Raw genomic sequence first — 203,449 nt, 5'->3', positions numbered from 1 at the left:
ACGGTTCAATATTCGCTTGGCCTTCCATACGAAAAGACCTAATTGCTTACTTTGATGAACGGTTTGAAGGAAATGACACAGTTTAATGAACACTCCCCGGTTTGAAGGAAATGACACAGTTTAATGAACACTCCCAAGGATTCCCCATCCTGACAACTCGAACCAGACAACCCGAAAACCCGACAACTTGACAACCCAAAACAATTACAACCACTAGAACCACCACAACCACTACAACCCTTTTATCTCCCCTCAATCGCCTCCAAAATCACCCCACAGGCTTTTTCTATTTCTTCCTCAGTAATGATCAGAGGCGGTGCGATCCGCATGGCATCATCGCAAAAAAGAAACCAATCGGTAATGACTCCGTTTTCGATTGCCCTGTCGATGATCGGTTTTAAGACTTCGAAGGACTCAAATTCTATGGCCATCATCAGCCCTTTGTTGCGGATGGATTTGATTTTGGGATGAACAAGCAGTTTTTTGAAAAGATTTGCTTTTGTCTCCACTTGTTCCAAAAGCTTTGCTTCCTGAATAACTTTAATCGTTGCCAAAGAGGCTGCTGCTGAAACAGGATGCCCGCCGAAAGTCGTGATATGACCCAAAAGAGGATTATTTTTAAATGCGCCCATCACGTCTTTGTTGGCAATGAAAGCACCGATCGGCATGCCTCCGCCCATTCCTTTGGCGCAGACCAAGATATCCGGAACTATCCCAAAATGCTCAAATGCCCAAAACTTGCCTGTTCTCCCAAAACCCGCCTGTATCTCATCCAAAATCAATAAGGTACCGGTCTCGTCACATTTTTTGCGTAAGGCCTGAAAATAATCAGAACATGCTACCATGATTCCGGCCTCGCCCTGTATGGTCTCGACAATAAATGCAGCGGTTTCTTCTGTGATTTCATCAAGTTGCTTAAAACTCCCGTAAACCACATTTTTGATTCCCGGTAAGAGAGGTCGGTAGGCTCTTTTGAAGATTTCATTTCCACCCACAGAAAGTGAACCATGGGAAGAACCGTGGTAGGCATTGACGCAGGAGATGATTTCGCGGCGGTTGGTATAGCGCTTTGCCAATTTCAAAGCGCCTTCCACTGCCTCACTTCCTGAGTTGACAAAGTAGACATTGTCCAAGTGGGAGGGAAGGGTATCACAAAGTGCTTTAGCCAATTGAACCTGAGGACTTTGTACGTATTCTCCGTAAACCATCAGGTGAAGGTATTTGTCCAATTGATTTTGGATCGCTTCGAGGACTTTTGGATGTCTGTGACCGACATTGCTGACGCCGATACCCGAAATCAGGTCCATATATTCTTTTCCCTCAGGCCCATACATGTAGATCCCTTCTGCCTTTTCGATTTCTATCATCAAAGGAAAGTCAGTAGTCTGCGCGAGGTGAGAGAGGAAAAGCTGACGGTTATTCATTTTTTAAGATACAAGACGTAAGACACAAGATGCAAGACTTAGAGCCGAGAAGCGAGAAACGAGAAAATTGAACCAGGTACTAAGTACAAAGTACAATGAACCAAGTAAGGACATCCCAAACTTGACAACCCAAGAACCTGACAGCAATGACAACGCGAAGCAGACAACATTTTCATTGAACCATGTACCAAGTACCATGAACCAAATAAGAACTCGTAAACTTGACAACCCGAGAACCTGACAACGCGAAGCAGACAACAAAGACAACAATTTCAACAACTACAACCATTACAACCTTTACATTCCACTCCTAAACCTAAAGAAAATCCCTAATGGCAAGTTCTTTTTGAATCGGTCTACAAGGTATAACTCGCCGTGCTCCGCATTGTTGACTTCTTTGAAGTTGGATTTGACAAGGTTGGCTGCAATCATCGAACTGAAGCTGAGTGAATACATATTCAGGATCAGGAAGTGATACTCAGGGTCCAAAAGCTCCGCACAAAGTTTGAGCATTTCATTGATCTGCTCTTCCAAGATCCATTTTTCTCCATCCGGACCACGGCCATATGCCGGTGGGTCGAGGATAATTCCATGGTATTTGTTTCCCCGACGAACTTCTCTTCTGATAAATTTCATCGCATCGTCCACAATCCAACGGATTCCATCCTGACCGGAAGATTCCAAATTGTGTTTGGACCAAGTGACCACCTGCTTGACAGAATCCAAGTGCGTGACATCTGCACCGCAGGCTTTGGCAGCAACAGATGATGCTCCTGTATAGGCGAATAGATTGAGGACTTTGGGGTTTTTAACAGGAAAGTTTTTGAGTGTGTCTGAAATATAATCCCAATTGACTGCTTGCTCGGGAAAGAGCCCGATATGCTTGAAAGAAGTCATGGCAAGATTGAGCTTCATTTTCAATCCATCCGGATTTTTGTAGCTGACCTGCCAATTGTGTGGAATCTTCTTCAGTTCATTCCATTGCCCTTTTTCGGGATTGTTTTTTTCCTTTGCAAAATGGGCATGAGCCATTTCCCTCCATTCTTTTTCATCAAGACTTTTATCCCAAATTGCCTGTGGTTCCGGTCGGCTGAGGATATAATCTCCAAACCTTTCCAGTTTTTCAAATCCACCGGTATCAATCAGTTCATAATCTTCCCAATGCTGCGGGGAGAGCGAGAGGATGGTTTCTTTCATGCTGCAAAAGTAATTATATAATCGGAGAGCGGAAGTATTTTATAATTGGGAATAGTTTAGTTAATTTAGATTGTCTTTCATCCAAAATATCCATCATGAAGAGTTTAATCCCTTTCCTTTTTATGTTCTTTATTGGTTTGGGTTGTATCCATTCTGCAAAAAGTCAGACCAATCCTTCCTTAAACAATCAGTACCAACAATATCTTGGCACTTTTAGAATTAATCCCAAGAGTGACGGATTGAAGGGAACACCATTTTTATTTGATACACCACCTTTAGGAAAAATAGCCTTGGATGGTGGAAAAGATTACAGCGAGATTCCATTCAATATTCTATTGGAAAAGAACGAAGTATATATCCAAACAGGTGGCGAAGATTCAGAGCCTTTGTTATTGCGTAACTGGAAATGGATTGAGATTCCGGGAGAAGAGGTAAGGAGTTTTAGAATAGAATATCTTCAAGGCAAACCTCAGGTGGTCGAGATCCTTTTTGAAAAAGAGGGGGAAAAATATATTGCTTCCCACAAAAAGACTTTGATTAGGCCAAGCGGACAACGGGATGGGTATTCCGGACCACAATATGACGAATTCCGTCATGATATCAAGTATTTCAAAATCAAGGGAATGCAGTCAGCTGAAATAAAAACAAACAGTTCGGGACTGAAAGAATGGGCAGGAAACAAGAATGACGAGTTGAAAGAATTTATCAAAGAAAATAAACTTGATCCGAATCAACCTTTGGACATGAAAAAAATCATTTCATTTATAGTAAATTAGTCTCTCCACTCGAAATCTTAACTATATGAAGTCATCCCAGGCTTTTGGACTTGTTTGCATTTTTTCATTTTATCTGTTTTTTTCTTGTTCGCCTGATGAGACCTCAGATATTGGACCGATCCAAAAATTAGAGTTTTCATCGTTTGTCCAAACAGTACCTGTTGAGGACCAATATATTGTGGTTTTTAATGAGGAAAAGATTTCCGGAAGAATCAATTCGACGGATAATTTTTCACAGGAAATGTCCATGCGAATGGAAACTATCAATTTATTGTCCAAATACAGGATTTCCGAGGATAGCCTTAAGTGGGTTTATTCGTCTGTTCTCAATGGATTTTGTGTAAAAATGGATAAAAACAAATTGGAACAGGTAAAAAATGATCCTTTGGTAAAATATGTGGAACAGGACCGGTCAGGAATGCTTGGAGAATCACCAAAAGCCACTGAAATCAAAGGAACTTCTGATCCGGTAAATACCCAAATCATACCTTGGGGAATCAAAAGGGTAGGAGGTCCATTCTCTTATGAAGGGAAGAATTCGGTATTTGTGGTAGATACAGGGATTCAGTTGAATCACCCTGATTTGAATGTATGTATCGAAAAGGCATTTGACGCTTATCACCCGGTGAATAAAGATTTATGTTTTATCGACGAGCATGGGCACGGAACACATGTTGCCGGAACTATCGGAGCATTGGATAATTTCTTTGGAGTGGTAGGCGTGGCAGCAGGGGTCCAAGTTGTTCCTGTAAAAATATTTTTTGGTCCATCAGCCCTATTTACATATTCAGGAATGATTGCGGGTATTGACCATGTTGGAAAAGTTGGCATTCCTGGTGATGTGGCTAATTTAAGTTTTGGAGGATTTGATAAAAGCAGGGCTTTGGACGACGCAGTATTAAATGCTTCAAATAAAAAGAAAATCTGGATGGTTATCGCTTCAGGTAACTCAAGTCTTCCTGGGACATCATTTAGTCCTGCAAGAATCAATGGTGATTATACCATAACTGTTTCAGCAATTGATGCCCTTGATAAATATGCATGGTTTTCCCATTTTGGATTTCCAATCAAGTTTGCAGCTCCCGGTGTCAATGTTTATTCCACTACAATTGGTGGAAAGTACCGGTATTTATCAGGAACCTCGATGGCAGCGCCACATGTTTCAGGGCTTAGAGTTTTGGGAGAAATAGGTTCTGATGGTCTTGCTTTAAATTATCCAATTTCTCCTGCAGACCCGATTGCCCACAGGTTTAAAGAAAAATGATTCAACACATAATTTGGTAGTTATTGAATATTTTACTAATGTTAAGCCTGCTTAGATTTCCTTCAATACTTTTATTAATGAATAAATTTCTTTCTATTACCATACTTTTCTGTTGTATTTCTTTTCATCTTTTTGCCCAAACTAAAGAGATGGACAGTTTGAATAACGTTTTATCCCATGAAGTATCAAGGGAAGAAAGGTTGTCAGCATTAAACCAATTGACCTTTTTAACGAGAGAAAAAGATTTGAATCAGGCATTGATTTGGGGTCAGCGGGCAGAGGAGTTAGCCATAGAAATCAATGACAGTTTACAGATCAGCAGGGCTAAAGGCAATCTCGGTTGGATTTATTTTAGACTCGGGGTTTGGGATAAAGCTTTCCGTTATTCCAAGGACTCATATTTAATCGCCTCCACGCAAAATTATAAATACGAACTTGGAATGGCTTTAAACAACCTCGGTTCGTTGTACTACAGGCAGGATAATTATGATGAAGCCATCAAGGATTTTAAAATAGCCTATGAATATGGTAAAGAAGCTGATGAGCCTTATCTCATAATCCGAAGCCTCAATAATCTTGCCTTGAATTACTCACTTAAAGGTGAATTTGATTCAGCTTATCTGTTTGCAAAAGAGGCACTTAAATTCAATGAGAAATTGGATGAAAAATATTTCATCACATTTACACATAGGGTTCTTGGTGATATTTACCTTGGAAAAGGGGAAATAGATAAGGCTATTCAGAGTTATGAACAATCACTTAAGATTTCTACGCCGGAATCTTTAAAAACTTCTGAGGCATTGGTATTGAACCGATTGGGGAATGCCTATTTTATCAAAGGGAATTCTACGAAGGCCATTGAATACCTAAACAAGGGCCTAATAATTTCGAAGGAAAACGGATTTTTGGACGAATTGGTGGAGACTTACAAGACATTTGCCAAAATCTATGATTCAAAAGGCGATATCCCAAAGGCTTTTCAATACCAAAAAGCATATACGGAATTGAATGCAGAAAGAGAAGCGGCCTCTAATAAAGAAAAGATGGAGCTCTTACTCGCCAAATTTGAGATAGAAAATTCAGAGGCCGAAATAAATTATTTAAAGATTCAAAACACCTTAAAAGAAGTTGAAATCAAGAGTTTCAATAAAATTTGGATCATGTTTACCGTCTTTACGGTGATTTCGATCGGCTTTTTATTTTGGATGAGTATCATTTTCAAAAAGAAACAGGAGGCCAACAAGAGACTTCATGTAAAGAGAACAATTCTTGAGGAACAGAAAAGAGAATTACAGAAAAAATCTGAAGAACTTACCGAGTCAAACAGAAGTAAAAACAGGATACTTTCCATTCTTGGCCATGATTTAAAGAGTCCTGTGGCCCAGCTAAAAGGGGTTTTGGATCTTTTACATTCTCAAGAACTCAGTAGGGAGGAGTTTGATGGCATTTCCCATATACTAAAAAGAAATGTAGATGGACTTTTTGAAAACATTGACAATATTTTGAGTTGGTCCAAATCCCAAATGGAAGGATTTAAAGTCCAATTATTACCTACAAACCTAAAAAAAGTCATTAGGCCTTGTTTGGAATTATTGCAGTATCAAGCTAATACCAAAGAAATAACCATCACCATCAATATCATAGAAGAAATTGCCTTAGTTGATCAGGATTTGCTCCAATTGATAATCAGAAACCTGCTCAGCAATGCCATCAAATTTTCAAACAAGGGCTCCAATATAGATATCTACTCCCAAAAAGACGGGGACCTGATCAGGCTAGTTATTCAAGACTATGGAATAGGGATGAGTGAAGTTCAATTGGATACAATAATCAATCAGAATGTTTCATTGCTTGAATCGAGTATTGGGACCGATAAAGAAAAGGGTACAGGGCTAGGTTTGAATTTATGTAAGGAATTTTTGGGTTTGATGGGAGGTGCTTTGATTTTAGAAAGCAAAAAAGGAGAAGGGACAAAAGCAATCTTGCTTTTACAAAGCATAACTGTCAATAAAGCACAGCAAGTGATTTGAAAATAAGGTCCTCTGCCTTAATTTTTTTCTGAATAAGGCCTAAATCTTTCAGAATCTCCATGGATTCTTCCAATACCTTTTTTGAGATTCGTTCATCTTTTGCCCAACTTGTCTGTTGCAGCCAAGCCTTAATGTCTTCAAGTTTGATTTTGTATTTTTCACTGATCAATAAAGGGAATTCGGTTTTTTGAAGGTTTTCTATTGATTGTAGATAAACCAAGTCCCGCAACTTTCCAATTATTGCTGCATGTTTCTTTAAAACGGTAGGATTTGCAACAATGACAAAACAAGGCCAAGGTGTAGGTATTTCGCCGATTCGCTTGAAAATACCGCTGTCTACCAAAGGCTTGGTGGTGTATTTTTCCCAAAGGAACAACTTATGTATTTCATCCTGTAATGCTTCTTGAGCACCTTCCAAATCACCAACTACTTCAAAATCAATATTATCTAAGTTCCAACCTTCTCTTTTGGCCAATAAAAACGCCATCAAATAGGAACCTGAACCATACCTGCTTATGACAAAATCTCCGTGTCCAAGTTGGGAGATATCTTCAATTTCTGATCTTACTGAGCCATGTATTCCCCAAATCAATGGAGATTCTATATGAAATCCGATCATCAATGCAGGATTTCCTTCGATCTTGTCTTTGATAAAACTCTCAGTCAAAACAATAGCAATGTCTGTCTCACCATCCCTTAGGGATTTATTCATAGCTCCAGAGCCCTTTGGTTCATTTTTCCAAACCAATTGAATTCCTTCATCTAAAAATGGCTGTTTTTCTACAACCTGTAACCAAGGAAAATTAAAGTGTTCAGGTACTCCGGTGATGGTTATTTTCTTCATTTTTCAAACTTTGAATCAAACAAAAATACCGCTATTTTTTGATAGCGGTATTTATAAATTATGAATTTAAATGACAATTATATGTCATGGGTTGCATTTCTGTTTGTGATAAAAAGATTGCTCAATCCTGCAATTATCAAAGAACATCCTGCCAATACCATGGTATATACCACTTCTTCTCCAAATAGAAGCTTATACATGAAATTAATCCCACCCAAGGCCGCCACAATTTGAGGTATGACGATAAACATGTTGAATATTCCCATGTAAACGCCCATTTGCTTGGGGTTGACAGCACTTGAGAGCATTGCATAAGGCATAGAAAGTATACTTGCCCAAGCTATTCCCACCAAAGCAAAGCAAAGGTGAAGCATCCAAGGTTCAGATATAAAGTAGATAAGAATAAAACCCAAACCGCCTGCAATCAAGCTAGACATATGCAAAAGCTTCCTGTTGATTTTGATTTTACTTGTTACAAAGGCAAGTATCAAAGCAAAAAACATGGATACTAACCCATATGTGCCCAGGTAATTACCGACACTATCTGCAGCATCATTATAGGCTTGTGATGCGGTATCGGTGGCTTTAAATATATGTTCGGTAATAGCCGGAGTGGCAAAACTCCACATCGTAAAGAAGGCAAACCAAGAGAAAAATTGGACGACCCCCAATTGTTTCATGACTTTGGGCATTCCTGAAATATTCTTGAATATTTCTTTAAAACCGTTTAAGATACCTTTACTTTCCTCATTTTCTCTTTTTAGTGCCTCAAGATCTTCAGGAGGGTATTCGTCCGTAGTCAGTATGGTATATAGTATTGAGCCAAAAAGTACTACAGCGCCAATTGCAAAAGCAAATTTGACCGAATCAGGAACTACACCCGTCGCAGCGGTGTTTGGTACACCTAATTGTGTCATTAACCAAGGCAAGTTACTTGCAACCCATGTTCCGATTCCAATAATGAGTGTCTGTACGACGAATCCATAGGAACGTTGACTATCTGGTAGTTTGTCTGCCACCAATGCCCTAAATGGTTCCATGCTGATATTGATAGAAGCATCAAGGATCCATAGGGCCCCTGCAGCCATCCAAAGTGCTGAGGAATAAGGTGCAAAAAACAATGCAATCGTGCTCAGAATAGCTCCAATAAGAAAGAATGGCTTTCTTCTTCCAAATTTTGGGTGCCATGTTCTGTCACTGAGATACCCGACTATTGGCTGCACGAGCAATCCGGTGAGGGGGGCAGCTATCCAAAGCATAGGAATCGCATCTTTTTCTGCACCGAGGGTCTGAAAAATCCGTGACATGAATCCTCCTTGTAACGCAAATCCAAATTGGATTCCCAAAAATCCGAAACTCATATTCCAGATTTGCCAAAAACTGAGTTTTGGTTTTTTATCTACTATTTGCATTATTTTGGGTTGTAGTTTGATGATTAATTCGGAATCCGGGCGATTATTGGATTTCTAATTCAAAAGAGCTATGGTTATTTTTAAATATCAATGTAGGAATATTTTTGATTTTCAAGTATGTATGACTACTGTCAGGAAGTGGGTCAAATTCAGTCAATTTTCCCAAAAACTCAAAATCCTCTTTATCAATTTCTTCAGATCCTCCATTGATGATTACAGCATTTGGATTTGAGCCATGGAAATAGACCTTAATTTTTTCAAACTTACTTTCAAAATTTCCTTTGGATTTTGAAAAGGTCAAAGTGTTCTTTTCAGGATTCCATTTGATCTCCCGCGTTAAAAAATCTCCTTTTTTGTATTCGTGACTGATTCCATCATCTTCATAATGAAGGTACGTAGAAGGTTCATTTCCTGCATATACATGGAGCCTGAGAATGCCGTCATGTGCCTGTCCTGTATAAGATACATCAGACTGTAATGCTAAAATGGAACCTGCTTTTACATAAACAGGGAGGTAGTTTAATGGACAGTCTTGATAAATGACATGATTTCCTATATGTTTTTGATTATCATATAAATAATACCATTCACCTTCAGGAAGGTAAACCTTTGTGATTTCTTTATAACTTTCCACAGGAGCAATCAAAAGGGTATCGCAAAAAAGATACTGGTTTTCAAAAGCACTTTCATAAATATACTTGTCATGAGGATAATCAACTGCAAGACTTTTTGCTATCGGAAGGCCTGTTTGGGTACTTTTGTAGAAACTGCTGTACAGGGTTGGAAGCATCCTATACCTCAATTTCATGTAGTTTCTAGAGATCTCTTCTACTTCCTCACCAAATGCCCAAGGTTCAGCATCATTGCTGTTTATCATTGAATGAGCCCTATACAATGGTGCAAAAGTGGCGATGCTCATCCATCTTGCAAAAAGAGATTTGGTCGATTCACCTGCAAAACCGCCAACATCATAACCTGAATATGCTACACCGCTTAAGCCAAGACTGTTTACCAACCTGATGCCTGCCATCATGTGTTCTTCCGAAGCAACATTATCTCCCGTCCATGCTGCAGCATACCTTTGGATTCCCGAAAATCCCGATCTTGTCAATACAAAGGGTCTTTCTTCAGGCCTTTGCAATTCACAGCCTTCCTTGGCACTTCGGGCCATCTGAAAGCCATAGATATTTCTAGCTTTTCTATGACTTACATTTTCCCCCTCATAGTCAAAATTGATGATATTTGGGGTAAATTGACCCCAGGAAGCAGGTTCGTTCATATCAGTCCAATATCCATCGACACCTGCCTCTTCATAAAAAGCCATTTTTTCGGCCCACCACTGACGGGTTTCTGCCTTGGTAAAATCCGGGAAAGCACACCAACCAGGCCAAACCTGACCTTCATAGATTTCATTATCCGGATATTTTACGAAAAGGTCTTTTTCTTTTCCTTCCTCATAGGGTAAATATCCCTGTTGGGTTTTGATCCCTGGATCCATGATTACCACAACTTTAAATCCCTTTTGCTTAAGCGCTTTAATCATTGATTTGGGATCAGAGAATTTTTCGTTGTCAAAGGTAAAGACCTTGTATTTTTCCATGTGGTGAATGTCAAGGTAAATTACATCCGCAGGCATATCCTTGTCTCTGAAAGTATTAGCCAATGTAAGTACTTCTGAATCCGGATAATATGAATACCGGCATTGCTGAAAACCCAAAGACCATAGGGGAGGCATTTCCATTTTTCCGGTCAATTCAGAATAGGTGCTTATGATCTTTGCTACAGAATCATCATGAAAAAAGTAATAATCCATGTCTCCGTCATCTGCGGAGTAATAAATGAAGCGGTTGTTTGAAGCTCCGAAATTGAAAACAGACTTATGGGTATTGTCAAAAAATATCCCATATGACAAACCGCTATGGATGCCGATATAAAAGGGAATACTCATATATAAAGGATCATCACCAATGCCATAAGCGAAATAATCCGTGTTCCAATTGGTGAAGGCCCGACCGGACCGGTCAAGATGTCCGGTTTTTTCGCCTAAACCAATGAATCTTTCTTTGGGCTGCACTTTTTTATAATTGCTTACTTCTGTACCCAACCACGATACTGCAAAAGCGGGATCGTCTTGGTTGATAACTTTCCCATCAGTAGTTAAGAATGTCAAAAAGAAGGGATTCAAGTTTACGCAAAGGTGAATTTTGGAAGTTTTAAGCCATACCTTCCCGTTTTCCTCAGTGGTACTGAATTTAATTTCTTGGGGGAGGGAAACTACACTGTAAGGGTTAGGGCTGAACTTGGAACCACGTCTAACCTGAACTCTTATAGTGTCATCTTTATAGATCGTAATTTCAAAATTAGAGACAGAAGTATTTCCATGAATCCCATTTGATTTTTTCTCCCAAGACATTACGTTTCCAATGGCAAGATTTTGGGATGAATTAGATAGATCGGTGGCTTGGGGCATTTGTAAAGTCTTATTTGATAGGTTTTGCCTAAGGCTTTTATTTATTCTATTTGAAATTGAGGTTCTAATTTATGATATAAAGTCAAATGATAAAATTTATGCAAGATGCCAAGGGAGCTTAAAACTAGCCTAGGATTGTTGAAAATGTCTTTTTTTGAATTGATGGACATGTTCAAACGATTGCACAAAAAAATTATTTTTATCAAAAAATCAGACTTTCACAGATGATTTTCTTATCAAAAGTTCAGTATCAAGGACGATGTTTTGTGAGATGGATTCCATATTGGTTTTTTTATGGATTAGGTCGAGAAGAATTTTTGTAGCTGTTTCTCCGATTTGGAATCCCGGCTGAGATACAGTAGATAGGGGGGGATCTATCATTGATGAAAACTGCCAATTTGAAAATCCGACAACTCCTACATCTTCCGGGATTTTTAATCCCAAGGATTTCAATGCCATCATGGCTCCTGCGGCAACGATATCATGATGAGCAAAAATAGCATCGGGTCTATTTTCATTGTTTTTAAACAATGCTGTCGTTATCGAAATGCTTTCTTTTTCTGTACCATAAGGGCATTCCAAAATCCATTCAGGTTTGGCTACAATACCTGAATCTTTCAAAGCATCCAAATAGCCCTCTTTTCGCTGTTTGCTGATAGCAAGGTTGTCAGGGCCCGAAAGGTGCACGATTTTTTTAAAACCTTGATCAATGAGATGTTTTACTGCATTGTATGCACCTTGATAATCATTGACGGTGACATTAATGGTGTTTTCCAAATCCGGGATCCTGTCAAAAAAAACAATCGGAAACTCCCGGTCTATCATTTTTTTGAAATGGTCAAAGTTTGTGGTTTCTCTGGAAAAACTCACCAAAACACCGTCAATTTGATTGGAAAGCATGGTTTCTACACTGCTTCTTTCTCTGCTGAATTTTTCATTTGTCTGGCATAAAATCACATTATAGCCATTCGCAAATGCAACTTCCTCTACACCACTGATAACAGTGGAAAAGAAAAAATGGACAACTTCGGGGATAATCACCCCGATCGTAAAAGATTTGCTTTTTCTTAAACTCAGTGCAACGGCATTTGGACGATAATGTAGCTTATCAGCAAGTTCTTTGACCTTTCTTTTAGTTTCGTCACTTATTCCCGGATAATCCTTAAGTGCTCTTGAAACTGTTGATGTAGATACATTAAGTTCTCTGGCAATGTCTTTAATAGTAGCCTGACCTGATTTCATGAAAATTAGATTTTTCTAAGAATTTAAATATATAAGTTTTTGGGTGATAATGTAGTTAATAGAGGTGTTATTTTTTTTCAATTTGTTTTTAAAAAATCAGCACCATCAAACTAAAGGAAGATTACAAAAAAATGTGCAATCGTTTGCGGTTACGTTTGCACAAATATTTCTTAAAAAAATCAATGTGGATTGTTTGTTTTGCCATTTTTCATTGTGTAATATTTCCTTGCTGATTGGTAGGCTGTGTATTGCTAGGTAAAGATGATTAAATTAATAATAAAAATAAAGTAATATAAAATAGGATTAAATTAATTAAATTTTGAAACAATAAATACCAAAAACAAATTTGTATGAGAGTTCTATCAAAATTAGTCTGGGCAGCTTTAATGCTTCCATTTATTATGTGGTCTTGCGGTCCGATAGACGAACCTGCTATCATTCCCCAAACGGCATCAACATTGACGAGTCCTTCTGCAGGCACTGCAATTGTGCTTACTGAGGCCGAAAAAGAAGATACTATTTTCTTTCAGGCATCTATTCCTGATTTTGGAGTTTCAGGAAACTATACGTACACCTTGGAAATGGCTAAAGGCGGAACCAATTTTGCAACAGTTGATGTAGTCGGAACCTCCACTACACCTACAGTTAAAATTGCAGTTGGTGATTTAAATAAAAAAATTGTAACGGCAGGTCTTGAACCAAACGTTGCGGGAAATGTAGACTTCCGTCTTAAAACAACTATTGACAGAAGTTTGAGCCCTTTGGTGGGTACGGCAACCACACTGTCACTAACTGCATACAAAGACGCAGTCATATTAAGAAATCTATTCCTTGTAGGTAATGCCACTGCCCCAGGATGGAGCAATGATAACAATAACCCTGCTTTGTTTCGCGATCCTGCCAATAAAGATCTTTATGTATATACAGGATTTTTCGCTGTCGGAGAATTTAAAGTTCTAGAAAAATTGGGTCAATGGCAGCCTCAATATGGTACCAACGGCGGGTCAGCAGTTTCGGTCAACCCCGGAGGAGGTTCCGATCCCGGAGCATTTGCCATTACTACAGCAGGACATTATGTTTTTACTTTAAACTTGGCTAATAACACCTTTACTTTGGTGCCATTTACAGGAGCAGCAGATGTGTATTATCCAACAGTCGGTATCATTGGAAGTTCAACAGCTGGTGGTTGGGATTCAAGCACTGCAATGACAAACTTGACTTTTGACAAGCATATCTGGCATATTACAGCTACTGTTACAAATGGAGAAATAAAATTCAGAGCAAACGATGCTTGGACAATCAATTGGGGAGCTGTTACTCCTATATCAGGTAAAGCTGAATTGGGAAGTTCAAGCAATATTCCAATTGAAGCCGGAACCTATAAAATGTGGTTCAATTCACTAGACGGAAGATATATTTTCATAGGTGGTTAAATAGTTTCACCTAATTCTAAAAAGGCTACTTTAAGGTAGCCTTTTTCTTTTTTTTTATTTGAATCAATGCAATCTTGCCAGCAGTTAATTAAATTATAGGAAAATTTAATATCAATCCAATATCACAGATGTATGCTGTGGGCAGGTAAAAATGTGACGAATTCAGCATTTATGATTGACAATTATTCAGGTAAATGTAAAAATTCCAGACAAATAAATTCCTTATTATCAGTATCGTTATTTAGTTATTGCAAACAATGAAATTCAGAATAATATTTCCCGTTTTATTTTTATTGACCTTGAGGTTTGGGTTTTCCCAAGTAACCACAGAACCTGCTTTTCCACGGGCAGACCAAAAAATCAAAATCATTTATGATGCCACCAAGGGGACAACAGGACTAAAAGATGTAGACCCGGTATATATCCATATCGGAGCAGTAGTAGCAGGCCCTACATCGACTACTTGGGCCATCGTGCCATTTGCTTGGGGTACTGCCAATCCTGATGCAAGGATGGTAAAAACCGCTCCAAATATCTGGGAATGGGAATTTACACCAAATGATTTTTTCAATCCTACGGCCGGACAAACCATATACAGGTTGGGGATGGTTTTTAGAAATGCCACGGGGTCTTTAGAAGGGAAAACAGATACCAACGGAGATTTTTTTGTAGACCTGAGCCAAGGGTTTGAGGTGACATTCACCAATCCTAATTCCTCCAAATTATTGGAAATAGGGGAATCTCAAGAAATTAGGATTGCTTCATCGGATGTTGCTGATCTTAGCTTAGAAATCAATGGAGTAGTAGTGGCATCTGCAGCTGGAGCAGAAAGTCTACTTTATACTTTTGAAGCCACCACTGAAGGATCCTTTAATGTAGTTGCCAAGGCTTTGAAATCGGGGGAGGAAGATACTGCTGAAATCACCCTGACAGTAGTTGGACCTAGCCCTCAGGCTCCTTTGCCTTCTGGTGTAAGAAAAGGGATCAATTACATTTCTGACACAGAGGTGGTTTTGGTTTTGGAAGCTCCTTTGAAGAAAAACGTTTTTGTTATTGGCGATTTTAATAACTGGGAAGTGCTTCCGAGTTTTCAAATGAACCAAACTCCTGATAAGGAATTGTTTTGGTATAGGTTGACAGGTTTGACTCCCAAGCAGGAATATATTTTTCAGTATTTGGTTGACGGAAGTATCAGGATAGGTGATCCATATGCTGACAAGGTTTCAGATCCCTTTCATGATGACGAAATCATAGCTCAAAACAGATACCCTGGATTGAAGCCCTATCCAAAGGGAAAAACTGAATTCCAGGCAACTTTCCTACAGACTGCCCAAGACCAATACCAATGGAAATACCTTGATTATGAAAAACCCGACAAAGAGGAGTTGGTGGTATATGAACTTTTGGTTAGGGATTTTGATGATAGAAGAACTTTCAAAGCTGTGATTGAGCGCTTGGATTATTTGGCAGGATTGGGGATCAATGCACTTGAATTGATGCCGATCAAGGAATTTGAAGGGAATCTTTCATGGGGATACAATCCATCTTTCTTTTTTGCGGTAGATAAATTTTACGGTCCAAAAAATCAATTGAAGGAATTGATCGATGAGGCTCACAAAAGAGGCATGGTGGTCATTTTGGACATGGTTCTCAACCACGCTTTTGGTCAGTCTCCGTTTGTAAGGTTGTATAATGATGGAGATTATGGAGCACCGACTTTGGATAATCCTTGGCTAAACAGAGTGGCAAAACATCCATTCAATGTCGGTTATGACTTCAACCATGAGAGTGCTTATACCAAAGCTTTAATGGATTCTGTCAATAATTATTGGCTGACAGAATACAAAGTGGATGGATTTAGGTTTGATTTGAGCAAAGGATTTACCCAGACCAATTCTGGAGACAATGTAGGATTTTGGGGAGAATATGATGCGTCAAGGATTGCGATTTGGAAAAACATATATGATCAAATCAAGGAAAACCATCCTGAAGCCTATGTGATTTTGGAGCATTTTGCAGACAACATTGAGGAAAAGGAATTGTCAACTCATGGCTTGATGTTTTGGGGGAATATGAATTTTGATTTTAGGGAGATTGCCAAAGGGAATTCATGGAATTTTGAATGGGGATATTACAAAACCCGTGGATGGAACAATAATACCTTAGTCAGCTACATGGAAAGCCATGACGAAGAAAGGACCATGTGGGAATCACTCACTTGGGGACAGACTTCTCCGGTCAATATCCGTCAACTCAGCAATGCCATAAACAGGAACCAATTGATGGCAGCCTTTTTCTTTTCCATTCCGGGTCCAAAAATGATTTGGCAATTTGAAGAGTTTGGTTACGACCAAGAGCTTAATAACGACAGACTTGGTATCAAGCCTACCAAATGGGAGTATTTGGAAAATCCCGAAAGACAGCGTCTTTTCAATATGTACCGGGCAATGATAGATCTCAAAAGCAACAACAATGCTTTTAACAACCCCCAAAACGCCACTTTGGAGCTATTCCAACCTTTGAAAAGCATCAAACTGACAGACGCTGACCTTCAAGTGGTCCTTTATGGAAATTTTGGACTTACTGACATTGCCGGTGCCAACCTTACTTTTCCCGCATCGGGAACTTGGTATAATTACTTCACAGGAGAAGAAATCGTGTTGTCAGGAAATTCCCGGGCTTTCAGGGTGAGGGCCAATGAATTCCTGATGTTTACCAATAAAAAACTTCCATTGCCGGAAGGTGAAATCCTTCAAGATCCGATTCTTTCTATAAATCCAGAAATTTCAAATCAGTCAGAGTTTAAAATTTATCCGGTGCCTGCCTCTGACAGGCTAATAATAAAGGTTCCTGAAACTATGAATTCGGGTAATTTCAGGATAATTGATGTGACAGGAAAAGTAATTCGTGAGGATGTATATTTGGCCACAGACAAGAATTTGCAAGTGGATATACAGGAATTTACCTCAGGTCTTTATATCTTTGAAATCAGTGATAACCGTCAAATCATGAGAAAACGGTTTTTAAAGAAATAATCAACCTATTTTAAATCAACATGAAATTCAAACCAGGAGTTAAGTACGGAGAAGAACTCAAAGACCTATTGTCGTATGCAAAAGAAAGTGAATTTGCCCTTCCTGCGGTAAATGTCATCAATACCAGTACCGTCAATGCCGTCATTGAAACAGCAAAAAAGGTCAATTCTCCTGTAATCATTCAATTTTCTAATGGTGGCGGACAGTTTTTTGCCGGAAAAGGATTAGGAAATCAAAATCAAATCGGAGCGATACAAGGATCTATTTCAGGAGCGCTTCATGTTCATAGAATGGCCGAAGCTTATGGTGTACCTGTGGTTTTACATACTGACCATTGTGCCAAAAAGCTGCTTCCTTGGATCGATGGGCTTTTGGAAGAAGGGCAGGCATATTATGCGGCTTATAAAAAGCCGCTATATAGCTCTCATATGCTGGATCTTTCTGAAGAGCCGGTAAAAGAGAATATTGAAATCTCCGTTGAATATTTCAAGAAATTCAAAAAACTTGAAATGGGAATTGAGATTGAATTGGGTGTGACCGGTGGTGAAGAAGACGGCGTGGACAACTCAGATGTAGATAGCTCCAAACTTTACACCCAACCTGAGGAAGTGGCCTATGCTTATGAACACCTCAAAGAAGTGGATGATTTGTTTACGATTGCAGCAGCATTTGGCAATGTCCACGGTGTATATAAGCCCGGCAATGTGTCCCTGAAGCCAATCATTTTGAAGAATTCTCAGGATTATATCAATAAAAAGTACGGAACCACAGGTAAGCCGTTGTTCTTCGTTTTCCATGGAGGTTCAGGTTCAACAGAAGCCGAAATCAGAGAGGCAAACAGCTATGGTTCTGTTAAAATGAACATTGACACCGATCAGCAATGGGCATTCTGGGAAGGTATTAAAAATTACTATAAGGCAAATGAAGGATATCTTCAGTCTCAGCTAGGTAATCCTGAAGGTCCTGACAGCCCAAACAAAAAATATTATGACCCTAGAGTCTGGTTGAGAAAAGGCGAGGAAACCTTTATGAAAAGATTGGAACTTGCGTTTGACATGCTAAATGCTATCAACAGAAATTAATTTTATCCATTAAAAACCTTGAAAAAGTCACTATAGGTGACTTTTTCTATTTTCACCATACCTTATGAAATTGAAACGCTTCCACATTATTTTATTGATTTTGACATACATCGCAGTATCCTGTTCAGGTAACAAAGAGAAAAAAGTTGAGAACCATTGGCCGAATGCAGGAATTACATATGAGATTTTTATCCAATCATTCTACGATTCCAATGGTGATGGCATAGGGGATATCAATGGAGTCAAAAAGAAGTTAGACCATGTTAAGGAACTAGGCGCAAATGCAATTTGGTTTATGCCGATCATGGCCTCTCCGAGTTATCATAAATATGATGTGACTGATTACAAAAGTATCCACCCGGATTATGGGACCATGGAAGATTTTAAGGCGTTTTTGGATGAAGCCCATAAAAATGACATTAAAGTGGTGATTGACATGATCATCAACCACACAAGCAATAAGCATCCTTGGTTTTTGGAGTCTCAAAAAGGAAGGGAAAACCCCTATAGGGATTATTATGTTTGGGCTCAAAAAGATACCATTGCAGCTTACCTTGATAAAAAAACCATTACCCTTGACAGTGATAATATCCGGCAGTGGCATGATCCTGGATTTGGAGAAGATTATTATTATGGATTTTTTTATGGAGGTATGCCTGACCTTAATTTTGACAATCCTAAGGTAAGGGAGGAAATATATGAAATAGGAAGGTTTTGGCTGGAAGAAGTAGGGGTAGATGGTTTTAGACTTGATGCAGCAAAGCACATTTTTCCGGATGACAGGCCACAGGACAACCATTCCTTTTGGAAGGAATTCAGAGATAAAATGACAGCAATCAAACCTGATATTTATCTTGTCGGGGAAGTTTATGACAAAAAAGAAATTGTAGCCCCATATCTTCCGGGATTACCTGCGTTATTCAATTTTGATTTCCATTACACCCTGATCGAATCTTTCAAAAAGGAGGACGGGATGCTTTTGGCAAAAAAGCAAAAGGAAGTTTTAGACTTTTATAATGGAATTACAGATGAATTTATTGATGCCACATTTTCCTCCAATCATGACCAACCGAGGTTGCTCAATTCGTTGGATGAAAATCCAAGGAAATTGAAGCAGGCTATCAATATCCTAATGACTATGCCGGGAGCACCCTACTTATACTATGGAGAAGAAACCGGTATGTTGGGCAAAAAGCCCGATGAAAATATCAGAGAGCCGTTTCTGTGGGACATGAAAGCTAATGATAAGGGACGGACCTCATGGATGGTTCCGACTTATTCGAAAGATGACGTGGTGACCCCACTTGCGATCCAAAAGTCAATGAGCACGAGTTATTTCAATCATTACAAAGAAATCATAAAAATCAGAAACAGCAACAGAGCATTGGCTTTGGGTAAATTGGAATTGTATGAAGGTGAATTGCCCAAGCAATTGATGGCATTTTTCAGGAACCATGATGACCAAGAGGTTTTTGTGGTCCACAATCTTAGCGGAGTTTCAACTGAATTAGACGCACCTGAAGAATTCCAAACTGAAATTTATTCATTTGGAGAAGCCAAAAAGCAAGGCGACAAAATCATTCTCCCGGCTTACAGTAGTATTGTTTTGGAGTACTGATTTTGCATTTATGAAAATAGTCTCAACAGAAAAATTTCATCTTGGTCAAATGAGGCTGGTTTTGTTTTATTCACTAGGAAATACAATTGAAAAAGTCCCGATTTCATAATTGAATCGGGCTTTTTTATGAAAATTGAGAGTTTCCTGTTAATCCTATTTGGTAGGGATTATAATTTTGTCTTTGATCATTTTGTCCACTACCACATAAGCAAACTCTCTAGCAGCTTTGTCTATGCTTGACGGATTGGTAGTGGCAGATTGGGCTGACCAGACCAAAGTCTGGGTTTCCGAATCATATAAATTTATCTCAACATAATAATTTTTGTCTGTGGCATAATAACCAGGAGAATAAGTCATAGGGCCATACATTCCATAATAGCCACCAAATCTTCCATATCCTCCACCATAGTACATAGGAGTGTATGCTGTGCCGGGAACATATCTTGTTTCATTTGTCTGATCGATGATGGCTATAGTCATGATGGCATCACGACCACTTTCCCTGATTGCTTGGACGACTTGATCTTTGTTGTCATTGGTAAGCATCAATCCCGGTTTTACTTTTTCAAGATTGCTGATTGCTTGTATTCCTTTTTCGATCAATAATTCATCAATGTCGTCTTCAATGGTTTTTTTTGTAACATAATTGTCACTGATCATAGCTGCGACAAAAAGATTGGAATATCCGGATGCTTCTGCTTCAGGGCTTTTCCAAGATCCAATGATTTTTGTCGAAGGGGCACATGCAGTGACTATTGCAATCATAATGAGGAGATGAAATGAACTTTTTGAAATTAATGTTTTCATATTTTTTTGGTTTTTTAGTTTTTTAATTGGCCTTGGAATAAACTTTGGATAGCCTGATACAAACAAATTTATCAAGATATTAATCAATTTATTTTCTCTTGACTTATTTTTCGCTTTTCAGGAAATATTTTTACTTAGAATCTGTAGCCAACATTGATCATAAATCGGTAACCAAGACCTGTGACATTTGCAATTCCTGTATTTTCGAATCCACTACCATCAACTATCGTATTGAATCCTGGGATTTTTTCAGATAATAGGTCATTGATTTTTTGCAAAACAAGGGCCTGATCATCGGGATCCAAGGTGCTGTCAAAATCTACCTTGGATTTATATATTCCGACTCCGGGACCGAAAAGAACAAAATCCAGCATAAATCTTTTTGATAGTTGAAATTGGTAACCAAGTTCTGCACCTATGGTATGGATCCTAAAACCTAATTCTGTTCCAACCTCACCTTCAAAGTTGTCGGATGTTAGTTGCCAGTTTTTAGATTTATCAAAAGAATTGAAGGAATAATAAGGTCCGATGTATACACCTCTCGGAGCATCAAATTTGTTTTCTGATTTCAGGTAAAATCTATAATCTGCCGAAAAATGGACTCCTCTGTTTTTTCCTCCTCGCAAAAGAACGAGGGATTCATTCTGTGAATTATTTCCCTCTGAATTAAAACCGGGAAGTTGATTGAGGCCTATGTCAATGCTAAAACTCCTGTTTTTTTTCAAAACCCTTTCGTATCCGAATATGATATTCTTAATCCCAAAGATCGCAGGATTGGAAATATTATACCGGATGGTATTTTGAAATTTATTTTCAGTAGGTTCAGAATCCTGACCAAATAAATTGCCGGCAAACATTGTTAAAATGAAAATCAACAATAAATTTTTCATGTCATTTGAAGTTAAATACTTTATTCCAATCTGATTTCATATCTACTATTAACCAGTTGTTTTGAGGGGCATCATCGAGCCCTTTTAATAATTTTCCGATATGCGAATCTCTATCATATGCAAATTCTCTGATTGAATCCGTATGGTGAACAAACATTCCAAGCCGTGGGCCTTCACCGGAAGTGACATATTGCAGCATCTCATAATCACCATCTGAGTTTCCTGCTGCCATAATTGGCCTTTTTCCTATATGTTGGTATATACCGACTGGCTTACCTGCTTTGTCATCGATAAAATTGAGTTCCGGAAGTTTGGTGATGACAGGCATTCCATCCACCATTTCATATTTGGATTTGATGGAACTCCCAATGACCTGGTAAGGAGGGATTGCGTATGCATTTTCTGCCCATACCCTCATAAAATCAATTCCACCACCTGACACGATAAATGTTTTATATCCATTCGCACGCAGGTATTCCAACAATTCTACCATAGGTTGGTAAATCATTTGGTTATAAGGCTTACCTGTTTTGGGATGGTTAGCGGAATTGAGCCAATCACTGACAGATTTTTGAAATTCATCCGAGGTCATTCCGGCGTGAGAAGCCATCATGATTTCAAACAATGCCTTTTCTCCACCTTCCATCACATGTTTGATATCATCCTCAATAAGGCTTTTAAAAGGTTCTTTTTTCTTCCATTCAGGATGGTTTTCAGATTCTTTTTTTATAAAATCAATGGCATAAGCCAATTGAAAATACATGGGTTGTTCAGCCCATAAGGTGCCATCATTGTCAAAAACTGCAATTCTATCTGCTTCAGGTGTAAAATCCGAATTTCCTGACGTGGTGGTTTTGGTAACAAAATCAATGATTCCTGACTTGGAAGTTCCTTCATTCCAGCTTGGCAAAGGATCCGTTTCGGACTTTGGTAGTTCTGAAAGAGTAGGGGATTTAGTAGTGCATGAGGCCAATAAAAGCAATGAAACAAAGAATTTAATTAAATTTTTCATAGTGCATTTAATGTTTTTATTTACCAAATGATTTGGATAAGCCGACTCCGATAGCAAAACTGTCATAGGCGTTCCATTTAATATCATAAATGAAATTGGTGACAAATTCCAGATTTTCTTTGATTTCAAGGCTGTATTCGACTCCTAATCTTGTTAAGAAAAAGGATTCTCCTGTTTCAAATTCACCTCCAAACCCAATTTCATAAGTAAAATGCTTACCTGGTTTGAATCCGGCCACTATGGTTGAAGCAAGCGGCTTCTTTCTTTCTATTTCGGATCTTCCCCCTAATCTTTCTACTACAAAATTTTCGAGTACCAAGTCATTGTGCCAACCGATTTTCCATTGGTGAGACAAGGTATAGTTATAATCCAAAACGATTGAGGGCAAGGCACGCCAAGATATTTTACCTTCCAAAACAGCCTCTCTTACATAAGTATGGCTTAACAGTACCGAAATGCTGTGTTTTCTTTCATTTGATTCCTCCTTATGATCTTCCTCTTGAGCAAAGGCTGCTGAAGAAAAAAGCAAAAAAAGAAGAAGCACTTTCATAGGATGTGGTTTTTTTTTGAGAATAGGTCCTATTGATCAACTTTGATAAATGGGAAGGAGGCGAAAACCTGAAATGTAGATCCACTGCTTGTTCCAACTGAAGACAAAGCAATTACCTGGCTGACTCCAATATTATACCTGAATTTGATGTTCATGCCTTTCCCTTTCCTCGCGTCAGAAAGGGAATATCCAATCTCTAGAGGAACAGCTATGTAAATCGGTTTGAAACTTGATTTGACCGATTCTTCTATATCCACCACATTTCCCAATGGCAGATTGCCTGAGGCCACTTGAGTGGCAGAAGTAAGGAAACTTACCTGAGGTCCTGCAGAGGCAAAAAATTTCTCATTGAACTTATATTGGATCAAAACAGGGATATCAATATAGTTTAAATCAAAATCGTAGCTCACATCGGATAAGACAGCAGAATAATCATTGAGGGGCAAAACGGAACGAGCACCCCGAGGTGACAAAGGTTTGAATTCAGGATTTAAGGTCCATTTATCGTCCAATTTGATAAAAGTTCCTAGTCCAAAATACAAGCCTCTGGTATGCTGCTGTTGTTCCAATCCCGGCAATGAGGAAATATTCATACCCAAATCGACGCTAAGGTGAAATTTTTCCGATGCCACTTTATCACCAAATATCAAAGCAATCAGTGCCGCCTGAGAAAATGATGGCGTCAGCGACAAGATTAATAAAAACACTGTAGCAATACTTTTAAGCAATATTTTTTTCATAATATTATCCATTAGATTTTTAAAAGGCCAATCAAATCATATCCTAATGAGGTTAAGATATATTTGTAATAAAAAAACCGGACCAACAGAAGGTCCGGTTTTATCAAGACTTCAATCAATTTGAAGGTTTAACCATGTTTTCAATTTGCTTTTGGACTTTTCCCAAACTCCAATCTCCCGCCGTCTGACTAGGTGGATAATCTTTGAATGTAGTCAGAAAATTAAGTGCATATCCTTGGATTGCCATTAATATATAAGCTCTGTCAATATACCAGTCATAATAGGTATTCGAACCATATAAAGCTTTTTCAAAGGGATCGCGCCTAAGATTGGTCAAGTATGGAGCACGCAGTTCAACAAATGGTTCAAGCCAGATCTGTAATTTATCAGCTCTATTTTCCAGGAACATTGCCTTCCAGTCTCCGTATCTCAAAGCAGCTATTTCTCCTGCGTCATTTACATAAATGAATCCTGTTCGGGGAGACTCTTTTACTTTACCATATAAATAATCCAATTGGTTTACTCCATCAATGTGGTTTTTATAAGTTCGGCCACCCATTGAAACTCCTTTCATTATTTTACTTTTTACATCCGGGTCACCGCCGATAGCAGCAAAAGTCGGAAGCCAATCTTCATGGGAAACAATACCGTTTAAAGTAACTCCTGCGGGAAATTTACCAGGCCACTTTACAAAAGCAGGAACTCTATATGCACCTTCCCAACTGCTGTTCTTTTCACCGTGAAAAGGTGTAGTCCCTGCATCAGGCCAGGTATTATAATGAGGACCGTTGTCAGTAGAATACATGACCACTGTATTGTCTGCTATTCCCAATTCATCTAATAAAGACAAAAGTTCTCCTACATGTAAATCATGCTCCACCATTCCGTCGCTGTATTCATCCTGACCACTGATGCCTCTATGTTCTTCTTTGACATGGGTACGAAAATGCATTCTTGTTCCATTCCACCAGGTAAAGAATGGTTTTCCGGCAGCAACTTGTTTTTTGATGAATTCTTTAGCGGCAGCAACAGATTCATCATCTATAGTTTCCATTCTCTTTTTGGTAAGTGCTCCTGTGTCTTCAATTTTCTGCCCACCTTTTCCATCTGACCAAGAATGAATGACACCCCGTGGTCCAAAAACCTCTTTAAATTTTTTTCCATTGGCAAGGACCATATCTGAAGGATAATCTTCATTTTCAGGCTCTTCTTCTGCATTGAGGTGGTAAAGATTTCCGAAAAATTCATCAAACCCATGCATTGTTGGGAGATGTTCATCTCGGTCTCCCTGATGATTTTTTCCAAATTGCCCTGTTGCATATCCAAGATTTTTCATCACTGTCGCAATGGTGATGTCAGTTTTTTGCCAACCTTCTTTAGCTCCCGGCATACCTACTTTGGTCATTCCTGTACGGACAGGAACATTTCCACCTATGAAAGCTGCCCTACCTGCTGTACAGGATTGTTGCGCATAATAATCTGTAAAACCAACCCCTTCGCGCGCTATCCGATCTATATTTGGAGTCATATATCCCATCATACCCCGGTTGTTGTGGCTGATGTTCCAAGTACCGATATCATCTCCCCAGATAACCAAAATGTTGGGTTTCTTCTGTTGGGACCATCCCATACTGACGCTTATTATCAGGGCAAAAAAGGTTAAAAGGTTTTTTTTCATAGTCTGATTTGTTAGTATAATTTGGTTTTTGTATTGTTTTTTACTGTTAAAGAAGCATTTTCACCAATTACATCTTTATAATCCTGGCTGAATTGCCCCATGTGGCTAAACCCATATTCAGAAGCTATTTTTTTGATGTTTTGACCTGGGCCTTTTATTTTTAATTCCTGTTGAATTTTTTTGATCTTCAGATGCTTTATAAATCTTTTGGGACTTTCTCCTGTCAATTTTTTGAAGGTATAATAAAAAGTCCGCTGCGGCATTCCCAACTTTCTGATCAATTCATCCAAATCAGTTTCGGATTTATTACCCACATTGAGATGCATGATTTCAATTGACTTTATCACAAGTTCGCGACTTGAGAATGCTTGTTTTGTTTTATTTTCATTTATTTCCATATAATTTATAAAAATTGTATCAAACAAATAATACCCTAAGCGATGATTTTTTTATTTGCGTCTTTGGGATCAAAAATAGGAATGTAAATCTATTGCTATGAGGGCTTTATCGGTCTACTTGACATTTTTTATCGAATATTGTCAAACTAGTATCAGGAAATTGCTAAAAATGAAGGGCCGAAAAAATTTTCATTTTGTTTTTTGTTCAGCTTCAAAATATTGTAAAATCTATTTTTCTACATAGGTAAGGACAAAGCTTATTTTACTAGGCTTTTTCTATAATCTGATGGTGTCCTTCCGGTGAATTTCTTAAAAGCAATTACAAATGAATTTCGGTTATTAAAACCGCATTCGGCAGATAAAGCCTCTAAAGTGTAATGGGAAAATTCACCTTTTTGGAGCAATTCCATACTGTGCTCAATACGCTTTTTGTTTAAAAGATCTGCAAAATTAGTATTCAGATAATGATTGATACAGGCAGAAAGCTGGTAGTAAGGGATGTTTGTTTCTCTTGCAAAATCCTGAATTGAATACCGCTGATTGAGATAGACTTTCTTTTCATCCATCCAATTTAAAATTATCTGTCCAAGCTCTTTCATTTTATCATCAGGTTGAACACCTAATTTTTCTGTTTTGGGAGAATACTCCAATTTAATTATTTGGTCTGTCACAAATTTGATTTCATCCAGACCATATAAAAGCTGTGGAAAAAAATAAAGCAATACTGCACTCGACATCAATAAAACCGCTCCCGTAAAGTGAACCAGCATAAAAACCAATTCTTTTTCCAACCAAAAATAAGTCAGATAGAAAGGCATAAACAAAAAGAATTGAAAGGTCATGAAGAAAATAATCCATACCTGCCAGTCTTTTTCAAACTTATTGAAAGACCTGTTGATGTTTTTTTGCCACTTGACCAAAAGCCTCATCTGCAACAGCCAATAAATATTGATCAGAATAGTTCTCGAAGTTTGATGGAACCCATTTGGAAAAAACATGCTTTGTCTAAATTCTGTGAACTTATTAGGGTCATTGATGTCCTGTAGGATTAATTCTAACTTTTCTGCGGATGATAAAAAAAGAACAGGGGAATAGTCAATGATATAAATAGCCATCGGAATAAAATGAAAAGCATCGCTCCATTTCAAGTCCCTGTTATGGGTGACACAATGCATGTAGATAAAAGGCATGGGCACGAATATCAATGCAAAAATATTTCCGGTTCTGTAAATTCCCGGGAAATGAACCATCATACCCGAACTGATCAACATGCTGAAAAAAATGGCCAAAGAAAGACTCAAGAAAGTAAGGGCGAGCGGGATACTCTTTGTGTTTTTGCGGAAAGAATACACCATCACAATAACTCCTGTCTGAAGGCCTATCACAACCGAAACCAAGAAAAATATATTGTTGAAATCCAAACCCGAATTCATTTCAAAAATTGATAAAAAGTGAAATGGTGAAACAGTATGGAATATAATAAATAAACACTATTGGATTAAACCTGATTTTTCCCGGGTTTACAATCTCAAGTTTCTTAGCTAAATGAAAAAATTCTGAGGGGAAACATGCGGAATGGGTTTTGAAGAGATAATAATAAAACTTCATATCATATTTATTAAGTAATTAAGGCGCAGCCAATGACTGCGCCTAATTGTGGTTGCCGTGAATACCTGGTTTCTACGTTAAACCAACCAAATGTAATTATTCAAAATGAAAAAAAAGCCATTGAAATATGATTAAATACCGTATTTATCAAAATATTGCAAATAAATTATCTTCCAAGTCTTTATATTTCCAGAGTTCACTTTTTCATATCCTTGTCAAAAAATAGATTTCTCAGTTTGAAGGGTGTGCCGAAAAAAATTAATTAACCTATCGTTCGAATAGATAAGTCTATTATTCTGATTTCCTGGTTACTCATCCTTTTTCCCACCTAAGCAAATCTGTTAAATATGAAACTTTTGGCGAGCAAATTATAAGAGTTGTTAACTAAAATCCTGCAAAATTGCCACATAAATAAACATCTAAGATGAAAAGATTCAATCTGATTTTAATGCTGGCAATAGCTTTCACCTTTTTCTCTTCTGCTTCAGTATTAGCTGGAGGCAAAGATAAAGTAGAGACCAAGCCCAAGATGCCTGAGGCCGAAATGAAGATTTTGGTGGACCGGCTCGAAGAGATCAAAACTATGGATAGGTCCATGATGGACAGAACCGAGAAAAAAGAACTGAGGTCTGAAGTGCGAGAAATCAATGAAGAAATAAAAAGAGATGGGGGAGGAGTTTACCTTTCCATCGGTGCGCTTTTGTTGGTCATCATCTTATTGATCCTGTTGTTGTAATCGGTCCTACCGGAATGGCAGATTTCTTACCTCTGAATTCGGGTATTCGAAATTGAAACCGTAAGAATTCATTTTGATTTTGGCCTTTAAAATTTCATTTACCTGAATCTAATATTTCATAAACTCTTAATTCAATCCTCAACAACCAAAACTATGGGAAATCTCCTTTATATTATTGCCGTTATTTTAGTTATTATCTGGGCCGTAGGCTTTCTTGGCTATGGCAGCGGTGGCATCATCCACATCCTCTTGGTCATTGCGATCGTAGTAGTTTTGCTGCGTGTCATCAGGGGAGGAAGCGGTGTCTGATATAACAGTATCCGCTTAGGTCTATGACAGAATATGTAATATTTGTAAGCCTATTCTGTCATTGTATAATCTTTTAGGTCGGTTTTAAGCCGACCTTTGTTTTTATATTAACCAACCCAAAACTTAATATGGAATTTAGAAAAAGTGTAAAAAAAGAACCTTTCAAGGTATACGGTGATTGGGGGAGACAATCTACCCACCTGCAAACCAGATTTCCTGAACTGACTGACGAAGACCTGGAGTTTGAAGAGGGAAAAGAAGACGAACTTATCAGGAGAATTGAAGTCAGGTTAAACAAAAATTACAACGAAGTTGTCAAATTTCTAAGAATAGGCCACATGGCCACAGTCTGATTTTTTTTGACCTTAGAGTGAATCCTAATTTTTTTTTTGAAACAATTGCACAGAAATAGATTTTCTGTGAGTTTTTTTAATCCCACTTATGATTTCAATAATATTTTAAGTTTTATCAAAGAGAATCAGTAAATTACAAATACTCCCACCACGGATTTCAGCCAATTAATTTTTTAGAATATTTAAGTTAACCAAACTCAAAGAGCTTGAAAATCTATATCAAATATATGGTCAGCCTCCGCTGCAAAATGATAGTCCAAATGGAACTGGAAAAGCTAGGTATTCCCTTTCTTACCATTGACATCGGAATAGTCGATTTAAAAACTGAATTGACAGGGCAACAGCATGATGACCTTCAAGCCAACTTAAAAAAGATAGGGCTGGAGCTTCTTGATGACAAGAAAAGTATCCTTATTGATAAAATCAAAAATGTCATCATCGAAATGGTCCATTACAATGAGGAAGTACCCAAAGTCAATTATTCGGTCTTTATCAGTGAAAAACTCGGTTATGACTATACTTACCTTTCCAATATTTTTTCTGATGTAAAGGGGATCACCATACAGCAGTTTATTATTTTTCATAAAATCGAAAGGGTCAAAGAACTGATGCTGTATGACGAACTCAACCTGACAGAGATTTCTTACAGGTTAAATTACAGCAGTGTATCCCACCTTTCCAATCAGTTTAAGAAAATCACGGGACTTACTCCTTCATTTTTTAAGCAGATGAAAAAAATTCGAAAAGAAAATTTGGAAAATGTATGATATATGTAAGTTTTACCATATAATCTGCAAAATTACCACTCCAATATTCCTGACATTTGTATCATAAGAATTGCAAAAAAGTACAGAAGATGGAAAGAAAAGGGAATTTGGAACTGGCAAAAGGATCAGAACATGTGATCACAGAAATCATCGAATACCTCACAGATTCGGTTGTCAGCAAGAGGATACTGAGCAAAGTCACCGGAAGCGTTACAGCTTCGGCTATGGATGTGGGTACCCAAGTTGAAGAAAGGATTTCCCATTTTGACAATTATATCCAGATTATCGATGGCAGTGCAGAACTTACGATAGATATCAAAAAGTTTACACTGACTCGTGGACAGGGAATCATTATCCCTGCCAACTCCAATTATATTTTCAATGCAAACAAACAGTTTAAGATGGTTTCGACAATCATCAAAAGCGGTTACGAGGATTAACTTTTTGATTGATTTCAGATTATCTATTTGTAGGTCAGCGACAAGCTTTGGAAGGTCTCTGTTACTTTAGAGGTTAACATGGATCGCCTGCTATTTTTCCTTCGGTGGAATTTGTTTGGGTGAATTAAATGATACCGATGCTTACCGACAAATGGATAATCACATTTTTTAATTTTCCTTAGTGCAATCTCAGGATGGGGTTAACTAGTGAGTAGAAAGAATATTTTAAGATTTTATTAGGGCTTATAAAATGGTAAGAAAGGCAGGTCAAACCTGTCTTTTCTTTTTTTAATCCCTACCAAGATTTAGATTTCTACCAGCCAATTTTTGTGTCTCCACAAACATTTCTGATTCTGCATCACCATAGTTTGTGTCCCCTCAAACCTTCCAGATTCCCCCAATAAGTAATATCTGTAAGCTTTATAGTATAATCTATAATTTTAAAAGACCTCCTAAGCCTACCTTTGAATAAATTAAACCAACGATTATTTACCACAAGTATTATGAAAAAGATCAGATCAATTACTGTATTAATTATGCTGTCGGGATTGCTTGCATTTGGATGTGAAGATTACCCGGATGGACCGGCTGTCAGCCTAATACCGAAAGCAGATAGAGTGGGCAATGATTGGAAAATAGCAGAGGCTTTGGATAATGGCACCAATGTCACGGCGGATTACACGAAATATGAATTGGACCTTACAGAAGATGGCGCTGCCACCCTCACTGCACAGTACACTTTGCTCGGTATGGAATATGACTTCGTGACTAACGGAGTATGGATATTTATGAGTGATGAAGAAAAAATCTCTTTTGATTTTGACAACAACCTCGCAGATGGGATTTATGAAATACTGAAGCTTGAAAGTTCTGAAATGTGGCTTAAACAAGACGGAGGAACTCTCGAACTTCATTTTATCCCGAGATAAAATTTGGATTCGAATTTTTAACAAAAAAAAAGAAACACACTATGAAAATTTCAGATTCAAATCCAACCGGATTGATTGTCAGCAGTGTACTGATGGTGATTGGTGCAGGTGCTATCATTGGTTTTTTTTTCCGAAAAAACAGAAATAACATAAGCAAGAAGAAGGTAAAGCAAACAGGTGAATACCTTGCAAAAAAGCTGAAGAAAGAAGGCAGAATCCTAAAAGACAAAGTAAAAAGCAGGATGGATGCTTCCAAAACAGCTTTGGAAGAAGTTTCCAATTGAAATTTGGCTTTAAATACCACTAATCACCATGATGATGAATATCAAATCTAAAGTAAGCAGTTTGCTGCTAGTGTCGGCAATTGGGTTTGGCTTTGGCAGTTGCTCCAAGCCAATAGAGGAGAAAATGGACGATGCTGAATCAAAAGTAGAAGAAAAGCAGGATGAGGTAACCGAAGCAAAAGTGGACCTATACCAAGTCGCTTCTGACTCAGCCACCCAAGTCACCGAATACCTGATGGTAACCAAAGAAAGGCTAAAGGCAAATACCCAAAGCCTGGAGGAAATCAAAGAAGGGTTCAGTTCCGATAAAACAGACCGCAAACTTGCTTATGACGAAGAACTGACAAGTTTGATCAATCAAAATCGCGCACTCATAGCGGTGGTCAATGATACTCCGGCTATCCGAAGCGATACCTGGAAAAACGTCAGGGTCGAATTGAACCAACAAATGGATGATTTGGAAAAATCCATCGCAGAACTGAAGGAAAAGGTTACGATTAAACCATAACAGTAATTAATAGGGCTTGAGAACGGGAAAAAAATGGCAGGTAATACCTGCCATTTTTTTTGTTTCCGGCATAATCCTGAATCTGAATTAGTTGCTTTTTTTGACAATAATATCCGCTGTGGCAGTTCAGTAAAATTTTTAACGATTCTTTGTCTATCCTCCCAAGATCATTTCCAATTCTAATCCTTTCAATTATTTTACCGGATAGACCAAGAATAAAAAATAGGCACCGTCATTGACAGTGCCTATTTACCCATACAGTCTAAAAAGCTTCCATGTTTTGGAAGTACAAATTTACCCCCTCTTTTAATGGAATCTCTTTTTACAGGGTTATCAAATTTTAGTCTTTTATTGACCTGAGAAGCTTTCTTTTAACATTAAAATAACCCAAAAGAATTTTGGTAAAAATTGACCGGAATTATGGGATGGCCAAAAAAAAGGCACTGCCATTAGCAGTGCCTTATACCCGTGAAGCCTAAAAATACACTTGATATCTGCTTCAAAATTACATTCTTTTTCAATCAGGGTACTTTTTAATCGGTTATCAAATCACTGTCTTTTTGTTTCCACAAGAGATTCATTTTTAATAAAAAAATAATTTGAAGGATTTTCATAACAGATTCCCTTTGTTCAATTTTCCAAAAAATCACTTAACATTGGAAATTGGATTATTGAATTTGGGTACTTTTACCAAAAACACAGACAACCCATGAAAATGAAGAAATATTCCCCCCTCAAGGAACATACGGATGCCAAATTGAGATATGCACAGCTGTATCTTGATGCCTTGAAAGAACCCAAAGTAGTAGGTTCAGACCTTGAAAAAGCACACCAAGGATCTTTTCTTTTTCACTTAAACGGAGTTGTGGATGCTTTCTTGGCAGAGATCAATGAATTATACGGCCTTGGACTTAAAGGAAAACACCTGACAATCGATCACCTCAAATCAGCCAAACCGGAATCAAAAAAGTCCCTCAAGGAAGTTAAAAAACTCGGGAAATTATTGGGCAAAAAGAATTGGCTTGCAGAATTGAGGTCCTTTGATCCCAACAATGTAAAGCCAGCAAAAAAAGGAAAGAAATCTGAAGTGGACAAGGAAGTCTCTAACCTTGTAGAACATGTGGTTATAATCCCTACAAATCCAATAATGGAGAGATTTGAAGATTGGCAGGCAAAAATGAGGAGGCTAATTTCTGAACTGAGAGAATCAGCCCTGCTTGGAAGCGGCAAAGCTCCTAAAAAATAAAAAAATCTTGTACTCCTTATTCTAATGCTCCCAGGTCTTCATGCTTGGGAGTTTTTTTATTTTTATAACCAACAGCTTAAGAAAGTGGCTAAATAAATCAAGACTGCGCAGCGTTTAAGTCGCATTTATCATTTTGAATTATTCATTTTTTCTCGCTTCTCGGCTCTCGCATCTCGGTTCTTGTCTTTGCCTTATTGTAATTCTTAAACAGTGTCTTTTTTTATAAATGCAGAAAGAATAAGATAAAAGGTAAATAAAAATACCATGAGGCAATCCACCATTACTGCCGTGCCGACTTGGTTGCTAAGGTATTGGCTGCCAATGGTTAGCACCAAAGCGATAAAAATGACTTTACTTATTCCTGCAATAATCAATGAATAAGACCTGACAGAGGGATTTAATGCCCCATAAAGTAACATTATTCCGATTAGCCCTAATAAAGCAGACCAATTTCGCACGATAATACTTTCATATGGTGATGAACCGGGAATTTCCCCAAAATTCATTTGAAGTGATGCTTCCGGTGAAAAAAGCCCAAGAAACATGCTACAGGTTAATAAGCCGCAAAGGGCCATGATCCATTTGAAATTTGATAAAAATTTATCTATGATCATTTTCTTTAAGCCGTTTATAATCTTTTCTCTTTAATTCAGAAAATAAATAAGAATTTCAATGAGATTACCGCGGTAAATGCTCACTGAAATTCTTCCTTTAAAACCTCCGTGACTAAATAGCCAATTGGAGCAAGTCATCAAGCTGAACTTACCTTTTAATCAATTATGGCCGGGGCTTCTGATGGAACGGTTGCAGCAATGCGCTGTATTGTTACATTTTTGATGTTACCATTAAACTTACTTGACGTACCATAATCTGCCACAACAGTTCCTAAATCAACACCTACATCTGCCAAATCCACCACAGAGAAAATTCCAGGTTGGGTCCTTTCAATGCGGCCTTCTCCAAATTTTTGACCATCCACGGTAATCGTTCCAACACCACCGCGGCCTGGTCCGCCGCCATCATATTTGAAATCATACACCAAGGTGTGTTTTCCGGGTGCCAAAGTCTGGGTTGAAGAAATGGTGGTGGAATTCAATCCTAGGAAATTATAGGTAAAGAATGGCTTTCCGTTTTTGACATAGAATGATAATCCTCCAAACCGTCCTCCTTGGCAAACCAAAACCCCATTTCCCCCGGGTCCGACTTCAACCTCAGCGGTAATGGTGTAGGAGGTATTTTGTAAGTTAGGAAATACATCCACCCCCAGACCTTTCATGTCCTTTGTAAGCTTCATAGATGTTCTACCTGGTGCCATCACAGTTGGCCTGCCTGCGACCTCTGCTATCATTCGCTCTACCGTGCGATCATCAATGGGTAATACATGGTATTTCTCGGCTTCCTTCATAAATAGAGACTGCATATCTTTGAGTTTTTGAGGCTCTTTTTGCGAAAGGTCATTGGATAAGCTAAAGTCTTCTTTGGTGTTGTACAATTCCCAAACATCATTTTGCAGTGTATTAAATGGTTCTGGCAAAAAAGGAGCCTGGTGAATTGTTCGGGCATACCAACCGTCCTGATAAACAGCCCTGTTTCCGCCAATTTCAAAATACTGCACAGTATGTTGTTCCGGTGCGTCTCCATTGTTGAAGGAATATGCAAGACTGGTACCTTCGATAGGATCCTGTGCAATGCCGTTTACCATTTTGGGGGAAGGGATTCCAGTCACTTCGTAAACTGTCGGAGCCACGTCAGCGACAAAGCCAAATTGGTTTCTCATTTCCCCTTTGGATTTTATGCCTTTAGGCCAATGCACCACCATCCCGTTGCGGGTTCCTCCAAAATCTGAAGCCATTTGCTTTGTCCATGTAAAAGGGCTATTGGTAGCTACTGCCCATCCGGAAGCCATGTGTGGAATGGTACTTTCTGTTCCCCATTCGTCATAGAGCTTCATCATATCATCAACATTTTCTTTTACCCGGTTGAAGTAGGTCCATTCATTGAACATTCCTGTTTGCTGACCTTCGGCGCTTGAGCCATTGTCACCGGCAATAAAGAAGATGATGGTATTGTCTAATTCACCCATTTCTTCGATCGCATCGATCAAGCGGCCGATTTCATGGTCTGTATGCTCGGCAAACCCTGCAAAAACCTCCATTTGTCGGGCAAACAATTTTTGTTCAACAGGTGATAAATCGGCCCAATCCTGAATCTGCTCCGGTTTTGGAGGAAGGATTGTATTGGCAGGGACGATGCCCAATTTTTTCTGACGCTCCAGTGTTTCTTCACGCAATACATCCCAACCTTTGTCGAATTTGCCTTTATATTTGGCAGAATACTCTTTAGGGGCATGATGCGGGGCTCGTGTTGCACCCGGTGCATAGTAGATGAAAAATGGTTTGTCGGGCTGCAAAGCTTGTTGCTTGTTTACCCAAGAAACGGCTTGATTGGTCATATCGTTGGTGAAATGGTAGCCGGGATAGCTGGGAGTTTCTATCATGGTTACCCCATCATAAATGACCGGTGCCCAGTTGTTGGTTATTCCACCTAAGAATCCATAAAATTTCTCAAAGCCTGAATGGGTGGGCCATCTGTCTTGTGGTCCGTTACTTGATTTTTCCCAAGTAGGAGTCTCGTGGCTTTTTCCAAATTGGGCCGTGCTATATCCGTTTTGCCTGAGGACTTCAGCCAACGGGGTAATAGATTGAGGGCGAATAGAAGTGTAACCGGGATAAGAAGTTGCTAATTCAGTAATTATGCCAAGGTTTACGGAGTGTGGATTGTAACCCGTAAGCAAGGCTGCCCTTGTTGGGGTACAAAGTGCAGTGGTATGAAATCTGTTATATGTCAAGCCGTTTTTGGCAAGACGGTCGAGGGTAGGCATATATGCCGGACCGCCAAAGGTCTCGGGAACAGCAAATCCCATATCATCCATCAAAATTATAACTACGTTTGGAGCGTCTTTTGGAGCCGTAACTTCAAATTTTGGTGGCGGCGTGGTATTGCGCACATCGAGTTCGCTGTACCTTACCCTTTCCGGGTGTTTGATAGGTAGTATTGTTCTGTCTATGCCTTCGGAAATTTCAATGCCTTCAGCACCTATTTCCGAATCAGACTCATTTTGGCTGGGTCCGCAGGCAAAAAATGCAAGCAAGCCTGATATCATGAACAATTGTATTAATCGATTTTTCATATGGAATATTTATTTGTAATTTTTAAAAAGACTTTTCCAGCTTTTATCAATTCTCTCAAATACTCAAAAGTTTCTACTTTCTTATTTTATAAGAGTTTTTTTATTCTGTCAAACTTATTGTTTCCCGAAAAGAATCTTTGGAAAATCTTGCCATAATTCAAGGAATGTTTGAAGCATTATTGGAATGAATACCACATCGGATTTCAAAAAATTGGTTTCTAATTAATAAGGATGAAAATTGTTTCCTTATCAAATTTTAGAAAAAATGGATGTTGAATTGATGAAAACCAAAATCAATGAGGTTTTCGATTTGCAAAAAAAGCAGGCTTTAATTATGAGATCCAGTACTGCGGAGGAAAGGATCGGACTCATCCGTAAGCTTCATGATTGGATATTGAACCATAGGGAGGATATCAGAAAAGCCATGTATGCGGATTATCGCAAACCTTACACGGAGACAGATATTTCAGAAATCTACCCGGTGGTATCAGAAGCCAAGCATACCATTAAGCATCTTAAAAATTGGATGAAAACAAAAAGGGTTCCTACACCGGTCACTTTTCTTGGTACCAAAGCTTCGATTCAATATGAACCAAAAGGTTCAAGTCTGATCATTGCCCCATGGAATTATCCCTTCAATCTGGCAATTTGTCCATTGGTATCCGCTTTGAGTGCAGGCTGTACAGTGATGATAAAACCTTCGGAAATGACACCCCATACTTCTGCATTGATCAAAGAGATGATAGGGGAGATCTTCGAAAAAAACATGGTGTGTGTTATTGAAGGCGGGCTTGAGGCCAGTCAGCTGCTCCTTGCCAAACCATTTGACCACATCTTTTTTACTGGAAGTCCCATGGTCGGGAAGATTGTGATGCGATCGGCTTCAGATCATCTGGGCTCTGTAACCTTGGAATTGGGAGGGAAATCCCCTGTAATTATAGCACCGGATGCGGACCTCAAAGACGCTGCAAGGAAAATTGCTTCAACCAAATTCATCAATTGCGGACAGACCTGTGTAGCTCCTGATTTTGTTTTGGTGCCTAGATCCTTACGGGATGAATTTGTCCAAAATCTGAATGAAGCCATTGATACACTGTATGTCAGCGATGGACAGGGAGTGGAAAAAAGTCCTGACTATGGCCGAATAGTCAATGAAAGACATTTCAACCGGCTCAACAAATTGGTAGAAGATGCCTGTGAAAATGGAGCCACAATTGCCAAAGGAGGTAAAAATATACCAGAAGAAAATTTTATAGAGCCGACTATCCTTACCATGGTCAAGGAATCCATGGAAGTAATGGAAGATGAAATATTCGGACCCATACTTCCGGTGATGGACTATGAAAATATAGATGAGGCTTTGAATTTTGTAAACAAAATGCCAAAACCATTAGCCCTTTACGCATTTTCTAAAAGTGATAAAAAGTTGGGATACATATTTAGAAAGACCAGTTCAGGTGGTGCTGTGGCCAATGACTGCGTGCTGCATTTTATCCATCCGGAACTTCCTTTTGGGGGGGTAAACAATTCCGGGATTGGAAAGTCACATGGACATTTTGGTTTCTTGGAGTTTACCAATCAAAAATCTCTCCTCAAGCAAAGAGTCGGCTTCACCGCTGTGACACCTTTATTCCCACCTTATAACAAAGCAAAAGAGGTATTAATCGATGGTCTGTTAAAATGGTTTTGATAGGGATTCAATCCAAGAAAGCAATAGAATAAAGAAGTTCGGGTACTTTTTAAATGCCAAACAATCAATAAGAAAAAATGAGAAAAACCATTCTAACATTATATTATAGACTTTATCAAGCCTCGTTTAAACTCGCCATGCCATTACTTCCCTGGAGGAAACCGGTGGTGTTGGAGGGTGCTGGATGTGTAAAGAATGTGCCGGACTTGCTTCAGCAGTTAAAAATCAAGAATGTTTTGATCGTGACAGACAGTACATTGATGAAGTTGGGTTTATTGGATAACCTGATCACAGAACTTGGCGTCAATGGCTGCCAATATGCTGTTTTTGACAAAACTGTGCCCGATCCTACCATTGAAAATGTCGAAGAGGCATTGAAAATGTATCATCAGTACAATTGCAAAGCCATCATTGCTTTTGGAGGAGGTTCACCGATGGATTGTGCCAAGGCAGTAGGAGCGAGGGTCAGTCGTCCAAATAAACCGGTCGGGAAGATGAAAGGTGTATTGAAAGTGATTTTCAAAATCCCGACATTGATTGCAGTCCCCACCACTGCCGGAACGGGAAGTGAGGTAACTTTGGCCGCAGTAATCAGCAATTCCGAAACCCACGAAAAATATCCCATCAATGATTTTTGTCTCATTCCCCATTATGCAGTACTGGACCCTGAGCTTACTTTAAAACTTCCACCCCATATCACTGCAGCAACCGGAATGGATGCCATGACCCACGCTGTAGAATCCTACATCGGGCGTAGCAATACCAATGAAACTAGAAAAGCAGCGTTGGAAGCAATAACCCTTATCCACCAAAACCTGCTTCAAGCTTATAACATCCCTGGAGATCTGAAGGCCAGGGAAGCAATGCTTAAAGGTTCCTATATGGCAGGAGTGGCTTTCACACGTGCATACGTAGGATATGTTCATGCCATTGCACATACAATTGGCGGCTTTTATGGATATCCGCATGGACAAGCCAATGCCATCATCATGCCACACGTGTTGGAATTTTATGGAAGTGCTTCAGGCAAAAGACTCGCCGAACTTGCAGACCATATTGGTATTGTCAACGGGAACCTTACAAACGCCCAAAAAGCAAATGCTTTTGTTCAGTACCTGAAAGACATGAACAAAAAAATGGGTATCCAAAGTAACATTCCGGAAATCAAGGAAAGCGATTTACCGGAAATGATCAGCAGGGCATTGGCAGAAGCCAACCCACTTTACCCAGTACCAAAAATTTTGTTTAAGGAAGATTTGGAAAAACTTTATATGAAAATCAAAGGAATATAAATCAATTTGCCACTGAGGCCACAGAGATCACTTAGACAAAATTGTGTCTGCACCAATGTCCATCTTTACTTTCTCTTTGCTGCTCAGTTTACCGTAATTTTTTCTTTTACCGCAATGGAAAAGAAGGTTTCGCTAAGAGGCGCAAAAGAATGGGTTTACCTATACTACCAGGAGGCCACAGATAAAAATAAGAGAAACGAGGAATAACTTTTGACCCCGAAAGGGGTCAAATTTTTATTTACCCTGGGTAGTAACCCGATGATAGAAAACAATCGAGGATAAATCAACCCTGAAAAGGGTTGAACTCTTTTGTCTCAGGAATGTAATTTCATAGATTAAGCACCCCTGTTTTTGGAGATAACCTGATTCTTCTCTTTCCATTACCTCGGCCAAAAACCTGAGTCAGATTGTTCTTTTTATCCCCGAGTTTGGTACCTCACTCGGGGCAATTAAAATAGTTTGATCCTTTCAGGATCTTTTGCCAACAAAATCCTGATCTATAAATGACCACAAAAGACTCGAACCTCTATTTACCCCGGGTAGCAACCTCCGGATCGAGTTCGATCAAGGTAAGGCCAACCATGAAAGGGCTTGACCTTACCTAATATTTGGCGGAAACCCTTTATCTCTCTTTAGTTTTTTTCGGCCAAAAATAGGAATCGCATTCTTTTTTTTATACCCCGAGTGAGGAACGAAACTCGGGGTATAAAAAAATATTTGATCCTTTCACCACCGCCTCCAATCTTTTACCATTAAGAGATTGAGAAAATATTCTTTCATAAATAAAGGGCTGTTTTCCCATGAATAATTACAACCAACCCAAATAAACAGAATCAGAAAGTAAGATATTACCATTGTTTGATTGATCCTGACTGAAAGCAAGGTTAACATGGCATTTTTTCTTTAGCATGCTCTCCCAAAGCTGAACAAATTGGCTTTCAGAAGACCTATCATTTCCGAAGGTGATGTATTCCGAAAACATTTGGTCGGGATAATGCAACACTATAAAGGCTTTATCCCAAGGTTTTGCGTTTGAAAAATGTGCATTGCTTTGCCAAGTGATGTAGAAACCATTGTCCACTTTTTCTGCTTTCGCATTTAGTGGGGGCAATAGCGGTCCCCGACTCACCTTTATCAATGATGGATCTATGGCAAATTTTGGCCCATCAGCAATGAAGGAATTGTTTAAAGTGTAGGAAACACAGGCGTGGAAAGGCCTTCTTGCTCCAACGGCCAAATTCTGAAAACCAAATGCTATCGGTGATTTAAGCGATTTCAGGTGACGTTGGGTAAGGGTCATTTTGCTCTGGTATAGTAATTTGAGTGGTGGGGTCTTTTTCTTTTGGGCTTTAGTCTGTTTTGAGGGAGCTTGCCGGACGTAAGTTTTACCTCCAACCTTATAATACACTAAGCCTCCTACTTTACCATTTAAATCTCCTGCGGGTGAATCATTTACACTTGCCATGGGGGTGACGTTTAAAATGAAAACTTAAGATATAAACAATAAATTGAAACTACCAAATTCGATAATTAAATTCTCGAATTCCACTCATGCGATATACCCCAATACTAAAAAAAATATTGATTAAGGACTGGACATGGATTGGTCATGGATTGGACTTGGATTGGTCAATGGGTAGCTCAAGTATAGATGCGAGTCTACTATGGTGTAGGAGAGCCTCAGGATTGGTATGGATTTGGGTAGAGGGAAAGAGGGGGCAAACTCAATTATAATGTTAACTTTATTTACGAACTAAAAATAGACAGATGCTGAAATTTTGAAGATTTGTCCAATCCCTGCCTTCAGAAGGTAGTACAGATTTGGCTGGGCTTTGTGTTCATTTGGACCCCATATTCTAAAAAAGACAATTATTGGAACTACCCTTTTTTTTTTCCATTCTCTTCTCAATTCCTGTATCTGGATTCTTGTCTCTTTAAAAACTCTCGTTCACATTCAAGTAAAACCCTGAGTTTCCTTTTTGGCCCCAGCCATAATCTGCGGTGATTGTTGTCCGGTTTTTCTTGTTGATCATAACCCGAAGACCCAATCCATATCCAGGATTGAATTGCTCAAAAAGCTTCTCATTGGTGTCACGACTGCTGAAACTTCCTGCATTCACAAAAACAGTACCTCCAAAGGTTTCTTTATTTTGCTGAAGTGGAAACCTGTACTCAGCTTCAGTATAGACCATGCTTTCTCCTCGAAACCTACCCTGTGCATATGCCCGTCCTGACCTGCCAAACATGTCCCATCCGATGGAAGGAAGGTTCATATAGGGGAGATTACCGGTGACAAGAAAATTGCCGTAACCCCAAACCGCAATGAGGTGTCTTTTTCTTCTTTCACTGAGATTGAAATAATGCCTGTAATCCATCAATAGGGTACTGGACGATTGGTCTGAACCCAAAAAAGTGGGATTGATTTTATAAGAAAGCAAGGCAAAGTTTTTTTCGTAAGGTGAGACAGCGATGTCCCTGTTTTCCATGATGGCATTTAGTGTGACTCCGGAAAGGACGTATTTTTCTGTTGAAAATCCCCGTGCCAAATTATATGCATCATGGGAAAACTCCAAAGTAGGAGCGTTCTCCTCACTGGTAAAACTATTTATCTTGGAGTGTAGGTCAAAATGATAGCCCATGCCCAGGTAAAACTTGGAATCCCCAATTCTCCTCAATACAGTCTCATAAAACCTTATCAAATTAAAGTCCATTTGTTGCTCTCCATGCCATACCCCAGGTCTGGCAGGATCTTCCTCAGGAATGTTTGGAGCACTGCTTCCCAATCCAAAAGTAGGCTGAGAGGTGATGAAATAACGCCAATCACCGACTAGGATCCATTTGTTTTTGTCCAAAAAGATGTTGCTTCTTGAACTGAAGATCCATTGTTTTTTGGTAGTATAAAGAAAATTTCCAACCAGATTTGACATCTTGGTATCGGCAGGATTACCCATGTACCAAGTGGCAGAAGGGGCAAGACCAAACATCCACCCGTTTGCCGGATTGGAACCTACAGCCGGAAGTGGTACCCACTTGAGGTCATTGATTTTATTTGATTTATAGGTAGTGGTGTCCTGGGCTTCAACTACATGCAGAAAAGCAAAGAATGCCAAAGAAAGAATTAGAGTCTTCATGGTAGCCGGAATAGGGGATGGTGGAAGGTTATTTTAGGGCTTATACTCAAATATAATAGATTAAAATCAGGAAGTAACATGGCTTTCCACTGGAAATCCCAATTTACTTCCACCTAAATAAAACTTACTTTTAAGTAAAATGAAACCAATATAAGATCACCAAAACAGGGGGGAAATGTTTGAATTTTTAATAAATTCAATTGATTTCAAATTTAAAGAGCAATCAAAGAAAGAAATCACTTTTTGTCTGCAACACATCTGAAACCAACATTAGAAGTGCCGCTGTCGTAGGCATGTCCCTGTCTGGCTGAGGGCCGGTAATTGATACAGTAATCATCCGCACAGAGGAAAGAACCTCCTTTGATGACTTTTTCAATGGCGTAAGGATTATCCGGATTGTAGCATTTGCTGATGGCACTGTCGAGTGCCGGAGCCTCACCGGACATCCTGAGAAAGGTAGCTGCATCAAACCAGTCACTTGTCATTTCCCAAACATTTCCTATGATGTCATAAAGTCCAAAATCGTTTGGAGGAAAGCTTTTGACAGGTGCAGTTCCCAAAAAGCCATCCCTTCCTTCATTGGAGTGAGGAAAATCCCCTTGGAATGTATTCGCCATAAATTGCCCGTTTGGCCTGAAGTCAACACCCCAAGCGTAGCGTTGGCTTTCTTTTCCTCCCTTTGCGGCATATTCCCATTCCGCTTCTGTAGGCAACCGCTTTCCTGCCCATTTTGCGTAGGCTTCAGCATCTTCATCCGCCATATGCACGACAGGATGGTTTTCTTTTCCTTTGATACTACTTCCGGGACCTTCGGGGTGTTTCCAGCTTGCACCGTCTACCCATTTCCACCAAAGCGCAAGGTCATTTGTTTGTGTCGAGACAGCCTGGGCAGGTGGAGAAAAAACCAAGGAACCGGGTTGCATGTCCTTATCAGCCGGCCGAGGGGTGCCGGGAGGAAGCTGAACTTTCATTTCTTCCCAATCCAATGGCCTTTCTGCAACGGTTACATAACCGGTCTCTTCCACAAATTTGGCATATTGGGCATTGGTCACCTCCGTCACATCCATAAAAAAACCTTTGACTTCCCTCTTTACCGCCGGCCTTTCTACCTGATAAGCTTCCTGCTCATTGGTACCCATAAAAAACGAACCGCCTTCAATCCAAACCATCCCTTCCTTCGAAAAATCCGATGCTTGCTGTATCTCCTTTGCCGTGACTTCTACTTCTTTTTCCTTTGGATTACATTGTGCAAAAATTAATCCTGTCAACAAAACCGGAACAGCAAAATAGTGGGATTTTTTCATGGTTGGCTTTAAATTTGGTTTCATAAAGGTAGGTCAGTCCTAGAATAATAGCAATATCTTGTTTTTGCCAGAAGGAATAAAAAAACCTGCTCCTTTTATGAAGAACAGGTTTTATTAAGTTTCAAAATTTCAACAAATTAAAGCTCCCCAATGAAAGGCAGTCTCTCAGAGATAGCTAGAAGAATGGTATTCTGAACGTAGTTTTCCAACTGGACAAACTTCGCTGCATTGATCGCACCGATAGATTTCTTTACTTTTTTATAATGCTTGGCAGTGAGACCGTTGAGACCTGCATTGTTTTTCATGGCCTTCATTGCCAAGGCGTCTGCGTCTGTTTCAGTAAGTTTCGGCAACTTTTCAAGATATTCATTGATGATAAATACTCTTTCCTTCATCAGCTCTCTTCTTTCTACTTCATAAGCTTCATAGACTGGCCAAAATGGGGAATCTGCAGGCAGTTCCATGTATTGCTCCACAAGAGCACGTTTTTCCATTCCAAAAGCAGATTGGATTAATTTGATCTCGTCATTGATCTGTTGTGCGTTACTGATAAAAGGCAATGCAAAAAGCATCAGGGCAAAGAATAATTTTGTTTTCATAATTAGGTTTGTTTAAAATTTAAAGTTTGATGTAGTTTATTTACCGAAATTAAGCATTACAAATCCAAGGTTGAAGCCTAAAATTGATTGGGCCCTCATCTCGGAATTTTCGAAGGTTTGGTAATATTTTGACGATAGTTTGATTCCTACATAGTCACTGATCTGATAAATCGCTCCCAATTCAGGTCGAATTATAAACTGTCTTGGAGAAACTTTATCAACAAATATTCCCATACTGACGGTTTGGGTATTGATGGCAGCCCCTGCACCAAAAGCCACAAAAGGTTTAAATGGTTTGGTTGCATTAAAGACATAAATGAAAGATCCCATAATAGGAGTGACCTTCAAATACCTGTATTGGGTTCCATGAAGGGAGGCTGAGCCACTTTCAAACAATTGGTCAGGTACTTTTTCAAAAAAATTCATGGTTCCAAATTCTACTCCATATCCAGTCTGATTTTCATTCATTTTGTAAAACTCAAAATTAGCTCCTCGGCCTGTAAAATTTTTTGTAAAATCAGCTGTTTTTCCAACAGGTAAAGCCGGTGCAAAATTTAACTGAATCATTGACCCTTGACCGGCAGCCGGAATGGAATAAAGACCCAACAATATTACTGACAGGTATATATATATTTTCATGAAATCACTTTTGGATGTAAGGAGATTGGATAAAAGCCTGATTGACACCTGCTACAGCTCTTTCAGTATTGCTTGTCTGTGACCCTGTAAGCGCACCATTGACAATCACTACCCAATCAACTTCCAGCTGATTGGTTGGCGATACGTTTTTCATATTGACCAATTGGACCACTAGTGAGCCTGTGGATACCGAACTGGATACTAATGGCTGGTACCCCGGATAAAGCCATCCTAACCCGGATCCCAAATTAGGGATCCACCAATCCCAAAACCACCAATTGTAATTGAAAAAAAGTGAATTGCTTTCAGGAACTGAAGGCAATAAAATATAATCGGGATTATCAAATTGGCTGACCTGAGTAAAGCCCCTTGCAAGCATATTGGACCTGATTGCTCCAAGAATACTTCTTCCAGCTACAAAATCCAGAAATGGGGGTTGTTGGCCCGGCGAAATAGGTGTTTCGTTGACGATCACCACATTTTCTGGAATCGCAAAAGTAGTTCCCTGCGCAAAATCAAAGTCAGGATTGAAATTGGTGTAGACCACATCAAGTGTAGTGGCATCTTCAGGAAGTCCGGGAGCACAACCAATTGACACAAGTAAACCAAGGACTAATGCTAATGAAGTTAAATTGAATTTCATTAAATAAGGTAATTTTAAATATTAAAAACAGTGCTTCAAATGTATGAATAGTTTTTTGGAAAAAGCAAAACAGCAAATTATCTGATTGACTTTCCTGAAAACATTATTGGAAAATTGGCAGGATATATCTGAATTGAAATTTAATTTTTAATTTGCAATTCGAATTATAATAAAAAATAAACACCTAAATTGTAAACAATAAACACTTTTACCCATGGAGGTATCCCTTGATTGGAAAAATTTTTTTTACATATTTTCCCAGTTTGTCGGCTTTTTGGTAGGTGTGGTTTTGATTTTCTTTGGTTTTCGGAAGAATAGGCAAAATATATTACTTGGATTTAATTTTTTGGTTCTCACTTACAGCTCTTTTATTATTTGGCTGATTACCACTTCCTATTTTGTCTATTTTCCACAGCTTTATAGGACAGGAAATTTCACAGGTCTATTGTTTATGCCCATGATGTACCTGTACATCAGAATGGTAGTCACCGGGAAAAAACTTCACTGGAAAGATGCATTTCACTTAATAATACCTTTTGTTTTTTTGGTGGATTATTGGCCGGTCTTGCTTTTGGAAAGTAGTGAAAAGCTAGCACTAATCAAGTCAGAAATATCCAATCCTGCCTTATTTACATCATTTAACCAGTCAAGATTTTTCCCTGATGGATTTTACACGCCTTTCAGATCTTTCGTTCTATCTATCTATTGGATTCTTTCAGTGTATTGGGTCAGGAAAGGATCAATGAAAATTGGTAAAGAAGTTTTTTCAAAAGAATGGTTTGCCTGGATTAAAGTTTTCTTGGTTTTGGAATTTTTGGTTTTTTTCCCCTTTTTTTTACTATTCTGGACCGTGGACCCGATAACAGCTTTCCATTTGGTCCATATTGCCATAGTACTTCTTAATTTGTCTACTGCATTTTCTCTTTTGTTCTTTCCAAAAATCCTCTATGGATTAGATAAGGATTTGTTTTTCTCGCATCTTAAAAAACAAAAATCTAAGACAGAAATCCTTGAAAATCTTTCAAAGGAAAAATCCTCTGAAATAGAAACTAAAATTAAGGTTGTACTTGAAGATCAAAAGAAATATCTGCAACATAGCTACTCAATACATGACCTATCTGATGACACTGGCATTCCTACTTATCTGCTTACGCTGTATATAAATAATGTTTTGAACACAAGTTTTACAGACCTGATCAATAAGAAGAGAATCGAAGAATGCTGCCAATTGATGGCATCGAGAAAATATTCGCACTTGGCAATCGAAGGATTTGCCAAGCTCAGCGGTTTCAATAATCGCAATTCCTTTTCTTTGGCTTTCAAGAAGTTTAAAGATATGTCTCCCTCTGCCTATTATAAAACCCAAATCAATTAGCATTTGACCGTTGGAAGGTTTTAGGAATAAAGAGTTGTATTCTAATCAAATAGTGTAGGGATGTAAATACGATACATATCGTGGGAATGAGAAGGAATTCAAAAAAAGGGCCTTCAAAAAAGGATTTTAACACAAAATTCCCTGTATGTTTGAAATCAATTTATATTCTCCCAACTGAAAAAAAAGTTATTTCCCATCAATGTTTACAATTATTATTGCCTCTGATTTTTTTTAAGTCTTTAAATTTGATGAATGAAATTAAACTAAATTAGAGACTTTACAGCCACCTAAATATTGAAAAAAATTAGATTATGGAGATCACAGCAGTAAATCTTTTCTACCTTTTTTCTATGTTTATTGGGTCTTTGGTAGGTTTAGTTCTGATTTATTTTGGCTTCCAAAAAAATCACCATAATATTCTTCTCGGGATTAATTTTTTATTTCTTACCTACATTTCTTTGATTGTATGGCTTATTACCTCAGGATATTATTTTCATTTTCCATTTTTGTACAGAACCGGTAATGTGGCAGGATTCTTATTTATGCCATTAATGTATATGTATATCCGCATGGTTCTGACAGGAAGGGCACTGACAGGGAAAGATCTAGTTCATTTGTTGCCATTAGTGGTCATTTTGGTGGATTTTTGGCCTTTATTTATGTTGGACAATGTGGAAAAACAAGCATTGATCCAATCAGAAATTTCCAATCCGGTATTGTTTACATCATATTCCCAAAGCCGTTTCTTTCATTTTGATTTTTACACACCATTTAGATCAGTGGTTTTGGCTTTTTATTGGATACTTTCGGCCATCCTTGTTTGGACCAATACTAAAAAACAGGATACAAAAGGCTTTGCAAAAGAATGGTTTATATGGATCAAGATATTTTTGGGACTGGAACTTTTGGTTTTTTTTCCTTTCCTACTGTTGTTTTGGGCCATAGATCCGATTTTGAATTTTTTATTGGTTCATCTGACTGTTGTTCTGCTTACAATTGTAACAGGTTTTGCACTTCTTTTTTCTCCAAAAATCCTTTATGGGATGGATCAAAATCTATTCGAGGAGCAATCCATTAAAAGCAAACCTGAAAGGAATGAAACCTTGTCCGAGCAAAAGACAAGAGAAATTGAATCAAAACTTGAGGAGGTATTGGATAGCGAGAAGAAATTTCTCCAACATGGTTACTCGATACATTCATTGGCTGCAGATACAGAAATTCCTGTCTATTTGTTGACGCTATATATCAACCACCACCTCAACACAAATTTTTCAGATTTGATCAATCAAAAGAGAATTGCCGAATCCTGTAAACTGATAGAATCAGGGAAATATGAGCACCTATCCATCATTGGGCTTGCAGAAATGTCAGGATTCAATAACAGGAATTCATATACACTTGCTTTTCAGAAGTTCAAAAATGTATCCCCTTCTGCATACATCAAATCCCAAAGAAAGAAAGCCTGATATATTTGGCCAATTTTTCATAAAGATTGGCATCAATTTTTTGCCAGATCCTGATTGCTTTTTCTGTGTTAACTACATTTAAGTATATAATTCAAAAGATAAAAATTCTATGAAATTTACTAACACCAATTCGGTCTTTAAATCATTATTGACCCTGTTTTTAATGGTTTTGTTATTTAGCCAATTAAGTTGTAGCAATCAGAATACTGAATCATCAGGAGATGATTTAAGTGTGGCAGATCACTTCGATCCAAAAGGGAAAGCACCATCCAAACACACCTTAGCAATTTGGGAAAATTGGAAGAAAACCTTGCCATTTGAAGATAAAAGGGATTATGAAGAAGCTCAGAAAGGCTTTATTGCTGCACCGGACTTCAGACAAATCAAAAACGCCGAAGGTAGGGTTATTTGGGATATTGGAAGGTATGATTTCCTTCTAAAAGAGCAGGACTACCAAACCATTCATCCTTCCCTGCAGCGGATCGCAACGCTGAATATGGGATATGGTTTGTTCAAAGTCACTGACGGTATCTACCAAGTGCGTGGCTTTGATTTGTCCAATATGACCTTGATCGAAGGAAAAACAGGTTGGATTTTATATGACGTCCTTACTACCAAGGAAACAGCTGCAGCCGCATTGAAATTTGCAAATGAACAGTTGGGAGAAAGGCCCGTAACCGCCGTGATCTATTCCCACACCCATGCCGATCACTTTGGGGGCGTGCGGGGAGTTATCAATGAAGAGGATGTGATCGCAGGAAAGGTAAAAGTAATTGCACCGGCTGGGTTTATGGATTTTGCCGTTTCTGAAAACGTGATTGCAGGTAATGCGATGAACCGGAGATTATTCTATCAATACGGTGTGCTGCTACCGGTGAGTCCTTATGGACACGTAGATCAAGCTTTGTCAAAGAATGTCTCTTCTGGCTCACTTGGTTTGATCGCGCCAACGATTTCGATCAGCAAGCCAATTGAGGAACTGGTTGTGGACGGTGTAAAGATGATCTTCCAAAATACACCAAATACGGAGGCGCCTGTTGAGATGAATACTTATATCCCTGAGAAAAAGGCATTGTGGATGGCAGAGAACGTAACTGCCACGATTCATAATATCTATACATTAAGAGGAGCATTGGTACGGGATGCTTTGACTTGGTCCAAAAAAATATCTGAGGCACTCTATATGTTTGGAGAGGAAGCTGATGTGATGTTTGCCTCACACCATTGGCCAAGATGGGGCAATGAAAGGGTACAGGAAGTTCTACGTGCACAGCGTGATACCTATGGTCATATTCACAATACTGTTTTGAACCTAGCCAATCAAGGGGTGACAGTCAACGAAGTTCACAATGTATACGAAGTGCCTGCTAGCTTACAGAAACAATGGTCCGCGCGGTCTTATCATGGCTCCGTGGAGCATAATAGCCGGGCTATTATCAACAGGTATTTAGGATATTGGGATGCCAATCCACTTACTTTAATTCCGATGCCTGAAAGAGAATCTGCACCGTTATTTGTAGAGATGATGGGCGGAGCCGGACCGATTATTGAAAAAGGTAAAGAGCTTTTTGAAGAAGGGAAATATAAGCCTGCTGCCGAGCTTTTGAACAAACTTGTGTTTGCAGAACCGCAAAACCAAGAAGCAAAAGACCTTTTGGCGGATTGTTATGAGCAGATAGGATACCAACAGGAAAGTACAAGTGTCAGGAACAGTTTCTTGGCTGGGGCTTATGAGCTTAGAAACGGTATCCCTGGAGGCGAAATGCCTAAATCTGTAACCCCGGATATCATCCGGGCAATGAGTACTGAAACATGGCTTGATTTTCTTGGTGTAAAACTAAACAGCAAAAAGGCAGAAGGAATTACCTTCAAGATGAACATCATTACCCCTGATAACAACGAAAAATTCTTGGTGGAGCTTAGCAATTCTACACTGTCTAACCTAAAAGGCTTCACAGCTAAAAATGCTGACCTTACACTCACCTTAAATAGGTCAGACCTTAATATGGCTATGATGGGCGTCAAAAGCTTTGAAGATTTATTGAAAGAAGGAAAGGCAAAAGTAGAAGGGAACCCACAGATTCTTGCCCAACTGGTAGGCATGTTGGATGAGTTTGATCCGAGATTTGAAATCCTTCCCGGTACCAAAAAGGAGAAGTACCAAAGCCAATCCGCAGATGGTGGATTTGATGCACCAGCTTATATCGAAGATTGATTTTGAAAATTATTTCAATCCAAATATTTCTTTGGTAGCAAAATGATTTCCTAAGATAGAGCCCTGATTCATTTTAGGAAATCATTTTGTATTCGGCTTTTCATTTTTTGCAATGATTGCTTTAATAGATGCAAGAATACTTAAAATGCCAAATCCATTGCCCCTATATTTAATTATTCAAAATTATATTCCTACAAAAAATGAAAAAGTCCTTCACAGTTATATGGATATTTGGTTTCTTGTTTTTTAGCCCTTTGATGTTAATTGGCCAAGAAGAGGAGAAAGCTGTTGGAGAAACAGCAAAAAAAGAAAAGAAAGTCGACATTAATATTTTGCCTGTAATTGCCACCAATCCCACAGTAGGGGTTTTGTTTGGTGTGTTGCCGGGAGTAAACTGGAATATGGGTACAGAGGCCGATACCAGGAACTCAACCGCCTTGATAGGTATTTATTATACTACTCTAAACCAGCTTTTTACTTCCGTTCGAGCAAATGCCTTTACAAAAGAGGATAAATTCAATCTTTTGACTGATATCCGTTTTAACCTTAATGCGCAACCCACTTATGGCCTAGGTTCAGTGTTAGACAAAAGTACATTGGTAGGAGGGGGCGATGTTCCTTCTGACAATCCATATCCACCTTTTCAAAAACAGGAAATGATGTCCTTTAATAATTTCAGGCTATATCAAACCGTTCAAAAAAGGCACAAACAAACAAATCTGTTTTATGGAATAGGTTACCATTTGGATATCTTTTGGAACATTGATGACAAACAGCTTGATCTCGATTCCGACCCACAGAGAATTACACATCATTACAGGTATCAAAGTTTAAAAGGAATAAGTACTGAAAAATATTCCCAGTCAGGACTTTCAGCAAACGCCACTTTTGATAGCCGTGACAATGTAGTTAATCCTTATGTCGGACAACTTGCCGCTATTTCCCTGAGGGCTTTTCCTGAATTTTTGGGAAGCACTACAAACGCCTCTCAATTATGGATGGAATACCGAACCTATGTCAACTTGGATAAGGACCGTGCACGTAATGTATTGGCTTTTTGGACTTTTGGTTGGTTTGTTACAAGTGGTACTTCACCATATCTTGCTCTTCCTGCCATAGGTTGGGATATGTTTGCCCGATCAGGCAGGCCTTACACGCAAGGAAGAATTAGGGGGGAAGACATTGTCTATGCAGAAACTGAATGGAGGTTTCCATTGCAAAGAGAAAAGAATAAGTGGGGAGGTGTACTATTCGTGAATACCACTACAGCAAGTAGCAGGACTGAAGACATTAGTCTGGCAAGAAATTTTGTCTTTGGTTATGGCGGTGGTTTGAGATTTATGATCAATGAAAAGAAAAGGGTCAATCTAGGACTTGATTATGGCTTTGGCGCAAACGGTGCGCAAGGATTGTTCCTCAACCTCAATGAGTACTTTTAACAAAATTAGTAGTTAATAAATAGTAGGTTTATATTTGGTTTGGATTTAGTTAAAAGGGTGAAAAACATACCAAGGTCTGGGTACATGAAATTGGGGTCTATTTCTTGGTTTCAGCGGGTCAATACCCAAGCTGAAGCAATGAAACCAATGGACGAGAAAGGTACCAAAATGAAAAGGGCCAAAAGGATGTTTTTCCCCTTTTTTATTTTTCTATTTGTTGGATTTCAGGTTCAGGCCCAATCCAATAAACCCCAATATTGGTTTACTTATAACCACACTGGAAGATTTGCTGACAGATGGAGTTATGGCTTCGACCTTAATCACAGGACCAACGGGATCATTCCTTTCAATTCAAGTCTGAGTGCGGCAAGGATGGGGATGAATTACCATACCAAAACAGGGTTCAGAATTACTGCAGGTTATGCATGGTTTGGGACTTTTGTGCCTCAACAAGAACGGATCTGGCTGCATGAAAACAGGCTTTATGAACAGGTTCAGTACAGCCACTCTTCCGGGAAAATAAATTTCACCCACCGCATCCGGATTGAACACCGATGGAGACAGTTGTTTACAGATGCGGCTTTGGATGAAACTGAAGTCTTTCTCACAAACCGGTACCGCTATCTGATCCAATTAGATGGCCCGATCGCGAGAAGACCTGACAGACAGACTTCTTTTCGTTGGCAGGTGGCCAATGAGTTTTTTATCCATAACAAGGAGGAAATAGGGTATATGCTTTTTGACCAGAACAGGACTTTGGCGGGAGTACTGATTTCGCCTTCCAAAACCGTCAGTTTGGCCGTACTTTACCAGCTTATCTTACAGCAACAGCCCTTTCTCAAGGAAACCCGTACCATCAATTCCTTTAGGATCACACTTTTTCACCAACTCGATTTTAGGAAAAAGAAGACCATTACAGTTGAGGAAATACCGGTGATTGACTGATGGTTTTTACCTTCCAACCTGTAAATGACAGGTGAATTATTTTTGTAGGTTTACTGTACAATTAAGACTTTCATTTTTTCATCCGCTTGTCTTTTTAAATTGTCCGAATATTCATTACTTGAGAAACTATTCATCCAAATAAATTAAGCAGGGAATTTTTAATCGAATGGAAATAAGTTTTGATTCTATCACCTTTGCTCATTTGGCCGCTGTCATCGTGGGGGTAGTATCTTCTGCGGTTATTCTTTATTTCGGATTCAAGACCAATCCTGTCAATCAACCTTTGGGTATAGGGCAGCTAAGCATTTCTCTGGGAATTTTTGTGAGTTTCTCCCTTGTTTCACAATTGATTGTCTATTGGCCTTTTTTGTACAGGTTGGGAAATGTGTTTGTCTTGATTTTTATCCCGATGCCTTATTTATATACAATTTTCCATACCAAGAATAGGCTTTGGCGTTGGTACGACATGCTGCATGCGATTCCGCTTTTGATTTATTTGGTGGATTATTGGGATGTGTTGTCGTTATCTTCTGCACAAAAGACTGAACTCATCCTTTTAGAAATCAATGATTTGGACCTTTTGGGAAAATTTTCCCAAGGGAGGTTTATCGGTCCGGGTTTTCACCAAGAATTCCGGACAGTGCTATTCAGTCTCTATTGGGTGGCACAGGTTGTTATTTTAGTCAGATGGGTAAAAGGTCATTCAATATTGACCCATGAAAACAAGGTTTGGAAAAATTGGATGATATTTTTTCTGTTTTGCCAGTTTTTCATGTGGTTTCCTTTTTACCTCACTGTTTTTTGGCTGGACAAATTGACTACCTATCATATCGTCAACTCCTTCTCAGTGGGATGGGTGATGCTTTCAAGTGCTTCACTTTTCTTTTTTCCTTCCTTGCTCTATGGAAGGCCTTATGAGGGAGGAAATAGGATATCAAAGTTTACTAAAGCTCTTAAGAAAGCTCCCATATCCGATGCAGAGGGAAAAAAATTGGAAGATGTCATGCAAATGATAGAATCCGGAATGGTAGAAAACAGATTTTTTTTGAATATAGGGTATACGATCAATGATTTTTCGAAAGATATCCATATCCCGGTTTATCAAATTTCCAAAAGCCTGAATACCTTCAAGGGTTTGGGGTTTTTGGATTATATTAACCAAAAGCGTGTTCAGTATTGCGTTGATAAAATTGAAAAAGGAGAATGGACAAATTATAAAATAGAAGCCATCGCCACTGAATGCGGGTTTAATAACCGCAATTCATTCACCAATGCTTTCAAAAAATTTCTTGGAACCTCACCATCTGAATACAGGGAAAATTTTTATAAGTCCTAGAGTTCAATAATCAGCCCACGGCCACGCTCAGGAAATAAATCAGCCGATTTTTTATATACCAAGTCGTTAGTATTCGCCATTCTTGATTGAATACATGCCAGCACATTTAGCCTTACAAGATGCCTTGACTTATTTTTGAGTTGTAGCCATCATGAAACCTCTTGTTAGATTGGGTCAATTCACCATACCATACTTTTCTGCCCAATAAATAGTAATAGCAGTTAAACATAATTTCCATTCCAAAATACACCATGAAAAAACAGATTCTTTTATCACTGATGGTAGCTGCAGGCCTAATAAACATGTTGCACGCACAATCAACCCTCAATTACCCTGGTAGGTATATGGGTAGGGAGGATGTAAAAACAATAACCGCCCCAAACGGCGCTGTGGCCGATGCAGGGTTTGCACAGACATTACAATTGATATATCCTCAACCTACCATAGAAAAAGCTTCTGAGGGGATTTGGGTACTTGGCGGGTATTCTATTACCAATGTGGTGGTAATTGAATCAGATGAGGGATTGATAATTATTGATTCCGGCGATTCAAAAGAAGAGGGGATTAAACTCAGGGAAGTTATTCGGGAAAACATCAGTAAAAAACCCATCATTGCAGCCATCTATACCCACTCGCACTATTGCATGGGCACAGGCATGTTGGTTGATGATCCGCAAACAGCCATGATTATTGGTCACAAAAGGCTCAACGAAACAGTTCAAAATAATTTTATGTCGGGAGGTGCGATAGCGCAGATTCCTGAATTGGGACCGGTTTTGACAGCAAGGCAGTTGATTCAATTCAGTAATTTTCTTCCTGATACAGGCGCAGATGGCCTGCTTGGTCAAAGGTACCGCATCAAAGAAAATGCGTACTTGCCTGCCAACAAAATTGTTGAAAACGGGGAAATTGTGGAGATTGGAGGCATTGATTTTCAATTTTTTACTGAAAATAGATCAGATGACCACAGCTTGACCATTTATTTGCCAAAGCAAAAAGCGGTCATGAACAATTTCTATTGGCCGGGAACACCAAACCTTTACAGTATCAGAGGCGCTTCCTACAGAGATCCTAGGGAATGGAGAAACGGACTTCAGGTAATCAGGGACTTGAAACCTGAAGTGATGATGAATACCCACGCCAAAACAGTTCAGGGTAGCAAAGAAGTGTTTGATGCCATTTCAAATTACATGGATATGGTCACGCTGGTTTATGACCAATCCCTCAGAGGAATTTTGCATGGTTTGGGTCCTGATGAATTGAGGTATTTTGTCTATCAACCCAAACACCTTGCTGCTTTTCCAAACAATGCACAAGCTTACGGAGAAGTTCCTTGGTTTACGCCGGCGGTATTTTACCACCAAATGGGTTGGTTTGACAGAAACCTCTCTACCCTGCACAAACTACCTCCTGTAGAAGAAGCACAAAAGACAGTCGCATTGATGGGAGGAAGAAAAAAAGTGTTGCAGGCAGCCAAGGCTTCATTTGCCAAACGTGAATTTGCTTGGGCAGCACAACTTGGAAATTACCTGTTTACAATTGACTCTAAAGACACCGAAGCCAGAAAATTATTGGCCGATGTATACAGGGCTATGGGCCAAACTTCCTTGAGTGTAATAGGTCGTTCCTTTTTCTTAAGTGAGGCACGTGCACTTGAAGGAGAAGTGCAGATTCCTAGGGTAGTGCCACCTAAGCAGGATATCATAGCTGCCAAACCTACTTTTTTTGTGGACATGTATAGGGTGCGGATTGATCCAAAAAAATCAGAAAATACCGAGAAGATGTTGGTCTTCAATTTCTCTAACGGCACTTCAGCAGGCTTGCACGTACGCAGGGGCATAGCGGAATTTGTTCCCAATCCGGCCAACCATTACAGGCCGGCGGATATAAGCTGCATAGTGGATACCAAAACATGGGCTGATCTCTATCTCAACTCCACCACTTTGGAAGAAGCTGCCAAAAGCGGCGGGGTTAAGATGACCAAAGGAAGTATGGAAGATTTGAAGACCGTTATGGATTTGTTTGACAAGTTTGATCCGGCTAAAAATTATACCATACCAATGACTAATGCGGAGGACCAATTTTAAGCTCCGATTAAAAAAAACATATATATATGCATCAAAGATCATTGCTAGATTTTCCTAAATGAAATTATCATTTAAAATTAGAAACGATGAAAAATAAATTGTTGCTTGGCTTAGGCATTATTGCTTTTGCCATTGGCTGCCAAAGTCCGAAAACTGAAGTTACACCCGAAGAAGTCCGGGCCATCGCCAAAGAGGCATACCTTTACGGCTTCCCACTTGTGGACAATATGCGTGTACAGTACACCTATTTCGTTGATAAAGGCCACGCGAACTATAAAGGACTTTACAACACGCTCGTCAATATTCCTCGGGTATTCACACCTGATGACAGGGCGATTCAGACACCCAATTCTGACACCCCGTACTCTTGGATCGGCTTGGATCTGCGTGCAGAACCTATCGTGTTTACTGTACCACCCATCGCTCCTGAACGTTACTGGAGCTTGCAGTTGATTGACCTATATACGCACAATTTTGATATTCCCGGGAGTCGTACGGACGGTAACAATGGAGGCAGTTTTCTTGTTGCCGGACCCAACTGGCAAGGTGAAAAACCTGAAGGAATTACACGCGTGATTCGCTGTGAGACCGAAATCGCCTCCGCCCAGTTTCGGACACAACTCTTCAATCCGGACGACCTCGAAAATGTCAAGAAGATTCAGGAACAGTATATTGCTCAGCCCTTATCAGCATTTCTTAAAAATCCAGCCCCTAAAGCCGCACCGGCCATAGAATTTCCCCAACCGCTTACTCCTGACTCACAGAGAACATCTCTCGATTTCTTTTCACTGTTGAACTTTTACCTTCAATTCTGCCCAACCCATCCATCAGAAGTGGCTTTAATGGAGCGATTTGAAAAGATCGGTATCGGTGCAGGTAAAACTTTTGATGCAGAGGAACTATCGCCTGAAATAAAGGAGGCGATTGAGGCTGGCATCACCGATGCATGGTCTGATTTCCAGGGATTAAGAGATCGGTTCAACAGGGGTGAGATGACGTCCGGTGATGCACTTGGCACCCGTGAGCATCTCCAGAACAATTACCTCTATAGGATGGGTGCAGCGGTGATCGGGATCTATGGACTTTCGAAGGAAGAAGCGATCTATCTGCCTTACTTCACGGACAGTGACGGCCAAATGCTGGACGGCTCTCATCGGTACAACTTGCGTTTTGAGAAGGGTCAGATGCCCCCTGTTAACTCTTTCTGGTCGCTTACTATGTACGATTCTCCTGCAAGCCTATTGGTTCACAATCCAATCAATCGCTACCTGTTGAACTCGACCATGCTGTCGCAATTCAAAATGGATGAAGATGGAGGTCTAACGCTATATATTCAACATGAATCACCCGGGAAGGACAAAGAATCCAATTGGCTTCCTGCTCCAAAAGGGGCCTTCTTGCTGTTTAACCGACTTTATTGGCCAAAGCCGGAAGCGCTTGACGGTACTTGGAAACAAGCTCCATTGCTTCGGGTGCAGTAACCTACTGCCAATATATTCTTCATTCTAAATGTAAAAACCTCAACTTGAATGGTACTTTCCATTTTGGGTTGAGGTTTTTGCTTTTTTGATAGTGTCAGGGCAGTTTGGTGGAAGAAATCTTTTGGTAGTATGACTTCAATTTTTCAAAAAAAAGGTCAGAATGAGCCTGAGGTGGATGGAAGTAAATACATGGTGAAAATTGATTATGTCAAGGTAAAAATCAATTGGCCTCAATCGAGTATTCAACTTATGCCCTGTGATTCTCCTCGTACTTTTTAAGAATCTGTTTCAAAGAATCAAGGTAACTGTCTAAGTATTTGTTGTATTCTAGGTTGCTATCCAAATTGGTATCGGACTCAGAATCCCCTCCCGGGCCATGCTGGAATTTTGGGGAATATTCCCGGATTTTGAGCGTGATAGCAATGATTTCCCGGTTAAGTTCTTCTTCGGATTTCATTTGAAATGAAGGTTAAGAATTTTTTTTTAAACGTCAGAGGGTAAACGTCAATTGTGGTTGGGAGAAAGCGGGATACAAAGTGGGTCGTAAATTGTATGATTCAAACAAACTCTAGAGAGAAGTTTAAATTTATTTAAATTTTTTGATTATCCGTGTGCAAACGTTTAAGTCGGATAAGTTGCCTCTGAGACTAGAGTTTAAGTAGGAAAGACGAAATTGCATTGTTACTTTAGTTTGATAAGTATTTTTAACCCATAAACTTTAACAAACAACATGGACAATTCAATCTCAATCACCATCCCACCCGCAGAACTGCAAGCAGTCAAAGATTCCCTAGCTACCATTAACGGCATTTTGAAGCCTTATCTCAAAGCCCTTACCCCCGAAGACCGTCGCAAACTTCTCAAAATGGGAGATGGGTCCGAACCTTTTGTCGCCAAGGTTATGGATTATGCTGTATCTGATCCCCAATTTCTTCCGTCATTTGTACAGCTCGCCGAACTGGAAAAAGACTGGGATGCCTACTCTGCACTGGTTCCTATCTTCCGTACAGTTCAGCAACTTGAGAATAACCTGAGTGACACCGTGATGCTGACAGGGTCTGAAACATTTGAAGGTTCGCTCAGTTATTACAACTCGGTAAAGATGGCAGCCAAAATGAATGTTCCCGATGCCAAAACCATCTATGAAGACCTCAGCAAGAGGTTTGAAGCACAGGGAAAAAGGAAGTCAAAACCAAGTGACGAAATATAAAAAAGTCGTGGGTTACCCTTTGAACTAGGTCGGATCGAAAGATCCGGCCTTTTTTTATGTCAAAAAGGTACTGCAGTACCTTAAATTACTAATTCAGTACCTTCAGAAGGTACTCGAGTACCCTCGGAGCATACTCGAGTACTCTCGGAGCATACTGGAGTAGGCAATTTTGATACAGAGAAAGACTAAAAAAGTACCGCAGTAACAAAAAAGATTTCATGTGTAGTAAATTTTAATACCGCAGTATTGAATTAGAATACCTCAGTATTGAAATTTATTACTGCTGTTCTAAAAAAGATAACTCCTGTAACAAAAAAGAATACTGAGGTAACAAAAAAGATTACTGCTGTATCAAAAAAGACTTCAACTGAAGTCTTTTTTAATGCATGAGTACCTTCTAAGCATACTGCAGTACCAAAATAAGGTACTCATGTACCTTCAGAAGGTAGTGGAGTAGGAGAGGAGGGTACTTAGAAATTTTAAAATTAAATTAGAATGGCATTTAAAAGGTTTTAAAACCCTTTTTATCTTTAAAAACGAAATGGTTAAAGAAATAAACTTATTTTGCCATCCTTACTGAAAACACACATCTAGAATAGAAATAACCATATGCCGACACTGCACTGGATAGGAAAAGAGAAAGTAATAAGCCACCACCAAGACGTGCCATACAGGGTATTGGAACACAAATACGGTTTTAAAGCTGATCCGCTGTCAGGGTCAGGAGAAGAACAAAAGGAACCGACCAACAGTGGCAACAAAATCATCTATGGGGACAACCTCGAAGCACTCAAAAGCCTCCTGCCTGAATATGAAGGAAAGATCAAGTGCATCTATATAGATCCTCCTTACAATACCGGCAATGAAGGATGGGTCTATAACGACAATGTCAATCATCCGAAAATCAATAAATGGCTGGGTGAAGTAGTAGGGAAAGAGGGTGAGGATCTTACCCGCCATGATAAATGGCTTTGCATGATGTACCCTAGAATTAAGCTACTGCAAAAATTATTAGATAAAGATGGGTTAATCTTTATGAGTTTAGATGATAGTGAACTTGAAAATGGACTACACTTATTGAATGATATTTTTGGAAAACAAAATAAATTAGCTTGCGCACCATGGTTAGCTGAACCAAGTGGCGGGAAAGAAAAAAGATTTTTGAGAAATGGCCATGAATATATATTAATATATCATAATGGAACGGCCAGTAGTATTACCCAGGAAGAAAGATCAGCTGGTTCTTTAAATCTTAAAGACAAGTTTGGGAAATATAAAAAAGGTAGAGAATTAAGAAAATGGGGTGGGACATCTTTAAGAAAGGATAGGCCCGGTCAATGGTTCCCATTGAAAACTCCAAATGGCGATGAAGTTTTTCCTTTTAGAAATGATGGTAAAGAAGGACATTGGAGATGGGGCGAAAAACAGAAAATGAAACCAATAGTTGAAAATCCTGAAATAGCTCATTGGGAATTATGTCCCTATGATGAAGGTGTAATTGTAAATGGTGAAAAAGAAAGGTGGGTTCCATTTGAGAAAATTAGAGAAGAAAAAAAAATGGTGGGCTGGACAACGTGGTTAAACTCCGTTGGTTATAATTCTGATGGAACTGCCAGCTTAAAAGAAATATTCGGAGAAAAATTATTTGACACACCAAAACCGGTGACTTTAATAGAATGGCTTATTTCATTGCATCAAGATGAAGATGCAATAGTATTAGATTCCTTTGCTGGTTCTGGTACAACTGGACATGCAGTACTTAACTTAAACAAAGAAGACGGAGGCAACCGTAAGTTTATATTGATAGAAATGGAGGACTATGCGAATGACATCACAGCTGAAAGAATAAAAAGGGTAGCCAAAGGATATGGAACAGGAACAAAGGCAATAGAAGGAACAGGTGGGGAGTTTGATTTTTATGAATTGGGTTTGCCTTTATTTGATGAGAACCAAAATCTAAATGAGGCAGTGGATCTGGAGAAAATCAGGGAATACATCTGGTTTTCAGAGACCCGTTCTACTTATGAGTCAAGAATGAATCAGTATGAATTGGGAATCAAAGACAGCACGGTCTATTATTTTATTTATGAAAAAGACAGATTGACTACTTTAGACTTTGATGCTTTAGAGCTTATCAAGACCAAAGGCGAGCAGTATGTAATCTATGCTGATAATTGTTTGCTTCCGGGTGAGTTTATGGCCAAAAAGAATATTATTTTTAAAAAGATACCAAGAGACATTACCAGATTTTAAGCCATGGAATTAAAGAGTTATCAACGGAAAGTATTAGAGAATCTGGAGCAGTACTTGGAGTATGTCCAAGTGGAGAATAATCTTGCAAAGGCTTTCAATCAATATTGGGAAGATAAGATAGGGCCCTACAATCCATTGGAAGGAACCGGAATGCAACCTTATCAAAACAACATCTCAAACGCGGCTCATGTTTGCATCAAAGTACCTACTGCAGGAGGAAAGACATTTATTGCAGTAAATGCCCTACATTCTATCTTTTCGGCTTATGATTCAGCAAAACCAAAGGCTGTGATTTGGTTGGTTCCATGGAGTAATCTTTTACAACAAACTGTAAATACACTTTCTAATCCTGAACATCCTTACAGACAAAAGCTAAATGCTTTATTCAATAACAGGGTGGAAGTTTATCAAAAGGCTGATTTGTTACAGGGTTCTAATTTTAATCCAACGGTTGTAAAAGACCAGTTAAGCATCTTTGTAATGAGTTTTGCAAGTTTAAGAGCAAAAAACAAAGATGACAGGAAAGTGTATCAGGAAAATGGGCAATTGGAATCTTTTGTATCCCAATACAAAAGCAATGAACATATTCTAACTGAATATGATGATAACGCTTTGATCAATGTGTTGCGTTACCTCAATCCAGTTTTGGTGGTAGATGAAAGCCACAATGCGGAAAGTGATTTGAGCATTGATATGCTTAAAAACCTGAATCCTTCCTTTATACTTGACCTGACAGCAACTCCCAAAAAGAATAGCAACCTAGTGAGTCTTGTTCCTGCTATAGAATTGAAAAAGGAACACATGGTAAAGCTTCCTGTGATCGTGTACAACAACCATGATAAAACAGAAGTGATCAACAATGCGCTGCACCTTCAGCGGAAATTAGAGATACTGGCAAAAAAAGAGGAAGCAGAAGGAGGTAAATACATCCGACCAATTGTGTTGTTCCAAGCCCAACCGAAAACAAATGATGACAATACAACTTTTGAAAAGCTAAAAGAGCAATTGCTCGGTTTAGGAATTCCCAAAGAGCATATTAAAATCAAGACAGCCAACATCGATGAATTGAAAGGAATTGACCTGATGGATAAAGACTGCGAGGTCAGATACATCATCACGATCAATGCCCTAAAAGAAGGTTGGGATTGTCCATTTGCCTATATATTGGCTTCTCTTGCAGACAAATCCAGTTCCGTGGATGTGGAACAAATTCTTGGTAGAGTGCTACGCCAGCCTTATGTCCGTTGTCACAAAGCATTTCAACTTAACCTATCCTATGTCCTTACTGCTTCTGCCAAGTTCAATGAAACCTTGCAAAGCATTGTAAAAGGATTGCTCGAATCAGGGTTTAGCGAAGATGATTACCGGAAAGTGGATAAAATGACAGAACAGGAAAAGCAAATTGTAAAGGTTGATCCTGTTGAAGCTTTCTTATTTCCCGAACAACAAACACCCGAAACATCAGAAGAAATCATCGACAAAAGCAGGGTTACATTTGATCCAAATGCATCATTTGAGAATGTAGATGAAATTCAAGAACCTCTAAATTCTGCAATTCAAGAAATAGAAACACTTGCCCAAGAGCAAAGCAGACAATTAGAAGAATTGATTAAAGAACAGGAGAAGCAACCTGTAGACGAAAACATATTTCAAGAAATGGGTTCAAAAGTGAAGCGATACAAAGTCAAAGAATCAAACAAAGAGTTGATTGAAAAGATAGAATTTCCCCAGTTTTTTATCAAAGTAACTGCCAGTGATATTTTTGGGACAGATCAAGAACTGCTTAACAGGGAATCTTTACTTAAAGACTTTAAACTGTCAGAAGAGGACATAAAAATTGATTTTGATAAAACTCCAACCGATTTATACAAGATTGATTTGGAGGAAGCTAAAAAAAACGAATACATACCTTCCTTTACTAAAATTGAGGACAGCATGGTCAGAGATCCCATTGCAGAATACATTTTAGCAAAGCCAAAAGAAAATCAGATTATAGACATTGCCCACCAATTGCTCGTTGAAATCGGAAATATGTCTCCTATTCCTGATCAAGAAATCAAAATATATATTAAGCGAATTCTACAAAATATGAATTCAGAGCAACTGAGAGATGTTTTGGGAAGAAAACGGAGCCATACAGATAAAATAAAATTTAAGATTCGTCAATTGTCAGATAATTATGCAGAAGGACGATTTATGGATTTGGTCAAGTCAAAAAAGATAATCACCAAGGGAAGTTGGAAACTTGGAAAGGAGATCGTTCCTGGAAATATTGGTTCTTCAATTGGAAATTCTTTATATGAGAAAGAAGGAATCATGAATAATTTTGAAGAAAGAGTAGCAATGGAAATAGGTACCTCTTCAAACATTGCATTTTGGCACAGAAACTTAGAGAGGGGGAAAGGTTTTTATATCAATGGATTTAAAGCAAATCACTACCCTGATTTCATTTTACAAACAAAATCAGGAAAGACTATCTTGATTGAGACGAAAGGAGATCATTTGGATGGATCCGATAGTGAGGCCAAATGCCGTCTTGGAAATGAGTGGGAAAAACAAGCAGGAAATGATTTTGCTTATTTTATGGTTTTTGATAAAAAAGAAATTAAAGGTGCTTTTACCTTAGACAAAGCCAAAGAGTTAATAGGCGCTATGTGATACTCATAATTATTCCACAAAATTCCTTTATTTGTACTGTGCTATTTATAGGGCATTGACCTTTAAAAATGGAAATCAGTTTTGATTTTATCACCCTTGTTCATCTTGTTGCGGTAGGCGTTGGGATCGTGTCTGCTGCAGTAATTTTTTATTTCGGAATCAAGACCAATCCCGCCAACTTGCCTTTAGGAATTGCCCAACTGAGTGTCTCCTTGGCTATTTGGGTTAGTTTCTCCCTGATATCCGAATTACTTGTTTATTGGCCTGTTTTTTATAGAACAGGAAATATTTTCATCATGATTTTCATCGTAATGACATTTCTGCATGTTGATTTTTATACCAGCAAACGCAAATGGAAATGGTACGACTTATTACACGCGATTCCACTTATCATCTATCTGATTGACTTAGGAGATGTTTTGTGGCTGTCTTCAGCGCAAAAAAAAGAATTGATTCTTCAAGAAATCAATAATTTGGCTGTTTTCGGAAAGTTTAATCAAAGCAAATATTTGGGTCCGGGTTTTCATCTGGAATTCAGAACATTTTTATTGAGTGCCTATTGGATGGCGCAGGTGGTGGTTTTTGTCAAGTGGCTTCGAAATACTGCCTCATTCACTCCTGAAAACAAGGTGTGGAAAAATTGGATGCTGATATTTTTGGGCTGCCAATTCTTTATGTGGTTACCTTTCTACCTTAGCCTCATTTGGTTGGATCAATTGACCACTTACCACATTGCCAATTCATTTGCGGTCATTTGGTTGTTGATTTCAAGTATTTCGTTGTTTTTTTTCCCCTCTTTGCTGTATGGAAGAACATTTGACGGAAATTCCAAGGCTTCTAAAGTCATCATCAAAATGCCGATGACAGAAGGGGAAGGGAAGAAAATGGAGGAAATGATGCAAACCATTGAATCTCAAATGGAGGGGAACCTACATTTTTTGAAAGGAGGTTACAGCATTCATGATTTTTCGAGAGATATCAATATACCTGCTTATCAGATATCTAAAAGCCTAAACACCTCTAAAGGCCTTGGCTTTGTAGACTATGTCAACCAAAAACGAATCCGATACTGTCTATCCAAATTTGAAAAAGGTGAATGGCATCATTTCACTTTGGAAGCTGTCGCGGCTGAGTGCGGATTCAGCAACAGAAATTCTTTTACCAAGGCATTCAAAAAAGTAACCGGAGTCTCTCCCTCGGAATTTAGGTTTGAGTTAGAAAAAATGGCTCGACCCTGATATATTTTTTAAAAAGGATATTTAGAGAAATATACAAGGGATTTTTTTAGTAAAAGGAAGAATTTCCATCACCCTATGTTGATATTTCTTCTTGCATGGTTTTGCTAAAAACATGCAAGGAGTATGTCTGTTCTGCACCCATTTGAATTAAATTTGGAGTAGAATTTATCCAAACAAAGATTATGAAAATCAATTATTTACCCTTTGCAGTCTTGGCTCTGTGGATATTAGTCCAGTGTGCGCCAAAGGAAAAATCAGTCACACCCGAAGAGGCTCGGGCCATTGCCAAAGAGGCATACATCTATGGGTTTCCATTGGTGGATCACTACAGGATTTTCTATTCCTATTTCGTGGACCAAAATGATCCCGAATTCAAAGTGTCATTCAACCAATTAAAGAACATTCCAAAGGTTTATACCCATGAGGATCGATCGGTCCAAACAGCCAATTCGGATACCCCATATTCTTGGGCGGGACTGGACCTCAGGGGAGAGCCTATTGTGATCATCATTCCCCCTATTGAAGACACCCGCTACTTCTCTGTGCAGTTGATAGATGGATTTACCCACAATTTTGCTTACATAGGCAGCAGGACTACAGGTAATAAAGGTGGCAAATACCTGATTGCGGGGCCGGATTGGAAAGGGGAAGCTCCAAGCGGTTTCGACAAGGTTATCCGATCAGAAACCAATATGGTGATGGCGCTAATCCGCACCCAGCTGTTTGAACCGGATGATATTGATAATGTCATCAAGATCCAGTCTGGTTATGAATTGATGCCATTGTCTGCCTATCAGAAGCAGGCGGCCCCTGCGCAACCCGCTTCCATTACCTGGGTGAAGCCACTCAACAGTGAGGAACAGAAATCCAACCTGTTGTATTTTAATTTATTAAACTTCTGGTCACAGTTCTGGGCTATCCATGAGTCTGAAAAAGAGCTTTTCGAACGCTTCGCCAAAATCGGCATAGTACCCGGCAAAGCTTTTGACCCCGAATCATTTACCCCCGAAATCAAAGAAGCTTTGGCGGCCGGAATCCAGGATGCCTGGAAGGAATTTGCGGCCTATAATGAAGCAGAAATAATGACCGGAAAAGTCGGGAGTGCAGAAGCGTTTGGAACCAGGGAGCATTTAAATAACAATTATCTTCTCCGTATGGCCGGGGCAGTATTGGGCATTTATGGCAATTCAAAAGAAGAAGCCCTTTACCCAATTTACCAAACAGATTCGGAGGGTCAGCCTTTGAATGCCGCCACCAACAAGTACACACTGACGATGAAAGACGATGAAATGCCTCCTGTCAATGCTTTTTGGTCCTATACCATGTATGAGTTGCCCTCCAGAATGATGCTCGAAAACCCAATCAACCGCTATTTGATCAACTCTCCTATGATACCCAACCTGAAGCGCAACGCTGACAATAGCATTACCCTGTATATCCAATACGAAACTCCGGGCAAGGAAATGGAATCCAATTGGCTGCCCGCTCCCAATGGCCCGTTCTTTTTCGTGAATCGCCTGTATTGGCCAAAACCAGAAGCCTTCAACGGCACCTGGAAGCCAAAGCCTTTGGTACGGGTACAATAATCTATTGCCAATCTATTCTTGATTCTCTATAAAAAACCTCAACTAGAATGGTATTTTCCATTTTTGGTTGAGGTTTTTTGATTTTTAGGGAATGAGATATTTTAAAAAAGTAGGTTTTTTAACTGTGTTCATTTTATAACAAATTCGATTAGACCTAATGCCGAAAAGTAATTCCTATTAATTAACGGATGATTCTGGTAAAGACCTCCCGATAAAAAATTTAAGAAGTGAAATTAAACTTTGTAGAATCTTTGGCTTTTGAAAAGAAATTTCAATAACAAAACTACCACGATTCAATTATCTAATGGGCGATCATTAGATGCCCAATTCAATTTGAATCATGGTATTCAGGCGGTTGGTGAATGTATGTCTTAATTCGGTAATTTCTCCGGGATGCTGCCTGTTGTCAAGTCCGATATAATATTGAAACTTGACGCGGTGCTTGTTCAGGTAGTAGTTGTATCCCAATGCCTTGTTTTGCAATTTGTATTGGTAGGATTCAAAACCCTTTTCGGGGGTTACCATCGAATACCTGGCTACCACCTCGTGTTTGCGTCCGAGCATCCTACTCAGCTGAATATTCAAACCTGTCCCCCTTGGAATCCTATTCATAGCCAAAGCATTGTCGGCAGTATACTCAAAACCACCGGCCTTTCTGTCAAAATATTCAGACATGATGCCCCATCCATTATACTTGAACTTCAGGTCTGCAATGAAGGTTTGTAGGTCTACAGCATTGGGCAAAATGCTTCCAAGTTGACCTCCGGCCCGGTTGGTCCCGTCGTTAAAGTTATAGGATGTGCCAATTGAAAGTTTGGGCTTTTCTTCAAATTCCAGATCTCCCTGAGAATAATCACCAACATTCTTAAAAACCCCGAACGGCAGATATTCGGCCCTTATTGTGTAGCTAAGCCCGCCGGGAGAAACCAATTGTCCGCGTCCCTCACCGCTTGTTACAGCACCTTTTAAAAATACAGTATGCTTAGGCCCTGAATTGATTGTACTGTAGGCAAAAAATCCAAAATCCCTGTCAATGGTGAAGGTTGAATTGGCAATACTACGGTCAGGTAATTGCAGATTCCCTGATGAAATCACCCGTTCTCTGTTACCCGGCAATTTACTTTGTCCAAATCCAAAGTATAGTTTTTTACTCACATTGTAATATACCATGGCATCTCTGACGATCTGGGACACATTGCCTGAGACAAGGTCCTGATCGCTCCTTGAAAAGGAAAGCTGTATATAGTACCCGATTTTAGAATTGAGAACATATCCGTCGAAACGCAAGCGAAGCCTTCTCACTACAGCCTCTATGCCCGGTTTATCGATGTTGTCCATGCTACTGAAATACCCAAACCTATTTTGCATCCTAAACCGAAGATTCAAAAGAAAAACGGAATCTTTTTTGAAACCGATCCCTTCCTGACTTACGGATAAGGGACGCTCATCGGACTCCACTTGGGCCATCACAGATTGTGGGCCTAAGAATAATACCCCTAAAAACAGGAAATAATGGATAAAAAGTATTCTCTTGATTGAATGCATAGTTATAATGTGAGGTCAAATATAGGCACAAGAGAAAGTATATAGTTATTATCAATTGGATTTTATGATGAAAAAGGAGAAAGGAAGGGGAAAAATTTATTTGAAAACACCATCCTTTTCCAAATCAATATTTTGATTTCATGCATTTTGGAGATAGATTAATGGTACATAAATTGATTTAATTTTATTGATAAAACTTCAATCCGTGATGGGATTTTCCATAAAAGATTGAGGTTTTGTTTATTTTTGTGTCATGCTTAATTTCAAGAAAGTAATTTTTCTTTTACTTTATTCCTTTTTATCTACTTTTTCTATTGTTTCAGCGCAGCAGCAATTTCAATATAATTATGAAACTTGGTGGGGTGTGATGACTTCCGTGAGGGTATCTGAAAAATGGTCTGTTTGGAATGATGCACATTTTGTGGATGAGACTTTTTTTATTTACCGTAAAGGTATGACCTACCACAACAAAAGGGACAATATTGTCACCACGGCAGGATACAGTTGGCTGCGGCTTACCACACCACTCTCAGAAGGGAAACTGATCCGGACAGAGCACAGACCATGGATGCAAACCATCTTCAGGGTACCTTCCACCAAAAAGTTAAGTACGAGTTTTAGGTTCCGTTATGATGCCAGATTTATACAGAATATTGAATCAGGCCTGCCGGGAGACGGTTTTTCGTTTAACCACAGATGGAGATTCAATAATGCACTGCGGTATAATTGGGGAAATGTCATCAGTGAAAAAACTGTTTTGGCCACAAGTCTACTGAATGAAGCACTTTTTACAACCGGTTCAGGACCTAATGGGGTCAGACACGAGCACCGGACTCATTTGATAATGGGGCTTAATTCAGGTCCAATTACTTATTCCGTAGGATATATTGTCAGGTATATCAATGTCAGTCCTGTCACTGCAAGGTTGAATCACGGTATGGTTTTTTGGCTTACAATTAACCTGAGGGCTATCAAAAAAAGTGAATCTCCATTTGTTGAATTCCCGGGAGATCATGTTGATTGAATCTGACTAAAGCAAATCAGCATATAAATAAAAATCCCGGTTGAAGGGGTTTCGCCACCTTAACCGGGATTTAAATTCACTTTGAGAATTCTATTGTTTTCTGATTACCCCTTCTTCGAGCATTCTTTCCAAAACTACTTGGGCAAATTCGGAGGAGAATTTCTCCATGGATGTCGGGTTCAGGGTCTTGGATTGCGCTGACCAAACCAATAATTCCGACTTGACATCGTAGATATTGATTTCAATAAAGTACCTTCTGTCATTGACAATATGTCCCGGGGTCATCATCATGCCATGATTCATTCCCCAAAATCCGCCAAAATTTCCATGCATTCCCCATCCCGGACCACCCATCATCATTGGTCCGCCCATCATCATGGCACCTGGAATATATCGCTGCTCATCCTGTACATCTATCAAGGTCATGGTCATGATGCCATCCTGGCCGTTTTGGTTCACGACATTCATCATGGCATTTTTATCCAAGTCTGTACTCATCCAAAAGTTGGGACGGATAGTCGCACTACTCGTAGTTGACCTGATACCTAGGGAGGATAGTTTTGTCCTGACATCATCTTCTATAGTTTGTCTTTTGGTCACATCTCCAATTATGGCTGCAACATAAAGGTTATTGTATCCGCCTTGATATTTATCCGGGCTTGTCCATGACCTTGTGATTTTAGTGGCAGGAGAACATGCTGCGGCCAGGATTAGGAAAGCGAAGACTAAGGTTTTTTTCATATTTGAGTAGTTGTTTGTGATAAAGGATTTTATGTTTTTTATTGCTTTATTAACTGATATTTTTCTGCTAAATCTCCTGTAATTCTATTCCCTTCCACATCGAGGTGGAAAAGAATGTTTTCTCCTACAAAGTATTGATTGGGAATAGCCTCACCTGTCAAAGTTATTGTGTTTCCGGCTTCATTCCATGTAAATGTCCCTGATGATTCTATTACATTTTGATTTTCTTTTCCAAGGTAAGTGGATTTCTTTGAGTAGGAATTGCCTGTTCCCAACTCTACTACGATTTCAATTCCCTCACAATCCGCACAGGGAATGATTCCTTTATATGTTCCAAAAAAATCAAGTGAATTACTGGAGTTATGCCCGTCATTTGCAACTGATTCTTCAGTCTCAAACATGGCATCATCTACGATCAAATCATCTTGTTTTGCATTATTCTTACATCCCGAAAAACAAATTGTAAGTAAGGACAGCAGAAAAAATAACGCATTTACATGTTTGAAAATCATTTGAATTTGGCTATTTAATGACTTTGCAAGATACAATCAAAATGAGACTGGGACAATTATAGTTTATTGTTTTATTTCAATTTTGGACAAAAAGGAGCAAATAAGTTTGATTTCTGATAGAGCTTAAAATTTTGATTCACTTTTGTTTTGATTAACTTTCCGGCTTGAAATGATCTTGGCAACTGAAATCATAGATGAAAAAGAATATTAAAAACACAGAATCAGAATCCGGCACTGAAGACAAATCAATTTCCTCAGAGTCCCATCAATATATTGAAAGGGAAGATTCCCGAACAGGTTTGTCTGTTGAGACTTTAAAAAAGGCGATTTCAAATAATCTTTTTTATGTACAGGCTAAATATCCTGAAATCGCTACAAGAAATGATTATTACATGGCTTTGGCCTATGCTGTCAGGGACAGGTTGCTGCAGCGTTGGGTAGCTTCAGTGAAGCAGTATATTCAGGGAAAGGAACGGGTTGTGTCGTATCTTTCAGCAGAATATCTATTGGGACCGCATCTTGCCAATAACCTGATTAACCTTGGGATTTATAAGGAGGTGGAGCAGGCCTGTGAAGAACTTGGCCTCAACTTGGATTGGCTGATTGAAAAAGAAGTGGAGCCAGGTTTAGGAAATGGTGGTCTTGGAAGATTGGCAGCCTGTTATATGGACTCATTGGCTACATTGGAAGTTCCTGCCATAGGATATGGGATAAGGTACCAGTTCGGTATTTTTGAGCAGGATATCAGAGATGGTTGGCAGGTAGAGGATACCGATAACTGGCTGAGAAGGGGAAATCCTTGGGAAATTGCAAGAAGGGAATTGAGCCATGACGTAAAACTTGGTGGTCACATTCAACATTACATTGACCGTAGCGGAAAGTTCTGCAGCAATTGGATTCCTGAACTCGTGGTGAAAGGAGTCGCTTATGATACCCCTATTTTGGGATATAAAGTCAATACTGCAAATACTTTAAGGCTTTGGAAATCTGAAGCTCCACACTCTTTTGATTTTCAGTCGTTTAATGCAGGTGAGTACAACAATGCGGTAAACCAAAAAATCATCTGTGAAAATATCAGTAAAGTTCTTTATCCCAATGACGAGCAGCGGGAAGGGAAAATCCTGAGACTGCAGCAGCAATACTTTTTTGTCTCATGCTCCTTACAGGATATGATCAACATTCACCTAAACCAAGGTGAAAAAATTGAAGACTTTGATAAAAAATTTGCTGTTCAGTTGAATGATACACATCCGGCAATCGGAGTTGTGGAACTGATGCGCCTATTGATGGATGAGCACCTGTTGGATTGGGATACGGCTTGGAATATTACCACCAAGACTTTTGCCTACACAAACCACACATTGCTTCCCGAAGCTTTGGAAACTTGGGATTTGGAATTGTTTGGTTCTGTATTGCCACGCCATCTTGAGCTGATCTATGAAATCAACAGAAGGTTCTTGGATTTTGTCACGGTGAGATTTTTTGGAGACAATCAAAAAATAAGTAACCTTTCCCTAATTGGGGAGGGAAAAAGAAAACATGTCAGAATGGCAAATCTTGCTTGCCTTGGAAGCCATGCTATCAATGGGGTGGCAGCCTTGCATTCTGATTTATTGAAGAAAACAGTATTGCATGATTGGTATGAACTTTCTCCCGAAAAATTCAGCAATAAAACCAATGGTGTTACACCGAGAAGATGGATAGTTTTAAGCAATCCAAATTTGACAAAACTTATTTCTGATAAAATCGGAGAAGGATGGATCAAAGATTTGGAAGAATTGAGAGGATTGGAAAAATATGCCGATGATCCCGAATTCCAACAAGCTTGGATGAGAGTCAAATTAGATCAGAAAAAAGCCCTTGCAAAGAAAATTCAGAAAAGGTTAGGGGTGAAAGTTGATCCCGAGTCTATGTTTGATATTCAGGTCAAACGTATCCATGAATACAAAAGACAGCATTTGAATGTTCTCCATGTGATTGCCTTATACAACCGGATCAAGAAAAATCCGGACTTGGAAATCGTGCCGAGAACTTTTATTTTTGCCGGAAAATCAGCACCTGGATATCGTAAAGCCAAATTGATCATCAAATTAATCAACTCGGTTGGGGAGGTTGTTAATAACGATCCGGATGTAAGAGGAAGGCTTAAAGTGGTTTTTTATCCAAACTACAATGTCACCAACGCTCAAAAGATTTATCCGGCTGCGGATCTTTCTGAGCAGATTTCTACGGCAGGAAAGGAAGCATCAGGAACCGGAAATATGAAGCTTTCCCTTAATGGTGCATTGACTATCGGAACATTGGATGGAGCAAATGTGGAAATCAGAGAATGTGTAGGGGAGGAAAACTTTTTCCTTTTTGGATTGACCGCAGATGAAGTGGCTCAAACCAAAGCGGCCGGATATAAATCAAAAGAATATTATGAATCCAATGCTGTTTTAAAAGAAGCCATCGATCAAATAAATTCAGGTTATTTTTCACATTTGGATGTGAATACTTTCAAGGAATTGACTGATTCTTTGATGTATGATGATCAGTATTTATTATTTGCTGATTTTCAATCTTACATTGAAGCACAGGAAAAAGCAGCAGAAGCATTTAAGCATAAAGAAATGTGGGCAAAAATGTCCATTTTGAATACAGCAAGAATGGGAAAATTTTCCAGTGACAGGAGTATCAAAGAATATTGTGACGAGATTTGGAAGGTCAAATCTGTTCCCGTGGAAATAGATTCCATCAAAATCATAGAAAAATAGAAAAAGGGGGCTTGCCCCCTTTTTTTAAATTGTTAACATTTTTTGATTTCCTTCTCTTAGGTAAAGAATCTTTAGCATCAAAAAAGCTCTTTAATTCTGTAATGGGCATCTTTGAAAGAGAAGGTTTCTCCATGTTTTTTACCTTTCATGACTTGGTATAAAGGGCTTTCAGTCGATAACCCAAAAACTGAAAAACCATTGACTTTCATTCTTTCAATGCTTGTTGACACAAAGAAAATGTCTTTGTCTGTCACCACTACGCTCCCCAATTTTACTGTGTCATTGATATCTTCAATAGTAGGAAGCATGTTTTGAAGAATTTCCATTTCTTTGTTGGCAAAGCTGACTTGGTCTCCTACAGCATTTGCCCGATGGATTTGCTCCGAATTGAAACCTTGTTGGGACATGTCCGGGTCCTCTTGGTTGGCTTCGTTTTCACTGCCAATCATTTCTTTGATACTGTTTTTGAAATCATCAATTACAGATTGATGTTTCTTTATACTTGTATCCAATAGTGCCTTTTTAAAAGCGGCATGGTTGATATTTAATACGCTGGTTTCCATATTCATATATTGGTAGTTGAATTCTGAATTATATTTTGATTTTTCGTTGATACAATTTAAAAATAGGGAGCCTTTGATTCAATGACTTATGTTTGGCTCATCTATGATTATCATTCTTGATTTGGGTTGGTTGATTCAATTGGAAAAATTCTAAGCAAACCAACAAAAAACATAGCCGAGGAAAAATCAAATAAAATTGCCTTTTTTTTAGCAGAAAACTATTTTCAATATAGAGGGCAAAGACCATACCCAAAAAAGTGCACAGTATGAAGCTCGTATTGCATATCGAAGGATACAAGTCAATTTCCTCTCTTTGGCCCTTCTAGGTGTGGAAAAAAGAGGTCGAAAATTTTTGTCAGACCCGGCAAGAAAAAATCCTGTAGCCAAAGCCAATTGCAGGCTAAGTAAGATTTTGATCTTTTAGCACATAACATTTTAAGTACATGAATACCTTATCCTTCCTTAGAAAATCTATAAAAATGCCGGTATTTAGGAAATTTTATTTTTCAAGTTCTGTAAAAGCTCTTTGGCATCTCCGCCTTTTTCCTTGATTTTCTTAAGCGCAAAAGCAAGGGTGATGTTAAACAATCCCAAAGAGAAGAATGCCAAAGCGGTAAAAAACACAATGGTCAATCCCCCTAAAGTCGGGTTGAATAAGATCATCAAAGAGAAAATGACTGACAATGCCCCGCTTGCAAGTAACCAACCCCATCCATCGGAACCATATTTTTTCATATCAAAAGCAAACCCGAAAGTTGCAAAGCCTTTGAACATAAAATAAAAGGCAATGATAAAAGGAAGGACGACCATGGTGATCGCAGGATTGAAAAACAAAACAGATCCTACCACAAAGTCAAACATCGCTCCGGCAAAATGCCATCCCCAATCGTCGATTTCATTCCTATTATTGATGGAAAATATCAATTGAAATATCCCTGAAACAAACATAAAAGAAGCAAAAATGATAGCCAGACTCATGTAGCTTTTGACAGGAGTGGAAATGGTCCAAGCTCCGACTAGGATGAATAAAATACCAACCAACAGTGGAAGCCACCAGTTTTTGATCATAAATCTGCTTTTTTTAAGTACTGATTCCATTTTCTTTTTGTTTAGATTTTTTGTTTTTTAAAAATATTGAATCCAAAATGTAAGAAAATTTGAGTTCAGTTTAAGGTTGATCACATCAAAAGATTGTTAAAAAAATGCCTAATTAATTTAACCAAGAAATTCTTGGGAAAGAGGAAGGTTATCCCTTCCTTTTTACGAAAGGCCCAAAATTAAAATAAAGGGATAAATGAATAATATTCACCCACTCATTCCTCAATTGCTGCCAATTTGATTTCAATTTTTTTCCTCAGTTTATTAAAAAACCTGATCCTTTCTTTTTCACCGACAGTACTTACCATGGTTGATTTTTTGATCAGGTTATGGAGATTATAAAACATGGCTTCATTGAATTTGGGATCCATAGAACCAATAAAGTACATGACACTATGGTTGAGGTAAGTAATCTGTACATTGTCTAACTCAGCAATGATGGTATTGTCACCGATGACAAAGTCATTGACATACATGGTATAAGGCGCACTCTCCGCTGTGGGTTCTTTTCCCATTGGAAATTTCAATCCCAATTCCGCCATTTTTTCGAGGTGGTTGACTACTTCCAATAATTGCTCAAACAAGATTTTCAATTCTTTTTGTGAAGGAATCAAACCCATATCATTGTACAATTCAATCTGCCGGATGGTGACATTGATGCCTTCTTCATTCCAAATCTCCGTTGTCGGAATCTGATTGAACAAATTGATCATTTTGGTACTCGTATCTTTGAGCTTATAATAGAGCAGGTTATTGAAAGAGAATTTCTCATTCTTCAGACTTTCATTGTGGAGGATGGATTTCATCCAGAAAAAGAATTTAAACGAGGCCAATTCAGGAAAATATAAATGGTAGAAGGGAGGCAGGTCTTTTACCAGGTAATACATATGTTTCTTTTTTTGGATATGAAACATCTGTATCTGCTTCAGCACGTCCTCAAACCAATCGTCAAAACTGTCTTTGGTAAATGAATTCAGTTTGCCGTGGAAGACTATGGCATTGGTCTGAAGATTAAAAACCTGATCAAGGGAAATATTAAAATGTTGGCTGATTTTTTTGATTTCCTCCAGGTCAATAAACTTTTCACCACGGATCCTCCGATAGGCAGAATCATTGCTGATTTCCAATAAATCCGAGACTTCATCTACAAGGGATTTGTAAGGAGGGAGGAGGTTTCTTACATGATGGAAAAACTGAACCTGAATTTCTGAATTGCCCATAACAAAATTAAAAGTGATGAATTGTATGTTTTCTCATTAAATATCTCTTTGAGATAAATCCAAACTTTGGATTTAAATTAATCAGAATAAAATTTCGTTGTGGCCGATGAAATAATAGGTTATTGACTAATTTAAAGAAATACACAGAATATTCCTAAAGAAAAAAGTGAGATAATAGGAGCAAAAATGATCGTAAAAAATAAGTATGATTATTATAAGAAAAATTTATGCATTATCGGATCGAATTGGATTCAATAGATTTATTCAAATTTGATTTTATTGATCAAGCTTTTGATTTTTTTTAAATTTTTTTTAGTCAGGTATGAAGTTTAATTTTTGATTTTTATTCAAAATCCCAATTTGAATAAAACTTTTGTGTGAAATATCCAAAGTCAGGCCGAACTGAGTTGGTTTTTTCAATTTTTAATAAAGTGACCTTTTCCTTCCCGTAGTTTTCTGAATAATTACAAATCAGGCCATCGGCACGTTTTTTTTCAATTCGCCGATGGTAAAAGTCTCAGGTAATTTGGTGGCATGATAAGAAATCACGGTTGGTCAGGTACTTCTTTGACAAGCCTACTTTCTTGAATTTTTCATTCACATAAATCCAAAAAAAGATGGAAACTCAAAAAATCTCCTTAGGAAAAAGAAAAGAACTTCAAGCAGCCATCAGTTGCATCATGGTTTTTGCTATCATCGCCACTGTATTGGTTTTGGGAGCAGGATTGACCACCTCATCCACATTCAAGTTTTTGTTTCTATTGGTCACGGGTTGGCTCGGATGGACTTTTACCGAGTATTTTCTGCATAGGTTTTGGATGCATAACCACTTCAGGAATGTCAATAGCAAAATCTACGACATGCACATGAACCACCACAAGCATCCTCAGGAAATCAAAATTGACGGTACTCAGAGATCCATCTTATTTGTGGGTGGGATTTGGATATTTTACTTTGCCTTGATTTGGAACAATTATTTCACTTTGTTTCTAGGCTTCTATGTTGGCCTAACATTATACAGCCTTATGCACATCATGCTACACAAAAAGTGGGGACGCTATATTTTTCCCAAAGTCCAGAAGGCCCACATTCACCACCATGGGAAATATCCTGACAAAGGATTTTCATTCAGTACAATTATCTGGGACTGGATGTTTAACACCTTACCTCCAAAAGAGGAAGTTATTTCGGAAAGAATGTTAGGATTTTATTTCAAACCTGACAAAGAAATGAAAGAATCAAAAAGCAGAAATTGAAATTCTAAATTAAAAAGAAAGGGAAAAGTGCAGGTGGCGCTTTTCCCTTTTTAATATTGTTATTGTGCTTTTGAAGCAGATGCAGCAGCAGCTTTTCCGTGAAGTTTACCGAGTTCTTGATCGATGGTCCAAAGGCCAATTCCCTCCTCGCCGATGATGTCAAACAATTCCAAAGCTCTTCGGGCCAAAGTCTCTTCTTCCCTTTGTTCGGTAACATACCATTGCATAAAGCTGAAAGTAGCAAAATCCTTGATCCCAAAGGCGTGGTCTACAATAGAATTGATCGATTTGGTCACTTTGATTTCATGCTCAAGAATAAGTTCAAACACCTCTCGCAAAGAATTGAAATGGTGTCTGATTCCGGTAATTTCAGGTTGGATGGCGTGTCCTCCTGCTTCGTTTACATAATGAAAGATTTTCATCATGTGCATTCTCTCCTCATCTGCATGGACATAGAGGTATTGGGATGCATTTTCATATCCCATCATGTGGCACCAAGAGGCCATGGAAAGGTAATATGCAGAAGATTTACCTTCCATTTCTATCTGCTGGTTCAACAATTTTTCTGTATCGAGCAGTAATGAACGCTGTAGCGTTACGATTTCTTTTGGTTTCATGGCGATTTCATTTTATACAAACTTAACTAATTTGGAAAGATATGGTTCTTGAAATGGGATATTTTCAGAAATTTAGATTTGGTATAAGTAAAAATCTAAATTCCATTTTCATTATTGTAAGTAAAATACAGCAGTTTGCTGTTTTTTTTAACATATGAAATTGACTATCATAAAGCAAATTTATACAGTTTTATACCATTGGCTTTCCTGCCATTTGCTTAAGCTTTATATTTAAATGAATATGTACTGAATAAAAAATTGAATTCGGGAAATTGAATTGAAATCAACCAAAACAACCCATAATTTAAAAATAACCTAATCATCATGAATTCAAGAAGAAAATTCATCCAAAATGGCCTCTTGCTATCAGCCGGTTTGAGCATGCCGGGCATGATACACGCTGATACCTTGTCGGCACTCAACAAAAAAATCGCTCCATCTGATCAACTGAATTTTGCAGTGATAGGATGCAAAGGAATGGGATGGTCAAATATGAATGCCCACCTCAAAATGCCAAATGTCAATTGTGTGGCTATTGCAGACATTGATCAGAGTGTTTTGGACCAACGTTCCGAAGATGTGAATAAGCAGAGAGGGAAAAAGCCACAGGTATACAAGGATTACCGAAAAATGTTGGAAAACAAGGATATTGATGCTGTCATCATTGGTACCCCTGACCATTGGCATTGTTTGACCATGGTAGATAGTCTTTCGGCAGGAAAACATGTCTATGTCGAAAAACCAATTGCCAATACCATTGAAGAATGTAACCTGATGGTTAAAGCCAAGCAACGTTATGGAAAAATGGTTCAGGTTGGGCAATGGCAAAGAAGCGGTTCCCAATATGCTGAAGCTATTGATTACGTGAAGTCAGGCAAACTTGGACAAATAAGACTTGTAAAAACATGGGCCTATCAAGGTTGGATGAAGCCGGTACCAGTCATGCCTGACGGACCTGTTCCTCAAGGTGTTAATTATGACATGTGGCTTGGACCTGCACCAAAGCGGCCATTTAATGGGAACCGTTTTCATTTTAATTTCAGATGGTTTTGGGATTATGCAGGTGGTTTGATGACCGATTGGGGAGTACATGAGATTGATATAGCCTTGTATGCAATGGGAGTGACTGCGCCAAAGTCTGTGATGGCTTCTGGTGGGAAATTTGCTTATCCTGATGATGCTTCTGAGACCCCGGATACATTACAGACTGTATATGAATATGATGGATTCAATATGCTGTGGGAACATGCCACCGGTATAGATGGAGGTAACTACGGAACTACAGAAGGCATTGCTTTTATTGGCAATAATGCAACTTTGGTAGTCAATAGGGGAGGATGGAAAGTAATTCCTGAAACTGAAAACAAGGATGGAAAAAGGGTCAATAAAATTGAAGAAATCCAATTGATAAAACCAAACGGAAATGCACTTGAAATCCATGCCAAAGGTTTTGTAAGTTCAATAATTGAAAACGATGCCTCTAAATTGACCTGTGGAATTGAGACAGGAAGTATTGCTGCTATCAATGCCCAAATGGGAAATATTGCGTACAAAACAGGAAAGAAAGTGTATTGGGATGCTAACAAAGGACAATTTACCGATCCTGAAGCGAATGCCTTGATGAAAGCCAATTACCACAACGGCTGGAAATTGCCGACTGTATAATCAAGGATTAAAAGAAGAAAGATTGAGGGGGAGGTTATTGGTTCCAGTAGCCTTCACCCCATCTTTAGTAACCCAATCATGGGTTATTTTTAACATGTTTTTTTCCATATCAAATTGAATGGTGATTTTCCCATCTTGGGCATCCGATAGGCTTTGAAAAGCCAATTCATCAGGAAAATAGTTTTGGCTGATTAAAGGTCCAAATGCAAAATTTTTACCTTCTAAAGCTGGGATAATTTTTGGATCCGAAATTCCCGAGGACGGAAAAACAGCATATTCGCCACTTTGAAGAGGAAAGTCAGGTAATGTTTTCCCATTGGAAACAGAATAAATCCCTATTGACATAATTGTTGAATTGGGAATATATGGAATTGAAAAATTGACATCTGTTGATAAATCAAGTTTTGCCCAAACATGGGAACCTTCTCCAGAGAAATTTACCGGGCCGGTGATGGTTAGTTTGGCTGATTTAAATTCAATCCGATTCTCCCCTAGGTCAAAGTTGCTGAATGCTGCAAATGGATCTTCTCCGGTATCTGTAATAGTGCATGCAGAAAACCCTACTAAAATTGCTAAGAAAATAAGAGTTCTGGAGGCCAAAAATTTATATAAATTCATAGGAAAGTGAGATAATTTTATTTTTCCAAAAGCAAAAATCAGACCTTTATTTAAAAATAACAATTACCAATCATTTTCTCTTTTGACATATTCCCATTCTTGTTTCAAAATGCTGTAATAAATCGTATCTCGGCGTCTATCACTAGTCATCAATGTATGGCTCCTAAGTACCCCTTCTTCAATAGCACCAATATTCTTAAGCGCTTTTCTGGCCTGAACATTCAATACATCTGTTTTGAATTCGACACGTTCTAAACCGATTTTCTCAAAACAATATGTTAAAAGGAGCTTTTTCACAACAGAATTCAAACCGGTTCCATGATAACTTACCCCAAGCCAAGTCCATCCGATTTCCATCCGGCTATCTCTTTCCGAGATATTTCCAAGGGCAGTAGACCCAATAAGGTTTCCAGATTTTTTTTCGATGATAGCAAATTGAAGACGTTGTTTTTCAAATGCAGGCCTTGCCCATTCTGATAACCCATCCATAGTTGAAAGGTCATGTGTAAAAAACCGCCACATTTCGGGATTGGAAGATAAAACCAGCAAAGGAGGCAAGTCTGCCTCCTCCAATGGCCTTAATAATACAGACTCATTTTCAAGTCTTAAGTTAAAGTCGATCATCTGTTATCCTTAACCCAAAGTTTCTTTCAATACCTTGTTGAAATATGCCACCTCTTCAAGGGTACCGGTACTTACCCTACACCAATCATTCAATGGAGGAAATGGTCTTCCCACTATGACACCTTTGGCAAGCATGGTTTTTGCAAGCTCTTTAGCATCTTGATTTGCATGGAAGAATACAAAATTTGCTTGGGAGGGGAGATATGGCAATTTCAATTCGTCCAAGGTTGTTTCTATCATTTTTCTTGCTTCAAGATTTTTTTGAAGACTGAATTGATAGAATTCTGTCTCCTCCAAAGCAGTTTTTCCTGCTTCAATTGCCATGATGTTTGTATTTGCAACCACTCGTTCGGAGAGCTTTTTGGCAATATCAGGCCTTGCAACCAAATACCCAAGTCTGATTCCTGCTAGTCCATATACTTTAGATAGGGTTTTGGAAACAATAATATTCTTTCCCTCCTTTACAAGTTTGACCATAGAAGGATAATTTGGATCTTCAATATAATCACAGTAAGCTTCATCACTGAATACCATTGTTTTTTTGCTTACTGTTTCACAAAAATCCAAAACCTCGTTTGCAGGCAGCAATTTTCCAGTTGGATTGTTTGGGTTACAAAGGAAGACCAGCTTGGTTTTCGGTGAAACTCTCTTTTCAATTTCTTTGAGGTCATAATTCAAGTCCTTGTCAAGCGGAACCCAATTGATTTCAGCCCCCCAGGTTTCAGCATAGGTCATCAATGACAAAAATGTAGGCAATCCAGAAATCACTTCATCGCCTTTGCCTGCATAGGTAATGCCTGTGATTTTAAGTCCTTCGGTAGACCCTGCCACCAACACAACATGGTCAGGAGTCACACCTTCTTTTTTTGCAATCATTTCTACAAGAGGAGCATTAAACGACCAAGGATATCTGCAGCTGACATCAAAGGCATCCATCATGGCTTTCCTCACTTTTTGGGAAGGTCCATAGGGGTTTTCATTCGATCCCAACCTGATGGGGTTGTCCAATGGACGTGGATTGAATTTGCGGATTTCTTCTGCGGAAAGTGTACTGAATGCTCCTGTGCCTGTAAGCAATGCAGCACCACCTGCCAATGACGCACTTCTTAACCAATCTCTTCTTGAAAATTTCATATAATTCCAATTTGTACCAAAATGTAATAATATCAGTTTTTTATTCCTAATCCATATTACCAAGAATGATTTATCTTGGTAATTATTCCCTAACTGGATAATATTTTACCAATTTAATAAATGATAGAAAAAAACAGCAGTAAAAATTATCATTTTCAAAATATAATTCCTAAATTTTATCAAATACTTATCATTAAGTCTTCAATCCCAAAATTATAATACTATGAAAAAATTAAGCATTTTCTTGTTTATGGGGATTATGGCCATGTCAATGGCAAAAGCCCAAGAACCGACGTATCTGGTATTTGAATTTATCAAAGTGGAATCTAACCAAACTTATGATTTCATTGAATTCAAAGATTTTATGGAAAAAATATACATGGCTGCTGTCAATGATAAAAAAATAAAGGGATGGGACTTTTGGGCTTTACAATCAGGCGCCGACCCAAGTGAATTCCAATATATTACCATCACTTATTTTGACAACCCGGTGAATATGATGAACGGGCTTCAGGATGAGGACATGGTCAAATATGCAATGGTGGCATATCCCCACCTCACCGAAAAACAGGTAGTTGAGAAATTCAATGCGGCTATAAGTAGCAGGGATTTGGCACAAAGGGCTTACATGCAGGAAATTGCAAGGACAAGAGACAGCTTTCATCTCAAGAAAGGTTCATTGGCTTCATTTGATATGATGAAAGCTGTGGAAGGTAAATTCCAAGAGTATGAAAAAGCTGAGAAAGAAGTGTTTTTGAAAATCCATCAAAATAGGATTGAAAAGGGATTGATGGGAAGTTGGAGTCTACTCAGGACTGCATTGCCTTTTGGAAGTGAAGCAAAATATACCCACTTGACCATGAACAAGTATAAAGACTATTTACAGTTTTTCAATGCCCAAGAATATGAGGACATGGAATCCACAGCCGAGCAGCGTGCTGCCATGGAAAAAGGGATACAGGCTAGAGAACAGAAATATATTTATTTGGCGACTTTGGAAAACGCTGTCCGATAAGCACAAAAAATCAACCACCGGAGAGGATTTAAATCAGTTCTATCCGGTGGTTTTTTTATTTAATTCTTTAGAATCAATTCTATTTTTTCCAATTCTTCGGAAGAGAAATTAAGGTTTTTAACTGCTTCGACATTTTCTGCCAATTGCTCCGGTTTGCTTACTCCGACTAGGACAGTTGTAATCCTTGGATCTTTGAGCAGCCATGCTATTGCCATTTGTGCCAGACTTTGCCCCCTATTTAAAGCAATATCATTAAGCCTTCGGACTTTGCTGATCACTTCATCAGAGACTTGGTTTTTTTTAAGATACCTTCCGTCTTTGGCAATCCTGCTGTCTTCGGGTATTCCTTTTAAGTATTTGTCAGTCAAAATACCTTGCTCCAAAGGTGAAAATGCGATTGATCCAATACCTTTTTCTCCCAAAACATCCAATAAGCCTCCTTCAACCCATCTGTCAAACATACTATACCTAGGTTGATGGATAAATAGTGGAGTTCCCATTTCTTTCAAAATCTTGTAAGCTTTTGCAGTGTCTTCTGCATTGTATTGTGAAATACCTGCATACAAAGCTTTTCCCTGTCTCACAATTTGGTCTAAAGCGCCCATTGTTTCCTCAAGTGGCGTTCCCGGATCGGGTCTATGGTGATAAAAAACGTCAACATAATCCAGTCCCATCCTTTTCAGACTTTGATCAAGGGAAGCGATTAAATACTTTCTCGATCCATGATTACCATATGGTCCCGGCCACATATCCCATCCAGCTTTGGTTGAAATTATCAATTCATCCCGATAAGGTCTGAAATCCTTTTCCATGATTCTTCCAAATGTTTCTTCTGCAGATCCATAGGGAGGCCCATAGTTATTGGCAAGATCAAAGTGTGTGATTCCAAAGTCAAATGCCTGACGAAGAATATTTCTTGCATTTTTGAAATCAGCATTATGTCCGAAGTTATGCCATAATCCAAGGGAAATCATAGGTAACATGACCCCACTTTTACCGCACCTTCTATATTCCATGGAATCATATCTAGATTCATCAGCACGGTACATTGGAAGAGGTTGATGGTCGTTAATATTCATTTTATATTATTTATAGGTTTTAGGATTTATTTTCAATCAGTGTCTTTACCAATTCATCTATTTTGGCTTCATTTTTTTTCACGAATTGTTCACCTGCTCTTTTTAATGCAGCCATATTTTTTGGTGTCGCATCAGCTAAATCGGAATTGGCATTTCCTATTTCAGGTTCCAACCGGATATAGCCTTCATTATTGTTCCCGGCATCAAAAAGCCATTCCAATTGATGGGAAACAGTTTCTGAATTGCCTGACATCATCACATCTATCAAAGGCTTGATCCATTCTACCATTCCAAAGTTTTTTGCCTTTTTGTATGGAATGGGTTTTTTGACTGATCCGGTACCGATCGAGAGCATGAGCATATCTTTTGAAGTAGGATTGGCAATGTCGCCAAATATACATTTTCTGACCTCCGCATAAGCACACATCGCAGGATTATTAGCGAAAACACCTCCATCAATTAACGGAAAGGATTCCGCAGATTTAGATTGGATCAGTGCTGTTTCAAAGTAGGTGGGGGCAGCGGAAGTAGCTAAACTCAAATCCCTTACATAAAAATCATCCGCTTCATTTTCACGTGCTTTCCCATGTTTGAAAAACTTCGCCTTTCTATTTTCAATATCATAGGATGTAAATAAACAAGGCCTGATCAGTTGGCTCAAAAGTGTATCCCCAAAATATTCACGAAGGGCTTTTTTCAAATTTGAATTTGAAAATTTCTCATCCTTTAAACCATAAAGAGTCCTGACTTTTTGAGATATCGGATTACTGAAAATTTCCTGACCGTTTTGCAAATATAGTTCAACCACTTCGGCCATAGTATATTTTGGCTTACTTGGATTATTTGGATCAGGAACAAGCATACCGCAACCCAATATTCCTCCTGTACTCGTACCTGCTACAAAATCAATATAATCTACGAGCCTGGCGTCCGGACCTGATAATTGATCTTGAAGTTTTTTTTCAATTAGTGCAAGGATAGTCCCGGGAATTATCCCTCTGATGCCACCTCCATCTATGGAGATGATTGTTACCTTTTTCATTTAGATAGGATTTAGTAAAAATTTTATAGTGACTATTTAAATTTAATAATTTAAAGGTGCTTTTTGAGAAGAAAAATCAAATAAAAACAGATCTGATAAAGGTTAATTAATTTGTGCTAAAAATAAATCTGATATCAGAAAACAACAATTGCAAACAGGATACTGGAGGACCCAATGAGCAACAAAATTAGAATCGGTTTCCACGCCACCCTCATCCATTCTTTGTAAGAAATGCCCGATGCGGCCAATATCGCCATCAATGCGCCGTTTGTCGGTGTCACCAAATCCATCAATCCGGCTCCGTATTGATAGGCTAACACAACGACTTGTCTAGACATACCGATCAAATCAGCAATAGGAGCCAACAAAGGCATAGTCAGAACAGCCTGGCCTGAAGTACTCGGTACAGGAATATGCAAGATGCATTGTCCTGCCAACATAAAAATACCTGATAAACTGAGCGGCAATCCTTCTAAAGGACTGAATAAACCAAGTATTATGGTATCTATAATCTGTCCATCCTGTAAAACCAAATAAATACTCCTAGCCATACCAACGATTACACCTGCAAATATCATTTCTCCAAAACCTTCAGAATAAGCCCTTGCAGTACCGTTGATTCCCAGATTGCCTATTAATCCAACTGCCAAACCCAATGCAAAGAATATTGCAGACATTTCATTGTAATTCCATCCCCAATTGGTCAAACCGAATACCATGATTCCAAAAGTCAGGCCAACAAGAATCAAAATCAATACATGGATGTTAGATAGTTTTTTTGGAACCTTGACAGAGATAGTTTCTGAAAGAGATTTGTCTTTCCCGTTTTTTATAAAATAACCGATCCAAAAAGAAAGCGCCAAAATGAGAAAAACCATACGAAACAAACCACCTGAAAAAACCGGTACTTGCGCGACTTTTTGCGCAATGATTACCCCAAAAGGGTTGGTTGGGCCAAATGAACCCCCAATTACCGCTGAACCCAAACTGAAGGCAATCACGGCCGTTTTTGAGTAACCTATTTTGTTAGCCAACACCATAAGTAGGGGTACCATAGCAATTACTTCCTCTTGAAATCCGCTCAAATTCCCCATGGTAGCAAATAGGATTCCTAAGATTATGATGAGATAAGATTTTGCTTTGCTAAATCTGAAAATCAAAACCTCCAAGCCACTACTGAATGCCCCGGTTTTTTCAACCACATAAAAAGCGCCACCTATGATTAGAATCAATATTACTACATCTGCTCCTTCAATAAATCCCTCGGGTACACTCAAAAAAATTTTCCCAATACTCACAGGATTATTTTCAATATGCCGGTAACTACCCTGAACGACAATTTCCCTACCAGTAGCTTCATCCAATATCCTGTCATAGGAACCTGCAGGGACGAAATAGGTCAGCAATGCAGCAAATCCTATAAAGACTAGCATGATAATCAAAGGGTGGGGGAAGGAGATTTTCATTTCAGTTGGATTTTTGAAATATGGGTTTTGCGGTGTGGAATATACAATTTGAAAAGAGGCCTTATGAATTAGATGGAACTGCTATTGGTTTTTGGTCTGTTTCAATTTTTTCTTTTGAAATGTAATCCTTTGGCAGATATTTCAACAGCTGCTTTTTAAATACATGAAAATCCACAGTAATGGTATGCCTAGGTGTATCAATCTGTTTATAATGGGGCTGTGAGACTTCTTTTTCACAGAGATCTTTGATATTGGAAGGCCTGACCCATTTACCGGCTATTTCTCTTGCCATAATCTTTGCCTGTAATTCCGCTCCCGGCCAAATACAGCCTAAAGGTTGGAACATACCCACAAAGTAAAGATTTCGAAATTCGGGATGAAACATCTTTAGGTAAAGTGGAACCGGACCTGAACTGTAGTCAATAAACTTTTTATGAAAGAAAGGGTGGGAGAGGTAGTAGCCGGTGCAGGCAATGACAGTATCATACACTTCCTCTATACCATCTTCAAAAATCACTTTTTTCCCTTCCAGTCTTTTTATATCAGGACGAGGTTTCACTTTCCCATGTCGGATTTTATAAAGCAGTTCATCATTGATGGTAGGGTGGGTTTCCCCGAATTTGTTTTCCACTTTTCGCAAACCGTAAAGGTGGTTATCACCTACCATTATTTTGAGTAAAATATCAAAGAAGAAACTTCTGATTTTTAAAGGTATCCAAGCACTTCTTTCACCGATTTTATCAGAAGGCTGCCCAAAAAAGAACTTTGGTATGATTCTATAACCACGCCTCCAAGAAATGGCGGTCATTTTACTGACCCTACTAGTTTCGACAGCGACATCGCATGCGGAATTGCCACCACCTATGACAAGAACCCTTTTGTCTTTGAAAGGCTCAGCTTTTTTGAATGAATGCGAATGCAAAAATTCCCCTGTAAATTCCCCCGGGTAATTTGGCCACCTTGGATTCCAATGGTGGCCGTTGCAGACGACGAGATCTGAAAACTCTTCAGTTTTTTTTATTCCATCAGTTTCGGTTATGATTTCCCATTTTTCTTGGCCTAGCCATTCGCAGTGGATAACCATGGTATTGAACCTGATGTGTTTGATCAACCCAAAATGCTTGGCGTATGCCTGAAAGTACCTTCTCAATTCATCGTGAGAAGGATAATCAGAAACCGTTGGGTCAAAATCATCAAAAGTAAAATCCGAATATTGGGAAAGGGTTTTGGAACTGATGATATGTGTGGTTTCAAAGACACTTGAATGGCTTTCATTTTCAGAATAAACCCAATTTCCTCCTACCTCTGAATTTCTATCAAATCCAACAGCAGGGATGCCTTGGTCCAATAAATTTTTCAAAGCCGTGATACCTGATGGTCCTGCACCTATGACAGCTACTTTTTTAAACATATTTCAAAACAATTTCTTCAGACATGATTTTTGTTCCAATTGACGCCGGAGCTTCTATTTTCCGAAGGTTCCCAAAATATGATATTTGGGGGATTTTAACATCAATGATATACTTTGAGGAATTGGCAGGGCTATATTCTATCAAACTCGCAGCTGGATAAACTGCCAAAGATGTACCTATAACAGCAAAGATATCAGCATCCAAAGTAGCATTGATGGCAACCTCCATCATCGGAACGCTTTCTCCAAACCATACAATGAACGGTCTTAATTGACTTCCTTTTTCACACACATCTCCCAAATTAATTTCCCATTCATTCATTTCGTAAACCAACCTTGGATCTATGGTACTTTGAGATTTGAAAAGTTCACCATGGAGATGGATAATCTTGGACGAGCCTGCCCGCTCATGGAGATTGTCAACATTTTGGGTAATAATGGTCACATCAAAATACTGCTCTAAGCGCGCAAGTTCATAATGGGCTTTATTGGGATGCACTGTGAGTGCCTGTTTTCTTCTTTTGTTATAAAAATCAAGAACAAGAGAAGGATTTTTTTTCCATCCTTCAGGAGAAGCAACTTCCATCACATCATGGCCTTCCCAAAGCCCGCCGCTGTCACGGAAAGTACTGATACCGCTTTCCGCAGATATTCCTGCTCCGGTAAGAACCACTAATTTTTTCATTTCAAAAATCAGATTGAGGTGAAAGGCTGATAATGCACTCAATCTCAAGAAAAAAATGACAAAAAGAAAATAGAAAGAATTTTATAAGGATAAAAAAAAGGGACTTTAAGTCCCTTTTGAGTTATGCTTTCTTTTTTGCAAACTTACCTTTCTTTTTTGTGTCAGGTTGATTTTCAATTATTTCTAATGTTTCAGTGTAAGTAAGACTTTCAGCTTCTTTTCCTTTAGGGATTTTGAAGTTGTTTTTTCCAAACTTGATATAAGGTCCCCATCTTCCGTTCAGGACTTGGATTTCTGTATTTTCATCAAAAGTTTTGATATGCTTTTTATCATCAGCTTCGCGTTTGTCCTCAATGAGTTTGATGGCCTCATCCTCCGTAATGGTCATCGGGTCTTGTTCTTTTCCAAGTGATACAAACTTTTCATCATGCCTGAGATAAGGGCCAAATTTACCTACAGCGGCAATGATCTTTTTATCTTCAAAATATCCCACTTCTCTCGGCAATTTGAAAAGTTCCAAAGCCTCCTCAAGGGTAATATTCTCGATAAACTGCCCCTTCTTCATACTTGCAAACTGCTTCTGATCATCATCTTGGTCACCTATCTGGACCAATGGCCCAAATCTTCCAAGTCTCGCAAATACAGATTTTCCCGATTTGGGGTCTTTGCCCAATTCACGTGCACTGTTAATATCAGCACGGGCGACATTGGCAGTTTCTTCAACCCTAAGGTGGAATTTACTATAAAATCCCTCGATCATGTCCTCCCAATTCTGTCCTCCATGGGCTATATCATCGAATTCTTTTTCAACTTTGGCAGTAAAGGAAAAGTCGATGACATTGGGAAAATGCTCTACAAGGAAATCATTGACCACCATAGCAATGTTGGTTGGGAAAAGCTTGTTCTTATCCGCCCCCGTTATTTCTTTTTTGGTTTCTTTTGAAAATTGACCTTGGACAACTTTCATTTCAACGTAGTTTCTATCGGTTCCTTCACGGGATTCCTTAGCTACATAATCTCTCTTTTGGATCGTAGAAATGGTAGGAGCATAAGTAGAAGGCCTTCCTATTCCCATTTCTTCTAATTTTTTCACCAGAGAAGCTTCCGTATACCTTGGGGCAGGTCTGGAGAAAGTTTCTCTACCCTTCATTTCCTCCAAATCCAGATTTTGACCGATATTTACAGGAGGGATCAAACCTTTATTGCCATTTTCTTCATCCTCAGGTTCGTCGTCAGTATCTTCAAGATACACTTTCAGGAATCCCTCAAATTTGATCACCTCGCCGGAAGCTATCAATTTCTCATTGGTCGAAGAAATTCCGATAGTTACAATTGTTCTTTCCAGCTGTGCATCTGCCATTTGGGAAGCTATGGCACGCTTCCAAATCAACTCATACAGACGCTGTTCGTTTCTGTCTCCGTTGACCTCACTTTTGGAAAAATCAGTGGGTCTGATAGCTTCATGAGCTTCCTGAGCACTTTCGGATTTTGTGGTAAACTTTCGTGGCTGATGAAATTCAGGACCGTAAGATGCATTGATTTCATTTTTTGCCGCAGTGATAGCGTCCTCAGAAAGGTTTACACTATCTGTACGCATATAGGTAATCTTTCCTGCTTCATAGAGCTTTTGAGCCACAGACATGGTCTGAGCAACTGAAAAACTCAATTTCCTACTTGCTTCCTGTTGAAGAGTCGAAGTTGTAAAAGGTGGTGCGGGAGATTTTTTTGCAGGTTTTTTCTCAAGGTTTTCAATCGTAAAATCCGCAGAAAGGCATTTCTTTAAAAACTCCTCTGCTTCAGCCTGAGTATCAAATTTTTTGGGGAGTTCTGCAGAAAGCCTTTTGCCTTTGACGTCAAATATTGCTGTGATTTTATAAGAGGATTTCGATTTGAATTTTTCAATTTCCCTTTCTCTCTCCACTATCAGCCTAACAGCAACAGATTGAACCCGGCCTGCAGAAAGTCCTGCTTTTATTTTTTTCCAAAGAATAGGGGATAGTTCAAAACCCACCAATCTATCAAGGATTCTGCGCGCTTGTTGCGCATTGACAAGGTCTATATCGATTTTCCTTGGATTATCTATTGCTTTGAGGATTGCATTTTTTGTGATTTCCCTAAAAACAATTCTCTTTGTTTGGTCATCTTTCAAATTCAAAACTTCCTTAAGATGCCAAGAAATGGCTTCCCCCTCGCGGTCATCGTCACTTGCTAGATAGATTGTCTCTGCATCCTTAACCAAACTTTTTAGCTGCTTGATAACATCTTTTTTGTCAGGGGTAACTTCGTAGGTCGGTTTAAACTTGTTCTTAACATCAATAGCATGATCTCCTTTAGGCAAATCACGGACATGACCATAACTGGAGGCAACCTTAAAATCCTTACCGAGATAACCTTCGATGGTTTTCGCTTTGGCAGGTGACTCTACTATTACTAAATTTTTTGACATAAGTATGTTGCTTTTAAAGATTGGTTCGCTTCTTTAGCTATCCAATTAAAATCCTAAAAATAGACTGCAATATATTCCTATCCAAATAAAGGGGAGCATCATCTTTTTAATTGATCCGATTTTAGCCATTTTTACGGGTACTTAAAATCAATTAAATGGCACCACAAAAATTTTTATTTGTCCTAAGGCATGGTGATGCCGAACCTGGAATCGGACATCTCGGGGACCTTCGCCGACCACTTTCGGAAAAAGGAAAAATGAGAATTAATCAGCTTTCAAATATGCTAAAAGGTAGGGGGGTGGCTTTTGACTTTATTTTGGTAAGTCCTTCTGCGAGAACTTCTGAGACTGTAGAAATAATAACAAAACATGTTTATGCTAAAGAAATATCGGTCGAAGACGAAATCTATGAAGCAGAAACCATGGACCTTTTGGACCTGATAAACCAAACCGGGAGAAAAATTGAGAAGTTACTTTTGGTGGGCCATAATCCCGCATTGAGCTCCTTGGTTTCCTATATTACCGGAATAGATTCGATTAATTTGCTTCCTGGAATGCTTTCAATTATCGAAATTCAGGTTGAGGATTGGGATCAGGTTGGTGGTGAAACAGGGGTTCTTAGAGAAACAATTTAATATTACTTGTCTCAATCTTTCCGGTTTCAACTTCTGAATTCTTCTTTTACCCCAAAAATCATTTTTAGACTTTAGGGCATTTGTAGAAATACAATAGGTTCATTCACTTTTGGATTTAAATTAATGAACATGTCCACATCCTGATAATTCTTTCAAAGAAAAATTTGAATGACATGTTCAATTTAAAAAAAAATCGCTTTTCTCAGGAAAAGCGATTTTTTGTAAATAAGACAATTTTGAGGACTATTTCTTAAGATCCCCTTTTACTTCATCCATGATTTTTTCTAGGTCTTTTGCATCAAGATTTTTATCCTTAGAGTGGAAGGAAATCAGTTTGGCAAATGATCCGCTGAAATAACCTGCAAGTAGGTTTTTAATTGAAAAGCTTCTGTATTCGTCTTTCGAAACTATCGGAAAATACTCATGTGATTTTCCGTAAGCTTTGTGATTGACAAATCCTTTTCTTTCCAAAATCCTTACGATAGTGGATACCGTATTGTAAGCTGGTTTTGGTTCGGACATTTTTTCCAGGATATCTTTGACGAATCCTCTCTCGATATCCCACAGAATCTGCATGATCTGTTCTTCTGCACGGGTTAGTTCTCTCATAATGTGTTTAAGTTTAAATTCGTTTCCAACTTATCCATTTAGTTTCTTAATTCCAAGGAAAGGAATTAAATCTTTTTTCAAGATTTAATATTTTTTTTTAGGTAGGTTTTCGGTTATGGTTCAAGTGATAGATAAGTTAAAAAAAATCATTTAAAAATTATAAAAAACAAATATCTATATTTCAATATAGAATATACAGATACAAAATAAAAAAACCTCCATTTGGAGGTTTTTTGAGATGAAATATAAATATTCCAATTAAATTGTTCGTAGCTTAATGATTCCTGATGCATGAAGTAACTTCACAATAGGATAGGTGGGGTCAAATTCATACCATTTAACTGCGAAATTGGGTCGGTTAGGTAATTTATGGTGATTGTTTTGAAACAATTCTCCAAGCATCAAAATATCAAGCAATAAACTGTTTTTAGATTTGTCGTTGTTGTCAAAGTTAGAATACCCATACTTGTGGCCACTCCAGTTCACAATTGCTCCGTGAACAGGTCCCATCATAAAGTGTATTGGCAATAAAAAGTACATCCACCAATGGGTACCTGCCAGTTCGAATACAGATATACTCAAAACATAAACCAAAACGTAGAATACACCCCAAGCTAACCTTACAGCCATTGTGTCTGCAAACAAATCAAATTTATTCCAATCAGGTACATCCTTAGAAAATCTCTCTTCAGGCTTCAGTTTGAAGCTGAAGTAATCATTATAGATATTCTTTGTTTTCCACATCATTGTAAATAAGTTCTCTGTATGATGGGGACTATGTGGATCTTTTGGAGTGTCACTGTACGCGTGATGCATTCTGTGCAGAATCGCATAAGCTCTCGGCGACAGATAGGAACTTCCCTGACAAACCCAGGTAAAGAAATAGAAAAACTTTTCCCAGTATTTGTTCATAGAAAACATCTGATGGGCAGCGTATCTATGCAAGAAGAAACTTTGGCAAAACAAAGAGAAGTACCAATGAAGGAGGAAGAAAACAATCAATATCACTGTTTCGGGATTAAGAATTAATTACTGATTGCAAAGATATACCCATAAATCAAAATTTTAAATCAAAGTTGTAGGAACGGAAATTTTATTTAAAATATTTTCATTTCGGAATAATAATAAACCGATACCAATGCTCATTTGTTTTTTTGCTTTGAGTTTGTGGCTAACATATTGGAATGAAAAATAAAAATACTCAATTGAATCAACTATTCTTAATATATCATTTATATGGCGTATAGGAAACCATTATAAACCCAGAATGAAATGGCACAGGTAAAAAATTTGAACCATAAAATCCAATTCTTAAATTTAAAAAATTTTAAATTCCATTCCGATGAGCAAATCCAATGATGCTTCATACATTATTATTCAGCTGATTTTGGGGGCTGTTTCAGTTTTGATTGTCCAATACATACTTCCCGGAGTAGAGGTAGATGGTTTTTTTACAGCTTTTGTCGTTGCAGCTTTACTGACGTTATTGAACCTGACTATTAAGCCAATTTTGATTTTTTTGACTATTCCAATCACGATTTTGACACTTGGACTTTTCCTGCTCGGAATTAACGCAATTCTGATTTTATTGGCAGCTGAGATTATACCAGGTTTTTCCGTTGATGGATTTTGGTGGGCTTTATTGTTTAGCTTGATACTCAGTATTGTCAATTCCATTTTGGGAGTAAATCTTGGAGGAAAAAGAGGGAATTAAAAATCATGATTGAGGGAGGGTTTGATCTCCATTTCTTAGGTAAATCACTTTATCGCCGTTGTGGTTTTTGAAATAATGTAATTGGTTTGATTTTTTGACATGAACAAGCAAAACCATTTTTTCGATTTCAATTTTATTTTGGTCTATTTCAATGTTTTCCAAGATTTCATATTGAAGCGAATGAATAGGTGGATCACAAAATTCTCTTGCCGCTTTTTCAATCATAAAAATTTCCTCCTCGGGATCTATTCCAATTATTAGCCTTTTATCGGATACCCCTATCACAAGAGTACCTCCTTCCGAATTTGAAAATGCAACAAGAGTTTTTGCTATTTTTTGTGCTGAAGTGATGGATTGCTTAAAATCCATAGAAATGCCTTCTTTTGATTTCAGAAGGGTTTTTAAAAATTCTTCGTTTTTTTTTGGTAACAACATTTTTTTTTAATGTAAATACTTGTATTTTAATTAATTAAATTAAAAAAGTGTTTATTCTTTGCTCAAAATGCTTTTAAGTTAACAGAAAGCATTGTATGTTGTCTCCAATTCTACCAACTTTTATCCTATGAAATATAAAAATGAAGGTTTTGCACCTGAAACGATTGAAGCTTTGAAAAAAGAACTTGAAGCCTCAAAAAAAAGCTTCAAGATTGTTCCCGGAGAGGATAATTCCGAGGAATTTGTAAATTTTTACTTCATTGGCATGCACGAAGGTAAAGAAGTAATTTATGACGCAGCCTTATATACATTAAGACTTCACCATGCTTCCGAGGTTTATGAACTTGCCGAACATGAAGCGGCGAAGAAATTTTCTAATTTTAAAGGAATCCATTATGAAGAGGATGAAAATGGAAACCTCAAACCGTTAAGTAGCGAGGAGGAAGAGATAGGGTGGTTTATGACTGAAATCATTATGGATATTGAAGAAGATGAATCTGTAAAAGTCCAGGAATTTGTCGATGTAGATATGAATCACGACTATGGAATTGGTTTGGACGCTGCTCTAAATGTGGATGATATAAATGAAAAGGTGATTACGAAATTTATCAAAGAATTTAATGATGATACTTTGGTTTTGGATGATACACTTTATGCTTTCCAATCCGAAGAAGAGGATGTGGATGATTGAATTGTGATGCTTTTCCAAACCATTTCTCAAAGCGCTTGTTACACAACAAGCGTTTTTTTATGTTATGCTTAAAATTGCCTGGTCTCCTATATACTGCCATCCGCTTCCCGAGGGTCACCGCTTCCCTATGGAAAAATATAATATCCTGCCCGAGCAACTCTTATATGAGGGTACGGTAAAGTCAAGCAATTTTTTTTCTCCGCAAAAATTGGAAGAAAAATGGATAGTAAACACACATAGCCCTTCCTTCTTTGGAAAGTTAACTAGCCTCAATCTCAATAAGTCTGAAATCAGGAAAACGGGGTTTCCCCTAAGCCATGAATTGATTGATAGAGAAATCCATATTATGCATGGCTCAGTACAGGCTTCCTTATTTGCGCTTGAATATGGAATAGCAATGAACATTGCCGGAGGTACACACCATGCATTTGCAGATAGAGGGGAGGGATTTTGCTTGTTGAACGACATTGCCATTGCTTCAAATTTTCTTCTGGAAAATGGATTAAGGAAAAAAATCCTTGTTGTGGATTTGGATGTGCACCAAGGAAACGGCACTGCAAGTATTTTCGAAAAACTCCCCTCGGTATTCACCTTTAGCATGCATGGTGCTTCAAACTATCCCATGCACAAAGAAAAATCTGACCTTGACATTCCTTTGCCTGACAAAACCAATGATGGACAGTATCTGAAAATTTTAAAAGAGACCTTACCTCGGTTGATAGAAACATTTCAGCCTGACTTCATCATGTACCAATGCGGGGTGGATGTCTTGGCATCAGATAAATTGGGAAGATTGGCATTGACAATAGCAGGCTGTAAGGAAAGAGATAAAACAGTGTTGGAACTTGCCAGGCGTCATAGCATACCAATAATGTGTTGTATGGGAGGTGGATATTCTGAAAAATTGAGTCTCATTATCGAAGCACACGCCAATACCTACAGACTTGCACAAGATCTATATTTCTAAGAAGATGAAAAAATTAAAAAGAAAATGGCTTATCTATTCAGTAAGCGGAATTTTATTCATGGGAGCTGGATTGAGTGTTTTGGGTGAAGCTGCAATCGCCAAAGCATTTGAAAAAGGATTCATGAATTGGTTTTTGCTCGGAACATTGGGATTGTTGTTGTTTTTTGCAGGATTATCAGTTTTTGGTCAGGGAGTAGTTTACAAATCTATTTTGGACCAAAAGAAAAATGACTTTAACGGAAATTAACAATTGTCACTTTAAATAAAATTTGCAAAAAAGATACTTTGTTTATATTTGCGCCAATTAGAAAAAAGACAATCGTGAAAAGAACAGCAAAATTAATAGTCTTGGCAGGTATTTCAGCTTTGACTTTTTCCTCGTGTGACCAAGCCGGTAAAAGCACAGAAGGAACGGCATCGACCGAAACAAGTGAGTCAGTAAGTGTTGCGGACCTAAAGGTGGCCTATGTATTGACAGACAGTGTGATCGCGAGATACACCTATTTCAAAGAAAAATCAGGTGAAATCACCCAAAAAGGAAAAAATTTCGAAAGTGAATTGGGATCAAGAGCAAAAGGATTTGAACAGGAAGTTGCAAACTTCCAACAAACGGCTCAAGCTATGACTCCAAACCAAGCGAGAGCCAAGCAGGACGAATTGGTCAAGAAAGAACAAAACCTGATGACTTACAGAGACAATATCATGCAGGAGTTGTCAGGAGATGAAGCAAAATTATACAGTGACGTTTACGATCAGATTCAGGTATATTTAACTGAATATGCGGAAGCGAACAACTTGGAAATGATATTGTCCTATACCCGTGGTGGAGCTATTTGGTATTCAAATAAAGCCTTGGATATTACCGATATTGTGGTAGAAGGTATCAACAAGAAATACGAAGCATCTAAGACTCCGGCAGCCACCAAGTAATTACTCAGTGGATGGTGAAAAGCCCGGCATATCTTGTCGGGCTTTTTTTATGTCTATTAAATTGGTACTTTTGCACCGAAAAATTCAACAACCAATTATGAAAATCACAGAATTTTTAAAACATAATTTCAGACACTTCAATGCAGCTGCTCTAATAGATGCTGCTGAAGGTTACAAAACCCACTTGGATAACAACGGCAAGATGATGGTAACCTTAGCAGGAGCCATGTCCACTGCCGAATTGGGAATATCACTTGCCGAAATGATCCGTCAAGATAAAATCCAGATTATTTCCTGTACAGGAGCCAATTTGGAAGAAGATGTTTTCAACCTTGTTGCCCATGATTATTATGAGAGAATTCCAAATTACAGGGAATTATCCCCTGAACAAGAACAAGATTTATTAAACCGACACATGAATAGGGTAACCGACACCTGCATTCCTGAGATGGAGGCCATGAGAAGGATTGAAAATGTGATTTTGGAAGAGTGGGTCAAAGCAGATCAGGCAGGAGAAAGTTATTTTCCACATGAATTTTTCTACAAAATCCTTCTATCAGGTAAGCTAGAGTCAAGTTATCAAATAGATCCTAAAAATTCATGGCTCTTGGAAGCCGCTAAAAAGAACCTTCCTATCATCGTACCTGGATGGGAGGATTCAACGCTCGCCAATATGTTTGCAGGTCATGTAATCTCAGGTGATGTGAAGAATGTGCATACGGTAAGGACCGGTATTGAATACATGATGTTTCTTGCAGAATGGTACACCCAAAACGCAAAAGATGAAAGTACCGTAGGATTTTTTCAAATTGGCGGGGGAATTGCTGGTGATTTTCCAATATGTGTCGTTCCGATGCTTCACCAGGATTTACAAAGAGATAATGTACCACTTTGGGGATATTTCTGTCAGATTTCAGATTCTACGACTTCTTACGGATCTTATTCCGGTGCAGTGCCAAATGAAAAGATAACCTGGGGCAAACTTGGACTTGATACACCAAAATATATCATTGAATCAGATGCGACGATTGTTGCTCCCCTGATTTTCGCCATTGTCCTTGACCAATAAAATGAATTCAGAAAATTTAAGTAGTTATTTAAAAGCAAGCGGATTTTTCCTGCTTGCTTTTTTCCTTTTTTCGGCAGTAACCGGACAGGAAATCATCCCGATCAAATCATTGAATTCCCCATATGATGAGCAAAATCCGGTTTTCTCTTCCAATGGTGAACTCTTTTTTACTGTAGGTTTTAATCCTCAAAATACCGGTGGACCTATTGATTTTGGAGATATTTGGTATAGTAAGCCGGACAATAAGGGTGAATGGCAAATTCCCCAAAAAGTTTCAGACTTGTCAACAAATGGTTTAGATGTATTGGTGGGTTTTTCGGATGCACTTACTGCTATGGTCTATCATAGTGGTCAAAATGGAAAAAAGCAGGGAATACACCTTTATTCAAGATTTGGCAGCTCTTGGAATTACCTTCGTCCCCTGGAAATGGGTAATTTTAAGAACAATGGGACACATTTCAGTGGCCGACTTTCTTTGGATGGAAATGTTCTCATCATGTCAATGAATTCTTTTGGGAGCTTTGGAAATGAAGATATTTATGTGAGTTTCAAGCAATCCGAAGGGGTTTGGTCCTCTCCGCTAAATGTAGGTTCACAGGTAAACACTTTTGCTCAGGAACATAGCCCGTACCTTTCTGATGACCTTCAAACGCTTTATTTTTCATCAAACTTCCAGGAAAACAGGAGGGGAAAAGATATTTATTATTCCCAAAGGTCAGGCTCATCATGGGATAGTTGGACTGTCCCTACACCAATTGGGTTTACCAATACTCAAGGCTCGGAAATGGGCTATGTGAAATTTCCTGGAGAGAACAATGCGATTTTTACAAGTACCCAAAACAGTGAGGGTTTCGGAGACTTTTTTATTGTCAAATTCCAAACCATACAACCATTGATTGTTCAGGTAGAAACCGCAATCACCGAAATACCCCAACCTTTGGAAAATGAGGATCTACCAAAAATAGAAAATAGCATCGCATCGGAAATAAAGGATACATTAAAAATTGAAAAAGTCACTGTCCTTCAGGTAATCCCTGAGGTAAGGATTGATTCGGTTTCAAAAATTGTAGAAACCATTCCTGAAGAAACCATTATTGAAACTCCAATTTCCACTTCAAACCGTAATTGGAATGAAGTAAAAATCCTGGATGCTCAAACCCAAAGTCCAATAGGCTATAAGATCGAAATAAGTAACGAAAGGGGTATAAAAAGAGAAATACCAAACCAGAATCAACTTTGGAATGAATTGGAGGATCCACAATGGGTCAATCTTTCTATCAGTTCCAAAGGATTTATTCCACAACTATTGGATAAAAACAGCTGGATTGAATCAGAAGGAAAAGAAATTTTGCTCAAACCTGCAGTTGCAGGAACTGCGATAATCTTAGAAAATATTCAGTTCAATAGAGGGACATCAGATTTTGCAGATGCAAAATCCATCCAGGTTTTAGATGACTTTGTCTTGTTTTTAAAAGAAAATCCTGAAATCAAAATCAGATTGGAGGGACATACCGACAATGCGGGTGATCCGTCCCTGAACAAAGACTTGTCAATGAAAAGGGCTTCAAAAATCAGAGCCTACCTCACGATCAATGGAATTGAATTTGAAAGAATCAGAACATCCGGATGGGGCGGAACTCGACCGATTGCAGATAACAACACTGAGGAAGGAAGAACAAAAAACAGAAGAGTGGAAATGTTGATAGAAAATTAGTAAAACAAAATTCATCAATTTAATATAATGGGTATAAAATATTGTTTTTCAACATTTTATACCCATTTTTTCTGTATGTCAAGATGAATTTATAAAGAATAGTCTTTTCTATTTTATTTCAATTCAAAACAAAAAACAAAAATTCAGGTATGGCATAGTGAATATAATCTAAAGGGATTATATTAGTATATACCCAAATTAACCGATGATAGAAAAAAAGAAATTAACCTTAAAGGATATTGCAAAGGAACTTGGAATATCTGTTTCTACAGCTTCACGGGCGTTGAAAGAACATCCTGATATAGCCAAAGAAACAATAAAGGCTGTGAAGGAATATGCGGAGGCGCACCACTATGTCCCCAACTTTTTAGCGGTTAATTTTAGAAAAAGCAGGACTTTTAATATCGGATTGATAGTACCGGAATTGGTTCACCATTTTTTTTCTACAGTAATCAGTGGAGCCATAGATGAGGCAAAAAAGTATGGATATAATGTTTTGGTAAGTCAATCCAATGATTTGTTGAAGGACGAAAAAGTAGCGTGTCGGACAATGTTATCATCGAGCGTCGACGGTCTCTTGATTTCAATATCCAATGAAACTTTGGAAGGGGAGCATTTACAAGATTTTCTTTCTGAGGGAAAACCGGTGGTTCAATTTGATAAAATCACGGATCATCTTAATACCCCAAAAGTTACAGTAGATGATTTTGAAGGAGCTTATAATGCAGTCAATCATTTGATAAAGCAAGGATATAAGAAAATTGCACACATCCGGGGGAGAAAAAATGTAAAAAATGCCAATGAAAGATATGAAGGATATCTCAAAGCATTGAAAGACCACCATGTTGAGATTACTGAAAATTGGGTCAAATCCTGTTCAGCAATCAGTGAGAATGAGGGGTATGATTTTGCAAAAGAAATGATGGAATCAGCAAATCCCCCCGATTCGTTTTTTTGTATTACCGATTTGGTGGCTTTGGGTGTCATCAGATACCTTAAAGAGGCAAAGTATGAGATCCCGTATCAAATTGGAGTAATGGGCTTTAGTAATTGGAAACTGGCGGAAGTTGTCAGCCCTGGATTGAGTTCTGTAGACCAACATGGATATGATATGGGTATCAAAGCAATGAAGTTGCTTATAGAATTGATCCAAAACCAAGATTGTGAAAATGAGGAAACAATAGAACTTAAAACCAAACTGGTTATCAGAGATTCTTCTTTAAAAAAAGACTTTATAAAATAATCCCTTAACATTTTCATAAAGTTATTTTAATAATTTGTTCATCTGATTGATTTGAATGCTATATTTGTGTATTCAAAATACAGTTTATGGAGACTTTCTTCACCTTAGCCTTATTGACCGTCATCTATGGCTTGTTTTTTTTATCTATCTATCCAGAAAAGTATCTCAGAAAAATCAGTCACATTTACAACCACAAAAACTTTCCTGAATACAGTAAGTTTTCTTTGAGCGCTCCTATATTCTTTTCTTTTTTGATGGGATATTCTTTGGCTGCAACTATGGTTTTTATTTTTATAAGTTAAAATCAAAAAAGGTTCAATAAGAAACCTGAATTGAAAGTTTTGATTTTTTTAAATTGATAACACTATTTTTATGGGTTAAGTAATTTAAAGAAATTCAATTTAGGGTTTTCATCGCTTCTTTATTTTGAAGTAAAAGTGTAATGATGCTAACGGACCATTCGCAAAAAGTCAGTCTAGTTTAATTCAAAAAGTATTTTAAAAATGCTGATACAATCATCTTGGAGTCGTCCATTTTTAACTTTAAAATAGTTGTAGATTTGGTTTGCCTGATGATTATTATTTAAATTAGAAAAATACAAATTGGTTTTTCGTGAGCAACCCTAAGATTTTACAGATAATTCAAGATTCACCATGGCTTGAAGCCCATGCAGATGATATCCAAGAGAGGTATGAAAGATACCAAGCCACAATTAGATTTATTAACCATGATTATGGTAACCTATTGGAGTTTGCGAGGGCTCATGAACACTATGGTATCCATTTTGACTACTTTAGGAAAGGGTGGGTATATCGTGAATGGGCCCCAAAAGCAAATAATCTATTTTTGATGGGTGATTTCAATCATTGGAATCGGTATAGCCATCCATTGAAAAAAGGGCCCAGAGGTGATTGGGAAATATTTTTACCTTATGATGAATATAAGAATTCATTTGTCCATCAAAGTAAGGTCAAGGTACACATCGAAGGTGAAAATGGAGCCTTGGACAGGATACCTGCTTATATCCGGAGAGTGATTCAGGATGAAGCCACGCATGATTTTACGGGGCAACTTTGGTTCCCGGAGGAGCAATTTTTATGGACTGACCTGGGTTTTGACCCTACGGAAAATCTCAAGCAACCCCTAATCTATGAATGCCATGTTGGGATGGCTCAAGAAAAACTGGGAGTGGGTACCTACATGGAATTCGCTGAAAACATACTTCCCAGAATCAAATCTGCAGGATATAATACTATCCAGTTGATGGCAATCATGGAGCATCCCTATTATGGATCATTTGGTTATCACGTTTCCAATTACTTCTGTCCGACTTCAAGGTTCGGAACTCCGGAAGAATTGAAGTTTTTAATCAACAAAGCCCATGAAATGGGAATTTCTGTTGTGATGGACCTTGTTCACTCACATGCTGTCAAAAATGTGTTTGAAGGTTTGAACGAGTTTGATGGTTCGGACCACCAATACTTTCATCCCGGTCCGAGGGGATACCATGAAGGTTGGGACTCCAAACTGTTTGATTATGGCAAATTGGAAGTCAAGCATTTCTTACTATCCAATGTGCGCTATTGGCTTGAGGAATTTCACTTTGATGGCTTTAGATGGGATGGGGCAACCTCCATTATCTACCTTCACCATGGAAACATTTCATTTGATAATTTGGAAAAATACTTCGACGCAGGTGTGGATGTGGATGCGGTGATTTACCTGCAATTGGCCAATCAGTTGATCCATGCATTTTCCCAAAATGCCATTTCCATAGCTGAAGAGGTTACCGGTATGCCGGGTCTCTGCCGGAAAATCGAGGATGGCGGAATTGGGTTTGACTACCGGTTGGCAATGGGAATTCCAGATTTTTGGATCAAAACACTGAAACATCAACCTGATGAGCATTGGGATCTTTTCAACATGTGGCACGAGTTGACCAATAGACCAGCAACTGAAAAAACAATTGCCTACGCAGAATCCCACGATCAGGCATTGGTTGGTGACAAATCCATTGCTTTTTGGCTGATGGACAAAGAGATGTATTCCAGCATGTCAAAGCTTCAGTCAAGTCTTGTCGTGGACAGGGGAGTAGCATTGCACAAAATGATCCGGATGATTACCATTTCACTTGGTGGGGAAGCTTATCTTAACTTTATTGGCAATGAATTTGGTCATCCCGAATGGATAGATTTTCCCAGAAAAGGCAATGATTGGAGCTATCAATATGCCCGAAGGCAATGGTCCTTGGTGGATACAGATCACCTCCGCTACCGCGATTTGTTTGATTGGGATAAAGCCATGATCAAATTGGTCACTGATCATCAGGTACTAGCTTCTCCTCCTGCAAACCAATTACATCTTGATCCTGACAAAAAAATCCTCGTTTTTGAAAGGGCTGGGTTGATTTTTGCGTTTTGCTTCCATGTTTCCGAATCCTATTTTGGCTTTGAATTCAAGGTTCCTGAGAAAGGAAAGTACAAAATCATCCTGAACTCCGACGACAAAAAATTTGGTGGATTTTCAAGAATAGATGGAAATCCTATTTATTCTACGGATAAGAAGCAGCAACTCCAGATTTATCTTCCAAACCGTACTTGTTTGGTTTTCAAAAAACAATAAAGGGGCACAGAGCCCCTTTATTTTTATAAGCAATGACAGTAGGTATCAACTAAACTTCAAGAAAAGCCTTACTCTCCGTATGAGCAGAAAGGTATTCCGGGCCATTGTCAAGATTATCAACGAACTAAAACCGCGTTTGTTAAATTAAAAATATTAATAGGTAATATAAATCTTTGAGTGATCAAATAAGAGGGATGTTGTTCCTCGGATTTAATTTGGTTTCCTTTTTCAATATATATGGCTTTAATCCTCAAAATGACCGATTGGAAAGGGACCCTTTTTTAAGGACCTATGGGGTGCACTTTCAAAAAGACTTTCCTAAGTGTTAAGTTTAATTTTCATAATCCTCATTCCAATCCAACCTCCCAGTAAAAAAAACATCGCTGAAGTAAAAAGAGGTATTGTCCATACCTGTTCTTGATCCATATTGAATGTCATCAACAATACCCCAAAGGAAATTGTGATAGCACAAACTGCATATCCCATTTCATCATAAAACCATGCGTATGGAAATAAATGAGCACCTGTTATGATTGCATAGGTCATGATGAAGTAGTTAGGATATTTAATCAAAATGAAAATCAAAAATGGAAAATAAATTAATTGGGCAAAGTTTAACCAAAGTCCAAGTGGTTGAAGTGGGTTGTTGTTTACATTCCAATTTGTCTTTATGATTTTGGATAATCCAAAAGCAAGTGGCAGCAAAAAAGCACCTACCATGAAAGTCAATATACTTCTGAAGTAGGAGGAGTAATCCAAAGTCCAAATAAATGAAATTGCAAGCCATAATGTACCCGCTGATATAATGAAATCAATTCCCTTTTTTGTCTGCAACTGAATTTCAAATTTTAACTCTGATAAACTCTTTTGTTCCATTGCTTTTAAATTTTGGTTAACTTTTTTGAGTGGGCTTCAAATGCTTGGTGACAAATTATGGTAATGAACTCAATTCAAAAAGGTATCCAATTCAGAATAAAACCACTCCGGTTCGTCATAAAATACAAAGTGGTAAGCGCTTTCGGCTATCAATAGCTTATATTCAGGAATGGTTTTCAATTGGTCATCCATATTTTTTTCAACAGATTCTTTTGTAGAACCATATGGTTCATACGCCGCCCAAGAACCAAAAACTAAGACAGGAACTTTGATTTTATCCATTAATGGCCTGATGTCCGTGGTGTACATCTCACCATAAGCTTGCCCTATGACGGCAGGATTGCTATTTATTCCCATTTCGACCACCTTAGGACGCTTTGCTTCAGTCGCAATCATGGATGCGATCATCATTTCCTGGTTGGCCTTTGCGGCCTCGGGAGACATTTTTGACATGGCTGTGGTCATTTGGGAAGATACTGCTTTGGCTGTCTCTGCGGTGATTCCGGGCATTACCAATACAGGAAAATAAGGCACACCGTCCACTGACACGATTTTGCCAAAAACATCCGGTGCCTCAGCTGCAGCCCAAAGCCCCAAAAAGCCACCCATGCTGTGTCCAATAAGGGTTGGTTTATTCAGTTTGCTTTCCCTAACATAAGCAATCAATTCATTTTTGACTTCTTCCAGATAATGATTCGCTTCACCTTTTTCTCCATTTCCAAATCCTTTGATCCTGACCAAATGGAGCTCATTTTTGGTTTTGTATTTTTCGACAAACTCATCCCAAACTTCAGGTGCACAGGCCATTCCGTGGATCAAAATTATGGGCTTTCCTTTTCCGACAACTGTGGTGGAAATCAATTCTTGGTTGGCAAAAACAGTTGACATTTGGAAGATGGCCAATATAAAGGCCACTAACATCCATTTGATTTTGTTGGTTTTCATAGTTTTTTGTTTTTGTTTGTCCAAAATTGGAGGTTGAAAACCAACTGAGAAAAATCATTTGACCAAGAGAGATTACTTCCTGACCATCTGTTTGAATTGGGTCAATTTTTGGAAAAGAGCGTTTTTAGGTTGTAAATAATCCAGGAATAGAGAATTATTTTGCTTTATCCTTCATATTATCCCTTTGGTCAAGTAATTCTTATTTTTGGTCAATACCAATATTTTAAAAATAGGAGTATGGTTAATTTAGCCTCGAAACATAAGCAGGGTTTTGATTGGTCTGATGCTACCAGGATACGGATCGGATGAAAAAGGCTTCTGTATGGCAAAAAGTGTTTCTAATCAAATTTTAAAATGGTAAATCTCGGAAATTGGACCTATGGTGTTCTATCAAAAATAGGCCGGTATAAAGTCCATCATATCCTGTTTTGGATGTTGTATTATGTGTTTTGGCTATTTTCATACAAGAGTATGTATAAGGACTTCAGCCTGCTTATGAAGGTAACCTCGGTGTATCTGTTTTCGCATGCGACTCTTTATTATACCTCCCAATACTTCCTCAATCCCAAATTACTGAAGAAAGACCGTTCATTTCTATTTCTGATTTCATTTTTGGGTCTTTGTGTATTGCTGTCGTTATTGATGTATGGTGCGATAGCATTGATTATGAGTAATTCTCCAGATGACCTTTTTCAAGCTTCTTTTTTCCAAATCATATCTGTTTTTTTCTTCTCCAATTTCTTTGCCGCAGGAATCATGTTGGCGATAAAGGGATATTTTGATACCCGAAAAATGCATCGGAAAAACGAATTGCTTGAGAAAGAAAGGCTTGAAAGCGAATTGCAGTTTCTGAAATCCCAAGTCAATCCCCATTTCCTTTTCAATGCCATCAACAGTGTCTATGTTTTGATCCGGATCAATCCCGAATTGGCATCTGATACTTTGATCAAACTTTCCAATTTGCTTCGTTCCCAACTTTATGATTTTTCGGCCGAAAAGATTGAAATACAGCAGGAAATCGAGTATCTCAAAAATTATATTGAACTGGAAAAAATTCGCAAAGGAGAACGCCTCGAACTGACGTTTGAAGAAGGGGATAATCTTGAAGACTTTTCAATTGCCCCGTTGATATTGATTCCGTTTCTTGAAAATTGCTTCAAACATCTGTCCACCCATACCGATCGACCCAATATAGTCAAGGTTAAAATTTGGTTGGAGGATGGTTTTCTTTTGGCTTATTTTTACAACACTACCGAACCCAAAGAAAAAAATCATGCAAGAAATACAGGGGGAATAGGACTTGTAAATATCAAAAGGAGACTTGAACTGCTCTATCCAAAATCCCATTGGATTGAAACCAAAGCGGAAAATGACAATTACGAAGTCAAGTTGAAAATCAGAATTAAGTAATATGAAAATCCGGACAATCATTGTAGAGGACGAGCCGTTGGCAAGGGAAGGACTGAAAAGCTATGTCAGGGAAATTGATTCCTTGGAGCTTTGTGCTACCTGCGAAAATGCCCTTGAAGCCAATGAGGTGCTCAAAATTGAAAAGCCGGATCTGATGTTTTTGGATATCCAAATGCCCAAAATTACAGGAATTGACTTTCTCAAATCTCTCCAAACGCCACCGATGGTGATCCTGACCACTGCTTATCCCAATTACGCACTTCAGGGATTTGAATTGGATGTAGTGGATTATTTGGTTAAACCTTATCCCTTTGACAGGTTTTTGAAGGCTGTAAACAAAGCCAAGGATTTATTTCAGCTGAGACAAAACCCTAAAGAAAACCCGATTCAAAAAGAAGCGATTTTTGTCAAAGTGGATAATATCCTGAAAAGGGTCTTGCTCCAGGATATCATTTACATAGAAGGAATGGAGAATTATGTCGCGATCCACACCAAGGAAGGTCGGCTGATTACTCTTATGACTATGAAAAGCATGGAGGAAAACCTTCCTACTGACAGGTTCCTGAGGATTCACAAGACCTACATTATTTCCAAAAACCACGTCAAGGGAATAGAAGGCAATGAAATAGACATGGGAAAAACAAAAGTTCCCATGTCCAGAAATAGAAGAAATGAAATCATCGATGAACTGATCGGGCGTTGATTTCTGGTAATTTTACGCTCAAAATCACTTGAGAATCCCAGAATAGATCAGACCTGCTTCCACTCCCCGGATTTCAGCCAAACCTTTCAACCTTCCGATTGCCGTATAACCTGGGTTGACAATCGGTTTTTTGATATCGTCCAACATCTGATGACCATGGTCAGGACGCATCGGAATGGATATGTGACGTTTTTGCTGGACTTTCAGAATTTGATGGATCACTGCTTCCATGGGTACATCACCGGTCAAGTGGTCATCTTCATAGAAGTTGCCATCGACGTCCCTTCTTGTGCTTCTGAGGTGGAAAAAATGGATATGGTCACCAAACTCTTCAACCATTGTGGGAAGGTCGTTGTCCGCTCTGACACCGTAAGATCCTGTGCAGAAAGTAAATCCATTATTTGGGCTGTTATTATCCGTAATGAGCCTTTTCATATCCTTTGCGGTACTCATCACTCTTGGTAATCCAAAAACATCAAAAGGAGGGTCATCGGGATGTATGGCCATTTTGACCCCGTTTTTCTCAGCAATCGGAAGTATGGCATCCAAAAAAAGTTGCAGGTTTCTCTCCAACTCTGCATGTCCGATTCCTTGGTAAGAGTCCAAAGCGGCCTGAAACTGCTCCATGGTATAACCTTCTTCCGATCCTGGAAGACCTTTGAGGATATTGTCATTCACCCTTTTAAGAGTTTCTTCAGAAGCGTTTTCAAAAAACTCTTTGGCTCTTTGGATTTCCTGTGGAGTATATTCCTTTTCGGCACCTTTTCTTTTCAACATAAACAAATCGAAGGCCACGACTTCCTTTTTCTCAAACCGAAGCGCCTTTGCACCATTGGGCAGTGTCCAAGCCAATTCAGTCCTGGTCCAATCCAAAATCGGCATAAAATTGTAGCAGACGATATGGATGCCTTCTGAAGCTAGGTTTTCTAAGGTGGCTTTGTAATTTTCAATATTTCGCAGGAAATCCCCTGAGCGCGTTTTGATGTTTTCATGGACGGGAACAGATTCCACCACAGACCATTTCAAGCCTGCTGATTCGATGGTATTTTTTCGTGTCCTGATTTCCTCTTTGGTCCAAATTTCTCCGTTTGGGATATGGTGAAGGGCAGAAACTATTCCTGTTGCACCTGCCTGACGGATATCTGCCAAGCTTACCGGATCTTTGGGACCATACCAACGCATGGTTTGCTCCATTTTATAAGCCATAGTATTTTGTTATAAGGGTTGTAATTGTTGTAGTGGTTGGAAATGTTGTAGTTGTTTTAGTGGTTATAATGGTTGGAAATGTTGTAGTTGTTGTAATTGTTGTCTGCTTCGCGTTGCCAGGAGGCTTGGTACTTGGTACTTAATACTTTGATCAATCAAGATTAATCTTTATCTCAAATCTCTTGAGTCTTTTGTCTTATGTCTTGCGTCATTTTACACCCCCGAATAAGCACTGAAACCACCGTCGACTGCGACTATGGTTCCGGTCACGAACTTTGAAGCATCAGAACAAAGCCACTGAAGTGTTCCCAATAGGTCCTCGGGTTTTCCGAATCGGGCCATTGGAGTGTGGTTGATTATCTGATTTCCTCTTTGGGTAAGGCTACCGTCTGTTTCGGTAAGCAATGACCTGTTTTGCTCAGTCAGAAAAAATCCGGGAGCGATGGCATTGACCCGGAAGTCAGGTCCATATTTGGTATTGAGCTCTACGGCCATCCATTTGGTCAGGTTATCGATAGCAGCTTTGGCAGAAGCATAGCCCAATACGCGGGTCATCGGTCTGCTTGCCGCCATGGAGGAGATGTTGATGATATTTCCTTTGCCATTTGGTAGCATCAACGGAATGAAGTGCTTGATGGGGATAAAAGTCCCTTGATAATTCAAATCCATCACATTTTTTACAGCCTCAACGGACAATTCACCTATCGTCTGATCCGGCCTGACCACAGCACCGGGCAAGTTTCCTCCGGCAAGGTTGATAAGAATATCAACGGTTCCATACCTCGACTGAATCTGTCTTGCTGCAGCTTCAACTTGAGGTTCTTTGGTCACATCCGCTAAAAACCCGTCTGCTTTCCCGTTTCTAGACCTGATTTCGCTGACCAATTTTTCAACTTTTGATGCTGTCCTGCCAATTATCAGCACGTTGGCTCCTTCTTTGGCAAGGTGAAAAGCCATCGCTTCGCCTAAAACTCCGGTGGCACCGGTAATGATTATTTTTTTATCTGTGATATCAAACATGCTTTTTTGGGTTAATTGCCAAAATCGAAGAATTCGTTGGCATTGTTATAACAGATGTCGCTGATGATCTTTCCAATCCACTGCTCATCATTCGGTAATTCTCCATTTTCGATATCCCTTCCGAATAAATTGCATAAAATCCTTCGGAAATATTCGTGCCGCGGAAAGGAAAGAAAACTTCTGGAATCTGTAAGCATCCCGACAAAACAGGATATCAAGCCAATATTGGACAGAGAATTGATCTGCTTTTCCATGCCGTCTTTTTGATCCAAAAACCACCAAGCCGACCCAAACTGAATTTTTCCTTTGACACTTCCATCGTTGAAATTGCCTGCCATGGTTGCGATTACTTCATTGTCTGAGGGATTGAGATTATAGATGACGGTCTTTGCCAATTGGTCTGATTTATCCAACTCATTCAGAAATCCTGATAGGGCAGAAGCCTGACTGAAATCCCCGATGGAATCAAATCCGGTGTCAGGTCCCAATTTGGTAAGACTTCTGGTGTTGTTGTTTCTCAAAGCACCCAAATGGAACTGTTGTACCCAACCTTTGGCATGGTACATTTTTCCCAATTCTATCAATGTCCGGTATTTGAAGAAGGAGATTTCTTCTTTGCTGAGAACCTGTGCCGAAATTGCTTTCTTGAATATGGTGTCCAAATCAAGCTTTGAATCCGGTTCAAAGTACAGGCTTTCTAATCCGTGATCAGATAATCGTCCGCCTACCTCATGAAAAAACTCTATCCTGTTTTGAAGTGCTGCCAAAAGATCATCATAGGAATTGATGGAAATAGAAGAGGCTGCAGATAGCATTTCGATATAGCTGTGATAAGTCAAGGGATTTTCAACCGCAAAAGCTTTATCAGGCCGGAAAGCCGGTTTCATTTTTAAACCTGTACCTTGTTTGACAAAATTCTGATGATGGATCAGGATGTCGGTAGGATCGTCCGTAGTGCAGACCACCTTCACATTCATTTTTGACAGCAATCCTTGGGTACTGAATTCGGAAGATTGAAGTTGACTGTTGCACAGGTCATATATATCCCTTGCATTGTTATGATTCAGTGTATCATGTATTCCAAAATACCGCATCAGTTCCAAATGGGTCCAATGGTATAGCGGGTTTCGCATGGTATAGGGAACGGCATAGGCCCATTTTTCAAATTTTTCCCAATCACTTGCCTTTCCTGTGATGTATTCTTCGGAAATACCCAAAGCCCGCATTGCCCTCCATTTATAATGATCTCCCGCCAGCCAAACGGAGGTGATGTTTTCGAAAATTTTATTCTCTGCTATTTGATCCGGGGCCAAATGGTTGTGGTAATCAATGATTGGTTGATTGGCTGCATATTCATGGTATAGAATCTTTGCATACTTATTTTCCAGCAAAAAATCTTCTGTTATAAATGATGGGCTTATTTTTGAAATTGACGCAGGCATAGGTTTCAATGATTACAAAGATAAGGTCAATTTAAAATATTAAAGAGAATTCCGGATAACCATTCTTCAAATTTTGATGCAAACGATTTCGGGTCAAAGGATCAATTTTAACAGCAACATCATGGAATTGTGGTTTATTTGGTAAATCGACAAAAGGATGGTTAATTTTAAATTGAATTACTGTTCTCAAAGAAAAAATGGCAGAAGTCAACATCAAATATCTCGCTGAAAAACTGAAACTCTCCCCGTCTACGGTCTCCAGAGCGCTCAATGACAGCTATGAAATCAGCCAACCGACCAAAGAAAGAGTCATTGCAATGGCCAAAGAGCTCAATTACCAGCCAAACCCATTTGCAAGAAGTCTAAGGGAACAGAAGAGTAAAACCATTGCAGTCATCATCCCGGAAAGGATCAATAATTTTTTTAGTCAGGTGATAGATGGTATCGAAGAAATCACCCAAGAATATGGCTACCATCTTTTGGTCTACAGTACCCATGAAAATGTGGAAACGGAAAGAAAAATAGTCTCTTACCTGTTAAATGGAAGGGTCGATGCGATCGTGATGTCTGTTTCCAGTCAGACAAAGAAAATAGACCATTTGGAGACAGTTTATTCAAAAGGAGTGCCTCTGATATTTTTTGACCGGATCTGTCAGGAAATTCCGACGACAAAATTTATCAGCAACGATTATGAGAATGGGTTTAAAGCTACTTTCCACCTCATTGAAAAGGGTTGCAAAAAGATTTTCTTTTTGATGTTGTCAAAAGAAATATCAATAGGGAGAGAAAGGTTGCGTGGATATCAGGATGCGCTCAAAAAACATGGTTTGCCCTATGAAGAAAATTGGATTGTCCAATGCAGTCAATCCGAGGAGGCCAATATCAAACTGATAGCCAAGATTCTATACGGCTTGGACAGACCGGACGGAATTTTGGCTTCTGTGGAAAAATTGGCCATTGCGACTTACCATGCAGCTCGCGAAACAAGACTTGAAATGCCAAAGGATTTTAAAATGGTAAGTTTTTCCAATATGAAAATTGCAGGTTTATTAAAACCGTCTTTGACCACCATTTCCCAGCCTGCCTTTGAGATTGGATCCGAAATGGCCAAGCTACTCATGAAAAAACTTACCAAACCCAATCAACCTGCCTTTGAAAACAAGGTTATCCAAATGCCTTCACAAATAGATTTCAGGGAATCTTCAAACTGAAAAAGACAATAAAAAACCCTATCAGAATTTTCCGATAGGGCAGTTTAATAGGTTAATTTAGAGAAATCAGACTTTCAATTTTGGTTCCCAGCCTTTTTCATATTGCCTAGACCAAAGCTCCATTCCTTTTTTATTTTTGATGTGACCGTTTGTAGGATCACATTCAAAGTTTTCCCCGATTCGGTGGGAGATATTTGCCAAATGACAAAGCAATGTACTGACCGCACCTTCATCGATGGTTGAGTTTTGTTTTTCTTTCCCCCTGATGGCTTCAAAGAAATTCATAATGTGAACAGTTGACATATCGCCTCCGCCGCCAAGATTGGTGCTTCCTTCGACATTTCCTGTTTTGACTTCTTTGATTAGCTTGCCATTGCGGTCAAAGAGCCTGTACAATTCCCTGTTTACAAATACAGAACCCTCAGAACCATAGATGATTGTTCCTCTGTCAGAACCATAAGTGGCGTAGTTGTTTCTGCTTTTTCCATCCCAAAGGATGGTCTTGTCGCCCTCAAATTTGAAAGTAGCAAGCATGGTATCATACATCGTCCAACCGTCATTGACAAAATGGTATTTGCCTGAATCTACGGTCACATGCTTGGGGTATTCCACCTGAAGTGCCCATCGTGCCACGTCCAACTCATGGGTGGCATTGTTTCCTGTTTCGGCTGTCCCATAATCCCAACCATACCAATGCCAGTTATAATCCCAAGTATTGTGGGTATAATTTCTCCTTGGTGCCGGTCCCTGGAAAAGATCCCAATCCAATCCTTCAGGTGGATTGGCTGCAGTCTGCAAGAGAACTTCTCCCCGGCCATTGATATAAAAAGCGGTAGCTCTAAAAGCTTTACCAATGATACCATTATGAATCTGATTGATGATTTCAATGGTATGGTCGGAGGACCTCTGTTGGTTACCCATTTGGACTACCTTGTTGTATTTGTTTTTATAAGCAATCAGCAATTCACCTTCCCAAGGATTGTGGCTGCAGGGTTTTTCCACATAGACATGTTTTCCTGCTTCCAACGCCAACCAAGTCCCCGGCGCATGCCAATGGTCAGGGGTAGCATTAATAAGTACATCTATTTCCTTGTCTTCAATAACTTTTACGATGCTGTTTTCAAGCTTGGGTATATAATCGATGTGCTTGGAAAAACTTGCAGCAGCATTGTCTCTTTGGGATTTCATGACATCGCAAAGCGTAACTAGGCGGACATTGCTTTTCGGTAATGCAATCGGTTCATAAAAAGCACCTAGTCTCCTTCCCAAGCCTGCTATGGCGACATTGAGACGGTCATTGGCACCGATGATATTCCCGTAGCTTTTGGCTGAAAATCCCAAAGCTCCCAAATAGGAAACCCCTGCAGTGGCCAAAGCTGCTTTTTTGATGAATTCCCTTCGGTTGTTTTTATTGTTGTCCATGGTTATTGGGTTAATTACTTCAGTTCTTTGATTTTTATGTTTTTGAAATGTACTTCATTGCCGTGATCCTGCAGCAGGATATGGCCTTCTGGTGCTTCGCCAAAATTTTCCCAGATTTTATACTTACTGATGGCAACCAGTTTTTTGTATTCCTCCGAACCCCTGACATATTCTACCACTTTGACCCCGTTGAGGTAATGTTCTACTTTGTTGTCAGGATACACCACCACGCGGCCCTTGTTCCATTCTCCGGGACCTTTTACAAAACGTGGCTGCTTGTCAGCCTTGATCAGATCGTAGAGAGAAGCCAAAGTCCTGTTGCCTTCGATTCCCATTTTGGCATCAGGATGGTTCTCGTCATCCAAAATCTGGTATTCCAATCCAATCGCCGAACCTGAGGTCTGTTCATTGAGTGTGACAAAATATTTCAAGCCACTATTAGCTCCTTCTGTAAATTTAAAATCAAAAGCCAGGTCAAATGCACTGTATTTGTCTGTTGTGACAATGTCTCCGAAATTGCTGGATTCACCGCCATCGGCACTTTCGACCATGAGGATGCCGTCTTTGATATGCCATCCTTTTTCGGGAAATGTCTCTTTATTGGCACTTTTCCAGCCTTCAGCATTCTGTCCGTTGAAAAGCAATTTCCATCCTTTTGATTTTTCCAATTCAGTCAATTCATTCAGGCCTGTATTGACCACAAAAATATCTCCGGTAAATGGAGTAGGGGTCAGCTTCTCGGTTTGTACCCTTACATTTCTGAAATAGGTTTTATTGCCTTCATCTTCGGGCTTGTTGATACTGTGAACCTGCAGTCCTATAAATCCCTTCGCATCCATGTCATCGACCACATAGGCTACCTCTTGGCCATTGACCCATGTTTTTATTTCCTTTCCTATCGCCTCGATCCGGTAGGAATTCCATTCTCCCATTTTAAAAGCTGACTGTGCCGCCGGATTCAAGTCTAAAGGATACAGCCAACCCCTTCTTGCCTCATCATACAATCCGCCTGACCAAGCCCTTTCTGTAGGATCTGCCTCGATTTGATACCCAAAGACTAAACCTTGCCCATCTTTGCCTGCGGGATCATATTGCCCTCTTGCCATGACACCGGAATTGCTTGAAAGGTCCTCGATTTTGAGATCCAATTCCAATATAAAATCACCAAATTCCTGCTCTGTGACCAAAAAAGTGTTGGGCGTATTCGCTTTTGCATATCCTACAACTTCTCCATTTTCAATTTTGAATTCAGCCTCTCCGCCCAAGATTTTCCATCCTTTAAGATCTTCACCGTTAAATAATTCGGTCCACCCATCCGCAATATTTGTTTCCTTGGGTTGACAGGAAAAAATTGCCATCAAACAAACTAGAGATAGTAATTGAATTGAAATTCTATTCATAAAATTGGGTTTTGTTTCAAATACCAAAGTCCTTAAAAACAAGGTCATTTTCAAGGTTATCAAGTTCTAAATTACGCAATCGATTTCGAGTTGACTATTGTCAAACTTTATTTTAACAAGGTAAAAAATTATAAAAGATAAAATTCCCGGAATTGACGAAAGGGAAATAAGGTGTTTGAGCCAATACTCCCAAGGGAAGAAATGCTCCTCCAAAATCCTACCACATCCTTTTGGGAATTCTTTCTTTCAGTTTGACTTGGTTTCTGTTATATTTAAATCCAATCCATAGAATTCTTGTTAACAATCCTCCCAAAATAAAACCTATGAAAACCAAATCTCTAAGTTTTTTCTATTTCATCCTGATATTTCATTTAGGATCATATTCACCCTCATTTGCACAGCAGATCAATACCAAACCCATACTCTCTCCATGGGCCGAAAATGTGGATTCCAATGCGCCGCATCCTGAATATCCAAGGCCTCAGATGGTCAGAGGAAGTTGGAGAAACCTCAACGGCCAATGGGATTACGCCATTTTGGAAAAAGGAAATGGAGCACCGATAACTTTTGATGGGAAGATCACTGTTCCATTTCCTGTAGAATCTTACCTTTCGGGAGTGACCAAAGCGGTTGGCGCAGAAAAGGAATTGTGGTACGATAAGGTCATTCAGGTTTCCAATACTGAAAGAAAGGGGAAGGTATTGCTCCACTTAGGAGCAGTGGATTGGGAATCAGAGGTTTTTGTCAATGGAAAATCCGTAGGCAAACATCAGGGAGGATACGATCCTTTTTCATTTGACATCACAGATTTTCTAGCCAAAGGTGTGGATCAAAAAATCACGGTAAGGGTTTGGGATCCTAGTGACAAAGGCCCTCAGCCTCGAGGAAAGCAGGTCAACCAACCCAGAGGGATTTGGTATACGCCTGTAACAGGCATTTGGCAGACTGTGTGGTTGGAGTTTGTTCCAACTACCTATATCAGCCATATCAAAACCACTCCAGATTGGGACAAAGGGACTTTTCACTTTTCCATAAATGCCAACACTTCAGATCCGACAGTGACATACAAAATTACTGCGATGGACAAAGGGGTCAAAGTCGCTGAAAGTACCGGGAGTTTTGGAAAAGAATCAATCCTTTCAATCCCCAATCCAATTAGTTGGTCGTTGGAGAATCCACACCTATATGACTTTGAAATCAGCTTGTTGAAAGGAAAAAAAGTCATTGACAAAGTTACTTCCTATGGCGCCTTGAGAAAGGTTTCCATTGTTTATGATTCCAAAGGAATGCAGCGTTTTGCTTTAAATGACCAACAGGTATTCCACTATGGACCTTTGGACCAGGGTTGGTGGCCGGATGGATTGTATACTGCGCCTACTGACGAAGCATTGGCTTTTGATATCATCAAGACAAAAGAATTGGGCTTCAACATGATCAGAAAACATGTCAAAGTCGAGCCGGCCCGCTGGTATTATCATTGTGACAAGATGGGGATTATGGTATGGCAGGACATGCCGAGCGGGGATATGGGAAATAGATGGGAACAAAAGCTAGGCGTAATCGGAAAAGGCACTGATCGGGAAAGGACTCCTGAATCTGAAGCCATTTACAAAAAGGAATGGAAGGCCATCATCGATGCCAATTACAACTTTCCTTCCATCGTGGTTTGGGTGCCGTTCAATGAAGCTTGGGGGCAGTTCAAAACCCATGAGATATCCGATTGGACCAAATCCTACGATCCGACGAGATTGGTCAACAGTGCCAGTGGCGGGAATTTTGAGCTGAAAGGTGCAAAGATCGCTGGCGATATCTTGGATGTACACAACTATCCGGATCCGGTGATGCCTTCTGCCGACTTGTTTGGAAAAATTCAGATTCTGGTATTGGGAGAGTTTGGCGGGTTGGGATTACCGGTAGAAGGGCATACCTGGCAGGAAAAAGACAATTGGGGATACCAAAGTTTCAAGTCCAAAGAAGAACTGTTGGACAGGTATAAAATCCTGATGAAAGACCTGCAAGACCTGATTCCAAAGGGCTTGGCTGCAGCTGTATACACCCAAACGACGGATGTCGAAATTGAGACCAACGGAGTCATGACTTACGACCGGAAAGTGATCAAGATGCCTGTGGATGTTTTGAAAAAGTTGCATAGTGAATTATATAAAAAGTAAGGGGCCCAAGATGCAAAAAGTAATCAATTTAATAGGCGTAGTAATTTGTGCAGTCAATTTCCTTTCATGCTCCCCCGAAAAAAAATCAACAGAAATTCAACTCTCTGGCAATCCGATTTTTGAAGGATGGTATGCAGATCCGGAGGCGATCATCTATGGGGATACTTATTGGATTTACCCAACTTATTCTGACAAGTTTGCAAAACAGGTTTTTATGGATTGTTTTTCTTCCAAAGACCTGATCAACTGGACCAAGCATGAGCGGATCATCGACACCGCAGCGGTCCAATGGGCTGATTCAGCGATGTGGGCACCCGGCGTCATTGAAAATAAAGGGAAGTATTACCTATTCTTTGCCGCCAACGATGTGCACGAAGGTCAGGTCGGGGGAATCGGTGTGGCAGTCGCCGACCAACCTCAGGGACCTTTTAAGGATTTGCTTGGTAAGCCATTGATCAATGACATCGTAAACGGCGCACAGCCTATTGACCAGTTTATCTTCAAAGACAATGATGGAGGTTTTTTGATGTATTATGGAGGATGGGGTAAGTGTAATGTGGTCAGATTGAATGATGAATTTACCGGATTGCTTCCATTTGAAAATGGAGAATATTACAAAGAAGTGACTCCTGAAAGTTATGTCGAAGGACCATTTATGTTTGTACGCGATGACAAATATTACTTCATGTGGTCAGAAGGGGGTTGGACAGGTCCTGATTACAAAGTAGCCTATGCGATTTCTGACAGCCCTTTTGGACCGTTTGAAAGAATCGGAGTGGTGCTCGAGCAGGATCCTGAAGTAGCGACAGGGGCGGGACATCATTCGGTTTTGTTCGAACCCAAGTCCGACCAATACTTTATGGTTTACCATAGAAGGCCATTGGGTGAAACAGATGGAAACCATCGGGTAACCTGTATCGACAAAATGGAATTTGACGAAAAAGGTTTTATCAAGCCTGTAAAAATCACTTTTGAAGGAGTGGCCGCCAATCCATTGTAACAATTTCTGCTATGATTGAAGTAAAACATCTTTTCCATGAATTGGACATCCTTCTGATTGACTTCCTCAAAAGTCTAGAACCATCCGACTGGGAAAAACCTACTTCAGCCAAACTTTGGAATGTGAAGGATGTTGCCTCCCATTTATTGGATACTAACCTGCGCACGTTAAGTATCCAAAGAGATGGATATTTTGGGGAAAAACCACCTCAGATCAAGGAATACATGGATTTGATTTCATGGCTTAACCAATTAAACGCAGATTGGGTCAGTGCCTGTAAAAGGTTAAGTCCTGATGTATTGATTGGTTTATTGGAAAGTTCCGGCAAAGAGGTTTCGGATTATTATGTCAGCTTACCTGAAATGGAGGAAGCGATATTTTCTGTGGCTTGGGCAGGGGAGGAGAAGAGCCTGAATTGGATGCATCTTGCGAGGGAATACACCGAAAAATGGCATCACCAACAGCAAATCAGGGATGCAGTCGGTAAACCCAGCTTACTTCAGGCAAGGTATTTCGAACCTCTGATGGACACATTTATGATGGCTTTGCCTTTTACTTTTGCCAAAGAAAATGCAATAGATAGCACCGTGATAGAAGTCAAGATTGTTGGAGAGTTTTCAAAATCCTGGTGGCTTGAAAAAAACCAAGATCTTTGGAAATTAATCAAGCAGGGAAGTAATCCGCCGACTTCCATTGTCCAATTAGAAGATAAAATAGCCTGGAAACTTTTTTGTAAAAACCTCCGGCCACAGGACATATTGCATAAAATTGAAATATCGGGAGACTTGAAATTGGGAAAAAGAGTGTTGGAAATGGTATCAGTCATGGCTTAAAACACCTGCGAAATATCGAGAGTCTGCAAGTACAAGCACTTTTTGACTTTAATAAACAATTCCTCCTGATCCACCGGCTTGGTAATGTATTCATCCATACCCACCTCCATCACTTTCTTTTTAGCTTTTTCCGTCGCGTCCGCTGTTACTGCAATGATGGGGATAGATTTATTCAAATCACCGCAATCGCCCTTTCGGATGGCCTCTGTGGCCTCATAACCGTCCATTTCGGGCATTTGCAGGTCCATCAGGATAAGGTCAAACTTTCCGGCGCTGAGTTTTTCTAATGCTTCAAGACCATTCATTGCAGTGTCAAAAGTGGTGTTTTTCCATTTTTTCAATATGGATTTCATCACCAGTTGGTTGACGGGATTGTCTTCTACGACAAGGATGTTTTTGCCCTGAAGGTCATAAATTCCTTTTTTGATAAAGTCATTTTCGACAATTGTCTTCTGCTCAATGGTTTCAAAGTTAAGGTCAACCATGACCTGAGTCCCTTTCCCTTGCTCACTTTGAAGGTCAAGTTTTCCCCCGTATTGTTCTACTAGTGCTTTTACAATGCACAGTCCTAATCCAAATCCTCCAAATTTCCGCTTATCATCAATCTGTTCTTGGATAAATGACTCAAAGATACTGTCAAGCTTTTCTTTTTGGATGCCTACTCCCGTATCGGAAATCTTAAAAACCAAACCAACAGAATTTCTACCTTTAGCGGAGGTTTGGATACTGAGTCTGACTTCACCACTGAAGGTGAATTTTATGGCATTGCCGAGAAGGTTGAAGAGAATCTGACGGGTTCTGTGAAGATCACCGATAATGAATTGGGGGATTTGGTTAATCTCTTCATAGATGAATTTCAAACCTTTGTCACCGGCTTGTTTTTCACAATTACTTCTAATTTCCTTCAATAGTCTGTGGAAATCAAAAGATTTGTATTCAAGCTTTAGTTCCTTTTTTTCGATCCTTGAATAATCCAGAATATCATCTATTGCGCTTAGAAGTCCAGCGGATGAATATTGGATGACTTCTATTTCGTCTTTGGTTTTTTGGTCTGAAACCGATTCTTGGATTGACCTTGAGAGTCCGATTATGGCATTTAATGGTGTCCGCATTTCATGGCTGATATTGGAAAGGAAAAATGACTTGATTTCATTTGATTCCTGAGCCCTTTGAAGGGCTACTGCCTGCATCTTTTCCTTGTCCGTCTTTAGGATTTTGATTCTGTTGGACATGGAAAGTGAAAGAAACATGACTTCAAGTCCTGTTCCGATTTTAGAACTGAATTCGGTCCAATCGGAATTTGGGATGAGGTTAAAATTATTCAGGATAAATACCATGAAACCCAAAAAGAAGGCTGCTATACCCAAACTGAAGAAGATATCAGGTGACTTTCCATGGATGTATCCTGAAATCAAGGAAGCGATTACATGAAATAAAATCAATATTCCCAACAGGTTTACCAAGGGATAATAATATTTCATTCCAGCCTGAAAAGTGAAAATCAAAACCAACAGACCTATCAGGGAGAATAATAAAATATTGAAAGATTGGTGAATTTTAGTACTGTAGTCTTTTACAGAAAGGTAAACCTGTGCATATCTGCCAAAAGCTATTGCCGAAACTGTTGCAAAAATCAAAACCGCATTTTTGGAAAACCAACCTCCGTTGGGGGTGATGTATTGATAAAAATAACCATCCAATCCGAGATGTAGGAAGATGATGGAGGTCACGTAAGCGGTGTATAAAAGAAAACTTTTCTCCTTGATGCCAAAATAAAAGAACAGGTAAATAATTCCTGCTAAAAGCAAAAATCCATAGAAAGCACCAAAGACCAATTGGTTAAAGTAGGATTCTCTGATCATACTTTCTGAATCAAACAACCTGAGCGGAAGGTTAATGACTTCACCATCACTGCTGAGGTGCAGGTAAAACTGATACTCTTCTCCCGGATGTAAGGTAATAGGAAAGATGATATTTCGATGGTATAATGGCCTATCGCTGACTTTACCCAAATCCCCACTATGGAGTTTTACCACCATTCGCGTTTTGTTGACTTGATATAAATCCACAATATCCGTTATGGGGCGTGCAGTCTCCAGGTACAATTTGAGGGGAAAATCCTCTTCATGAGATAACTTAAACCGAACCCAATAATTGGAATCTGTAAAACCCAAGTTTGTATTTAGATTTATTAAAGGAATGAACTCAAGAGTATCTTCGGCATTTAGGAATTTGTCGAATTCCATATCAAGGTCTCCAAGATCCACAATTTCGGCCGTGGAATGGATACTAGATGGGTAAGAATGGGGCAATTGCTGACTGAGAACTTCGTGAAAAAAAACAAAGGTCAACAGTATGGCAGCGCATAACTGTTTGATCATAAGAAATTTTGCTTGGGGGTGATTAGCAAATGAAAATATATAGCTATAAATATTGGACTTCTAGCCTAAAAAAACAACTTGTTTATGAAATTTTGCGAAAAATCGATATAAATGGTTGTTGTTCGCCTTTTTTGTTATAACCTAGTCAATCAAATAAAAGGAAATGGTCGGTAAATTCTACCAACCACCTCCCAATGCTTTATACAATCTGACAGTAGACACAAGCTGATTTTCCAAAGCCAAGGATTTTTCAAATTCTGAATTGAAAAACTCCCTTTCTGCATCAAGTACCTGCAGGAATGAGGTATAGCCATTGTCATACAGCGCCTTGGATAGCATCAAAGATTTTTCTGTGGCTGCGACTTGGGTTTTCCTTGCTTCAAATTCATTGCTGTAGGTCCTGATTTCTGCCAATGAATTTTCTACCTCTGCAAATGCCGTCAAAATTGTTTTTTCATATTGAAACCCAAGTTGGACCGCTTTGGCCCGTTCAGCTTCAACCCGTCTTTTGTTTTGTCCAAATCTGAAAAAAGGACCTGCCAATTGCCCGGAGAGAACCCCAAGTCCTGCCTGATTGCCAAACAAGGTTGAGATCTGTGGACTTGCCACACCCAACAAGCCTGTCAAGCTGAGCGAAGGAAACCGCAATGCAACTGCCACGCCTATGCGTTCTGTCTGTGCGATCAACTGTTGTTCGGCAATTTTGATATCGGGTCTTCTTTCAAGCAATTCGGATGGCAATCCACTTGGGATTTCCAATGGCAGTTGCTGCTGGTTATTTTCCAATCCTCTTGAAATCGGAATATATGTTCTTCCCAACAAGACATTGAAGGCGTTTTCTGTAAGAATGATGCCTCGCTCAAGACTGTAAATCTGCGCTTTTGCCACCGCTGCTATTTGCTCTGCCTGGAGTTTATCCAATTCAGATACATTCCCCTTTTCAAACCGGGCGGTGATAATTTCCAGATATTCCAAGCGGGTTTCATAAGCCCGTTGGGCGATTTCAAGCCTTTCATCCAAACCACGAAGTCTGAAATACAGTTCTGCCACCTGAGCGACCAAACTGATGTACAATGATTTCTTTGATTCTTCTGTTGCCATCAATTCAGCAAAAGCAGCTCGGTTGGCATGGCGGAGTTTACCCCATAGGTCGATTTCCCATGACACATTTCCCAATAAGCCCACCATGGTAGGTGAAAAAGTCACACCTGCCTGTTCGGATAAATTTCTGAATTCAGTAGTCCTTCCCATGGCACTGTAATCAAGAAAAGGATAGAGATTGGCTTTATTATATCCTAAAATAGCCTTTGCCTCTTCCACACGGTACACAGCCGTCATTAGGTCCAGGTTGGAGTCTATAGAAATCTGTATCAAACTTTGCAACAAACTGTCCTGATAAACCTCCCACCACTTCAGATTGGTGATAGAATCAGTTTGGGACATAGCTTGCACATAGCCAACAGGCTTTTGGGTTTCAGGTCGGGAATATTTTGGACCAACAGCACAGCCATATAAAGTAAGCAGGACAAACAGTAGAAAATATATATTCTTCATATCAATGAGCCGGTTCTGATGGTGAAATAGGTGCATCTGATTTTTTCTTTTTTGCTCCGATGCTTTCAATGAGTACATATAATCCCGGAACCACAATGACTCCGATTATCGTAGCGATCAAGGTTCCGCTGAATACTGCCATACCCATTACTTTTCGGGCTTCCGAACCTGCGCCGGATGCTGTAAGCAAAGGAACGACACCCAACATAAATGCAAGGGATGTCATAATGATTGGTCTCAATCGGAGTTTTGCCGCTTTGAGTGCAGCCTCTAGGAGAGGTGTCCCCGCTTCATATTCCATCTTGGCAAATTCCACAATCAGGATTGCGTTTTTGGCAGTAAGACCGATGAGCATCACCAATCCGATTTGGGCAAAGACATTGTTGACATAGCTAGAGCTCCAAAAACCTCCCAACCACAAGCCGAGATAGGCCCCAAGAATGGCTGCAGGAACACCAAGCAACACGCTGAATGGTAATTTCCAACTTTCATATTGCGCAGCGAGAATCAGAAACACAAAGACCAAAGCCATCAAGAACATGGTGCTTCCGGTGCCTTCAGCAGCTTTTTCCTGATAGGACATGTTACTCCAAGCAATGCTGAGTTCTTTTGGTAGCCCGGCAGCCACTTCCTCCAAAGCCTTGATGGCTTGGGAAGAGCTGAATCCGGCCTTTGGAGCGCCTGAGATTTCAGCGGAACGGTACATGTTAAACCTGTTTGTAGTGGCGGGTCCTGAAATATCTTCCACAGTGGTGACCGTACCCAAGGGAATAATTTCCCCTTTCTTACTCCTCACATAATATTTGGACAAATCGGAGGGGTCGAGGCGATCTTCCCCTTCAGCTTGTACAAAGACCTTGTATTGCCTTCCAAATCTGTTGAAATCATTCAGGTACGCACTTCCCAAGTATGTAGAAATGGTACTTGTTATTTCAGATAGGTCGATCCCAAGTTTTTCTGCTTTGTCATAGTCAATGCGGATTTTCTTTTGGGGGACATTAGACCGGAAGAGGGTAAAGATATTGCCTATTTCAGGTCTCTTTCTAGCTTCGGCGATAAACAACTGCGCCTGTTCATCCAAAAACTGTGGTGTATTCCCTGACCTGTCCTGAAGCTGAAGGGTAAATCCAGCTGAGGTTCCCAGACCTTCGATAGGCGGTGGTCCAAAGGCAATGGCCGATGCTTCGGATACCAAGTTTCGGAAAGCAAAATTGGTGGCGGCTACCAATTCTTTTGCTGTTCGGCTTCTTTCATCCCATGGTTTCAGTGAAATAAACACAAAAGCATTGTTGGTAGAATAAGAACCTGAGATCAAACTGTACCCCAATACCATGGTTGAATATTCAATTTCTTCAAATTGGGAAAGAATATTTTCAACCTTTTTAGCTACCTGATCAGTCCTATCAATAGATGCCGCATCCGGTAATTGGATGTTTACTAAATAATAACCTTCGTCTTCCTCCGGTAAAAATCCTCCGGGAATTCCTTTGCCCAACAAAACCACAAAAACCAAGACTACCCCGATGATCATCGCTGAGCGGATGGATTTTCTCGCCACAATCCCGGCAACACCTGTATATCCCAAAGTGAATTTATCAAAGACCCTGTTGAATCCATTGAAGAACTTTTGTAACCCACTATTCGACTCTTTCTTTGGTTTCAATAGTAAAGCACAAAGCGCCGGGCTAAGCGTCAAGGCATTGAATGCTGAAAACAACACCGAAATGGCAATGGTGATGGCGAATTGCTGATACAAACGGCCTGTGATACCTCCTGCAAAAGCTACAGGAACAAATACAGCTGCAAGTATCAGGGCAATGGCAACCACAGGGCCGCCTACTTCTTTCATGGCTTTTTGGGTGGCTTCTTTCGGCTTCATGCCATGTTCTATATTGTGCATCACGGCTTCCACCACCACAATCGCATCATCCACCACAAGTCCGATGGCCAAGACCAAGCCGAGCAAAGACAACACATTGACCGAAAACCCCAAAAGAGGGAAAATGATAAAGGTGCCCAACAAAGAAACCGGCACTGTCAGCAAAGGAATCAAAGTTGCCCGCCAATCCTGAAGGAATAGGAACACCACCAAAATCACCAAAAATACCGCTTCAAAAAGCGTATGGATAATTTCTTCTATACCGACAGAAATTGCACGGGTAGTATTCAACGATACTTCATATTGGAGGTCTTCAGGAAAATAGTTAACCAAATCATCCATCGTCTTTTTCACATCCTCGGACACCTCCAAGGCATTGGAACCCGGGATTTGAAAAACGACTATGGTGGAAGCAGAATTTGCATTCAACCTACTTGAAGAACTGTAATTGTCCATCCCCAATTCAATTCTGCTGATGTCTTTCAACCTGACTATAGATCCTTTTTCGTCAGATTTGACAATGATATTACCGAATTCCTCTTCTGTCACCAATCTTTCTTGCAGCGTTACGGTGTAGGTGTAATCGACTCCCGGAGGAGTAGGGGCTGCTCCGAATTTTCCGCCGGGAGAGATTGCGTTTTGCTTTCTGACAGCATTGGAAACATCATTTACCGTGAGATCGAGTTTGGTGAGTTGGTCGGGATTCAACCATATCCTCATCGAATAATCAGCCCCACCAAAAAGGAACACGTCTCCTACACCTTTGAGTCGCTTCAGTTGGTCGACAATGTTGATGTTGGCATAATTGTTCAGGAAAAGTCCGTCATAAGTTTTGTTGGGAGAAGTAAGAGAAACGAGCATCAGAGGAAAAACCAATGATTTCTTGGTCGTAACCCCAAAATTCTTGACTTCTGTAGGCATTTTTGCTGTTGCCTGAGAGACCCTGTTTTGGGTCAGCATGTTGGCATTGTCCAAATCAGTACCCACCTCAAAAGAAACCTGAAGAATCAATGTTCCATCTGCAGCATTGATGGATTTCATGTAAAGCATGTTTTCCACCCCGTTCACCTGCTGTTCGATAGGAGTGGCCACAGCTTGTTCGACGTTGACGGCATTTGCACCGGTATAATTGGTGGTGACCTGAACCATCGGCGGGGTGATTTCAGGATATTTGGAAACAGGTATTCCCCGTAGTGTAATCAATCCCATGATGATCATCAGGATCGATATTACCATTGCGACTATTGGCCTTCGGATGAAAAATTCACTCATAAAAACTGTGGTCAGTTAAAGGTTTTGACTTTATTGAATTGGGGAATTTTCCGGCCATTTTTGCTCGACTGCTTCTATTTTGGCATCAGGAGTCAAGCTGGCTGAACCAATAATTGCAATCCGGTCGCCTGCATTTATACCTTTGGTTATGATCCAACCATCGCCTGACTTGGGACCCGTTTCCACAGGAACTGCCTTGACTGTACTGGAATCCGTCACTACAAAAACCCTTGAAATATGCTGTAACTGCATGACTGCTCGCTGAGGGACCATAATAGCACTAGGAAAGGTCTTGATCAAAACCCGTGATTTGACAAAAAGGCCCGGTCTCAAAACACCTTTTGGGTTAGGAAATCTTGCCTCGATAGTCAGGGTACCTGTTTTTGGGTCTACTTCCCGGTCTGCAAAATCCACTTCACCGGTCTCTGAATAAAGAGAACCGTCCGCCATGATGAGTTGGATATTTTTCTTTGCAAGGTCCAATTCTTCTGTTGTCATTTGGGTAAGTCTGAGGTATTCCCTTTCACTGATCTGGAACCTTACCCGTACTGCACCGATGCTGGAAATGGTCGTCAAAACTGAAGTGGTACCAGACCTCGTGACGTAATCACCTACTCTGAAATTGGAGATTCCGACCAATCCATCAAATGGGGCATATACCCGAGTATAGCCATATTCTACTTTGGCATTTTCAAGCGATGCTTCAGCAGCCCTGACTTGGGCTAAGGATGCTTCATACTTTGCTTTGGCATTGTCAAGGTCCTGCTTGCTCAAGGCATTCATATCAGCCAATGGCTTGACACGGCTGAGTTCACCCTCTGCGCGTACCATCTCTGTTTGGGTGGCAGTCAGTTGGCTTCTGACTTGGTCAACCCTGTTTTTATATTGGATATCATCAATGATATAGAGCAAATCGCCCTTTTTCACAAAGGAACCTTCCTTGAAATTGACAGAAGTGACCCATCCTTCCACTCTTGCCCGGATATCCACATCAGATTCCCCAAATACCTGGGCAACATATTCTTCGTAAATCGGAACGTCTTTTTGAATGGCTTTCACCACATTGACTTTGACAGGAGGAAGGATGATCTCTTCTTTTTTGGTACATCCCATGACCAAGCCAATTGTAATTAAAAACAATATCGGCTTATGCAGGAATCGTAAATAGGTAGCGTTAAATCTCATAATCTTGAGGGAATAAAAGTCGGAGGACAGTTTTTTATTTGAAATTTAGAGGAGGAGGAGAAATTGGTCTATTTTTTAAAATGGCATTATCAAAAGGGAATATTTCTTTTTGGTTCATTTGAAAAAGAAAATCATAAGTTGTTTTGTCAAATTAATTCTATCCATGAAAACTCCATACAAAATTCTAAAATTATAGGGAGTAGGGGACATCCAATTTTATCGCAATTTATTATTTGACCGAAAATAGAAATAAAAACCAAACATGACAATTATCAGGTTTGGGGTTATTAATAAATATATGAAATTCAATTTATCCTTACAAAATTTGGCAAGTATATCAATTGCCGAAAGGGGTTTAAGGCGTAAAATCAAAATAAAATGAAAAAAATGATGGGCCGGATATTTATTTTTTTGATAAGTCTATTGGTATATTCTTGTGCTGAAAATAAGCCCTTGGAGGATAAATCAATTGCCTCAAACCAGAAAGAAAAAGATTATATCAAGGCCATTCCGGGCGAAGACCAAGAACTTGATGCAGAGCTTATAAAGAAAGGTGAGGTGTTGGTGGCCTATTCAGATTGTTACGATTGCCACAAAGAGGTTAACCGTGCCAAAGGACCGGCTTTCAGGGATATTGCCAAAAGGTATCCTGCCAATACAATTTATATTGAACATTTGGCCCGACAGGTGATTCGGGGAAGCAGAGGTTCTTGGGGATATCCTGTGATGAGTCCCCATCCCCAAGTAAAGAAAGAGGATGCGGAGGCCATGGTGACTTTTATCCTCTCTCTCAGGGGTCAGTGATTTTAATCTATTTTACCGCAAAGGACGGGAAGGTTTACGCAAGGGTCGCGAAGGTTTTGCCCCCTAATCCCCCTGGAGGGGGACTAATGTCAAACAAATAGGAATTTGGTTAGTGTTGTAGTGAAGTGTAATGCCGAACAACTCTTCTTCAGACAGTCCGCCGCGGCGGAGTGAAATATTTATAGCCATGGGAAAGGTGCTAAATCTAAATTTCTACTTACACCAATCCCCATGCACCGCAGGCCATGGTTAAATAGGAATGCCGTTATTTTATTTCGGTCACGGATTTAGTAAAGTAGGAGAATCTTCTATACCGAAATGGGAGGGGTAACCTAGTAAGGAACAGCAAGGAGGATGTAGATGGGAAGTAGCTCAAGGGTAACCCAGAGGCGGAGTATCCCTAGCTAGGACACGGAGTATCCCTAACTCAGACACGGAGTATGGGTAGCGGGAGTATAGGGGAATGTGGGCGGGACTATACCTGAAGGGTAGGGGAACATGCCCAAAGACCATGACATGATTCTACTTTGAGATAATACACTACTATCAGTTTTTTGAAAAATACCCTGTTTACGGGATGGACAACAAAAGAATTTTTGAACTAGTTTAGCAAATCAGAAATTAAATCCTCTAGCGATTACCTACATGGTCAAACAGAGGATGATTTTGATTTTGCAGAACGCTTTACTGCCTTGAAGGCAGAATTGGAAGCCCAACTGAAAGAAGAAGCTGAACTGAATAAAATCATTGCTGAAAATCTCAATAAAATACAGATGTCATGATGAGTGCCTATCCTGATTTCCCATTAGTGCAAGATGGACTTGCACAAACTGATATTGAATTAGATTTAATGGTATCGCAAAATTCGATACCTTCTAAAAAAAGTCTCGGAGGGGCTCTGCCATTTGTTTTTAAAAAAGGGGAATTACATAAAAAAGCAATGTGCAAAAAATGCATATTCCAAATTCTGATAAACTGGTTGTCTTTTACAATCTGGATGTCATCATTTCTGTTGGTTACCGTGTAAAATCCAATCAGGATTTATGAAAAATGAAATCATCTTATATCAAACAAATGAATTACCTGAGGATATTGAGGTAAGAATGGATGAAGAAAGAGAAACTTTTTGGCTTTCTCTCAATCAAATTGCCAAGCTTTTTGAAAGAGATAAATCTGTAGTTTCCCGGCACTTGAAAAATATTTTCAGGGATAAAGAACTGGACAAAGATTCAGTTGTTGCATTTTTTGCAACAACTGCAGCTGACGGAAAAACTTATAATGTTGAGCATTTTAATCTTGATGCTATACTTTCGGTTGGTTACCGAGTCAACTCAATACGAGGAACACATTTCCAAATTTGCGGAAATATTTGAAAAATAATAACCCTATGGGATTGACCTTAAGCCATATAGAAAGCAAGATTTACTCCATTAGAGGGGTGCAGGTAATGCTCGATAGTGATTTGGCACTTCTTTACGGAACAGAAACTAAGTTTATCAACAGAGCAGTAAAAAGAAATCCTCTTAGATTTCCTGATGCTTTTATTTTTCAATTAACAGAAAAAGAATGGATTGACTTGAAGTACCATTTTGGAACCTCAAGTGAACATGGGGGCAGAAGAACAATGCCCTATGTATTTTCAGAACAAGGCGTATCTATGCTTTCTGCTGTTTTAAATACTGATTTTGCCATTCAAGTAAGCATCCAAATCATGCAAGCCTTTGTTTCCATGCGCAAGTTCCTGATGAACAATGCTTCTGTTTTTCAGCGACTTGACCAAGTTGAACTCAAACAACTGAAAACCGATGAAAAGCTGGAACAGATTTTTAAAGCCTTAGAAGCCGGACAGCCCAAACCCGACAAGGGCATCTTCTTCGAGGGACAAATTTTTGATGCCTATGTGTTTGTGGCAGACCTCATCAAAAAGGCAAAAACCAACATTATCCTGATAGACAACTATGTGGACGAATCCGTTTTGAACTTGCTTCTAAAACGTTCTAAAAAAGTTTCTGCTACTATTTATACCAAAAACATCAGCAACCAACTCTTGCAGGACCTAAAGAAGTACAACAGTCAGTACCCGGAAATCAATATTCAAGAATTCAAAGAATCCCATGACCGATTTTTAATTATAGATGGAAAAGAACTTTACCATATTGGCGCTTCGCTCAAGGACTTGGGAAAGAAATGGTTTGCCTTTTCGAGAATGGATTCGTTTGTCAACGAAGTCCTGCAAAAATTAAAAGAAGGTGAAAAAGACGGATAACGTCTGACCAGCCTAGCATGGAAATAAAAAACTGACAGCCGAAGACTGTGATACGCTTCTCCATGAAAGAAGGAGTTCTAGTATCGGTAGGACATGGTGGGCGGGACTATACCGGAGGGGTAGGGGAACATGCCCAAATACCATGACATGATTCTACTTTGGAATATTACCCTTCTATCAATTTTTTGAAAAATACCCTGATCACGGTATTTTTATGTTCTTAGGGAATGGGTAGGTTTGAAAATTGGAGGTTTATGATTGAGGAAACGATTGAAAATCATTTGATTTCCCTCACCCCATTTAATGAGCACCAGATCATCGTTTTCAAATTGGACGAGTTGATGCAGTATTGTGATGAGTTAGAGGCAAGTATCAAAGAAAGTCAACAGCAAAATGAGATGCTGTTGCAGCAGGTGCTGAGGGAGGCGCTTGATCCGAAAGAAAAGGAGGTTTATAATGTATGATTATTTAAAATTGCCACATGTTTCAATACCGAATTTGGAATCACCCTCACTTCCAAACAGTATTTATGATCAATATGAGGAGGTAAATAGACTTATAATTATAGGAAATGGTTTTGATCTTGCCCATGGTTTAAAGACGAGCTTTAAAGACTTTATTGAAGACTATTTTTATTCAATTCTAAAAAATATTAAAGATGACTTAAAACATGAAGATCCATTAATATCGATTACATCAAAAGGTTATATAGATCAATTAATTCCTGGCATTAACTTGATTCAACCAGATCGAGCATACAAAGAATTAAAAAAATTAATGAAAAGTGGAATATTGACTACTCATTGGAAATCAGACATTCTCGATGCTATTTGTAATGATATTGACGATAAAAATTGGGTGGATATCGAGTTGATCTATTTTGATTTGTTAAAAGAGGCCAACAAATCGAATAATGAAAAGTCAATTAATGATTTGAATTGCGAAATGACCTATTTAAAGAAAAAACTAATTTGTTATCTTAAACGGGAGGTTGAAAATCAAAAAACAAACTATGAATCAAATTTAAACTCTTATTTAAGATTAGCAAATCAATTTTTAGAACCAATAAGTATTCTTGAAGTTCAGCCGAATACAATTAGAAAAGAGACAAAACCAAGTTTTATTACAATTTTAAATTTTAATTATACGCATACGCCGAAATATTATTTTAAAGAATTCAAGGGCCAAAATTATGATTATATCTCTATTCATGGAGAACTTGAAGGAAATGATAATGATTCGCAAAGTCCAATTTTTGGATTTGGAGATGAATTAGATGAAGAATATTTAAAATTTGAACTTCAAAATAACGACAATTTATATGAGCATATTAAATCCTTTAAATATCTTCAATTTGATCATTATAGGAAATTATTGGAATTTATAGAAGGATTGCCTTTTCAAGTACACCTTTATGGTCATTCTTGTGGACTTTCTGATCGTACTATGCTTAGTACAATTTTTGAAAATGAAAATTGCATTTCGATCAAAATTTTTTTTCATGAAAAGAAGTCGGGAAATGACTATGAGAAAAAGACTTTTGCCATTTCAAGACACTTCAAAAGTAAAGCATCCCTTCGCTCCAAAGTTGTAAATAAAAGATATTGTTCACCTATGGTTCAACCAGTGAGCGATTCCGAGTAAGGATTAATATCTGAAAATTAATTTACATTCGGCACAATTAGTATTTGGTTTATTGCCTCTAGCCCTTCCTCTTACTTCTTACTTTTCACCTATTTTTTGACTCTAAACCAAATCAAACCCTGATCAAAAAAAAAGGATGTAAGGCTAAATTCCCTACATCCCGTTTTGTAAGTCAATATTCAAACCTGATCTCTACTTAAACCAAGAAATCAGGGTTTTTATATTTTGGTTTGGGGTATTTGTAGAATCCCTCTCCAGATTTTTCACCGAGTTTTCCTGCGTCGACGTATGTTTTCAGCAGGGCGGCAAAGGCTTGGGAGGCTTTGTCAGGCTGGTTTTTGGTGACATGCCAAGCGGTCTCCAAACCGATGGTATCCAAGATTCCAAAGGGACCTTTTGGCATGTTGAAGTTGACCATCCAAGACTTGTCAATGTCCTCAATCGAGGCGATGTCGTTTACCAAGAGCTTTCCTGCAGCACCAATAAATGACATCAGCATGGTATTGAAGATATATCCGTTGTTTTCCTTTTTGACCAAAACGGGAACCTGTTCCAAAGATCTGCCAAAGTCCATCAGCAGGGGAATCAGTGCGGGGTCTGTACCGGGATGCGGCATGATGTCTATCACTTTTGCGGTAAACACATCATGGAAATGCAAGGCACAAAACTTGGAAGGACGGCCTGAAACTTCCGCAAACATAGACGGCAACAGGTAGGAGGTGTTGGTGGTAAAAATGGTTTTTTCAGGGGCGATTTCTCCAAAGAGTTTCCACACTTCCGTCTTGACACTCACTTCTTCCAACACACTTTCATTGATAATATCTGCCTCATGGACAGCTACTTTTGGATCTTTGGTGAAAGTGATTTTTTCGATGGCCATCAAACCTGATTCGGATTCCAAGCCACTTGCTTTGGCAAGCTTGGTGACTATCGTTTCCATCACTTCTTTTGCGCTTTTCAGGGATTTGAGATTGATGTCATAAAGGGAAACCTCATATCCTGACAGGGCTGCCTGAAGGGCAACACGGGTTCCCAATGTACCTGCACCTAGAACACAAACTTTTTTGATTTTCATAGTTTAAATTTTATTGGTTTGGATACTGTTCATCGCTTTTTTTCCACAGGCATCTACTACATGGATCAATGCAGAAAACCTTGGATCTTGGGCAAAGCCCATTGTAAATCTTTTATAAATCTGCTGGGCAATCACAGCTACTTTGAATAAACCATAGGTATAATAAAAAATCATATTTTCCAAATTGAGGGGGCTTTTGGAGGCATAATAGTGAATGGCTTCGGCCCTGGTTAAATTGCCTTCCATGTAGCTCAGGTTAAACATTTTGAGGATATCCGAGTCTCCTGCTTCCGCCCAATAGGCCAAAGAGGTGCCAAAATCCATCAAAGGATCTCCGACTGTCGCCATCTCCCAATCCAAAACAGCTTTGATGGTAGGGTCCTGAGGACTGGCCAAGACGAGGTTGTCAAACTTGTAATCATTATGGATAAATCCGATATTCTCATTTTTGGGGAGATTTGATTTGAGCCAGTCACTGACTGCTTCCAATTCTTTCAGTTCATCCGTTTTTGCATTGAAATACCTTTCTGACCAACCCAAAACCTGTCTTTCCACATAGCCTTCCGGTTTTCCCAATTGGGACAAACCTGATTTTTCAAGCTCCAGGTGATGGAGTTCCAATAATCCATCTATCGTGTTTTTGGATAGTTTTTGGAAATAGTCCTTTCCAAGCGTCATGCCCTCGGGGATTTTATTCCTAAGGATCAGACCATCTACTTTTTCCATGATGAAAAAAGGTGCCCCGATGACCGTTTCGTCCTCACAGCATAAAATGGGTTTGGGAATTTTGTCATATCCGGCTTTCTCCAGTGCCTCCAAAATCCGGAATTCCCGGACCATGTCATGGGCTTTGCTGATTTTCATGCCCAAAGGCGGCCTTCTCAGGACATATTGCCCATCAGGAGAATTGATCAAAAATGTAAGGTTAGAATACCCTCCCTTGAATTGGGAGATCACCGTACTTTGAGGATCGAGATTCAGTTTTGCTTCCAAAAAAGGAAAGAGGTTTTCGAGACCTTGGGGTTCCTTGTTCATTCTTGAGAATAGTTTTTTAGGATTCTTTTGGCCAAAACTGACTTGTGCACCTCATCAGGCCCATCGTAAATCCTTGCCCCGCGCTCATGTCTGTACCAAAATGAAAGCAAAGTGTCATCGGTTATTCCCAATGCCCCATGTACCTGAATGGCTTTGTCCAGGGTAGTCATCAGGACATCAGAGACAAAAAACTTGATCGTAGAAATGTCCTCTTTGGCGGCTTTCGCTCCTTCCTGCTCGATTTTGTGGGCTGTTGTCATGACCATCAGTCGGGAAGCTTTGATACCCGCAGCGGCTTCGGCAATCCAATTTTGGATGGTTTGTTGGTTGGCCAAAGGTTTGCCGGGATCCAATTGTCTGGACAAGGCACGCCTGCACATCATTTCCAAAGACCGCTCACAGATTCCGATCCAACGCATGCAGTGATGGATTCTACCCGGTCCCAATCTTTCCTGTGCCAAAGCAAAACCCTGTCCTTCTTCCCCAATCAGGTTGGAAATCGGAACCCTGCAATTGGTAAACATCACTTCCCCATGGGATAAGTAATCTTCCCCGACATCACCCATGATGGGGATATTTCGGAGCAATTTGTAGCCGGGATTATCCAAAGGAACCAAAATCATGCTTGCCCTCAGGTAAGGATTGGGGTTAGTTGGATCAGTCAAAGCCATGACGATGGTAAAATCCGCCCCATCTGCTGCTGTGGTAAACCACTTATGGCCCTTGATGATATAGTCATTTCCTTCTTTGACGGCCGTGGTCGAAAGGTGAACAGGGTTGCTGCCGGGATTATTGGGTTCGGTCATGGCGAAACAGCTCCGGATTTCCCCCCTTTGAAGCGGAACAAGGTATTTATCCTTTAGCGCTTTGCTGGCAAAGCGGTGCATCAACTCCATATTCCCGATATCGGGTGCGTTGCAATTGAAGATATAATGTCCAATGGGGCTTTTTCCCAAAACCTCAGAAATACTTGCAAACTCTGTCAGGTCCAAGCCCAAACCTCCGTCTTCCTTGGAAAGGTGGGGGGCGAAGAGTCCTTCCTTTTTTGCCAGTTCCCGCAAGGATTTCAGCTTCGGCAAAACTGCCTTGAAAGAACCATAAACAGCTTCCTGTTCCAAAGGATGGACATGGGTTTTGATAAAAATCTCGTACCGGGATACCAAGTCCTGCACCTCTTTCGAGGCAAATATTTTATTGAATTCCATAAGGTCGATAGTTAAATGGTAAAACCTCCGTCTGCTGTTAAGGTAGCGCCGGTGGTGTAGGAAGAGGCTTTGGATGCCAAAAAGAGCGCCATGGCACCGATTTCCTCGCTTGTTCCCACCCTTTTGATGGGGAGGGCTTTCATCATGTGGTCCATGATTTTTTCATTGCTCCAAAGGGCTTCTGAAAATTTGGTTTGGATCAATCCCGGGCAGATAGTATTGACCCGGATTTTATGGTCGCCCCATTCTTTGGCATATACTTTTGAAAGGGAAATCAAGGCCGCCTTGCTGACACTGTAGATTCCCAATCCTTGTTCGGGCGATATGCCGCCGATCGAACTGATGTTGATCACTGCCGCACACGAAGAAGCGCGGAGATAAGGAAAACATAAATTCATCAGGTGAAAAGGGGCTTTGACATTGACATCCATGATCTTGTCGAAGGCTTCGGGAGTTGTATTATGAACCGGTCCAAAAACAGGGTTGACGGCAGCATTGTTGACCAAAATATCAATTTGTCCATATTTCTCGATGGTCTGTTTGACCAGGTTGTCCATCTCTTCCATGCGGCCCACATTACAGGCAATGGCAGCAACTTCATAGCCTTTTTCCCTGAGTTGGGTGGCCATTTCATCCAATGCTTCCTGCTTTCTGCTGCTGATGACGACTTTGGCCCCGGCAGCGGCAAAAATCTCTGCGATCCCGAAACCTATACCTTTGCTTGCACCTGTGATGATGGCCACTTTGTTTGCCAATGAAAATAATGCAGATAAATCCATAATTGTTATTTGGGTTTTTAGATAGGCTACAAGATAAAAATTAAAGCCTTGAAAGGCTACCTAGACCCAAAAAAATATTATGCATACCGAGTATTTTTTATAACTTCATTTTTGAAAACAGAAAATAAATCCATCTTAACAGAAATATGAAACAAGTAATTTTTCACCAGACAGGCCTTCCTTCAGAAGTATTACAGCTTGAGGAAGCGCCTATGCCACAGCCAAAACCGCATGAAGTCAGGATCAAAGTAACTGCACGCAACATCAATCCATCGGACATAATGTTTGTAAGGGGTATGTATGGCATCACACCCAAACTACCAAGCAGCGCAGGATTCGAAGCTGCCGGAGTCGTAGATGCATCCGATGAAAGCAACTCAATACCCGTGGGTACCAGAGTGATTTTTACCGCTATCGGAACCTGGAAAGAATATGTTTGCATTCCTGCCTCATTGGTCATCCCAACGCCGCAAGGAATGACAGATGAGGTAGCCTGTCAGGCATTTGTCAATCCTTTGACTGCATATGGAATGATCGAAACAAGCGGATTGAAAGAAGGGGATTGGCTATTGATCACTGCGGGAGCCTCTGCCTTTGGCAAATTGGCCATCCAAATGGCGCACCAAAAAGGAATCAAAGTTGCCTGCACCGTACGTAGGGAGGACCAAAAGGAAATGCTACAATCCATCGGCGCGGACCTTGTCATCAATACCGAGAAGGAAAAACTTCAAAAGGTAATTGCCGAACATACCGGAGAAGGAGTGTCTGTTGTATTTGACGCGGTAGGAGGGGTTCTTGGTGCCAAAGCCATCGCAAGCCTAAAAACAGGCGGAAAAATGATGGTTTTTGGATTGCTGAGTCTGGAAAACATCCCTTTGAATTCAGGCTTGTTGATCTTCAAAAATCTAAAAGTGGAAGGTTTTTGGTTGACCACTTATATGGAAAACCTGAGTCCCGAACAAAGAAAAACCCTGTTTAAAACCGTGTTTACCTATTTGCTATCCAATAAAGTAAAGGTAGATGTGCAGGATTCCTTTCCTTTGGAGCAATTCAAAGAAGCATTGGAAGCTTACGAAAAAGGTGGAAGAAACGGGAAAGTATTGTTGGTTTCCAAATAAAAAAAGGAGAGAGGATTCTCTCCTTTATGTTTTTTTCTGATGAGGTTTGATCCTCCGTCATTCTGAGTCTCAAACATTTTATAAATGTTCAGAAAAGGAATGACGGTTGTTGCGTCATCTTGAATCCGAGGTACAGCCTGTCCCGATTTTTCGGGAAGGATGAAAGATCTCAGAAAAAAGAGACCCTTCACTACACTCAGGGTGACGACCAAGAGATTCACGTCATTCTGAACCGCAGCCTGCGGAGGTGAATAATCTCTTTAATGAGACACTTCTCTATGTTCAGTGTGACGACCCGAATTTATACGTCATTGGTAGTCTTAAACACTTTGCTAATATTCAGAATGGGGAATGAGGATTGGCGTTACGTCATCCTGAAGGAGGTACTGCCTGTCCCGTTTTCTTCGGGAACTGAAGGATCTCATTAAATGGAGACCCTTCGCTATACTCAGGGTGACGTAAGATGATTTCAATGGTAGTGAAGCAAAGAGTCTGACCAATTTAAATTATGAGATGCTTCTCCTCCGCAAGCTCCGGTTCAGCATGACGCAACACCAACCGTCATTCCTACTGCGAAGGTGACGAATTCACTAAAACAAACTTCCCTGTACCGGTTGTACTTTTTGGGCTTGAAAGGTTCCTTTGAGCATGTCTTGAAGCAATCGGTTGAAAGAGGGTTTCCAGGTTTCCAGGTTGATTTTGGCATCTTTTCCTTCATAACCAACAGGGCCCAACAGCCTTTCATATCCTACCAACATGGCCCATATCGTATAGAAAGTGGCTTCAGCCTGTAATTCAGGTCTGATGCTGCCGTCTTTTATTCCTTGGACCACCATTTGGGTTCCTATCTTTCCGCAGTCATGGTGAACCTCCAAAAGCTTTTTAAAATGATCGCTTTCCAATACCAATGGATCTATTGTTGATCTAAGACTTTCATCATTATACTGCTGCACCAGACCCATAAAGTTCAGTATGGCTTCATAGTACATCCTGTTGCTTTTGGCAAACTTGAAGTAGTTATTAGAAAGCTCGGTCAGCATGTCAAGCCCGTTTCTGCCTTTGATTTTGATGACATCGCGGAATACATCCTTCAATTCATCAAAGGCTTTTTTGGTCACTGCCATGTACAGGTCTTCTTTGTTTTTATAATAAAAATAGGTGAGTCCTTTGCTTATTTTGGAAGCTTTGGCGACATCTTCCATTTTGGTGGACTGATATCCCTTTTCTGTAAAAAGCTTGATTGAAGCCTCTAAAATCAATTTTTCTTTCTGTTGTCTTTCCTGAGCTCCCATACTTTAAATCTTTCGAATTGTGTTCAAATATATTAAACAAGAGTCAGAAAGTCATTGGAAATTTATCAACAAAAAAGCAAAGGACTAATTGTCAATGCATTTGAAAAAAATCTGCCACTGTTCATTATTAAAAATACCACTGATTTCAGTGACTAAGGTGTGTAGGCATTCCCTGAAATAATCGCTGTAAAAATTTTTTATGCCCAAATAAGATCCTATAAATCTTTCCCTCAAATCATCCATTTCTTTGTCCAATTCTGATTCAGTAAGGATACCTTGCTCAAAATTTTGGATCAACTCCTGTCTTTCGGCTTCACTTTCTTCAAGCAAAACTTCGATTTCAGCGATATAAGACAAACCTACCGAATATCGACAAACGGCAAAAGTGTTGCTTGCCTCATTGATTTTGATTTTTTGGAGGATTCCGGGATTCAATGAATTGACACAATTGAACAACCTGAGGTTTTCCCCTTCAGGATTTTCAAGGTCAGCCATTCTGATCCCATATACCCCGTCCATTCCTTCATTTTCAATCGAAAAGGCCTGAGATTTGGTTCCACCCTGAATGGAGAAGATAAAGAATCCTTCGTGAATCTTGTCGACAACCCTGTCAATGTCTCCTGTAGTGGCTTCAGGAATTTGGGGGTCTTCTTTGATGCAGGAAGATAAAATGCCTGAAAGGAGAAGTAGGAAAAGCAATAAAAAATGAGGCGAAATCCGCATAATTGAATCGTCTTTGTCTTTCAAAGGTATAAAAAAAACCTAAAAAACACCGGATTGAGAGAGTTGCTGCATATGGTGATAGGTATATAGTTGAGAAATTTTTAATAAGAAAGCTTAAAAAATTTACCCGTGGCCTTGAAATTCCGTGAAGGACTTTCTAATCAACAGAATAATTTTTCAAAAAATGTTGGTCGATGGCGTTTCGTTTTGGAATAGCTATAAACTGCCTTGAATCATTTTCAGAATACTTAAAATTAGGTGATAGGTCTGTCAAGTAATTCCTTAATTGCATTCTTTTTTTAGTAAAAATCAATTCTTTGAAATAAAATAAAATGAATTTTTACCATCTTAAGGTAAGTTAGGATGTCAAGGTATCCCTGTTTTTATGGATGAAATTGTTCTAGCGTTTAAGGAAGGGGATTATTGAGAAGAAAATAACGCGCTGTATTTGGTTTTGACAAGGCTTTCTTTTTCCAAAAACCCCCATGAATTCCTGTATTTGATTTGCATGTCGCCTTTCAAAAATTGGTGAATTAAGCCATTTTCTAACAAATAAAACAAGCATGAGCCAATATGCGCTGATTACAGGAGCAAGAAAAGGATTGGGAAAAGCCTTCGCCATAGAACTGTCCAAAAGAAAAATCAATACCATACTCGTAAGCCGTCCGAACGACGGTTTGCAGGACCTTTGCGAAGAATTAAAAGAAAAATACCAGGTCGACTGCAGGTATTACGAAACAGATTTATCAGTATATAATAATTTGATTGATTTGGCAGATTGGGTTAACCTTCATTTTGATATCATCATTTTGATCAATAATGTTGGAACCGGCGGTACCATCAGGATGACTGATGCTTCCATTGAATATATTGATAAGATTTTAAAACTGAATATTGTCACTACTTCGGTGCTCACCCATCAACTTATGCCAAACCTGTTGAGACAGCCTAAAGGGTATATTTTGAATGTTTCAAGCTTGGCAGCACATCTTCCCATTGGTTTTAAAACCGTCTATCCTGCCTCAAAATCATTTATCTATTCCTTTTCAAGAGGCCTTAACCAGGAATTGAAAGGCTCAAATGTGTCTGTGAGTGTGGTAAGTCCCGGGCCAATCAGGACAAATGGCGATGTCGTAAATAGAATCAGCAAAGGATACTTTGGCAAATTTATGATCCTGGAACCGGAGGAGATTGCCAAGAAATGTATCCGTCAACTTTTTGAAAGGAAAGCTGAAATCATCGTAAACCCGATGGTTTGGCTTCTTATTAAGATTTTGCCAACATGGATCACAACCCCTTTGATGACTAAAATCGCGAAAAAAGAATTAGGCTAAAATAGGGATTTAACATCCCTATTTATTTTGGATTCAAAAGTAAAAAAATGAATTCAAAAACCTTAAATTCAATTACTTGCAGGGTATTTTTTTATTTATTCTGAATGGTTAAATTCGGATCATACCCAATTTAAACCCCAACACTTATGGTAATTTCATTTCAAAAAAAACTGCAATCTAAACGACTCCTCTTTTTAGGCGTTCTCCTTTTCTTTCTAGGCTTGCTCGTAGGTTTGTTTATTCCGATAATGGCCAATCCGAGGATGGGTTTATCCTCCCATTTGGAAGGTGTCTTGAACGGGATCTTTTTATTGGCTTTAGGTCTAATCTGGGAAAGGTTGGATCTATCTCAAAAATGGCTAAACGCAACGTTTTGGCTAACAGTCTATGGTTCATTTGCCAACTTTCTCGCTGTATTGATAGCAGCTGCTACAGGTGCAGGGAAAATGATGCCTTTGGCAGGAGGGCAAGAGGGTTCAGGTGTTGTTGAAGCCCTCGTGTCCTTTTTGCTGATTTCCCTTTCCCTTGCCATGTTGACCGCTTGCTCTTTGGTATTGATGGGATTATATAACCACTTAAAATCAAAATGATGAATAAAAAAAATTCCATCACTTTCTACATACAGACAATGTGAAAGTGATGGAAACCAATTGAAATAAGCTTGGATTTAATGCTTTACTGAAATGATATAATATTGTTTTTTGCCTTTTTGGACCAATAAGTACTTCCCTTGAAGCAGTGAAATTGAAAGACCTTGGTTTGGGTCTGATATTTTCTCTTTGTTGATAGAAACCCCACCACCTTGGATCATTTTTCTTGCCTCACCTTTGGAAGGAAAGATAAGTCCATTGGTTTTTTCTGACAAGAGGTCGACCACATTGGCAGCAGACTCATATTCAGATTTGGAAATCTCAGCCTGCGGTACGCCTTCAAACACCTGCAGGAATGTCCGTTCATTGAGTGTGGCGAGGTCCTCTGTGGATGATTTTCCAAAAAGAATTTCAGAGGCTTTTACGGCCATGTTGTATTCGTTTTCACCATGGACCATGATGGTGACCTGCTTGGCGATTTCCTTTTGAATTACCCTAAGGTGAGGGGCTTCAGCCTGTTCTTTTTCCAAGTTTAGAACAGTTTCCTGATCCAAAACCGTGAAAATCCTGATGTACTTGGAAGCATCCTCATCAGACACATTCAGCCAAAACTGGTAAAATGCATAGGGTGAGGTCTTCTCAGGATCGAGCCAAACAGAACCGCTTTCTGTTTTTCCAAATTTGGTACCGTCTGCTTTGGTGATCAAAGGAACCGTTAAGGCATAGGCACTTCCACCTTCCATTTTGCGGATCAATTCCGTACCCGTGACGATATTTCCCCATTGGTCAGAACCACCGAGTTGGATGGCTACATCCTTGTTTTTCCACAAATGATAAAAATCGTATCCTTGGATCAGTTGGTAAGAGAACTCTGTAAATGACAGGCCATTTCCGTCTTCCAACCTTCTTTTTACCGAATCCTTGGCCATCATGTAATTGACTGTGATGTATTTTCCCACATCTCTGATAAATTCCAGAAATGAAAATTGGGACATCCAATCGTAATTATTCACCAATTCGGCCTTATTCGAAGTTCCTTCTCTGAAGTCCAAAAAATGGGACAATTGCTTTTGCAAAGCGGCCACATTATGGTCCAAAGTGGCTTTGTCCAAAAGATTTCTTTCTGCTGATTTGAAACTCGGATCACCGATCATCCCTGTAGCCCCTCCCACGAGCGCATAAGGTTTGTGGCCCGCCCTTTGGAAATGCAGCAAAGTCATCACTCCGACGAGGTGACCGATATGCAATGAATCAGCTGTGGGGTCGAATCCAAGGTAGGCAGATGCCATTCCTTTGTTCAGGTATTCTTCGATCTCCGGGGTCATATCCTGAAGCATTCCTCTCCAGCGCAGCTCTTCAATAAAGTTATTCATGGGAAACTCTGATTTTTTGAAGGTGCAAATATAGTTTTTTGAATTCCTGATAAGGAATAAATTATGGATTTCTTGATCAAGCTTGGTTCAAAAAAATGAATTGCCGAAATAGGATAAACACTTAAATCGATTCGACTTCAGTTTACCAGGCTATCCCATAATCTTCACCGTGGTTGCTTGAACCTCCCCAAAATGTTCCATGCTTCCAATCAAACCAAATGGCATTCAGTGGGCCTGAAGTCCTTTCAAGCATGTTTGGCTTATAGCCTCTATTTTGCAAGTCTTTTCTTACCCAAGCCGGTACTTGACTGTTGAGCGTGATAGATCCGGGTTTGGACTCATGCGCCCCGAACGAAGATTGGATCTGGTAGTTATGGATATTGGCTGCCTCTGCAGCTTCCTGAACGGTCATTCCAAATTCGACGATATTCAAAAATAACTGAAGCAGGTCTTGGTCTTGCGTATCGCCGCCCTGCACTGCAAAGGACAAGAAGGGTTTACCATCTTTCAGTGCCATACTTGGTGTCAGGGTAACCCTTGGTCTTTTTCCCGGTTCAAGGACATTGAAGGGGTTGAGTTTTTCATCCAAGACAAAACTCTGCATCCTTTGACTCATTCCCACTCCTGTATTTCCTGCGATTGTAGCAGGGACCCATCCGCCTGAAGGAGTAATCGATACTACCCAACCTTCCTCGTCCGCAGCCTGAATAGAAGTGGTTCCGGCAAGAAAATGTTCCAAAAAGGGATCGTCTAAGCCTTGGATCGGCATTTCAGGACGGTCGTACACCAAGGCTTCCTTCCTGTTTGCCAAGAGGTGTTTAAAAGGATTGGTTTCTCCCTGAAAAGGGTAGGGGTCGCCCGGACCGATTTCAGGATCGTTCTTTTCTTTGATCAGTTTTGCCCGCTCTTTCGCATATTCTTTGGACAGCAAACCTTTCATCGGGCTTTTTGGACCAAAGTCAGGATCACCATAATAGAAATCACGGTCAGAAAATGCCAAACTCATGCTCTGGTAAACTGTATTGATGTAATTGGCGGAATTATATCCCATTGACTTGAGGTCAAAATTTTCGAGGATATTCAGACTTTGGAGCAATGCCGGACCTTGGGTCCATTCCTGAAGTTTGTAGACATCTATTCCTTTGTAATTGACTTTCAGCGGTTCTTCGATTTTTACTTTCCATTTGGCAAAATCTTCCATGGTAAAAAGACCGCCCTGTTCTCTAGCGCCCCTTACAATTTCAGCCGCAATATCGCCTTTGTAAAAACGCTCATAAGCGGCATAGATGGCTTCTTTCCTCGATTTTCCGGCAGCAAGCGCGGCCTTTTCTGTATCCACCAATTTCTTCAAAGTTTGATACAGGTCTTCCTGCACAAAAATTTCCCCCGGATAGGGTGCTTCTCTCTCTTCTCCCAAATGTGGTAGAAAAACTTTTTTTGAATATGGCCATTCTTTGATCAAGTCCTTTCTGTTTTCAATCATGTTGGCGGTTTGTGCTTCTATTGGATAACCCTTTGCCATTTCCATAGCAGGGGCAAGCACCTGCTCCAAACTCATCGTGCCATATTCCGCCAATATGGTCATCAATCCACCGGGAGTTCCCGGAGTAGTAGCTGCCAAAGGACCGAATTCAGGTGGATAGGCCATTCCCTTTTCCTTGAAAAAATCCACTGTAGCACCCGTCGGGGCAATTCCCATGGCATTGATGGCAATGACTTTCCCTGTTTTTGGATTGTAAATCAAAGCCTGCGTCTCACCACCCCAACTCAACACATCCCACATGGTACAGACAGCAGCAAGCATGGCACAGGAAGCATCCACAGCATTTCCACCTTGGTTGAATATCATGGCGCCGGCAGTCGCACCAAGAGGCTTGCCTGTGATTGCCATCCAATGTTTGCCATGGAGGGGCGGTTTTTGGGTTTGGGCAAATGCACTGGCAAAACAAAAACTGAGGAACAGAAGAATTAGTGGTTTTTTCATCATGGCTGATTGTCGATTAATTTGGGTAGTAAAGGGTCAAAGCCCTCAAATTTGCTGTTGTATTGGGTGAAAAGACTGAAAAGGGAAGAAGCTTCTTTGAGGTTAAGCCTGTTTGTATCTGCAAAAGCTTCCATTTCAGCTTGGCTTTCTCCGAATATTGGGAATAATTTTTTCTTGTTGGAAGGGACTTCAATAATGTTTTTTCCTTCAACATAATAGTACACATACCGCTTGACCACCCTGTCATCAGGTTCACCCACCATCAAAGCCTGATTGTAATTTGACTCCTTGATGGAAGCAATGGTTCTTCTGACCAATGGCATTTTACCATCCACAAGCACTTCAAAAAATCCTGCAATCGGAGAACCTTCCTCTTTGAAATCCATGCCATTGATAAAATACCTAGGGACACCATGTTCTGAATCTATCCAAACAATGTTTCTTACCCTCAATCCGGGAACTGTGGTGGCCTCTTCAGAGTTTTCTGACCTCAATTCAAATGTATTGCTGTTGATATTATACCTGACAAAATAACCTTCAATAAGCTCTTCGTTCCTATAGAGTAGGATAGAGGCCTTGTTCCATTTTGTATCCAAATAGAAATTTCCCTGCAGCTTTTTAGGTTCAGGTGGAATCCCATAAATGGCATTTCCGCCTATGAAATTGGGCCTTTTGTTGAATAATTCGGCAATGTTGGTGGCTCTGATTGTTTTTTGTAAGGCAGCCCCTGTGGCGTCTTGATAGCCCATCGGGAAAAGTGTGATCACCCCTAAGTTTAAATCTTCCTTGACCTGAATCTGTGCCTGATACGATTGGAAACCGTTTAATTTGATATTCAGGACATAGGTATTTGCAAACACACTGTCAATGGTAAACTTACCGGATTCATTGGAAATTGCAGAAAAAGCAAAATCTCTCAATGTGATTTCCGCACCGGAGATTAGCTCTTCAGTTGCACCGTTTCTTAATATCCCGGTCAAGGTAAATCTTTGGGCGATTAATTCCTGTACTGAAAAAGTCAAAAGCGAAATCATAAGCAATAACTCCCTGAATCTATTCATTTTGCTTTTTATTGCGGTTTAAAGTATTGAGAGTAAATAGTTAGGAATACCATTTGTTTTGTAATCTGACTATGTTATCCTACATTTAACACTTGAATATAATTATTGATTTGGAATAACAGGAACAAAAACCCATGTACTTATTTTTTCTTTACTTAATGGGTGTGTTTTACGTTTTTGCGGGGACAATGCATTTTGTCAAACCAAGAATGTTCATCAAAATCATTCCTCCGTATTTTCCAAAACCAAAGCTATTGAATGCGATTGCAGGTATGTTTGAACTTGTTTTTGGTTTGGGTTTGTTATTTGAACCAACACGCTCAATATCAGCCATCGGGATAATTCTTCTTCTTTTGGCAGTGTTCCCTGCCAATATTTATATGTATCGAAAAGGCGCTAAAGGAATCCCAAAATGGGCCCTACTCCTAAGGTTGCCGATGCAATTTGCGCTTATTGCCTGGGCCTATGTATATGTCTAAACTGATTGACTTTGAATTTTAGTGATTTTAATTTTGAATCAAGCCTGAACGAAGGACTTGATGCCATGGGTTTTGATAAACCCACACCCATACAGGAATTTGCAATTCCCGTAATCCAACAAGGGAAAGACCTGATCGCCTGCGCACAGACAGGTACCGGAAAAACTGCCGCATTTATTCTCCCTATCCTAAACAAGATGGCCAAGGAAGGTCAGACCGGTTTGAATACCCTGATTTTGGCCCCTACAAGAGAGTTGGCCATTCAGATTGACCAACAGATCCAAGGCTTTGCTTATTTCTTGGGAGTAAGTTCCATTCCGGTCTACGGAGGTGGAGATGGTATTGCTTGGGAGCAACAGAAAAAGGCCATGGAAGTAGGTGCGGAAATCATTGTAGCCACCCCGGGTAGACTGATTGCATTATTGGCAGGAGGAAAGATCAATTTTGACAAATTGGAGCACCTCATCATGGATGAAGCGGACAGGATGCTCGATATGGGCTTTTCAGAAGATATTCTCAAAATCGTCAACTACCTACCAAAAGACAGGCAGACGATTCTTTTTTCTGCCACCATGCCACCCAAGATCAGGCAGTTTTCCAAACAACTCCTCAACAACCCTGAGGAAATAAGCCTTGCAATCGGAAAGACCGCAGCCAATGTTACGCAAGGGGTTTACTTGGTCTATGAAAGCCAAAAGGAAGCTTTGGTAAGAAGTATCCTAACCAAAAAGGATTACGAGGCAGTGATCATTTTTGCTTCTACCAAAGAGAAAGTAAAAAACCTGTATAAGTTATTAAAAAAGGATTTTGATATAGAAGCTTTTCACTCTGATTTAGAGCAGGTTGAAAGGGAAATCATCATGTCAAGATTTAAGAATAAGTCCCTCAAAATTCTTATCGGAACAGACATCATTTCCCGTGGAATTGACGTCGTCGGAATAGAATTGGTCATCAATTATGATACACCAAATGACCCTGAAGACTATGTTCACAGGGTAGGACGGACCGCAAGGGCCGACAGCAACGGGGAAGCCATCACATTTGTAAGTGACAAAGACCAATACAAATTATCCCGCATAGAGCAGATGATCGGTATGGAAATTGAAAAATTCCCGCTTCCCGAGGGATTTGAATCAGGTCCTGAGTACAAAAGCAAAAGCCATCACTCGGAAAAAACGGGGGATTTCAAGGGAAAGAAAAGTTTCTCTAAGAATTCCAAAAAGAAGAAAAACTTCAAACCTAGGGACAATCAAAATCCAGTATCCAAGGAAAAACCAACGGTAAAGCCTTCAGAGCCAAAACAGGAAACAAGGCCTCCCAGAGAAAAAACCCTTGACTCCAATAAAGAAAAAAGCACTCCATTTGGGAAAAGAACCAATGTGATTGATTGATCACGGGATTTTAAATAAACCAAAAAGAGGGCAGCGTTTTCGCTGCCCTCTTTTTTTATACTTTATTGTGTAAATAATTAATTCAAAATCACTTCGGCAAACTCTCCAAAACCATCCTGACCAATTCTGCTTTTTCTTTGTCTTTGATCCACCTAGCCACGATCACTAAGTCATTTTCTTCATCCACATAAATCATGTTGGTACCTGCACCCAAATGGAAAAAAGCAGATTCAGGTGCCGCCGGAATCACTTTTCGGTCCGTGTTCAGGAAATAATTCATGAAACCATAATTGGGTTGGACGGAAGTCGGGGTTCTGGACTTCTTGATCCAATCCTGAGAAATCACTTGTACGCCGTTCCAATTACCTTTTCTCAAAGTAAGATATCCAAACCTTGCCTGGTCATAGGCATTGATAAACATACCACCACCCCAATGTGACCCGCCGCTGACTGACTGCATGATCTGCCCATCAAGAATGATAAATGAGTTTTCATAGCCGGTCCATCTCCAGGTTGGGCTTGCACCGATTTTATCCATTAGGTTTTCCTTCAATACCACCGGAAGGGGCTTTCTCCAAACATTCAAAATGGCCAAAGCCAAGACATTGACCCTAGTATCGTTGTACTTATAAACTGTTCCGGGTTCATTTCTTGGCCTGTTCAGCCATTCGGATGAATTGCCCTGAGGACGGTCAGCCCAGTCGGGCTTACCCCATAGTGAACCTTCCCAATCCGAAGTCTGACGCAGCAGATGCTCCCAAGTGATCTTGCGGTTGTGCGGTCCTGCAAAAAGGTCAAATACATCTTCCTGATCCAAATGATCTGCTTTATTCATCAGAGATTTATGGGGCTCGTAAGGTATGATTGGCCCTACATAAGGATAAACAAGGTCCTTTTCACTTTTGATTAGACCCCTGTCAACAGCCATACCAACTGTAGAGGACAGGATACTTTTGGCCACGCTGAAGGTCAGGTCAACCCTTTCAGGATCACCCCATTGCCCTATGATATATCCTTTGTAAATGATCAGGCCATTTGCTGCACCCCTTTCTTTCATAGGTCCAACAGGAAATCCAAAAGGCTCTCTGCCAAAAGCACTTTGGTAATGGGCCATTTTCAGATTTGGGTCGGCCTCACTTTCCGTTGAATTTGCAAAATCTATCGCCTGCTGAAGTTTGGCCGCATCGACTTTCACCTCTGAAGGATTTTTTTGTTGCCAATTTCCTGCCGGAGGAAAATAAACCTGCTGCCCGATAGATGAAAATGGCATCAAAAAAACGCTTAAAGCAATGGTTATTTTGAAAATCTTTCTCATAATATTTTTTATTGAAGGTATCAGTAATCCTGTGGTCTTGGAAATCTTCTTACAGGATTAGCGCCTATTAACTTTAAAAGGTTGGTAATAATGCGTTAAATTGTAGCGTAAAACAATTATGACAGATATTTGTCTTACTTAAAATTGTGTTTAAATGGACCAAGAAAAAATTTACATCATCGGAGCCGGGATTTCGGGGCTGATCGCTGCCTATGAACTTGAAAGAGCGGGATATTTTCCCGAAATATTGGAAGCTTCAGATGGAGTTGGAGGGCGGGTCCGGACAGACATTGAAAATGGATTTCGCTTGGACAGGGGATTTCAGGTATTGTTGACAGCTTATCCTGAAGCTCAAAGGTATTTGGATTATGAAAAACTAAACCTCAAAATGTTTGACCCCGGCGCTATAATTTTCAAACCGGGTGACTTCTTTGCTGTTCATGATCCTTTAAGAAATCCAATGAGATTGTTTGGAATGGCATTTTCCAAAGTCGGAACGTTCAAGGATAAATTTAAAATCTTAAGCCTCACCAATTCCCTTAAAAAGAAAACCGAAGAGGAGATTTTTGCCGAACCATCCATTCCCACTATTGATTTTCTGAGGAACTATGGCTTTTCAGAAACCATCATTGATAACTTTTTTAAACCTTTTTTCAAAGGGATATTCTTGGAAAATGCTCTGCAGACTTCCTCACGGATGTTCAATTTTGTGTTCAGGATGTTTTCAATCGGATATGCTTCTATACCTGAAAAAGGAATGCAGGAAATTCCTAACCAATTGAAAAGCAAACTCCAACATACTGTTTTCCATTTCAATTCACCTGTTGAAAGAGTCGAAGGAAATACCATCCTTCTAAAAGATGGAAGGAAACTTCAGGCTGATAAAATCATCATCGCCTCACGTCCTGACAAAGTGCTGCCGCAGTTGGAAGGTCAGGTAAAGGAATACAGGAAGGTGATCAACATTTATTTCTCACTCGAAAAATCATTCATTGCCCAACCCATGATCGGCTTGGTACCTGACACCCAATACCTGATCAACAATTTTGTTTTCATGACGGATGTGTCCAAATCCTACAGCAGTACGGGGAGGGCATTGCTTTCTGTCTCGGTAACGCAGGATTCCAAAGCAGATGAGCTGTTGATCAAAATGGTGGCCTTGGAGTTGGAAGCCCTAACGGGTATCAAGGCTTCCTATTTCGACCAAATCAAAACTTATGAGATTCTCGATGCCCTTCCACAGGTCGATGACATGCAGTACACGATTTCTCCCACCAATACTAAAATTCAGGACAATATTTTCTTGGCCGGGGATTATTTGCTCAACGGATCAATCAACGCAGCCATGACAGCCGGTAGAAAGGCTGCGGAAGCGGTTATGTTAAGCCTTCAACCCATCCACTAAATTGAAAAAGACCATAGCAATAGCCGGAGCAGGAGGATACATCGGAAGGTGGTTTATCAATAAATATAAAAACAAGTACAACATCATCGCACTGAGTAGAAGGGATGCCATTCAAAATCCTGATCCTGAAGTGGAATGGCGAAAAGTAGAACTGTTTTCCATCACCTCGACTATTGAGGCTTTGCAAGGGGTAGATTATGCCATCTATTTGATCCATTCAATGAGTGCTTTGACACGCTTAGACCAAGGTAGTTTTGAGGATACTGATCTTTTGCTGGCTGATAATTTTTCCCGGGCTGCCGAAGCAAACAACATCAAACAGATCTTGTATCTGGGAGGAATTCTCCCCAAAGAAGTGGAAGAAGAAAAAATGTCCATCCACCTTAGAAGCAGGTTGGAAGTGGAAAAAACGCTTGGTGAAAGGGGAGTACCTGTCACTGCACTTAGGGCCGGAGTCATTGTTGGCCCGGGAGGGTCTTCCTTTGAAATGGTTAGAAATCTGGTCAGAAAACTTCCTATCCTGATGTGTCCCAAATGGACCACTTCCCAAACACAATCCATTTCTCTTCGCGATACATTGACGATTATGGATTCCTGCATTGGAAATGAAAATGTATTTGGAAGGGCCATTGAAATCGGAAGCCCCGAAATTTTATCCTACAAAGGAATGCTGGAAGAAACCGCAAGGGTAATGGGAAAGAAAAGGGTGATTTTTACAGTGCCCGTTTTTTCTGTGGGTTTTTCGAAACTTTGGGTGTCCTATTTTGGCGAAACCCCTTCCAAACTGGTTTCTCCTTTGGTCGAAAGTCTCAAACATACGCTGACAGTTTCCGAAGAACTGAAATTCAAAGAAAAAGAAATCGATTACCTGACTTATGAAGAAAGTGTAAAGGAAGCGCTTGATCCAAAGAATAAACTTCCTGCACTGCCAAAATTCAAACATGACAGGGAAGTAAAAAATACGGTCAGGAGCATCCAAAGAATGCCCAATACGAGGCATAAAAGCGCCTTGTGGGTGGCCAATAGGTATAAACGTTGGTTACCGACTTTTTTTAGATTTTTGATCAATGCCAAGGAAACAAGCCGGGGAGACATCGGCTTTTACCTGTTGAAAGGATCAAAACCGATGCTGCAACTGACTCTCATTCCTGATAGGAGCGATATAAAGAGGCAACTGTTTTACATCACAGGAGGATGGCTAGTGAAGCGATTTGACTATGGATGGCTGGAATTCAGGGAGGTACTAGGTGGAAAATATATGATCACGGCGATACATGAATTTGTACCGAGGCTTCCATGGTTTGTCTATGTCAATACCCAAGCCCGAATCCACCTTTGGGTGATGAACCGCTTTCGAGATTATCTGGAAAAATACAAGGGAAACTGAAAGAAGAGGTGGATTGGTCTAAAATCCAACCGCTTTGTCATCACCCCTTTTGTCAGCTCCCCCTTCAAATTTACCGTTTGGAAGCAATAGGATTGCATCGACTTTTCCTATAATCGGTGTAAATCCTTCATTGATAAGGTATCCTTTTGATTTCAGCTCGTCCAATATGGCAACAGGAAATCCTTCAGGTTCGAAATTGATCAAGTCAGGCAGCCATTGATGGTGAAACCTCGGTGCATCAACCGCCTGCTGCATGGTCATGTCAAATTCCACCACATTCAGGATGGTCTGCAAAACTGAGGTGATAATAGTAGATCCTCCCGGTGTTCCAACCACCATGAGAAGCTGACCATCTTTTTCCACAATTGTGGGGGTCATAGAACTGAGCATCCTTTTACCGGGTGCGATGCTGTTGGCTTCGGCCCCGACAAGCCCAAACATATTGGGAACTCCTGCTTTAGCACTGAAATCATCCATTTCGTTGTTTAAGAAAAATCCCAATTCGTCACTATACAGTTTGGAACCATAAGCCCCATTCAAAGTCGTTGTTATGGCTACAGCATTCCCATAAGAGTCTACAATGGAATAATGGGTAGTCTCATCGCTCTCCACGTATTGGATCACACCCTGAGAAACGGCGCTTGAAAGGGTCGCTTTCCCGGGATTGAAATCAGAAATTCTGTTTTTCAGGTATTCTTTGTCAATCATTTCATTCACAGGAACAGCAACAAAATCCGGATCACCCAAATAAAAATTCCTATCTGCATAAGCCCGTCTTTCTGCCTCCGTCAATGTTTGGATATATTGGGCAGAATTATGACCCATTGACTTCAGGTCAAAACCTTCCAACATTCCAAAGATTTGTGCCAATGTCACCCCTCCGCTGCTCGGGGGAGCCATGGAGATGACTTTGATATCTTTGTAATCAAAGGAAATGGGATCACGCCATTTGGCTTCATAACTTGCCATATCCTCCATGCTGACGATTCCTCCTTTTGATTGGATAAAGTCCACCAACTTTTGGGCAGTCTCTCCAAGGTAAAAATCATCTTTGCCGTTTTTGGCTATTCTTTTCAACGTTTCCGCCAAAATCGGATATTTGATCGTGTCATTTTCTTTGAATTCCCTCCCGAAAAATGTGTTTTCACCATTGACTTTGATAAAATTGGCTCTGTTACCTGCAAGCCTTTTTTCTTGGTTTTCGGTCACGACAACACCCTTTTCTGCCAATTCAATTACAGGAGCGAGGATTTCCTCCATGGGAAGGGTCCCAAATCTTCGGTGAACTTCAAACATTCCTGCCACTGTTCCGGGAACACCCACTGCCAAGGCCCCCAAAGTACTCAGTTCGGGAATGACATTTCCATTTTCATCAAGATACATGTCTCTAGTAGCGGCTAATGGGGCTTTTTCCCTGTAATCCAAAGATCCGATTTCTCCGTTTTCGAGCCTGAAAACCATAAATCCCCCGCCTCCAAGATTTCCCGCAAATGGATAGGCCACTGCCAGTGCCAGTTCCGTACCAATCATGGCATCAAAGGCATTTCCTCCTTTCTCCATGATCTCCAAGCCGATTTTGGATGCTTCTCCGCGGGCGGCTACGACCATTGCTTTTTCTGCAATCAGTCCACGATTTTCTAATGAAACAGGGTCATTTTCCTTACAGGAAAAAACAAGCAAAAAAGCAAAGCTTGCTAAAAGAAGGGTATATTTTTTATTTCTCATCTTGGTCAATCAGTGTTTCATTGAAAAGCTTTAAAATCCTTTTATACTCATCAGTCCAACTACTTGGTTCAACGAAGCCGTGGTCTTCCACAGGATATACGGCCATTTCCCAATTGTCCTTGCCCAATTCGATCAATCGTTGTGCTAGTCGTACCACATCCTGAAAATGCACATTTACATCGATCATTCCGTGCGCTATCAAAAGATTACCTTTTAAGCCCTCTGCAAAATATATAGGTGAGGACCTCCTGTAAGCAATAGGATCATTGAAAGGTTCATTCAGGATATTGGCAGTATAGCCATGATTATAATGCGCCCAATCTGTCACGGACCTCAAAGCAGCGCCTGATGTGAAGATTTCCGATTCATTAAAGAGTGCCATCAAGGTGATGAACCCGCCATAACTTCCCCCATAAATCCCGATTTTTCCAGGTTTGACGCCATGATTTTCCATCAGAAATTTGGCTCCATCCACTTGGTCAGAAAGGTCTTTTCCGCCCATGTGACGGTAAATGCCCGTTCTCCAGTCTCTGCCATATCCCGCACTTCCCCTGTAATCAATATCCAAAACCGTGTAACCCAAATCCGTCAAAAGATTATGGAACATGTATTCCCTGAAATAGCTAGACCACCATTTATGAACGTTTTGTAGATAACCCGCCCCATGAACAAAAATAACGGCGGCTCCATTGTTGTTGATAGCTTCAGGCACATATAACCTTGCAGGAACCATTTGGCCATCAGAGGCTTTGAAGTTGACCAATTGTGGGTCACGCCAATCATAAGCCTTGAATTCATCACTTTGACCAAAAGTCAATTGCTTTGGTTGGGATTTAGGAGAGTTGGGTTGGATAAATAATTCGATAGGCTGATTGCTGTAAGAATAGAGGATCGCCATGTTTTTCTCATCCGGAGAAAGGGATACTTCATTGTTTCCGGTGAGTGTGGTCAGCTTTTCCTTCTTTCCACCCATGAGTGGCATCATATAAAAGTGCCTTTCACCAGGATGGACTTCAGAAGTGGTGAGATACCAAAACTTCCCGTTTTTGGAAATGAAGGGATCAAAGACCTCAAATTTACCGGAGGTCAATGCTTTTTTGGTGCCTGTGGTTACATCCAATACGTAAAGATGGGAATAGCCACTTTCCTCAGATTGGAAGTAGATATGCTTGTTGTCAGGTAGCCAACCTAAAGTTCCCCCTCCAAAACCCCATCCGATCCCCGGGCCTGCTATCCAAGCTTCATCACGCTGTCTGTCAACAGATTTCAAGGTTGCTGACTCAAGGTCAAGTAAGGTAATCCACCTATCTTTGTTGTCATTTGCACGGATATTGACGATGGCATTTTTTCCGTCGTTTGAAAAAATCGGTGCTGCAATGGTCACTTTCCTCAATTTTTCATCCCATGTTTTTTCAGGATAATCTTTGACATAGTCAGGGAGATCTTTGATACCGGGAAGACTGTCTGTAGACACATAGGCCACTGTATCTTTTTCAAAATTGTAAACTGCCAATTCTATGGTTTGCGGATTATCCCCCACTTTAGACCTTGTATTCAGGTTGGTCGTATAGCCTGAAGCATCGGTATAATCCGGCACCTCAGTCCTTTTATTTTCGGCGCGTCCAAGGAGTAGGAGAGTAGCGTACTTTTCATCGGGAGAAAGTTGGATATTAATGACCTGCTTTCCTTCCGTATAAAAGGTGAAAGTTTCTTTTTCAGCAATGGATTCATAATAATTTTTAGACTTTTCCTCCTTTTCCTCCCTTTCCCGGACCACTTGCAAAAGATTCAAATTACCCTCTTGTAGCCATTTTTCTCTTTCAGCCCGCTTTTCGTCCTTTTCCTTGGGCCGGTTTCCATTTTGGACCCTGGTCATTTTTTGAAGTTTCCCGGTAGGAACATCCAAGACAAATAGGTTTCCCGAAGATTCAAAGGCAATCCTGTTTTCATTGGCTAAAAAAAAAGGATTTGAAATTCTCTCTCCCAAATTTAGCAATGAGGTCTTACTGCCACTCGCAAGGTCATAAAGTATGATTTCTCCATCCTTTGCATAGATTTTTTTGGTTTTTGCGAGGTTGAATTTTGCATTCCGGGGAACCTGATTTCTTTGTTCAGCCAAGAAAATTTTCTCTGGTTTAGAATTGCCGGTAATGGCAATTTTATACAATGAATCCGCAGGATGTTGTTCTGGATTATATTTAAAATAAACAAATTGCCCTTTCTCATCCCATTGAATATCAGATGGAAATGTCCCCATCCATTTTGGGTCTTTCATTATTTTTTCTACCGAAAGTTCGGTTTGGGCCAAAGAATACTGCCAGGCAAAAAGGCATACAAAAGCTGTCAGAAATAGACTTTTCTTCATAGGAATTGGTTTTACTGAAATTGATTGTAAGAATAAAGGTCTAAGAATCGGATTGATTTGAAAATAAAAAAATGGGGAGAGGCAAAAAAATTATTTTGATCAAAGGGAATCAAGGAAAGTATGTAATTCTTTTTCAATTATTTCGATGTCGTGCAAAAGGTGTTTGAACTGCTCCTGTGAATTCTCAAGATCTGCTTCAATGGATTCAAGTATTTTTCTGGTCTGAATGGCACCGATATAACTTAGACTCGGTTTTGCTTTGTGACATCTTCTTTTGATTAATGCAAAGTCCTCAGCTTGATACAGTTCATCCATATCCTTCAAATCTTTCAGGTTCGAATCCAGAATAATCTGAATCATTTCTTGCAACATTTCTTTGTCGTCATCGCCGAAATACTGAAAAATTGTTTGTGGGCTAATAAGCTGATACATAAAATAATCAAGTAGCTGTCAAGTGTGTATAACAATCAAATTTATGTATTTCAAAATAAAAAAAAGTGATTTTATTGTTTTTTTTTAAAAACCATAATACACCTTTATTATCAAAACTTTATAAGTCGTTCATTATGCGGTAGTTTCATATTTTATATGAATAATTTATCTGATAATTTTGTCAGGTCGAAACATCTTAAAGTTATTAATGTTTCTTAGATAATAACAATGAAGAAAAATAAAATAGTTTTCTTTGTGCTTGCAGGAATTTTTGCATTGTGCATGCTTTGGATCGGAATCGATATGTCAAGCAGAACGACTTTTCCGGGATCCAAACGAAATTTAAAAGAAAGAATAGCCCCCTCAGATACGGTAAAAAACAATGTCAAAGAAACAAAAGATTGATGTCAGCCTGATTGACCTGGATAAAATGAAGGAAAAGACCACAGACATTCCCGGTCTTTTGCCATATGCCCACCAATCAGGAAGTGCCATCATCAAACCTGAGGATAAAGGAAAAATCACCGGAAGGGCAGTGGCAGCCATGCATTCACAGACAGACATGCAGATGGCGCAGATTTATCAGCAGATGCAACTTTTGGCAGAGCAGGCAAAATTGATCCAAAACAGGGTTGAAATTTCCGAAAGAATCTACAAAACCTCCATGGGATTTGAACCCCTGATCAACCACCATTATTTTTTGTATGAAAAGGAGGATGGCAGCGATTTCCTCAGTTTGGTCGCACCGGAAGAATGGGGAAGAAAAAGTAAGTTCTCAAAATTCATAGCCGAAATCAAACTGTTGGCTGACCATACTTGGGAAATCATCCGAAAAGAAGCTTAATTTTGTCCATGCATCATTTGAAAGTGGAGAATTTGCATGGAATCCTGAAAGAATCAGGACTCCAAATAGAATATAACCACCAATTGGAAGTCAATCCAAGCTATCTCAAAGGTAAAGGTGAAACCTTATTGAATGCAGTATTGATAGAACTTGGAGGAAATGGAAGACTTCCTGTTTTGGAAAAACTGAAGTTTGATTTTAAAATCAACCGCCATGTATTCCTCTATGATGATGAGGTGCATTTCAACAGGTACAGGTTGGCGACACTCAAATCACCACTCTATGAGACATTTTCCTTTCCATGGGCAGAGGCTTACCTCAGGCTTTGCAGAACATATGAAAAGGAATGCCTGAAAACAGGTCTCCATGAAAGGGTATGGAATGGACCTCCAATCGCCGCAAAGTTTTTTGGAAAAAGTGAAACTGCCGGAGACCTTTCTGGTAATGGTTCTGCAGGATGGAAGCTAAATGCTTACAATGACACCCAATACGATCTTGTAAGCAGGCTACACGGTTACAAACTGGTCAGGATACCGATTTATGAAAACCTCATGATAGGGGGAAGTCTAAAGAAAATAGACGATCTATTGCTGCATCCTAAAGAGGAAAACCGGCATGGAATCGTCAATTGGTTTTCAAGGAAAATAACTTAAGAAATAAAAAAAAACAGATTTATTTATAAAATTGAATTTTAAAATCAAAAAATGAAAACCCTACAATTGAAATTGTAGGGTTTTTATTTTTTATGACCCAGAGGAAATCAAAACGAGCAGAACCAAAAAGCTCACGGCCCAACCCACACCTGCTGCTCCAAGATTTTTTCCTTTTGCCTTTTTATTATAGCCTTCTCTATATTCCATGCTTTTGAAGTTTTCTTCACCCACGAGCAAAGGATTTGGAGATTTTGCGTCAGTGACTGCAACGATTACAAAACCGATAACTCCACCGAAAAGGCCTGCGCAGAAGTTCCCGCCAAATCTTTTATGATGAATCTGTGCATCATTCATCCCTTTCAAATACATACTCTCTTGTACCTCGACAAGCTTTTCGTAATTCTCAACCTTTACAAATTCAACTTCCTCAGATTTAAGCTTAAGCAATTTTTGATTTTTTTTGGCTGATTTGAATGTCAATTCATTGACATCAACACTGATGAGGTCTCCTTTAATTTTGGATCCATCTTTTAGATAAATAATATCACTTGCAAAAGAGTTGCTTATGAAAATTATTGAAAGAAATAATAGGAATGTTTTTTTCATACTTTTTTTGTTAAAGAATATTTAGGAAACCAACTTAAATACATTTAATTGAAAAAGAAACAAATTTTAAAAAAAACAAAACCCTTTTATTGAAACAAATTGATAATCAGGTATTTTATTTCTACGACTTTAGGAATTGCCACAAATTGATATCATCAAATTAAGAAAACAACCCAAATATCTCTCTGTCTATGCGCTGCACAATCGAAGAAAAGTCTTCCGGAAATTCCACAAAGTCCATCTGATTGACATCCACGATCAATAATTTTCCCTTATCATATCCTCCGATCCATTCTTCATAATGAGAATTCAGGTTTTTTAAATAATCAATCCTGATGGCATTCTCATAATGCCTGCCACGCTTTTCAATCTGACCCACCAATTTTGGAATATCAGCCTTCAGGTATATCAACAGGTCGGGTGCCTTGACATAATTGATCATCGAATCGAAAAGGGAAAGGTAATTCTCATAATCTCTTTCAGATATCAAATTCGACTTGTGGAGATTGGCAGCAAAAATATAAGCATCTTCATAAATTGTCCTATCCTGAACGACCGATAAACCGCCTTCTCTGATCCTTTTGATCTGATTGAATCGGCTATTGAGGAAAAAAACCTGAAGATGAAAAGACCAACGCTTCATATCTTCATAAAAATCCGCCAGATAGGGATTGTTTTCAACTGCTTCCAACTCTGCATGCCAGCCATAATGCTTGGCCAATTTGATGGCTAATGTTGTTTTCCCACTTCCTATATTTCCTGAAACCGCTATATGCATGTTTGTTGTATTCAATTTAATGCCGGATTATTTTAATTCTCTTAAGGGTTGGCAGATCATTTAAATCTCCCTGAAACCTTTAATTCTTTGCTTCCTGGAGTATATGCATAGAACCCTTCACCGGTTTTCACACCTTTGAATCCTGCTTCCACCATATTGACCAAAAGTGGACAGGGTGCATATTTAGGATTTCCAAAACCCTCATGCAAGACCCTCAGAATGGAAAGACAGACATCCAAGCCAATAAAATCCGCCAACTGTAAAGGTCCCATAGGATGTGCCATACCCAACTTCATCACAGTGTCTATTTCCTCAATCCCCGCAACACCTTCATACAGGGTGTAGATGGCTTCATTGATCATCGGCATCAAAATCCTATTGGCCACAAAACCCGGGTAGTCATTCACTTCAACAGGGATTTTTTCAAGTTTAGATGAAATGGTCATTACGGTTTCGGTAGTCTCGTAGGATGTTGCATATCCTTTGATGACTTCGACGAGTTTCATGACAGGAACAGGATTCATAAAATGCATTCCGATCACTTTATCCGGTCTTTTGGTGACCGAACCGATTTTGGTAATGGAAATGGATGAGGTATTTGAAGCCAAGATGGTATGCTGTGGACACAATTCATCCAATTGTCGGAAAAGGTCCAATTTGATCTGCAGGTTTTCTGTTGCTGCCTCTATCACCAAGTCGGCGTCCTTTACGCCATCTCCAAGCGAAGTAAAGGTCAGAATTCTTCCCAATGACGCACTTTTCTCTTCTTCACTGATACTGCCTTTGGCAACCTGTCTGTCTAAATTTTTAGAAATGGTAGACAAAGCCTTGTCCAAAGCAGCCTGCTGTACATCAATTAGAGAAACCTGATGGCCATATTGCGCAAAGACATGGGCAATTCCATTTCCCATAGTGCCGGAACCGATAACAGAAATTTTATTCATTTTGATTTGGGTTTAATATTCAGGTAGTTAACAAATGAAATGAAAAATGGACAGGAAAAGGGTTTTTTTTCCAGTGATATTTTGGCCAAATCTAATTTGATTCGGAAGCAAATCCAATTCCCAATCACATAAAATGGCTAACTTTGGCACATGAAAGAATTAGGAAAAATCAATTCACTTCTCATCAACCGTTTTACTGCCAATGGCGCATACTTGGCACTCCGTGAAGGCGGCGAAGTGTTATTGCCAAAAAGCTACCTAAAAGGCGAGGAAAAAGAAGGGGAGGAATTGGAGGTTTTTGTTTATACCGACAGTGAGGACAGACCTGTTGCTGTTACCAACAGACCGACCGCATTATTGGACGAATTTGCTGTCATGGAAGCGAGAGAAATTACAGATTTTGGAGCATTTATGGATTGGGGACTTCCCAAGGACCTATTTGTCCCCAAATCTGAAATGGGCAAAACAATGGAAGTTGGTGGTAAATACCTGGTGATGGTCTGTCAGGATTATAAAACCAACCGTTTGATCGGGGTTTCTAAATATGAGGATTTTATTCTGAGCGATACGCTGGCCTATGCAGCAGGGCAGGAGGTAGATGCCCTTATTTTTGAAGAAACAGACTTGGGATTTAAAACCCTCATTGACGGCAGTTATGAAGGTTTGATTTATAAAAATGAAGTTTTTCAACCCCTCAAGGTAGGGGATAAAACCAAAGCTTTTGTCAAAAAACGCCGTGATGACGGGAAAATAGATTTACAGCTGTTGCCTTCGGGAAGGGAAAAATACGAGGAAGGGGCCGAAAAAATCCTGGAAGCCTTAAAAGTCCGGAAATTTTTGCCCCTTCAAGATAAATCATCCCCTGAGTCCATCAAAGAGTTATTGGGAATGAGTAAAAAACATTTCAAACAGTCAATCGGTCAACTGTATAAAGCTAAAAAAATCACAATACATGAGGATGGAATCAGACTCGTCTAGTCCAGTTCCAGAATATGGTTTGGCGTAAGGCAAAGCACAGCTTTGTCTTTTTTTATGGCTATCGGAGCTTTGAGTAAATGTGGATTTCTGATCAAAATATTGAGCCATCCTTCATCGTCCCAAGATTTGCCTGCAATGAAACTCTGGTAATCCGGATGCGCCCTGTTCAATAAATCCTTTGGTCTGAGATTTAACTTATCCAATATTGTCCTCCACCCTGTCATGGTGATGGCTTCCTTCTCAATGTTGATTTCATTGATATGTCGGGCTACGGACTTTGCATAAGCCCGCATTTGCTTGTCTACACTGTGGCTTGGATTGTAGTAGAAAAACAATTCGTTGGGATGTCCTTTCATAGTCTATTGGTTTACAGACTATTAATATACTTTTTTTATAAGGAAGTATCAAGCTATTTGGCTTCAAATTTTTGGATTGGCTCTTTTTGCCGGTTAAAAAAAATCAGATCATGACTTATAAATTTGCGGAAAATGAACAGACAAAGTCAAAATCGAACAAAGTCTTGGGTTTTATTTCTGTTTCATGAAAAATTACTACAATTGTTTTTCCTTTCCCAAGGAAAAGTCTGGATGAAATACTTTCAGCTTAGGAGACAATACAGGTAAAGTAAAAATTTAGAATTGCAAAAATAGTATTGGATTCATTTATGGAATCAATCAGTTGAAAACCCCTTTTTATCAATAACTTAACGTTCAGAATTTCTTTGACAGATCAGATAAGCCTCGAAATATTTGAAGACTTTATCAAAGATTGTAGGAAGTAAGACATTCTGTTTATTATTTTAGGGTTTAAAACCTATTGGAAAATAACCATGAGCAAAGAACAAGAACATTTTTTGGGAGTCGATGTGGGAGGAACCCATTTAAAAATAGGCTTAGTGAATAAGCAAGGGGAAATAGTTTCGTTTGATAAAATTGATACCGCACCTTACCGAGATGACCCAAGAGGTTTCAGTGTCTGTTTTACGGACAATATGGTTGATATCCTCAAGAAATATCCAGAAGTCAAAAAAGTGGGTATAGGATTACCGGGTTTGATCTCTAAAGACAGAACAACTACACTTGAAATTCCCGCCATTCCTGACCTGAACGGCTATAACTTAAAAGGCGAACTCAAGAAAAAGTATCCAGGTATTTCTTTCTACCTAGAAAATGACGCCGCTGCTGCTGCCATAGGCGAATACAGGTACGGCAAAAACAATCCTCCTGAAAACTTTCTTTTCATCACCATGGGCACAGGGATTGGAAGTGCGTTGGTTTTAGATGGAGAGATATTTAAGGGATCAAGAGGCAATGCCATGGAAATGGGACATATGCTTTCTAGAGGAAATGAAGGATTGGAGAAGTTGGTAGGAAGGAACGGCATCCTCAAAATCATGGAAAGATTTATTCAAGGTTATCCAAGACTTGCCGGCGAATTGATAGACAAAGAACTCGGTACACACCTGCTCGTGGATACTGCAAAAGCAGGAAATGAAGTTTCTCTGATGGTATTCGAGGAAGTGGGAAGAATTTTGGGTGAAGCCATCGTTTCAACTATCAGGATTCTTGACGTAACCCATGTCTATTTCGGAGGCGGTATTTCCGCAGGATTAGAATATATGATGCCTTCTTTGGACAAGACCGTCAGACAATACCTGACGCCATACTATGTAAAAGACCTTCAATTGGTCAGGGCCACATTGGCAAATAATGCCGGAACACTTGGCGCAGCAGCACTGTGCTTTATGGAGGATAAATAAAGCGTTCTAAGGTTATAATTTTAAAAGGTTTTAAGGTTCTGAGGTTCCTTAAAACCTTTTTTTTTGGTTTTTCCTGACGAATTGACAACCTGACAACGCGCAGCAGACAACAATTACAACCACTACAACCATTAGAAGCAAGAGACCCTTCGTACCTCAGGGTGACGTTTCCCAACTCGAAAACCCGACAAAGCGAAGTTGACAACCATTATAACAACTATAACAATTACAACCATTAGAACCAAGAGACCCTTCGTTCCTCAGGGTGACGGTTCCCAACTCGACAACCCGACAACGCGAAGTTGACAACCATTATAACAAGTATAACAATTACAACCAATACAACCATTAGAACCAAGAGACCCTTTCTCACGGATCCAACCTACTGATCACCACCTCACTCACCCTGCTGTAGGCATTCATCCTGAGCATGACTTTCATCGGCTGTTCAGCACTTGCATCAAAATTTGTACAGGAAGGGGCGGGATCGATAAAATAGATAAAAAAGGATTGACTTCTGTCAGTCAATTCGACTTTGTCAGGCCTTCCAAATGTCTTGATGATGGATTGGTTGTCTTTACCCAACAAATCATTCTTCACCTCCCTAAAAGCCTCCAATTCTTGCATCCTCAGTCCGGAACAGCCGTCCCTGTCTTCCTTCCAATTTTCAAGGTTTACATTTTTGAGGTCCACTTTGCTGGAACAGGCGGAGGAAAGGAATGAAAATGAAATTATTCCAAAAACAACAATTAAAATATTACGCATTTTGAGGGGTTTGATTAACTGATTTTTGGAAATTCTTCACGGCTCCATAATTGAACCAAAGCCAAAAGTAGGAGAGAGCTGCATAAATAGAAAGCATTACCATGGATATGTTCTCAGGTGCTAATTCTTTTAGAATAAACCAATTTGCAATAACAAAAACGGCTATCCTGAGAATTTCCTGAACATGATACCATTTCTTTTGTTCAAAAATTCCGGAGAAACTTACTGTACTCCAAATAATCAATACTGAAAGACCGACTTTAGTCATCCAATCAAATTTACCTAAGTTGAAAAGGAAAAATGCCGTCAAACCCATCAGTACCACATACTGGAAAAACACGTAATAATTCAGCTGCAATGGCACAGTCGTATCGAATTTTTTGTAATCAGGTCCCACATCCTTGACAGCGCGGTAACCACCGAGATACTCCGGAAGCCATCCAGGTTTGTTGAACAGGTACCTGACTTTATCCTTCAGATGGGGAATCATCTTCAATTCCTCTTTCATGGTCGCATAATGTGAAATATTCACCCAAACAGGATTCCAGCTTTGCACAGGTGTTGTAATGCCATAAGTGGGGCGTTCTTCCTCTTCCTGAAAAGTCCCAAACCACTTGTCAAAGATGATAAATGTACCTCCGTGGTTTTTGTCTATATACTTGGGATTGCGCCCATGGTGTACCCGGTGATGGGAAGGTGTATTCATGAATTTTTCCAAGAATCCCATCCTGTCAATTGCTTCCGTATGAATCCAAAACTGGTAAAGCAGGTTAATTCCGGACACCAGCACCAACATCACCGGATCAAATCCGATTACCGCCAAGGGCAGGTAAAACATGAATGTCCATATCGTCTGCGTGGAGCTTTGTCTCAGGGCTACAGAGAGATTGTATTCCTCTGAAGAATGGTGGACCACATGACCGCCCCAAAATAAATTGATTTCATGACTCAGACGATGGGCCCAATAATAGCATAAGTCATAAAGGAAAAAGAGGATAAAGAAAGTCCAGACATTGTTTGGAATCTGGAACAGGCCAAACTTCTCAAAAAAGAAAGTGTAAATGCCGATAGACAACACTTTTAGAAAAACCCCCGAAACTTGTGATACCACTCCAAGGTTGATATTGGTGATGGCATCATTCAGCCTATAAGTTGGGCTTTTCTGAAACCTCAAAACGAGCAACTCAATCCCCATCAGGATAAAGTACATCGGGATGGCAATTACAACAGGACTCAGATTCATCTTTCTATCAGCTATTTGGGTTTTTGGTTTGGAAATCTACCCATAAAAACCCAAAAAGGAAAAAACAGTTTCGGATTTGTACCATCATTAATCTTTATATTAGCGTCCAAAATCAACTAGTTTTATGTATTACCGATTCGGAAAAGTATTTCATTTCATTTCAGTACTCCTGTTTTTATTCACCTTCCTCTATTTCTATTCCGCCATGCCGGAATTTGTGGCCTACGAACTCGATGAAAACGGCTATGCCGTAAAGGAATTTTCAAGAAGCGCCTATTTCTATACCGGCATTATTCTCTTTGCTGTTTTGAATTTTGCACTGATCACCCCTGCCAAACTCATTGAGAATAAAAGTACCAGGTCACTGAAACAACTGTTTCCCACAGGAGACATCTTCAGGGACTACATGCTAACTTGGATTTACAGTTTTGCTGGTGTGGTCAACATTTCCCTTTGCATCATGAGCTTGTTTATCCATGCCATCAACAACCAGAATGAAATCGGTTCGGGCAGTTATTCCTTCTTCTTTTATCTGATTCCTATTCTTTTTGTGGTTTGGATTATCGCTTTGTTTTGGATATTGTTGCAGAAATTCAATTCCATCAGAAATAACAGTACCATTTAACCAAAATACCAACATTAAATTTTCATGGCAGAAAACGTAAAATACACCGAAGACAGCATCAAGTCCTTGGATTGGAGAGAACATATCCGGCTGAGACCGGGTATGTATATCGGAAAACTCGGAGACGGAAGTGCCCAGGATGACGGGATATATGTTTTGGTCAAAGAAGTCCTCGATAACAGTATCGATGAACACATGATGGGTTATGGCAGGACCATCGACATCAAAATATCCGAACACAAAGTAGAAGTCCGCGATTACGGCCGTGGGATTCCTTTGGGAAAAGTCATTGATTGTGTATCCAAAATCAATACCGGCGGCAAGTACGATTCCGGAGCTTTTCAAAAATCTGTGGGACTGAACGGCGTCGGTACTAAAGCAGTGAATGCACTTTCGGACTTTTTCAAGGTACAATCCTACCGTGATGGAGAAACAAAAGTAGCCCAGTTTGAAAAAGGGATTTTGGTCGAAGACCGTCCTGTTGAAAAAACCTCAGAGCGAAACGGTACCAAAGTGGTTTTCTCTCCTGATGCCGGGGTTTTCAAAAACTACCATTTCATCCCCGAATACCTCGAAAACCAGATTTGGAATTACGCCTTCCTCAACGCAGGCCTGACCATCAATTATAACGGCAAGAAGTTTTTCTCCGAAAAGGGGCTTTATGACCTCCTGATGAGAAAAGTCGACGAGGAAAGCATCCGATATCCGATCATCCACCTCAAAGGAAATGACATTGAAATCGCCCTCACGCACTCCAACCAATACGGAGAGGAATACTATTCCTTTGTGAATGGCCAATATACCACGCAGGGCGGAACCCACCTTGCAGCCTTCAGGGAAGCCATCGTCAAAACAATCAGAGAATTTTATAAGAAAGAATATGATGCCTCAGATATCAGGGGAAGCGTGGTAGCTGCCGTAGCCGTTCGGGTCATGGAACCGGTATTTGAGTCCCAAACCAAAACAAAGTTGGGTTCGCAGTCCATTGGTCCAGATGGGCCCACCTTGCGGACTTTTGTCAATGATTTTGTCAAAACAGAACTCGACAACTTCCTGCACAAAAACCCCGCTGTGGCAGATGCCTTGCTCAAAAGGATTTTGCAGTCCGAAAGGGAAAGAAAAGAAATCTCAGGCATCAAAAAACTCGCCAACGAACGGGCAAAAAAAGCCAACCTGCACAACAAGAAACTGAGAGATTGTAGGGTACATTATGACGATCCGAAAGGGGATGAGGAGCAAAAAAACAGAACCATGCTGTTCATCACCGAAGGGGACTCAGCTTCAGGTTCCATCACCAAATCACGTGATGTGCAGACACAGGCAGTATTTTCCCTCCGTGGAAAGCCATTGAACTGCTTTGGCATGACCAAAAAAGTGGTCTATGAAAACGAGGAATTCAACCTCCTGCAGCATGCCCTCAACATTGAGGATGGGATAGAAAATCTCCGTTTCCGAAAAATAGTCATCTCCACAGATGCCGATGTAGATGGCATGCACATCCGCTTGCTCATCATGACGTATTTCCTCCAGTTTTTCCCAGATTTGGTCAAAAACGGCCACCTCTATATCCTGGATACTCCTCTCTTTAGGGTGAGAAACAAAAAGGAAACCATCTATTGCTATACTGACGAGGAAAGACAAAGGGCGATCCACAAAATCGGTAAAACCGCCGAAATCACCCGATTTAAAGGTCTGGGGGAAATTTCTCCTGAGGAGTTTGGTAAGTTTATCGGGGATGACATCCGCCTGGAACCGATCATTCTGAGTAAAGAAACAAAAATTGTAGAATTGCTGAACTTCTACATGGGTAAAAATACCCCGGACAGGCAGACCTTTATCATTGACAACCTCAAAATAGAAAAAGACATCGTTTTTGATGACCCTTCCAAAAAGCAGGAAGAAGAGACAGAAGCTGCCTAAAGCCTTTATTTCGATCTTAGCAGTGGATTCAATTACAATTTACCCAATTGGGATGCCCTAGTGCCCATCAAATATTTCAAAATATAGCATGAGCGATATAATCAACGATACTCCGGAAGGAAAAGAAGAAAGCCTGCATCAATCCATTCCGGTAACAGGAATGTACAAAGACTGGTTTTTGGATTATGCCTCCTACGTAATTCTGGAGCGTGCCGTACCGGCAATTGAAGATGGCCTCAAGCCTGTTCAGCGCCGAATCCTGCACGCCATGAAGGAAATGGATGACGGTCGATTCAACAAAGTCGCCAACATCATCGGCCAATCCATGCAATACCACCCACATGGCGACGCTTCTATTGGAGACGCCATAGTGAACATGGGTCAAAAAGACCTCCTGATCGAAACCCAAGGCAATTGGGGCGATATCCGGACAGGTGACGGGGCAGCAGCGGCAAGGTATATTGAAGCGAGGTTGTCCAAGTTTGCCTTGGAAGTGGTTTTCAATCCACAGACCACCGAATGGCAGCTGTCCTACGATGGCAGAAAAAGAGAACCGGTGACGCTTCCTGTCAAATTCCCCTTGCTTTTGGCACAGGGAGTGGAAGGAATCGCGGTAGGACTTTCTACCAAGATCCTCCCACACAACTTCTGCGAACTGATCTTGGGCTCGATTCAAATCCTGAAAGGCGAAAGAACACATATCCTTCCTGATTTCCCTACAGGCGGAATGGCGGACTTTTCGGAATACAATGAAGGTGTCCGGGGAGGAAGGGTCAAGGTGAGAGCAAGAATTGAAGAGGAAGACAATAAAACCCTCTTGATCAAGGATATACCATTTGGTACTACCACCAACTCTTTGATAGAATCCATCATCAAAGCCAATGACAAAGGAAAGATCAAAATCAAAAAAGTGGTGGACAACACCGCCAAAGATGTAGAGATCCAAATCCAATTGGCCCCCGGTCAGTCTCCTGACATGACGATTGATGCGCTTTATGCCTTCACGGATTGTGAGGTCAGTATCTCCCCAAATGCCTGCGTCATCATCAATGACAAGCCTGTTTTCCTATCTGTCAATGACATTTTGGAATACAATACCAAGCAGACCAAAGCCCTTCTCAAAAAGGAGCTTGAGATCCGCAAGGCAGAATTGATGGAGAAATTGCTTTTCTCCTCATTAGAAAAAATCTTCATCGAAAACAGGATTTACCGAGACATAGAGGAATGTGAAACCTGGGATGCGGTCATCCAAACCATAGACAAAGGCCTAGAACCTTTTAAGCCTGATTTCTATAGGGAAATTACCACCGAAGACATTGTCAGGCTGACAGAAATCAAAATCAAGCGGATCTCTAAGTTTGATGCTTTCAAAGCCGACGAACTGATGAGAAGGTTGCAGGAAGAACTCAAGGAAGTCAACCACCACCTGAAGCATTTGACCGAATATGCCATCCAATACTACCAAAATCTTTTGGACAAGTATGGCAAAGGCCGTGAAAGAAAAACCGAAATCAGGGCTTTTGATACCATCCAAGCCACGGTCGTAGCGGCCAACAATGCCAAATTGTATGTCAACAGGGCTGATGGTTTTGTTGGGTTTGGATTGAAAAAAGACGAATTCATCTGCGACTGTTCGGACCTGGACGATGTGATCGTCTTCAGAAGGGATGGCAACTGTGTTGTGACCAAAATCCAGGAAAAGGGATTTGTGGGCAAAGACATCCTTCATGTCGCCATCTTCCGCAAGGGCGACGAACGCATGGTATACAACATGGTCTACCTTGATGGTGAATCCGGCAAGGCGATGGTAAAGCGCTTTCAGGTCATTGGCGTGACGAGAGACCGTGAATATGACCTGACCAAAGGGACCAAAGGTTCCAAAGTCATGTACCTGACCGCAAACCCCAACGGCGAAGCAGAAGTCATTACCATTTTCCTTACCCAAGGTGCCAAAGCCAAGATCAAAGTATTTGACTTTGACTTCAGCACCATCGAGATCAAAGGACGCGCAGCAGGAGGAAATATCCTGACCAAATATCCTGTCCGAAAAATCCAATGGAAAATGGCGGGAACATCCACATTGGGAGGTCTTGATATCTATTTCGATGCCTCCATCGGCAGACTCAATACTGACCAAAGAGGCCGCAAAATCGGCAATTTCCTCGGCGAAGACAGGATCATCGTATTCTACAAAAACGGGGATTATGAGCTGACGACCTTTGAACTTACCAACAGGTATGAAGCCAATGAAGTGGTCCTGATCCAAAAATTTGATCCTGAAAAAGTGATCTCCGCAGTTTACTTTGACGGGGCGACAAAAACCTATTTTGTCAAACGCTTCCTGATCGAAACGACCACGATCAACAAGAAATTCAACCTCATCTCTGACCACAAACAATCCTTCCTGAAGATTGTCTCCACCGACAAACAACCTCAGGTCAAAGCGGTCCTTCAAAAAGGAAAGGAAAAAGAAGAACAGGAATTTGACTTGGATATCCTGATCGATGTCAAGGGATGGAAAGCCATAGGGAATAAACTGTCTTCCTATCCGGTATTGGAATTGGGATTGATAGAAAGCGTCGCTAAAGTTTCCGAACCGGAAGAAGAGTCTGATTCCAAAGAAGATACAGATCAGAAAGAAGAAACAGAAACATCAGAAGGAGAGGAGGACTTGGAAATCGGTTCTACTGTCGAATTCAAAATCAAAAAAGACGAAGACAAAGACCAATTGGGCCTATTCTAAATTCGGGATTCATTTATTACCAAAAAAGGCACAAAAGATGGATTTCTTTTGTGCCTTTTTCAATTTCAATTAAGAATTATTCATTCTAAATCCATCATTGAAACTCGTCTCTCGCTTCTCGCTTCTCGTCTCTCGACTCATTTCCTTACAATCGGCAAACTGACATAACTCGGATACTTACTCGAATGGTGGATCTTATTGGTTGCAATAACTCCTTCAGTCTCATCATAATTATTTCCTCCTGTATTCATATTCCTGTCAAACCTCGGAAAATTGGAACTCGAAACCTCAATCCGGATGCGGTGACCCTTTTCAAAGTAATTGGAAGTAGACATAGGAGTAAGGTTTACTTCATAGACTTTGCCCGATTCCATAAAAACCTCTTTTTCGTAGCCTTCCCTGTACCGAACCCTTTGGATGGTTTCATCCAAATTGTAGGCCTTGCCATCAGGATATACATCGATGATCTTGATGGTCAGGTCCGTATCCTTCACATCAGTAGACAAATAAAGAGTAGATTCGATAAATCCGCTGACTTCTATCCCTTCTGCGAGTGCTTCGGAAGTATACACCAAGATATCTTCCCTCAATTCCATTTCCTGTTGGTCAAAGGCCCCGCCCTGCACGGCATTTCCGGTACAACAGACATTGCCTCCGTAGGAAGTCACCGGATTCATGGGATCGTATTGGAAAGTATCAGGGTTGTCCTTGCCGGGTTTCTTTTTGGTCAAAACCCCATCACCATTTCTGGTATTGGCTTTGCCGCCGCTATTCAGGTAGTAAGTGGTCATTTGGGCTTCTTTGGGCGGCCAAGTGTCGGAAGTCTGCCACTTGTTGGAACCCATGGTATAGTAAGTCACTTTGGCCATTTCCTTTTTTGGATCTCCTTTGAGCCAATAATCAAACCAAGCATACGTCATCTCATTGTAAGGAAGCCTTGCATCACCCATACTTCTTTCACCTACGATGGTGTTTTCACTCGCCCTTGTAAAGGCACAATGAAGGGTAGGGGCTATGACCAGATATTGATTGTCCCTCACCTTAGGATCCTTCGCATTGGCCCGGATATGGTTATACATTGCCAAATTGGGGCTAGTAGAAACATCATACCAAGACACAAACCAATAAGCCGGCTTCTCAAATTCCATGTTGTCATGGAACAAACCGCCTTCGTACCATTTTGGATCATTCGGCTTTCGGGTGATCATTTCCTCATAAATTCCCTGAGGACCGTTTACGTTTTTGATGATATCCTGCACCGGCAAATGTGCCAGACCCTCTTTCCAATCTACTTTGGGATACCTTGGCGCCATGTCATAGAAGCGCTGCAGCCTCAACAAATCTTCCTGAGAAATCCCTTCCGGCAACTTAGGCGCCATGGGGTCATGTTGTGTACCATACAACCAAGCTGTAAATAACATCTGACCTGCACCGCCACGGTACCAGTTTCCCTGTTCATAATAATTACCGATTCTGCCAACTCCTGCTCCAAATGCTTGCGGCACCAAAGCCACATGGGCAGGGTGGTTGAGCGAAGCCACTGCCATCTGCCATTCCGCAGTCGAGGAACAGCCGATAGTTCCGATTTTTTGGTTTGACCAAGGCTGTGCCGCCATCCATCTAAAGGCATCATAACCATCAGTCAATGGTGTGCCGAGGATATCCCATTCACCTTCGGAAAAAAACCTGCCCCGTTCGTTTTGCACCACATAAGCATATCCTCTTTTGACTGACTCAAGGGCCGTTTGAAGGCTTCTTTCCTGCAATTCCCCGTCACGATAAGCATTGAAGTTGTAGGGAGTCCTAGAAAAAATGATCGGAACAGGTTGGGTAGTTTTGGGTCTATAAATGTCAGTGGCCAACCTGACCCCATCCCGCATCGGCATCATGACCTTTTGGTCAATAATGGCAATTTCTTCCAGTTGCTGTAAAATCGACTGCTGTTGGGCAAAGCTTCCCGTATTCAGCAATACAAAAACCAACAGAAACAGGCTATAAATCTTTTTCATAAATAAATGGGTTTTTTCTTTACCTTTTAAATTACCATCAATATCTACTTCTTTGCAAGAAAAGGGATGATTGAATTGGAATTTGGGATAAATGGTAGGAGGGAATCCCATTTTTTTAATCACATGTTGCAGGTACCTCCTGTACCTTGCTTTGGGTTTCTAGGAATTTATCCAGAACAAAATACCCAAGAAGAGTGACCACTATCGAATTATCTTCCACCGCATTGATCACCCCATCAAACCTTGAAATCTTAAATAACGAACTGATCTCCTGCCCGGTAAGGGCCCGTCCACTTTCGTTTTTACCCGAAATTCTCATCCGCTGCACATAATTCACCCGCACATCCGCATAATATTGGTATGCATCATAGACCAAGGAAGCCTTTCGGGGTGGGACAGTGATTACCCTGCTGGAAAAATAGGTTTCTGTTTGGGTTCGGGTTTCAGACGCATAGGCGGAGGAGGTGGAAGTGATGGAATGCGACCATTCAAATCCCGAAGTCACGGAGGCATTAAAAGTCGATACCGCACCAAAAAAAGGAGCATTCAGTGAAACACCTACAGTAGAAGAAACAGAAACGGTTTTGGTGGTATTGACAGCAATGGTTTCCGACCACCCTGTGGTAGTCGTCCTTGCTTCACTGAAATCCGCACCTACCGTCTGCTGCAATTCTCCTCCGCTACAATTGGTCAGGGTACTGTTGAAGCCGAATCCGGAAGTGGCTTTGGGCAGGATGGGTTCGACGACAGAGGCTGAGATAGGCTGAACCGACCAGTCAACTTCCTTGGCCACAACACGGAAGAATATTTCCTTTGCACCGGGATAATCAAGGGTAAGTCCAACTCCTGCAGCCTCTTTTACCTGCTTTCCATCATGGGTAAGCAAGCGATATACACCATCCCTTACCTTAAAAAGATGGAAGAAATAACTTGACCTGTCAGCAAAAGAAAGCCCGTTCAATGTTTTTCTTGTCGTCTTTCTTGGCGCAGTATGGACGACCGCCGGAAAAGTATTGACAGAAGGTAGTCTTGTAAAACTGAAATAATCACCGTTACTCTTCAGCTGTATATAAAAATTGTTTCTCCTCTCGGGAACAGGTGTCAACTGAAAAACAAAATCAGGCAGGTTATCTTTAAAATCATTGGCACTTACTGTCATTTCAGCTGTGGCAGACTGTCGAAACCACCTTACACCGGCTTCCACAGGTGTTCCATCCGCATTGACTTGTTGCAAATAAACGCCAGTTCCCGAATCGATCATCAGGGTAGAAAAGTCAAAAGTCTCATTGATGTTGGTTTCTATTGTTGCCGGTGTGGGATTGGCAAGGAAAGAAACTGTCCCTAAGTTGTGGTTGGTAAGGATATCCTCGCCCGCTTCATCTTTCAAAGTGACTTCTACTTGGACCCCATCGGTAAGTTCCTTGAACTGATCTTGGGAAAGCCCTGCTACAGGGAACTTTACCAGTCCCATGTAGGCAAAAGGATCCAAAGATAGGGTCTCTGTAAGGGTACCTGAGGGGGCTTTCACACTTACTACAGCGGCTGTCGGAAAACGGCCACGTCTAGCGAGGGAACGCGCATTGAGGATGATTCCAATTTCTCCTGAAAAAGCATCCAAGTCTTCCGGAGAAATACCGTTCCCTGCAATCACTTCTCCCGGTCCATCAGGTGCAATATCCTCATCCGGCTTGCAGGAGTAAAAAAGAAGGAATCCAATTCCGAGGAGCAAGGTAAAAATCTTTGTTTTCATGTTAAGCTTTGTAATAGGTTGAATGTGCCAAAACTGACAAAATCAAACCTATACAAAACCCTATAAAAAGCTAAAAAACAAGGGGAGACAAACGGTATACTGAGAGCTAAAACCCAAGTAAATCCCTATTTTAAAGCCTCATGATAACCTCCTCCAAAGAATCTCCGGTATCCAGTCCCAACTTTTTGCGGAGCCGCTGACGGGCTTTTTTGATTCCCGGAATCGAAATACAAAGGATATTGGCAATTTCCTTTGAGGAAAGATTCATTTTAATCAATGCCATCAGCCGGTAATCATTGGGGGAAAGACCGGGACAGGAAGCTGCTGCCTTAGAAAAAAAATCGGGGTGAACCTCTTCAAAAAAACCGGCAAAGGTATCCCAGCCCCGATCTTCCCTTAGGTCTGAACTGATGGTTTGGATCAGCTTGTGATAGCCTTCAGTACTGTCGGTTTCCTTGCCTCTTTGGGCAATTTCTTTCAGATTGACCAGCGTCTCATTCTTTTTGGCAAGGTGCAAAGCCTGCGTCGTGAGTTCCCTTGATTTGTAATGCAGGGCCGCATCCATTTGCTTCTTGGCAAGCTCTGTTTTTTTCATCTTTTGCCGAAAGGCATACCACCCAAAGCCTGCCACCAATACCAAAGAGATCAATCCCGAAACCAAAAGTACTTTCTGCAGTGCGGTGATTTGTGCCTCCTGCTCAAGAAGTTGGATGGCAGCCTGCTGTATCCCGATTTCATTGTCCTTAGTTTCTAACTCAAAAATGGTACGAAGCTCTTCAATTTGTCTGGATTTAGCCACATTCATGATTGAATCCTTCAAGTCAGCATGTTTTTTATAATCCTGAAAGGCAGCATGGAGGTTTTTTAGACTTTCATTTGAAATGGACCGGAACAGATACCCTTCACCCAAAGCTTCAAGAAAACCATTTTGGAATGCCAGTTCTATGGACCAGTCAAAGTACCGAATCGCCATTCCATGATTTTGTAAACCCTGATAAGCCTGCCCCAAGGCATTGCAAATTTCTACGATTTTGATGGGCGTTTGCGTTTCTTCCACCAGTTTTAGCCCCTCCAAAAGAATTTCAATGGCCTGTTCATATTCCTTTTGAGCGGTATAGGTTTTTCCAAGGTTGGTATAGGCAGTAGCCTCTAGGTCTTTGAATTCAAGTTGTCTCGAAAGCGCAGCACTCTCAAGGAGATGGGAAACCGCTTCATCATATTGCCCGAGATAAAAGAAGTTGTTACCGATATCATTTAAAGCCTGGGCTTCATATATCTTGTCGTTTCTTTCCTGATAGATTTTCAGGGAAAGCCGATTGTAGTCAATGGATTTTTGGAAGTTTCCCAAACTGCTTTCGATCCCACCGAGGGAATTATACGCATCTGCAACCCCGACCTGATTTCCGGCATTTTGAAAAATCCTCAGTGACTTCAACGCTTCTGAAAGGGCAATATTCAAATTACCTTTCCGCATATGGATCAATCCCATCAGGTGGTATTCATCACCTAATTCGGATGAATCAGGCTGGGTCCCTAGGGTCAGACGGACATTGTCCTCCAACAAATCCAAAGCAGCCGGGTAATCTCCTTCATAATAGGCAAGAATCGCCAAGCCATACCTAACAAGGACTATTTTCTCAGGATTATCGGCCTCTTCAAAAAAACCAAGTGCTTCCTGATACCAATAGGCAGCTGAATCAAACTGATTCCTGTTGTTTGCCAGTACTCCAAAGTTATAATATGCCATCCCGATCCCTGTCAGGTCACTGATACTTTCAGCATATACAAGTTGTGCTTTGGCATATTCAGCCGCTTTTACCGGGTCATTGTTAAGGTAGGAAAGGAACAATTGATGAAGTACGGAAAGCTTGGCTTGGCCTTCCAGATCGGTATGGTAGACCGCAAGCAGGCTGTCGGGATTTTGTGATTTTACCTCAAAAATGGGAGAGAGGAGGAGTATCCAAAAACAACCAAAAAAACACCGCCCATGCATATTTAACCTTCTCAAATCTCAATAATTTCTAAAATCTAATCGAAAATGAGCAAAAATCAAACCTTGTCAAGTTAGGACAGCCACAAAAATTGCCTCCGTAATTATAAACAAGACCATCCAAACCTGGTGCTGAAAGGACTGGAATGGGTAGGATAAGATTTTTCGGTGAGGTTTTTTTTCATAGGAATTACCAAAAGAGAAATGATTGGAGCATTTTCATCAAAACATAAAAAACTTCAAAGGATAGGGGGGTAGACCCGCAGCTCCATCCGTGCAAAATCTAGGTTGCCATGGGTAAGATGCTACACTGCTTTTCATAATTCAAATTATCTCTTCGCATTGCAACCCATGGTTAAAATCAACAATTGATGTTATTTCTTTCGCCCATGTTAGTGTCTCCACAAACATCTTTATTCTCTCCGCCTCTGCGTGAGGAAATATTTTTAAACCGCAATGGACTCCAAGGTTTCGCAATGGGTCGCGAAGGTTTTGCCCCCTAATCCCCCTGAAAGGGACTTTTGTCGAAACAATAGGAATTTGGTTGAGATAGATGTGTAATGGAATCCTAAACTCAACGGTTAAATCAAGTTATTAGGGATTTTCCCTCCCTTTTTGGGGAGGGTCGGGGAGGGGCTAGAATCCATTCCAAATTACCAACTCATAATTTCTTTCCTCTGCGCGGCTGCGTTAAATTATTTTCCCTTTACCTCAATAGACTCCAAGTATTGACTGGGTCGAGAAATCTACCATTTTTTTGCCCCCTAATCCCCCTGAAGGGGGACTTTTGTCGAAACAATAGGGATTTGGTTTAGAGAGATGTGTAATGGAATCCTAAACCAAACGGCAATCATTTAGTAGGGATACTCCCTTCCCTAAAAGTGTCTGATAAAGTAAGCCCTATCGGGGCGAAATATGACTAGCCTTGGGTAAGGTGCAAGAATCCCTATGCACCGCAGCCCATGGTAAAAAATGGCATAGATCCACCTCACTAGTGTTTCATGGTAGAATTTGTATTAAGAAGGAGGTTCTGGAGCCTCTGGGCAAAAGCCCCATCGGGGCGAAATCTTGATAGCCATGGGTAAGGTGCTTCTCTGATTTTCATATTCTAACAAATCTCCCTGCACCACAGCCCATGGTTAAAAAAAGCAATAGGTGGGGCATTTCGGTCACGAATCTCCTAAGAATGAGAATCCTCATTACCGAAATGGTGGGGACATCTTCCAATTTCGAATGACTGTTTTGGGATAATCCACATCCTTTACCTCCCCTGATTCTTTTTAAAATTCTCCGCTTGCTCAAAAATCTCCACATAGACTTCGTCTCTCTCTACAGGGGGATAACCAAATTCATCCAGCAACAAAATCAACCCCACCTTCAAAGCTGACTTTATATCATCCCGCTTATTCCAATCCGGGAACTTGGCCTGCCCATCCACAAGGTCTTTCACTGCCTTAGCCAATTCTATCAATTTGTCCTCAGGATAGTTGAAGTCATACTTCACACACAATTCCTTCAGGATATCGTAAAATGCCTTTTCCTCAAAGTCAATTCCCAAGGCATCTCCGGCTGAGAATTCCCGGTGAACTTCCCAAATCATATTGGTAAGCGCTTCCGCCATTTCCTCATATACCTCACTTCTCAAAATATCAGCTTCATCCCTTAGATTATACCGGTCCACTAGGTCCTGCATTTTTTTGCTGAAGTCAATCCCTTTGACCCGGTTTACCTTTTTCATTTCCTTGATCACTTTGGCAAGGAGCTGCTGTAGCAATTTGATTTTGGTATTGGGCAACTTGATTTTGTCAATCTTTGCCAGGTAATCTTCATCAAAAATATCCTGCTCGGTTTCTTCCTCATCGCCGAGTTTGAATATTTCTTCCACCCCATCACTTTGCAATGCATCTTTGATCATTTCCCTCACCTTGGCATTCATTTGGGCGGTATCGGGAGCATTGCCTTTGGTCAATTTGAAGACAATAGACCTCACCGCCAGATAGAAATGGGTATAGTCTCTTTCTGCCTGTTTCAATTGTTCACTTCCTGCACAGATATCATAAGCAGCCTTTAGCCGCTTCACCAAACCCATAAAACGCGTCTCAAAATCCTTGGTCTTTTGAACATATTCAGCTGCCAGATTCAAAGTATGCAATTGCTGAATGGTAGTTCCATGGAAATATTTGGAGCTGTCGAAAGTATGTAACAGTTTAGCCAATAAGTCTAAATGATTCCTGACGATGATAATGGATTCGGCAATGTCCTCAAAGTTGTCTTTGTCGCCTTCACTGTATTGCTTCAAAGCCAGATTCATTTGCTTTTTGATACCGATATAATCCACCACCAAGCCTTTGTTTTTTCCTTCAAACTTGCGGTTTACCCTTGAAATGGTCTGAATCAGGTTATGCCTCTGAATCGGTTTATCAATATAGATGCTATCCAAAAAGGGCACATCAAATCCCGTCAGCCACATATCCACCACGATAGCAATCTTGAAGTTGGACTTTTCGTTTTTGAATTGCCTGTCCAGTTCCTTGCGGTGGTCGGAGGTGCCAAGTAAATTGTAAAAATCTTCCTCATCATCTTTGCCCCGGGTCATGATCATTTTTATGCGCTCGATGGGTTTCAGTTCTCTCAGATCCTTTTCGCTAAGAACTTCTCCCTCTGCCGCTGCCAGTACCTCATTCCACTCGGGCCGCAGGGCTATGATATTTTTATACAGCTCATAGGCGATTTCCCTTGTGCTGCACACAAACATGGCTTTGCCTTTGACAGTCGAACCTTCGGAAACCCTGTTTTCATAATGGGTTACAAAATCCTCGGCAACAGCTTGCAAACGGGCAGGATCGCCGATTATGGCATACATCTGCGCCATTTCTTTTTTGCTCTGCTCTATCTGATTTTCGTTGCTCCCGACTTCAGCACACTTGGCGTAATATGCCTCAATCTCTTTGAGTTTGGAATTGTTCAGCAATACCTTGGCCGCCCGACCTTCATATACAATCCGCACTGTGATTTCATCTTTCACCGATTCGGTCATGGTGTAGGCATCCACCACCTTGCCAAAAACATCCAGCGTCGCATCAATGGGTGTACCGGTGAAACCTACAAAAGTGGCATTGGGCAAGGAATCGTGTAAATACTTGGCGAAACCAAAAGTCTTGGTAACTCCTTTCTCAGTTACTTTTACTTTTTGGTCCAGGTTCACCTGACTGCGGTGGGCTTCATCGGAGATGCAGATTACATTGGTCCGATCTGTCAGCAATAAGGTATCTTCTGTAAACTTGTGGATGGTAGTTAAAAAAACGCCACCGCTTTGTCTGCCTTCCAATAATTCCCGGAGATTGGCCCTGCTTTCGACACTGATGATGGTATTGTCCCCGATAAATTTCTTGGCATTGGTAAACTGTCCCGCAAGCTGATCGTCCAGGTCGGTGCGGTCAGTTATCAGCACAATGGTGGGACTCTCAAAATATTCACTTTTCATCAGCAACCGCGTGAGGTAGAGCATGGTAAAACTCTTTCCGCAACCCGTCGCCCCAAAATAAGTCCCTCCTTTTCCGCTACCATGAGGCTTTTGTGCCAATTTAATATGATTATACAATGCCCTTGCCGCATAGTACTGGGGGTAGCGACATACAATTTTCTCGTTTTTCTTAGAGCTGTCAGGAATGTAAATAAAGTTGCGGAGGATATCCCGGAAACGGTTCTTATCAAACATGCCCTGAATGAGCGTGTACATACTGTCAATGCCGTCAACATCTTTGGCCAAACCGGCAACTCTACGCCAGGCATAGAAAAACTCATAAGGAGCAAAGAAAGAACCTGCTTTATTATTGACCCCGTCACTCAGGACGCAAAAGGCATTGTACTTAAATAGCTCCGGAATGTCTCTGCGGTATCGGACAGTCAATTGTTTAAAGGCATCGTACACCGTAGCTTCTTCCCGGATCGCACTTTTAAATTCGATGACCACAAGCGGCAAACCGTTCACATAAACAATGCCGTCCGGAATACGTTTTTCCGACCCAAAGATTTCAAATTGGGTGACAAACTTATAGATGTTATTGTCACTTTGATACGGGGCCTTTTCATCAAAGCTGAAGTTTTTTTCAACATCCTCTCCGGCTATGGATATCAGTTCACTTGCATCAGCTTGGCGTTGGCTATCCAAGCCGCTGTAATCAATCAGTTGGATGTAAATGTCCTTTTGGCTGCGGTCTTCTCTTTTGAGGATAAAACCATCCGAAAGCATCCTCAAAAATGTTTTGTTGCTTTCGTACAGGTCAGAGGAGGAAAGGGATTTGAGTTGGAGAACAATGGATTTGGTTTCGTTTACCGTAATGCCTTGGGGGCTGTATTGCTCCAAAAGAAAGCTTATCAAATCCTCCTCGATCAAGACCTCATCAGGCTGACGGGAAAGGGTAATGCCCAAATGTTGGGGATATCCTTCCATACCCAACAACTCGGTAAAAGCACTTTCCAACTTTCCTTCAGTGAATTTCATTTAGCCTTCAATTTTTATAGTCCAAGAAATCGCTTTCATTCTTTCCTGAATCATTTTTAAAATTTCCAAAACGGATTCTTCTTTGGGCAATTCTCCATATAATAGGTTTTTAAAGTCACCATTATAGACTGTTTTCAGTTCAGCCCAGACATTTTCCAGGTTTTTAAAAATAAGTGCCTCATTGGGATGATAAATCAACCATTTATTGTTGTTTTTAAAACTTGCCACGTCATCATTAGCTACTTTCAACAGCATGCTATCAAAAGCCTCTGAATGAAGAAATTTTGAAAATTCCGCCTGCTGTAATAACTGATGTAAATCGTAAGTATGTCTGATTTTTTTCTTTAAATCTTCTATCGGGTTTTCAGTATAAGAAAAACGGACTAAACTCATAATCTTTTCACAAATGGTTCTTATGGGTTCTAAAACCAGCAAATCAAAAGGAAGCAGTCCGTTTTCTTTTGCAAAATCAGATTGGTTATTGTCCATCATCATTTGACCAACAAATGAAACAATGCTTTTGGTGGTGTATGGTTCGTGATATCCTAGCCAAGTGGATTCTACCACTATTGCATCTCTGACTTGTCCAAAATCACCTCTAAATTCTCTATTGTAAGCATGTGCTGTTTTGCGGTTCATTCCCATTTTATGGGTTACTCCCTTAATATTGACTTCGGGTAAAACTGTACTAACTATATCACTGATTTTTCTGATTTTGGTGGTCAACATGTTGTTTGATTCTCCTTCACGCCTCAATACCACCAAGTCAATATCTTCGGAAAAGCGCTCAATCATTTGGTAACACTTGGATAGTGCTGTTCCGCCCTTAAATACTGTGTCTTTGCCAATTTCATGGGTGAAAATGGTAAACAAAGCATACGTAACCCAATAGTCTTTTTCTACATAGATGGCAGGTATTTTCATTTGGTCAGCCGTAAACTGAACCGCTTGTCTGAATAAGGTTTTGTTTTCGTGCAGCTTCATACGATATTCCATTTTTCGGTAGTGGATATTGCCTTCGCTGCACCTGTTAGCTTATACTTGGTTATCGGGTTCAATGACTTGTAAAGTGGTTCTGCTGCTTTTTCTTGTTGCAATTGCGCTAACAAAGCACCTAATAAGGCCCTTGCCGAAGGCGGATATTTCAAAGCCAAGCGAACCAAAGTGTTGATTTCTTTGTCCGCAAAGGTTTTGATAATTTCTAAAAATCGCTTGCAGGATGCTTCCACATTGGCATCAGGTATTTTTTTGATGTAGCGAATAGCATCCAGTAACTGCAACAAAGGAATATTCTCTTTGGTGATGGTGTTTTTTTGCTTTACAAAAGCAATCGTATAACGTTCTCTTTTAAAATTGGGGCGGACCTGGTTTTTACCGATTTGTATAGTATTGCTTACCTGCGTGGTCAGGCCCAATTGATTGTAAATGCTGTAACCTGTGAGATAGCCCGTTATTTTTCCGTTTTCTTCCAATAAGTCTTTTACTACTTGCGCCTGATTGGGTTGAAGATTGCCAAATGGGGTGTTCTCCGGTTTGTAGTATTTCCCTTTGGACATCTTGACAATCTTACCGGATGTCACCATACGGTTTAGGGCTTTTATGACCGCTTCTTTTTGGTTCACCTCTGTGGTAAAGTCAGCATAGGTGAATACATAGCCCTTAGGAAGTCTATCTATGGTAAATGCTATGTATTCAGCTGTTTTCATCTTTTTTAGGGTAATGCAAAGATGGCTAATTTGTCCAGTTTATTAGCAAAAAAACTGGACATTTTGAAATTTGATTCGATAGCACTAACTTCGTTTCGAAGTTAGTGCTACCAAAAAATTGCCCACTATTTGCGAATATCTATACTTTAATTTTTTTCGAGAAATAGTAATGTCAAGTTTTTTACGTGAAAAACTTGACAATTATTCCATCCCCAACAACTCGGTAAAAGCACTCTCCAACTTTCCTTCTGAGAATTTCATTTCTTTGCTTTCCCCATTTTTTTAATATCAGCCTCGATCTAAATTAAACTTTCTTCTATGACGTTGCGCTGCGTAGCCCAAATGCGGAATTGTGTACCCTGAGGGGATTTGACCCGGTAACCAACTGAAATGATAACATCCAGATTGTAGCCATTCACTTCGACTTCCTGCGTCTTTCCTGCAATAGCACCATGTGGAGTGGTTATCCGGAATTTCCGGACAGCCACTTTTTCGTCTAATTCTCCTTCTTTGAACACATTCACAATATGTTATGAAATAGTCCGCTTGTCTTTACCAAACAATTGCCCCATCTGTGCCTGAGTAAGCCAGACAGTATCTTCCTCCAGCCGAACATCAATTTTGATATTGCCGTCTGCGTTTTGGTAGATAAGGATGTCGCTGTTCATATTTTATATAAAGATCATCTGGTAATTGAATTGTCCTAACAACTCGGTAAATACCGCTTCCAATTTCCCTTCAGTGAATTTCATTTACTAAATTCTTATTGTATTTCTTAATACTGATAAAGCAATTCTCAAGGTTAATTTTATTTTACTCCAAAATTCAGGACGTAAATCAGTCATTTGAACCAAAATGATTTGTATATTTTTTATACCAAATGCATTCAATCTTTTTATCCGAGCTTCCTTTTCATTAGGATTACGATAGGAAACTATCCAAACAGCATTATTGCTAATGGATTTCAATATCTCGTCAAAATATTCTTTGTCAACTTCTGCCAGAGAATGACCAAGAACAAAAACTTCACGAATTGATTTTAAGGAATTGAAAAAGCCTTTGTTTTTTTCAATAAGTAAAGAAGTCGCCTTAAATGATTTTGAAAAATATTGAATTAGTTCATCTCGTCCCCTTTCTAGAGAAAAATCAAAAATATCTGATTGTGCTTCTTCCCATTGGTCTAATTCTTCTTCATTTAAACCTGTCGGCGGTTTTGGGTCTTCCTTTTCAAATTTTTTCGGGTCCATTCCGTGACCCAAAATCAGATTATCTTTACTCTCAGCCCTGTTATGGATATAAAGAATTCTACTTTGTGGTATTTTGTAATAATGTTCGAGAGATTTTGAGTAATTAAAATTGAAAAAGATTGCATTTCTATCAAGGTTCAATATGTTTAAGCCACTTTTATCAGGATATGAAACATTCAGAATAAATTCCTTGAACAAATCCAACATTTTTATAGTCAAGTCGTCTCTGATTTGGCTAACATAAACTGCGATGGTGTCCCAATCTCCATCACTAAAATCATCACTGCCAGGATTGGCAGAAAACTGAGCATGGTCGTCCAAAACTTCGTCAATATCTAAAGTTGCTAAGTTGGCTTCAAATTGGGACCACAATGGGTCTTCCAAACTATCTGGGTCATCTTCGTCTAAGTCAGGAAAGCCAAAATAGTTTAAGAAGTAATCATAAATGTCGGAATGATTATCACGAAGGAACAAACCAAAGGTAGAATAATAAGTATCAAGTTTATGGTGAAGGTCAAAACCGTTACCTGTTATATACAGAGTATTTGTATTAACTTTTATCGCCATAATTTATTTAGTCTGTTCATTAGAAATGAGATCTAAGCTTCAAATTCTTCTGTAATTTCTTCGCCAATTCCCATCATCATATTATAATGACCAATATTTTCAGTGTGGCTAAATATATTTTTAAACACTTCTAAGTATTTGGTAATTGTTCCGTTTGGTGCTTCAATAAATAAATCATCAGGCAATGTATGAGAACCCTCATTTGCCCAGCTTAATAAAGACCTGCAAATTTCTCTTTCTTCTTGACTTGAAAACTTATTGATTAAAACATCATCACGCTTGCTTCCTAATATGCTGAAATAGTTTTCAAGGATTCGCCTCAATGTATTTTGAATGGTAATACCTGAATTATTTTCCCACTCTTTTATTTCGCGCCAAAGCAATTCATAAGATGATTGTATTGGATTATTTAATCCATAAAAATGAATGGTAGAAATTTTGTTATTCTTACGTAAAATCCAGAATTGAGATTTTTCTCCCTTCCTGTTCAATCCCTCATAAGAAACCTCCTTATGAAAATACACATTGTGGGTTAGCAGGATTATCTGTTTGATTTTGCCAACATCTGATTTTACGTTTTTAATTATTTCCTTAATCAATGTGCTAACTACAAATAATACATTGCTATCTAAGCTAGAAATAGGATCATCAATTACTAAAATCCTTTCTTCGTTTACAGACTCTTCAGTTTCTCCTCCCTTTGCCCTTTGCAGAAAATACAAAAATGTAATAAAGGTAATTTCTCCTTCGCTTAAAGTAGCTTCAGCAATTTCACCATCTTCACGTTGTATCTGATAAAATCCTTTTTCTGCGGTGGGAACAATTTCAAAGTTTAAAAAACCATAGGATTTTAGAAGTCGGTTTATTTCATCTATTGTTGGCTGAATACTGGTAACGTTTTTACTTAGGTTTTGGATTTCAGCGTTTAATTTAGAGAATTCAGTCAACTTTGCAGTTAACTGTGTTTGTAAAGCTGTTATACCTGTTTCCAAACCTGTTTTATCTGAATTAAATTTAGCAATATCAGTTCTGAATTCTTCAATAATGAATTTCCATATTGATTTTATCAAATTACTTTTTTCAGTATTAAAATTGGCAACTATATCGTTGTGCTTTTTGATTTCAGTATTTGCATTTGTGATTAAGTCTGCGATTAAATCCAGTTGTTCTTTTAGAGAAACTAATTCAATGCTTCTGCTCGGCTCTTTGATTTTATTGTTTAAAAATTCGCTATTAGTTGTATTCTGACTTATCAGAGTTTTAAGATAGGCTGAAAATTTATCGACATTCAGTTTTGTGTCTCTAACATTCTTTTGATTTGTTTCAATACCATTTAATTCATTGATGAGATTTTGACTCAATGAATTGTATTCCTGCTTCAGTTCTTTTACTGCTTTAATATCGTTTAAGTAGGTTTCATCAAACCAATTTTCCAACTGAATTTTAAAATCTTCTTTAATGGTTGGTTGCTGACAAAAAGGACAAGTATCATCATCTTCTTGAATATAACTTCTTCCTTGATTTACCCAATCGTTGATATTCAGTTTTTGAATTAATTTGGCAATGTCCACATCTGCCTTACCAACAATTATTTTATTCCAAACAGGTTCTAATTCAATATCAAGTATTCTGTCGTAGTTAATGGTATTTATCGGTGATATATTTTGAGGAACTTCTCCAAAAATAGTTGTTGCTTTTTCTCTTAATTCTTCCACTGTTTTCAAAGTAGCTGTATTATTCGCAAACTCTTGTAACAACCTATTTTTGAATAACTCTCCAGATTTCATTGAACCCACAAAGGCTTCTTTGAATTCGTTATCATACTTCTTATAAATTTTCTTCCAACTACTTTCGGTAAACTCTTTTTCTAAATCTTCCTTCTTTTGTTTTTGAGTATTTAGCGTTTCTCGCTTTTTTACTCCATCAGATTTTATGACTTTTAATTCTTCTGTTTTATCCTCAATTACCTTTATTTCTGTTGTTGTAGCCTGACCAAGTGTAAACACTCCGTTTAGTTTACCATTTCCAAAGTTTTGTTCTCTAAATTCTTTGTTATAAACCAAAGCTTTCAATGGTGCTTCGTTTTTCCAATTAACACTGCAATGGGTAAATTTTCCGTCAGCTGGATTTTGCAGAAAGTTTGATAGTGTGGTTTTGCCGCAACCATTAGCCCCATAGATAAAGTTTACTTTTTTTAACCCATCTATGTTTACCCCATTTACAGGGTCATAAGTAGCTATATTTTTTATGTTGATAGATGTTATCATAACTTAATTATTCTGCTGTCGCCAACCTCGAAAGAAGCAATTCTTTCAATTCCGTTAGCTTTTGGTTTTCTTTAATAAGAATTGAATCATATTCATAAAACGGTATTATAATATTTTCAAACTTTTTCAAATCCTGTTTAGACGGATATGGAATTGTGAGTTCCTTTAGGTCAGCTATTGTAACATGTCCTAACCCGGTTGTTTGTTTGCCCTCTGCAAGTCTGACAAACTCTCTTTTTAATTCTTTGAGCAAATAATACACAAAGAACTTACTATGTTGCTTTTCAAACTCTAATTTGAAAATGTGCTGATTTAACAAAGCATCTCCTCCAAACCATTTAAATACTTCTAAACTTGTTTCAGGATTACCAGACCAAGAATAAAGCATATCTCCATTCGTAATTTTATACTTATCAACAAGTTGTTTTAATGTAAAATCAGTCTGTCCTCCAATACCATTTTTTAATTCAGCTATTTTTATGATTGGCAATCCAGCTTTTTTAATATCAAAATCGCTTTCTTTAAATGGAGCACCATTAATGAAGTTTGTGGTTTCATAAACTGATCTAATATTCCACCCCTCAGGCAAATTCTCCATATCTATTCCTTCCACAAACCACTCCCTATATATCGCCTGTGCGGTTTCTTCGAGTTTTTGGATGAGTTGTTGGTTGAGGGCAATCCGGTTTTGGATGACATTGTATTCCTTGACGATTTCTCTTTGTTTGGTGATGGAGGGAATGGGCAGGAGGGTATTGCACATTTCTTCCCAATCGAAAATTTCCCTTGCGCTTCCGTGACTTTTAAACCTTGCATACCTGTCAAACTCCGGTCTGCGAAACCACATCATCAAATATTCCGGATCAAGCTCATTGGAGTCACTAACCTCAAATGGGGTATAGGCTTGCGAAACAAGCATTTTGTCATACTTCTCATTGAGAGCAATTGCAATTTTATCCCCACGTCTTGAGGTATCTGCGATATAGGTAAACTGATTTTTATAAACAATTTTATATGTAGACATGTCAGTTCCGACAAGATTTGCTATGGTGGGAAAAAATACCTTTGAAACACTCAGACCCATTAAGGGCAAATCCTCTAATTCTCTATTCCTTTCATCGACTAGCCGAATGAATTTACCCAATGGTTTATAGTTTGATTTCATAACCCAATTCTTTAAATACGGCTAGTAAATCATTTTTGGAATCGGCTTCGGCCTTTAGCAGGTCTGCAAACTCACTTTGCAGGGTATTCATCTTTTCATCAAAATCAATGTTCTCGTCCCGGTTTACAAATTCAATGTATTTGCTTGGAACTAGGGAGAAATCTTTTTTGACGACTTCTTCGAAGGATGCGGAATAACAGAATTCGGGGATGTTTTCAAAAACAGAATCCGACTCGGCCTGCCATTGGTGGAAAGTGCTCGTCACTTTTTGGATGTCATCATCTGAAAATTGGGTGTATTTCTTTTCAAAAGGTTCCCCCATTTGTCGCAAATCCATAAAAAGGATTTCTTTCTCCCGGTCGCGGTACATTCGGGTTTCATCGCCTACAGTTTTTACTTGGGCTCTTTTATTCTTGTTGACTATCCAAAGGGTTACGCTGATATCAGTGGTATAAAACAGATTTCGTGGCAATACCAAAATCGCTTCCACCAGATTATTTTCAACCAGTTTCCTGCGGATTTTGTATTCTTCACCTCCGCCACTGAGTGCACCGTTAGCCAGGATAAAACCCGCGATCCCGTTTTCGGATAGCTTCGATACCATATTCAAAATCCATCCATAATTGGCGTTACTTTTTGGCGGCACATCATAGCCTCTCCATCTTGGATCGTCTTTCAGTTCATTTTCTGCCCGCCAGTCTTTTTGGTTGAAAGGAGGGTTTGCCATGATAAAGTCTGCCTTCAGGTCCTTATGTTGGTCGTCGGCAAAAGTATCCGCAGCTTTTTCTCCCAGATTACCGCTGATACCCCGTATAGCCAGGTTCATCTTGGCCAGTTTGTAGGTGGTGTTGGTGTATTCCTGTCCATAGATCGAAACCTCTTTTTTATTGCCGTGGTGTGCTTCGATAAACTTGATGGACTGCACAAACATACCTCCCGAACCACATGCCGGGTCATAGATAATCCCTTTGTAGGGTTCGATCATTTCTGCTATCAGGTTGACAATGCTCTTGGGTGTATAAAATTCCCCTTTGCCCTTTCCTTCGGCAAGCGCAAACTTGGATAGGAAGTATTCATACACTTTGCCTACCACATCCTGCTTGGGGTCCTTGAGGGTATCGATGTCATTGATAGTGTCTAGAAGGGAAGCAAGCTTGGTAATGTCTAGCCCCAAGCGGGAAAAGTAATTATCGGGCAAGGCACCTTTCAGCGCTTTGTTGTTTTTCTCAATGGTATGCAGGGCAGTGTCTATGAGGAGGGCAATGTCATTTTGCTTTGACTTTTTGATCAGAAAACCCCAACGGCTATTTTCTTCCAAAAAGAAGACATTGCTCATATTGTAGAAATCGGGCATTTCTATGTATTTCTCTTTGCCTTCAGCGATCAGTTTGGCGCGGTGGTCCTCAAACTTGTCGCTGGCAAACTTCAAAAATATCAGACTCAATACGACGTGTTTGTATTCGGCAGGTTCTACGCTGCCTCTCAGTTTATTGGCAGCATCCCATAGGGTGACTTCAATGGGCTTATCTTGGATTTGCTTGGATACTTTTACTTTTCCCGTGGCTTTGTTGGCGGGATCTTCCTTTAGTTTGGGCATTATCTTTACTTATTGGTCACAGATTTGTATTCTGCTAATTTAGTCGATTTACTACCTTTAATCCTATCCCGTGATCAGGGTATTTTTAATAAAAAGGAATGCTTAAAAAGGAATTTTAAACAGAAGAGGAGGGAAATATCAGTAGACATCCTATAACAAATTGGCAATACCTTCACCTAGCGTAAAGGGTTGGAGGCATCGACATCCTGAATCTGAGGTACAGCCTGTCCCGATTTTTCGGGAAATATGAAGGATCTCCTATCATTTTAAAAGTGTCTATTGTTAGATTTCAAAATCAACTTTTTCCCTTTCTCTCAATCTATTAAGGACTATTTCCCTCAACTCAGCAAAAATCCCCTTTTGGTCTCGTTTTTACTTTTCACTTATCTGCCAAAATTCAGGCTTCAGTCCGGTTTTTTCAGGGTTGGTCCAGACTTTTTATCCTAGGTGTATGGCCTGATCTACTTTTGGATCATCATTAACACACAAACAAAAACAAACCAATTATTTACAAACAAACTACACACAATGAAAAAGTCAATGTTAACCATGGTAGCTCTAATGAGCCTAGGACTGCTGACCGCTTTCGGGCAGGAATCAAAATCGCAAACGGTAAAGCCTGTGGGCTTTTATGGATCAGTAATTAATGAATACATTTTTACTAAAAACTCCTCTCCGGTAAGAAGCCACTACAGCATCGGTACCGAATTGGGATTGAGATTCCAGGATAAGGTGTTCTTCGGGATTTACTACACACAGTCCATCGTACCGGTTGATCTTTGGAAAGAAACCCCCAACAATGCACTGGATATGAAGCAGGTACATTACGGGTTGTCCGGCAGTTACGTTCAGGATTTCGGAGGTCTTTTCTATGGAAAAGTTGGTTTGAGAGCCGCATATGCCGACATCAAGCAAGACTATACCATTACAAAAGAAAATGGAACTGTGGTCAACAAAGCAGAAAGCCGAACCAATTCGATCGCACTTTCACCTGATCTGATAGTGGGCGCACACCTCAACCGCTGGTTGGATATTGAAGTAGGTGGTACCTACCGATACAATGTCAGAAACCAGGAAAAGTGGGGTATCTCGACCGAAGATTTCAATGGCTGGGGCGGTACACTTTCCTTAAAAGCGAAATTCTAAGTTTCTCCACCAACCAACTTGGCCAGCTCGGAAGAGCTGGCTTTTTTAATCCTGAAAAATGAAAAATCTTGAGATTAAAGAAATCCGGCTTGATGATGTGAAATGGATTGATGGTTTAACCACACCACCATCCACCTACAAATGTGCTCATCATTTACTGGATTCAGAAAAGCTTTCTCCTTTGGTAGACCCGGGCAGCGCCTATTCTCTGTTTTCATTAATAAATGATGGCAAATGGTTGGGTTGGATCGGATTGTATCCCGTATTGGATCCATTTGGAAGACTTGGAATCTCGGAAATTCAATTTGGCTTTGACCCAATTAAGGCAGACTGTGAATGCATTCTCATAGCAATTAATTTCCTCCTTATCAAAGCACGAAGCCTCGGATTCTGGTCGTGCTTGATCCATCTGAAAGAGAACTCTGAGCTCATACCCTTTTTGTTCAATTCTGGATTCAAAATTTTGGGTCAGAAAAGTACCGATACGAGTACATATACTGAAAACGGACTCCTGATCCTAGAGAAAAGACTCAATTGAACTTAAAAAACTTTAACTGCAAAATGGTACATATAGAAACTATGATCCGAATCTATGCGCCTTACGAAAAAGTGTGGCACGTTCTAACTGATTTTGAATCTTACCCCAGCTGGAACCCATTCATCAGGTTCATCTCAGGAGAACTGAGAGAAGGTCAGAAACTGCTTGTCAAAATCTGCCCATCCAATGAAAAAGAAATGTCATTTTCTCCGATGTTAATTAGAACTTTGCCCGGCAGGGAACTTCGGTGGTCCGGAAAATTCCTGTTCAAAGGACTCTTCGATGGAGAGCATTACTTTGGGCTGGAGGAAATAGATGAAAACACCACCCTTTTTGTACATGGGGAATATTTCTCCGGACTTTTGGTGGGATTAATGTCTTCCATGCTGGAGCAAACCAAATCGGGTTTTGATCAGATGAATCAAGCCCTGAAAAAAACATGTGAGTGTTAAGTAAAATAACAGTCCGATTCAAAACGAGCCTTGAAATTTTGTAAAAATGAAAACATCGATTGAACCCATGAATCCCAGCCATTGGGAAGATGTATCAACCATTTATGCTGAAGGAATTCAAACTGGAAATGCCACATTTCAACTAGTCATTCCTACCTGGCAAGAATGGGACAAGGATCATCTTAAAAAGTGCAGGTTGGTGTGCCTTTTTGAAGGGAAAGTTATAGGCTGGGCAGCTTTAACTCCCGTATCGGGAAGATGTGTTTATGCCGGGGTGGCTGAGGTCAGCGTCTATGTAGCTGAGCGGTTTCGAGGAAAAAAGATCGGGTTTCAATTATTGGAACAGCTGATCAAGGAGAGTGAAGATGAAAATTTCTGGACATTACAATCCGGTATCTTTCCTGAAAATTCCGGAAGTATTAAAATTCATGAAAAGCTTGGGTTTAGAATAGTGGGATTTAGAGAAAAAATCAGAAAAATGAACGGAAAATGGCGAGACACCCTGCTCCTTGAAAGGCGAAGCAAAAGAATCGAGGCTGATTAAAATGGCCTTAACGTATCCTTTGACAAAACTTTTAGATTCATAAAAAAGCCAAATCAGTTGAATTGTGTTTTGGTCTAACTTCATAATTAAAAAAGCTCCTTTCTGGAGCTTTTTGCCTTATAAAACCTTTCAAAAATGAAAATAGAACTTGACAATGGGATCAATTTGGTACCCCTGCATCTTGGTCACACAAAACACCTGTTTGAGATTTTGACTGCTAACTGTAGCCATTTTTCTCCGTGGTTACCTTTTGTGAATGAGCTTCATAGCATCGAACAAACTGAAAAATTTATCCGTGAAGCACAGGTCTTATGGGAATCAAAAAAAGACTTTTCCTTTGCTATTCTCGAAAGCAATCGCGCAAGGGGATTGATTTCGGCAAAAGAACTGAACTGGATCGAAAAATGCTCCGAATTGGGCTATTGGCTTGACCCGGCACTTCAAAACCAGGGTGTGATGTCCCATGCCATCAATCACCTGGTCGAATTTCTCACACGGGAATTGGGCTTTCAAACCTTTTGGATCAAGTGTGCGGAAGGTAATCTCCCCAGCCAACGGGTAGCCAACAAAGCCAAATTTGAATTGGTGGGGATAGAAAAAAGACGTGATGAGGAAAAAGAGGAAGTCTTTCTTACTTATCTCCGTAAAGAGAAGACTGGTGAAGGATTAATCCCTGCTTATCCCTAATCATCCGAACGAGAATTTCTCCAGTTTCCGGATTGATTTTTTGTTGTACTGCTGAGAATCCCATTTTTTCGTAAAAACAGATTCCTTCTTGATTTATGGCAAAGACTTCTACCAAAAGAACGGGAAAATTCACCGAGACAAATTGCACCAACTCCTTTCCTATTCTCTGATTTTGAAATTTAGGATGGACAAACAATCCGCCTATTTCATTGCCCAAAAGTGAAATAAACCCCAAGCTCTATCCTTCTTGATCTTTCCAAATCCAAGTTTCGCTTTTGGGAAGGTATTCGCTGACTATTCGGGTTTCTTCCTTCAGGAAGAAATCAGTCTTAAGGAATGGGTAAGCATGGCTTGCGCTTAGCCTCCAAATCTGGAGGATATCAGAAAGGTCTGAAGAACTGTAGGGATGAATATTTTTCATAAGAACCAAAGTGCTGTAAGTTGAATTGGAAATAAAAACTCCCTCCTGAAACAAGAGGGAATTAGTCATTTTCTTTACCAACTTAACTTTATGATTTTTTTGTGAAATGAAGGTTTCTGAGCCTTCCTACATCCTTGATGAGGAATCCTATAACCTTTCCTTTGGGATTCATTTCCCATTCGATAATTCCAAGTTCCCGTGTTCGGAAAGTATTTCCCTCAATCGCAAGGAGCTCTACTTCTCGAAATCCTGCATATTGAAGTAAGGTCTCAGGCAGGACCAGAAAAAGCTTGCCTTCTTTTTCTTGAACCTCGTAGGTCACATCTAGGCCCTTGTTTTCATAGTGACCGAGGAGCTGGCTTGGAGTGGGACTTTGAGCTTTTTGCCGGTTAGGGTTCAGTTTTTCTGCAGGATCTACTTTTTTCCCTTGTATAAGTTCAAGCGTCATAACTCCATTTTTTTGGCGGAACGCAACCTGTCCGTCAAATTCCCGGAAAAAAAACAGGCTGTCTGATTCAGGGACTAGCTGAAAAGGAGGAGCGTCAGGCAAGTACATATACAATCCACCTTTATCCTGCTTGATCTCAAACTGAGCACCATCCCAAAAGCGATATTCCCCAACATATTTTTGAGTGACTACGGATGTAAGTTCAATTTCCGTGTGAGCTATTTTCTTCGTGGATAGAGCAAATTCCGCCGTCAGGTATCTGGCGATGGAATGAGCTATCGCGCCAGGACTTTTTGGAAGTTTTTCTGAATTAGACAGAACGCTGATTCCCAAGTCAAGCTCAGGAATGTAAATCACATAAGAGGAATAGCCCGGTACCCCTCCTCCGTGAGTCAGAGTTTGTAAGGTATTGATTTCTCCTTTTTCCAAACCAAAGCTGTAGTCCACAGGTCTTCCTGATGGTAACTTATAAGAACTGGAAAACATCGGGAAGGAAAAATGTGATTCTGCATGATGGGAAAGCAATAAATACTGCATCCACCGCATCAGTGAAGGAAGATTAAGATAGATATTGGATTCGCCGGTGATGGTGGTTTTCTCGGGGAACTTTCGTTCAAATCCACCTTCCACTGGTTTATAGGGGTAAGCAAGATTCGGGATATCCTTTCCCGACTTATCCAGTACCCACCCCTGGATACCCATTGAAGGGAACAAAGATTTTTCGAAAAAATCAGAATAAGAAAGGCCAATTTGAGCTTCGATCAATTGACTAAGAAAGAAGTATCCAGAGTTGGAGTAAAGGAAATCTCCTCCTGGCATGAAGTTTAGCTTTCGGTATTTGGAATGAAGTCGAAGTTCTTCCCTTTTTCCCCAATCTGATTCGAGGGATAGGCCTGCAAAGACACGGAGATTATCTGAAGATGGAATTCCTGAAGAATGGTGCAGGAGTTGCATAGGAGTAATTCGCTCGGAATAGGGAAAATCGTTTAGGTATTGAACGATGGGAGTGTTTAGATTCATTTTTCCCCGATCCCGAAGGAACAATATCCCAAATGCGGTAAAATGTTTTGATACAGAAGCTAAGTTAAATTGGGTAATATCAGAGATGGGGATTTTATTTTCAAGATCTGCGAGACCATGGTAATGTTCGAGAAGAATCTCGCTTCCTCTACTGATTCCCAAAGCAAATCCAGGTTCGTCTGAACTTGGTTTGTTGCCTATCAGGGAGTCAAGTATGCTGGCATTAATGGGTGGAAGTGTAGAGTAGTCCTGCGCCCAACCCAGTTGAGCTGCGGATAGGCAAAAGATAAGAAATAGGAGTTTTTTCATAATAGAGGGTTAGTTTAGATAATGAAATACGTGATCAGGTGAAAGCCCATGTGTGTTAGGATAGCCAGAATCAATCCATATCTCCAAAAGGCATAGCCAAAGCAAAGCCCTGCCCAGAAGTTTCCGCCAAGAATGTAGATGAGTGTCCAGATACTTGGTGAAGGCACCTCATTGAAAATTGCAGGAAGGTGGCCCGTGGCAAAAAGCATGGCTGTAAGGAAATTTGAAATCCAAAATTGGACATGGGAGTTGGGGCGGTTGATTTCCTTCAATATCCAAAGCAACACAGTCATTACCCCATACCTCATGAGGATTTCTTCCGTGATTCCCCCGTAAAGTATCCGTGTCCAAAAAGGCAAGCCCGGCCCATTGATTACTTCCCTGTAGGCAGAACCAAAACCCCGGTAAGTGCACAAATAGATGAGTAACACACCAAGTGCAGAGACTGTAGTCAGAACCAAAAATGGTTGAATCAGGGACTGAAAGACGGCCACTAAGGGTTCACCTTGTTTTGAATCAAGAATCGGTAGCTTCACACCTGCGGCTTCTTTCAGGAGTGTGCCTATCGTGATACTGATAATCAGAAGAATGATGGGATTAACCAACGTAATCCACCGGACTGTGGCGGGATCCATTTCCAATCCAGGGGAAAGGGAGGGTGGAGAAACGCTCAAAAGAGAAGCTATACCCACTAAACCCATTCCGAAAAGGCTGACAGCAATTCTGAGATTTGATGACTTTCGCATAAAAGATTAATTCTTCGCGAAGCTAAATTTACTCAAGTCCACGGGCTAATTTCTCCAGATGAGTGCCTGATTTATCCTACCCAACCCTTAAAAAACCGTGATGAATCCATGTCTATTTTTCTTCAATCAAAGGAATTCGGGCCACAAATAAATCTCCTTCCTGACCGAATTTGGGGGAATCTGAGGAAAGGATGAGGTATCTCTTTTGGATATTTTTTAACCCCAGCCCCGTCGATGGAGCAAGATTGATCCGAACTTGAAGGGAGTTTTTGACGACCAGATAATGGCCTTCGATTCCGATAAGAATTTTCAGAGGCTGGTCTTCGGATATTTTGTTGTGCTTGACAGCGTTTTCAATCAGGAGCTGCATGGTCAGCGGAGCAATTTGCATGGAATGGAAGCGCTCAGGAATATCAACCTCAAGTTGGATTTTCTCTTCAAAACGGATTTTTAGTAAGAAAACGAAGGAATATACAAAATCCAGTTCCACTTCCAAAGGTACCAAGGTATTGTCTTTTTGCTCAAGCAGATACCGGTATGACTTTGCCAGCTGATCGATAAACTTCTCGGATAAGTCAGCATCCACATGGACCAAGGAACTTAGTACGTTTAGACTGTTGAATAAAAAGTGAGGGTTTACTTGTGTTTTCAGGGATTCAAATTGGGCTACGGCCATGCCTTTTTCAAGTTCTTCCCGCTGCGAAAGTATACGGTCTGTGATGTCCCGATTACTCCAAATCCGGCCCACAAGCTTTCCGTCCTGAATCTGCGGAGCCGAATAGACTTCCAGGACCTTTCCGTTATGAAGGTTGAGAGTCATGGTAAAAATAGCCTGTCGGTTTTCCCTAAGAATCTCAAATCCGCTTTCGATTTCCTCCTTGTTTTCGATTTTAGGCTGAACCAGATTACTGACTTCTTGCACACTGAGCCCGATGGGATTTTGATCCAATTCCCATAGTGTGTGGAAAATCTCATTTGCGTAGACTACCCGGTTTTCAAGATTTGCCAACAGAAAACCCTCTGCGGAGGAATCGATAATAGCTTGGTTGAATGAAAGCGATGCACGGGTAGATGCCTCGGCCTCCGAACGGGCAAGTGAAGAAGTGAGAATTTCGCTGCAGAGCCTGAGAAACCTGATGTCATCCTCCGACCAGTTTTTGGGCTCAAAAAGGGCATCATAACCGATCATCCCGACCAATTCTCCATTGATTCGAAGCGGAAGCAGCAAAATCCCGACTGTTCCGTCCGCTTCGAAAGCTTTTCGGCATTGCTCGGCTTCAGGAGGCATTTTATCCAGGGTTTTATAATTCAGGATCTTGTCAGAACTCAACTGATCGAAAGTCCAATTCAACGCATCGATGGGAATTCCTTTTTGGTAATAAATGGAAGGAATCTGATCTCCCTTTTCACTTCGCCACTCGTGGAGGCAGTTCCAGTAATTTTTTTCAGGATTCAGCTGATACACATAGACCCGGTCCACGGAGGAGAATTTTCCCATTTTTTCCAACATTTCGACTAGGGCCGAGTGGAAATCCATCCTCAAAAACGAACCAGAGATTGAGCTGGTCAATTCATAAAGTTCTTTTTTTCTTAGGATTAACTGCTCCGTTTCGTGGCGCTCGGTGATGTCTCGACAGGTAACGATCAATCCCTCAATCATGGGTATTTTTCTTCCGTCCGAGATTTTGACCTCAAGCATTTTGACCGTTCCGGTTTTGGTTTTCACACGGAATTGATCGAAATAAACCCCATTTTTCTCCTCCTCCAGAAATGCTTTAAACCGGCTTTTTACCTTTGACTTATCTTCCTCCAAAATCCAGTAAAAAGGAGGGAATTCGGTCAATTCAGGAATAGCGTATTCCAATTGGTGTTCTGCAGATGGGCTGGAATATTTGATTCTGCCGTCTGTATCCCAGACCTGCACGATGTCTTCTACATTTTCGATGAGTTGCTCAAAGTAGTTTCCTAGTCTCTCGACAGTTTCTTTTACCTGCTTTTCCCGAAGGGCCTCCAAAAAATGAATGATGTTAAAACCGGTAAACAGCACGGAAAACAGCAAAAACGAAACGAGTGTATTGATAAAAATTTCATTGTTTGCCGGAAAGGACGATTGGTAAAGTAGCTGGAAAAAATAAGCCGAAATTAACACCACCAAAAAACTGCAAATCAACCCCAAAACGGCGGAAAGAAAGACTCGCTTAAGAGGTTTTTCAAGCCAGTTGAAAAAGTTCTCTCCTAACTGAGACACCCACACGGCCGACTTCCATATCAAAAGAACAATGAAGACATTGGCCAGAAAATTTTGAAAAAGCTCCAAGGCCTTAAATACGGAGAAAAATACCTGGTTGACCAAAATGATCAATCCAAATCCTGCCGCGACGGCGATTTGAAGTTTCCAAGAATACATGGTGGTTCTGGACCGACTTGATTTGAGATTGAAAAGCGACATAAACTGAATTTCTGACTAAAGCTAAGGAAGTTATTGAATTTGAAATTACCAAAAAACCCATCCCCAAGTGAGGACAGGTCTCTTCGGTGGTAGTGGTGGTGTATTGGTTTAGTTATTCAAAATCCGGGCTTTGATTTCTGCGATAATCAAGTCGGGCTGATCCAAATGAATGTGGTGGGAACTTTGCACCTGGACATGCTTTGACTTTGGGATCGACTTGGCATACTGCGCGTGAAGCAGACTTTTCATCTGTACATCCTCCGGAGTTTCCTCCGGACTTGGCTTCAGCGCAGTGATTACAGTCACGGGTTCTAAGGGAAAATTGGATGCTTTGACCTGTTCTGCAGTTTTTAGTGAGGCAATAAATTCTCGTTTGCTTCCGTCTTCCAAACCCATTTCCAAAGCGATTTGTTCCAAAAGTTGCTCCGGTTTCATTCCTCCCAAATCAACCTCTTTCAAAGCGAGAATTTTATCTTCCAAAGTGTAGTCAATCAGAACCATTCCGGATACCAAATGTGGATACTTTCCCGCAAAAATCCTTGCATATAGTCCTCCTATAGAGTGTCCTACGAGCAGGTAGGGAGGTTCTAATTCACTTTTTTCCAACACTTTTTTTAATTCGAGCGCTAAATCCGAACCAGTGGATTGATGCCCTGCTTGAGTGGAGAGTCCCACTCCCGCACGGTCATAGGAAAGGGTCCTATAGTTTCTTCCAAGCTCATTTTGGATTTTACTCCAAGTGCCAAGCTCATCACCCAGTCCAGATAAAAAAACGATCGATGATCCGGAATTTCCTTGGATCTTAGTGTAAAGCTTATAGCCGTTCAGATCGACCCATACAATTTTTGACTTGGGAATAAATGGTTCAACATCAAAGTTTATGCTACATGAAGAAATACTAAACATAAGAAGAATTCCTGTTGCAAATAATAAAAGCGGTTTGTAAATCATAGAAGTTTGCGTTTTGTTGTTGGGTACAAATTTGACTATCCCGGTTCCTTCTTGAAATAAAAAGTCGACGAACGCCGGATATTTAAGACTGAACCTCCAAAGAAAAGATCCAAGCGTACTGAGTAGGATAAATTTTGGGAAATTTTTATTTTGCGACTCAATTGTTTGGTTATGAAAGTGGTAATTGTTGAAGATGAGCGTCTTGCAGTAGATCGCCTTAAAGGATTTTTGGAAAAATATGACGCTAAAATGGAGGTACTTGCAGATCTTCCTTCTGTCAAGAAAGCAGTCGACTGGTTTTCATCCAATCTTGTTCCGGATTTGATCCTACTTGATATCCACCTGGAAGATGGACAAAGTTTTGGGATATTCGATCAGATTTCTATTGACTGCCCGGTTATATTCATCACCGCTTTTGACGAATATTTGATCAAGGCATTCAAACTCAACAGTGTAGATTATCTTCTAAAACCTGTCAATTTTCAGGAATTAAGCCAAGCTCTGGATAAATTTAAAAAGTACCATGCCCCTATAAAATCCTTCTCTCTAGCAGATTTCCAACAAATCCTCAATCCCCTTGTCGAGCAGAAGCTTAATTACAAGGAGCGTTTTTTGGTCAGCTCTGGAAGTAAAATCCAAACTGTACCAGTTGATCAAGTGGCTTACTTTTACTCTGAAGAGAAAATCACTTTCTTGGTGAACCGACAGGGGCAACGATTTCCCTTGGATTTATCTTTGGACAAGCTTCAGGAAGTAATGAATCCGTCAATTTTTTTCCGAATCAACCGGAAATTTATTGCCAGCCTGGAGAGTATTTCTCAAATCCACAAATATTCACCAACAAGGCTTAAGTTAGGTCTATTGCCCGATCCGAAGCAGGAAGTGTTTGTCAGCATTGAACGCTATTCTCAATTTAAGGATTGGTTGGATCGGTAAATAATGGATATTATGGATCACCTCACCATGCCTCCTTTACGAATTGACCTTTTCAGCATTTTTATTTTTCTTGGATTGATGCAGGCAGTTTATTTGGGCTTGGTATATTTGGTTTTTTCCGCTAAACGGACTCAGAATTTAATACTTCAGGGATTGCTGCTTTGGGGTATAGGGGGCTTTCTTTTGGAGATTTTTATGATGTATTCGGGTTTGATTTCATATGCTTGGTTTTTGGTTGATTTCTCGGAACCGTTGGGCTTTTTGATTGGACCTTTGTTTTATGGCGTGATTCTTTGCCTGACCCGCGGTAAACTTCCTGTTAAGTTTTGGCCTCAATTAGTGCCCTTTTTTGCTTACACCTTGTATATGATTCCATTTTGGGCATTACCGGATGAAGCCAAATTTAATGCTTGGATTTCTGCCTATCACCCTGAATTCTCCCGGCTGGACTTTACCCAGCCTTATCCGAGCGACCCCCTATTGCTTCGGGAGTATGTCACCCCGCTTACTTTAATTTCAGTTGCGGTTTATGGCTTGCTTTGTCTTCGTGAGGTTTCCACGTTTTTCTCCAGCCAAAATGCCTCGATCTGGAATCCAGTTACCGAAGCGCAAAAAAGACTGCGCATTGTACCTTTTATTCTGGTAACAATTTTACTTTTTGTAACTGTCGTCAAAATCTTCAACCTGGAAGATACCGGTGACCATTGGTATGCGGCCTATATTGCATTCACGGTTTACTTGACCAGTTTTCTACACATCAGGAATTCCAATTTGGAGCATGCTGATCTGAAAATTCCTGAGAAATATCAAAATTCCAGATTAGATCCTGTGACACAGCGGGAACTCATTGAGAAAGTAAAACAGATTCTGGAACGGGACAAATCTTATTTAAAGTCTGATTTTTCCTTGCCGAATCTGGCCAAAGAAGCTAAGACCAATGTTCATTTATTGTCACAAGCGATCAATGAGGGATTCGGAAAGACATTTTTTGAACTGACTGCCGAATACCGGGTCATGGAAGCCTGCCAGATTTTGAAAAGCGAAGAAGGAGCATATCTGAAAATGGAAGAAGTAGCCGAACGGGTAGGTTACAATTCCAAATCTTCCTTCAATACCGTTTTCAAAAAGCACGTAGGAATGCCTCCTTCTGAGTTCCGAAAAACAGTCCAATCTGGTAATTAACGTTCGATTTGATAAAGTCGAACACTGATTTGATAAAATCAGTCGTCGGTAGCCTGGATATTTTTGAGTTTTGAGCCCAACAAAACCTAAAAATTCTTATGGAAACAACTACTTCTCTCCGCCGATATGATTTGGACTGGCTCAGATTCTTTGCAATTATTTTGTTATTGTTTTATCACACAGGGATGCTATTCACCAGTTGGGGATGGCATATCAAAAATGAGGAAACAAGTTTGTTATTCAATTATTGGATGATCTGGTCCCATGATTGGAGGATGCCTTTGCTCTTGTTTATCTCGGGTGCAGGTACCTTTATGGCCTTGGGAAAGCGAAGTAAAGCCCAATTTGTCAGGGAGCGCTTCACAAAATTGTTTGTCCCTTTGGCATTTGGAATGTTTGTGATCGTTCCTCCCCAGATTTATTTCGAGCGTATCGCTGAATTTTCAAGTTTTTGGGAGTTTTATCCTACAACTTTTGATTTTGATCTCTATCCTAAAGGGAACTTCAGCTGGCATCACTTATGGTTTATTGCATACTTGCTGATCTATTCGATTTTGATTTTGCCATTGTTGGCGTTTTTGCGGAAGCCTGTTTCCCAAGGTTTCAAAACCTTCATGGAGCAAATTTTTACCAAGCCGGTAGCAGCACTAATGATCCCTGCGGTAATCATATTACTCAGTCAGCTTGTACTTAAACCGTATTTTCCGAACGAAACGCACGATTTTCAGGATTGGGCATATTTTGTCTTTTATTTTCTGTTTTTTGCCTTTGGGTTGATTTTCTACAGTAATCCTAAACTTTGGGATAGTTTGGGCAGAAACCGAAAAATCTTCCTCAGTGCAGCGGTTTTAATTTTAATCCCGTTTTATGGGTCATTCCTTCATTTCAGGGGGGCTTGGAGTTTACCTATGAATCCGGACGATGTCGAGTCTTTCTTTGATGTAACTTCGATTTTTCTCAGTTGGTTTACGGTCTTGACTATCATTTCTTATGGTCAGTTTTATCTCAACCGACCCCATCCCATACTCAAATATATCAACGAGGGGCTTTATCCTTTTTACATTCTGCACCAGACAGTTATAATTGTCATTGGCTATTACATTTGTAAATGGGACTTAAGTATTTGGGCAAAGTATTGGATAATCTCGTTTGGGACTCTGGAAATATGCTTGGGAATATATTTTGGGCTGATTAGGCCTTTTAACGGGGTAAGGTTTCTATTTGGGATGAAGCCCGTAAATGCTGAAAAATCTGAAGATTTAAAAAATCATTCATTTAAAACTACTTAGTGTATATTCCAAATAAGCTTTGAGAAATATGGGAGTAAATTAGATTTCAAAATCAATTTTTTCCCTTTCTCTCAATCTATTAAGGACTATTTCTCTCAACTCGGAATTTGAAATTCTAAAAGGATGAAGAATCAGGGCTGCTTTTCGGATACAGGCCTCGAATTCTTTCTTGGCCTTGGGGATTTTGTCAGCAACACTGTTAAACTGAAGTTCGTCCACTGTGTACCCTTGGTATTCCAGTTTCCAATAATCAATGGTCTCAGGATTGGCCGGAAGCGGAATACTTCTCAGAATCCTGTCTGTTTCAAAAAATGTGGTCTGCACCGGTACAGTCACCGTCCTGACCATCGCTTCTCCATCTGTGACCACGACTTTGAAGATTTTGTCTTGGGTCATGTCCACCAAATCAAACCAATAAAGCGCCCTGACCACCAGCTTGCAGGTACCGGTAGTCGATGCATCCAATTCCTTGACAAATCCTTGCCCCACCAATTGGATCTTTCCATCCAGGACAGTGATTTCAATCGATGAAGTCAATTTCCATGTTTTGGAGACACGCATCAGATTTTTAATTTCCAAAAAAACCTTCTTGGCCTGTTTGCTGTCGATTTCAAAAATTACCATATCCTCAATTTTTCATCAAATTAAGAAATTCTAATAAAGGTGTTAATTCATTGGGACCCCTCCGACGCATATTGTCACATAATCAGGATTTCAAAATAGACATAAGATGCTAGACACAAGACACAAGACTTTGATTCCCCATCAACAATGAGAACTCGACAACGCGAAGCGACAACCCGACAACGCGCAGCACACAACAATTAGAACCACTACAACAATTACACCTGTCCGCCGTGGCGGAACTTTCCCAACCCGACCACCCGACAACAACTCCAATTCTCCCCAACCTTCAACATTTTCGACAAAGTCTCAATTGAAACCGCTGTGCGTGGGGAGGCGAAATTCCGGGC

The 203,449-nt window shown here is 39.9% G+C and carries 173 protein-coding genes; 82 read left to right on the top strand and 91 right to left on the bottom strand.

What is annotated here, in order from left to right:
* Positions 1-242: 242 nt before the first annotated feature.
* A complete protein-coding gene (locus NK987_RS18220; protein WP_259265026.1) occupies positions 243-1,424 on the bottom strand; it encodes an aspartate aminotransferase family protein in 1,182 nt (393 codons plus the stop codon).
* A gap of 297 nt (positions 1,425-1,721) precedes the next feature.
* Entirely contained in the window at positions 1,722-2,621 is a 900-nt protein-coding gene (locus tag NK987_RS18215) for a class I SAM-dependent methyltransferase (protein WP_259265025.1), read from the bottom strand.
* 95 nt (positions 2,622-2,716) lie between these two features.
* Between NK987_RS18215 and NK987_RS18210 the strand changes: the two genes are divergently transcribed.
* The 3 genes from NK987_RS18210 to NK987_RS18200 all read left to right on the top strand — a co-directional run bounded on the left by NK987_RS18210 (position 2,717) and on the right by NK987_RS18200 (position 6,691).
* Positions 2,717-3,397, top strand: coding sequence for a hypothetical protein (locus NK987_RS18210; RefSeq protein ID WP_259265024.1), 681 nt, complete (start codon positions 2,717-2,719; stop codon positions 3,395-3,397).
* Positions 3,398-3,422: 25 nt separating this feature from the next.
* The gene (locus NK987_RS18205; RefSeq protein ID WP_259265023.1) at positions 3,423-4,661 is read left to right on the top strand and encodes a S8 family serine peptidase; all 1,239 of its coding nucleotides are present in this window, start codon (positions 3,423-3,425) and stop codon (positions 4,659-4,661) included.
* 77 nt (positions 4,662-4,738) lie between these two features.
* The gene (locus NK987_RS18200) at positions 4,739-6,691 is read left to right on the top strand and encodes an ATP-binding protein (protein WP_259265022.1); all 1,953 of its coding nucleotides are present in this window, start codon (positions 4,739-4,741) and stop codon (positions 6,689-6,691) included.
* Here NK987_RS18200 and NK987_RS18195 read toward each other — a convergent pair.
* The 4 genes from NK987_RS18195 to NK987_RS18180 all read right to left on the bottom strand — a co-directional run bounded on the left by NK987_RS18195 (position 6,666) and on the right by NK987_RS18180 (position 12,659).
* Positions 6,666-7,535 (bottom strand): type 2 periplasmic-binding domain-containing protein, encoded by an 870-nt coding sequence (locus tag NK987_RS18195; RefSeq protein WP_259265021.1) that lies wholly within the window; start codon positions 7,533-7,535, stop codon positions 6,666-6,668. The two genes, NK987_RS18200 and NK987_RS18195, sit on opposite strands and share 26 nt — an antisense overlap.
* A 77-nt stretch (positions 7,536-7,612) precedes the next feature.
* The gene (locus NK987_RS18190; RefSeq protein WP_259265020.1) at positions 7,613-8,947 is read right to left on the bottom strand and encodes an MFS transporter; all 1,335 of its coding nucleotides are present in this window, start codon (positions 8,945-8,947) and stop codon (positions 7,613-7,615) included.
* Positions 8,948-8,990: 43 nt separating this feature from the next.
* Positions 8,991-11,417 (bottom strand): glycoside hydrolase family 31 protein, encoded by a 2,427-nt coding sequence (locus NK987_RS18185; protein WP_259265019.1) that lies wholly within the window; start codon positions 11,415-11,417, stop codon positions 8,991-8,993.
* Between the two features lie 210 nt (positions 11,418-11,627).
* Entirely contained in the window at positions 11,628-12,659 is a 1,032-nt protein-coding gene (locus NK987_RS18180) for a LacI family DNA-binding transcriptional regulator (RefSeq protein WP_258423734.1), read from the bottom strand.
* A 350-nt stretch (positions 12,660-13,009) separates the two neighbouring features.
* Here NK987_RS18180 and NK987_RS18175 point away from each other — a divergent pair, with 350 nt between their 5' ends.
* The 4 genes from NK987_RS18175 to NK987_RS18160 all read left to right on the top strand — a co-directional run bounded on the left by NK987_RS18175 (position 13,010) and on the right by NK987_RS18160 (position 19,827).
* Positions 13,010-14,092: a SusE domain-containing protein gene (locus tag NK987_RS18175; protein WP_259265018.1), complete on the top strand. Its 1,083-nt coding sequence runs from the start codon at positions 13,010-13,012 to the stop codon at positions 14,090-14,092.
* A 257-nt stretch (positions 14,093-14,349) separates the two neighbouring features.
* Positions 14,350-17,127 carry a DUF4961 domain-containing protein gene (locus NK987_RS18170; protein WP_259265017.1) on the top strand — a complete coding sequence of 926 codons (2,778 nt, stop codon included), beginning with the start codon at positions 14,350-14,352 and terminating at the stop codon, positions 17,125-17,127.
* Positions 17,128-17,147: 20 nt separating this feature from the next.
* Positions 17,148-18,209, top strand: a complete 1,062-nt coding sequence (fbaA, locus tag NK987_RS18165; RefSeq protein WP_259265016.1) for a class II fructose-bisphosphate aldolase — start codon at positions 17,148-17,150, stop codon at positions 18,207-18,209.
* A 64-nt stretch (positions 18,210-18,273) separates the two neighbouring features.
* A complete protein-coding gene (locus NK987_RS18160) occupies positions 18,274-19,827 on the top strand; it encodes an alpha-amylase family glycosyl hydrolase (protein ID WP_259265015.1) in 1,554 nt (517 codons plus the stop codon).
* A 153-nt stretch (positions 19,828-19,980) separates the two neighbouring features.
* On the opposite strand, the gene NK987_RS18155 is transcribed toward NK987_RS18160, so the two are convergent.
* The 8 genes from NK987_RS18155 to NK987_RS18120 form a co-directional block, all read right to left on the bottom strand.
* On the bottom strand, positions 19,981-20,634 hold the full coding sequence (locus tag NK987_RS18155; RefSeq protein WP_259265014.1) for a DUF4136 domain-containing protein: 654 nt from the start codon (positions 20,632-20,634) through the stop codon (positions 19,981-19,983).
* Positions 20,635-20,768: 134 nt separating this feature from the next.
* Positions 20,769-21,524 (bottom strand): DUF3575 domain-containing protein, encoded by a 756-nt coding sequence (locus NK987_RS18150; protein ID WP_259265013.1) that lies wholly within the window; start codon positions 21,522-21,524, stop codon positions 20,769-20,771.
* A 1-nt stretch (position 21,525) separates the two neighbouring features.
* Positions 21,526-22,536, bottom strand: coding sequence for an HAD family hydrolase (locus tag NK987_RS18145; RefSeq protein ID WP_259265012.1), 1,011 nt, complete (start codon positions 22,534-22,536; stop codon positions 21,526-21,528).
* Between the two features lie 16 nt (positions 22,537-22,552).
* Entirely contained in the window at positions 22,553-23,086 is a 534-nt protein-coding gene (locus NK987_RS18140) for a hypothetical protein (RefSeq protein ID WP_259265011.1), read from the bottom strand.
* 29 nt (positions 23,087-23,115) lie between these two features.
* Entirely contained in the window at positions 23,116-23,826 is a 711-nt protein-coding gene (locus tag NK987_RS18135) for a PorT family protein (protein ID WP_259265010.1), read from the bottom strand.
* Between the two features lie 115 nt (positions 23,827-23,941).
* Entirely contained in the window at positions 23,942-25,504 is a 1,563-nt protein-coding gene (locus NK987_RS18130; RefSeq protein ID WP_259265009.1) for an arylsulfatase, read from the bottom strand.
* An 11-nt stretch (positions 25,505-25,515) separates the two neighbouring features.
* A complete protein-coding gene (locus tag NK987_RS18125) occupies positions 25,516-25,851 on the bottom strand; it encodes a helix-turn-helix domain-containing protein (protein ID WP_258423723.1) in 336 nt (111 codons plus the stop codon).
* A 308-nt stretch (positions 25,852-26,159) separates the two neighbouring features.
* Entirely contained in the window at positions 26,160-27,335 is a 1,176-nt protein-coding gene (locus NK987_RS18120; RefSeq protein WP_259265008.1) for a helix-turn-helix domain-containing protein, read from the bottom strand.
* A 599-nt stretch (positions 27,336-27,934) separates the two neighbouring features.
* Here NK987_RS18120 and NK987_RS18115 point away from each other — a divergent pair.
* From NK987_RS18115 to NK987_RS18075, 9 genes are all read left to right on the top strand, one after another.
* The gene (locus NK987_RS18115) at positions 27,935-28,246 is read left to right on the top strand and encodes a hypothetical protein (RefSeq protein WP_259265007.1); all 312 of its coding nucleotides are present in this window, start codon (positions 27,935-27,937) and stop codon (positions 28,244-28,246) included.
* A gap of 153 nt (positions 28,247-28,399) precedes the next feature.
* Positions 28,400-28,555 (top strand): lmo0937 family membrane protein, encoded by a 156-nt coding sequence (locus tag NK987_RS18110; protein ID WP_258423720.1) that lies wholly within the window; start codon positions 28,400-28,402, stop codon positions 28,553-28,555.
* Between the two features lie 128 nt (positions 28,556-28,683).
* Positions 28,684-28,908 (top strand): general stress protein CsbD, encoded by a 225-nt coding sequence (locus NK987_RS18105; RefSeq protein WP_258423719.1) that lies wholly within the window; start codon positions 28,684-28,686, stop codon positions 28,906-28,908.
* A 206-nt stretch (positions 28,909-29,114) separates the two neighbouring features.
* Entirely contained in the window at positions 29,115-29,675 is a 561-nt protein-coding gene (locus tag NK987_RS18100) for a helix-turn-helix domain-containing protein (protein ID WP_258423718.1), read from the top strand.
* 89 nt (positions 29,676-29,764) lie between these two features.
* The gene (locus NK987_RS18095) at positions 29,765-30,115 is read left to right on the top strand and encodes a cupin domain-containing protein (protein WP_258423717.1); all 351 of its coding nucleotides are present in this window, start codon (positions 29,765-29,767) and stop codon (positions 30,113-30,115) included.
* Positions 30,116-30,618: 503 nt separating this feature from the next.
* Positions 30,619-31,044 (top strand): hypothetical protein, encoded by a 426-nt coding sequence (locus NK987_RS18090; protein WP_259265006.1) that lies wholly within the window; start codon positions 30,619-30,621, stop codon positions 31,042-31,044.
* Between the two features lie 41 nt (positions 31,045-31,085).
* Entirely contained in the window at positions 31,086-31,328 is a 243-nt protein-coding gene (locus NK987_RS18085) for a hypothetical protein (protein WP_259265005.1), read from the top strand.
* 28 nt (positions 31,329-31,356) lie between these two features.
* Positions 31,357-31,836, top strand: a complete 480-nt coding sequence (locus NK987_RS18080) for a hypothetical protein (protein WP_259265004.1) — start codon at positions 31,357-31,359, stop codon at positions 31,834-31,836.
* Between the two features lie 709 nt (positions 31,837-32,545).
* The gene (locus tag NK987_RS18075) at positions 32,546-33,082 is read left to right on the top strand and encodes a DUF6586 family protein (protein ID WP_259265003.1); all 537 of its coding nucleotides are present in this window, start codon (positions 32,546-32,548) and stop codon (positions 33,080-33,082) included.
* Between the two features lie 203 nt (positions 33,083-33,285).
* Here NK987_RS18075 and NK987_RS18070 read toward each other — a convergent pair whose 3' ends face one another.
* On the bottom strand, positions 33,286-33,696 hold the full coding sequence (locus NK987_RS18070) for a hypothetical protein (RefSeq protein WP_258423712.1): 411 nt from the start codon (positions 33,694-33,696) through the stop codon (positions 33,286-33,288).
* 155 nt (positions 33,697-33,851) lie between these two features.
* Positions 33,852-36,272 (bottom strand): arylsulfatase, encoded by a 2,421-nt coding sequence (locus NK987_RS18065; protein WP_258423711.1) that lies wholly within the window; start codon positions 36,270-36,272, stop codon positions 33,852-33,854.
* 280 nt (positions 36,273-36,552) lie between these two features.
* On the opposite strand from NK987_RS18065, the gene NK987_RS18060 reads away from it, so the two are divergent.
* A complete protein-coding gene (locus NK987_RS18060) occupies positions 36,553-37,962 on the top strand; it encodes an aldehyde dehydrogenase family protein (RefSeq protein ID WP_259265002.1) in 1,410 nt (469 codons plus the stop codon).
* Between the two features lie 77 nt (positions 37,963-38,039).
* Positions 38,040-39,254 (top strand): iron-containing alcohol dehydrogenase, encoded by a 1,215-nt coding sequence (locus NK987_RS18055; protein ID WP_259265001.1) that lies wholly within the window; start codon positions 38,040-38,042, stop codon positions 39,252-39,254.
* An 808-nt stretch (positions 39,255-40,062) separates the two neighbouring features.
* Here NK987_RS18055 and NK987_RS18050 read toward each other — a convergent pair.
* From NK987_RS18050 to NK987_RS18025, 6 genes are all read right to left on the bottom strand, one after another.
* Positions 40,063-40,719, bottom strand: coding sequence for a DUF6266 family protein (locus NK987_RS18050; protein WP_259265000.1), 657 nt, complete (start codon positions 40,717-40,719; stop codon positions 40,063-40,065).
* Positions 40,720-41,188: 469 nt separating this feature from the next.
* Positions 41,189-42,385 (bottom strand): outer membrane protein assembly factor, encoded by a 1,197-nt coding sequence (locus NK987_RS18045; protein ID WP_259264999.1) that lies wholly within the window; start codon positions 42,383-42,385, stop codon positions 41,189-41,191.
* A gap of 236 nt (positions 42,386-42,621) precedes the next feature.
* Positions 42,622-43,689 (bottom strand): formylglycine-generating enzyme family protein, encoded by a 1,068-nt coding sequence (locus NK987_RS18040; protein ID WP_420841189.1) that lies wholly within the window; start codon positions 43,687-43,689, stop codon positions 42,622-42,624.
* A gap of 137 nt (positions 43,690-43,826) precedes the next feature.
* Positions 43,827-44,288 (bottom strand): hypothetical protein, encoded by a 462-nt coding sequence (locus NK987_RS18035; protein WP_259264998.1) that lies wholly within the window; start codon positions 44,286-44,288, stop codon positions 43,827-43,829.
* Positions 44,289-44,324: 36 nt separating this feature from the next.
* On the bottom strand, positions 44,325-44,927 hold the full coding sequence (locus tag NK987_RS18030) for a hypothetical protein (protein WP_259264997.1): 603 nt from the start codon (positions 44,925-44,927) through the stop codon (positions 44,325-44,327).
* 4 nt (positions 44,928-44,931) lie between these two features.
* The gene (locus NK987_RS18025; RefSeq protein ID WP_259264996.1) at positions 44,932-45,570 is read right to left on the bottom strand and encodes a DUF4136 domain-containing protein; all 639 of its coding nucleotides are present in this window, start codon (positions 45,568-45,570) and stop codon (positions 44,932-44,934) included.
* Positions 45,571-45,784: 214 nt separating this feature from the next.
* On the opposite strand from NK987_RS18025, the gene NK987_RS18020 reads away from it, so the two are divergent.
* The 8 genes from NK987_RS18020 to NK987_RS17985 all read left to right on the top strand — a co-directional run bounded on the left by NK987_RS18020 (position 45,785) and on the right by NK987_RS17985 (position 57,914).
* Positions 45,785-46,945, top strand: a complete 1,161-nt coding sequence (locus NK987_RS18020; RefSeq protein WP_259264995.1) for a helix-turn-helix domain-containing protein — start codon at positions 45,785-45,787, stop codon at positions 46,943-46,945.
* 311 nt (positions 46,946-47,256) lie between these two features.
* Positions 47,257-48,411, top strand: a complete 1,155-nt coding sequence (locus NK987_RS18015; protein WP_259264994.1) for a helix-turn-helix domain-containing protein — start codon at positions 47,257-47,259, stop codon at positions 48,409-48,411.
* A 109-nt stretch (positions 48,412-48,520) separates the two neighbouring features.
* On the top strand, positions 48,521-50,626 hold the full coding sequence (locus tag NK987_RS18010) for an alkyl/aryl-sulfatase (RefSeq protein ID WP_259264993.1): 2,106 nt from the start codon (positions 48,521-48,523) through the stop codon (positions 50,624-50,626).
* A gap of 200 nt (positions 50,627-50,826) precedes the next feature.
* Positions 50,827-52,065 carry an outer membrane protein assembly factor gene (locus tag NK987_RS18005; protein ID WP_259264992.1) on the top strand — a complete coding sequence of 413 codons (1,239 nt, stop codon included), beginning with the start codon at positions 50,827-50,829 and terminating at the stop codon, positions 52,063-52,065.
* Between the two features lie 84 nt (positions 52,066-52,149).
* Entirely contained in the window at positions 52,150-53,010 is an 861-nt protein-coding gene (locus tag NK987_RS18000; protein ID WP_259264991.1) for a DUF2490 domain-containing protein, read from the top strand.
* 166 nt (positions 53,011-53,176) lie between these two features.
* Positions 53,177-54,346, top strand: a complete 1,170-nt coding sequence (locus NK987_RS17995) for a helix-turn-helix domain-containing protein (protein ID WP_259264990.1) — start codon at positions 53,177-53,179, stop codon at positions 54,344-54,346.
* Between the two features lie 251 nt (positions 54,347-54,597).
* On the top strand, positions 54,598-56,433 hold the full coding sequence (locus NK987_RS17990) for an alkyl sulfatase dimerization domain-containing protein (protein ID WP_259264989.1): 1,836 nt from the start codon (positions 54,598-54,600) through the stop codon (positions 56,431-56,433).
* Between the two features lie 86 nt (positions 56,434-56,519).
* A complete protein-coding gene (locus NK987_RS17985) occupies positions 56,520-57,914 on the top strand; it encodes a DUF1254 domain-containing protein (RefSeq protein WP_259264988.1) in 1,395 nt (464 codons plus the stop codon).
* A 247-nt stretch (positions 57,915-58,161) separates the two neighbouring features.
* On the opposite strand, the gene NK987_RS17980 is transcribed toward NK987_RS17985, so the two are convergent.
* Entirely contained in the window at positions 58,162-58,371 is a 210-nt protein-coding gene (locus tag NK987_RS17980; protein WP_259264987.1) for a hypothetical protein, read from the bottom strand.
* 273 nt (positions 58,372-58,644) lie between these two features.
* Here NK987_RS17980 and NK987_RS17975 point away from each other — a divergent pair, with 273 nt between their 5' ends.
* The 5 genes from NK987_RS17975 to NK987_RS17955 all read left to right on the top strand — a co-directional run bounded on the left by NK987_RS17975 (position 58,645) and on the right by NK987_RS17955 (position 66,859).
* Positions 58,645-59,124, top strand: coding sequence for a hypothetical protein (locus tag NK987_RS17975; RefSeq protein WP_259264986.1), 480 nt, complete (start codon positions 58,645-58,647; stop codon positions 59,122-59,124).
* Between the two features lie 609 nt (positions 59,125-59,733).
* Positions 59,734-61,377 (top strand): site-specific DNA-methyltransferase, encoded by a 1,644-nt coding sequence (locus NK987_RS17970; RefSeq protein ID WP_259264985.1) that lies wholly within the window; start codon positions 59,734-59,736, stop codon positions 61,375-61,377.
* 3 nt (positions 61,378-61,380) lie between these two features.
* Positions 61,381-64,035 (top strand): DEAD/DEAH box helicase, encoded by a 2,655-nt coding sequence (locus NK987_RS17965; protein WP_259264984.1) that lies wholly within the window; start codon positions 61,381-61,383, stop codon positions 64,033-64,035.
* 68 nt (positions 64,036-64,103) lie between these two features.
* On the top strand, positions 64,104-65,273 hold the full coding sequence (locus NK987_RS17960; RefSeq protein ID WP_259264983.1) for a helix-turn-helix domain-containing protein: 1,170 nt from the start codon (positions 64,104-64,106) through the stop codon (positions 65,271-65,273).
* Between the two features lie 182 nt (positions 65,274-65,455).
* Complete coding sequence (locus tag NK987_RS17955; protein ID WP_259264982.1) at positions 65,456-66,859, top strand: DUF1254 domain-containing protein; 1,404 nt, start codon at positions 65,456-65,458, stop codon at positions 66,857-66,859.
* 315 nt (positions 66,860-67,174) lie between these two features.
* Here the strand turns inward: NK987_RS17955 and NK987_RS17950 are convergent, their stop codons facing one another.
* Positions 67,175-68,404, bottom strand: a complete 1,230-nt coding sequence (locus tag NK987_RS17950; protein WP_259264981.1) for a porin — start codon at positions 68,402-68,404, stop codon at positions 67,175-67,177.
* A 253-nt stretch (positions 68,405-68,657) separates the two neighbouring features.
* Here NK987_RS17950 and NK987_RS17945 point away from each other — a divergent pair, with 253 nt between their 5' ends.
* Entirely contained in the window at positions 68,658-69,428 is a 771-nt protein-coding gene (locus NK987_RS17945; protein ID WP_259264980.1) for a DUF2490 domain-containing protein, read from the top strand.
* A gap of 90 nt (positions 69,429-69,518) precedes the next feature.
* Here NK987_RS17945 and NK987_RS17940 read toward each other — a convergent pair whose 3' ends face one another.
* Together NK987_RS17940 and NK987_RS17935 are read right to left on the bottom strand one after the other, a co-directional pair.
* A complete protein-coding gene (locus NK987_RS17940) occupies positions 69,519-70,169 on the bottom strand; it encodes a hypothetical protein (RefSeq protein ID WP_258423686.1) in 651 nt (216 codons plus the stop codon).
* 38 nt (positions 70,170-70,207) lie between these two features.
* Complete coding sequence (locus NK987_RS17935; protein ID WP_259264979.1) at positions 70,208-70,681, bottom strand: copper resistance protein NlpE; 474 nt, start codon at positions 70,679-70,681, stop codon at positions 70,208-70,210.
* A 194-nt stretch (positions 70,682-70,875) separates the two neighbouring features.
* On the opposite strand from NK987_RS17935, the gene NK987_RS17930 reads away from it, so the two are divergent.
* The gene (locus tag NK987_RS17930) at positions 70,876-73,437 is read left to right on the top strand and encodes a glycogen/starch/alpha-glucan phosphorylase (protein ID WP_259264978.1); all 2,562 of its coding nucleotides are present in this window, start codon (positions 70,876-70,878) and stop codon (positions 73,435-73,437) included.
* A 77-nt stretch (positions 73,438-73,514) separates the two neighbouring features.
* On the opposite strand, the gene NK987_RS17925 is transcribed toward NK987_RS17930, so the two are convergent.
* The 3 genes from NK987_RS17925 to NK987_RS17915 form a co-directional block, all read right to left on the bottom strand.
* Positions 73,515-74,000 (bottom strand): hypothetical protein, encoded by a 486-nt coding sequence (locus tag NK987_RS17925; protein ID WP_259264977.1) that lies wholly within the window; start codon positions 73,998-74,000, stop codon positions 73,515-73,517.
* A 489-nt stretch (positions 74,001-74,489) separates the two neighbouring features.
* Entirely contained in the window at positions 74,490-75,098 is a 609-nt protein-coding gene (locus tag NK987_RS17920; protein WP_113922010.1) for an HdeD family acid-resistance protein, read from the bottom strand.
* 215 nt (positions 75,099-75,313) lie between these two features.
* The gene (locus NK987_RS17915) at positions 75,314-76,318 is read right to left on the bottom strand and encodes a helix-turn-helix domain-containing protein (RefSeq protein WP_259264976.1); all 1,005 of its coding nucleotides are present in this window, start codon (positions 76,316-76,318) and stop codon (positions 75,314-75,316) included.
* 617 nt (positions 76,319-76,935) lie between these two features.
* Here NK987_RS17915 and NK987_RS17910 point away from each other — a divergent pair.
* The gene (locus NK987_RS17910; protein WP_259264975.1) at positions 76,936-77,574 is read left to right on the top strand and encodes a sterol desaturase family protein; all 639 of its coding nucleotides are present in this window, start codon (positions 76,936-76,938) and stop codon (positions 77,572-77,574) included.
* Between the two features lie 59 nt (positions 77,575-77,633).
* Here the strand turns inward: NK987_RS17910 and NK987_RS17905 are convergent, their stop codons facing one another.
* Entirely contained in the window at positions 77,634-78,191 is a 558-nt protein-coding gene (locus tag NK987_RS17905) for a ferritin (RefSeq protein WP_259264974.1), read from the bottom strand.
* A 324-nt stretch (positions 78,192-78,515) separates the two neighbouring features.
* On the opposite strand from NK987_RS17905, the gene NK987_RS17900 reads away from it, so the two are divergent.
* On the top strand, positions 78,516-79,856 hold the full coding sequence (locus NK987_RS17900) for a Gfo/Idh/MocA family protein (RefSeq protein ID WP_259264973.1): 1,341 nt from the start codon (positions 78,516-78,518) through the stop codon (positions 79,854-79,856).
* Here the strand turns inward: NK987_RS17900 and NK987_RS17895 are convergent, their stop codons facing one another.
* The 3 genes from NK987_RS17895 to NK987_RS17885 all read right to left on the bottom strand — a co-directional run bounded on the left by NK987_RS17895 (position 79,857) and on the right by NK987_RS17885 (position 82,232).
* A complete protein-coding gene (locus NK987_RS17895) occupies positions 79,857-80,474 on the bottom strand; it encodes a hypothetical protein (protein WP_258423677.1) in 618 nt (205 codons plus the stop codon).
* Between the two features lie 63 nt (positions 80,475-80,537).
* Positions 80,538-81,098 carry a GNAT family N-acetyltransferase gene (locus tag NK987_RS17890; protein ID WP_259264972.1) on the bottom strand — a complete coding sequence of 187 codons (561 nt, stop codon included), beginning with the start codon at positions 81,096-81,098 and terminating at the stop codon, positions 80,538-80,540.
* A 9-nt stretch (positions 81,099-81,107) separates the two neighbouring features.
* Positions 81,108-82,232 (bottom strand): pyridoxal phosphate-dependent aminotransferase, encoded by a 1,125-nt coding sequence (locus tag NK987_RS17885; RefSeq protein WP_259264971.1) that lies wholly within the window; start codon positions 82,230-82,232, stop codon positions 81,108-81,110.
* Between the two features lie 223 nt (positions 82,233-82,455).
* Between NK987_RS17885 and NK987_RS17880 the strand changes: the two genes are divergently transcribed.
* A complete protein-coding gene (locus tag NK987_RS17880; RefSeq protein WP_259264970.1) occupies positions 82,456-83,247 on the top strand; it encodes a hypothetical protein in 792 nt (263 codons plus the stop codon).
* Positions 83,248-83,306: 59 nt separating this feature from the next.
* Here the strand turns inward: NK987_RS17880 and mgrA are convergent, their stop codons facing one another.
* The 6 genes from mgrA to topA form a co-directional block, all read right to left on the bottom strand.
* The gene (gene mgrA / locus NK987_RS17875) at positions 83,307-84,326 is read right to left on the bottom strand and encodes an L-glyceraldehyde 3-phosphate reductase (protein WP_259264969.1); all 1,020 of its coding nucleotides are present in this window, start codon (positions 84,324-84,326) and stop codon (positions 83,307-83,309) included.
* A gap of 19 nt (positions 84,327-84,345) precedes the next feature.
* The gene (locus tag NK987_RS17870; RefSeq protein ID WP_258423672.1) at positions 84,346-85,368 is read right to left on the bottom strand and encodes a patatin-like phospholipase family protein; all 1,023 of its coding nucleotides are present in this window, start codon (positions 85,366-85,368) and stop codon (positions 84,346-84,348) included.
* A gap of 134 nt (positions 85,369-85,502) precedes the next feature.
* Positions 85,503-86,834, bottom strand: coding sequence for a YfcC family protein (locus NK987_RS17865; RefSeq protein WP_259264968.1), 1,332 nt, complete (start codon positions 86,832-86,834; stop codon positions 85,503-85,505).
* A 61-nt stretch (positions 86,835-86,895) separates the two neighbouring features.
* The gene (locus NK987_RS17860; RefSeq protein ID WP_259264967.1) at positions 86,896-88,245 is read right to left on the bottom strand and encodes a flavin-containing monooxygenase; all 1,350 of its coding nucleotides are present in this window, start codon (positions 88,243-88,245) and stop codon (positions 86,896-86,898) included.
* Positions 88,238-88,930 (bottom strand): SIR2 family NAD-dependent protein deacylase, encoded by a 693-nt coding sequence (locus tag NK987_RS17855; protein WP_259264966.1) that lies wholly within the window; start codon positions 88,928-88,930, stop codon positions 88,238-88,240. Before NK987_RS17855 ends, NK987_RS17860 begins: the two co-directional genes overlap by 8 nt.
* Positions 88,931-89,051: 121 nt before the next feature.
* On the bottom strand, positions 89,052-91,376 hold the full coding sequence (gene topA, locus NK987_RS17850; RefSeq protein ID WP_259264965.1) for a type I DNA topoisomerase: 2,325 nt from the start codon (positions 91,374-91,376) through the stop codon (positions 89,052-89,054).
* Positions 91,377-91,531: 155 nt separating this feature from the next.
* On the opposite strand from topA, the gene NK987_RS17845 reads away from it, so the two are divergent.
* Complete coding sequence (locus NK987_RS17845) at positions 91,532-92,011, top strand: SixA phosphatase family protein (protein ID WP_259264964.1); 480 nt, start codon at positions 91,532-91,534, stop codon at positions 92,009-92,011.
* Positions 92,012-92,254: 243 nt separating this feature from the next.
* Here NK987_RS17845 and NK987_RS17840 read toward each other — a convergent pair whose 3' ends face one another.
* Positions 92,255-92,620, bottom strand: coding sequence for a BlaI/MecI/CopY family transcriptional regulator (locus NK987_RS17840; protein WP_259264963.1), 366 nt, complete (start codon positions 92,618-92,620; stop codon positions 92,255-92,257).
* A 258-nt stretch (positions 92,621-92,878) separates the two neighbouring features.
* Positions 92,879-93,628 (bottom strand): acyl-CoA desaturase, encoded by a 750-nt coding sequence (locus NK987_RS17835; RefSeq protein ID WP_258423665.1) that lies wholly within the window; start codon positions 93,626-93,628, stop codon positions 92,879-92,881.
* Between the two features lie 334 nt (positions 93,629-93,962).
* On the opposite strand from NK987_RS17835, the gene NK987_RS17830 reads away from it, so the two are divergent.
* The gene (locus tag NK987_RS17830; protein ID WP_259264962.1) at positions 93,963-94,334 is read left to right on the top strand and encodes a phage holin family protein; all 372 of its coding nucleotides are present in this window, start codon (positions 93,963-93,965) and stop codon (positions 94,332-94,334) included.
* 3 nt (positions 94,335-94,337) lie between these two features.
* Here NK987_RS17830 and NK987_RS17825 read toward each other — a convergent pair whose 3' ends face one another.
* Entirely contained in the window at positions 94,338-94,769 is a 432-nt protein-coding gene (locus NK987_RS17825) for an AlbA family DNA-binding domain-containing protein (RefSeq protein WP_259264961.1), read from the bottom strand.
* Between the two features lie 127 nt (positions 94,770-94,896).
* On the opposite strand from NK987_RS17825, the gene NK987_RS17820 reads away from it, so the two are divergent.
* From NK987_RS17820 to NK987_RS17780, 9 genes are all read left to right on the top strand, one after another.
* Positions 94,897-95,460, top strand: a complete 564-nt coding sequence (locus NK987_RS17820) for a hypothetical protein (RefSeq protein WP_258423662.1) — start codon at positions 94,897-94,899, stop codon at positions 95,458-95,460.
* A 64-nt stretch (positions 95,461-95,524) separates the two neighbouring features.
* A complete protein-coding gene (locus NK987_RS17815) occupies positions 95,525-96,427 on the top strand; it encodes a histone deacetylase family protein (protein WP_259264960.1) in 903 nt (300 codons plus the stop codon).
* Between the two features lie 4 nt (positions 96,428-96,431).
* On the top strand, positions 96,432-96,674 hold the full coding sequence (locus NK987_RS17810; RefSeq protein ID WP_259264959.1) for a hypothetical protein: 243 nt from the start codon (positions 96,432-96,434) through the stop codon (positions 96,672-96,674).
* 74 nt (positions 96,675-96,748) lie between these two features.
* Entirely contained in the window at positions 96,749-97,357 is a 609-nt protein-coding gene (locus tag NK987_RS17805) for an OmpH/Skp family outer membrane protein (RefSeq protein ID WP_258423659.1), read from the top strand.
* A gap of 97 nt (positions 97,358-97,454) precedes the next feature.
* Entirely contained in the window at positions 97,455-98,426 is a 972-nt protein-coding gene (locus NK987_RS17800) for a deoxyhypusine synthase family protein (RefSeq protein ID WP_258423658.1), read from the top strand.
* Between the two features lies 1 nt (position 98,427).
* On the top strand, positions 98,428-100,140 hold the full coding sequence (locus NK987_RS17795; protein ID WP_259264958.1) for an OmpA family protein: 1,713 nt from the start codon (positions 98,428-98,430) through the stop codon (positions 100,138-100,140).
* Positions 100,141-100,345: 205 nt separating this feature from the next.
* Positions 100,346-101,383, top strand: coding sequence for a LacI family DNA-binding transcriptional regulator (locus NK987_RS17790; protein ID WP_258423656.1), 1,038 nt, complete (start codon positions 100,346-100,348; stop codon positions 101,381-101,383).
* Positions 101,384-101,469: 86 nt separating this feature from the next.
* Positions 101,470-101,685, top strand: coding sequence for a hypothetical protein (locus NK987_RS17785; RefSeq protein ID WP_258423655.1), 216 nt, complete (start codon positions 101,470-101,472; stop codon positions 101,683-101,685).
* 310 nt (positions 101,686-101,995) lie between these two features.
* Positions 101,996-104,005, top strand: a complete 2,010-nt coding sequence (locus tag NK987_RS17780; RefSeq protein ID WP_258423654.1) for an alpha amylase C-terminal domain-containing protein — start codon at positions 101,996-101,998, stop codon at positions 104,003-104,005.
* A 318-nt stretch (positions 104,006-104,323) separates the two neighbouring features.
* Here NK987_RS17780 and NK987_RS17775 read toward each other — a convergent pair whose 3' ends face one another.
* Complete coding sequence (locus NK987_RS17775) at positions 104,324-104,881, bottom strand: DUF7010 family protein (protein ID WP_259264957.1); 558 nt, start codon at positions 104,879-104,881, stop codon at positions 104,324-104,326.
* Positions 104,882-104,950: 69 nt separating this feature from the next.
* Complete coding sequence (locus NK987_RS17770; RefSeq protein ID WP_259264956.1) at positions 104,951-105,826, bottom strand: alpha/beta fold hydrolase; 876 nt, start codon at positions 105,824-105,826, stop codon at positions 104,951-104,953.
* A gap of 354 nt (positions 105,827-106,180) precedes the next feature.
* On the opposite strand from NK987_RS17770, the gene NK987_RS17765 reads away from it, so the two are divergent.
* Together NK987_RS17765 and NK987_RS17760 are read left to right on the top strand one after the other, a co-directional pair.
* Positions 106,181-107,236 carry a sensor histidine kinase gene (locus NK987_RS17765; RefSeq protein ID WP_259264955.1) on the top strand — a complete coding sequence of 352 codons (1,056 nt, stop codon included), beginning with the start codon at positions 106,181-106,183 and terminating at the stop codon, positions 107,234-107,236.
* 1 nt (position 107,237) lies between these two features.
* Complete coding sequence (locus NK987_RS17760; protein WP_259264954.1) at positions 107,238-107,939, top strand: LytR/AlgR family response regulator transcription factor; 702 nt, start codon at positions 107,238-107,240, stop codon at positions 107,937-107,939.
* Positions 107,940-107,963: 24 nt separating this feature from the next.
* On the opposite strand, the gene uxuA is transcribed toward NK987_RS17760, so the two are convergent.
* From uxuA to uxaC, 3 genes are all read right to left on the bottom strand, one after another.
* Entirely contained in the window at positions 107,964-109,145 is a 1,182-nt protein-coding gene (gene uxuA / locus NK987_RS17755; RefSeq protein WP_258423650.1) for a mannonate dehydratase, read from the bottom strand.
* A 213-nt stretch (positions 109,146-109,358) separates the two neighbouring features.
* Positions 109,359-110,165, bottom strand: a complete 807-nt coding sequence (locus NK987_RS17750; RefSeq protein WP_258423649.1) for an SDR family oxidoreductase — start codon at positions 110,163-110,165, stop codon at positions 109,359-109,361.
* Between the two features lie 11 nt (positions 110,166-110,176).
* Complete coding sequence (gene uxaC, locus NK987_RS17745) at positions 110,177-111,607, bottom strand: glucuronate isomerase (protein ID WP_259264953.1); 1,431 nt, start codon at positions 111,605-111,607, stop codon at positions 110,177-110,179.
* Positions 111,608-111,804: 197 nt separating this feature from the next.
* On the opposite strand from uxaC, the gene NK987_RS17740 reads away from it, so the two are divergent.
* Complete coding sequence (locus NK987_RS17740) at positions 111,805-112,818, top strand: LacI family DNA-binding transcriptional regulator (protein WP_259264952.1); 1,014 nt, start codon at positions 111,805-111,807, stop codon at positions 112,816-112,818.
* A 66-nt stretch (positions 112,819-112,884) separates the two neighbouring features.
* On the opposite strand, the gene NK987_RS17735 is transcribed toward NK987_RS17740, so the two are convergent.
* The gene (locus tag NK987_RS17735) at positions 112,885-114,240 is read right to left on the bottom strand and encodes a Gfo/Idh/MocA family protein (protein ID WP_259264951.1); all 1,356 of its coding nucleotides are present in this window, start codon (positions 114,238-114,240) and stop codon (positions 112,885-112,887) included.
* A gap of 14 nt (positions 114,241-114,254) precedes the next feature.
* Positions 114,255-115,640, bottom strand: coding sequence for a 3-keto-disaccharide hydrolase (locus tag NK987_RS17730; protein ID WP_420841188.1), 1,386 nt, complete (start codon positions 115,638-115,640; stop codon positions 114,255-114,257).
* A gap of 323 nt (positions 115,641-115,963) precedes the next feature.
* Between NK987_RS17730 and NK987_RS17725 the strand changes: the two genes are divergently transcribed.
* The 3 genes from NK987_RS17725 to NK987_RS17715 are packed head-to-tail and all read left to right on the top strand — an operon-like array spanning position 115,964 to position 119,644.
* The gene (locus tag NK987_RS17725) at positions 115,964-117,811 is read left to right on the top strand and encodes a glycoside hydrolase family 2 protein (protein ID WP_259264950.1); all 1,848 of its coding nucleotides are present in this window, start codon (positions 115,964-115,966) and stop codon (positions 117,809-117,811) included.
* A gap of 10 nt (positions 117,812-117,821) precedes the next feature.
* Positions 117,822-118,811: a glycoside hydrolase family 43 protein gene (locus NK987_RS17720; RefSeq protein WP_259264949.1), complete on the top strand. Its 990-nt coding sequence runs from the start codon at positions 117,822-117,824 to the stop codon at positions 118,809-118,811.
* Between the two features lie 11 nt (positions 118,812-118,822).
* Positions 118,823-119,644, top strand: coding sequence for a maleylpyruvate isomerase N-terminal domain-containing protein (locus NK987_RS17715; RefSeq protein ID WP_259264948.1), 822 nt, complete (start codon positions 118,823-118,825; stop codon positions 119,642-119,644).
* Here NK987_RS17715 and NK987_RS17710 read toward each other — a convergent pair.
* From NK987_RS17710 to NK987_RS17695, 4 genes are all read right to left on the bottom strand, one after another.
* Positions 119,641-122,025, bottom strand: coding sequence for a hybrid sensor histidine kinase/response regulator (locus NK987_RS17710; protein WP_259264947.1), 2,385 nt, complete (start codon positions 122,023-122,025; stop codon positions 119,641-119,643). The two genes, NK987_RS17715 and NK987_RS17710, sit on opposite strands and share 4 nt — an antisense overlap.
* Positions 122,026-122,202: 177 nt before the next feature.
* On the bottom strand, positions 122,203-123,579 hold the full coding sequence (locus NK987_RS17705; RefSeq protein ID WP_259264946.1) for an efflux transporter outer membrane subunit: 1,377 nt from the start codon (positions 123,577-123,579) through the stop codon (positions 122,203-122,205).
* A 1-nt stretch (position 123,580) separates the two neighbouring features.
* Positions 123,581-126,730, bottom strand: coding sequence for an efflux RND transporter permease subunit (locus NK987_RS17700; protein WP_259264945.1), 3,150 nt, complete (start codon positions 126,728-126,730; stop codon positions 123,581-123,583).
* Positions 126,731-126,760: 30 nt separating this feature from the next.
* The gene (locus tag NK987_RS17695) at positions 126,761-127,915 is read right to left on the bottom strand and encodes an efflux RND transporter periplasmic adaptor subunit (protein WP_259264944.1); all 1,155 of its coding nucleotides are present in this window, start codon (positions 127,913-127,915) and stop codon (positions 126,761-126,763) included.
* Between the two features lie 378 nt (positions 127,916-128,293).
* Between NK987_RS17695 and NK987_RS17690 the strand changes: the two genes are divergently transcribed.
* From NK987_RS17690 to NK987_RS17665, 6 genes are all read left to right on the top strand, one after another.
* On the top strand, positions 128,294-128,719 hold the full coding sequence (locus NK987_RS17690) for a c-type cytochrome (protein ID WP_259264943.1): 426 nt from the start codon (positions 128,294-128,296) through the stop codon (positions 128,717-128,719).
* 778 nt (positions 128,720-129,497) lie between these two features.
* The gene (locus NK987_RS17685; protein WP_259264942.1) at positions 129,498-129,746 is read left to right on the top strand and encodes a hypothetical protein; all 249 of its coding nucleotides are present in this window, start codon (positions 129,498-129,500) and stop codon (positions 129,744-129,746) included.
* Between the two features lie 16 nt (positions 129,747-129,762).
* On the top strand, positions 129,763-130,092 hold the full coding sequence (gene rhuM / locus NK987_RS17680) for a RhuM family protein (RefSeq protein WP_259264941.1): 330 nt from the start codon (positions 129,763-129,765) through the stop codon (positions 130,090-130,092).
* 14 nt (positions 130,093-130,106) lie between these two features.
* Positions 130,107-130,985, top strand: coding sequence for an ORF6N domain-containing protein (locus NK987_RS17675; RefSeq protein WP_259264940.1), 879 nt, complete (start codon positions 130,107-130,109; stop codon positions 130,983-130,985).
* A 254-nt stretch (positions 130,986-131,239) separates the two neighbouring features.
* The gene (locus tag NK987_RS17670; RefSeq protein ID WP_259264939.1) at positions 131,240-131,449 is read left to right on the top strand and encodes a restriction endonuclease subunit S domain-containing protein; all 210 of its coding nucleotides are present in this window, start codon (positions 131,240-131,242) and stop codon (positions 131,447-131,449) included.
* Positions 131,442-132,629 (top strand): AbiH family protein, encoded by a 1,188-nt coding sequence (locus tag NK987_RS17665; RefSeq protein WP_259264938.1) that lies wholly within the window; start codon positions 131,442-131,444, stop codon positions 132,627-132,629. Before NK987_RS17670 ends, NK987_RS17665 begins: the two co-directional genes overlap by 8 nt.
* A 196-nt stretch (positions 132,630-132,825) precedes the next feature.
* Here NK987_RS17665 and NK987_RS17660 read toward each other — a convergent pair whose 3' ends face one another.
* Genes NK987_RS17660 through NK987_RS17645 form a run of 4 tightly spaced genes read right to left on the bottom strand, consistent with a single transcriptional unit; the run spans position 132,826 to position 136,723 of the window.
* The gene (locus NK987_RS17660; RefSeq protein WP_259264937.1) at positions 132,826-133,704 is read right to left on the bottom strand and encodes a 3-hydroxyacyl-CoA dehydrogenase; all 879 of its coding nucleotides are present in this window, start codon (positions 133,702-133,704) and stop codon (positions 132,826-132,828) included.
* 3 nt (positions 133,705-133,707) lie between these two features.
* Entirely contained in the window at positions 133,708-134,739 is a 1,032-nt protein-coding gene (locus NK987_RS17655) for a phosphotransferase family protein (protein WP_259264936.1), read from the bottom strand.
* A complete protein-coding gene (locus tag NK987_RS17650) occupies positions 134,736-135,944 on the bottom strand; it encodes an acyl-CoA dehydrogenase family protein (protein ID WP_259264935.1) in 1,209 nt (402 codons plus the stop codon). Before NK987_RS17650 ends, NK987_RS17655 begins: the two co-directional genes overlap by 4 nt.
* 11 nt (positions 135,945-135,955) lie before the next feature.
* Complete coding sequence (locus NK987_RS17645; RefSeq protein ID WP_259264934.1) at positions 135,956-136,723, bottom strand: SDR family NAD(P)-dependent oxidoreductase; 768 nt, start codon at positions 136,721-136,723, stop codon at positions 135,956-135,958.
* A gap of 146 nt (positions 136,724-136,869) precedes the next feature.
* Here NK987_RS17645 and NK987_RS17640 point away from each other — a divergent pair, with 146 nt between their 5' ends.
* Positions 136,870-137,841: a zinc-dependent alcohol dehydrogenase family protein gene (locus NK987_RS17640; RefSeq protein ID WP_259264933.1), complete on the top strand. Its 972-nt coding sequence runs from the start codon at positions 136,870-136,872 to the stop codon at positions 137,839-137,841.
* Between the two features lie 590 nt (positions 137,842-138,431).
* Here the strand turns inward: NK987_RS17640 and NK987_RS17635 are convergent.
* Both NK987_RS17635 and NK987_RS17630 read right to left on the bottom strand, forming a co-directional pair.
* Complete coding sequence (locus NK987_RS17635) at positions 138,432-139,133, bottom strand: TetR/AcrR family transcriptional regulator (RefSeq protein ID WP_258423621.1); 702 nt, start codon at positions 139,131-139,133, stop codon at positions 138,432-138,434.
* Between the two features lie 84 nt (positions 139,134-139,217).
* Complete coding sequence (locus NK987_RS17630) at positions 139,218-139,856, bottom strand: hypothetical protein (RefSeq protein WP_259264932.1); 639 nt, start codon at positions 139,854-139,856, stop codon at positions 139,218-139,220.
* 563 nt (positions 139,857-140,419) lie between these two features.
* On the opposite strand from NK987_RS17630, the gene NK987_RS17625 reads away from it, so the two are divergent.
* Together NK987_RS17625 and NK987_RS17620 are read left to right on the top strand one after the other, a co-directional pair.
* Positions 140,420-141,190: an SDR family NAD(P)-dependent oxidoreductase gene (locus NK987_RS17625; protein WP_259264931.1), complete on the top strand. Its 771-nt coding sequence runs from the start codon at positions 140,420-140,422 to the stop codon at positions 141,188-141,190.
* A 146-nt stretch (positions 141,191-141,336) separates the two neighbouring features.
* Positions 141,337-141,780: a styrene oxide isomerase gene (locus NK987_RS17620; RefSeq protein WP_259264930.1), complete on the top strand. Its 444-nt coding sequence runs from the start codon at positions 141,337-141,339 to the stop codon at positions 141,778-141,780.
* A gap of 77 nt (positions 141,781-141,857) precedes the next feature.
* Here the strand turns inward: NK987_RS17620 and tyrS are convergent, their stop codons facing one another.
* From tyrS to NK987_RS17605, 3 genes are all read right to left on the bottom strand, one after another.
* The gene (gene tyrS / locus NK987_RS17615) at positions 141,858-143,153 is read right to left on the bottom strand and encodes a tyrosine--tRNA ligase (protein WP_259264929.1); all 1,296 of its coding nucleotides are present in this window, start codon (positions 143,151-143,153) and stop codon (positions 141,858-141,860) included.
* 142 nt (positions 143,154-143,295) lie between these two features.
* On the bottom strand, positions 143,296-145,137 hold the full coding sequence (locus NK987_RS17610; RefSeq protein ID WP_259265027.1) for a gamma-glutamyltransferase family protein: 1,842 nt from the start codon (positions 145,135-145,137) through the stop codon (positions 143,296-143,298).
* Positions 145,137-146,198 carry a carboxypeptidase-like regulatory domain-containing protein gene (locus tag NK987_RS17605; protein ID WP_259264928.1) on the bottom strand — a complete coding sequence of 354 codons (1,062 nt, stop codon included), beginning with the start codon at positions 146,196-146,198 and terminating at the stop codon, positions 145,137-145,139. Before NK987_RS17605 ends, NK987_RS17610 begins: the two co-directional genes overlap by 1 nt.
* Before the next feature lie 134 nt (positions 146,199-146,332).
* On the opposite strand from NK987_RS17605, the gene NK987_RS17600 reads away from it, so the two are divergent.
* On the top strand, positions 146,333-146,677 hold the full coding sequence (locus tag NK987_RS17600; protein ID WP_259264927.1) for a DoxX family protein: 345 nt from the start codon (positions 146,333-146,335) through the stop codon (positions 146,675-146,677).
* Between the two features lie 11 nt (positions 146,678-146,688).
* The gene (locus NK987_RS17595) at positions 146,689-148,068 is read left to right on the top strand and encodes a DEAD/DEAH box helicase (RefSeq protein ID WP_259264926.1); all 1,380 of its coding nucleotides are present in this window, start codon (positions 146,689-146,691) and stop codon (positions 148,066-148,068) included.
* 88 nt (positions 148,069-148,156) lie between these two features.
* On the opposite strand, the gene NK987_RS17590 is transcribed toward NK987_RS17595, so the two are convergent.
* Positions 148,157-149,383, bottom strand: a complete 1,227-nt coding sequence (locus NK987_RS17590) for a serine hydrolase domain-containing protein (RefSeq protein WP_259264925.1) — start codon at positions 149,381-149,383, stop codon at positions 148,157-148,159.
* 154 nt (positions 149,384-149,537) lie between these two features.
* Between NK987_RS17590 and NK987_RS17585 the strand changes: the two genes are divergently transcribed.
* The gene (locus NK987_RS17585; RefSeq protein ID WP_259264924.1) at positions 149,538-150,788 is read left to right on the top strand and encodes a protoporphyrinogen/coproporphyrinogen oxidase; all 1,251 of its coding nucleotides are present in this window, start codon (positions 149,538-149,540) and stop codon (positions 150,786-150,788) included.
* 1 nt (position 150,789) lies between these two features.
* On the top strand, positions 150,790-152,175 hold the full coding sequence (locus NK987_RS17580; protein WP_258423611.1) for an NAD-dependent epimerase/dehydratase family protein: 1,386 nt from the start codon (positions 150,790-150,792) through the stop codon (positions 152,173-152,175).
* Positions 152,176-152,193: 18 nt separating this feature from the next.
* Here NK987_RS17580 and ggt read toward each other — a convergent pair whose 3' ends face one another.
* From ggt to NK987_RS17565, 3 genes are all read right to left on the bottom strand, one after another.
* Positions 152,194-153,900, bottom strand: coding sequence for a gamma-glutamyltransferase (ggt, locus tag NK987_RS17575; protein WP_258423610.1), 1,707 nt, complete (start codon positions 153,898-153,900; stop codon positions 152,194-152,196).
* Positions 153,890-156,265: a S9 family peptidase gene (locus tag NK987_RS17570; protein ID WP_259264923.1), complete on the bottom strand. Its 2,376-nt coding sequence runs from the start codon at positions 156,263-156,265 to the stop codon at positions 153,890-153,892. The genes ggt and NK987_RS17570 overlap by 11 nt, the downstream gene beginning before the upstream one ends.
* Before the next feature lie 99 nt (positions 156,266-156,364).
* Positions 156,365-156,697: an Hpt domain-containing protein gene (locus tag NK987_RS17565; RefSeq protein WP_258423608.1), complete on the bottom strand. Its 333-nt coding sequence runs from the start codon at positions 156,695-156,697 to the stop codon at positions 156,365-156,367.
* Between the two features lie 228 nt (positions 156,698-156,925).
* Between NK987_RS17565 and NK987_RS17560 the strand changes: the two genes are divergently transcribed.
* The 3 genes from NK987_RS17560 to NK987_RS17550 are packed head-to-tail and all read left to right on the top strand — an operon-like array spanning position 156,926 to position 158,194.
* Positions 156,926-157,102 (top strand): hypothetical protein, encoded by a 177-nt coding sequence (locus tag NK987_RS17560; protein WP_259264922.1) that lies wholly within the window; start codon positions 156,926-156,928, stop codon positions 157,100-157,102.
* Positions 157,080-157,541 (top strand): DUF2452 domain-containing protein, encoded by a 462-nt coding sequence (locus tag NK987_RS17555; RefSeq protein ID WP_258423606.1) that lies wholly within the window; start codon positions 157,080-157,082, stop codon positions 157,539-157,541. Before NK987_RS17560 ends, NK987_RS17555 begins: the two co-directional genes overlap by 23 nt.
* A gap of 8 nt (positions 157,542-157,549) precedes the next feature.
* Positions 157,550-158,194 (top strand): DUF7255 family protein, encoded by a 645-nt coding sequence (locus NK987_RS17550; protein WP_259264921.1) that lies wholly within the window; start codon positions 157,550-157,552, stop codon positions 158,192-158,194.
* Between the two features lie 90 nt (positions 158,195-158,284).
* Here the strand turns inward: NK987_RS17550 and NK987_RS17545 are convergent, their stop codons facing one another.
* From NK987_RS17545 to NK987_RS17535, 3 genes are all read right to left on the bottom strand, one after another.
* Positions 158,285-158,800 carry a hypothetical protein gene (locus tag NK987_RS17545; protein WP_259264920.1) on the bottom strand — a complete coding sequence of 172 codons (516 nt, stop codon included), beginning with the start codon at positions 158,798-158,800 and terminating at the stop codon, positions 158,285-158,287.
* Between the two features lie 160 nt (positions 158,801-158,960).
* Entirely contained in the window at positions 158,961-159,578 is a 618-nt protein-coding gene (locus NK987_RS17540; RefSeq protein WP_258423603.1) for a deoxynucleoside kinase, read from the bottom strand.
* 56 nt (positions 159,579-159,634) lie between these two features.
* Positions 159,635-160,522, bottom strand: a complete 888-nt coding sequence (locus tag NK987_RS17535; RefSeq protein WP_259264919.1) for a 3-hydroxybutyryl-CoA dehydrogenase — start codon at positions 160,520-160,522, stop codon at positions 159,635-159,637.
* 150 nt (positions 160,523-160,672) lie between these two features.
* On the opposite strand from NK987_RS17535, the gene NK987_RS17530 reads away from it, so the two are divergent.
* Positions 160,673-161,500 carry a CvfB family protein gene (locus tag NK987_RS17530; protein WP_259264918.1) on the top strand — a complete coding sequence of 276 codons (828 nt, stop codon included), beginning with the start codon at positions 160,673-160,675 and terminating at the stop codon, positions 161,498-161,500.
* On the opposite strand, the gene NK987_RS17525 is transcribed toward NK987_RS17530, so the two are convergent.
* Positions 161,497-161,856, bottom strand: coding sequence for an arsenate reductase family protein (locus tag NK987_RS17525; protein WP_259264917.1), 360 nt, complete (start codon positions 161,854-161,856; stop codon positions 161,497-161,499). The genes NK987_RS17530 and NK987_RS17525 overlap by 4 nt on opposite strands.
* Positions 161,857-162,329: 473 nt before the next feature.
* Between NK987_RS17525 and NK987_RS17520 the strand changes: the two genes are divergently transcribed.
* The gene (locus NK987_RS17520) at positions 162,330-163,259 is read left to right on the top strand and encodes an ROK family protein (protein WP_258423599.1); all 930 of its coding nucleotides are present in this window, start codon (positions 162,330-162,332) and stop codon (positions 163,257-163,259) included.
* A 369-nt stretch (positions 163,260-163,628) separates the two neighbouring features.
* Here NK987_RS17520 and NK987_RS17515 read toward each other — a convergent pair whose 3' ends face one another.
* Entirely contained in the window at positions 163,629-164,024 is a 396-nt protein-coding gene (locus NK987_RS17515; protein ID WP_259264916.1) for a hypothetical protein, read from the bottom strand.
* Positions 164,017-165,267: a sterol desaturase family protein gene (locus tag NK987_RS17510; protein WP_259264915.1), complete on the bottom strand. Its 1,251-nt coding sequence runs from the start codon at positions 165,265-165,267 to the stop codon at positions 164,017-164,019. The genes NK987_RS17515 and NK987_RS17510 overlap by 8 nt, the downstream gene beginning before the upstream one ends.
* Positions 165,268-165,391: 124 nt before the next feature.
* Here NK987_RS17510 and NK987_RS17505 point away from each other — a divergent pair, with 124 nt between their 5' ends.
* From NK987_RS17505 to NK987_RS17495, 3 genes are all read left to right on the top strand, one after another.
* Entirely contained in the window at positions 165,392-165,892 is a 501-nt protein-coding gene (locus NK987_RS17505) for a DNA topoisomerase IV (RefSeq protein WP_259264914.1), read from the top strand.
* A 24-nt stretch (positions 165,893-165,916) separates the two neighbouring features.
* The gene (locus tag NK987_RS17500; RefSeq protein ID WP_259264913.1) at positions 165,917-167,812 is read left to right on the top strand and encodes a DNA topoisomerase IV subunit B; all 1,896 of its coding nucleotides are present in this window, start codon (positions 165,917-165,919) and stop codon (positions 167,810-167,812) included.
* A gap of 88 nt (positions 167,813-167,900) precedes the next feature.
* Positions 167,901-170,555: a DNA gyrase/topoisomerase IV subunit A gene (locus NK987_RS17495; protein ID WP_259264912.1), complete on the top strand. Its 2,655-nt coding sequence runs from the start codon at positions 167,901-167,903 to the stop codon at positions 170,553-170,555.
* 137 nt (positions 170,556-170,692) lie between these two features.
* Here the strand turns inward: NK987_RS17495 and NK987_RS17490 are convergent, their stop codons facing one another.
* From NK987_RS17490 to NK987_RS17435, 12 genes are all read right to left on the bottom strand, one after another.
* Complete coding sequence (locus NK987_RS17490; protein WP_259264911.1) at positions 170,693-172,564, bottom strand: CocE/NonD family hydrolase; 1,872 nt, start codon at positions 172,562-172,564, stop codon at positions 170,693-170,695.
* A gap of 115 nt (positions 172,565-172,679) precedes the next feature.
* Positions 172,680-174,314: a hypothetical protein gene (locus NK987_RS17485; protein ID WP_259264910.1), complete on the bottom strand. Its 1,635-nt coding sequence runs from the start codon at positions 174,312-174,314 to the stop codon at positions 172,680-172,682.
* A gap of 130 nt (positions 174,315-174,444) precedes the next feature.
* Complete coding sequence (locus tag NK987_RS17480; protein WP_259264909.1) at positions 174,445-176,307, bottom strand: tetratricopeptide repeat protein; 1,863 nt, start codon at positions 176,305-176,307, stop codon at positions 174,445-174,447.
* 1,258 nt (positions 176,308-177,565) lie between these two features.
* Positions 177,566-180,808 (bottom strand): type I restriction endonuclease subunit R, encoded by a 3,243-nt coding sequence (locus NK987_RS17475; RefSeq protein ID WP_259264908.1) that lies wholly within the window; start codon positions 180,806-180,808, stop codon positions 177,566-177,568.
* Complete coding sequence (locus NK987_RS17470; RefSeq protein WP_259264907.1) at positions 180,809-181,792, bottom strand: nucleotidyl transferase AbiEii/AbiGii toxin family protein; 984 nt, start codon at positions 181,790-181,792, stop codon at positions 180,809-180,811.
* Positions 181,789-182,514: a DUF6088 family protein gene (locus tag NK987_RS17465; RefSeq protein WP_259264906.1), complete on the bottom strand. Its 726-nt coding sequence runs from the start codon at positions 182,512-182,514 to the stop codon at positions 181,789-181,791. The genes NK987_RS17470 and NK987_RS17465 overlap by 4 nt, the downstream gene beginning before the upstream one ends.
* A 299-nt stretch (positions 182,515-182,813) precedes the next feature.
* The gene (locus NK987_RS17460; RefSeq protein ID WP_259264905.1) at positions 182,814-183,032 is read right to left on the bottom strand and encodes a virulence RhuM family protein; all 219 of its coding nucleotides are present in this window, start codon (positions 183,030-183,032) and stop codon (positions 182,814-182,816) included.
* Positions 183,033-183,044: 12 nt separating this feature from the next.
* Positions 183,045-183,182 carry a virulence RhuM family protein gene (locus NK987_RS17455; protein WP_259264904.1) on the bottom strand — a complete coding sequence of 46 codons (138 nt, stop codon included), beginning with the start codon at positions 183,180-183,182 and terminating at the stop codon, positions 183,045-183,047.
* Positions 183,183-183,269: 87 nt separating this feature from the next.
* Positions 183,270-184,328: a bacteriophage abortive infection AbiH family protein gene (locus tag NK987_RS17450; RefSeq protein WP_259264903.1), complete on the bottom strand. Its 1,059-nt coding sequence runs from the start codon at positions 184,326-184,328 to the stop codon at positions 183,270-183,272.
* Positions 184,329-184,360: 32 nt separating this feature from the next.
* On the bottom strand, positions 184,361-186,595 hold the full coding sequence (locus tag NK987_RS17445) for an AAA family ATPase (RefSeq protein ID WP_259264902.1): 2,235 nt from the start codon (positions 186,593-186,595) through the stop codon (positions 184,361-184,363).
* Positions 186,596-186,602: 7 nt separating this feature from the next.
* Positions 186,603-187,760, bottom strand: a complete 1,158-nt coding sequence (locus NK987_RS17440) for a restriction endonuclease subunit S (RefSeq protein WP_259264901.1) — start codon at positions 187,758-187,760, stop codon at positions 186,603-186,605.
* Positions 187,744-189,357, bottom strand: coding sequence for a type I restriction-modification system subunit M (locus NK987_RS17435; RefSeq protein ID WP_259264900.1), 1,614 nt, complete (start codon positions 189,355-189,357; stop codon positions 187,744-187,746). Before NK987_RS17435 ends, NK987_RS17440 begins: the two co-directional genes overlap by 17 nt.
* A gap of 528 nt (positions 189,358-189,885) precedes the next feature.
* Here NK987_RS17435 and NK987_RS17430 point away from each other — a divergent pair.
* From NK987_RS17430 to NK987_RS17410, 5 genes are all read left to right on the top strand, one after another.
* A complete protein-coding gene (locus NK987_RS17430; RefSeq protein WP_258423580.1) occupies positions 189,886-190,503 on the top strand; it encodes a hypothetical protein in 618 nt (205 codons plus the stop codon).
* A gap of 58 nt (positions 190,504-190,561) precedes the next feature.
* Positions 190,562-191,041, top strand: a complete 480-nt coding sequence (locus NK987_RS17425) for a hypothetical protein (protein ID WP_259264899.1) — start codon at positions 190,562-190,564, stop codon at positions 191,039-191,041.
* 23 nt (positions 191,042-191,064) lie between these two features.
* Positions 191,065-191,493, top strand: coding sequence for an SRPBCC domain-containing protein (locus tag NK987_RS17420; RefSeq protein WP_259264898.1), 429 nt, complete (start codon positions 191,065-191,067; stop codon positions 191,491-191,493).
* A gap of 46 nt (positions 191,494-191,539) precedes the next feature.
* Entirely contained in the window at positions 191,540-192,037 is a 498-nt protein-coding gene (locus NK987_RS17415; protein WP_259264897.1) for a GNAT family N-acetyltransferase, read from the top strand.
* A 135-nt stretch (positions 192,038-192,172) separates the two neighbouring features.
* Complete coding sequence (locus NK987_RS17410; RefSeq protein WP_258423576.1) at positions 192,173-192,724, top strand: GNAT family N-acetyltransferase; 552 nt, start codon at positions 192,173-192,175, stop codon at positions 192,722-192,724.
* Here the strand turns inward: NK987_RS17410 and NK987_RS21490 are convergent.
* The 6 genes from NK987_RS21490 to NK987_RS17385 all read right to left on the bottom strand — a co-directional run bounded on the left by NK987_RS21490 (position 192,669) and on the right by NK987_RS17385 (position 199,068).
* On the bottom strand, positions 192,669-192,941 hold the full coding sequence (locus NK987_RS21490; RefSeq protein WP_420839762.1) for a GNAT family N-acetyltransferase: 273 nt from the start codon (positions 192,939-192,941) through the stop codon (positions 192,669-192,671). The two genes, NK987_RS17410 and NK987_RS21490, sit on opposite strands and share 56 nt — an antisense overlap.
* Before the next feature lie 21 nt (positions 192,942-192,962).
* Positions 192,963-193,214, bottom strand: a complete 252-nt coding sequence (locus tag NK987_RS17405) for a GNAT family protein (protein ID WP_259264896.1) — start codon at positions 193,212-193,214, stop codon at positions 192,963-192,965.
* A gap of 19 nt (positions 193,215-193,233) precedes the next feature.
* Positions 193,234-194,922, bottom strand: a complete 1,689-nt coding sequence (locus tag NK987_RS17400; RefSeq protein ID WP_259264895.1) for a serine hydrolase domain-containing protein — start codon at positions 194,920-194,922, stop codon at positions 193,234-193,236.
* A gap of 14 nt (positions 194,923-194,936) precedes the next feature.
* A complete protein-coding gene (locus tag NK987_RS17395) occupies positions 194,937-195,668 on the bottom strand; it encodes a CPBP family intramembrane glutamic endopeptidase (RefSeq protein ID WP_258423574.1) in 732 nt (243 codons plus the stop codon).
* 112 nt (positions 195,669-195,780) lie between these two features.
* The gene (locus tag NK987_RS17390) at positions 195,781-198,117 is read right to left on the bottom strand and encodes a histidine kinase (protein ID WP_259264894.1); all 2,337 of its coding nucleotides are present in this window, start codon (positions 198,115-198,117) and stop codon (positions 195,781-195,783) included.
* 108 nt (positions 198,118-198,225) lie between these two features.
* On the bottom strand, positions 198,226-199,068 hold the full coding sequence (locus tag NK987_RS17385) for an alpha/beta fold hydrolase (protein WP_259264893.1): 843 nt from the start codon (positions 199,066-199,068) through the stop codon (positions 198,226-198,228).
* Positions 199,069-199,239: 171 nt separating this feature from the next.
* Between NK987_RS17385 and NK987_RS17380 the strand changes: the two genes are divergently transcribed.
* The 3 genes from NK987_RS17380 (at position 199,240) to NK987_RS17370 (ending at position 202,475) form a co-directional block, all read left to right on the top strand.
* Entirely contained in the window at positions 199,240-200,004 is a 765-nt protein-coding gene (locus NK987_RS17380) for a LytR/AlgR family response regulator transcription factor (RefSeq protein WP_259264892.1), read from the top strand.
* A gap of 12 nt (positions 200,005-200,016) precedes the next feature.
* The gene (locus NK987_RS17375; protein WP_259264891.1) at positions 200,017-201,186 is read left to right on the top strand and encodes a helix-turn-helix domain-containing protein; all 1,170 of its coding nucleotides are present in this window, start codon (positions 200,017-200,019) and stop codon (positions 201,184-201,186) included.
* 98 nt (positions 201,187-201,284) lie between these two features.
* A complete protein-coding gene (locus NK987_RS17370; RefSeq protein WP_259264890.1) occupies positions 201,285-202,475 on the top strand; it encodes an acyltransferase family protein in 1,191 nt (396 codons plus the stop codon).
* A 39-nt stretch (positions 202,476-202,514) separates the two neighbouring features.
* On the opposite strand, the gene NK987_RS17365 is transcribed toward NK987_RS17370, so the two are convergent.
* Positions 202,515-203,099 carry a hypothetical protein gene (locus tag NK987_RS17365; protein WP_258423567.1) on the bottom strand — a complete coding sequence of 195 codons (585 nt, stop codon included), beginning with the start codon at positions 203,097-203,099 and terminating at the stop codon, positions 202,515-202,517.
* Positions 203,100-203,449: the final 350 nt, after the last annotated feature.

It is taken from the genome of Aquiflexum gelatinilyticum (genome assembly GCF_024813435.1).
Classification (GTDB): Bacteria; Bacteroidota; Bacteroidia; order Cytophagales; family Cyclobacteriaceae; genus Cognataquiflexum; species Cognataquiflexum gelatinilyticum.
The sequence above is the reverse complement of the archived record's forward strand: the minus strand, read 5'-3'. Positions and strand labels throughout refer to the sequence as shown.

Excerpts from the sequence above, each read along its gene's own strand:
- NK987_RS18220 (WP_259265026.1), bottom strand. The coding sequence starts at position 1,424 with ATGAATAACCGTCAGCTTTTCCTCTCTCACCTCGCGCAGACTACTGAC.
- NK987_RS18215 (WP_259265025.1), bottom strand. The coding sequence starts at position 2,621 with ATGAAAGAAACCATCCTCTCGCTCTCCCCGCAGCATTGGGAAGATTAT.
- NK987_RS18210 (WP_259265024.1), top strand. The coding sequence starts at position 2,717 with ATGAAGAGTTTAATCCCTTTCCTTTTTATGTTCTTTATTGGTTTGGGT.
- NK987_RS18205 (WP_259265023.1), top strand. The coding sequence starts at position 3,423 with ATGAAGTCATCCCAGGCTTTTGGACTTGTTTGCATTTTTTCATTTTAT.
- NK987_RS18200 (WP_259265022.1), top strand. The coding sequence starts at position 4,739 with ATGAATAAATTTCTTTCTATTACCATACTTTTCTGTTGTATTTCTTTT.
- NK987_RS18195 (WP_259265021.1), bottom strand. The coding sequence starts at position 7,535 with ATGAAGAAAATAACCATCACCGGAGTACCTGAACACTTTAATTTTCCT.
- NK987_RS18190 (WP_259265020.1), bottom strand. The coding sequence starts at position 8,947 with ATGCAAATAGTAGATAAAAAACCAAAACTCAGTTTTTGGCAAATCTGG.
- NK987_RS18185 (WP_259265019.1), bottom strand. The coding sequence starts at position 11,417 with ATGCCCCAAGCCACCGATCTATCTAATTCATCCCAAAATCTTGCCATT.
- NK987_RS18180 (WP_258423734.1), bottom strand. The coding sequence starts at position 12,659 with ATGAAATCAGGTCAGGCTACTATTAAAGACATTGCCAGAGAACTTAAT.
- NK987_RS18175 (WP_259265018.1), top strand. The coding sequence starts at position 13,010 with ATGAGAGTTCTATCAAAATTAGTCTGGGCAGCTTTAATGCTTCCATTT.
- NK987_RS18170 (WP_259265017.1), top strand. The coding sequence starts at position 14,350 with ATGAAATTCAGAATAATATTTCCCGTTTTATTTTTATTGACCTTGAGG.
- fbaA (WP_259265016.1), top strand. The coding sequence starts at position 17,148 with ATGAAATTCAAACCAGGAGTTAAGTACGGAGAAGAACTCAAAGACCTA.
- NK987_RS18160 (WP_259265015.1), top strand. The coding sequence starts at position 18,274 with ATGAAATTGAAACGCTTCCACATTATTTTATTGATTTTGACATACATC.
- NK987_RS18155 (WP_259265014.1), bottom strand. The coding sequence starts at position 20,634 with ATGAAAACATTAATTTCAAAAAGTTCATTTCATCTCCTCATTATGATT.
- NK987_RS18150 (WP_259265013.1), bottom strand. The coding sequence starts at position 21,524 with ATGAAAAATTTATTGTTGATTTTCATTTTAACAATGTTTGCCGGCAAT.
- NK987_RS18145 (WP_259265012.1), bottom strand. The coding sequence starts at position 22,536 with ATGAAAAATTTAATTAAATTCTTTGTTTCATTGCTTTTATTGGCCTCA.
- NK987_RS18140 (WP_259265011.1), bottom strand. The coding sequence starts at position 23,086 with ATGAAAGTGCTTCTTCTTTTTTTGCTTTTTTCTTCAGCAGCCTTTGCT.
- NK987_RS18135 (WP_259265010.1), bottom strand. The coding sequence starts at position 23,826 with ATGAAAAAAATATTGCTTAAAAGTATTGCTACAGTGTTTTTATTAATC.
- NK987_RS18130 (WP_259265009.1), bottom strand. The coding sequence starts at position 25,504 with ATGAAAAAAAACCTTTTAACCTTTTTTGCCCTGATAATAAGCGTCAGT.
- NK987_RS18120 (WP_259265008.1), bottom strand. The coding sequence starts at position 27,335 with ATGAATTCGGGTTTGGATTTCAACAATATATTTTTCTTGGTTTCGGTT.
- NK987_RS18115 (WP_259265007.1), top strand. The coding sequence starts at position 27,935 with ATGAAAAGATTCAATCTGATTTTAATGCTGGCAATAGCTTTCACCTTT.
- NK987_RS18110 (WP_258423720.1), top strand. The coding sequence starts at position 28,400 with ATGGGAAATCTCCTTTATATTATTGCCGTTATTTTAGTTATTATCTGG.
- NK987_RS18105 (WP_258423719.1), top strand. The coding sequence starts at position 28,684 with ATGGAATTTAGAAAAAGTGTAAAAAAAGAACCTTTCAAGGTATACGGT.
- NK987_RS18095 (WP_258423717.1), top strand. The coding sequence starts at position 29,765 with ATGGAAAGAAAAGGGAATTTGGAACTGGCAAAAGGATCAGAACATGTG.
- NK987_RS18090 (WP_259265006.1), top strand. The coding sequence starts at position 30,619 with ATGAAAAAGATCAGATCAATTACTGTATTAATTATGCTGTCGGGATTG.
- NK987_RS18085 (WP_259265005.1), top strand. The coding sequence starts at position 31,086 with ATGAAAATTTCAGATTCAAATCCAACCGGATTGATTGTCAGCAGTGTA.
- NK987_RS18080 (WP_259265004.1), top strand. The coding sequence starts at position 31,357 with ATGATGATGAATATCAAATCTAAAGTAAGCAGTTTGCTGCTAGTGTCG.
- NK987_RS18075 (WP_259265003.1), top strand. The coding sequence starts at position 32,546 with ATGAAAATGAAGAAATATTCCCCCCTCAAGGAACATACGGATGCCAAA.
- NK987_RS18070 (WP_258423712.1), bottom strand. The coding sequence starts at position 33,696 with ATGATCATAGATAAATTTTTATCAAATTTCAAATGGATCATGGCCCTT.
- NK987_RS18065 (WP_258423711.1), bottom strand. The coding sequence starts at position 36,272 with ATGAAAAATCGATTAATACAATTGTTCATGATATCAGGCTTGCTTGCA.
- NK987_RS18060 (WP_259265002.1), top strand. The coding sequence starts at position 36,553 with ATGAAAACCAAAATCAATGAGGTTTTCGATTTGCAAAAAAAGCAGGCT.
- NK987_RS18055 (WP_259265001.1), top strand. The coding sequence starts at position 38,040 with ATGAGAAAAACCATTCTAACATTATATTATAGACTTTATCAAGCCTCG.
- NK987_RS18050 (WP_259265000.1), bottom strand. The coding sequence starts at position 40,719 with ATGGCAAGTGTAAATGATTCACCCGCAGGAGATTTAAATGGTAAAGTA.
- NK987_RS18045 (WP_259264999.1), bottom strand. The coding sequence starts at position 42,385 with ATGAAGACTCTAATTCTTTCTTTGGCATTCTTTGCTTTTCTGCATGTA.
- NK987_RS18040 (WP_420841189.1), bottom strand. The coding sequence starts at position 43,689 with ATGAAAAAATCCCACTATTTTGCTGTTCCGGTTTTGTTGACAGGATTA.
- NK987_RS18035 (WP_259264998.1), bottom strand. The coding sequence starts at position 44,288 with ATGAAAACAAAATTATTCTTTGCCCTGATGCTTTTTGCATTGCCTTTT.
- NK987_RS18030 (WP_259264997.1), bottom strand. The coding sequence starts at position 44,927 with ATGAAAATATATATATACCTGTCAGTAATATTGTTGGGTCTTTATTCC.
- NK987_RS18025 (WP_259264996.1), bottom strand. The coding sequence starts at position 45,570 with ATGAAATTCAATTTAACTTCATTAGCATTAGTCCTTGGTTTACTTGTG.
- NK987_RS18020 (WP_259264995.1), top strand. The coding sequence starts at position 45,785 with ATGGAGGTATCCCTTGATTGGAAAAATTTTTTTTACATATTTTCCCAG.
- NK987_RS18015 (WP_259264994.1), top strand. The coding sequence starts at position 47,257 with ATGGAGATCACAGCAGTAAATCTTTTCTACCTTTTTTCTATGTTTATT.
- NK987_RS18010 (WP_259264993.1), top strand. The coding sequence starts at position 48,521 with ATGAAATTTACTAACACCAATTCGGTCTTTAAATCATTATTGACCCTG.
- NK987_RS18005 (WP_259264992.1), top strand. The coding sequence starts at position 50,827 with ATGAAAAAGTCCTTCACAGTTATATGGATATTTGGTTTCTTGTTTTTT.
- NK987_RS18000 (WP_259264991.1), top strand. The coding sequence starts at position 52,150 with ATGAAATTGGGGTCTATTTCTTGGTTTCAGCGGGTCAATACCCAAGCT.
- NK987_RS17995 (WP_259264990.1), top strand. The coding sequence starts at position 53,177 with ATGGAAATAAGTTTTGATTCTATCACCTTTGCTCATTTGGCCGCTGTC.
- NK987_RS17990 (WP_259264989.1), top strand. The coding sequence starts at position 54,598 with ATGAAAAAACAGATTCTTTTATCACTGATGGTAGCTGCAGGCCTAATA.
- NK987_RS17985 (WP_259264988.1), top strand. The coding sequence starts at position 56,520 with ATGAAAAATAAATTGTTGCTTGGCTTAGGCATTATTGCTTTTGCCATT.
- NK987_RS17980 (WP_259264987.1), bottom strand. The coding sequence starts at position 58,371 with ATGAAATCCGAAGAAGAACTTAACCGGGAAATCATTGCTATCACGCTC.
- NK987_RS17975 (WP_259264986.1), top strand. The coding sequence starts at position 58,645 with ATGGACAATTCAATCTCAATCACCATCCCACCCGCAGAACTGCAAGCA.
- NK987_RS17970 (WP_259264985.1), top strand. The coding sequence starts at position 59,734 with ATGCCGACACTGCACTGGATAGGAAAAGAGAAAGTAATAAGCCACCAC.
- NK987_RS17965 (WP_259264984.1), top strand. The coding sequence starts at position 61,381 with ATGGAATTAAAGAGTTATCAACGGAAAGTATTAGAGAATCTGGAGCAG.
- NK987_RS17960 (WP_259264983.1), top strand. The coding sequence starts at position 64,104 with ATGGAAATCAGTTTTGATTTTATCACCCTTGTTCATCTTGTTGCGGTA.
- NK987_RS17955 (WP_259264982.1), top strand. The coding sequence starts at position 65,456 with ATGAAAATCAATTATTTACCCTTTGCAGTCTTGGCTCTGTGGATATTA.
- NK987_RS17950 (WP_259264981.1), bottom strand. The coding sequence starts at position 68,404 with ATGCATTCAATCAAGAGAATACTTTTTATCCATTATTTCCTGTTTTTA.
- NK987_RS17945 (WP_259264980.1), top strand. The coding sequence starts at position 68,658 with ATGCTTAATTTCAAGAAAGTAATTTTTCTTTTACTTTATTCCTTTTTA.
- NK987_RS17940 (WP_258423686.1), bottom strand. The coding sequence starts at position 70,169 with ATGAAAAAAACCTTAGTCTTCGCTTTCCTAATCCTGGCCGCAGCATGT.
- NK987_RS17935 (WP_259264979.1), bottom strand. The coding sequence starts at position 70,681 with ATGATTTTCAAACATGTAAATGCGTTATTTTTTCTGCTGTCCTTACTT.
- NK987_RS17930 (WP_259264978.1), top strand. The coding sequence starts at position 70,876 with ATGAAAAAGAATATTAAAAACACAGAATCAGAATCCGGCACTGAAGAC.
- NK987_RS17925 (WP_259264977.1), bottom strand. The coding sequence starts at position 74,000 with ATGGAAACCAGCGTATTAAATATCAACCATGCCGCTTTTAAAAAGGCA.
- NK987_RS17920 (WP_113922010.1), bottom strand. The coding sequence starts at position 75,098 with ATGGAATCAGTACTTAAAAAAAGCAGATTTATGATCAAAAACTGGTGG.
- NK987_RS17915 (WP_259264976.1), bottom strand. The coding sequence starts at position 76,318 with ATGGGCAATTCAGAAATTCAGGTTCAGTTTTTCCATCATGTAAGAAAC.
- NK987_RS17910 (WP_259264975.1), top strand. The coding sequence starts at position 76,936 with ATGGAAACTCAAAAAATCTCCTTAGGAAAAAGAAAAGAACTTCAAGCA.
- NK987_RS17905 (WP_259264974.1), bottom strand. The coding sequence starts at position 78,191 with ATGAAACCAAAAGAAATCGTAACGCTACAGCGTTCATTACTGCTCGAT.
- NK987_RS17900 (WP_259264973.1), top strand. The coding sequence starts at position 78,516 with ATGAATTCAAGAAGAAAATTCATCCAAAATGGCCTCTTGCTATCAGCC.
- NK987_RS17895 (WP_258423677.1), bottom strand. The coding sequence starts at position 80,474 with ATGAATTTATATAAATTTTTGGCCTCCAGAACTCTTATTTTCTTAGCA.
- NK987_RS17890 (WP_259264972.1), bottom strand. The coding sequence starts at position 81,098 with ATGATCGACTTTAACTTAAGACTTGAAAATGAGTCTGTATTATTAAGG.
- NK987_RS17885 (WP_259264971.1), bottom strand. The coding sequence starts at position 82,232 with ATGAAATTTTCAAGAAGAGATTGGTTAAGAAGTGCGTCATTGGCAGGT.
- NK987_RS17880 (WP_259264970.1), top strand. The coding sequence starts at position 82,456 with ATGAAAAAATTAAGCATTTTCTTGTTTATGGGGATTATGGCCATGTCA.
- mgrA (WP_259264969.1), bottom strand. The coding sequence starts at position 84,326 with ATGAATATTAACGACCATCAACCTCTTCCAATGTACCGTGCTGATGAA.
- NK987_RS17870 (WP_258423672.1), bottom strand. The coding sequence starts at position 85,368 with ATGAAAAAGGTAACAATCATCTCCATAGATGGAGGTGGCATCAGAGGG.
- NK987_RS17865 (WP_259264968.1), bottom strand. The coding sequence starts at position 86,834 with ATGAAAATCTCCTTCCCCCACCCTTTGATTATCATGCTAGTCTTTATA.
- NK987_RS17860 (WP_259264967.1), bottom strand. The coding sequence starts at position 88,245 with ATGTTTAAAAAAGTAGCTGTCATAGGTGCAGGACCATCAGGTATCACG.
- NK987_RS17855 (WP_259264966.1), bottom strand. The coding sequence starts at position 88,930 with ATGAAAAAATTAGTGGTTCTTACCGGAGCAGGAATATCTGCGGAAAGC.
- topA (WP_259264965.1), bottom strand. The coding sequence starts at position 91,376 with ATGTCAAAAAATTTAGTAATAGTAGAGTCACCTGCCAAAGCGAAAACC.
- NK987_RS17845 (WP_259264964.1), top strand. The coding sequence starts at position 91,532 with ATGGCACCACAAAAATTTTTATTTGTCCTAAGGCATGGTGATGCCGAA.
- NK987_RS17840 (WP_259264963.1), bottom strand. The coding sequence starts at position 92,620 with ATGAGAGAACTAACCCGTGCAGAAGAACAGATCATGCAGATTCTGTGG.
- NK987_RS17830 (WP_259264962.1), top strand. The coding sequence starts at position 93,963 with ATGAGCAAATCCAATGATGCTTCATACATTATTATTCAGCTGATTTTG.
- NK987_RS17825 (WP_259264961.1), bottom strand. The coding sequence starts at position 94,769 with ATGTTGTTACCAAAAAAAAACGAAGAATTTTTAAAAACCCTTCTGAAA.
- NK987_RS17820 (WP_258423662.1), top strand. The coding sequence starts at position 94,897 with ATGAAATATAAAAATGAAGGTTTTGCACCTGAAACGATTGAAGCTTTG.
- NK987_RS17815 (WP_259264960.1), top strand. The coding sequence starts at position 95,525 with ATGCTTAAAATTGCCTGGTCTCCTATATACTGCCATCCGCTTCCCGAG.
- NK987_RS17810 (WP_259264959.1), top strand. The coding sequence starts at position 96,432 with ATGAAAAAATTAAAAAGAAAATGGCTTATCTATTCAGTAAGCGGAATT.
- NK987_RS17800 (WP_258423658.1), top strand. The coding sequence starts at position 97,455 with ATGAAAATCACAGAATTTTTAAAACATAATTTCAGACACTTCAATGCA.
- NK987_RS17795 (WP_259264958.1), top strand. The coding sequence starts at position 98,428 with ATGAATTCAGAAAATTTAAGTAGTTATTTAAAAGCAAGCGGATTTTTC.
- NK987_RS17790 (WP_258423656.1), top strand. The coding sequence starts at position 100,346 with ATGATAGAAAAAAAGAAATTAACCTTAAAGGATATTGCAAAGGAACTT.
- NK987_RS17785 (WP_258423655.1), top strand. The coding sequence starts at position 101,470 with ATGGAGACTTTCTTCACCTTAGCCTTATTGACCGTCATCTATGGCTTG.
- NK987_RS17775 (WP_259264957.1), bottom strand. The coding sequence starts at position 104,881 with ATGGAACAAAAGAGTTTATCAGAGTTAAAATTTGAAATTCAGTTGCAG.
- NK987_RS17770 (WP_259264956.1), bottom strand. The coding sequence starts at position 105,826 with ATGAAAACCAACAAAATCAAATGGATGTTAGTGGCCTTTATATTGGCC.
- NK987_RS17765 (WP_259264955.1), top strand. The coding sequence starts at position 106,181 with ATGGTAAATCTCGGAAATTGGACCTATGGTGTTCTATCAAAAATAGGC.
- NK987_RS17760 (WP_259264954.1), top strand. The coding sequence starts at position 107,238 with ATGAAAATCCGGACAATCATTGTAGAGGACGAGCCGTTGGCAAGGGAA.
- uxuA (WP_258423650.1), bottom strand. The coding sequence starts at position 109,145 with ATGGCTTATAAAATGGAGCAAACCATGCGTTGGTATGGTCCCAAAGAT.
- NK987_RS17750 (WP_258423649.1), bottom strand. The coding sequence starts at position 110,165 with ATGTTTGATATCACAGATAAAAAAATAATCATTACCGGTGCCACCGGA.
- uxaC (WP_259264953.1), bottom strand. The coding sequence starts at position 111,607 with ATGCCTGCGTCAATTTCAAAAATAAGCCCATCATTTATAACAGAAGAT.
- NK987_RS17740 (WP_259264952.1), top strand. The coding sequence starts at position 111,805 with ATGGCAGAAGTCAACATCAAATATCTCGCTGAAAAACTGAAACTCTCC.
- NK987_RS17735 (WP_259264951.1), bottom strand. The coding sequence starts at position 114,240 with ATGGACAACAATAAAAACAACCGAAGGGAATTCATCAAAAAAGCAGCT.
- NK987_RS17730 (WP_420841188.1), bottom strand. The coding sequence starts at position 115,640 with ATGAATAGAATTTCAATTCAATTACTATCTCTAGTTTGTTTGATGGCA.
- NK987_RS17725 (WP_259264950.1), top strand. The coding sequence starts at position 115,964 with ATGAAAACCAAATCTCTAAGTTTTTTCTATTTCATCCTGATATTTCAT.
- NK987_RS17720 (WP_259264949.1), top strand. The coding sequence starts at position 117,822 with ATGCAAAAAGTAATCAATTTAATAGGCGTAGTAATTTGTGCAGTCAAT.
- NK987_RS17715 (WP_259264948.1), top strand. The coding sequence starts at position 118,823 with ATGATTGAAGTAAAACATCTTTTCCATGAATTGGACATCCTTCTGATT.
- NK987_RS17710 (WP_259264947.1), bottom strand. The coding sequence starts at position 122,025 with ATGATCAAACAGTTATGCGCTGCCATACTGTTGACCTTTGTTTTTTTT.
- NK987_RS17705 (WP_259264946.1), bottom strand. The coding sequence starts at position 123,579 with ATGAAGAATATATATTTTCTACTGTTTGTCCTGCTTACTTTATATGGC.
- NK987_RS17700 (WP_259264945.1), bottom strand. The coding sequence starts at position 126,730 with ATGAGTGAATTTTTCATCCGAAGGCCAATAGTCGCAATGGTAATATCG.
- NK987_RS17695 (WP_259264944.1), bottom strand. The coding sequence starts at position 127,915 with ATGAGATTTAACGCTACCTATTTACGATTCCTGCATAAGCCGATATTG.
- NK987_RS17690 (WP_259264943.1), top strand. The coding sequence starts at position 128,294 with ATGAAAAAAATGATGGGCCGGATATTTATTTTTTTGATAAGTCTATTG.
- NK987_RS17685 (WP_259264942.1), top strand. The coding sequence starts at position 129,498 with ATGATGAGTGCCTATCCTGATTTCCCATTAGTGCAAGATGGACTTGCA.
- rhuM (WP_259264941.1), top strand. The coding sequence starts at position 129,763 with ATGAAAAATGAAATCATCTTATATCAAACAAATGAATTACCTGAGGAT.
- NK987_RS17675 (WP_259264940.1), top strand. The coding sequence starts at position 130,107 with ATGGGATTGACCTTAAGCCATATAGAAAGCAAGATTTACTCCATTAGA.
- NK987_RS17670 (WP_259264939.1), top strand. The coding sequence starts at position 131,240 with ATGATTGAGGAAACGATTGAAAATCATTTGATTTCCCTCACCCCATTT.
- NK987_RS17665 (WP_259264938.1), top strand. The coding sequence starts at position 131,442 with ATGTATGATTATTTAAAATTGCCACATGTTTCAATACCGAATTTGGAA.
- NK987_RS17660 (WP_259264937.1), bottom strand. The coding sequence starts at position 133,704 with ATGAAAATCAAAAAAGTTTGTGTTCTAGGTGCAGGTACATTGGGAACC.
- NK987_RS17655 (WP_259264936.1), bottom strand. The coding sequence starts at position 134,739 with ATGAACAAGGAACCCCAAGGTCTCGAAAACCTCTTTCCTTTTTTGGAA.
- NK987_RS17650 (WP_259264935.1), bottom strand. The coding sequence starts at position 135,944 with ATGGAATTCAATAAAATATTTGCCTCGAAAGAGGTGCAGGACTTGGTA.
- NK987_RS17645 (WP_259264934.1), bottom strand. The coding sequence starts at position 136,723 with ATGGATTTATCTGCATTATTTTCATTGGCAAACAAAGTGGCCATCATC.
- NK987_RS17640 (WP_259264933.1), top strand. The coding sequence starts at position 136,870 with ATGAAACAAGTAATTTTTCACCAGACAGGCCTTCCTTCAGAAGTATTA.
- NK987_RS17635 (WP_258423621.1), bottom strand. The coding sequence starts at position 139,133 with ATGGGAGCTCAGGAAAGACAACAGAAAGAAAAATTGATTTTAGAGGCT.
- NK987_RS17630 (WP_259264932.1), bottom strand. The coding sequence starts at position 139,856 with ATGCGGATTTCGCCTCATTTTTTATTGCTTTTCCTACTTCTCCTTTCA.
- NK987_RS17625 (WP_259264931.1), top strand. The coding sequence starts at position 140,420 with ATGAGCCAATATGCGCTGATTACAGGAGCAAGAAAAGGATTGGGAAAA.
- NK987_RS17620 (WP_259264930.1), top strand. The coding sequence starts at position 141,337 with ATGGTAATTTCATTTCAAAAAAAACTGCAATCTAAACGACTCCTCTTT.
- tyrS (WP_259264929.1), bottom strand. The coding sequence starts at position 143,153 with ATGAATAACTTTATTGAAGAGCTGCGCTGGAGAGGAATGCTTCAGGAT.
- NK987_RS17610 (WP_259265027.1), bottom strand. The coding sequence starts at position 145,137 with ATGAAAAAACCACTAATTCTTCTGTTCCTCAGTTTTTGTTTTGCCAGT.
- NK987_RS17605 (WP_259264928.1), bottom strand. The coding sequence starts at position 146,198 with ATGAATAGATTCAGGGAGTTATTGCTTATGATTTCGCTTTTGACTTTT.
- NK987_RS17600 (WP_259264927.1), top strand. The coding sequence starts at position 146,333 with ATGTACTTATTTTTTCTTTACTTAATGGGTGTGTTTTACGTTTTTGCG.
- NK987_RS17590 (WP_259264925.1), bottom strand. The coding sequence starts at position 149,383 with ATGAGAAAGATTTTCAAAATAACCATTGCTTTAAGCGTTTTTTTGATG.
- NK987_RS17585 (WP_259264924.1), top strand. The coding sequence starts at position 149,538 with ATGGACCAAGAAAAAATTTACATCATCGGAGCCGGGATTTCGGGGCTG.
- ggt (WP_258423610.1), bottom strand. The coding sequence starts at position 153,900 with ATGAGAAATAAAAAATATACCCTTCTTTTAGCAAGCTTTGCTTTTTTG.
- NK987_RS17570 (WP_259264923.1), bottom strand. The coding sequence starts at position 156,265 with ATGAAGAAAAGTCTATTTCTGACAGCTTTTGTATGCCTTTTTGCCTGG.
- NK987_RS17565 (WP_258423608.1), bottom strand. The coding sequence starts at position 156,697 with ATGTATCAGCTTATTAGCCCACAAACAATTTTTCAGTATTTCGGCGAT.
- NK987_RS17560 (WP_259264922.1), top strand. The coding sequence starts at position 156,926 with ATGAAGAAAAATAAAATAGTTTTCTTTGTGCTTGCAGGAATTTTTGCA.
- NK987_RS17555 (WP_258423606.1), top strand. The coding sequence starts at position 157,080 with ATGTCAAAGAAACAAAAGATTGATGTCAGCCTGATTGACCTGGATAAA.
- NK987_RS17550 (WP_259264921.1), top strand. The coding sequence starts at position 157,550 with ATGCATCATTTGAAAGTGGAGAATTTGCATGGAATCCTGAAAGAATCA.
- NK987_RS17545 (WP_259264920.1), bottom strand. The coding sequence starts at position 158,800 with ATGAAAAAAACATTCCTATTATTTCTTTCAATAATTTTCATAAGCAAC.
- NK987_RS17540 (WP_258423603.1), bottom strand. The coding sequence starts at position 159,578 with ATGCATATAGCGGTTTCAGGAAATATAGGAAGTGGGAAAACAACATTA.
- NK987_RS17535 (WP_259264919.1), bottom strand. The coding sequence starts at position 160,522 with ATGAATAAAATTTCTGTTATCGGTTCCGGCACTATGGGAAATGGAATT.
- NK987_RS17530 (WP_259264918.1), top strand. The coding sequence starts at position 160,673 with ATGAAAGAATTAGGAAAAATCAATTCACTTCTCATCAACCGTTTTACT.
- NK987_RS17525 (WP_259264917.1), bottom strand. The coding sequence starts at position 161,856 with ATGAAAGGACATCCCAACGAATTGTTTTTCTACTACAATCCAAGCCAC.
- NK987_RS17520 (WP_258423599.1), top strand. The coding sequence starts at position 162,330 with ATGAGCAAAGAACAAGAACATTTTTTGGGAGTCGATGTGGGAGGAACC.
- NK987_RS17515 (WP_259264916.1), bottom strand. The coding sequence starts at position 164,024 with ATGCGTAATATTTTAATTGTTGTTTTTGGAATAATTTCATTTTCATTC.
- NK987_RS17510 (WP_259264915.1), bottom strand. The coding sequence starts at position 165,267 with ATGAATCTGAGTCCTGTTGTAATTGCCATCCCGATGTACTTTATCCTG.
- NK987_RS17505 (WP_259264914.1), top strand. The coding sequence starts at position 165,392 with ATGTATTACCGATTCGGAAAAGTATTTCATTTCATTTCAGTACTCCTG.
- NK987_RS17500 (WP_259264913.1), top strand. The coding sequence starts at position 165,917 with ATGGCAGAAAACGTAAAATACACCGAAGACAGCATCAAGTCCTTGGAT.
- NK987_RS17495 (WP_259264912.1), top strand. The coding sequence starts at position 167,901 with ATGAGCGATATAATCAACGATACTCCGGAAGGAAAAGAAGAAAGCCTG.
- NK987_RS17490 (WP_259264911.1), bottom strand. The coding sequence starts at position 172,564 with ATGAAAAAGATTTATAGCCTGTTTCTGTTGGTTTTTGTATTGCTGAAT.
- NK987_RS17485 (WP_259264910.1), bottom strand. The coding sequence starts at position 174,314 with ATGAAAACAAAGATTTTTACCTTGCTCCTCGGAATTGGATTCCTTCTT.
- NK987_RS17480 (WP_259264909.1), bottom strand. The coding sequence starts at position 176,307 with ATGCATGGGCGGTGTTTTTTTGGTTGTTTTTGGATACTCCTCCTCTCT.
- NK987_RS17475 (WP_259264908.1), bottom strand. The coding sequence starts at position 180,808 with ATGAAATTCACTGAAGGAAAGTTGGAAAGTGCTTTTACCGAGTTGTTG.
- NK987_RS17470 (WP_259264907.1), bottom strand. The coding sequence starts at position 181,792 with ATGAAGCTGCACGAAAACAAAACCTTATTCAGACAAGCGGTTCAGTTT.
- NK987_RS17465 (WP_259264906.1), bottom strand. The coding sequence starts at position 182,514 with ATGAAAACAGCTGAATACATAGCATTTACCATAGATAGACTTCCTAAG.
- NK987_RS17455 (WP_259264904.1), bottom strand. The coding sequence starts at position 183,182 with ATGAACAGCGACATCCTTATCTACCAAAACGCAGACGGCAATATCAAA.
- NK987_RS17450 (WP_259264903.1), bottom strand. The coding sequence starts at position 184,328 with ATGGCGATAAAAGTTAATACAAATACTCTGTATATAACAGGTAACGGT.
- NK987_RS17445 (WP_259264902.1), bottom strand. The coding sequence starts at position 186,595 with ATGATAACATCTATCAACATAAAAAATATAGCTACTTATGACCCTGTA.
- NK987_RS17440 (WP_259264901.1), bottom strand. The coding sequence starts at position 187,760 with ATGAAATCAAACTATAAACCATTGGGTAAATTCATTCGGCTAGTCGAT.
- NK987_RS17435 (WP_259264900.1), bottom strand. The coding sequence starts at position 189,357 with ATGCCCAAACTAAAGGAAGATCCCGCCAACAAAGCCACGGGAAAAGTA.
- NK987_RS17430 (WP_258423580.1), top strand. The coding sequence starts at position 189,886 with ATGAAAAAGTCAATGTTAACCATGGTAGCTCTAATGAGCCTAGGACTG.
- NK987_RS17425 (WP_259264899.1), top strand. The coding sequence starts at position 190,562 with ATGAAAAATCTTGAGATTAAAGAAATCCGGCTTGATGATGTGAAATGG.
- NK987_RS17420 (WP_259264898.1), top strand. The coding sequence starts at position 191,065 with ATGGTACATATAGAAACTATGATCCGAATCTATGCGCCTTACGAAAAA.
- NK987_RS17415 (WP_259264897.1), top strand. The coding sequence starts at position 191,540 with ATGAAAACATCGATTGAACCCATGAATCCCAGCCATTGGGAAGATGTA.
- NK987_RS17410 (WP_258423576.1), top strand. The coding sequence starts at position 192,173 with ATGAAAATAGAACTTGACAATGGGATCAATTTGGTACCCCTGCATCTT.
- NK987_RS17405 (WP_259264896.1), bottom strand. The coding sequence starts at position 193,214 with ATGACTAATTCCCTCTTGTTTCAGGAGGGAGTTTTTATTTCCAATTCA.
- NK987_RS17400 (WP_259264895.1), bottom strand. The coding sequence starts at position 194,922 with ATGAAAAAACTCCTATTTCTTATCTTTTGCCTATCCGCAGCTCAACTG.
- NK987_RS17395 (WP_258423574.1), bottom strand. The coding sequence starts at position 195,668 with ATGCGAAAGTCATCAAATCTCAGAATTGCTGTCAGCCTTTTCGGAATG.
- NK987_RS17390 (WP_259264894.1), bottom strand. The coding sequence starts at position 198,117 with ATGTCGCTTTTCAATCTCAAATCAAGTCGGTCCAGAACCACCATGTAT.
- NK987_RS17385 (WP_259264893.1), bottom strand. The coding sequence starts at position 199,068 with ATGATTTACAAACCGCTTTTATTATTTGCAACAGGAATTCTTCTTATG.
- NK987_RS17380 (WP_259264892.1), top strand. The coding sequence starts at position 199,240 with ATGAAAGTGGTAATTGTTGAAGATGAGCGTCTTGCAGTAGATCGCCTT.
- NK987_RS17375 (WP_259264891.1), top strand. The coding sequence starts at position 200,017 with ATGGATCACCTCACCATGCCTCCTTTACGAATTGACCTTTTCAGCATT.
- NK987_RS17370 (WP_259264890.1), top strand. The coding sequence starts at position 201,285 with ATGGAAACAACTACTTCTCTCCGCCGATATGATTTGGACTGGCTCAGA.
- NK987_RS17365 (WP_258423567.1), bottom strand. The coding sequence starts at position 203,099 with ATGGTAATTTTTGAAATCGACAGCAAACAGGCCAAGAAGGTTTTTTTG.